Here is a 225,981-nt window from a genome sequence, read left to right on the forward strand (position 1 = left end):
TGCCGGAGCCGTCCGTTCCCCGGCAGCCGCAGCTTCCCGCCCGTACGAAGGACCTGCCGCTGCAGGGCGTCGACCCGTGCACGCTGCTCACCCCGGCCCAGCTGGACCAGCTGCACGAGAACGGCGCGCCGCGGCGGCTGGCCGAGGACGTGCAGCGGGACGGCCCGACCTGCGCGTTCGATGTCGACGCCACCACCCCGACGTACACCTACTACCTCGAAACGATTCCCTCGGCGGACGTGCGGGACTGGCTCACCGGCGCGCACCACCGGTCGGTGATGGTCCAGGAACCTGCCGACGTGCCCGGCTTCCCGGCGCTGGTGAACCACGCCGCGTCGGGCGAAGGCGTCCAGGACTGCGAGGTGCTGGTCGGCGTCGCGGACGGGCAGACGCTGCGCGCCGAGATGGCGCCCGACGACGGTTCCTTCCCCCAGCAGCAACTGTGTGCCATGGCCACCACCGTGGCGAAGATGGCGGTCGAAACCTTGGAGACGGTCAAGTGAGCATCTTCGACAGCAGCGACCACGACGTGCCGACGCTCGTCGAGAAGCTGCGTGACCAGCGCTTCGACGGGTACGACGCGGCCTCCCTCGCGGCCGAGGTGGAGAAGTTCCGCGCGGGCGGCGGCACCGCCGCGATGGGCGACGCGGTGGACGCGCTCAAGCAGATCGCGGCCGCCCTCTCGCACACCGACACCACGCTGCGCGAGCAGCTCGCGGCGCTCGGCGTGTCGTGGCAGAGCAAGGCGGGCGGGCAGGCCAGCGCCGTGCTGTCGGAGAAGGCCGGGTTCTCCGAGGACGCGAACGCGAAGGTGTCCCAGGCCGCGCAGCTGATCTTCGAGCAGGGCGAGGCGTTCAACCGGACGAAGAACAAGCTGCCCGACCCCGCGGTCCTGCGCCAGGGCGACGGCGGCTACACGATGGCCGACACGATGTTCAGCCTGTTCGGCTTCGAGACCGACCACGCGGCGAGCGTGAAGCAGGGCATCGAGGCCAAGGCCCAGGCCGTGGATGCGCTCAACGCGTACGCGCACGACAGCGGAAGCTACCTCGCCGCCTCGCAGCCGGTGGCGGACCCGCAGTCGATGGACCTGCTGTCCTCGCCCGGAGCCGCGGCGCGGTCCGTGGCGGGCCCGAACCTCGTGCCGCCCGTGCCGCCGGTGTCCTCGGTGCCGGACGTCGACCCGACGATCGCCGCCGGGGCGAAGGACGCGCCGGTGCACCGCGCGGCCGCCCCCGTCACCGCGGCCGTTCCGCCGCCGGCCCCGAACGCGCCGACCCCGCCGGTCGGCGTGCCCGCCGTGCACACCGGGTCCGCTGTTCCCCCGCCTTCGCACGCCACCACGCCCAGCTCGGCCAGGCCACCCGCCAGCGGGCCGGTCACCGAGCCGATTTCGGGGGTCGTCGGCGGGCACCAGCGCCCGGGGCAGCAGCAGCGGGAGACCGTCGCGCGCTCGCCCCAGGTGGCCTGCGCGGAGACCGGCCCGATTCCGGGCGGAACCCCGGGCACGACGTCCGGTGAGCAGCAGTTGCGCGGCGGGGACCGGTCGTCCCTCGCGCCAGGCAGGTCCGGCGGCGCCGAAGGTGCGCCGCGCGCGCCGTCCGGTGGGGAAGCCGCGCTGGGCAAGGGAAAGGCGTTCGGCTCCGTGCCGGGTAGCTCCTCGGGCCGCGTCGACGTCGGCCCCGGGCTCGCCAACGTACGCGCCGCGGGCGGGGTGGGCGCGCTCGCCGAGGGCGCCCCGGCGATCGGCGCGGCGGGCACGGCCGGAGCCACCAGCGGTGAGCGGGAGCGCGAGCGCCGCCCGGGCGGCAACACGGCGGCCAAGCGCGTGCGGCAGCTGCCGGTCGGTGACCTGCCCGAGGAAGAGGAGGCCCTGCGCGCCCGCAAGGCGGCGCCCGCACCGCCGAGCGCCGAGAAGACCCGCGCGATCCTCGAACCGGCCGCCACGCAGGACGGCGAGGAGGACGCGCAGCACGTGCGGCGCTACGGCGTCGACGATCGCGACCTGTTCACCGACCCGCGCGAGGTCTCCACCGACCTCATCGGCGACAAGCCGCTGCCGGAAGAGTGAGCGCCCGCGGCAGCCTGGTGCTGTCCACACTGGAGTTCGACGTGCTGTGGGAGGCCGAGCGCCTGCCGCCGCCGCACCCCGCGCTGCGGGTGCCCAGCCCCGGCCGCACGCACACCGAGCGGCGCGCGCTGGTCGCGAAGGCGTGGGAGTCGCTGGGGGCGCGCGGGCTGGCGCGCGGTGACAGGGCGTCCGCGGAGCTGGTGGACCGGCTCAACCTGCTCGCGCAGCCGAAGGTCTCCATCGACGTGTGGGTGTGGACGGCCCGGGAGATCAAGGGGCTCGCGGTGAGCACCGGCCGGCAGGCGCTGCTGGCCGTGGTGGAGCGCGACGAGGTGTGGTTGATCCCGGCGCGCGACACGTCGCTGCCGGAGTCCGCGGTGTCGGTCGCGGGTGAGCTGCCCGCCGGGGTCGGGCGCTCGGTGAGCGTGCCCCACCACGTACTGCGGGCCGCGGACGCCGACGCGAAGGGCGAGCCGAAAGCCCTGGTCACGGCACTGGCGGACAGGGGTGTCGAACTGTCGGAGGCGCAGGAGCTGGCCGGGATGATGGTCGGGCTCACCGCACGCGGGCAGTTCGGCGTGGAGCGGCTCGGCCGCGACGGCGCGATGCACCGCGCGGGCCGGGTGATCGGGTTCTCGGACACCGACGCCGGGCGCTACCTCGTCCAGCTCGGCGCGGGTGGCGACGGGCGCGACTGGGTGACGGTCACGCCCGCCGACAACCAGCTGCTCGCGACGCGGCTCTGGGAGCTGCTCGACGAGGTCTGACCGGTGCTAGAAAGTTCCGGGAACCGCCGTCGGCGGGCGCACGTCCGAGCGAGCGGACCGGAGTTTCGCGAAGGGGGATTGACGTGAAGCGGCACAGCGACCCGGACTCGATGGAGCACGTCGCGGGCAGGGTGGAGGCTCTGCACGACCACTTCAAGGAGTCGAAGGAGAAGATGGTCGGCGTCACGGGCCAGAACCCGTTCGGCGACATCCGGCACCCGGACGAGCGTCCCGGCGAGCCGCATCCCTCCGAGCACGCGGTGAACGCGCTGCACGGGTTCCGCGACCGCATGCACACCCAGTTCGACGCGGCGGCGACCCTGATGAACTCCACCGGCGGCGCGCTGCGGGAGGCCGCCCGCGCGTTGCGTGAGACCGACGCCGCGGCGGCGGACAGCGTCACGGTCAAGGACGGAAGTCTCGACTGATGGCGAAGGCAGAGTTCCCCCCGAACTGGAACGACGTCGAGACGAAGACGCAGCAGGTCGAGAACGTCCGCCCGGCCGCGATCCAGGGGGTGGCCGACCAGTTCAGGCAGGCGTCGAAGGACTCGGCGGACCACACGGTCGCGTTGCGCAACGCCACGGCGGTGCTCGGCGGCGGCACGTGGACCGGCCCGCAGGCCGACGCGTTCTTCGCCTACGTCAAGAAGATCGGCGACGCGGGCCAGCGGGTCAACGACCACCTCGACGAGGTCGCTACCGAGCTGGGCACGCTGCAGACGTTCCTGGACCGCACGCAGAAGGAGGTCCAGCAGCTGCGCGACGACGCGCACAGCCGGATCGAGGGTATGAACAAGCAGGCGCAGGCGGCCGCCGACGCGGCTCAGGCGCAGCTGGACGCGGTGGCCGCCCACAAGGAGGGCGCCACGCCGCCCGCGAAGTCGCCGGACCAGATCGTCGCGGAGAACACGCAGGCCACCACGGCCATCGCCACCGACACCACCAACCAGATCGGCGACAAGCTCAACGCGGCCAACCAGGAGATCCAGCGGGTGATGGGCCTGGTGCAGAAGGACGTCGAGGGCGGGTACTCGTCGGTCCCGCCGCTGGGCACGGCGCCGCAGTCGATGAAGAGCACGGGCGGGATCACCAGCGGTCACCACTCCGGCGGCGGTGGGGGCGGAGGCGGCGGTGGGGGCGGTGGCCTCGGCCCGAGCGGCGGGCCGCCGGTCGGCAACCCGCCGGGGAACGTGCAGCAGTGGATCGAGGAGGCCATCAAGGAGCTGCAGGCCGCGGGTGTCAACGTCACGGACGCGGACATCAAGAACATCTGGGCGATCATCCAGCACGAGTCGGGCGGCAACCCGCACGCGATCAACCTGTGGGACTCGAACGCCGCGGCCGGGCACCCGTCCAAGGGCCTGATGCAGTGCATCGACTCGACGTTCCAGGCGAACAAGCTGCCCGGCCACGACGACATCTACAACCCGGTGGACAACATCATCGCGGGCGTGCGGTACACGATCGGCCGCTACGGCAGCATCGCCAACACCCCGGGCCTGCAGGCAATGTCCCACGGCGGCGGTTACGTGGGTTACTAACCTGGGAGGATGACCTCCCCCTCCGCCTTTCCCCGTCCCTCCCGGCGCGCCGATGTGGCGCCGTTCCACGTGATGGAGGTGCTGTCCGCCGCGGAGGCGCGGCGGCGTACGCACGGGGACGTCATCTCTCTCGCCGCCGGGCAGCCCACCGCCGGGGCGCCGCGGCCGGTGCTCGAAGCCGCCCAGCGGGCGTTGCGGGAGCGGAACCTCGGCTACACCGTCCAGCTCGGCATCCCGGAGCTGCGCGAAGCCATCGCCGGGCACTACGACCGGCGCTACGGGCTCGCCGTGAGCCCCGAGGACGTCATCGTCACCACCGGCTCCTCGGGTGGCTTCATGCTGTCGTTCCTGGCCGCGTTCGATGCCGGTGACCGCGTCGCGATGGCGCGTCCCGGCTACCCCGCGTACCGGAATCTGTTGTCGGCGCTGGGTTGCGAGGTCGTCGAGTTCCAGACCGACGAGGCCACGCGCTTCCAGCCGACCGTCGAGCAGCTCGACGAGCTGGGCCCGATCTCCGGTCTCGTCGTGGCCAGCCCGACCAACCCCGCCGGCACGGTCCTCCCGCCGGGCGAGCTCGCCGCCATCGCGGGCTGGTGCTCGGCGCGCGGCGTGCAGCTGATCAGCGACGAGATCTACCACGGCATCTCCTACGAGGCCGAGCTCGGCTGCGCCTGGCAGAGCTCACCCGAGGCGATCGTGCTCGGCTCGTTCTCCAAGTACTTCGCGATGACCGGCTGGCGGCTGGGCTGGATGCTCGTGCCGCGCCGGCTGCACCGCGCGGTCGACGTGCTCACCGGCAACCTCAACATCTGCGCGCCCGCGATCGCGCAACACGCCGCCGTGGCCGCGTTCGAGCCCGAGTCGTACGCCGAGCTGGACGGGCACGTCGCGCACTACCGCGCCAACCGCGACCTGCTGCTCGACGGGCTGCGCGGCATCGGACTGGACCGCGTCGCCCCGGTCGACGGCGCCTTCTACGCCTACGTCGACGTCTCGAAGCACACCACCGAGAGCCTCGGCTGGTGCCAGCGGCTGCTCGCCGACACCGGGCTCGCCATCACGCCGGGCATCGACTTCGACCCGGTGCACGGCGGCGAGTACGTGCGGTTCTCCTTCGCCGGAGCGAGCGCCGACGTCTCCGAAGGCGTGCGGCGGCTCGGCGCGTGGCTCGAGTCAGGGGGAACCCCGGTCTTCCCCTGAACGTTCGGGAAACAACGAGCTTCGCGCCCGGCGACCTGGGAGCCTTGCTCGTAGCGGGCCGGACGGCTCGCGGGGTAACCGGAGGGATGCCATGTTCTGGAAGATCGTCGGGGCACTCATCGTCGCCTGGCTGGCGTTCATGGTGATCGGGTCGGTGGTCGGCTTCCTGCTCAAGGCCGTGCTGTGGGTGGCCATCATCGGCGGCGCAGTCTTCCTCGGCAGCGCCGCCTACGGCGCCATCAAGGGCCGGAAGGAACCCAAGCGCCTGCCTTGACCGCGGTTTCGACGCCCTGCCAGAGGTGCGCCCGCAGGCCCGCCGCGCGTGCACCATCCACATTGGACTGGCGGTCGTCGAAGAACACACACTCGCCCGCCTGCGCGCCGAGGCGGGCGAGCAGCCGTTCGAAGATCTCGCGGTCCGGCTTGGCGACTCCCTCGTCGCCGGAGAACACCCGCACCCGGAAGTGCCGCGCCCAGTCCTGCCGCTCGGCGAACCGCGCGAACGACGACGGCGCGTTCGACAGCAGGGCCAGCGCCGCACCGGACTCGGCGAGCGCGCCGATGAGTTCGAGCGACGCCGGGTCGACGCGTGACCAGCCCTCGATGTCGATGCGCGTCAGAGTGTCCGATGTGGACTCATCGACCGCGACGCCGAGCTCCTCGCCGATCGCGCCCCAGTACTCCAGATCCGGGCCGCCGCGGTCGTAGCGGTCGCGGAACGCCCAGTAGTGGGGCTCGAACTCGGCCACGTCGACACCCAGCGTGGCGGCCAGGCGCGGCAGCGCGTCGGTGCGCCCGCAGATCACCTCGCCGTAGTCGAAGACGATCCACTCGCTCAAGGGTGCCCCCCAGCCTTGATCCGGCGCAGCGCCTCTTCGACGTCGGCCATGGACAGATCGCGGTGCGTCACGAACCGTACCTTCCCACCGATCGACCAAGCCAGGATTCCCTGCGCCTTCAACGACTCCAGCGTCACCTCCACATCGGCGACGCGGGCCAGCACGATGTTGGTCTCGGGGGTGTTCACCTCCCAGCCGAGCTCGGCCAGTCCGACGCTGAGCCTGCGGGCCTTTTCGTGGTCTTCGGCCAGGTCACCGACCCGGTCGAGGGCCACCAGCGCGGCCGCGGCGAGCACCCCGCCCTGCCGCACGCCGCCGCCGAGCATCTGCCGCATCCGGCGCGCCCGTTCGACGAAATTCGCACTCCCCGCGACGACCGAGCCGACCGGCGCGCCGAGGCCCTTGCTGAAGCAGGCGGACACGGTGTCGACGCCGACCGTGAGCGCCGCGGGCGGCAGCCCGAGCGCGGTCGCGGCGTGCCAGATGCGGGCGCCGTCGAGGTGGACACGCAGCCCCGCCTGGCGGGCGGTGGACAGCAGCTGGGCGTGCTCGTGCGGCGGGATGACCGCGCCACCGGCGCCGTTGTGGGTGTTCTCCAGGCACAGCAGGGTGGTGCGCATCGCGAAGTACGGGCCGTTGCGCGGGCCGATGGCGGCGGCGAGGGCCTCGGGCGACGGACGGCCCGGCCCCGCGTCGTGCTCCACCGGATCGGGCATGCCGCCGGCGAGCCATGCGGCGGAGCCGAGCTCGTTGTGCAGCACGTGCGCGCCCTTGGGGGCGAGGAAGCGATCACCACGCTGAAGGTGGACGCTCAATGCGATGACGTTCGCCATCGTGCCGGTGGGAGTCCAGAGCGCGGCGGGCATGCCCAGCACGCTCGCGGCACGCTCTTCCAGCGCTTTCACGGTGGGATCGCCATCGAGGACGTTGTCCCCGACCTCGGCGGACGCCATCGCTCTCCGCATCGTCTCATCCGGCTGGGTGACGGTGTCGGAGCGGAAATCGAGCGACAGGGTGTCTGATGAGGTCACGGTTAGATCACATCACACGGCACGGATGATCTACAAATGTGGTGCAACCGTAGGGGGCAGTGCTTCCGTCCAGACCAGTGAGACGCCCGGGAGGCCGGTGGACGAGCACGAGGAGCAGGAGTTCGCGGAGTACTTCGCCGCTCGGCGGGACTCCGTGCGCCGCACCGCGTACCTGCTGTGCGGGGACTGGCATCGCGCGGACGATCTCGCCCAGACGGCGTTCGTCGCGCTGCACCGCAGGTGGCGCCGCATCCGCGACCGCGGCGCGCTCGACGCGTACGTGCGCCGGACGCTGGTGCGGGCCTCGATCGACGAGTCCCGCCAGCCCTGGCGCCGGGAGCAGCAGGTCGAGCGGCTGCCGGAGCCGGAACCGGTGGGCGAGCGGCTCGACGAGCAGGTGGCGTTGCGCGCGGACCTGCTGGCCGGGTTGCGCGAAGTGCCGCCGAAGCAGCGGGCGGTGCTGGTCCTGCGGTACTTCGAGGGGCTGGACGTCGCCGGGGTCGCGAAGGCGCTGGGCTGCAGCGAAGGGAACGTGAAGAGCCAGACAGCGCGCGGGTTGGCGCACCTGCGCGTGGCGCTCGGTGAGGAGGTGGAGACGCGTGGATGAGAAGGAGCTCGAAGTCCTGTTCCGGGACGCGCCGGGCGAGCCGCCGCCGCCTCGCTTCACCCTCGGTGACGTCACCGCTGCGTCCACCCGGGCGACCGCACGCCGCCGTTCGGTGCTGCTGCTGACCGCGGCCTGCCTGGTAGCGGTGCTCTGCGCTGCCGGAATCGCCGGTGTGTCCTACTTTCGATCGACAGGTCCCAGTCCGGCGCAACCCGTCGCCGCGCCGGAACGTCCTCCCCAGGCCTCTCCCGATCCGCCGTCCTTGCAGGGAAGCGATGCGGACGGGAAGGACGGCCCTCGGGCCGAAGGCACCTCCGGGTGCGAAAAGGTCGACCGGGAGCTCGCCACTGCCCTCGCTGGCGAGCTCCCGGCGACCGGTGCGACCGGTGCTGAACCAGGTCGCCTCTGTCCGACGGCCACCCGATCAGCGGGGTTCCACGTCACTGACGGTGAGCGCAGCGGTTTCGTCTCGGTGACCCTCTTCCCCGCCGGGGTGACGGCTTCGCTCCCGCTGCTCACGGACGGCACGGTCACGGCGGAGCAGCCGACGGCGAGCGGGGGTGTCGTGGTGGTGCTGAGCACACCGGACGAGGGCAGTGCGGTTCCCTTCGAGGCACGACTGCCCGCCATCGCCGCGGCGCTCTCTAAACTCGCGGGGTGACCGCCGCCAGCACGCCGAAGGGCGAGCGCAGGCGGGCCGCCCTCGTGGTGGCCGCCGCCGAACTGCTCGTCGAAGGCGGCTTCGACGCGATCCGGCACCGCGCCGTGGCCGAGCGCGCCGGGCTGCCGCTGGCTTCCACCACGTACTACTTCGACTCCCTCGAAGAGCTGGTGACCGCCGCCGTCGAGTACCGCGGGCGGCTGGAGCTGGACCAGGGCCGCGAGCAGCTGGCGAAGCTGTCCACCGAGCCCCGCGCGACGGACACCCTGGTCGAGATGGTGCTCGACCAGCTACTCGGCGAGGACACGGCGTACGAGGCGGTGCTGCTGCGCTACGAACGGCTCGTGACCACCGGCCGGCGCCCGTACCTGCGGCCGGTGATGCGCGCGATGCAGGTCGAGTTCCACGAGCTGCTCACCGAGATTTTCACCCGCTCGGGTGTCCCCATCGACGCCAAGCGCCTCGCCCAGCTGATCGCGCTCGTCGACGGAGCCGTGGTCAACGCCCTGATCGAGGTGGACCCGGACCCGCGCGCGGTGGCGCGCGCGATGCTGCGGGACGCGCTGAGCTGAGCCCTCTATAACCTGGGCACGTGGACAAGCCCCGCATCCCCAACGTGCTCGCCTCCCGTTACGCCTCGCCCGAGCTGGTCGCCCTGTGGTCGCCCGAGCGGAAGGTGACGCTGGAGCGGGAGCTGTGGATCGCGGTCCTCAAGGCCCAGCGCGAGCTGGGCGTCGAGGTGCCGGACGGCGTCGTCGAGGACTACGAGCGTGTCGTGGACCAGGTCGACCTCGCGTCGATCGCCGAGCGGGAGCGTGTCACCCGGCACGACGTGAAGGCGCGGATCGAGGAGTTCAACGCCCTCGCCGGGCACGAGCACGTGCACAAGGGCATGACCTCGCGCGACCTGACCGAGAACGTCGAGCAGCTGCAGGTCCGGCGGTCGCTGGAGCTGGTGCGCGGCCGGGTCGCCGCGGTGCTCGCCCGGCTGGCCGCGCTCGCCGTCGAGCACTCCGACCTGGTGCTGGCCGGCCGCTCCCACAACGTGGCCGCGCAGGCGACGACGCTGGGCAAGCGGTTCGCCACCGCCACCGACGAGCTGCTCGTCGCCTTCGAGCGGCTCGACGACCTGATCGGGCGGTATCCGCTGCGCGGGATCAAGGGCCCGGTCGGCACCGCGCAGGACATGCTCGACCTGCTTAGCCCGCCCGCCGGCGGTGGAGGCACAAACACAGCTCAGTCCACCTTGTACAACCTGGAACGCCGGATCGCCGACCACCTCGGCTTCTCCCGCACCTTCACCAGCGTCGGCCAGGTGTACCCGCGGTCGCTGGACTTCGACGTGCTCTCGGCGCTCGTGCAGCTGGCCGCCGCGCCGTCGAGCCTCGCCAAGACGATCCGGCTGATGGCCGGGCACGAGCTGGTCACCGAGGGTTTCAAGCCCGGGCAGGTCGGCTCGTCGGCGATGCCGCACAAGATGAACACGCGGTCGTGCGAGCGGGTCAACGGGCTGGCCGTGGTGCTGCGCGGCTACCTGTCGATGACCGGCGAGCTGGCCGGCGACCAGTGGAACGAGGGCGACGTGTCGGACTCGGTGGTGCGCCGGGTCGCGCTGCCCGACGCGTTCTTCGCGCTCGACGGCCTGCTGGAGACGTTCTTGACCGTGCTGGACGAGTTCGGCGCCTTCCCCGCCGTGGTGGCCCGCGAGCTAGACCGCTACCTGCCGTTCCTCGCCACCACGAAGGTGCTGATGGCCGCCGTGCGCGCGGGGGTCGGCCGCGAGACCGCGCACGAGGCGATCAAGGAGAACGCGGTCGCCGTCGCGCTCGCGATGCGCGAGGAGGGCCTGACCCGCAACGACCTGCTGGACCGCCTCGCCGCCGACGAGCGGCTGCCGCTGTCCCGCGAGGACCTCGACCGGCTGCTCGCGGACCGGCTGTCGTTCACCGGCGTCGCTCCCGCGCAGGTCACGGCGGTGGCGAAGCAGGTGGAGAGCATCCTGGCGCGGTTCCCCGAGGCCGCGAACTACGTGCCGGCGCCCATCTTGTAGCGAGGTCGGTGGCGGACCGTCACCTCACAGTAAGCGCAGCGCCACCTTCGGCTGGCGCAATGGGTACATGGACGCCCGCCTGCTGGTCTCCCTGTCCGGCATCGGCCCCCGGACGCTGCACCGCTGCGCCGAGCTCGCCACCGAGCTGGACCGGCGGAAGGTCCCGCTGTCCCTGCTCTTCGCCCCGCAGCTCGCCGGCACCGCCGCTGTCACGGAGTGGGTGCGCACGCGCGTCCGCGCCGGCGACGGCCTGCTGCTGCACGGCTTCGACCACCGCATCGCCCCCACGCACCGCGCGCACTTCGGCCGCCGGGCCGAGTTCGCCGCGCTGCCCGCGCACGAGGCCCGGCTGCGATTGATCGCGGCGCAGGCGGCGGTCGAACGCGCCGGGCTCGCTGTCGACGGGTTCGCGCCGCCGCGCTGGCTCGCCTCGCACGGCACGCTGGAAGCCGTGCGTGGTCAGGGTTTCCGGCTGTGCGCCGACCTCGGCGCCGTGCACGACCTGAGCACCGGCGCGGTGCATCGCTCGCGGGTGCACGACTTCGCGAACCAGCCGCACCGCACGGAGACGCTGCGCTGCTTCGCGCTCGTCCTCGCCTCCGCGCGGGCGGCGAAGCGCGGCGGCCTGGTCCGGCTCGGCGCCGACGCGGCCGACCTCACCCGGCCCGGTCTCCGGCAGGCGCTGCTCGACGCAGTCGACGTCGCGCTGGAAAACCGGGCCTTCGGCAGCACCTATCAGAGCTTGGCGGCCTCGCCGCGCGGGGCGACGCGCACCTCGGTGCCCTCGGGGGCGAGGTTGGTGAACAGGCCGTAGTGCATCGCCGGGTTCGCGAGCACCGCCTCGTGGATCGGCACGGCCACCCGCGGCGAGACGGCACGCAGGAAGTCGACCGCTTCGCCGGCCTTGAGCCACGGCGCGCCGGTGGGCAGGCCCAGCACGTCGACCTTCTGCTCCGGCACGTAGAACGAGTCGCCGGGGTGGTAGAAGGCGCCGTGCTCGAACAGGAAGCCGACGTTCGGGATCTGCGGCAGGTCCTGGTGGATGACGGCGTGCTCGCCGCCGACCGCGTTGACGGCGGTGCCCGCGATGTCGAACGAGTCGCCGGGGCGCGCGATCTCGAACTCGAGGCCCAGCTTGGCGACAGTCTCCTCGGTGCCGGGGTCGACGATCAGCTTCGCGCCGGGGTTCGCTTCGAGCAGACCGGGCAGCTTCTCCGAGTCGATGTGGTCGAAGTGCTGGTGGGTGACGAACACCGCGGACAGCTCGCGCTCGCCCTCGAAGCCCGTGGAGAACGAGCCCGGGTCGAGCAGGATCCGCGCACTGTCGGTCTCCAGCAGCACACAGGCGTGTCCATAATGGACGATTCGCATCTGTTCACTCCTCTGCATGAGTCGAGTTCAGCCTATTACCGGAACCGCGGCTTGTGCCATGCTGGGCGTACTCACCAGTAGGAGGGTGTGGAATGACTGCAGTGGCGCAGGAGACCTTCGACTCGCTCAGCCCGGCCACCGACGAGGTCGTGGGCACGTACCCGGTGCACAGCCCGGAGCAGGTGCGCGACGCGGTCGCGAGGGCGCGGGGCGCCGCGGCCTGGTGGGCTTCCCTCGGGTTCGGCGGCCGCGCCGACCGGCTGCGGAAGTGGGCCGGCATCGTCACTCGACGGATGGACGAGCTGTGTGCCGTCGTGCAGCAGGAGACCGGCAAGCCCCGCGGCGACGCCCAGCTCGAAGTGGTGCTGGCGATCGAGCACATCGCCTGGGCCGCCCGCCACGCGCCGAAGGTGCTGGGCCGCAAGCGCCGCTCCGCGGGGCTGCTGCTGAGCAACCACACCGCCTCGGTCGAGTACGTGCCGCTGGGCGTGATCGGCGTGATCGGGCCGTGGAACTACCCGGTCTACACGCCGCTCGGTTCGATCACGTACGCGCTGGCCGCGGGCAACGCGGTGGTGTTCAAGCCCAGCGAGTACACCCCGGGCGTGGGCAAGTGGCTCGCCGACACGTTCGCCGAGGTGGTGCCCGAGCAGCCGGTGTTCCAGCTGGTGACGGGCTTCGGCCGGACGGGCGCGGCGCTGGTGTCCGCGGGCGTGGACAAGATCGCGTTCACCGGGTCCACCGCCACCGGCAAGAAGATCATGGCCGCCGCCGCGGAGACGCTCACGCCGGTCGTGATCGAGGCGGGCGGCAAGGACGCCCTGCTCGTGGACAGCGACGCCGATGTCGACGCCGCCGCGGACGCCGCGGTGTGGGGCGCGTTCTCCAACTCAGGCCAGACCTGCATCGGCGTCGAACGCGTGTACGTGCACGAGGACGTCTACGACCGGTTCGTCGGGAAGGTCGTCGAGCTGACGCGCGACGTCGAGCCCGGCAAGCAGTACGGCCCGATCACGATGCCCGCGCAGCTGGACGTGATCCGGCGCCACATCGCCGACGCGCTCGCCCGCGGCGGTCGCGCGCTCACCGGTGGCGCGGACGCGGTGGGCGAGCGGTACGTGCGCCCGACCGTGCTGGTCGACGTGCCGGAGGACTCCGAGGCGGTCACCGAGGAGACGTTCGGCCCGACCGTGACGATTGCGAAGGTCCGGTCCATGGACGAAGCGGTCGAAAAGGCCAACGCCACCCGTTACGGCCTGGGCTCCACCGTGTTTTCCCGGCACAACGGCACGAAGATCGCGGCGAAGCTGAAGTCGGGCATGACGTCGATCAACGCGCCGTTCTCCTTCGCCGGAATCGGTTCGCTGCCGTTCGGCGGAGTCGGTGACTCGGGTTTCGGCCGCATTCACGGCCCGGAGGGACTGCGCGAGTTCGCGCGACCGAAAGCCGTTGCGCGCCAACGGTTCTCCGTGCCGATCCAGTTGACCACCTTCACCCGCGGCGAGAAGACGGACAGGCTCGTCGGAAAACTCGTGACGATACTGCATGGTCGTGGCGGTGCTGGGTAACCACCACTATGGCTACCTTGCGAAAGATAACCGGAACCGTAGTAGGAGCGGTGACGGCGATCGGTGCGCTCGGGTTTGCCGCACCGTCCGCTGACGCCGCCACAACCCCGTGCGAGCCGCAGGCGAAAGCCTGTGTGCAGCTGAGTACGGGACAGGCGTGGTTGCAGGACAACGGATCGGTCACCACCGGTCCGGTGCCGGTGGCGCCGGGCCTGCCCAGTTATCCGACACCCAAGGGGATATTCCACGTCCAGTACAAGGACATCGACCACTACAGCAGGCAGTACAACGGTCCGATGCCCTACTCTGTGTTCTTCACGAACACGGGCGTGGCTTTCCACCAGGGCAGCCTGCAGCGGAAGTCGCACGGCTGCGTGCACCTGTCACACCAGGACGCCGTGACCTTCTACAACACGCTGCATCCGGGCGATGAGGTGCAGGTCGTCGCGTAACGCGTGACGTTCGTAAGCGGCGGCGCCGCTTACTGCAGTTTCCTTGTGTTCGGTATTTCGGACGGCGGGGTATGGTGTGGGCATGCCCCGCCTCGTCCCGGCTGTGCTTCGGGCGGCCGATGTCCTCGAACTGTTCCTCGGTTCGCGGGCCACGTTGACGGCGGCGGAGATCGGCCGGCACCTCGGTCTGCCGCGTTCCACCACCCACGAACTGCTGTCCACGCTGGTCGAACGGCGTTACCTCGACCGGCACGAAACCACCTACCGGCTCGGGCCCGTCCTGCTCGAACTCGGTTCCCGCTACCGTCAGCGGCTGGAGTTCTCCGCCGAAGCCGACGCGGTGGCGCGTTCGGTCGCCGCCCGTTGCGGGGAGACCGTCCACGTGGGAATCCTCGACGGACTCGACGTGGTGTACGTGTCCAAAATAGACTCTACGCACCCGGTCCGGCTGATCTCCGCGGTCGGGCACCGCTTGCCCGCGCACTGCACCGCCGTCGGCAAGGTGCTGTTGGCCGGGCTGCCGCGCGAGGACCTGCTCGCCCGGTTGAAGGGCCGGAAGCTGGCCGCGCTCACCGAACACAGTGTGACGGCACGGCCGTCGCTACTCGCCCAGCTCGACGAAATCCGCGTCACGGAAGTGGCTCACGAACGCAGTGAGTCCAATCCGGACGCGGGCTGCGTCGCCGCCCCGGTGGTCGACGCGGACGGGGAGTGGGTCGCCGCGATGAGCATTTCCGTGCCCACGTCGCGGCATTCGCCCGAAGCCTGGACCGGCTGGGAGGACCTGGTGCGTGAAGGCGCGGCCGAGCTGTCCGCCCGGCTCGGCTACGCGACCGGTACGGCGAGGTCGGCGGCGGACAGCGTGGAGCCGACGGCTTCGGGGTCGTAGCGGTTCAGCAGTTCCAGCCCGATCTCGGCACGTCGCACGCGTTCCCGCACCAGCGCCACCGCCGTCGGGGTGAGGTGCGTGCCGCTGGGGTAGATGTTCGGCGCGTTGCGCAACCCGAACTTGAGGTAGACGGGCGCGGCGACGCGCACGATCTCCGCGATCTCGTGGTGCCGGACGAAGCCGCCGAGGTCGTCGGGCGCCTCGACGTAGATGTCCAGCGGGAGGTCGACGGCCGCCCGGACGGCCGCGAGCTGCGCGAGGCTCAGGTCGGTGGGCACGTTGTACGTCGTGGCGCCGGCCTGCTCGGCGAGCCGGATCGAGGCCGGGTTCGCGAGGCCCATCTGCACGCTCACCTTGAACTGCAGGTCCGCGGGCAGCACCCCGGCCTCCCGCATCCGCGCGGCGACGGTGAGCACGCCCAGGTCGGTGACCAGCACGCTGCGGAAACCCGCCTCCGTGGTGCGCCGGATGTCTTCGAGCACGTCCACGAGCTGCTCGGTGCCCCTGGCCTGGGCCGCGAAGGGGCCGCCCGCGCTCGCGACGGACGCGGCGCCGGTGTCCCAGGCCGCGACGGGCCGGGCGAACAGGCTCACCTCGATCGACCGGGCCCGCGCGAACTCCGCCATCGCCGCGAGCTCGCGTTGCGTCAGCAGCATCCCGCCGCTGCCCTGCGAGATCCGGTGCACGGTGACCCCGCGGGCGTCCGCCTCGTCGTACACCGCTTCGAGCGCTTCGGGACCTTCGACGCTCGGGATCTCCACGCGGTACTGGGCGCCGTCCGGGAAGCGTTTGGTGCTGGCCGGCAGCTCGCCCGGATCACCTCCCGGCAGTCCGAGTGAGCGCAGGAACTCCCGGGTGTTCTCTCGCACCGCTGCACCGCCGTTCGATATTTCGGACAAGGTTCGGTATCTCGAACGAGCCTAGGAAGGACGTGCGGGTGCGGTCAAGCTGTGATGTGCGCAGGGCGGGCGACACGGGGACTCTTCGGGCCGTTACCCTGGAGCAGTACCGCCTACCTGCGAAGACATGGGAGCCCCCACCGTGGCCCGAGTCGTGGTCGACGTCATGCCCAAACCCGAGATCCTGGACCCGCAAGGTCAGGCCGTGGCCGGTGCGCTGCCGCGGCTGGGCTTCACCGGCGTGTCCGAGGTGCGGCAGGGCAAGCACTTCGAGCTGGAGGTCGACGACTCGGTCGACGACGAGACGCTGGCGAAGATCGCCGAAGGTTTCCTGGCCAACCCGGTCATCGAGGAGTGGACCGTGCGGAGGATTTCGTGAAGATCGGGGTCATTACCTTTCCGGGCACGCTGGACGACGTCGACGCGGCGCGGGCGGCCCGCTACGCCGACGCCGAGGCGGTGTCACTGTGGCACGCGGACGAGGACCTGCACGGCGTCGACGCGGTGATCGTCCCCGGCGGTTTCTCCTACGGTGACTACCTGCGGTGCGGCGCCATCGCCCGCTTCGCGCCGGTGATGAACAGCGTCGTCGAGGCCGCGGGCAAGGGCATGCCGGTGCTGGGGATCTGCAATGGTTTCCAGATCCTGTGCGAGGCGGGCCTGCTGCCGGGTGCGCTGGTGCGGAACAAGAACCTGCACTTCGTCTGCCGCGACCAGTGGCTCAAGGTGGAGAACAACACCTCCGCCTGGACCACGAGGTACGACAAGGGCGCCGAAATCCTGATCCCCCTGAAGTCCGGCGAGGGCGGTTACGTCGCGGACCAGTCCACACTGGACGAGCTGGAGGGTGAGGGCCGCGTGGTGTTCCGCTACGTGGGCGAAAACCCGAACGGCTCCCGCAACGACATCGCGGGCATCACCAGCAAGAACGGCAGGGTCGTCGGCCTGATGCCCCACCCGGAACACGCCATCGACGCACTGACCGGCCCCAGCGACGACGGCCTGGGGATGTTCTACTCGGCAGTCGACGCCCTGGTCAGGGCCTGACAGCTCGCCGAGGCCGGACTGACCAAGTCCGACGTCATCACCCACAGTACGAATCCCGATCGAGCCGGCGGGTTGCGTCCGGCTGGCGAAATCTGTCCGTGCGGTCAGGCCCGGGCGGACGATAGTGCAACTTTGAGCCTCAGTGGCGGTTGGCCGCAACGTCGCACGGCGTGGGCCGTCCACTGATCAAAGATTCGGCACAGATCCGGGGGTTCGAAAATGGGGTCCACCACGATGAAATCGATGAAGCTGGCACTGGTGGGTGGCGCGCTCGCGGCGACCGCACTTCTTTCCGCTTGCAGTGGGAACAATTCGACTGGACAGGTTTCCCCTGCTCCAGCCACCAAGGTCACCGACGCGGCAGCGGTGCAAGCCTCGCCCCAGACCAAAGCCCACAGTGTGACCACCGGCAATTCCGGGAAAACGGGAACCGGCGACGTCAATTGCAGCGAAAACGGCGGGAAAGTCGGTGCTCCCGGTGGCCCGCAGGTGGATCTGATCGCGAAGTCCTCCAACGAAGGCACCCCCGGCTGCACCGAAGCGTTCAACGTGATCAGTGAGTACTACGCGCAAGCGCCCCAGGGCGAAGGACCCGGACGCCGCGTACTCGACATCCTCGGACACTGGGACTGCGCCAAAGCCGAGGAACCCGCAGGCAGCCAGGGCGTGGTGTACTGCAACAAGGACGGCGACACCGCCCTGCGCATCGAGACCGCCCCGAGCACGGTTCAAGCCTCGCCGCAGACCACCGGTGATTCCGCGGAAACGGGAACCGGCGACGTCAACTGCAGCGAAAACGGCGGGAAAGTCGGTGCTCCCGGTGGCCCGCAGGTGGATCTGATCGCGAAGTCCTCCAACGAAGGCACCCCCGGCTGCACCGAAGCGTTCAACGTCATCAGTGAGTACTACGCACAGGCACCGCAGGGCGAAGGACCCGGACGCCGCGTACTCGACATCCTCGGACACTGGGACTGCGCCAAAGCCGAGGAACCCGCAGGCAGCCAGGGCGTCGTGTACTGCAACAAGGACGGCGACACCGCCCTGCGCATCGAGACCGCGCCGAGCAATTGATCAAGCACTGACCGTGACTCAGGGTGGGCGGCCGGGGATTCTCCCGGCCGCCGCCCGGCGCCGCCTCGGGCTCGAACCCGGCACGACGACCGGCACCGGCCGCCCACCTGTAAAACATCACCCCACGGCAGCGGCGGCCACGAGACGCGCGTAAGCCCCACCCCGGGCCAGCAACTCCGCGTGCGGCCCCAACTCCGTAACCCTCCCGTCCTCCACCACCGCCACCCGATCCGCCGCCGCAGCCGTGTGCAACCGATGCGCGATGGCGATCACGGTCCGCCCCTCCAGCACCCCGCTCAACGACCGCTCCAACTGCCGCGCGGACGACGTGTCCAGCAGGGACGTCGCCTCGTCCAACACCACGGTGTGCGGATCGGCCAGCACCACCCGCGCCAACGCCAGCTGCTGCGCCACCGCCGCACTGACCGCGACCGCCCCGGCCCCGAGCCGCGTATCCAGCCGGTCGCACCACTCCTCCAATCCGACCGCACCCAACGCCCGCCGCAGATCCCCGTCGCTCCACTCACCGGCAGGCAGCGTCAGGTTCTCCCGCAGCGTCCCGGCGAACACGTGCTGCTCCTGCGTCAGCAGCAGCACCTCGCTCCGCAGCACGTCCTCCGGCAGCCGCGACACCTCCGCCCCGCCGATCGTCACGGAGCCGGACGACGGCGCCGCCACTCCAGCCAGCAGCCTCCCCAGCGTCGACTTGCCCGCGCCCGACGGGCCGACGATCGCGAGCCGCTCACCAGGCGGTATCCGCAGGTCGATGCCATGCAGCACCTCGCGGTCGGCCGAGTAGCCGTACCGCACGCCGCTCACGACGATCTCCCGTCCCCGCGGCCGGCCGTCGCGCCGGGCGTCGTCGCTGCCCCGCACGCCGAGGATCCGCCGCACGGCCGTGCCCGACACCTGCACGTCCTCGGCCCACCACAGCAGCTCCTCCATCGGCGCGCTCAGCGCCTGCACGTACACGACCATCGTCGTCAGCGTGCCCAGCCCGACGAGCCCGCGCGCGTACGCCCACGCGCCGATCAGCAGCATCACCGCGATCGGCAGCACCTGGGACAACGACATCCACGGCACCCACCGCACGGTCAGGCTCCGCAGTTCACGCTCCCGCTCGACCGCCACGCCCAGCGCTCGCCGTCCCAACGCGACCCGGCGCTCGACCAGCCCCAGCGCCTCCGCCGTGCGCGCGCCATCCGCCGTCTCGTGCAGGTGCGTCTGGACGTCGGCCCACGAGCCCAGCATCCGCTCGATCGTCGACGGCACCCGCGCCCAGTACCACCGGCACGAGAAGTACAGCAGCGGCACGACGACCAGCAGCCCGAGCGACAGCAGCGGGGACGTGACGACCATCGCGACCACGGTGCACACCACGGTCATCGCCGACACCGTGATCTCCGGAATGGCGTTGCGCACCGCGTGGTCGACCCGGTCGGCATCCGTGGTCGCGCGGCTGAGCAGGTCACCGGTGCCCGCCGCCTCGACGGTGCTCAGCGGCAGCCGCAGCGCCTCGCCCACGAACGACTCCCGAGTCTCGGCCAGCACCTGCTCGCCGAGCATCCCGGTCCGCACCCGCGCCACCCGCTTCAGCGCCGACTGCACGATCAGCAGCACCACGAACAACAGCGCGGGCACCTCGATCTCGGCGTGTCCCGCGGCGACGGAGTCCACCAGGTACCCCAGCACCTGCGGCCCCGCCAGCCCGGCCACCGCGGCCAGGCCGTACAGCCCGATCACCGCGGCGAAAGCCCTGCGGTGCGCGGACATCATCGCCCGCAGCCATGCCATGGCCGCCCGTCCGCTCGCGAGCGGAAGTCTCACCGGCACGAGATCACCTCATCCGCCACGAGTGTCCACAACGGACTTTCGCTGAACACCACCGTCGTCCTGCCCTGCCGCACCTTGGCGACCCGCTCGGTGATCCGGGCCTCGGTGTGGGTGTCCACGGCCGAGGTCGGCTCGTCGAGCAGGAGCACGTCGGCGTCCAGCGCGAGCGCCCGCGCGAGGTTGAGCCGCTGGCGCTGCCCGCCCGACACCTCGCGGCCCCGCTCGCCGATCAGCTCGTCGAGCCCGGCCGGGAACCCGGCCACGATGTCGTCCGCGTCGGCCGTGGTCAGCGCCGGCTCGGCGCGGTGCGCGGGCACGAGCTGCTCCCGCAGCGGGCCGGAGAACCACAGGTCCTGGTTGTGTGCGTAGACCACCCGCGACCGCAGTTCCGCCAGCGCCACGTGGTCGGCGGACACCCCCGAGACGAGGACCCGCTCGCCCGGCGAAGGTTCGGCGAACCGCGCGAGCCGCGCGGCCAGCGCCTCGGCCTGGCTGCCGGCGTCGATCACGGTGAGCTTGCCCGCCACCGCGGTGATCCCGGTCTCGCTGTCGTGCAGCTCCAGCGGGCCTTCCGGCAGGGGAACCGGGTCCGCCGGGTCGGTGAGGAACGGCCGCAGCCGCAGCACTCCGCAGATCTTGCGCGCGGACACCATCGCCGACGTGAACGCGCTGGTGAACTCCGTCGCCGTGCTCACCGGCACCACCAGGAACGCCGACGCCGCGTAGAACGTGACCAGCTCGCCGATCCCGATCGTGCCCGCGACGGCGAGCCGCGCGCCGAGCCACGTGATGGCCACGGTGACCAGGCCCGGCAGCAGCACCTCGGCCGCCACCAGCCACGACTCGCTGCGTGCGACCTCGACCCCGGCACGACGGACCCGCTGGCTCGCCGTCCCGAACCGCTGCCGGAACTGCCGCTCGCCGCCGATCCCACGCAGGATCCGCAGGCCGGAGACGATGTCCGCCGCGATCGCGTTGACCTCCGACAGTTCCTCGCGCTGCTCGCCCTTGCGCTTCTGCAGCGGGGCGACGAGCCGCCCCATGCTCAGCACCGCGAGCGGCACGCCGACCAGCGCGACGACACCGAGCAGCGGTGACGAGAACAGCAGCACGACGCCGACCGTGAGGAACGCCACGACCGAGCCGAACATGCGGCCCATGACCTCGAAGACGTTGCCGATCCGGCCGATGTCGCTCGACGAGATGGCCATGACGTCACCGGTCGCCGCCTGCGCCCGCAGCGAGGCGCCGAGCCGCGCGGTGTGGTCCGCGATCACCTGCTGGGCCGCCGACGCACCGTGCAACCACGCGCCGTGGATCGCGAAGATCAACGCGCTGCCCGCCACCGCCTGCGCCACGGCCAGCCCCGCGATCAGCCCGGCCTGACCCCAGATCGCCTCGCCGTGCGCGATGGCGTCGACCGTGTTCCCGATCACCAGCGGCAGCATCGCGCTGGGCAGCAGCCACACCGCGCCCAGCACGCAGGAGGCCACGGCCAGCGATGACCGGGCCCTGAGCAGGGCGGCGAGGAAGCGCAACGGCGTGAGCCGGGACGGGAGGCGCATGCTCCGAACGGTATGGAGACCCCGTGTCCGGGTCGACCGAATTTCCCGCCGGGTAGCCTGGACGCCGTGACGGAAGCCCTGGTCATCGACACCACCGCCCGCGCCGCAGCCACCCCGGAGACCCCGCAGCCCTATCGCGAGCTCGGCCTCGCCGAGGACGAGTACGCCCGCATCCGGGAGATCCTCGGCCGCAGGCCCACCGACGCCGAGCTGGCGATGTACTCGGTGATGTGGAGCGAGCACTGCTCGTACAAGTCCTCGAAGAAGCACCTGCGCTACTTCGGCGAGACCACCACGCCCGAGATGAAGGCCAAGATGCTCGCCGGGATCGGTGAGAACGCCGGCGTGGTCGACATCGGTGACGGGTGGGCCGTCACGTTCAAGGTGGAGAGCCACAACCATCCGTCCTATGTGGAGCCCTACCAGGGCGCGGCGACGGGGGTCGGCGGCATCGTCCGCGACATCCTCGCGATGGGCGCGCGGCCGCTCGCGGTCGCCGACGCGCTGCGCTTCGGCCCCGCCGACGCCCCGGACACCCGCCGCGTGCTGCCCGGCGTGGTCGCGGGCGTCGCGGGCTACGGCAACTGCCTCGGCCTGCCGAACATCGGCGGCGAGGTCGTCTTCGACTCCAGCTACGCGGGCAACCCGCTGGTGAACGCGATGTGCGTGGGCGCGATGCGCACCGAGGACCTGCACCTGGCGTTCGCGTCCGGCACCGGTAACAAGATCATCCTGTTCGGCGCGCGCACCGGCCTCGACGGCATCGGCGGCGTGTCGGTGCTGGCCAGCGACACGTTCTCCGGCGACGAGTCGGCCGGTGGCCGCAAGAAGCTGCCGAGCGTCCAGGTCGGCGACCCGTTCACCGAGAAGGTGCTCATCGAGTGCTGCCTGGAGCTGTTCGCGAAGAAGCTCGTGGTCGGCATCCAGGACCTCGGCGGCGCCGGGCTTTCGTGCGCCACCTCGGAGCTGGCCGCGGCCGGTGACGGCGGGATGCGCATCGAACTCGACCGCGTGCCGTTGCGCGCCACCGGCATGACGCCCGCGGAGGTGCTGTCCAGCGAGTCGCAGGAACGCATGTGCGCGGTCGTCGACCCGGCCAAGGTGGACGAGTTCCTCGCGGTCTGCCGCAAGTGGGACGTCATCGCCACCGAGATCGGCGAGGTGACCGACGGCGACCACCTGGTGATCACCTGGCACGGCGAGACCGTCGTGGACGTGCCGCCGCGCACGGTGGCGCACCAGGGCCCGGTGTACGACCGGCCCGTCGTGCGTCCGTCCACTCAGGACTCCATCCAGGCCGACACCACGGCGAACCTGGCCCGGCCGCGGACCGCCGACGAGCTGCGCGAGACCGTCCTGCGTGTCATCTCCTCGCCCAACCAGGCGGCCAAGGACTGGGTCACCGAGCAGTACGACCGCTACGTGCGCGGCAACACAGTGCTCGCGCAGCCCGCCGACTCGGGCCTCATCCGGATCGACGAGAAGACCGGCCGCGGTGTCGCCGTGTCGACGGACTGCAACGCGCGCTTCGTCTACCTCGACCCGTATCTCGGCACGCAGCTCGCGCTCGCCGAGTCCTACCGGAACGTGGCCACCAGCGGCGCCGTGCCGCTGGCCGTCACCAACTGCCTGAACTTCGGCGCGCCCACCGACCCGGGTGTGATGTGGCAGTTCGAGCAGGCGGTGCACGGGCTCGCCGACGGCTGCGCGCAGCTCGGCATCCCGGTCACCGGCGGGAACGTCAGCTTCTTCAACCAGACCGGCGAGACCGCGATCCTGCCGACGCCGGTGGTCGGCGTGCTCGGCGTGATCGACGACGTCAAGCGCCGCATCCCCACCGGAATCGGTGCCGAGGCGGGCGAAACCCTGCTGCTGCTCGGCGAGACGCACGACGAGCTGGACGGCTCCGCGTGGGCGCAGGTCGTGCACGACCACCTCGGCGGGCGGCCGCCGAAGGTGGACCTGGAGCGCGAGCGCCTGCTGGCCGAGATCCTCGTCGCCGGGTCGCGGGACGGCATGATCTCCGCGGCGCACGACGTGTCGGACGGCGGCCTCGCGCAGGCTCTCGTCGAGACCGTCCTCATCGGTCAGTGCGGCGCGCGGATCGTGCTGGACGAGGACGCCGACCCGTTCGTCCAGCTGTTCTCGGAGTCCTCGGGCCGGGTGCTGGTCGCGGTGCCGCGCACGGAGGAGCTGCGGTTCACCGAGATGTGCACCGCCCGCGGGCTGCCATGGCGCAAGACCGGTGTGGTGGACCCGGAGTCCGGCGCGCTGGAGATCCAGGGCGTGACCACGTTCCCGCTCGACGAGCTCCGAGCGGCCTGGGAGGGCACGCTGCCGAAGCTGTTCGGCTGATCAGGCCGCCAGGGAGCGTTGCATCAGCAGGGTGTCGAGCCACCGGCCGTGCTTGAACCCGACCCCGGTCAGGCACCCCGCCTCGGTGAAACCGCGGCGGCGGTGCAGTGCCGCGGACGGGTTGTCCGGCCCCGGCGCGGCGATCACCGCGATCACCTCGCGGATTCCGTTGGCGGCACAGCGTTCGAGCAGCTCGTCCAGCAGTAGGCCGCCGAGGCCCTTGCCCACGGCGGACGGTGCCAGGTAGATCGAGTTCTCGACGGTCCGCCGGTACGCGGGGCGGGACTTCCACGGCGAGCAGTAGGCGTAACCCAGCACCACGCCGTCGGCTTCGGCGACCAGGAACGGCAGGCCGGCGCCGGTCACCGCGGTGAACCGGCGCCGCCACTCCGGTAGGTCCGGCGGCTCCAGCTCGAACGTGACGACGCTCCCCGTCACGTAGTGCGCGTAGATCTCCGCGATGTCGGCGAGATGCCGCTCAGCGGCGCTTTTCACTATAGCGGAGGAATTCACTACTATAGGATAGATGAACCTCGCGGCGCTCGGAGCGCAGATCCAGGCCGCCCGGACGGAACGCGGGCTGACCCTGCAGGCGCTGGCCGACCGGTCCGACGTCAGCGTGAGCATGTTGTCGTCCGTCGAACGAGGGGCGAAGGCTCCTACGATCGTGGTGCTCGACCGGATCGCGAACGGGCTCGGGCTCCCACTGGCCGAGCTGCTGACGCCACCGAAGCGGATGATCGTCCGGCGCGCCGCCGACCAGGACACCGTGCACGAGCCCGGCGGCTGGCAACGCACGATCCTGACGCCCGTCGTGCCCGGGGTGAACTTCGAGTGGATCCGCTCCACCTTGCCGCCGGACTGCGAAGCCGGCACCTACCCGCCGTACGCGGCGGGCTCCCACGAGTTCATCGTGGTCCAGACCGGCACGCTGACGCTGACCGTCGACGGCGAGGTGGTGATCCTCGGCGAAGGCGACTCGCTGTACCTCGCCGCCGACGTGACGCTGACCTACGCCAACCACTCCGACATGCCCTGCACGTACTACGTGGCGGCGCTGATCATGCGGCCGAGGCGCCCTGGCCTCGGCCGCAGACCGGCCGGTCAGTAGATGGTGAAGTCGTCGACGCAGGCCCCGCCGTCGCTGGCGTTGTCGGTGGACAGGAACCCGTCGACCTTCTGGTCACCGACGGTTCCCTGCACCCCACCGAAGCCGATCCCGTTGATCCCCGCGACGTCCGCGGTCAGCTTCGCCTGCTGCGACGTCGCCTTGGTGACGTCCGACTGCACGTCCGAAACGTTGTCCGGGCACACGAGCGCCATCGCACCCGCGCTGTCGCCGGCGTTGACCTTGTCCAGGAAGTTCTGCGAGGTGACCTTGTAGGCGTCCGCGCTGGCGCTCGCCGACGTCCTGGGCGCGCTGCTGCTCCGGCGGGTCGGCGCCGTGGCCGACTTGCTCGTGGAGGACGAGCTGTTCGCCTTGAGCGACAGGTCGTGCCAGCACCACTTGCCGTTCTGCTTCTCCAGCCCGCCGGTCGCGGTGCCGTCGGTGCCGGACGCCGTGACCGCCACGACCACGGTGGCCTTGTCGCCGTTGGTCTGGACGCTCGTGAGCTTCGCGTTCGACACGTCGTCGACCTCGTCGATGGCCTCGTTCACATCGGACTCGGCGTTCGCGCAGACGAGCGCTTTCAGCGCGACCTTGTCGTGCTTGGCCAGGCCGTTCACAATGGACTGCGCCACCGGGTCCGGGCCGTCGCCGCCGCTGCCGCCGACGAAGAACCCGGGCTTCCAGAAGCCCGTGACGCCGAGCGCCGCGAGGATCACCACGAGGCCGATGGCCAGCCCGATCCACAGCCCCTTCTTGCCGCCGCCACCGGACGGCGGGGCGCCGTACATCCCGGGCGGGTACTGGCCCGGCGGGTACTGGCCACCGCCGGACGCGTCGTACGCGGGGTACGGCTGGGTGTAGCCCTGGCCGTAGGGCTGCTGGCCGTACTGCGGCTGGCCGGGCTGCTGCTGCGGGAACTCGCCGGACTGCGGATAGCCCGGCTGCTGCCCGTATCCGGGTTGCTGGCCGTACCCGGGCTGCTGTCCGTACCCGCCCGGTTGCTGGCCGTACGGATCCGGCTGCTGGCCGTAGTCCGGCTGGCCCGGCTGCGGTGGATAGGTCATCGGCGTCGCCTTTCGCAAGTCACTTCGCCCGCTCGGACGTGCCGGCCCCGGGCCTGGTTCCCGGAAAAAATACGTGAACGGGACCCCTGTCCGGTGCGGACAGGGGTCCCGTCACAGGAAACCGTTGCTCAGTCGGAATTCGTCGCGAGCGCCACCAGCCTGTCGTAGGCACCGTTGAAGGTGTCCTGGTCGACCGGGCTGGAGCTGTACTGCCAGAACGTGTAGTAGTCCCAGTTGTACGGCAGGGTGCCCACGCTCGATGCGTACCGGGCGACCCACAGCGGGTTGGTGGAGCTGAAGTCGCCGTTCACGCACTGACCCCACCAGCTGGTGCTGGAGTAGATGGTGGGGTACTTGTTCGTGCGCGCGTGGTAGGTGTCGCTGAAGTCCTTGATCCACGCTGTCATCGCGCTGGCGCTCAGGCCGTAGCACGTCGCGCCGTACGGGTTGTACTCCATGTCGAGCGCGCCCGGCAGGGTCCGGCCGTCGGCCGACCAGCCGCCGCCGTGGTCCACGAAGTAGTTGGCCTGCGCCGCGCCGCTGGAGGTGTCGGGGGTGGCGAAGTGGTACGCGCCGCGGATCATGCCGACGTTGTACGAGCCGTTGTACTGCTGGGCGAAGTACGGGTTGGTGTAGTTGACGTTCTCGGTCGCCTTGACGTAGGCGAACCGGATGCCGGAGTTCCAGTAGCTCGCCCAGTCGACGTTGCCCTGGTGCCCGCTGACATCGATGCCCGAAACGGTGGCCGTGGCCACCACGCCGTCGGCGTTCAGGCCCTGCGGCTGCCGCGCGGCGGCCTTGGTGTCCGGAGTGGACTGATCACCTTCGACCCGCCGGATCTGCGAGCCCATCTCGTGGTCGTGCTGCGCGACGTACTCGTCGATCGACCCCGTGCCGTCGGCGGCCTCGGCCGGGCTGAGCAGGCCCGACACCAGCGCGGCGGCCGAGGCGGCGCACACGGCCGCGGTGAGTCTCCGCCATCTTCTCCCGGAATTCGACATGGATGTGTCCCTTTCGATTGCCCTCGCGATGTGGACGGCCTGGTGCAGGGAGGCCGTCCGCGCGTGATTCTTTATGACGACATGCCGACTTGTCATCAACTTCCGGCAAATTCTCGGGACGTGTGAGGAATTTACGCACGTCAGGACCACGGGAAGCGACTTTCGTCGTCCTCCCATTGGTCTAGAACAGTCACGGAACGGGCGTCACTGCCCCAGCGCGAAGGCCCGCAGCGCGTCGGCGGCCCCGTCGAACAGGTTCTGGTCGCCGGGCAGCGTGCCGCTGTCCGCGAACTGCCAGATCGTCTGCTTGCCCCAGCCAGAAGGCAGCCCACCGGGGTTCTCGTTGTACCGCGCGATCCACAGCGGGTTCCCGCCGAAGCCCTTGTTGTTGCCCGTGCACCGGTTCCACCACGTGGTCGACGTGTAGATGGTGGGGAACCGGCCGGTGCGGGTCCGGTAGGTGTTCGAGAAGTCCGAGATCCACGCGCTCATCGCCGTCGGATCCTTGCCGTAGCAGGCGTCGCCGTACGGGTTGTACTCGACGTCGAGCGCACCGGGCAGCGTGCGGCCGTCGGCGGACCAGCCGCCGCCGTGGTCCAGGAAGTAGTTCGCCTGCGCGGCGCCGCCGGAGACGTCGGGCCGGGCGAAGTGGTAGGCCCCGCGGGTCATGCCGACCGCGTAGGACCCGTTGTACTGCTGGCCGAACTGCGGGTTCACGTACCCCGTGCCCTCGGTGGTCTTCACGTAGACGAATCGGCCGCCGGAGTTCCAGGCACCGGTCCAGTCCACCGCGCCCTGGTGCCCGCTGACGTCGTGCCCGATCGTGCCCACCAGGTTCTGGTACGCGGGTCTTCCGCCCACGCCCTCGACGCGCGCGATCTGCGAGCCGGCCGACGTGGTGTCGGCCTGGCTGTAGTCGGCAGCGGCGGCGCTGGGGGTGAACACAGTGGTCAGTGCGCCGGTCAGGCACAGGGCCGCGCCCCAGCGCAGCCGAGAATTCGCATGACGCATGGCAACTCCCCTTCCCTAGGGAAGCACCATGCCTCTATCGAGCACATCATGCGAATCGAACGTCACTCAGCGGAGTGACAACCGGCGTGGCCCAGTGGCGCGCGTTACCGCTTTTCCTCGCGGGCGAGGGCCTGCTCAAGGTGCTCCGCGGGCACGACCGCGGTGACCACGTCGTGCGGGTTGATCGCGATCGGGTGCCCGGCGAGCAGCGGGACCACGTCCCGGCCCAGCACCGCCCGCGCGTGCGGCCACTCGCGGGGAACCAGCGACTTCGACGTGTACGCGGGCACCATGACGCGGCCGTCGGTGTTGTGGAAACCGATGACCGTGCGCTGCAGCGGCGACATCGCGTACACGAACAACGTGGCGTCGAGGATCACCGGCGGCAGGTCCTCGGCCGGGCGGTGGTTGGTGCGGACCAGTTGCAGCAGCCGCTCCAGCTCGTTGCCGGGCTCGGGGAAGCCGAGCGCCTTGGGCGAGGGCCGGTACCGGTCGTTGGGGTGGAAGTCCTCGACGATGGCACCGCCCGCGTTCACCGGGTACGCCCCGACGACCGCCCACGAGGGCACCGGGCCGTTGGGGTCGAACGCCTCGTCGATCACATAGAGCCAGCTGTTGGGATTGGCCCTGGCGTTGGCGCGCATCTCCTCGGTGATCTTCGGCTTGCCGAGCCGGCCGGTGGTCTGGGGATCCGGTACGAGCTCGTCCGCTTCGTCCCGCTGCGCCATGTTCAACCCCACGTGTCAGGTGCCTTCGTACTGGCGTTCACTCTACTGTTCCCCCATGCCCACTTCGCGTTCGGTCGACCCCGCAGAGTTACGTGCCGCACTGGCTGCGATCTCCGGGTGGCTGAGCGGAGACGAGGAGAAACCGGCACGACAGGCACTGGCCGCCGCCGTGCGGCTCAGCCTACGCGCACTCGCGGCCGACGCGCCGGGACGAAGTGTCGAGGTCCGCGTGCCGCCGTTCGCCGCCGTGCAGTGCGTGGAAGGGCCCCGGCACACGCGCGGCACGCCACCCAACGTGATCGAGACCGATCCGCGGACGTGGCTCGAACTGGCCACCGGACGGCTCGGCTGGGCGCAGGCGGTGGAGGACGGCCGGGTGACCGCGTCGGGCACCCGGGCCGACCTCTCGCACTGGCTGCCCGTGGCGCGTTAGGGCTTGCGACCCACACCGCCGACGATGCACCGACGGACGGGGTTGAGCGGCTGCATGCGCGGGCCGTCCGGCCACCAGTCGTCGCACAGCACCAGACCGGGCTCGACCATCTCCAGCCCGGGGAACATCGCCTCGATCTCCGCGCGGGTGCGGAACCGGCCGCTGCCCATCGGGCTGTGCACGAACTTGTCCTCCATCTGCCGGGCGAGCTCGCTCAGCTCCTCGGTCTCGGGGTCGAAGAAGTGCGCGATGGACACGTACGAGCCCGACGGCAGCGCATCGACGTAGGTCCGCATCAGCTCGGCCGTGTCGTCGCCGAGGTAGTGGTGCAGCGTGCCGACCTGGAACAGCGCGATCGGCCGGGTGAAGTCCAGCTCCCGGTGCACCAGCTCGTTGCCCAGCACCTGCTGCGGGTCGAAGATGTCGGCCTCGACCAGGTGCGTCAGCTCGTTCTCCTCCAGCAGCGCACGGCCGTGCGCGAGCACCACGGGGTCGTTGTCGACGTAGACGACGCGGGCCTCGGGGCTGACGCGCTGCACCACCTGGTGCGTGTTTTCCGCGGTGGGCAGCCCGGAGCCGAGGTCGAGGAACTGCTCGATGCCCACCTGCATGGCGAGGAAGCGGCAGGACCGGATGAGGAAGTCCCGGTTGGCCCACGCGAGGTCGTTGACCTGGGGCGCGACGGTGCGTACCTGTGCCAGCACCTGCCGGTCGATCTCGTAGTTGTCCTTGCCGTTGAGCGCCGCGTCGTAGACCCGGGCGATGCTGGCCCTGCTGGGGTCGACGCCGACGGGGACGGAGCTGGGATAGGAGGCGGTGGCACCGGACATCGGAACACTCCCGGGCGATCATCGAGTCGGAGTGGTGAAGGACACGTTGCACGAAGGGTAATCGGCCGGGTCGCTCGGGTAAATGCACAGGTGCACTTGACCGCGGCCCACCGCGGTGTACTTTCGGATGCTGGGTGTCTTCTCCCCACCCCCCTCCCGAATCCAGGAAGGTCCTATGGCTCCGGTCGACACTTCCGGCGTCGAGCCGGGCACTGGCCCCACGGCGCGGCGGATGATCCTCGGGACCCAGCTGCGCCGGTTGCGGGAGGCCGCCGGGGTGACCCGGGCGCAGGCCGCGTGGGAGATCCGCGCCTCGGAGTCGAAGATCTCCCGCATGGAACTCGGGCGCGTCGGCTGCAAGGAACGCGACGTGGTCGACCTGCTGACCATGTACGGGGTGCACGACCCGGCCGAGCGCGAGTGGGCCGTGGAGATGGTCAAGCAGGCCAACCGGCCCGGCTGGTGGCGCAGCTTCAACGACACCCTCCCCACCTGGTTCGACAACTACATCGGCCTGGAAGAAGCCGCCACCCGCATCCGCACCTACGAGCTGATGTTCGTGCCCGGCCTGCTGCAGACCGAGTCCTACGCCCGCGCCGTGATCTCCCGCGGCAACCCGGACAACCCCGACCCCACCATCGAAGGCCGCGTCGCCATCCGCATGCGCCGCCAGAAACTGCTCACCGGCCCCAAGCCACCCCGGCTGTGGGCGGTGCTCGACGAGGCCGTGCTGCACCGGCCGGTCGGCGGCATGGCCGTGCTCAAAGAGCAGCTGGAACACCTGCTCGAGGTGATCAAGCTGCCCACCATCTCGCTGCAGATCGTGCCGTTCGACATGTCCGGCTACGCCGTGGAAAGCGCTTTCTCCCTGCTGCAGTTCGCCGAACCCGAACTGCCCAACATCGCCTACCTCGAACACCTCAACGGCGCCAGCTACCTGGAAAAGGCCGACGAACTCGAACTCTACGGCCGCGCTTTCGACCGCCTCACCGTCGACGCCGAAACACCCGATCGAAGCAGGCAAATGCTGATCAAACGCATCGCCGAGATCTAGCCCGCATTTCGATCACGGTGAGTCAGGTTCCGCGCGGTCCTTTTGCGGGCTCGTTCACCCAACCGGGTGGGCCCCGAATGGCGTAGCTCCCCGCCGAGTGAGCAGTTCACCGGTCCTTCTGCACGTGCATCGACTCGTGCATTTACGCGTGCAGCGCCACGCTGGTAATTTGCCAGGGAACGATGCAGATGCACGTGCATTTGCATTACCAGGACCAGACGATCGGGAGGGGTGCGGCCCATGACGAAGCGATACGAGAACGGCATGTCGGCGACCGAGATCTCCGGGGCCCGCTGGCGCAAGAGCAAGCGCAGCGGCGCGATGGGCAACTGCGTCGAGGTGGCCGAGCTCGGCTCCGGCGAGATCGCCGTCCGGAACTCGCGCTTCCCCGACGGCCCCGCACTCGTCTACACGCGCGCCGAGATCGCCGCGTTCGTCGCGGGCGCGAAGGACGGCGAGTTCGACGATGTGCTCAGCTGATTCAGGTTCCGTGGAAGCGCGGCTGCTGGACCTCATCGACCGCGGCTACCGCTTCCTCCACCCCTGCGACGGTGACGGCCACGTGGTCGCCGTCGTGGGGATCCGGGCCCACGGCTCGGTCATCGACGTGCTCCGCCTCGACGCCGAGGACGACGCCGTCGCCACCCGCGTGCCGGGCGACGAGCAGGACGTCCTCAGCCCGCGGAAGCTGCTCTGGCGCTGCCGCGGCACCGCGAACGAGGTGCTCGACGAGCTGCTCGCGCTGGCCGACGACTACGGCGCCGAGCGCGCCCGGCCCGCGGGCGGCTGCTGGGTGCCGGGCGAGCACGGCCGCGCCAAGTGGCTCGCCGCGACCCGCTGAGGGAGCCGAAGGTCACTTGCGGCGGCCCCCATGGGGGAGCGCCACCTACACTTGAGACGGCCTGCCCTCGTCTCCAGGGAGCACTTTCGTGGTTTCCTCCGACCACAGTCCGATCGACCAGCCCGAAAACGAACCCCGGGAAGAATGCGGCGTCTTCGGCGTCTGGGCTCCCGGTGAAGAAGTCGCGAAGATGGCCTACTACGGGCTGTACGCGCTGCAGCACCGTGGACAGGAAGCCGCGGGCATCTCGGTGTCGGACGGCAAGCAGATCGTGGTGTTCAAGGACCTGGGCCTGGTCAGCCAGGTCTTCGACGAGCAGGTGCTCTCCTCTCTGCAGGGGCACATCGCCGTCGGGCACTGCCGCTACTCCACCACCGGGTCCTCGACCTGGGAGAACGCGCAGCCGATGTTCCGCACGACGGCCACCGGCAGCGGGCTGTCGTTCGCGCACAACGGGAACCTCGTCAACACCGCGGAGCTGCGCGACCGCACCCGCGAGCTGGGCATCAAGCCGCACGCCGGACTGACCGGGTCGTCGAGCGACTCCGACCTGGTCTGTGGGCTGCTCGCCGAGACCGCCGCCGACAAGGGCATCGAGGGCGCGGCGCTGGAGCTGCTGCCCACCCTGCGCGGCGCGTTCTGCCTGGCGTTCTCCGACGAGGAGACCCTGTACGCCGCCCGCGACCCGCACGGCGTGCGCCCGCTGGTGCTCGGCAGGCTCGAACGCGGCTGGGTCGTCGCGAGTGAGACCGCGGCCCTCGACATCATCGGCGCGTCGTTCGTGCGCGAGGTGGAGCCCGGCGAGCTGATCGCGATCGACGCGGAGGGCCTGCGCTCCTCGCGGTTCGCCACGCCCGAGCCCAAGGGCTGCATCTTCGAGTACGTCTACCTGGCCCGCCCCGACACGTCGATCGCCGGCCGCAGCGTGCACGCCACGCGCGTGGACATCGGCAAGCGGCTGGCGCAGGAGAGCCCGGCCGAGGCCGACCTCGTGATCCCCGTGCCGGAGTCGGGCACGCCGGCCGCGATCGGGTACGCGCAGGCGTCGGGCATCCCGTACGGCCAGGGCCTGGTCAAGAACGCGTACGTCGGGCGCACCTTCATCCAGCCGTCGCAGACCATCCGGCAGCTGGGCATCCGGCTCAAGCTCAACCCGCTGCGCGACGTGATCCGCGGCAAGCGGCTGGTGGTGGTGGACGACTCGATCGTCCGCGGCAACACCCAGCGCGCGCTGGTCCGGATGCTGCGCGAGGCCGGCGCGCTGGAGGTCCACGTGCGGATCGCGTCCCCGCCCGTGCGGTGGCCCTGCTTCTACGGCATCGACTTCGCCTCGCGGGCGGAGCTGGTGGCCAACGGCGCGGACCTCGACGGGATCCGGCGGCTGATCGGCGCGGACTCGCTGGCCTACGTGTCGCTGGACGGGCTGGTCGCCGCGTCCGAGCAGCCGCGCTCGCGCCTGTGCACGGCGTGCTTCAGCGGCGAGTACCCGATTCCGCTGCCCGACGACGCGTTGATCGGGAAGCACCTGCTGGAGAGCCTCGACGCCACCGACGGTCCGGCTCGGCCGGTCAGTCCAGCCGGGTACGGTGCTGGGGATGCCGTCCGGCGTCCCTGAGCCCTGATCGAGTCTGGAGTCCGCTTGCCGTGAGCGAGTCCACGAACGCCACGTACGCCGCTGCCGGTGTCGACATCGAAGCCGGTGACGAAGCCGTCGAGCTGCTGAAGCCGCACGCGCAGCGGACCAGCAGGCCGGAGGTCCTCGGTGGGGTCGGCGGGTTCGCCGGGCTGTTCTCGCTGAAGCTCGACCGCTGGAAGGAGCCCGTGCTGGCGTCCTCCACGGACGGCGTGGGCACCAAGATCGCGGTGGCGCAGACGCTCGACAAGCACGACACGGTCGGCATCGACCTGGTGGCCATGGTGGTCGACGACCTCGTGGTCACCGGCGCCGAGCCGCTGTTCCTGCAGGACTACATCGCGGTCGGCAAGGTCGTGCCGAAGCGGATCGAGGCGCTGGTCAGCGGTATCGCCGAGGGCTGCGTGCGCGCCGGCTGCGCGTTGCTGGGCGGCGAGACCGCCGAGCACCCGGGGCTGATGGGCGAGCACGACTACGACCTGTCGGCCACCGGGGTCGGCGTGGTCGAGGCGTCGGACGTGCTGGGCCCGGAGCGGGTCCGGCCCGGTGACGTCGTGATCGCGATGGGCTCGTCCGGCCTGCACTCCAACGGCTACTCCTTGGCCCGGCGTGTGCTGCTGGAGATCGCGCGGATGCCGCTGGAGGGACACGTCGAGGAGTTCGGCCGCACGCTCGGCGAGGAGCTGCTCGAACCGACCCGGATCTACGCGAAGGACTGCCTGGCGCTCGCCGCGGAGGCGGAGGTGCGCACGTTCGCGCACATCACCGGCGGTGGCCTGGAGGCGAACCTGGCGCGCGTGATGCCGCATGGCCTCGTCGCCCGGCTGGCCCGCGACACGTGGACGCCGGCGCCGGTGTTCGCGCTCATCGCGCAGCGCGGCAAGGTCGAGCGCGCCGAGATGGAGAAGACGTTCAACATGGGCGTCGGCATGGTCGCGATCACCGACGCCGAGGACGTCGACCGCGCGCTCGCGGTGCTGACAGCGCGGCACGTGCCGGCGTGGGTGCTGGGCGAGGTCCGCGCGGCCGAGGACAACGACGGGCCACGGGCCGTGCTGTCCGGCGACCACCCGCGGTTCTGAGCGGTGCCGCTCGACGCCGACCTGGTGGTGACCCGGCGGTTCGTCATCCCGCCGGGTGAGCTGCGTGAACGCTTCTCCCGGTCCTCCGGGCCAGGCGGGCAGGGCGTCAACACCACGGATTCGCGCGTCGAGCTGTCCTTCGACGTGGCGCGTTCCCCATCGGTCCCGGACGACCTGCGCCCGCGGTTGCTGGCGCGCCTCGCGTCCCGGCTGATCGACGGCGTGCTCACGATCGCGGCGAGCGAGCAGCGGGCGCAGCTGGCGAACCGCGAGGCGGCGCGGGAGCGGCTGGTGTCGCTCCTGCGTGACGCGGCCACGCCGCCACCGCCGAAACGGCGCCCCACCAAGCCGAGCCGCGGCTCGAAGGAACGCAGGCTCGCGGCGAAGAAGCGCCGGGGCGACGTCAAACGCGGACGCCGAGGGCGCTTCGAGGACTGACGGTCAGCGGCGCAGCGCCGTCTCGCGGTCCATGTGCGACAGCTTCTCGGGGTTGCGCACGGCGTAAAGGCCCGTGACCTTCCCATCGTCGATGCGCACCGCGAGCACGGTGTCGATCTCGCCGTCCTGCCGGAAGACGAGCGCGGGACAGCCGTTGACCTGGGCAGGCCGCAGCGACCCCAGTTCGGCGAGGCGCGGCAGCCCGGCCACCAGCAGGCGCGCCACTCTGTCCGCCCCGACGACGGGCCTCGGAACGGCCTGCTTGATCCCGCCCCCGTCGCCGAGGAACACGACGTCGGGCGCGAGGACGTCGAGCAGTCCGCGCAGATCTCCCGTCTCGGTCGCCCGCTGAAACGCCTCGAGCGCGTTGCGTGCCTCGGCTGCCGAGACGGCTCCGCGCGGCCGCCGCGCCGCGACGTGTTCCCTCGCCCGGTGGGCGATCTGGCGGACGGCGGCCTGGCTCTTGTCGACGGCTTCGGCGATCTCGTCGTAGTCCAGCGCGAACACCTCACGCAGCACGAACACCGCCCGTTCGGTCGGCGTGAGCGTCTCCAGCACCAGCAGCATCGCCATCGAGACGTGGTCGGCCAGCTCGACGTCCTCGGCGACGTCGGGCGCGGTGAGCAGCGGCTCGGGCAACCAGGTGCCGACGTAGGACTCCTTGCGGCGGCCCAGCGTCCGCAACCGGCCCAGCGCCTGCCGGGTCGCGATCCGGACCAGGTACGCACGCTGGTCCCGGACCGTCTCCAGGTCGACGCCGGTCCACCGCAGCCACGTCTCCTGCAGGACGTCCTCCGCGTCGGCGGCGGACCCGAGCATCTCGTAGGCGACGGTGAACAGCAGGTTCCGGTGCGCGAGGAACGCCTCGGTGGCCGGGTTCGGGCGGTCGTCCATACCCACCAGATGCCGGTCGCCGCGGTCCTGTGACACGGCGGGAATGTGTCCCCGATCACTGTCACATCGCGCCGGTCGGCGGCATCTGGTGGTCGTCACGAAACGAAGACGAAGTGAGGACGGAAGCGATGGAACCCCGGTTCGACCTGTTCACCAACGAGCTCGCCGCCAAGTTCGCCAAGCGGTTCGCCAACACCGCGCTGGTGCTGCACCAGTCGACGCTGCCGCCTGCCACACAGGAGCTGGTCTCCCTGCGGGCCAGCCAGATCAACGGCTGCGGCTGGTGCGCCGACATGCACACCAAGGAGGCCACGGCGGCGGGCGAGACCGCGGTCCGGCTCGCCCTCGTCGCGACCTGGCGCGAGTCGACCGTGTTCACCGAGGCCGAGCGCGCCGCGCTCGCGCTGGCGGAGGAGGGCACCCGGCTGGCCGACGCGGCCCCCGGCGTGTCGGACGAGACTTGGGCGCAGGTGCGCAAGCACTACGACGACGACCAGGTCGCCGCACTGGTGTGCCTGGTCGCCCTGATCAACGCGGCCAACCGGATGGCCGTGATCGTGCACCAGCAGGGCGGTTCCTACGAGGTCGGCGCCTTCGCCGCCGCAGTCGGCTGACCGCCGCGCTCCGGGTCGCCGCGATCAGGCCCCGGCGACCTGGAGCACGCGGTCGAGGACCCGCTGGATGTGCAGGCCGCGGCGGATGTCACACGGGTGGGTAGTGGTGCCGGTGGCGATCATCGCCGCGAAGTCGTCCAGCAGGGCGGTGAAGCGCTCCACCCCGGGCACCGGACGGCGGGCCAGCGCTCGGTACCCGTGCTCGCCGTACACCGAGATGTCCGAAACCGCGGGCTCGACCGGGACCCGCATCGACATGGTGGCCGTGCTCGACGCGCCGCCCTCGTGCGCGAAGACGATCTGCCACAGGTCCTGCGGGGAGCGGTGCGCCGCGACGACGTCGGTGATCGGGCCGAGCGCGGCGTCCAGCAGGTCCACGACGTGCGGGCCGACGTCGGCCAGCGCACCGCCGTCGTGGCGCCAGGGGGAGACGCTGTACGGCCCGTCGAGCAGGGCACCCGAGAGCCAGCGCATGCCGCCGCCCGCCCAGCCGCCCACCGCGGCCAGGTCGTCGAGCCACTCGCGGGTCTCCACGGCGTACCGCAGCGTGAACATCACCAGGCTCGCGACCTCGGCGGTGAGCACTGCCTCGGCGAGCCGTTCCGCGGACTCGACGTCCGGCGCGATCGGCTTCTCCAGGATGACGTGCTTGCCGGCCTTCACGGCGTCGACGGCCAGCCCCGCCTGCACGGCGGGCGGCACGGCGAACGCGACCGCGTCCACCTGTCCGAGCAGCTCGTCGAAGGTCGCCGAGACCGACGCGCCGTGTGCCTCGGCCACTTCGGCGGCGGCTTCGGGACGGCGAGCCCAGACCGTGGCCAGCGAGGTGCCGGGGTGGTCGGCGAGGCCGGGCGCGTGCACCCGCCGCGCCCACGGACCGGCACCGACGAGGCCGACGCGCAGCTGCTCGTCCATGCTCAGGAGTACGTGTAGAAGCCGCGGCCGCTCTTCTTGCCGAGCAGCCCCGCGTCCACCATGCGCAGCAGCAGCGGCGGCGCCGCGTACAGCGGCTCCTTGAACTCCTCGTACATCGAGTCCGCGATGAACTTGACCGTGTCGAGGCCGATCATGTCGGACAGCCGCAGCGGACCCATCGGGTGCGCGGTGCCCTTCTCCATGCCGCGGTCGATGTCCTCGGCCGTGGCGAAGCCGGACTCGACCATCCGGATGGCCGACAGCAGGTACGGCACCAGCAGGGCGTTGACGATGAAGCCCGCGCGGTCCTGCGCGTGGATCACGGTCTTGCCGAGCATCCCGGTGGCGTGCTCCTCGGCTCGCCGGACCGTCTCCTCGCTGGTGAGCAGCGACGGCACCAGCTCGACGAGCGGCAGCACCGGCACCGGGTTGAAGAAGTGGATCCCGAGCACCTGCGCCGGCCGGGAGGTGGCCCCGGCGAGCTTCACGATCGGGATCGACGAGGTGTTGGAGGCGAGGATGGCGTCCGGCCGCTCGACCACCTTGTCCAGCGAGCGGAAGATCTCGACCTTGGCCGCCTCGTTCTCGATCACCGCCTCGACGACGAGGTCGCGGTCGGCGAAGGACTCCAGCTCGGTGGTGAACGTGAGCCTGCCCAGCGCCGCGTCGGCGTCGGACTCGGCCAGCTTGCCGTTGCGGACCGCGCGCTGGAGCGACTTCTCGATCCGCGCACGCCCGGCGTCCAGCGCCGCCTGACCGACCTCGGTGACCACCACGTCAGCGCCCGCGCGTGCGTGCACCTCCGCGATGCCCGACCCCATCAGTCCGGCACCCACCACGCCGACACGCTGGATGTCCGCCACGAAAACCTCCTCGTTCAGGTGGCTCCGCAGCGATGAGCCCGCAGAGCCCGGCTCAGCAAACCCAGGGCACCACGAGGAACGAGGGCGGGTTCCGGAAGCTCCCCGGAGCCCACCCTCGTGCCTCGTCGGACGTCAACGACGGTAGTCGTCGTATTCGTCCGCGTACGGGTCCTCGTACTTGTCGTCCTCGTCGTGGGAGTTCTGAGAGGATTTACCTGACAGCTCGCGCTGCAAAGCATCGAAGTCCGTGTCGTGAGTGCTGTATTTGAGCTCTCGCGCCACCTTCGTCTGCTTGGCCTTAGCCCGGCCGCGCCCCATGGCTCGACCCCCTCGCACAGGGACGGGGCGGCCGGGGGAAACGGCGGCCCCGTATCGTTCGACAACTATTTCCTTCGCACACCGTACCTTGTCAGAGGGGGAGAATGCGACGTGGCATCTCGTCGCGTGGCGAGTGTCTCTCCGCCTTCGCGTGGTCGATGCACCGACAGGACCGCCGACGTGCCACGATTCAACGGTGCTCCGACCGATCGTGGCTTACCTGCGGGTGTACGAACCCCTGTCCGCTTTCGGCGAACCCACCCCTGACCAGCTGAAAAAGGCCGTGGACGCGGCCACGCTCGACCGGTCGACCGTGGGCCAGCGCGAGCAGTGCATGTGGCTCAAATCACAGGTCGCCGTGCCGACCCGGCTGCTGCCCGCGGAGCTCGCGAACGGCAAGCCCGCTCCGAGCACCGGAACCGACGTCCTGGTCCTCGATCCGGCCGACGTGCCCGGCGAGGTCGGACCCGGGCCGCTCGTGTGCCCACTGGAGCTGCGGGCCCGCTCGGCGGCGGCGCTGGTGAGCTTCCTCGGTGACGCGTCCCCGGCACTCGCGGCGACGGTCCTCGAAGCGGGCGGCGTGACCGCGGAGACGGTGCGCTCCCGGACGACGGCCGCGTTGAGCGGGTTGCCGAAGGCCGCGGTGCACGTCCTGTCGACCACGTGGACGGTGCCGCTGCCGTGGTTCGCGCTCGTCGACCCGGCGGAGCGACGGCTGGTGCTGGGCAGCGGCCAAGACGACCCGGCGCGCGAGCTGTCGTGGCGAATTTCGATGTCCGACGCGCTGACCCGGGCGGCCGAGGCGCGGGAGCTGGTGGAGAGCACCCTCGGCGACTCGGGTCCCACGCGGATCCTGGAGGAGACCGAGCGCTGGCTGACGAACTTCGACCCGGGCTCGGCGGTCGAACTGGACTACGGCGGGCTGGTGCAGCTGATCGCCGACCCGATACTGGAGTCCGACACGTCGGCGGAAGAGGTGCACAGCATCCTGGAGGCGCTGCGCTCCGGGAACGTCGAGCAGCTGGCCGAGCTGTTCAACGAGCTGCGCGAGTACTGGTCCGAACTCGCCGCCAGGGAACACTTCAACTAGTCGTCGTCGCGGGCGCGTTCTGCTGCCAGCAGGTCGTCGACCGAGGCGGTGCGGTCCCGGTAGCGGCCGGCGATCTCCGAGTTGAACAGGTCCACCACCGCCTGCACCTGCCGCCGGCGGGTGGAGACCGACGACTCCTCGTCCGTGTACTCGCGCAGCGTCTCCGCCAGCTTCTCGTCCGACAGGGTGCCCACGTCCGTCAGGTCCGAGTTCCCGACCAGCGCCTCCGCCTGGCGGCGGTGCTCACCCGCCCGCGACGGCTCCAGCGCCTGGTGCCGCCCGGAACCGCGGGCCGGGCGCAACGCGTTGTCGGACAGGATGGTGGCCAGCTGCTCCACGATGCTGCTCTGCCCGCCGGTGCTGCGGCGCTGCTGCTCGGCCTTCACGATGTCGATGCGCGCGTGCAGGAGCCTGCGCAGGTACGACAGGTCCGTCTCCTCCTGCGCGGCGTCGTCCCGGCGCTCCCGCAGCTGCTCCAGCGAGAGCGCGCTGAGGTCACGCACGTAGGCGGGGTCCAGGACGCGGTCGATGCGGCGGCGTCCGCCCGGCCGGACTTCGATCACGCGCACATCCTGCTCCATTGAACGGCGTGACGCCAGGGCGGGTCAGCCCCGGAGTCGCGCCGCGGCCTCCCGGCCCTGACCGACGTGCTCGGCGGGCACCGAGTCGGGGTCGACGGCGGCCTGGACCACCCGGTCCTCCTCGCCCGCCAGCAGTTCCGCGTCCACCGGCACCGACCGCTTGAGCAGGGCGAGCGCGACCGGGCCCAGCTCGTGGTGCTGCGCGACGCTACCGACCCGGCCCACCACGCGGTCGCCGAGCCGCACCGCGTCACCCGTCTCGGGGTAGACCTCGGGCGAGCCGTCCAGGTGCAGCAGCACCATCCGCCGCGGCGGGCGGCCCACGTTGTAGACCTTCGCGACGGTCTCCTGACCGCGGTAGCAGCCCTTCGCCACGTGCGCGGCGCTGCCGATCCAGTTCACCTCGTGCGGGATGGTCCGCTCGTCGGTGTCGACGCCCAGCCGCGGGCGCAGCGACTCGACCCGCAGCGCGTCGAACGCCCAGCTGCCCGCGGGCCGCGCTCCGGCGTCGGTGATCCGGCGCCACCAGGCGGCCAGCTCCGCGCGCGGCACCGCGAGGTCGACGCTCGACCGGCCGGGCCACGGCATCCGCCGGGCGAACCCGCCGCCCACCGCGACCACCGCATACGGCGTCGCGGGCAGCGCTATGTCCAAAGTAGACAGAACGCGATCGGCGTCGGGGCCGAGCACCGTCAGCACCGCCAGCTCGCCGGTGACGTCGGAGATCTCGACCTGCGACCAGAACTTCATGGCCTCCAGGTACTCGCGCAGCGTCTGCGGGCCGCCCTTCGGCAGCGCGCTGGTGGCCTTCGCACCCGGGTCGGAGTCCAGGTAGACCGCGCCCTCGACGTGCGCGAGCACCATGTGCGTGTCGACGTGCCCCTGGCTGTCCAGCACGAGCGCCTCGGTGCCCGTGCCCTCCGCCAGCTCCGTGACGTGCTGCGAGATCACCAGGTGCAGCCAGGACAGCCGCTCCGGCCCCGTCACCTTCAGCACCTCGCGGTGCGAACGGTCGACGACCGCGACGCTCCTGGTGGCGGTGCGCTGCTCGGCGAACGGATCGCCCCAGTGCCAGGGCACTCCCTGTTCCGGGTGGCCATCGGGCGGGGCGACGGCACCGGGCGCCTCGAGAAGCGGCGACTGATAGGTCATGCCTCCGATGTTAGGTGAGTACGGTGACTCCATGCGCGTACTCGCTTTCCTCGACGGAACCCTCGCGAACCCCGAAGACCCGCACATCCGGGTGGACGACCTCAGCGTGCAGCGTGGCGACGGCATCTTCGAAACGGTGCTCGTCGTCGGCGGCGAGCCGCGTGAGCTGCGCCCCCACCTGGACCGGCTGGCCCGCTCGGCGTCGATGCTCGACCTGCCGGAACCCGACGACGAGGCGTGGCAGCGCACCGTCCGGCTCGTGCTGGACCAGTGGCCGAGCGAGACCGAGTGCGCCCTCAAGCTCGTCTACACCCGCGGCGTCGACGGCACGCCGGACCCGACGCCGACGGCCTTCGTGCTGGCCAGCCCGATCGGGGAGAAGATCATCCGGGCGCGCGCCGAGGGCGTGTCCGTCGTCACGCTGGACCGCGGCATCGACCCGGGACTGGCCGAGCGGGCGCCGTGGCTGCTGCTGGGCGCGAAGTCCCTGTCGTACGCGGTGAACATGGCCGCCGGGCGCGAGGCCGCCCGCCGCGGCGCCGAGGACGTGATCTTCCTGGCGACGGACGGTTCGGTGCTGGAAGGCCCGACGTCCAACGTGATCGTCGCGCGCGGCCGCACCTTGTACACGCCGCCGGCGACGATCGGGATCCTGCCCGGCACCACGCAGGCCGCGGTGTTCCGCGGCGCCGAGCGCGCCGGCTGGACCACCAAGATCGAACCGCTGTCGGTGGAGGACCTGCACGACAACGACGGCCTGTTCCTGGCCTCGTCGGTGCGGAAGCTGACCCGGGTGCACACCCTCGACGGCGAGCAGCTGCCGGATGCCGGTGCGGTGCACGCGGAGCTGGCGAAGGCGTACGAGGACGTCTACGCCTGAGGCCGGAAGCGAACGGTGGTGCCGGGGCGCGCCTGCGCGAGGGCGGGCAAGGACCTCGGCGCCACCACCCCGATCACCGGATAGCCGCCGGTGGTCGGGTGATCGGCGAGGAACACCACGGGCAGCCCGCTGGGCGGCACCTGGATCGCGCCGGTCACCAGGCCCTCGCTGGGCAGCTCGCCGTCCTTCGAACGGCGCAGCGGTGTGCCGTCGAGGCGCAGGCCGACCCGGTTCGACTCCGGCGTGACGGTCCACGCCACGGCGAGCTGCTGCGCTGGTTCGGCGAACCAGTCGTGCCGCGGCCCCAGCAGCACGGGTACGACCAGCTCGGCGGGCGGGCGGCGCGCGGCCAGCTCGTCCTCACCGGTCGGAATGCCCTGCGGCTCGCCGAGCGGCAGCACGTCACCGGCCTTCAGCGGTTGCGGGCCGATGCCGGACAGCACGTCGCGGGACCGGCTGCCCAACTCGGCGTCGGCGGCGATGCCGCCGGAAACCGCCAGGTAGCAGCGCAGCCCGGTTTGGGGTGCGGCGATCTCCAGCACCTGCTCGGGCCTCAGGTGGATCGGCAGGTGGGAGCCCGCGGGACGGCCGTCCACGGTCACCCGCACAGGCGGCCCGGTGACGGCGACCGTGCACGACGACCGGGCCCTCAGGACCAGCCCGCCGAGCAGCGACTCGATCCCCGCGCAGCCGTCGTCGTTGCCGACCAGCCGGTTGGCCAAGCGCAGGGCGGGCACGTCCAGCGCGCCCGACGGCGGCACGCCGAGGTGGGCGTAGCCGGGGCGGCCGAGGTCCTCGACCAGCGCGGCCGGTCCCGGTTCGACGACTTCGAGCGTCCTCATCGCACGCTCCGGAACCGCACCCGGTCGCCGGGCGCGAGCAGCGCGGGCCGTTCCGCGCGCGGGTCGAACAGGACGGTCTCGGTGTGGCCGAGCAGGCGCCAGCCGCCGGGCGACGAGCGCGGGTACACGCCGGTGAACTCCCCGGCCAGGCCCACGGAACCGGCGGGCACCCTCGTGCGTGGAGTGTCCAAACGCGACTGTCGCAAGGGCTCGGGCAGGCCGGTGAGGTAGGCGAAACCGGGCGCGAACCCGGTGAAGGCGACGGTGTACTCGGCGCCCGTGTGCAGCTGCACGACCTCCTCGACGGAGATCCCCGCGGTCTCGGCGACCAGGCGGAGGTCCTCGCCGTCGTAGGTCACCGGCAGCTCGACCTCACGCGGATCGGCGCCGGGCGGGTGCTCCAGGTCGGCGGCCTCGACGGCCTTGCGTGCCTGCTGCAGCGCGGACGTCCCCGGGCGGCCGACGACGAGCACCGTGCGCGCGCCGGGAACGACCTCGACGACGTCCGGCAGCCGGGCGGCCGTGACCGTCGCCCGTACCGCGCTCATCTCGCCCAGCGAATCGCATTCGACGAGCACCGCGTCCGGGCCGTAAGGCAGCCAGCGCACTAGCTTTTGTTCCCGAAGCGGCGGAGCCGCTTGCTGTGGGCCGTCAACCCGCACCGACGCGGGTTCTCAGACGTCCTCTCGCGAGGACAGCGCCGACGTGGTGAATTGGCATTCATGAGGAGGCGATCCCGGAGCGAGAGGGCGTCTGAGGTTCCGCCACCCGCACCGCCACGCAGGCCACTCCCATCACTCATTCAGCCCGCTACGCGACGGAGATATGCGGAGACGTGGGGCTGCATGGGCTGACCGGCCATGGCGCGCTCCTCGACGTAGCCGAGGTCGCCGTTGTTCACCAGGCCGTAGAGCCGCTGCGCGCCGGTGACCTCCTTCGCGCTGGCCGTACGGACCACCGCGTCGGTGCCCAGCTCCCAGGCCGTCTGGCTGCGCGGCTTGCCGTAGAAGATCTCCATGATGCCGCTGGAGTGGGTGAGCAGCAGCTCGATCGTGTCGTCCGCCTGCGGGCGCCACCAGCCGACCTCGCGGGCGGCCGGGCGGATCACCGCGCCCTCGTCGTCGACCAGCCACGAGCGCGACTCGTGGTAGAGGAACGGCCTGCCGTCGTGCGCGATCGTCAGCTGCTGGGCGAACTTGACCGGCTTCTCCATGGTGGAGTAGTTGATCTCACCCTCGCCGCGCCACACCCCGACCAGCGGCAGCAACGCCAGGCAGGCGTCGTTGAGGTCCGGGCCCTGCCGCAGGTTCGCGGTGTCGCCGGGGATGGGCAGGTCCTCGAACTGGGGGAGGTTGCGGTCACGCGTGCTCGCGGCCCGCTCCTCCGCGGCCTGGATGGCTTCATCGCCACTGCTCATCGGGCTCAGCGCTGGTCGGCGTACAGGCGGTAGATGACGTAGACCGTGAACCAGACGACGGCGATCGCCATGATCACCATCAGCGTCGTAAACAGGATCTCCACCCGGGCAGCTTAACTCTCCGGCACCGTCCGCGCGCCGCCGCCCGGGGTGGCACTCGACACGCGACGAGGCCGCCTCCCCGGCGGGGAGACGGCCTCGTGCGCAGCAGTGCTCAGGCGACCGAGATGGCCACCTGGTGCAGTCCGGGACCTTCCGCGGTCACCGACGCCTCACCGTTGCCCGAGCGGTGCAGGGCACGCACCGTCCAGGCACCGGGGGCGGCGTAGAACCGGAAGTCACCCTCCGGCGAAGCCTGCACCTCGCCGGCGAAGTCGCCGTCACCGTTGAGCAGGCGCACGTACGCGCCGCCGAGCGGACCGGCGCTGCCGGTCACCTTGCCCGCGACCACGACCTGGCCCTGCGTGTCGATGTCCTCGGGCGTCGCCGTCTGGGCCGGCGCGCCGCAGCCGTCGGCGCTCACTTGCCCGCACCCGTCTCGATCGGCACGCCGACCAGCGAGCCGTACTCGGTCCAGGAACCGTCGTAGTTCTTGACGTCCTCCAGGCCGAGCAGCTCGTGCAGCGCGAACCAGGTGTGGCTGGAACGCTCGCCGATGCGGCAGTAGGCGATGGTGGCCTTGCCGGTGTCCAGGCCCGCCTCGGAGTACAGCTCCCGCAGCTCCTCGGCCGACTTGAACGTGCCGTCCTCGTTGGCGGTCTTGGCCCACGGCACGTTCAGCGCCGACGGGATGTGGCCGCCGCGCTGCGCCGACTCCTGCGGCAGGTGCGCCGGGGCGAGCAGCTTGCCGGAGAACTCGTCGGGCGAGCGCACGTCGACCAGGTTCTTGGTGCCGATGGCGTCGACGACCTCGTCGCGGAAGGCGCGGATCGCGGTGTTCGGCTCCTTGGCGGAGTAGCTGGTGCGCTCGCGCTTGACCTCGTCGGTGGTCAGCTCGCGGCCGTCCAGCTCCCACTTCTTGCGGCCACCGTCGAGCAGCTTGACGTTCTCGTGGCCGTAGAGCTTGAAGTACCAGTAGGCGTACGCGGCGAACCAGTTGTTGTTGCCGCCGTAGAGGACCACCAGGTCGTCGTTCGAGATGCCCTTCTCGGACAGGAGGTTCTCGAAGCCGGCGCGGTCCACGAAGTCGCGGCGGACCGGGTCCTGCAGCTCGTTCTTCCAGTCGATCTTCACGGCGCCGCGGATGTGGCCGCCGTCGTAGGCCGTCGTGTCCTCGTCCACCTCGGCGAAGACCACGCCGGGGGTGTCCAGGTTCTCCTCGGCCCACTGCGTCGTGACCAGGACGTCTTCTCGGCTCATGTGAGCTGACTCTCTTTCTCTCTTCGTTGGGTGGACGGGTTTCAGGACGTCTGGCCGGCGGGGACGACCCGCCGGATCAGCAGGTACATCTCGCAGCCGAGACAGAAGTTGAAGGCCGCGTTCAGGAAGGCGGCGAACAGCGCGAACGCGGTGGCGACGAGGCCGAGCGTCGTCACGCCGGTGGCGTAGCCGATGGTGCCGACCAGCGCGAACACGAACCCGACGGCCTGCGCGAACCGCAGCGGCGCCGCGTCCTCGCGCTCGCTGGTCGGCCCGAGGCGGGGCGCGACGAGGTAGCGGTACAGCAGCGAGTACGGCGCCGGCTTCAGCCCGACGAACGCGCCGATGGCGAACACCACTGTCTGCAGCGCGAGCAGCGGCCACCAGCCAGTGACCAGCACGACCACGAGCACGATCGTGGTGAGCACTGCCGCGAACCGCGGACCACGCGGATCGACGGCGGGTCCTGCCGACATCTGACCTCCCGGGACGGCGCGAGCGCGCACGACTAAACGAACCTTGCGAAAAAACCGGGGGAAGGGGAGCTATGACCAGCTCGTCAGGACAGACACAGGCTGCTGCGCACGCGGCACAGGTCGACCGCGCGTCGTTGGGTCAGCAGAGTGGTCGTCACGCCATTCAGAGTACCCAGCGCTCCCTCTTCGTGGGAATGCCGCTCACTGGGTGGGACGAGTGCCGGATCCGGAAAGATGCTCGTCCAGGGCTTCCAGTACTGCGGAACCCTTCGGTACGCCGCTGATGCGCAGCAGTTCCTTCCCAGCAGGTGAGAAGGCGAGCGTGGTGGGCGTGCGCAGCACCCCGAGCGCCTGCGCGACCTCCGGCTGGTTCGTCACGTCGAGCTCGACGTGCCGCAGGCCGTCGGTGCGCGCGGCGAGCGGTTCGAGGACCGCCTTCGTGTGCCGGCAGGGCGCGCAGAACGTGGTGGAGATCTGCACCAGGGTGACCGCGGCGTCCGGGTCGAGGGCCTCGGCGACGGGAGCAGGCAGCTCACGCCGCTCCTGCTTCGCCTTCGCCGCACGGATCCTGCCGTTGCGTGCCTGCAGCACCGCACCCGCGATGCCGCCGAGCACGAGCACTCCCAGCACGACCCAGACGCCGACCATCAGCTCACCTTCCCGCCGTGGTGGCCCCGCTGAACGTCACGTTCTTCGCCTCGCCCTTGATCGTCACCGAACCGCTGTTGACCTGCACCGCGGTGGGGGTCACCTCGAACGGCAGGCTGCCGGTGTCGATCGTGGCCTTGAAGTTGGGCAGCAGGGCCTTCTGCACTGCCTGGGGAACGACGGTGGTCTCCTTGTCATTCCCGTACTGCAGCCGCTGCGGCACGATCTCGATCTGCGTGCCGTGCAGTTCGATCATGGCGAAGCAGAAGATCTCCAGCTCCTGCCCGGCGATCTGCACGGTGCCCGAGACGCGGACGCCCGCCTTCGACTTGTCCTGCTCCTCCTGCTCCCGCGTCTGCTCGTCGCTGCTGTCCTGGCCGGTCTGCACGTACTCGACGCTGGACGGCTCGATTCGCAGGTCCTGGATCTTGGTGAGCGGGTCGATCTTGGCGATGTCGCTGGCCTTGATGGTGACCTGGGCCTCCAGCTGGCCGATCTTGATCGCGTCGGTGTTGCCGTTCACCAGGTCCGACAGCGGTGCCGTCACGTTCTCCAGCTCGGCGTTGACCGCGACGTCCTTGAGGTCCTTGATCGGCACGCCCGAGGCGGACAGTGAGATGTGCCGGTAGTCGCCCGCGATCGCCTGGGTGGTGAACGGGAAGCCGTGGATCGTCACCGACGGGTCGTCGGTCAGGCCCAGCTGCTCGCGGGCCTTCTGCGAGACCGTGTGCTCGGCGAACGCGGCGAGGCCGAAGTCGGCCCCGACCAGCAGTGCGACCAGCACCAGCAGGCTGATGACGATGCGGCGGGCGCGCCTGCCCCGGCGGTTGGCCGTGGCCGGTGACGCTGTGCGGTCCTGGGTTCCGGGCCTGCTCACTCTTCGTATCCGATCTGTCGGAAAGCGGCTCTTCGCGCGACTGAACGATAGGGGTCCCCAGTGTGACGCTGGTGTGACGAGCACAGCAGGGGGGAGGTGTTTCGGCTGTTCACCGGCTACCCTCGAACAAACACCGGCCGAGAGCGCCCGAGCTACGATCTACCAGAAGGCGGTGCGGCGATGAGCCTGGACCTGCTCGTTCTCACTCCGGAGGCGGAAGCCACCTCAGTCCTGCCGGCCCTGGACCTGCTGCCCCACACCGTACGCGTGCGCGCACCGGAAGTCACCGCGCTCCTGGACGCCGGCCACCGCGACGTGATCCTGCTCGACGCCCGCACCGACCTGGCCTCCGCCAAGAGCCTCTGCCGCCTGCTCAAGGGCGCGGGCGAGGACGAGGCAGGCACCCCGATCATCGCCGTGGTCGGCGAGGGCGGACTGGTCGCGGTCAGCGCCGAGTGGCGCACCGACGACATCCTGCTCCCCACCGCGGGCCCGGCCGAGGTCGACGCGCGGCTGCGCCTGGCCACCACCCGCGACGGCGGCTCGGCCCAGGTCGACGCCGAGCTGCGCGTCGGCGAGCTGGTGATCGACGAGGCCACCTACACCGCGCGGCTGCGCCGCCGCACCCTCGAACTCACGTACAAGGAGTTCGAGCTGCTCAAGTACCTCGCCCAGCACGCGGGCCGCGTGTTCACCCGCGCCCAGCTGCTGCAGGAGGTCTGGGGCTACGACTTCTTCGGTGGCACCAGGACGGTGGACGTGCACGTCCGGCGGTTGCGCGCGAAGCTCGGCCCCGAGCACGAGCAGATGATCGGCACCGTGCGCAACGTCGGCTACAAGTTCGAGCGGCCCGCGAAGGGCCCGAAGCAGGGTGTGGCGTCGCTGTCGTTCGACAACGTCGAGCTGCCCAGCGAGGTCCCCGCGCAGTAGCGTCGGACCCGTGCTGAACACGGTGTGGGTCGACGAACCGGACGAAGCCGCCCTGCGTGGGATCCGCGGGCTGCTGCTCGCGGCACGCGAGGTGGACGGGCGCCCGGAGGTGACCGCCGACGGGCCGTTGCCCGGCGAGTTCTCGGGCGGCCTGCACCTGCTCGCCCGCGTGGACGGGAAGCCGGCCGGGTACGCCCACCTCGACACCACCGGTGACTCGTTCGGCCGTCAGGTGGCCGAGCTGATCGTGCACCCGGACTTCCGGCGCCAGGGCGTCGCCACCCGGCTGACCGAAGCGCTCGTCGACAAGGTGGGCGACGGCAAGCTGCGCGTGTGGGCCCACGGTGATCACCCGGCCGCCGCCCGGATCGCCGAGCGGGCGGGTTTCACGCGCGCGAGGGAGCTGCTGGTGCTCCACGTCGACGTCCGGGACTGGCCGGAGCCGACGCTGCCCGACGGCGTGACCCTGCGGACGTTCGTGCCCGGCCAGGACGAGCAGACCGTGATCGACGTCAACGCCCGCGCCTTCGACTGGCACCCGGAGCAGGGCGCGCTGACCGTCGAGGAGCTGCGCGCCACCGAGGCCGAGGGCTGGTTCGACGCGGCGGGCTTCTTCCTCGCCGAACGCGACGGCCGTGTCGTCGGCTTCCACTGGACGAAGGTGCACCCGGCCGACCCGGACCGCTTCGACGGCGAGCCCGTCGGGGAGGTCTACGTGGTGGGCGTCGACCCGCGTGCGCAGGGTGGCGGACTGGGCAAGGCACTCACCCTGGCGGGCCTGCGGCACCTGCGCGAACGGGGGTTGCGGCACGTGATCTTGTACGTCGAAGGGGACAACGCACCGGCACTCGCCGTGTACGAGCGACTCGGCTTCACCCGTTTCGCCGTGGACGTTCAATACGCACGGTAACCGCATCGCGGGGCGGGTTAACAGGGCGCCAACTGCCCGTCACGATGGGCAAACCCGCTGGTCACAGCTAGGACACGGCGCTCCTTCGGTGGTGTACGACACGCGGGAAACGCCACCTTGTTCACCCTGCGTTCACCTGTTCACGGCCACCCGGCCACCCTGTCTGCCTAGTGTCCGGTTTTGAAAAGCTCAGACAGCTGGAGGACACGACAGTGAAGATTCTGCGGCCGATGGGTGCCGTCGGCATGGTGGCGAGCGCTGCGCTCGTCCTTGCCGCCTGTGGCTCGGACCCGGCCTCGAACAACAGCGGCACCCCGACCTCCGGTGCGGCGGCCGCCGCCACCGGCACCGCGAACGTGGTGTGCGGCGGCAAGACCCCGCTCTCCGGAGAAGGCTCGACCGCTCAGAAGACGGCGGTGGACGTCTTCGCCCAGCAGTACGCCAAGGCGTGCCCGGGCCAGGTCGTCAACTACAACGCGACCGGCTCCGGCGCCGGCGTGAAGCAGTTCAACGCCAAGCAGGTCGACTTCGGTGGCTCGGACTCGCCGCTGAGCGGCGCGGACGTCGACGCCGCGAAGACCCGCTGTGCCGGCAACCCGGCCTGGAACCTGCCGATGGTCGTCGGCCCGGTCGCGATCGCCTACAAGCTGGACGGCGTCTCCTCGCTGACGCTGAACGGCGAGGTCGCCGCCAAGATCTTCAACGGCCAGATCAAGACCTGGAACGACCCGGCCATCGCCGCGCTGAACTCCGGCGTGCCCCTGCCCGCGAAGCCGATCCAGGTGTTCTCCCGCTCGGACGAGTCCGGCACCACGGACAACTTCCAGCACTACCTGTCCGCCGCCTCGAAGGGCGCGTGGACCCAGGGCACCGGCAAGGCCTTCAAGGGTGGCGTCGGCAACGGCGCGTCGGGCTCGAACGGTGTGGCCTCGGCCATCCGCGCGGCTGACGGCGCGATCGGTTACGTCGAGTCCTCCTACGTCAAGGACGGTCTCACCGCCGCCAAGATCGACAGCGGCTCCGGCGCCGTCGAGCTGACCCCGCAGAACGTCGGCAAGGCGCTCGACGCCGCGGTGTTCAAGACCCCGGGCAGCAACGACCTGGCGATGGACCTCGACAAGATCTACGCCGCCAACACCCCGGGTGCGTACCCGCTGCTGCTGACGACGTACGAGATCGTCTGCTCGAAGGGCTACGACGCCGACACCGCCAAGGCGGTCAAGGCGTTCCTGACCGTGTCGGCCACCACCGCCCAGCAGCCCATCGCGGACAAGGGCTTCGTGCCGCTGCCGCAGAGCCTGCAGGACAAGGTGCTGACCGCCATCAACGCGATCTCCTAGGTAGCGGTCACCCGAGGAAAATGAGCGAGTCCATCTCGACGCGGAAGCCCACCGGTCACCCCGGTGGGCTTCCGTCGTCGTTTCCCACCCCCCGGAGGCCACGATTTCGGCGCAACCAGTGACTCGAAGCCGGACCAAGGTCCGGCCGGGCGACCGCATCTTCAAGAACCTGACCACGGGTGCCGGCGTCTTCGTCGTGGCGCTCATCGGCCTGATCGGCATCTTCCTCGTCGTGCAGGCGATCCCGGCGCTGTCCGCGGACAACGTCAACTTCCTGACCTCACGGGTGTGGTCCACGGGCGACCCCACCAACCTGCAGTTCGGCATCTTCGACCTGCTGCTGGTCACGATCTACACGTCGATCGTGGCGCTGATCATCGCGATGCCCATCTCGCTGGGCATCGCCCTGTTCCTCACCCAGTACGCGCCGCGCCGGCTGGCCAGGCCGTTCGCGTACGTCATCGACCTGCTGGCCGCGGTCCCCTCGATCATCTTCGGCCTCTGGGGCATCCTCGTGTTCGCGCCGGTGGTCGCGCCGTTCGCCCAGTGGATCAACGACGTGGTCGGCTTCATCCCGATCTTCGGCACCGGCAACGTGTACCCGAACTTCTCGGGCACGATCTTCACCGCCGGCATCGTGCTCGCGGTGATGGTGCTGCCGATCATCACGTCGCTGTCCCGCGAGGTGTTCCAGCGCACGCCGGTCGCGCACATCGAGGGCGCGCTCGCACTGGGGGCCACGCGCTGGGAGGTCATCCGCACCACGGTGCTGCCGTTCGGCAAGGCGGGTTACATCGGCGCTTCGATGCTCGGCCTCGGCCGGGCGCTCGGCGAGACGATCGCCGTCACGGTGATCCTGTTCATCCCGCGCGGCGGTCACTTCGACTGGTCGATCTTCGATGGCGGCGCCACGTTCGCCTCGCAGATCGCCACCAACGCGAGCGAGTTCAACAACCCGACCTCGGCGGGTGCGTACATCGCGTCCGGCCTGGTGCTGTTCGTGCTGACCTTCGCGGTGAACTTCGCCGCGCGGGCCGTCATCGGTGACAAGAAGGGCGACTGAGTCATGACGAGCACGCTCTCGGAAACCGAGCGGCCGGCCCTGTCCCCGGCCTTCCAGTCGATCAGCGCGGCGCGGAAGTTCAAGAACGGCCTCGCCACGGTGCTGGTGTGGCTGTCGTTCCTCATCGCCGTCGTGCCGCTGGTGTGGGTGCTCTACACGGTGATCGCGAACGGCATCAAGCGCATCCCGTACACCAACTGGTGGAGCCAGGACTTCGGTTCGGTGCTGTCCGACGAGGTCGGCGGCGGGGTGCTGCACGCGATCGTCGGCACCCTGGAGCAGGGCCTGGTGTGCGCGGTCATCGCCGTGCCGCTCGGCCTGCTGGTGGCGGTGTACCTCGTCGAGTACGGCCGCGGGACCCGGCTCGCGAAGGTCACCACGTTCATGGTGGACATCCTGTCCGGGGTGCCCTCGATCGTCGCCGCGCTGTTCATCTACGCCCTGTGGATCACCACGTTCGGCCTGCCGCGCAGCGGTTTCGCCGTGTCGCTGGCCCTGGTGCTGCTGATGATCCCGGTGGTCGTGCGGTCGGCGGAGGAGATGCTGCGGATCGTGCCGGACGACCTGCGTGAGGCGTCCTACGCGCTGGGGGTGCCGAAGTGGAAGACGATCATGAAGGTCGTGCTCCCCACGGCGCTGTCCGGCATCATCTCCGGCATCATGATGGCCCTGGCCAGGGTCATGGGCGAGACCGCGCCCCTGCTGGTGCTGGTCGGCTACTCGGCCTACACCAACTGGGACCTGTTCAACCACGAACAGGCCGCCCTGCCGCTGCTGATGAACAACGAGCGGGCGACCAACACCATGGAGCCCGGCAGCGTCGGCTTCGACCGCATCTGGGGCGCGGCGCTGACGCTGGTCCTCATCATCGCCCTGATCAACCTCGTCGCCACGGTGGTCTCCCGCCTGGTCGCACCGAAGAAGAAGTGAGCTGATCCGCCATGGCAAAGCGAATCGACGTCAAGGATCTGGACATCTACTACGGCAAGTTCCACGCCGTGGACAGCGTCACGCTGTCGGTGCCGCCGCGCAACGTCACCGCGTTCATCGGCCCGTCCGGCTGCGGCAAGTCGACCGTGCTGCGGACGCTGAACCGGATGCACGAGGTGATCCCCGGCGCGCGCGTGGACGGTGACGTCCTGCTGGACGGGGAGAACATCTACGCGTCCAACGTGGACCCGGTGCAGGTGCGCCGGACCATCGGCATGGTGTTCCAGCGGCCCAACCCGTTCCCCACGATGTCCATCAAGGACAACGTGGTCGCGGGCCTGAAGCTCGCGGGCGGGGCGGGCAACCGGAAGCAGCTCGACGAGATCGCCGAGCGCGCGCTGCGGGGCGCGAACCTGTGGAACGAGGTCAAGGACCGGCTGAACAAGCCGGGCGGCGGCCTCTCCGGCGGTCAGCAGCAGCGGCTCTGCATCGCCCGCGCCATCGCGGTGCGGCCGGACGTGCTGCTGATGGACGAGCCGTGCTCGGCGCTCGACCCGATCTCGACGCTCGCGATCGAGGACCTCATCGGTGAGCTGAAGAAGGACTACACGATCGTCATCGTCACCCACAACATGCAGCAGGCGGCGCGGGTGTCGGACCAGACGGCGTTCTTCAACCTCGCCGGCGTCGGGCAGCCCGGGCGGCTGGTCGAGCTGAACGACACGGAGAAGATCTTCTCCAACCCGAACGAGAAGGCCACCGAGGACTACATCTCGGGCCGCTTCGGCTGATCCGGGCACGAAGAAGGCCCTGGAACCGTTGGGCACTCACGGTTCCAGGGCCTTCGTCATGTCGAGGGTCGGTGCGGCGGTCGCCTCTCGGCGAAAGGTCCGAACAGGGCTCCAGCGGAACCGGTATTCCCTGACGGCTGAAAAGGTGAGGCCCGGGGGACACGAACCGCACCGACCAGTTCGTACAACCAGGGGTGGCGCGGGGATATTCCGCGGCATCCCGGCCCGCGAGAACTGTCGTACCCCCGCGTTAGGGTCGTGACGTGGTTTCGGTGCATGTGGACGAGTACGGCGGTCGCCTGCCGCGGCCGCGGTCCTTCGCGCTCGCGGGGCGGGCGCTGGGGGCTGTGCCCCCGCCGCTGCAGATCCTGGTCGGGATCGTCAGCGTGCAGGTGGGCGCGTCGCTGGCGAAGCAGCTGTTCACCGTCGCGGGCGCGGCGGGCACGGTCACGCTGCGGCTGTTCTTCGCCGCGGTGGTGCTGCTGCTGGTGTGGCGCCCGGCGGTGCGGCTGGGGCGGCGCGCGTGGCCCGTCGTGCTCACGTACGGCGTCGTGCTCGGGGTGATGAACCTGAGCTTCTACCAGGCGCTGGCCCGCATTCCCCAGGGGATCGCGGTCACGGTGGAGTTCCTGGGGCCGCTCGCGGTCGCGCTGGCGGGGTCGCGCCGCCTGGTCGACGCGCTGTGGGCGCTGCTCGCCGCCGGCGGGGTGGTGCTGCTCGCCGAGACGCGCGGGGACCTGTCGCTGGCGGGGCTGCTGTTCGCGCTCGGCGCGGGTGTGTGCTGGGGGTTGTACATCCTGCTCAGCGCGGCGCTCGGCAGCCGCACCAGCGAGGGCAACGGGCTCGCGCTGGGCATGGCGGTGGCGGCGATGGTCGCCATGCCGGTCGGCATCGTGGAGAGCGGTCCGGCGCTGCTGTCGCCGTGGATCCTGGTGATCGGGCTCGCGGTGGCCCTGCTGTCGTCGGTGATCCCGTACTCGCTGGAGCTGGAGGCGCTACGGCGCATTCCGCCGCGCCTGTTCGGGGTGCTGATGAGCCTCGAACCCGCCGTGGGCGCGCTCGCCGGGCTCGTCGTGCTGCACGAGTCGCTGCACCCGTTGCAGTGGGTCGCGCTGTGCTGCGTCGTGGCCGCTTCGATCGGAGCCACACGCGCGAATAGGTAACCTTGGCACTGTGACTGTGCTCGACGACCTGGACCAACCTCCCGCGGTGCTGCGCGAGCTGGGCCGGGAGCTGATGGTCTACAAGTTCGCGGTCGACGAGCTGATGACGAAGCTGCGGATCCTGTCCGAGGAGTTCGACTTCGCCCACCAGCACGACCCGATCGAGCACCTCACGAGCCGCGTCAAGCAGCCCGAGGCGATCCTGCGCAAGCTGCGGCGCAAGGGTATCGAGCCGGGCATCGAGGCGATCCGCGAGCACATCGAGGACGTCGCGGGCATCCGGGTGGTGTGTCCGTTCGTGCCGGACGTGTACGAGGTGGCGCGCATGCTCGGGCGGCAGGACGACGTGGAGGTCGTCCGCACGAAGGACTACATCGCCGAGCCGAAGCCCAACGGCTACCGCAGCCTGCACCTGATCGTGCGCATCCCGGTGTTCCTGTCCGACCGGGTGGTGAAGGTCAAGGTGGAGATCCAGATGCGCACGATCGCGATGGACTTCTGGGCGGCGGTGGAGCACAAGCTGTTCTACAAGTACGACGGCGAGGCCCCTGAGGACTTCGCCGCCGAACTGCACGCCGCCGCGGCCACGGCCGCCGATCTCGACAGCCGCATGACCGCGCTACACCAGCGGCTCCGCCGCTAGATGTCCTCGTCCGAGCCGTAGCCGGGCATCTTGCCGGTGGCGACGAAGACCATGCGCTTCGCCACCGAGACGGCGTGGTCGGCGTAGCGCTCGTAGAAGCGGCCCAGGAGGGTGACGTCCACGGCGGCCGGGACACCGAACTCCCAGTCCTTCGCCATGATCACGCTGAACAGGTGGCGGTGGATGTCGTCGACCTTGTCGTCCTCGGCTTCGAGCGAGCGGGCCGCCTCGGCGTCCTTGGACTTGATGACCTCTTCGGTGCGCAGCGCCAGCTGCACGACCGCCTCGCCCATCTCCGCGAAGTACGGCTGCACCGGCTCGGGCAGCGCGTGCTCCGGGTGCCTGCGCCGGGCCGCCTTGGCCACGTGCAGGGCCAGGTCGCCCATGCGTTCCAGGCTTTCGGCGGCGTGGATCACGGCGAGCACCGTGCGGAGGTCGGTGGCGACCGGGGCCTGCAACGCGAGGAGGGCGTACGCCTCTTCCTCGCACTGGGCACGGAGGTCGTCGATCTTGGCGTCGTCCCCGATCACCTGTTCCGCCAGGGAGAGGTCCGCGTCCAGCAGGGACTTGGTGGCCTTCTCCATGGCGTGGGCGACCTGGACCGACATATTCGCCAGATTGCCGGCCAGCTGTTCGAGTTCGACGTGGTAAGCCTCGCGCATGGCCACACCTTACGGCCTGAGCAGGGCGAACACCGCATCCACGGATGAACCGGTGGTGAACCGGGGCTAACGATCTACTGGTCGGGCGAACCGGTTGCGCCGGTCGCGGCACCGGGGGCCGGTGAGGTCGACTGCGGGGTGGTGCCCGGTAACGCTGTGTTGTCGATGAGCGCCTGGAAGATCGCCTTGGCCTTGCTCTCCAGCAGAACCTCGTTGCCGCGGGAGTTCGACTCGCCGACCGTCGGCACGGTCATGAAGTTGACCTTCGACGGGTCGAGGCCCTTCATCGACTGTGCGAGCGTGAGCATCTGGTCGACGCCGATGTTGTCGCCGAAGGTGGCCTTGGCGAACGCTGTGACGAATCCCGTCAGCTGCGACGGGTTGGTGAGCACGCCGTGGGACATCACCTTCGCCATGAGCGCACCGATGAACTCCTGCTGCCGCTTGATCCGCCCGTAGTCGGACGTCGGGTCGCCGATGACGTGCCGGGCGCGGACGAAACTCAGCGCCTGGTCGCCGGAGATCGTCACGTCACCGGTCTGCGAGATCACCATGCCCAGCGTGGTGTCGTTGATCGGGCTGTCGACGTGCACGGTGACGCCACCGACCGCGTCGACCATGTCCTTGAAGCCGCTGAAGTCGATGCCGACGAAGTGGTTGATCTTCATGCCGGTCAGCTGCTGCACCCACTTGATGAGGCAGCGCGGGCCGCCGACGGCGTAGGCGGTGTTGAGCTTGACCTTGGTGGCGGCCGGGACGATCTCGCTGGTGTAGTCGTTGGCGGCGGAGTCGAAGCGCTCGCACGGGGGGCGGGTGATCTCCAGATCGCGCGGGAACGAGATGACGACGGCGCGCTTCCGGTCGGCGGGGATGTGGGCCAGCATCACGGTGTCGGAGCGGGCGCCGCCGACCTCGTCCGCGTCGCCGACGTTCTCTTCCGCGGTGGCGCCGGCGCGGGTGTCGGAGCCCGCGATGAGGAAGTTCTCGTCGCCCAGCTGGGCCGGCGCGTCCTGGATGTCGGAGGAGTTCTCGTCGAGCGCGGCGATCTCGGTGAACTTGCTGTTGAACCAGGTCTTGGTCCCCCAGGCGGCGCCGGTGGAAAGGAAGACGAGCACGGCGACGACGATCAGCGAGATCCGTCCGATTCGGACAGTGCGTTCGTTGTGCCGTTGTTTCTTTTCCTGCAGACGGGTCTGTGGGGAGGCTTCTTCGTCCTCGGGTTTTGCGGCGGCTTCCGCGGCTTTCGCCGGGGCGACCGCGCGCTGGAACCGGGTGCGGGTCTGTTCCAGCAGCTGCGCGGGCCGGGCCGTGAGCTTTTCGAGGCGCTGTTTGCGCTTGGCCTCTTCCTCGGCGAGCTCGTCGTGGGCAGCGGAGAACCGGGCGAGGGTGTGGTCGATCTTGCGGCGCACCTTGGTGCTGTCGTCGATCGGCTCCATCTCGTCGGTCATCGTGAGCCGGTCTTCGGCGGTCCGCGGCCGCCGCGGCTCGGCTTTGTCGCCTTCGGACTGCTCGCCCGGGACGGCAAGGTCCCCGAGCGGCCGACGAATCTTGGTGGGCTCGGCGTCGCCGGATCGCGGCGGCAGAGGCTGCGACGTCTCGGCAACCTCGAACGGCCCGGCAGGCTGCGCGCGACGGGTAGGACCGTCCACTGTGGACGGCGGGGTGCCAGGAGCAGGCCGAGGCTCGGCAGGACGCCCGGCGGGCGGCTCACCGGGAGCAGGGCGCCCGACGCGCGACTCACCGGCGGCGGGGACGGAACGGCCCCCGGGATTCTGCCCGGGCAACGGTCCTCCGGGGCGCCCGACCGGCGGCTCACCGGGAGCGGGCCGAGGTCCGAGTTCGCGAGCGGGCACGGCGTCCGCCGGTCGGCCGACCGCCCCACCGGGAACGGGACGAGGCCCCGTGCCACGACGAGGCAGCGGTTCCTCGGCGCCAGGACGCTCGGCAGCGGCGGGAGACGCCCCCGGATTCGCGGCGCCGGAACCGTTCAGGCCGGGCGCGGGCTGGCGAATCGCATCAGGACCTAGAAGGCGGGGTTCGGACGCGGCCGTGGGCCGCTCGGTTCTGGTGGGACCAAGCCGCTGAAAAGTTTCCGGCGACTGCGGAACCTCACGATCCGGCACTTCACGGCTCGGCATGGCATGACGAAATTCCGAGTTGCCCGGAATCTCACGCGCCGCGTGGCGGAACTCCGGCGGTTCCGGCATCTCACGGGGCCCGGCGCGGCGGGACTCCGGCGGCTGGGGGACCTCGGAACCCGGCACGGCGCGGCGCGACTCCGGCGATTGCGGAACCTCGCGAGTCGGCACCGCGTGACGGGACTCCGGAGTTGACGGAACATCCTGCCCCGTCAAGGCGCGGCGCGACTCCGGCGATTGCGGAACCTCGCGACCCGGCATCGCGTGGCGCGACTCGGGAACCTCGCGGCCCGGCATGGAGTTGGGGAACTCCGACGGCTGCGGGACTTCACGACCGTGCCCGGCACGGCGCGGTTCGAGCGGCTCGGGGACTTCGCGGCCCGGTACCGCATGGCGCGATTCGGGGGCCGCGCCACCCGGCGTCGGGCGACGGGATTCAGGTGACTGCGCGACCTCGCGACCCGGCAGGGCGCGACGGGGCCCCGGTGCCTCGCGATTCGACGCCGCGGGGCGGGACTCCGGCAACTCCGGCACCTCGCGACCCGGTACCGCGTGACGGGATTCGGGCGATTCAGGGACCGCGCCCCCCGGCGTCGCGTGGCGGGATTCGGGCGGCTGCGCGACCTGGCGGCTCGACGCCGCGGGGCGGGAGTCCGGCGGCTCGGGGCCTTGGCGTCCCGGCGGGTTGTGGGGGGATTCCGGCGGCTCCGGTGGTGTTTCGACCAGGCGAAGCCGCCGGGGAGGTTCGGGGGCCGAGTGGCGTGCCTCCGAAGGTTCTGGTTCCTGGGGGAAGCCGGTGCCGGGCTCGTCGGGGGCCGAGTGGCGGGAGCTGGGGGTGAAGAAAGCGCTTTCTCGACCGTTCGGTGCCGCGTGGCGGGACTCCGGTGCTTCCGGCGCGCGCGAGAAGCCGCTGGTGTGCCCGTTCCGGGTGGCACGGCGGGGATCGGACGGATCGCGTGTCAGGTCAACGCTTTCCGCATTGTTCGGGGCCGCGTGGCGGGATCCCGGTGCCTTCGCGAAACCGCTTCCCAGGCCATCGGGGGCGGAGTGGCGGGACTCCGGCAAGCCGGGCGCTCGGGAGAAGCCGCTTTCACGACCGTCCGCAGCGTCGCGGCGGAACTCGGGTGTCCGCGTGAAACCGCTCTCGCGGCCGTCCGGAGCCTCACGGCGAAAGTCGGAGGCCCGCGTGAAACCGCTTTCACGGCCGTTCGGCGCGTCGGGGGCCTGCGTGAAGCCGCTCTCACCAGCCGGAGCGTCGTGGCGTGAGTCGGGCAGTCGGGAGAAGCCGCTGGCGCTACCGATCCCAGCCGGAGAGCCGGGCGAGAAAGCGCTTTCTCGGTCCTCCGGCGCGGCGTGGCGTGACTCCGGCCCGGGGGCGGCGTGCCGCGAGTCCGAAGCGCCAGAAGCCTCAACGGCACCCGAAGTCTCAGGAAACTCCGGCGCCGCGTGGCGGGAGTCCAGTGGGGGCACCGGGCGGCGGGCCTGGCGGGTCACCGGAGGCGGGGTCTGCGGGCGCCGCTGGACCGGGGGGTCGGCGGGCGCGGCACGACGCCCGCCAGGCGGCAGGGCCGGGTGCGGATCCTTCGGCTTGCTCGTGGCGGCCTGGTCGGCGGCCGGGCGGGCTCCCGTGTGCTGCGCGAGCACGTCGGACACGCTGATTCCGCCGTGGGTGTCCAGCGAGCGTCGACGCCGGGCACGGGAGCCGGGGCCGGCGGCATGATCGTCTGGCACCCGGGCTCCTTCCAGTCTCTCCTGCAGGCGAAAAACGGCTTCAAACATTGATCGCCCGAACGGCGAGCATCGTTATCGTACGGATACTTGCCGTTCCTGACGACACCCCACCGCCAGTTTTTTCACCGAGCGTGCGAGGAACCGTGCCTGCTGCGACAAACCGGGTGAACCGATGGGAGCACACACGCTCCGAAAACTACGGACAGTATTCGACAACCCGCGTGCCCGCGTGGTCCCGGTACGCGACCCGGTTACGGCCCGCGTGTTTGGCGGCGTACAACAGGTCGTCCGCCTCCAGCACCTGCCTGCGGTTCGCGCTCATCTCACCCGACTGGTACGCCAGACCCACGCTGATCGTGACCGCGAGCCCCTCGCACAGCGCCGACCAGGGGTGCTCCGCTATTCGCGCCCTGGCGAGCTCCGCGATCCGCACGGCGGCATCCGGCTGTACCGCGGGCAGCACCAGCATGAACTCCTCGCCACCGTAACGCGCACAGAACGCGTGCGACGGGAGCCCTTCCCGCAGCAACTCGGCGACCCGCCGCAACACCTGGTCGCCCACGACGTGACCGAACGTGTCGTTCACGTTCTTGAACAGGTCGATGTCGACCAGCGCGACGGCCACCGGCTTGCGCGCGTCCGACAACAGGTCTTCCAGCCGCTGGTCCAGATAACGCCGGTTGTAGACGGCCGTGAGCGCGTCCCGCAGGCTCTCCTCCCGCGCCTCGGCGCGTTCGCGGCGCAGCCGGTCCACCTCGCGGCGCAACTGCTCCGGGATCGACGGTTCGGCGCGCGCCAGCGCCAGCGCCACCCTCAGGTGTTCGTACGCGCGACGCCAGTCGCCCTGCGACGCGAGCGTGCCCGCGATGGTCTCGTGCAGGCTTGCCTCGTCGGCCGTGACCTGCTTCGGCGTCACCGTCTCCACCTCCGTCACCCAAGTCTTGTCGTCTACTAAGAGGCGCGGCTTGAGCGATCGGTACGAGCAGATGTGAATATCGCTCAACCGGACGACGAGGGGATGGCGCTGTGTGGCCGTTACTGCGGCAGACGGGGCTTTTTCCGCGGTCCCAGGAGACCGAAGACGACTCTCCGCAGCTGAGAAACCCTTGACACGAAAGAGAACCGGCGTACGGCTTGTCGTTCGCGAGCCGCACGCCGGTTCTCGGGAAATCAGGCCACCGCGGTGATGCGGTCGGCCGGCGGCGGGGCGATGCCCGGGTGCGCGCCGAGGTACGCGACCAGCGCGTCGAGGTCCACCGGACCACCCGTCAGGTCGGTGCCCTTGGTGAACTCGGTGAAGCCGTCCCCGCCCGCGGCGAGGAAGTTGTTCACCGACACGCGGTAGGTCGCGTTCGGGTCGACGGGCGTGCCGCCGACGGTGATGTTCGAGACGCGCGAACCGATCGGCGCCGAGGCCGAGTACGCGTAGTGCAGCGTCGACGAGATCTGCAGTAGCCGCGTGCTGGTCGCGGTCCACTGCTGCTCCAGCACGTTCTTCAGGTTCGCGCCGGTCAGCGTGATGGTCTGCATGATGTTCGAGAACGGCTGCACGGTGAACGCCTCGCCGTAGGTGACCACCCCGTCGCCTTCGCCCGCAGGTGACGAGGCGTAGGTGAGGTCGGCGCGGATGCCACCCGGGTTGGTGATCGCGATCTGCGCGTTGTTGCTCGCGGTCGCTTCGAGCTGGGCGTCCGCGATGACGTCGCCGAGCGGGGACTCACCGGACGCGGCGCCGGCGGCCTTCAGGTCCGCCGTGATGGTGCCGACCTGCTTGTTCGCGATGGGCGCCGACTCGGTCACCGCCTTGTCGACCAGTTTCTGCACGGCCGGGTCCGGGGTGACGTCGCGGGTGACGACCTCGTTGTGCGCCTTGGTGGCCGAGCGCACGACGTCACGGGTGCGGGTGTCGATCTTGAGGTCGACGACCGACAGCAGTCGCCCGAACGAGGCGCCCTGGATCACCGTGCGCGGGTTGCCGGCGGGGTCGTCGATCACGCAGTTGTACTGCTGGTGGCTGTGCCCGGTGAAGATCGCATCGACGCTCGCCGACACGTTCTTCGCGATCTGGGTCGCCGCGCCGGGGGTGACGTTGCAGTCGTCGGGACCGCCGGTGGGCGCGTTGTCGCCCTGGTGCAGCAGCACGACCTGCGACCTGATGCCGAGCTTGTCGAGCCAGCCCGACGTCCGGTTGATCGCCTCGACCTCGTCGCCGAACTTCAGGCCCTCGATCGCGGTCGGGGTGACGACGGTCGGCAGGTCCTTCAGCGTGGCGCCGATGATGCCGATGGGCACGCCGCCGGAGATCTTGACGGTGAACGGCAGGAGCGCGGGCAGGCCGTTGTCGAAGTAGACGTTGCTGCCCAGGATCGGGAAGTTCGCACCCTTGTACGACTTCTCGAACTGGCAGCCGTCAGTCGGGTGGCAGCCGCCGAACTGCATGCGCTGCAGCTCCTGGTAGCCCTCGTCGAGTTCGTGGTTGCCGACGACGGACGCCTGCACGCCGATCTCGTCGAGGAAGTCCATGGTCGGCTCGTCGTGGAACAGCGCCGAGGTGAGCGGGGACGCGCCGACGTTGTCGCCAGCCGACAGCAGCAGCGAGTTGCGGACCTGCGCTTCGAGCTGCTTGACGTGCGTGGCGAGGTACGCGGCACCACCGGCGTTGACGGTCGTGCCGTCCGACAGCGTGACCCGGCCGGACGAGCCGGCGGGCGGCTCGAGGTTGCCGTGGAAGTCGTTGAAGGTGATCAGCCGGACGTCGGTGGTCGGGGCCGGCCGCTGCGCCGACGCCGGCGCGGCGGTGGCCACGACGGCGGCGAGCACGGTGGCCGTGACGGCTACGGTGCGTCGCAGCAAACGGGGTGAAAGAGCCATGTTTCCTCCGTAAGGGGCATAACTCGCTGGATCCTTCCTGCGGAGCGCGGCAGAAACCAGACCCGATAGGTGGAAGGTGCGTGAACGGGAGCGCCTCGGCCATCCGGCCGATGCGGGGCCGGGACTTCCGGCTGGTCGACCGATCCGCGGGGCCGGCGGGCGAACTTAGCGTCGAAGCATGACATCAGTGCAGGTCAACGCCCTGGGCACCGGACTACTCGTCTTCCTCGCGCTCTGGGCCGCGGTGCTCGTGCCACAGGTGATCACGCACCACGCCCGGTTCGGCCGGGTGATCGGGCGGCGCGTCGCGGCGACGGGCGCGCTGCTCTGCTACGCGTGCCTCGCGCTGGCGGTCGTGTTCCTGCCGCTGCCCGGGCCTCGCGCGCACCACCTGGCGCAGGACGTCCAACTGGTGCCGTTCCAGTGGATCGCGGACGTGCACCGCGACGCGGCGGGCAATGGCCTGGTCGATGCGCTGACGACGACGGCGTTCGAGCAAATGGCGTTGAACGTGGTGCTGTTCGTACCGCTGGGGATCTTCGCGCGGATGCTGTGGCGGCGCGGCTTCGCCGGGACCGTGCTGCTGGGGTTCGCGTGCTCGCTGCTCGTGGAGATCACGCAGCTGACCGCGAACTGGGGGACGGCGCCGTTCCAGTACCGGATCTTCGATGTGGACGACCTGATCACCAACACGACCGGTGCCGCGGTGGGCTGGGTCGGCGCGGCGCTCTACCTGCTGCTGCGGGCTTCAGCGGTCCGTGCGGAGGCGTTGGGGAGCGAGCGGGTCGACCTCGCCGAGACGCGCTAGCCGCGCGGCCCGTTGCAGAGCCTTCCGATGTGCGGCTCGCCGGTCCTCGAAGGCCACCACGGCCACGGCCGCAGCGAAGAACAGCACTACGAGGCCGAGGACGATCGCGATCTCCACGCGCGCCTCCCTTGGCGTCGTCCTTGTGTGGCAGATCACACAGAGTACGCCTCCGGTGTGCGTTTCGCCACCTTTCGTCCGAGGCGGGCGGCGAACCAGGCGTGGTCGGGCGAGCGGAAACCGTCGAAGACCAGGCCCGCGGCAGCCAACAGCGCCTCCAGGGCGGGCTGATCGAGACGGCGGGCGGTGAAGCGCTGCTCCCATGACGAGCCCCCCGCCTCGTACCGGACGGTCGCGGTCAGCAGGTCACCCCGCCGCGCCACGCCGGACAGCGAAACCCGCACCTCGCCGAGCATCCCGCCCGCGCCGTCGGTGACGGTGTCGAACCACGACGGCGGATGCTGCTCGATCACCGCCCGGCCGCCCGGCGCCAGGTGGCGCGCCACCGCGTCGAGCAGCGGACCGCAGTCCGGGCGGTTGACCAGGTGGCTCGCCAGCAGGACCGCTTCGAATCGCCGGTCGAGGCGCAGGTCCTCGATCCGCGCGAGGACGGTCTCGGTGCGGACGTGCGCGAGCATCTCGGGCGAGTCGTCCACCGCGACGACCGGATGGCCCTGCTCGGCCAGCCGGTGCGCGACGCGGCCCGTGCCGCAGCCCAGGTCCAGCACGGCCGCGCCCGGCGAGACGGCGGCGTGCACGATCTCAGCCTCACCGGCGGGCGGGAGCAGCCGGTACACGTCGACGGAGCAGCCGTCCGCGGTGGTCATGCCTCCAGCGTGTCAGCCGCGGGGCGGGAGCACGCAGAACTCGTTCCCCTCCGGGTCGGTCAGCACGATCCACGGGAACTCCGGCTCGTCCGCGACGACCTTCGCGCCGAGGCCCACCAGGCGGTCGACCTCCTCGGCCTGGCTGCCGTCCGTCGGGGCGAGGTCGAGGTGCAGGCGGTTCTTCACCACCTTCTCGTCGTCCACGGGCTGGAAGAGCAGCATCGGGCCGTCGCCCTCGAGCTGGACGTACTCGACGCCCTTCGCGTCGCGCCAGCGCTTCGTGTCCGGGTATCCCAAGGCCGCCCGCCAGAAGGCGGCCAGCGCTTCCGCGTCGTGACAGTCGACCGCGACGGCTAGTATCCGGCTGTTCATGACTTCCTTCCGCCCCACCAAGGAACAACTCGCCGCCGCGCACGGCACGACGATCCGAGACGTCATCGCCCCCGGCCTGCGAGTGCTGTTCTGCGGCATCAACCCGGGGCTGTACTCCGGCGCCACCGGATACCACTTCGCCCGGCCCGGTAACCGGTTCTGGCCCGCGCTGCACGCGAGCGGCTTCACGCCACGGCGCTTCGACCCGAGCGAGCAGGACGAACTCCTCGCCCACGGCCTCGGCATCACGAACCTCGTCGCCCGCGCAACCGCCCGCGCCGACGAGCTGACCGACGCCGAACTCCGCGAAGGCGGCGAGATCCTCGTCACCAAGCTCGACCGCTACCGGCCGCGCTGCCTCGCGGTGGTCGGCGTGACCGCGTACCGGACTGCATTCGGGCGACCGAAGGCGCAAGTCGGCGAACAATCTGGTTCGATTGGTGAAACTGCCGTTTGGGTACTGCCGAATCCAAGCGGTCTGAACGCCCATTGGACGCCCGCGACACTCGCACAGGAGTTCGCCCGATTACGCGAAAAGTTCTACTCAGAGTAGTCCTGCACTCGGCTGGGTGAACCCGCGTCACACTCGTGCGGCGGGCTACTCCCACAATGGACGAAGAGTCAGGCCGGCCGGTCCCAGCAGGGGGGATCGGAATGTGGCGCCCGGAGCGCTCGGAAGGACCGTCGAGGGGGCGGCCCGTCCGGGCGGGGCGCGCACCCCGGGTGCTGACCGTGCGAGACGGAGTTGTTCATGACGCGCAGTAACGAGCCCAGCCGGGCCACGCAGGGCTCACCCCCGGCCCGCAGCCTCGGGATCGCCGCCGTCGACCCGGTGCCGTTCTGCCGCGAGGGACTGTCCTCGATCGTCCAGCGGACCCCCGGCCTGCACTGGGCCGGTCACGCGGGCAACCCGCACGCCGCGCTGCAGCTGGCCGAACAGGTGCATCCCGACGTCATCCTGCTCGACTCCGGTCTCGACCCCCACGGGCACCTGACGAAACTCCTGGTCACCGGCGACCCGTCGCTGCTGGTGGTACTGCTCGTCCGCGATGCCCACCGGACGGCGGCGTTCCTGCAGACCGCCCAGCTCGCCGGCGCGCACGCCGCCCTGCCACGGACGTCCGAGGCGCGGCGGCTCGTCGAAGCCATCCGGCGGGTGCACCTGGACCGCCGCTACCTCGATCCCGCGCTCGCTCCGCTGACCGGGCAGCAGCGGCAGGGCCTGCGCCCCGGTGAGCCGGTGGTCGCCACCCGGCGGCCGCGGATGCCGTTGTCCCGGCGCGAGTTCCAGGTGCTGCAGCTCGTCGCGGAAGGGCTGGAGAACGCCGCGATCGCGAAGATCCTCTACCTTTCGGTGGAAACCGTGCGGACGCACGTGAAGAGCATCCTGCGCAAGCTCTCGGCCCGTGACCGCACGCACGCGGTGACGATCGCCTTCCGCGGCGGCATCCTGATCTGCCAGCCCGAGGACGTGCCCGAGGGGAAAACCCCTGGTCCGGCCGCGAATCCGCCGTCGGGGATGGCGGAGCACCAGGCGCGCTGACCCGTTGCCTCCCCGGTCACAACCGGGCGGATTTCCTTGCCGGAGTTACCCACAGGTAATATCCTGATGTTACCGGCCAGTAGGGGACCTCCATGCGCCCAGCCGGAGAAACCGACACCAACGGAGCGACGACATGGGCCATTACAAGAGCAACGTGCGTGACCTCGAGTTCAACCTGTTCGAGGTGCTCGGCGTCCAGAACCGCCTCGGCAAGGGCGTACTGGCGGACTCCGACGAGGAGACCGCCCGCGGCGCGCTGCACGAGCTGAACAACCTGGCCGTGGGCCCCCTGGCGGAGTCGTTCGCCGACGCGGACCGCAACCCGCCGGTGTACGACCCGAAGACCTTCTCGGCCAAGCTGCCCGAGTCCTTCAAGAAGAGCTACCAGCAGCTGTGGGACGGCGAGTGGTGGCGCCTCGGCCTCACCAACGACCTCGGCGGCCTCGGCCTCCCGCCCACCGTGCAGTGGGCCGCCTCCGAGCTGATCCTCGGCGCCAACCCGGCCCTGTTCATGTACCTCGCGGGCCCGAACTTCGCGATGATCCTCGACCGCAACGGCACCGAGGAACAGAAGCGCTGGGCGCGGATCATGATCGAGCGCGCGTGGGGCGCCACCATGGTGCTGACCGAGCCGGACGCCGGTTCGGACGTGGGCGCCGGCCGCACCAAGGCCGTGCTCCAGGAGGACGGCAGCTGGCACCTCGACGGCGTGAAGCGGTTCATCACCTCCGCCGACCAGGACATGACCGAGAACATCATGCACCTGGTGCTGGCCCGCCCCGAGGGTCCCGGCATCGAGGCGAAGCCCGGCACCAAGGGCCTGTCGCTGTTCCTCGTGCCGAAGTTCCACTTCGACACCAACACCGGCGAGCTCGGTGAGCGCAACGGCGCCTTCGTCACCAACGTCGAGCACAAGATGGGCCTGAAGGTCTCCACCACGTGCGAGCTGACCTTCGGCCAGCACGGCATCCCGGCCAAGGGCTGGCTGCTCGGCGAGGTGCACGACGGCATCGCGCAGATGTTCCAGGTCATCGAGTACGCCCGGATGATGGTGGGCACCAAGGCCATCGCGACGCTGTCGACCGGCTACCTCAACGCACTCGAGTACGCCAAGGAGCGCGTGCAGGGTGCGGACCTGACCCAGATGACGGACAAGACCGCCCCGCGGGTCACCATCACCCACCACCCGGACGTGCGGCGCTCGCTGATGCTGCAGAAGGCGTACGCCGAGGGCCTGCGTGCCGTGTACCTCTACACCGCGTCCTTCCAGGACCAGGTGTGGACGCAGGAGGGTGACGAGGCGTCGCTGAAGCTGGCCGAGCGCGTCAACGACCTGCTGCTGCCGATCGTCAAGGGCGTGGGTTCCGAGCGCGCGACCGAGCAGCTCGTGCAGTCGCTGCAGACCCTGGGTGGCTCCGGCTTCCTGCAGGACTACCCGATCGAGCAGTACATCCGCGACTCGAAGATCGACTCCCTGTACGAGGGCACCACGGCGATCCAGTCGCAGGACTTCTTCTTCCGGAAGATCGTCCGCGACAAGGGCCAGGCGCTGGCGTACATCGCGGGCGAGATCACGAAGTTCATCGACTCCGAGGCGGGCAACGGCAGGCTCAAGAACGAGCGGCAGCTGCTCAAGCAGGCCCTGGAGGACGTGCAGGGCATGCTCGGCTCGATGATCGGCTACCTGACCTCGGCGCAGGAGGACATCAAGAACCTCTACAAGGTCGGCCAGCACACCGTGCGGCTGCTCATCTCCGCCGGTGACCTGCTCGTCGGCTGGCAGCTGCTGCGCCAGGCGGAGGTCGCGCTGACCAAGCTGGACGGCGCCTCGGCCAAGGACCAGGCGTTCTACCAGGGCAAGATCGCGGTGGCGTCGTTCTTCGCGAAGACGGTGCTGCCGGAGCTGACCGCCCGCCGGGCGATCGTCGAGGCCGCCGACAACGACCTCATGGACGTGCCGGAAGCCGCGTTCTGACCGGTTCCCCCAGGAAGGGCCTCGTCCTCGCGACGGGGCCCTTCTTCGTGTCCGAACCGTGTCAGAACAGGGCACCGGAAGTGGTTTGCCGGAGTAACCGAGGCGGTATCCCCTGGGGGCCAGCGACATAAGGAGTTTCGATGACCATCGTTACCATCATCACGACGATCATCGTCGGTCTCATCATCGGTGTGCTCGGGCGCCTTGTCGCTCCCGGCAAGCAGGGCATCCCGATCTGGCTGACCATCGTCATCGGCATCATCGCCGCGTTCATCGGCACGGCGATCGCGCGTGGCCTCGGCTACGCGGACACGAAGGGCTTCGACTGGCTCGAACTCATCACCCAGGTGGTACTTGCTGCCATCGGTGTCTCCCTGGCGGCCAGCATGTACGGCCGCCGCAGGGTGAACAGGTAACGCGGGAAAACTGCCCTCCGGGTACCGGGTGGGGAAGGCGCGGCGGGGCGCCTTCCCCACCTTTTTTCGTGTCAGCTCCGGAAGACGGCGCAGGCCACGGCCACGTAGGACTTCTGCGGCGCCCGCCACGTCACCTCGGCCCACCGGTTGTCGGTCACCTGCTTGCCGTCCGTTCCCACGCAGGTGTACTGCCCGCCGGTCACGTACGGCCCACACGGCGTGTCCGCCGCCGTACCGGCGCAGGTGGTGTAGTTCGTGCAGTTCAGCGTGCCGAGCAGCGTCGAGCCGACGTCCGAGCCCGCCCGCACGTTGAGCTTGCACTCGTTCTGCGGTGAGGCGTGCACCAGCACCGGCTGGGTTTCCGCGGCGTCCGCCGCCGGCGGCAGGACCAGCATCGCGCCCGCGACACCCGCACACGTGAACAGCACCTTGGCGGGCGACCACTCAGTCAAGACAACAACCTCCCGAACGCAGAGTTACAACTCGCGACTGAGCGTATCGGCCGGCTAGCAGAACACGATCGGGCGAGGCTGGTAGGTCGTCGAGCGGGAGTCGCGACGGACCTCCGCTCCCGTGCCGAGGTCGTAGAGCACCCGCGTGTCCGTGACCGTGAAACCGAGCGAGCCGGAAGAGGGCAGGCAGCCGGGCGGGCCGGGCTGGACGGCGGGCGGCGTGAAGTCGGTGCGCTGGCCCGTGTCGCCTTCGACGCGGTACTGCCGCGTGCCCCAGATCCGCACGGTGACCGTCGAACCGGACGAGCTGGCTTCGATCGCGACCCCGCTCGCGAGGCTGTCGGTGAACTTCAGGTCCACCGGCGAACCGTCGTCCCGGATCGCCTGCGCGTCGCGGCCCGCCGGGTAGCGGTCGAGGTAGTACGGCTGCGGGGTGTGCCCGGCGTCGGTCAGCCCGGCGAGGTACGCGGCGTTGTACAGCGTGGTCGCGAACTGCGAGACGCCACCGCCGGTGACCGACGGACCGGTCCCGTCCTCGTTCGCCGGAGCGGACACGAAACCGGAAGCGAACGAGCCCGTCCGCGCCAGCAGGCTGAACGTCTCGCCGGGCTTGAGCACCGTGCCGTTGACCTTCGCCGCCATGATGCTGACGTTCGTCGCCCCCGGACCGTCGAGACCGCCCGTGGAGAACTGCGCGACGACCTCCTTGACACCGAGCGCGTTCGCGTCGTCGGTGCTCAGCGCGGGTTTGCTCGTGCGGTACTTCACCTGCAGGTCACGCCCGTCGCTCCTGGTCAGGACGGTCATCAGCGGGGCGAAGGTGGGTGACCAGTCGATCCGGCGGGCGTCCTCCGACGGCCGCACGACGGGTGCGCCACCGGCGAACACGATCTGCGCGTCCTTGCCCGCCGTCTCCGTGCCCGCCAGCTGCGGTTGCAGGTTCTGCCGCAGCTTGGTGGAGTCCAGGCGCACGTCGAGCCCGCCGTCGTCGCGGGGCGCGAACTGCATCGCGTCGGCGATCGTGACGGGCTGGAGCACGCCGTCCGCGCCGTCCCCGTGCACGATCACCGGGCTCGCGACCGCGGGCAGCACCACGGTGTCGAGCGCCGTGTGCACCCCGGCCGAAGTCGCCTTCACGGGCGCGAAGGTCATCGGCAGCCGCACGCCGGTCTTGTCCAGCCACCGGCTCTTCACGAGGTTCGCCGCGCCCTGGACGTCCGTGAGCGTCTGCCCCGTGCGCGGTTCGATCGCGAACGGCGTAACGCCGCTGCCGTCCGACGCCGCGTGGAAGCCGATCCCGCCTTCGGTCGCCGGATGGTCGAGCGTCGTGCTCGCGAGGTTCCGCACCGACTGGACCAGTGCATCGGGATCCACCGTGGTCACCACGTCGACCTGGCGCTTCGTGAAGAACGAGCGGATGCGGTCGATCGGGTCGAGCGGCTGGTGCCCGGCCTGCGCGAGGGTGGCCGACCAGTCCAGGCCGAGCCCCGAGCGGACGGGGTCGAGGTTCGCCACGACGTCACCCGCGGTCACGGGCACCGGCTCGGTCAGCCGCGGTTCGAGCTCGCGGCGCAGTTTCGCCTCGGCGTCCGCCCGGCTCAGCCCGCCGACGTCCACGCCCGCGACGACGACGCCGCGCGGCACTTCACCGGCGCTGAGCATCAGGTCGACCGTGTACAGCAGCACGCCGAGGATGAGCACGGCACCGGTGCCCATCAGCACCTTCGCGAGGAAGCGCTTTCCCGGCGGAGGGGGCAGGGGAGCGACCCGGTCACCTTCGAGGAGCTCGTCGAAGAGGGCGTCCTCCTCGGGCGGGTACTCCTGCGGCAGCCCGGGAATTCGGTCGGTGGCCTGGGAGTCGTGGTCCCAGGCCGGCCAGTAGTGCTCCTCCCGCACGCACCCTCCCGTGAGCTACAGGTACAGCCCCGTTCCGTGCTCCGTGCGCTCCGTAGCGACCGCGTGGATGTCGCGCTCCCGCATGACGAGGTACGCCTCGCCCTGCACCTCGACCTCCAGCTGGTCCTCCGGGTTGAACAGCACGCGGTCGGAGACCTTCACGTTGCGCACATTACTGCCTACACCGAGTACATCGCCCCACGCGAGCCTTCGCGCCACCTGGGCTGTCGCCGGGATCACGATGCCGCCGCTGCTGCGGCGCTCACCCTCCTCGGCGGACAACCGGACCAGTACCCGGTCGTGCAGCATCTGAATCTCGAGCTTCGGCACGGTGGTCGGTTCGGACACGCGGGTAATGCTACGCACCCGAAGTGGCGCCTACCGGCTGACGCCTGCCCTCCAGCTCGAAGTCCTCGGTGCGCGTCGCGCCCTCGCGGACGAGGATCCGGCGCACGGTCGAGTACCGGCCGGGAGCCGACACCACGAGGTCCACGAACTGCTGGGAAAGGCCCGCCACCGCATACGAACCGTCGTGGTCGGCGACCGTGCGGACGAGCTGCTGGCCACGCGTGTCGGTCACGGTGATCGCCGCACCGCCCACCGGCTCGCCGTCGGGCGTGCGGACGGTGCCGTTGACCACCGGAACCAGCTGGCCGAAGTGGTGGTGACGCGCCGGCACCGCGGTGGGCCGGGGCATTTCCAGCGTCGGGTCCTCGACCGGCGCTTCGACGACGGCCGCGTCGGCCTGCGCCCGGCGCTTCTGCCACAGGGCGTGCCCCGCGATGAGCGCGATGCCGACCAGCAACCACGCACACAGCACGAGGATCGGGCGCAGGATGCCGACGCCGTGGAAGTAGAAGACACCCCGCGCGGCCTCGATGAGGTTGCCCATCGGCATGATCGGATGCAACGCGCGGAAGAACCCGGGCACGAGCTGGATCGGGATGGCGCCGCCGCTGGACGGCATGCTCAGCAGCACGAACAGGCCCATGGCGACGCCGGGGAAGAACTGCTTCGCGAACGGCACGAGACCGAACGACGTCAGCGAGATGCCGAGGCTGAGCAGGAACGCCAGCGGCATCACCGCGGGCTCGTTCGGGATGACGTGCATCGCCAGCCCGGCGAGGTAACCGGCGACGCTGAGGAACGCGCCCCAGCCGACGAGGGTGAGGATCTTCGTGCGACGGCTCATGGTGACCGCGCGCAGCAACATCATGACCACGACGTAGCTCGGGATGTTCCACACCAGCACCAGGTAGAACATGCCGGTGCCCATCGGGTCGCCGCTCGCGGTGGGCGCGAGGTCGACGACGGCGAGGGTGCCGCCGCCCTGCGCCGCGATCGGCGTGAAGGTCTGGGTCAGGATCGATTCGAGCATGGAGCCGTCGGCCTTGGCGACGTACAGCGTCGGGTGAGCGGGGTCGGCGGAAAAGCCGGCCGTGGTGTCGCGGTCGAGGACGGACTGACGGGCCGCGTCGCCGTTCGGCACGGGCACGATGTCGAACCCGCCGGGGCTGGCCTTGTCCAGCGCGGTCTCCAGCTTCGCCGCCGTGGCGGGGTCGGCGACCGCGACCTTCACGTGGTGCGGCGTCGGCTGGTGGAACGCCAGCAGATAGCAGACCAGGAAGCCGCAGAAGAAGAACACGGGAAACCAGAGGGTTTCCGCCAGGGTTCGGGCCAGGGGTTGCTTCGTCTCGTTCGTCTTCGTCTCCACTTCATCCGCCATGTTGACCATCCTACTCTTTTTTGCAGGCAGTGCAAAAATGCAGTACTGTAAGAAGCGTGACAGCAACGGGGCTTCGTGAGCGGAAGAAGGAAGCGACGCGGGAGGCGCTGCGGCACGCCGCGGTCACCCTCTACCGCGAGCGCGGTCCGCACGCGGTGACGGTCGAGGACATCTGCGCGAAGGCCGGAGTCTCGCCCCGCACGTTCTTCAACTACTTCGAGACCAAGGACGAGGCCGTGCTGGCGCTCGACGTCAGCGCCGAGGCGTTGTACGAGCGGATCGTGGAGCGGCCCGCCGACGAGGACCCGTTGACAGCCCTGCGTGCCGTCTACGCGGCCCGCTTCGCGGAGCTGATGCAGAGCGAGACGTTCCGCGAGCGCACCCTGCTGCTGCGTGAACACCCCGAGCTGGCCAAGCGGCTGACGCACAGCAACAAGGCGTTCGAGGAGACGGTGGCACGCGGCATCGCGACACGCACCGGGCTGCCGAGCGAGGACATCTACGTGCGCACCACGGCGGCGGCCGCGTTCGCCGCCAACCGCAGCGCGCTGGTGTGCTGGCAGCCGGGCTCCGGTCCCGGCCTGGTGGCGCTCCTGCACCAGGCCATGGACGTCCTGGAGCGGGGCCTTACGCCGTCCCGGCCAGAATGAGCCGCAGCTGCGCCGAGCCGTCGGGCTCCAGGCGCACCGGCACGCCCCAGTCCTGACGCGTCACCCGGCACACCGGGTGCTCGGCGGCGGAGTCACAGCTCGCGGCCTGCGCGACGACCTGCAGCACGCCTTCGGTCACGCCGTCGGCCAGCCGGATCCTGCGGGTCAGGTCGGTGCCCGTGCCGCCGCCGTCGACCAGCAGCTCGGGCGGGGAAGCGCTGATCTCCAGCCGCGTCGACGGGCCGAACCGGTCGTCCAGCTTCTCGCCCGGTGGCGGGGTGAACACCACCGTCAGCTCGACCTCGCCCGCTTTGAGCACGCTCGGCGGCCGCCGGACGGCGTGCGCGTCGCCCGCGACCTCGGCCGCGTCGGCGGTCAGCGGCAACGGCGTGAGCCGGTGCGCGGCCGACTCGACCACGACCAGCGCCTCGTCGGTGACCAGCAGCCCGGAGGGTTCGGCCAGTCCGTCGGCGATCGTGGCGAGCGTGCCGATTTCCGGGTCGTAGCGGCGGATCGCGCCGTTGTAAGTATCGGCGACCGCGATCGTCCCGTCGGGCAGCGCGGCGACGCCGAGCGGGTGCTGCAGCAGCGCGTCGGCGGCTTCGCCGTCCTTGTGCCCGAAGGTGAACAGGTCGTACCCGACGGCCGTGTGCACCTCGCCGTCCTCGATCCAGCGCAGCGCCGAGCTTTCCGCGTCGGCGAGCCAGAGGCGGTCACCCTGCACGGCGAGGCCGGAGGTCTGCGCGAAGAACGCTTCGGCGAGCGCGCCGTCCCGCAGACCCTCGACGGTGGTCCCGGCGTAGCGGGAGATCGTGCCCTCGACCGGGTCGAACAGGCCGAGCGTGTGGTTGCCGGCCATCGCGACGACGACGCCACCGGCGACGTCCCACCATGCGACGTCCCACGGGCTGGTCAGGTCGATCTCCCGGCCCGGACCGTCGGTCGGGCCGTCGCGCCACTGCTTCCCGGTGCCGGCGACGGTGGAGACCTCGCCGTTGATCAGGTTGACGCCGCGCAGCAGGTGCCCGGCGGTGTCCGCGACGAGCAGGTGGTAGCCGGCGCGCTCGGCGACCTCGGCGGGCAGCAGTGTCAGGCCCGAGGGCTCGGAGAAGCTCGCGACGTCGAAGGCACCGTCGGCGGCACCACGCTCACCACTGCCGAAGCGGCGCACGACGGTCTCCCCGTCGGAGGCGAACTCGACGATCGAGTGGTGTGCCGTGTCGGCGACGAGGATGCGGCCTTCGGCGGTCGCGACGGCCTTGCTGGGGAAGGAAAGTTCGTGCTGCTGCTCCTCGGGAGCGACGTAGAGGCTGCCGCCGCGGCGGAGCGTGCCCTTGGCCTCGTGCTCGGCGACGAGCCCGGTGATGACGCGGCGCAGCGCCTCGGCGTGCCCCTCACCGGCGGCGACGTGCACGACGTAACCCTGCGGGTCGACGATGACGAGGGTCGGCCAAGCCTTGACGGCGTACTGCGACCAGGTCTTCATCTCGGGGTCGTTGAGCACGGGGTGGTGCACCTCGTACCGCCGCACGGCGCCCTCGATCGCGGCGGCCTCACCCTCGTGCAGGAACTTCGGCGAGTGCACGCCGATGGTGACGAGCACGTCGGCGAACTCCTCCTCCAGCGGGCGCAGCTCGTCGAGCACGTGGAGGCAGTTGATGCAGCCGGAGGTCCAGAAGTCGAGCAGCACGATCTTGCCGCGCAGCCCGGCCAGGGTGGGCCGCTCGCCGCCGGTGTTGAGCCAGACGTCCCCGGTCAGCTCGGGGGCGCGCACTCGGGCCTGGCGTTGCACAGAGGTCACGTCAGGGGCAACGAGCACTTCGCGGGAGGTTGTTCCCGGCGCCCGGCATGTGGAACTTCACACGCATAATCGCCCGATGCGGATCGCAGTCGTGGGATGCAGCGGAGCGGGCAAGTCGACACTCGCGCGGCGCCTCGGGGTCCTGCTCGACATTCCGGTGACCCACCTCGACCGCCTCTTCTGGCGGCCCGGCTGGGTGGCCGCGCGGGACGACGAGTTCCGCGCGGCACAGGAGACCGCGGTCTCGGCACCGGCGTGGGTGATCGACGGGAACTACCGCCGCTCGATGGACCTGCGCTTGCCCACGGCCGACCTCGTCGTGTTCCTCGACTTCCCCCGCTGGCGGTGTTTCACCCGGGTGGTGAGCCGGATCGTCCGCGAGCTGGGGCAGGACCGGCAGGCCGAAGGGTGCCCCGAGCGCTTGGACCTCGAATTCCTGCGGTGGGTCTGGCGCTGGCACCGAGACCACCGGCCGTTGACACTCGAAGCTATCCGGCGCCACGGGGCTCCCGCGCGGCAGATCCTCCTGTCCAGCCCGCGCGAGGTGGAGTGGTTCCTCACGAGCCTGCGGGATCAAACGGGCAGCCCCGAGCGTTGAGGGGGTATGGCTGTCCTCTTCCTGCTCTACGTCGTCGCCGAGGTGGCGGCCGTCTGGGCGGTGAGTTCTGTCGTCGGTGTGCTGGGCACCCTCGGGCTGCTCATCGCCGGCGCGCTGCTCGGCTCCTGGCTCGCCCGCCGCGAAGGTGCTCGTGCCGCCCGTGCGTTCATGAGCGCCGCCCGGGCGGGGCGGTCCCCGCAGGCCGAGGTCACCGACGGGATGCTCGTCGCGTTCGGCGGCGTGCTCATCCTCGTGCCCGGCTTCCTCAGCGACGTCGCCGGCCTGCTCCTGCTGCTGCCGCCGACCCGCGGGATCGTCCGGCGGGCGTGGCTGCGCCGCGTCGAGAAGCGCACCAGTCCCCGCGTGATCGTGGTGGACAGCGAGGTCGTGCCCGACGACCGCGCCCACCCGGTCATCGAGGGGCGTTAGGGATGTCGAAGTAACCCGGCAGGCGCACCGCCGGGGCGTACTCGCCCTTCACGCGCACCTTCCCGGTCACGAACATCGTGGCCACGGCGGCGTTGCCCGTCGCGATGCGGAAGAAGTCCTCCGCCGCGACCGTGATCGTGGTGTCCGGCTCGCGGCCAAGGTCCTCGCCCGAGACGCACCGCCCGTCCTCGATCACCGTCTGGAACCGGTCGTAGCCGCCGTCCCCGTCGCCGCCGGAAAACCGCCAGTTGACCACCACGGACGAGTACTTCGCCTTTTCGGGCAGGAAATGATCCGACATCCGGCGAAAGATCTCCTCCAGGAACACCTTCCGCAGCTCCGGGTGCTCGGCGACGGCCCGCAGCTGGTCCTTCGACGCCCGGCCCACCACGTCGACCAGGGTCTCGGTGTCCATCTCCCGCAACTGCACGCCCGCGCCGGCGGTGCCGAGCATGTGCAGCGTCTCCAGCAGCCGGATGAACTGCTCCGCGCTGAGCCTCGCGAAGTCGAGCCGGCGCGCCAGTGCGTCGATCACCGAAGACACGGAACGATCGTACCGGCGGAAGGCCGAGGGGGTAGCTTCTCACTGTGACCGAAGACGTGAAATCCTCGCCGCCCCGGTCCCGGCGCCTGCCCAGGGCCGTGCGGGAACGGCAGATCCTCGACGCCGCCGTGGAGGTCTTCTCCCGCCACGGCTACCACTCCGCGTCGATGGACGAGATCTCCGAGGTCGCGGGCGTCTCGAAACCGATGATCTACTCCTATCTGGGCGCCAAGGAGGACCTGTTCGCCAAGTGCATCCGCCGCGAAGCCGCCCGGATGCTCGAAGCCGTGCGCCAGGGGGTGCGCTCGGAGCTGCCGCCGGACATGCAGCTGTGGCACGGCCTGCGCGCGTTCTACCGCTTCGTCGCCGAGTACCGCGACTCCTGGACGGTCCTGCACCGTCAGGCGCTCACCGTCGGCGGGCAGTTCGCCGGCGAGGTGAACCTGTTGCGCAGCAGGGCGATCGACATGGTCTCCGCCCTCGTCGTCACCGCGGGCACGAAGAAGGGGCTCGGCCAGGTGGCCGAGTTCTCCGGGCCCGCGCTCGCCGTCTCCCTCGTCGGCGCCGCGGAGTCGCTCGCCGACTGGTGGCTCGACCACTCCGACGTGTCCGACGGTGTCCTCGCGTCGTGGCTGATGAACCTCGTGTGGATGGGGTTCAACGACCTCATCGAGGGCGACGTGTGGCAGCCGCGGTGATCGTGCCTTCCAGGTGGGGCTTGGGTTTCCGCGCGTTCCACAGCTCGAAGGCCCAGCCCTCATCCGTCTGCCACGACGTGAACGCGACCTTCGCGGGCAACAGCACGGGCAGCTTGAACCGCACGTCCACCGTGTAGGCGTCGGGGAGCCTGCCCTCGAACGCGGCGAGCGCGCGGGCCTTGGTCCACATGCCGTGCGCGATCGCCGAGGGGAAGCCGAACAGCCTCGCCGTCAGCGGGTGCAGGTGGATCGGGTTGCGGTCGCCGGAAACCTCGGCGTACCGGCGGCCGATGTCACCCGGCACCCGCCAGATCGCGTTCGGCGCCGGCGCGGTGAGCTGCCTGCTCTGCGAAGACCCGGAACCGCCACCGCGCCGCAGGTACGTCGACACCTCGCTCCACACCACACCGTCCGATGTGGACAGTTCGCTGAGCACGTCGAACTGGCGGCCCTTCTCGTGTGGCCGGAGGTTCTCCGCGCGCACCCGCACCGTGACCGGCTCGCCGAGGCGCACCGGACGGTGCTGGGTGATCCGGTTCGCCACGTGCACCATGCCCAGCAACGGGAACGGGAAGTCCGGCTGCGTCATCAGCGCCATCTGCAACGGGAACGCGAGCATGTGCGGATAGGTCGCGGGCAGCTCGTCGCCCAGCGGGAAGCCGCACACGTGGTTGTACTCGGCCACGTGCCGCGGGTCGATCTCGACGGCCGAACGCACGTATTCGGTGTCCGGCAACGACTTTCCCTCGGCGGAGGGGAGCAGCGCCTTCGCGTACAGCGGCGCGAGCCGGGGCGCGGAGTGCAGTTCCTTCGTCGCCATCACGCCCCCAGCAGTGCCTGGCCGCACACGCGGACCACGTTGCCGTTCACCGCGGCGGACGCCGGGTTCGCGAACCAGGCGATGGTTTCCGCGACGTCCACCGGCAGCCCGCCCTGGCCGAGGCTGGACAGCCGCCGCCCGGCCTCGCGGATGAACAGCGGGATCGCGGCCGTCATCTGCGTCTCGATGAACCCGGGCGCGACGGCGTTGATCGTGCCGCCGTACTCGGCGAGCTTCGGCGCGGAGTCGTTGACCATCCCGATCACGCCGGCCTTGCTGGTGGCGTAGTTGGTCTGCCCGACGTTGCCCGCGATCCCGGCCATCGACGAAACCCCGATGATGCGGCCGTTCTTGCGCAGCACCTTGTCCGCGAGCAGCTTGTCGTTCACGGCGAGCTGGGCGGCGAGGTTCACGGTGAGCACCGCGTCCCAGGCGCCTTCGGTGAGGTTGCCGAGCGTCTTGTCGCGGGTGATGCCCGCGTTGTGCACGACGATGTCGACGCCGTCGTGGCGCTCCTTGAGGTAGCTCGCGAGCTTCTCCGGCGCGTCGGCGGCGGTGATGTCGAGCTGCAGCGCCGAGCCGCCGATCCGGTTGGCCACGGCGGAGAGATCCGCACCCTGCGCGGGGATGTCCAGCGCGACCACGTGCGCGCCGTCGCGCGCGAACACCTCGGCGATGGAGGCACCGATCCCGCGCGAGGCACCGGTGACCAGCGCGACCTTGCCCGCCAACGGCTTTTCCCAGCTCTCCGGCCGGGGCACCTCCGGAATCCCTTCGGTGCCGACGCGGACGACCTGCCCGTCGACGAACGCGGACTTCGCCGACAACAGGAACCGCAGCGTCGACTCGGCGGCCTCCTCCGCGCCCGGCGCGACGTAGACCAGCTGCACGGTGGCGCCGCGCTTGAGCTCCTTGCCCACCGACCGGGTGAAGCCTTCGAGCGCCCGCTGGGCGATGCGCTCGCGACCCTCGACCAGCTCCGGCGGCGTGCCGAGCACGAGGACGCGGCCGGACGCGCCGACCTTGCGGATCACCGGGTGGAAGAACAGGTACAGCTCACGCAGCTGCTTCGGGTCGGTGATGCCCGTGGCGTCGAAGACGAGCGCGCCGTAGCGCTGGTCGTCCACCGGCTCGGTCAGCACGTCGATCCCCGCGTCGGCCAGCTGGATCTTGACGGTCTTCTCCAGTCGTCCGCCGGGCGCGGCGCCGAAAAGTGCGGGACCATCGAGGGGAGCCTGTCCCGGCTGGTAGCGGCGCAGCACGGCGGGACTGGGCAGGCCGAGCTTCGGCACCAGGAACTTCCCGACGGGGGACTTGGTGAACTGCTGATAGCGGTCGGCCATCAGGCCCTCCTTGCGTCGCACACAACCTACTCATGAGTAGGTTACACTGTTTCCAGCGTTCCACCATCCGCGCGGGAGGAAACCCATGGACGTCCGCAAGGTCGCGATTCTCGGCGGCAACCGTATCCCGTTCGCGCGCTCGAACGGCCCCTACGCCAGTGCGTCCAACCAGGACATGCTGACCGCGGCCATCGACGGGCTGGTCAGCCGGTTCTCGCTGCAGGGCGAGCGGCTGGGCGAGGTCGCCGCGGGCGCGGTGCTCAAGCACGCACGCGACTTCAACCTGGCGCGCGAGGCCGTGCTCGGCAGCAAGCTCTCGCCCGAGACCCCTGCCTCCGACGTGCAGATGGCCTGCGGCACGGGGTTGCAGGCGATCGTCAACGTCGCCAACAAGATCGCGCTCGGCCAGCTGGACTCGGCCATCGCCGGCGGTGTGGACACCACGTCGGACGCGCCGCTCGCGGTGAACGACGACCTGCGCCGCATCCTGGTCCGGGTCAACTCGGCCAAGTCGCTCGGCGAGCGGCTGCGCCTGCTCACGAAGATCCGGCCGGGCCAGATCGTGCCGGAGATCCCCCGCAACGCCGAGCCGCGCACCGGCCTGTCGATGGGCGAGCACGCGGCGCTGACGGCCAAGGAGTGGGAGATCTCCCGGGAGGCGCAGGACGAGCTGGCCGCGACGAGCCACCAGCGCCTGGCCGCGGCGTACGAGCGCGGGTTCTTCGACGACCTGATGACGCCGTTCCTGAAGCTGACCCGCGACCAGAACCTGCGCCCGGACTCGACGCCGGAGAAGCTGGCCAAGCTCAAGCCCGTGTTCGGCGGCCCGGACGGCACGATGACCGCGGCGAACTCGACCCCGCTCACCGACGGCGCCTCGACGGTGCTGCTGGCCAGCGAGGAGTGGGCGAAGGCGCACAAGCTGCCGGTGCTGGCGTACCTGACGTTCGCCGAGACCGCGGCGGTGGACTACGTGCACGGCCGCGAAGGGCTGCTGATGGCGCCGGCGTACGCCGTGCCGCGGATGCTCGCGAAGGCCGGGCTCACGCTGCAGGACTTCGACTTCTACGAGATCCACGAGGCGTTCGCGTCGCAGGTGCTCGCGACGCTGAAGGCCTGGGAGGGCAAGGGTTTCGCGAAGGAGAAGCTGGGGCTGGACGAGCCGCTCGGGTCGATCGACCGCGCGAAGCTGAACGTGAACGGCTCCTCCCTGGCGGCGGGCCACCCCTTCGCGGCCACCGGCGGGCGGATCGTCGCCACGCTGGCGAAGCTCCTGCACGAGAAGGGCTCCGGCCGCGGGCTCATCTCGATCTGCGCCGCCGGCGGCCAGGGCGTCACCGCAATCCTGGAGAAGTAGGCGTCAAAGGGCGGCGGTGCCGGTCGACGACAACCGGCACCGCCGCTTGAAAATGTCGTCACACCGGCAGGACGTCGCGGGCAGCGCCTGCCGTGTTGGCCACCTGCTTGCGGGCCGCGCCCGCCGTGCTGGACACCTGCTTCGAGGTCTTCGCGGCGGCGCGGCGGGCCCGCCAGCCCAGTGAGGGTTTGCCCTCCGTGTCCGCGGCGGCGATCAGCAGGCCGCCGACGAGGCCGACGTTCTTCAGGAAGTGGATGATCTGCTCCTGCTTGTCGGCGTCCTTGGCCTCCCAGAACGCGTGCCCCGCCGCCGTGGTCGGCACGAGGCTCCCGACCAGCGCGAGCGACGACAGGCGCGGGAACTTGCCGAACGCGAGCGCCGTGCCCGCGACGATCTTCACGCCCGCGTCGATCTTGACGAGCGTCACCGGGTCGGTGGGCACCTGGTCGGGCAGCTTGTCCTGCTGCTGCCCGACCGTCTTGTCGAGCAGCGGTTTCGCCACCTCGGCGTGCCCTTCCGCGTGACGCAGGGCGTTGATGCCGCCGTAGATGAAGATGGACGCCAGCATGGGACGGGCCAGTCGACGCAGAATCACGGTCGTCGCCTTCCTAGGTTGCCTTCTCGATGCGCCGGAAGTACCCACTAGCGTCCTCTTCAATGCTCTAGCGCTTTATCGCACACACGCTAGAGAACGCTAGAGAGCCCTAGCGACACGCCGATACCGGTATCTCGGCAAATATCAGGTCAGTCCTAGAAAGCCCGATAGCGTCGTAGGGATGGATCCCATCCGCAACCCCTTCGCGCCGGGGGCCGGGCAGCGGCCGCCCGAGCTGGCCGGCCGGGAACGCGAGCTGACCGCCTTCGAGGTGGTGCTGCAGCGCGTCGCGCGGGGGCGGCCCGAGCGGAGCCTGATCCTCACCGGCCTGCGGGGTGTCGGGAAGACCGTGTTGCTGGGCGAGCTGCGTTCCATGGCGGTCAAGCACGGCTGGGGCGCGGGCAAGATCGAGGCCCGGCCGGACGCCGAACTGCGGCGCCCGCTGTCGGCCGCGCTGCACCGCGCGATCCGCGACCTCGCGGTGCGCCACCGCGCGCCGGACCGCGTCGACCAGGTGCTGGCGGTACTCAAGGCGTTCGCGCTCAAGGCCAGCAAGCCCGACGCGAAGCTGCGTGACCGCTGGCAGCCGGGCATCGATGTGCCCGCCGCACAGGGCCGGGCGGACTCCGGCGACATCGAGATCGACCTGGTCGAGTTGTTCACCGACGTCGCCGAGCTGGCCGCGGACGTCGGCACCGGCGCGGTGATCCTGATCGACGAGATGCAGGACCTCAAGGCGGCCGACGTGTCGGCACTGTGCGCGGCGTGCCACGAGCTTTCGCAGTCCGGCGCGCCCCTCGTAGTGGTCGGCGCCGGGCTGCCGCACGTGCCCGCGGTGCTGTCGGCGTCGAAGTCGTATTCCGAGCGGCTGTTCCGCTACGCCCGCATCGACCGGCTCGACCGGGACGACGCCGACCGCGCGGTGATGGCTCCCATCGAACGCGAGGAAGCCGGGATCGAGCCAGAGGCGCTGGATGCCCTGTTCGACGCGTCCGGCGGCTACCCGTACTTCATTCAGGCGTACGCGAAGGCGGCGTGGGACGCCGCGCCCGCGGACCCGATCACGGTGAAGGACGTGCAGGTCGCCGCCCCCGAGGCCGAGCAGGAGCTGGCCGTCGGGTTCTTCGGCTCCCGCTACGAGCGCGCGACTCCCGCCGAGCGCGAGTACCTGCTGGCCATGGCGGAGCTGACGCAGGGCCGCGACGAGGGCGCGGGCACCTCGGACATCGCCGTCTACCTGGGCCGCAAGCCGTCTTCGCTGTCGCCGGCGCGGGACAGCCTGATGAAGAAGGGCCTGGTCTACTCCGCCGAGCGCGGGCTGATCGCCTTCACCGTGCCGCACTTCGGGCACTACCTGCTCAGCCGCAACGAGGATTGATCGCATCCTCTAAGGGTTTCTAGCGTTTCGCCTAGAGATCGACATCGTCCGCGATATGCGCCTTTCGCCGATGAATCATCGGCAAGTGCGCCACATCACCGGACGATCGTTGGCGAGCTTGTGAAAAAAGGTGCATACTAGAAGCACAACCACCGGACATCTGAGGGGATGCGAAAACCCATGAGCAACATCGCCGCCAAGCTTCGTGCCCGCCGCGCGCAGGCCCGGACCCGTCGCGCGGTGAACCGGGCGATCGAGACCGCGGCCAGCCCGACCGTGCGCCAGGAGCTCGTCGCCATCGCGCAGGCGCACCAGGTGCACATGCGCTGAAGTGATCCAGACCACATAATGGTCTCGGTGTAACGCCGAAGGGAAACCCGGCGATACCCCTTATGACCCCGTGATGCTGGCGGACCCCCGACCTGGCAGCATCACGGGGTTTTCCATTGCCCGGAACCCCGTTGACGGCCTCGCTACTCTTTGACCAAGTCAACGAAGTGGTTGAGGTGGGCAATGAACGATCAGCAGCTGCTGGACCGCGTCGCCCGGGTCCGCGCGTTCAACCGGCTCTACACCGGAGTCATCGGCGTCCTCGACGAGGGGCTCGTCGGCACCGAGTACTCCCTGAGCGAGGCCCGCGTGCTCTACGAGCTGGAGCAGCAGGGGGTCACCGAGGTGACGGAGCTGCGCCGGCGGCTCGCCCTCGACGCCGGGTACGCCAGCCGTCTGCTGGGGAAGCTCGAACAGCGGGGCCTGCTGGTCCGCGAACGCTCCGGCAGCGACGCCCGTCGCCAGGTCATTCGCCTCACCGACGCCGGCCGCGCCGCGCAGCACTCGCTCGAACAGCGGACCGTCGAGCAGATCGGCGAGCTGCTCGGCCGCTTCACCGACGAGGACCAGCACCGGCTGCTGAAGTCCATGCAGGCCATCGGCGAGGTCGTCGGCGAACGGAACAGCGACGCCACCATCGTGCTGCGCCCGCCCAGGCCCGGCGACTTCGGCTGGGTCGTGCAGCGCAACGGCGCCGTGTACGCGCAGGAGTACGGCTGGGACGCGACGTACGAGGCGCTCGTCGCGCGCATCGTCGCGGACTACGTCGAGCACCAGGTGCCCGCGAAGGAAGCGGCGTGGATCGCCGAGGTCGACGGCGAGCGCGCGGGCTGCGTGTTCTGCGTACGCGGTTCGGACGAGCACACGGCGAAGCTGCGGCTGCTGCTCGTCGAACCCGCCGCGCGCGGGCGCGGGCTCGGCAAGCGGCTCGTCGCCGAGTGCGTCGCGTTCGCCAAGGCCCACGGGTACCGCGCGATGGAGCTGTGGACCAACGACGTACTCACCGCCGCCCGGGTGATCTATGCGAAGGCCGGTTTCCGGCTGGTGGCAAGCGAACCGCACCACAGCTTCGGCGCGGACCTGGTGGGCGAGACCTGGCGGCTGGAGTGGTGACGTGCTGGTCGTCTCCTGCCCGATCTGCAAGCGCCGGACGCTGCTGGGCGTCGACGAGGTGGAGTTCGTCGACAACCTCGCGCCGGGCGTGATCTCGGTGTCGGCCACCTGCCCGCGCGGACATCCGGCGGTGATCCTGACCGGGGATGCGTTCACGCCGCACGAAGACCCGCGACGCTGGCAACCCCCGGCGTGGCGACGAGTCACGCGACACTGGTGGACACGCTTCTACCGCGCCTGGCGACCCATCCCGTAGAACTCCGGATTCGGGCGCAGCACCCCGACCCACCATCCTGACCGGCACAGCGCCCCATGACGCCGCACGAAGACCCGCGACGCTGGCAACCCCCCGCGTGGCGACGAGCCGCGCGACACTGGTGGACACGCTTCTACCGCGCCTGGCGACCCATCCCGTAGAACTCCGGATTCGGGCGCAGCGCGGTGAGGTGCGCGAGTCGGTTCGACATCGCGAACAGCGCCGTGATCGCGCCGACGTCCCAGATCTCGTCCTCGGTCAGGCCCGCTTCGCGTGCGGCCGCGAGGTGGTCCTCGCCGAACAGGTGCGAGTCGCGCGCCAGCGCGAGAGCGAGGTCGACGATCGCCCGCCCCCGCGCGTCCAGCTCCACCTGCCACGGGTTGGCCGCCACCCCGTCCGCCAGCTGCGGGTCCTTCGCCCTGATCCGCAGGATCGCCCCGTGCGCCACCACGCAGTACGTGCAGTGGTTCGCACCCGAGGTGGCGACGACGACCAGCTCCCGCTCCGCCTTGGACAGTCCTTCGGGCCGGTCCATCAGCGCGTCGTGGTAGTCGAGGAACGCGCGCAGCTCCGCCGGGCGGTGACCGAGCGCACGGAAGATGTTCGGCACGAACCCCGACTTCTCCGCGATCGCCCCGACGCGCTCGCGCAGGTCGTCCGGCAGGTCTTCCGGCTCTACAACGGGAAAGCGGCTCACCACGTCAGTGCACCCCGATCGCTCGAAGGTCCTTGTCGTGCTCGTCGGCGTGGTAGTCGGTGCCCTCGGTGTCGTCGGTGCCGTTGAAGATCTTCAACTGCCGCGCGATCACCGTGCCGATCACCGCCACCACGAGGTTCGCCACCAGCGCCACGAAACCCGGGTAGATCTGCGTCGCGATGCCCGAGAACGGGTGCCAGCCGAAGATCGACAGGTTGCCCAGCGGCATCGCCGAACCACCGAAGTGCGCCTTGCCGTTGCTGGGGTTCGGGATGTTGTAGAGCATGATCAGGCCCCAGCCCATGCCGACGACCCAGCCCGCGATGAGCCCCCACCGGTGCAGCCAGCGCGTGTACAGCGCGATGGCCACGGCGGGCAGCGTCTGCAGGATCAGTACACCGCCGATCAGTTGCAGGTCGATGGAGAACTGCGGGTCGATGAACAGGATGAACGCGACCGCGCCGAACTTCACCACCAGCGACGCGAGCTTCGCCTGGGTCGCCTCCTGCTTCGGCGTCGCGTCCCGCTTCAGGTACTCCTTGTAGATGTTGCGGGTCCACAGGTTCGCCGCCGCGATCGACATGATCGCCGCAGGCACCAGCGCGCCGATCCCGATCGCGGCGAACGCGATGCCCGCGAACCAGGACGGGAACTGCAGGTCGAACAGCACCGGGATGACGGTGTTCGAGTCCGCGTTGCCGGTGGCGGCGTTGGTGATCGGCTTGACGCCCGCCGCGATGGCCACGTAACCCAGCAGCGCCAGCAGGCCCAGCAGGAACGAGTACGCGGGCAACGCCATCATGTTCCGCTTGATCACACTGCGCCCGCGCGAGGCCAGCACGCCGGTGAGCGAGTGCGGGTAGAGGAACAACGCGAGCGCCGAGCCCAGCGCCAGGGTGATGTACTGCAGCTGGTTGGTGCCGGTCAGCAGGACCGACCCGGCGGGCTTGCCCGTCTTCGGGTTGGGCTGCGACAGCTTCGCCGCCGAGACGTCGATGATGTGCGACCAGCCGCCGAGCTTCGCGGGCAGGTAGAACACCGCCACCAGGATCACCACGTAGATCAGGCCGTCCTTGACGAACGCGATCAGCGCGGGCGCCCGCAGGCCGGACTGGTAGGTGTAGAGCGCGAGGATGATGAACGCGATCAGCAGCGGCAGGTGCCCGACGATGCCGGAGCCGTTGAGGCCCATCGTGCGCAACACCGCTTCGAGGCCCACCAGCTGCAGCGCGATGTACGGCATCGTCGCGACGATGCCGGTGATCGCGATCAGCAGCGCGAGCGTCGGCGAGCCGTACCGGCCGCGCACGAAGTCCGCCGGGGTCACGTAGCCGCGGGAGCGGGACACCGACCACATCCGCAGCGCGGGCAGGAAGACGATCGGGTACAGCACCACCGTGTACGGCAGGGCGTAGAAGCCCAGCGCTCCGGCACCGAAGACCAGCGCGGGCACGGCGACGAACGTGTACGCGGTGTAGAGGTCACCGCCGACGAGGAACCACGTGATCCAGCCGCCGAACTTGCGGCCACCGAGGCCCCACTCGTCGAGGTGGTCGAGCGACGCCGCCGCCTTCCAGCGCGCCGCCAGGAACCCGAGGACGGTCACGAGCAGGAACAGCACCACGAAGATGCTCAGTTCCGTCCACTGCAGTCCACTGCCCGGAGTCATCGCTGCTCCCCCTCGTCCAGCTCTTCCGCGGCGAGCCGGTCCGGCTTGCCCTTCACGACGGGCGCGCCCTTGGTCATCACGTACACCACGGCCACCGACGCGACCCCGATGATCACGAAGAGGAACTGGAACCAGTAGAAGAACGGCAAGCCCAGCAACCTCGGCTTGTCGAAGTTGAACCACGGGGTGACCAACATCAACAGGGGGATCAACAGGAACAGGTTCCAGGGGCTCACCTGTAGCCCTGTGACCTTCCCGGCCGCTTTGCCAGACATCGGACCTCGCTTGAGAGTTCGGACAGCCGTCAGCACCTTAAGTCCTGCGAGCAGCAAGGTCACGACCGCCCGAGGTATCGATTCGGGCAGGAAACGCCCGACTAAGGCAGGTTGCCCGGATCCTGCCCGCCCGATAGGAAGGTGCGACTGCTGAACCGAAGGGGCGAGCATGAAGTCAATGCGCTACGCGGTGGTGATCCCGGCACTGGCCGGCGCCCTGCTGGCGGGCAGCACGGTGGCCTCGGCCGCCACCGTCGCGCCGTTGAACTCGACCGGGATTCCCGGCAAGTACGCGAACCAGGTGCTCGGCTGGCACACCTGCTCCACCGACGAGCTGTCGGGGCAGGTGCCGCCCGCGGGTGCGGAGGGCATCGAGTGCGCCACCTACCAGACCCCGCGTGACTGGTACCACGCGAACGCGAACGTCGACCTGACCATCGCCGTCAGCCGCCTGAAGGCGACCGGGAACGCGACGGCGAGCGTGCTGGTCAACCCCGGCGGACCGGGGGCGCCGGGCCGCATCTTCCCGTCCCGGCTGCGCAACCAGCCGAAGCTGCGCGAGCACCAGGAGATCGTCGGCTTCGACGTCCGCGGCACCGGCAAGAGCACCAACATCACGTGCGGTGGTGCGATCGGCACCGGCAGCAACCTCGACCCGCGTGACCGCAGCCGCTCCAACCTCAACCTGATCCTCGACGCGACGAAGTACGCGGCGGACTCGTGCCAGGTGAAGTCGGGCGACCTCGGGCCGTACATCACCACCGACCAGACGGTGCACGACCTCGACCTGCTGCGCGTGCTGCTGGGCAGGCAGAAGGTCAACTGGGTCGGGTACTCGGCGGGCACGTGGCTGGGCGCGCACTACGCGCAGGAGTTCCCGAACCGCGCCGAGCACTTCGTGCTGGACTCGAACACCGAGTTCACCACCACGTGGCAGAAGTCGTTCGACTGGCAGCCGCTGGGCTTCGAGCGCCGCTGGCGGGAGGACTTCCTGCCGTGGCTGGCGAAGTACGACAGCGTCTACCACTTCGGCACCACCGGTGAGGCCGCGCGGCAGACCTACGAGCAGGTGCGCGCCGCGCTGGCGAAGCAGCCGGTGGACGTCGACGGCGCGCCGCTGTCGGCCAACGAGCTGGACTCGTTCATCGCGTCGGAGCTGTACAACAAGAAGTCGTTCCCGGCGCTGGCCGACTACCTCGTGAACGTCCGGACGCTGACCCAGGCCGCGCCCGCCGACCAGCAGGTGCGGGCCAAGCGCGAGGTCGAGGCTGAGCACGCCGACGAGACGGCGCTCGGCCCGCAGCCGCTGGTCGTGCCGAGCGACTACGACGACGCGTACGACGCCAGCTTCTGGACGATCCCGTGCAACGAGGGGCCGTGGTTCGGCACCACGCAGTCCGCCATCCACCAGTCGGACCAGCTGGGGCCGAAGTACCCGCTGCTGGGCTGGGGCTGGTTCATCCAGCCGTGCCTGTTCTGGAAGCACCAGCCGGTGCCGTTGCCCGTGCTCAACGGGCGGGGCGTGGCGCCGGTGCTGATGGTGCAGTCGACGCACGACCCGGCGACGCCGTACGAGGGGGCGCTGCGGGCGCACCAGGCGTTCCAGGGCTCGCGGATGATCACCGTGACCGGCGAGGGCGACCACGGCATCTACGCCGGCGGGAACGCGGCGGTGGACAAGGTTGTGGAGGACTACCTCGTCGACGGCATCGTGCCGAAGGACCAGACGCTGCCGGGCATGCCGCTGCCGGTGCCGCCGGGCGCGTGAACGGCGGATTTTCTCGATGAAGCCAGTGCTCCACAACCTGTGCACAGAGTTGTCCACAGGTTGTGGAGTATTTGGCGGATAGACTGTGGACATGGTGCGTGTGCCGCTGACCGAAGCCGAACGTGCCCGCGGTGAGCGGCTCGGCGCCGTCCTGCGGGAAGCGCGGGGCTCCCGCAGCATGGTTGAGGTGGCCGCGGAGGCCGGAATCTCGGTGGAAACGCTGCGCAAGATCGAGACGGGCCGCATCCCGACCCCGGCGTTCTTCACGGTGGTAGCGGTCGCCGACGCGGTCGGCCTGCCGCTGGAAGCCCTCCGCGGCGCGGTACCCGCTTAGCGCGCTGTCGTCCGCGCGGGTCACCGCAGCGTTGGCTGTCCGCGGTCACCGGCTTCCTCGGCGAGTCCTAGCTCAGGTACTCGATCACCGACGCGAAGGCGTCCATGCTCGGTTCCAGCACCGTCACGTACGAAAGTCCCAGCTTCTCCCGGTGCTCGCTGAGCTGCTGCGCGATCTGCGCCGGCGTGCCCACCAGCAGGGTGGGGATCTCGCCCAGCTCGTCGGGGCTCAGTTCGGGCGCGTAGGGCGCCGCCTGTTCCAGCACCGAGCGGCGGTCCTCCGTCAACACGACCCGCTGCACCAGGACGTTGAACTCCGCTTCCCGCTCACCCAGCGCGGCCCGCACGAACTCCACCCGTTCGCCGAACTTCGCCAGACCCGCCAGGGTGGTGAGCCTGCCGTCCCGGTGACTCGCCGTGCCGGTGAAGCCGACGATCGAGGCGCGGCGGGCCGCGAGGGTCAGCATCCGGTCACCCCAGCCGCCGACGAGCACCGGCAGACCATCCGTGTCGAGCTCGGCCAGGGTGCGCTCCAGGTGGTCGATCCGCTCGCCCGGGCTCGGCCACGGCAGTCCGGCGCGGTCGAACTCCTCCTTCGCGTACCCCGTGCCCACACCCAGTTCGAGCCGGTTGCCGATCAGCGCCCGCGCGGTCGAGACCTGGCGGGCCAGCAACGCCGGCGGGTAGAACCCCGCGTTCAGCACGTACGGGCACAGCCGCGGCCGCTCGGTGTACTCGGCGGCGAGCAGCAGCGAGGGGAAGGGATCCGGCATGTCCAGATGGTCGGGGACGCACAGGACGTCGTAGCCGAGGTCCTCGGCGGTGCGGCACTTGTCGATCCACTCGGCCCGCGAGGCCGAAACGGTCAGGTTCACTCCGAAGCGGAAGTCGCCCACACCCGCAGACCCTAGCGTGAAAACAGCCGGTTCTTCCCCCGGTCGGGGGAAAAACCGGCTGCTTTCCGCATACCTCAGCCGAGCCGCTGCTTGAGCAACTCCAGCTCATCCCGCAGGTTGGACGGGACCCTGTCGCCGATCTTCGCGAACCACTCCTCGATCAGCGGAATCTCCTCGCGCCACTCCTCGGGCTTCACGTCCAGCGCCGCCTGGATGTCCTCCAGCGGCTCCTTCAGCCCGTCGGTGTCGAGGTCCTCGGCGCGCGGCACGAAACCGATCGGCGTCTCGACCGCATTGGCCTTGCCCTCGATGCGCTCCACGACCCACTTCAGCACGCGCGAGTTCTCGCCGAAGCCCGGCCACAGGAACCGCTTGTCGTCGCCGCGGCGGAACCAGTTGACGTAGAAGATCTTCGGCAGCTTCATGCCGTCGGCCGCCTTGCCCAGCTCGATCCAGTGCTTGAAGTAGTCACCGGCGTGGTAGCCGAGGAACGGCAGCATCGCCATCGGGTCGCGGCGCACCTCGCCGACCTTGCCCGCCGCGGCCGCGGTCTTCTCCGACGACATCGTGGCGCCCATGAACACGCCGTGCTGCCAGTCGCGCGCCTCGTTCACCAGCGGCACCGTGGTGGCGCGACGACCGCCGAACAGGATCGCCGAGATCGGCACGCCCTTCGGGTCGTCCCACTCCGGCGCGAGGATCGGGCACTGTGACATCGGGGTGCAGTAGCGCGAGTTCGGGTGCGCCGCCTTCTCCTCCGACTCCGGCGTCCAGTCCTGCTTCTTCCACGACGTCAGGTGCTCGGGCTTGGAGTCCATGCCCTCCCACCACACGTCACCGTCGTCGGTCAGCGCCACGTTCGTGAAGACCGTGTTGCCCTGCTCGATGGTGCGCATGGCGTTCGGGTTGGTGTGCCAGTCGGTGCCCGGCGCGACGCCGAAGAAACCGAACTCCGGGTTCACCGCGTACAGCCTGCCGTCCTCGCCGAACCGCATCCACGCGATGTCGTCGCCGAGGGTTTCCGCGCGCCAGCCCGGGATCGTCGGCTGCAGCATCGCCAGGTTCGTCTTGCCGCACGCGCTGGGGAACGCCGCGGCGATGTAGTACGCCTTGTCCTCCGGCGAGATCAGCTTGAGGATCAGCATGTGCTCGGCCAGCCAGCCCTCGTCGCGGGCGATCACCGAGCCGATGCGCAGCGAGTAGCACTTCTTGCCCAGCAAGGAGTTTCCGCCGTAGCCCGAGCCGTAGCTCCAGATCTCGCGGGTCTCCGGGAAGTGCGAGATGTACTTGGTGTCGTTGCAGGGCCAGGGCACGTCCTGCTCGCCCGGCTCCAGCGGCTTGCCGACCGAGTGCAGCGCGGGCACGAACTCGCGCTCGGTGCCGTCCTCGGTGACGAACCGGTCCAGCGCGGACTTGCCCATGCGGGTCATCACGCGCATCGAAGCGACGACGTAGGCGAAGTCGGTGATCTCGATGCCGAGCTTCGGGTCGTCCGCGTCGAGCGGGCCCATGCAGAACGGGATGACGTACATCGTCCGACCGCGCATGCACCCGCGGTACAGCTCGGTCATCGTCGCCCGCATCTCGTCGGGGTGCGTCCAGTTGTTGGTCGGCCCGGCGTCCTCCTCGCGCTCGGAGCAGATGAACGTCCGCTCCTCGACGCGCGCGACGTCGCTCGGGTCCGACGCGGCCCAGAACGAGTTCGGCTTGGCCTCCAGTGGAACGAAGGTGCCGGCCGCCACGAGTTCGGAATTGATCCGCGCGGCCTCTTCCTCGGAGCCGTCACACCACACCACTCGGTCAGGAGTGGTGAGCTCGGCGACTTCCCGCACCCACGCGAGCACACGGCTGTGTGAGGTCGGCGCCTTGTCCAGTCCCGGGATGGCTACTGCAGTCATTCCTTCTCCTGACTTCGACGGGAGGAGCCCGCGACCGGACCCGACTGGATGTCCTGACGCGGGCTCCATCGCCGGCGACCGAATGGCTTCACACACCGGCTGGCGACCGGTGTGCTGGAAATTGGGATTCCTTGAGAGTAGCCAAGGCGTGGCCCCGTAACCGAGCCCTGAGCTGTCGGTTCTCTCACAAGAACGATCAGGGAATCGATTCAGATATCGCTGAACCGGCCTAGCCGAGAAATTTTTCCCGCGTCGCCGTGATCTACCCGATACCTGACTTCCAGGCGGCACACAGCAAAAGACCGGCTTTCCGTGTGGAAAGCCGGTCTTGCCCGGATCGGGAACCCGTCAGTTCTGCGAGATCCACTGCCCCGTGCCGGAGTCGATGCGCGCGACCCCTTCCACGGTGTCGCGTCCCGGGGCACCCCACAGCGCGTCGCTGTCCGCGCGGACCCCGCTGCCCGCGGTCTCGGTCCACTCGCCGTGGCCGGTGTGCTCGTAGGTGTGCGACTCGCCCTCGGGCGTGATGATCGTCTGCACGTCGGCGCTGCCGTCACCGTCGGTGTCGGTGAACAGGCGCGTGTTGCCGTCGGCGTCGGTGACGACCGCCGTGTCGGCCGTGCCGTCGTTGTCGCTGTCGACGGTGGCGTGGCCGAGGTCGACCGTGCCGTCCGCCAGGTCGGCGGTGAGGTCGCCCTGGTGACCCGCGTCGCTGCCGGCATCCGTGGTGCCCGGCTCGCCGGAGGCCACCCACTCGCCGGTCGCGGAGTCGAAGCGCGCCGCCTCGACGACGTTGCCCTCGGTGTCGGTGTGCAGGTACTCGTCGGCCTGCCCGTCGCCGTCGGAGTCGACGTACGCCGTCATCGTGCCGTCCTCGTTGTCCAGCCGGACGGCGTCGTCGTGCCCGTCGTGGTCGATGTCGAAGTTCTCCTCGGCGCTGTACGTCTGGCCCTCGACGGAGATTTCCAGCTCGCCGTCGTGCCCGGTGTCGGTCGCCTCAGCGCCACCAGTCTCGTCGATCCACACGGCCCGCTTCTCCCTGCTCTCCGAGGTAGTGATCTCAGACCTTCGACTCACCGTAGGCCGCTTCGGTTCCCCGGCACAACCGGCCGTCCCCGATCGGCATCAGGGCTGGTCGCGGACGGTCCGGATCCGGGAAAGCAACTGCTCGGCGCGTTCCCGGCCCTCGGCGGTCTCCCGCAGGCGCCGGTTCAACTCGGCGAGCCTGCGGGAGCGCTCCTGCGTGTCCATCTTGATCGCCTTGTCGACTTCCTTCAGCTCCGCCTCGATGGCTTCGATGCGGCGGCCGAGCGCGTCGTCGAGCGCGAGCGACAGCTGCTGCTCGGCCTCGATGAGCTGCTCGGCGATGAGCTGGTCCAGCGTCGAGCGGGCGTCGGCGATCGACTCCACGAGCCACTGCTTCATGTGCTGCTTGTCGGCCGCGTGCCGCCGGGTGCGCGCCATCCACCAGCCCGCGCCGAGCCCGATCACGATCGTCGCGGGCAGCACCACCGGGTTCAGCAGCGCGACGCCGGCCAGCGGCAACGCGGCGATCTTGCCCGCGCCGACGCCACCGGAGACACCCATGAACACGAGCAGCTTGTCCTCCGGCGTGGGCGGCCGCTTGTCCGGCGGGCGCAGCACGACGGGCGGGCCGCCGCCCCGCAGGAACTGGGCGCGAATGACGTCCAGCTCCTCGGCGGAGAACAGGTCGGCCAGCGCGATGTCGGTGACGCGGTTCAACCGGTACGCCAGCGTCGCCGAAACCCGCTGGGAGGCCATCCGCAGCGCCGCGTCGACCTGCTGCGGCAGCGCGTGCAGCTGCTCGCGCTTCGCGGCCTCGATCTGCTGGCGGAACCAGGACTGGGCGTCGCGCATCTGCCTGCTGGACTCGTGCCCGAGGTCCACGCGCGCCCGCTGGATCTCGCCGCGCAGCTTGAGCTGCCAGCCGCGGGTGGACGACCGGCGCTCGGTGGCGAGCTGGTCGCGACGGTCCCGCAGCGCCTCGGCCTCGGCCTCGCCGGAGGAAAGGGCACGCTGTTCGGCGGCGAGCCGGGCGTGCTGCTCGCCGAGCGCCGTGGCGAGCGCGCGCAACGTGTTGGCCTCGCCGAGCATCGCCGACCGGCCGAGCAGCTGCTCCTGCACCGCCGTCTGCAGCACGCTCACGCCGGACTGCTCGCGCAGCAGGGTCGCGGCCTGCTCGCTGGGCGCGCGGGCGGCCAGCTCGAAGATCCGCGCCGACACGGGGTGGAACACGCTTTCGGCGAACCTGGGCGCATGCTCGGCCAGCAGCGCGCGGTCGGCTTCGAGCACCTCTCGCCAGCCGCGGAATTGGTCCGTTTTGGACAGTGCGAACAGGACCGTCTCGACGCGGTCGCCGACGCGGCGCAGGAAGTCCAGCTCGCTCGCGGTGAAGGGCGCCGAGGCGTCGACGACGAACAGCAGCGCGGTGGCCCCGGCCGCCGCCTCCATCGCCAGCTCGCCGTGCGCCGAGTCGAGGCCACCGACCCCCGGCGTGTCCACTATGGACACCCGTTCGAGGATCGGCACGGGCCCGGTGACCTCGACGTAGCGGGGCGGGAGCTGGCCTTCGGGCAACTCGTGCGCGGCGGAGACCCAGCGGGGCAGCTCGGGCAGCGGGATCCCGACCGGGGCGAGCTGGCCCGGGTAGCACGCCTGCGCTGTCCACTCGTCGGAGTGGTCGAACACCAGGTACGTCGCCGTCGCCACATCCGCGTCGACCGGGGACAGCCCCGGCGTGGCGAGCAGCGCGTTGACCAGTGAACTCTTGCCCCGGTTGGTCTCGCCGACCACCACGATCGACGGCTTGCGCGGCCGGGCGCGGCGGATGTCGGCGACCCACTTCGCGGCCTGCGGGTCGTTCTCCCGCAGGAGCGCCAGCAGCGCGTCCCGGGCCTGCTTGACCTGCGCGGGCAGTGCGGTGACTGTCATCGCTTCGTGTAGACCGTGACGATCGGGGCGCGCAGCAGCTGGTCGTGGTCGGCGAACCCGACCACCTCCGTCTCCGCGACCACCCCGTCGAGCGCCGGGTCGTCGGTGGCCACCGCGCCGCCCGCTTCGTGCCGCGAGGGGTCGAACCGCTGCCCGTCCGGGCGCACGGCGGTGACGCCGATCCCGGCCAAGCCCTGCTCTATGCGCTCGACAACACCGCCGCTGCGCGCCCGGTCGAGCGCGTAGAGGCAGAGCTGAATGAGCGCCTGGCGGTCGGCCAGCGCCCGCTCCAACACGGAGTTCACGTCGTCGTTCGACGCACCCGGAGCGGCTTCGGTTCCGTCGGCCTCCTCGATGAACCTGCTCATGTGCTCGGCCGGGATCTGCCCGGTCGGATCCTCGGTGTCCGGGTCCGGCTCCCGGCGAAACCACGACGGCACCGCACTCACCCCCGGTTCTCGCGCAGCTGCTGCCAGATCAGGAAGTACGCGCGGTGCACCACGTGCGCCACCCGGCTCTGGGCCGGCGTCGCGCCGAACGACGCGAACGAGCGCCACCAGCCCGCGCGTTCCAGTGCGTGCGCGGCCAGCTCTGCGCGAGTGCCGCCGGGCAGCCCGAGCTGCGCGTCGACCACCGCGTTGCTCCCCACGCGCAGCACCTCCTCCGCCAGGTCCTCCGGCATGTCGACCGCTCCGCCGACGACCAGGGTCAGCGCCTCCAGCAGCCGCAACTGGTGGGCCTCCGGGCGGGCCAGCAGCACCTCGATCGCGTCGTGCACGCGCTGCCGTTCCGCCGGATCGCCCGACGCGTGCGCCAGCGCTGTCACCGACGCGAGCGCGGCGGCGGCCTTGATGCCGTCGGCGCGGGCCGCGAACACGACGCTCAGCCGGGCCCGAACCGACGCCAGGCCGGACGCGTCGAGCAGGATCCGGCGCAGCGCACCGGCCGGGATACCCGGGTCGGCGCGGATCGCGTCGATCGCGCAGCGGATGCCGTACAGGTCCAGCTTCTCCAGCAACCGCAGGCGCGTGCCCGTCGGCACCTCGCACTCCCAGCTGGTGAAGATGTCCGCCGCCATCAGCATGGTCTCCAGCGTCGCCTCGTCGACCGCCGCCAGCTTGCGCAGCGCCTCGGCGTCCGCGGAGGTGAACTGGCCGGACTCGGTGGTCTCGGCGAGCAGCCCGATCACCGGCAGCACGTCGGCGACCCTGGGCTTGAGCAGCGCGGCCTGCTTCTCGGCGAGGATCGTGGCCGCCTTCCACACGTCACCGCCCGCGCCCTGCACCGACTCGGGCGCGACGGTGTCGGCCTTGTTCAGCACCGCGATCGCGTTGACCGGACCCGCCTCGCGGCTCGCGGTGGCGGCGGTGAACGCGGCGAGCGCCTGGTGGTCGTCGGCCCGCACGCCCTGCGTCACCACGTACAACACGGCCTCGGCACCGGCGACGGCGTTGCGCGAGGTGTCGTCGAGGTCGTCGGAGCCTTCGTCCTGCTTCGCGGCGCCCAGCAGCTCCTCGGTGCGCGACACCGACGCGGCGTCGAGCGAACCGAGACCTGGCGTGTCGATGACCGTCATGCCCTGCAGCACCGCGCTGGTCAGGTAGGCCTCCAGGTGCGACACGGCGGAGATGTCCACGCCCAGGTCCGCCGGGATGCTCCCGTCCGCCGCGAACGGCAGCACCTGCTTTCGCCCGTTGGTGAACACCACCTCGATGCGGTCCACGGTGCCGTACTGGAAGCGGGTGACCAGGCGCGTGCACTCGCCGACGTCGGTGGGCGCGACCCGCCGCCCGATCAGCGCGTTGACCAGCGTGGACTTACCGGACTTGATGCGCCCGGCGACCGCGACCTGCAGCGGCGCGCCGAGCCTGCGGACCACCTCGGCGAAACCGGCGGCGGTGCGCGCGGAGACCTGGGGCTGCAACCGGCGGCACAGGGCGGCCACCGACATCGACAGGGGGCCCGCCAGGCGGCTCTGGTCAGTCACCTCGCGCCCCTTCCCTTCGCGGTCCGAATCCTGCCACGGATCGTCCCCGAGTCGCACCGAAGGTGCTACCGCCGGCTGACGCGGTCGCGGGCCCCGGCGGCCTACGGTGAACCCCGTGCGGCGACTGAGCATGTGGATGCGGGCGCACCCCATGGTGGGCGACAGCCTGCTCGCCGTGTTGCTGGCGCTGCTGGACCTGCTGGTCTTCGCGATCAACGCGGCGGCACCGTTCCCGAAGGTCCACCCGTGGTACGTCACGGTCCCGATGGACCTGGTGATGGTCCTGCCCCTGGTGTTCCGGCGGCGCGCCCCGGTTCTCACGGCGTACGCCGTGCTGGCGGTGAGCATTCCGCACAGCGTGCTGCAGCTCGGCGTCGGCAGCCTCTTCGCGAGCGCGATCGCCCTGTACACGCTGGTCGTCTACGTCGGCCGCAAGCAGGCAGCCTGGTACCTCGCGGCGCAACTGGTCTCGACGGGGGCGCAGACGGCGCTGATGTGGCGTACCCAGACCGTGTCGGCGCTCATCCTCTTCACCGTGACGTTCGCCTTCTGCTGGTTGCTCGGGGAGTTCGTCGGCGCGCGGCGGGCGTACCACACCGAGGTCGAGGCACGACTGCACCTGCTGGAGACCGAGCGCGACCAGGCGAGCCGCATCGCGGTCGCGGAGGAGCGCGGGCGCATCGCGCGCGAGCTGCACGACGTGGTGGCGCACGCGGTGAGCGTCATCGTCGTGCAGGCGGACGGGGCGTCGTACGCCGTGCGCAAGGATCCGGACCTGGCCGAACGCGCGGTGCACACCATCTCGGCCACCGGCCGGGAGGCGCTCGGCGAGCTGCGGCGGCTGCTGGACGTGCTGCGGAACGAGGACGGCATCGACGTGCCGCGCACCCCGCAGCCGGACGCGCAGTCGCTGGCCGACCTGGCCAACCGGGTGAGTGAAGCCGGCGTGCCGGTGCGGCTGCAGGTCGAAGGCAACCTCGCCGGGCTGCCCACCGGCGTGTCGCTCGGGATCTACCGCATCGTGCAGGAGTCGCTGACCAACACTCTCAAGCACGCCGGGCCCGGCGCACGGGCCCACGTGAGGATCGAACGAAGGGAAGACGTGATCGAGGTGACGGTCACCGACGACGGAGCGGGCCGGGCACGGGCACTGGTGCCCGCGGACGGCCCGTTGCCCGGCGGGAACGGCGTGATCGGCATGCGGGAGCGGGCGCACGTGTACGGCGGCTCGCTCGACGTGGGCCCGCTGCCCGGTGGCGGCTGGCGGGTGCGGGCGTCGCTGCCGGTCGGGTCGGCGCCGTGATCCGCGTGGTGGTGGTCGACGACCAGGAGCTGATGCGGGCCGGGTTCCGGATGGTGCTCGGCGCGCAGGACGGCATCGAGCTGTCCGGGGAGGCGGGCAACGGGGCGGAGGCGATCCGGCTCGCGGAGGAGCTGCGGCCGGACGTCGTGCTGATGGACGTGCGGATGCCCGTGCTCGACGGTGTCGAGGCGACCAAGCGCATCGTCGCCGCGGGCACGTCGCGCGTGCTGGTGATGACCACTTTCGACCTCGACGAGTACGTGTACGCGGCCTTGCGCGGCGGGGCGAGCGGGTTCCTGCTCAAGGACACGCCACCCGCCGACCTGGTGTCCGCCTTGTACGCGGTCGCCAGCGGGGACGCGGTCGTGTCGCCGTCGGTGACCCGGCGCCTATTGGACCGGTTCGTCAGCGCGGGCGCGCCGCGGGACGAAGCCGTGCTGGATCCGCTGACCGACCGTGAGCGCGAGGTCCTCGTGCTGATCGGCAGGGGACTGTCGAATGTGGAAATCGCCGGGACCCTGTTCCTCTCCGAGGCTACGGTGAAGACGCACGTCGGCCGCATCCTGGCGAAGCTCGGGCTGCGCGACCGCGTGCAGGCGGTGGTGCTGGCCTACGAGACCGGCTTGGTCCGTCCGGGTCAGGGCTGAAAGCTCAGGGGGCACTCAGGGTCATTCCCGAGTGCGCCACTCGCTCGGGCGGAGGAAGCTACTACCGCAGTCGGGTGCAAGTTCGACCCGCAGGATGACGCGCCAGCACCGCCCGATCGGAAAAGATGGGGCACCAGGGGCAAACGGGCCTGACACAGGGGAGCAGTCATGATCGAGGCACAGGGCCTCACCAAGCGATACGGCAGGACGCTGGCCGTCGACAACCTGTCGTTCAGTGTCGAACCAGGCCGCGTCACCGGTTTTCTCGGTCCGAACGGAGCCGGGAAATCCACGACGATGCGGATGATCCTCGGCCTGGACAATCCCACGGCGGGACAGGTCCGCGTCGGCGGAAAGCGCTATCAGGACCTGAAGAACCCGCTGCGCACGGTCGGCGCGCTGCTCGACGCGAAGTGGGTGCACCCGAACCGTTCGGCGCGGGCCCACCTGCGGTGGATGGCGAAGTCCAACCGGATTCCGGACCGCCGCGTCGACGAGGTGCTGGACATCGTCGGCCTGACCAGCGTCGCGGGCAAGCGCGCCGGCGGTTTCTCGCTCGGCATGTCGCAGCGGCTGGGGATCGCCGCGGCACTGCTCGGCGACCCGGAGGTGCTGCTGTTCGACGAGCCGGTGAACGGGCTCGACCCGGAGGGCATCCTCTGGATCCGCAAGTTCATGCACCGGCTGGCCGACGAGGGGCGGACGGTGTTCGTCTCCAGCCACCTGCTGTCGGAGATGGCGCTGACGGCCAGCAACCTCGTGGTGATCGGGCGGGGGAAGCTGATCACGCAGAGCAGCACCAAGGAGTTCGTCGCGCGGGCCGCCGAGAACACGGTGAAGGTGCGCAGCCCGCACCTGGACCGGCTGCGCCCGGCCGTCGAGCAGGCGGGCGGCAGGGTCACCGAGTCCGACGAGGGCATTCTCGTGTCCGAAATGGACAGCGACAAGATCGGCGAGCTGGCCGCGGAGAACGGCGTCGTGCTGCACGAGCTGAGCCCGCAGACGGGCTCGCTGGAGCAGGCGTTCATGCAGCTCACCGGTGACTCGGTGGAGTACCACACCGGCCTGGAGGCCGAAGCACAGCAGGTGCTCGGGTCGAGCGCCGAATAGGGGAGACGGAAACCATGACTCTGCTCGCAGTGGAACGCATCAAGCTGTTCACCACGCGCTCACCGTGGTGGTGCGCGCTGATCGCGCTCGTCGTCACCATCGGCTTCTCGGCGCTCGTCGTCGGCAACGCGAACGACAACACGTTCCCGGCCACCGTCTCGTCGACGCAGTTCGGCTACAGCTTCGGCATGGCCGTGATCATGGTGCTGGCGGCGCTGTCGGTCACCACCGAGTACCGCTTCGGCACCATCCGCACCACCTTCCAGGCGGTGCCCCACCGCGCGTCGGCGCTGCTGGCGAAGACCACGGTGGTCGCGGTGCTCGCGCTGGTCGTCGGCGAGCTGAGCGCGTTCGGCTCGTGGGCGCTGGCCAACGTGCTCAAGCCCCACGCGGACCTGGCGCTCAACAGCGGGGCCGACTGGATCAACGTCGCCGGGGTGGGCGTGCTCTACGCCGTCGCCGCCGTCATCGCGATCGCCGTCGGCATCCTGCTCCGGCACAGTGCGGGCGCCATCGCGCTGCTGCTCATCTACATGCTGGCGGTGGAGAACCTCATCCGGCTGATCCCGAGCATCGGGGACGACATCTACAAGTGGATGCCGTTCAACGTGGCCGAGAAGTTCCTGACCGGTTCGGGCGCCACGAACGCGGGCCGGGACGCGGCGGCGGGCGCCCCGCTGTCCACCTCGCCGCTGGACCAGGGGTGGGCGCTGCTCTACTTCGCCGGCATCGCGGCCGTCCTGCTCGCGATCGCCATCAGCGTCGCGAAGCGCCGCGACGCCTAGGACCTTCCACAGGGGAACCAGGGGAAGAAGAAAGGCCCGGGCCGCCGATCGGGGGGCGGCCCGGGCCTTCGTCCGTTCGGCGCGCGTCATCGATTAATTGCGGGTGACCGTTAGCCGATTCAGGTTAAGAGGTCGTTAATGATCTGTGTGCGGGCTCACAGGGAGCGGACATTGCTCAGTTGAGCAGGAATCATGGGTGTCACCACGTCAGGAAACCCCCTGGAGGTGCCCCTTGACGGTGGACGTCGGACGCGAAATCGGTATCCCCGTTCCCGCCCCGCGCAGCGTTGCGTATCCCCCGCTACTCGAACCACTCGACGGGCTGCAGTGGTCGCAGGCGATCGAGCTGCCCCGCGACGCCGCGATGGCGACCAGACCCGCGGAGATCCGCCGCGCCTGGATCCACCGCGCCCCGGAGGCCGAGGTCCTGAGCCTGTACCGCGCCGTGCGCGCGAGCGGGGAGACGATCCCGTGCCCGTGGTGGCTGCGTGCGCTGGCCGAAGGCAGGCTGGCGTCGCGCGCCGACGGGTTCCGGGTCGAGGACCGCATCGCGCAGCTGCTGTCGCGTCGCCCGGGCTGGGAGTACGTGCCGTGGGTCGCCGACGGCGAGTCCGGCTACTGGGAGTTCCTGCCGTCCGAACGCGGTCGCTCCGGCCACAGCATCCCGACGACGCTGCTGAACACGAGCAGGCACGACGGCTGGATCGACGTGCTGCCCGCGCACAACGGCACCACCCCGGCGCCCATCGCCGTCGCCGGACTGGCGGGGCTGCGCTCCCGCCTGGGGGAGTTCGAGGCGGTGCGCTGACCTCGACCGCGTGAAGTGTGGGCCGTCCACCGGCACCGCCGCGGGTTCTCAGGCGTCCTCTCGCGAGGACAGCGCCGACGTGGTGAATTGGCATTCATGAGGAGGCGATCCCGGAGCGAGAGGGCGGCTGAGGTTCCGCTACCTGCACCGCTACGCCAATCGGACTCTGGGTAGCTTGTGCTGGTGGAGAGCGAGCAACAACCGCGGCTGCGCAGCGTCGTCAGCTACGTGCAGCGTGGCGGGCGGATGACCGTCGGGCAGCAGCGGGCCTGGGAGCAGCACTGGCCGGAGCTCGGCCGCGAGGTGGCGCAGCTGCCCGAGGGCCCGATCGACTTCGCCGCGTGGTTCGGCCGGTCCGCTCCCGTGCTGCTGGAGATCGGCTCCGGGATGGGCGAGACCACCGCCCAGCTCGCCGCCGCGGAGCCGGAGGTCAACTACGTCGCCGTCGAGGTGTACGAGGCGGGCCTCGGCCAGCTGATGCTGCGGGCGGAGAAGCTCGCGCTGGAGAACCTGCGGCTGCTGCACGGGGACGCCGTCGTGCTGCTGACCGAGCACATCGCCCCCGAGTCGCTGTCCGGGGTGCGGATCTTCTTCCCCGACCCGTGGCCGAAGAAGCGGCACCACAAGCGCCGACTGGTCCAGCCGAAGTTCATCCACCTAGTGGCGTCGCGGCTCGCACCCGGCGGGATGCTGCACCTGGCCACCGACTGGGCGCACTACGCCGACCAGATGCTGGAGGTGTGCAGCGGTGAACCGTTGCTGCGCAACAGGTTTCCGGACTGGGCGCCGCGCCCGAGCTGGCGTCCGGTGACGAAGTTCGAGCAGCGCGCGAACGAAGAAGGCCGGATCAGCCGCGACCTGATCTTCGAGCGGCTGCCGGCCTGACCGGAGCCGCCGCCTTCCCCCGACGAAAGGCGGCGACCCCGACCAGCCCCCTTACTCGTCGGCCAGCGGCTCCGCCCGCACCCGCCGAAGAGCGGGCGTGCAGACCGACGCGGCGAGCACGGCCACCCCGAGGCCGAGCACCACCGGCGCCAGCAACCACGGCGTCAGCACCGCCGACGCCCTTTCGTGCCCCTCTTTGATCATGCTGAACAGCCCGAGGCCGACGAGCATTCCCATCGCGCCCGCACTGATCGTCGCGACGAGCGCGGGCAGTGCGGCTTCCGCGCGCAGCGCGCGGGAGAGCAACCGCACCGGAGTGCCCGCCGCCATCAGCGCCCCGAACGTGCGGCGGCGGTCCATCACCGAGCCCGCGGTGGCGATCGCGGCGCTGCACCCCGCCAGCACGGCGGCCGCCACCAGCCCGATGATCGTCACGCGGCGCAGGTCACCCAGCTCGGACTGCTGATCCGCCAGGTAGACGTCCCGGCTGTACACACTCCCGCCGCTCACGCTGAGCGCCGTCCGCACCACCTCGGGGTCGCTGCCGTCAGTCGTCGCGGCGACCGCGAAGAACTCGGGCACGACACCCGCGGGCAAGGCGGCCGGGTCGAGCACCGCCCGCACCGACGCGGCGGAGTCCTCCGGTGCGAGCGGGCGGCTCTGGACGCCGGGAGCCAGCGGCACGCCCGGCTCGCCGCTGAGCCCGCTGACGCGCCAGCCCGCCAGGTTGTCCACTCCGTACACCGCCGGCCCCGGCTGGCACCGCAGGTTCAGCCGCAGCAGCTGCGTCGCCTGGTCACACGGCATCACCATCGCGACGATGTCGCTGCCGTTCACCGACGACAGCCTCACCTCGCCGATCTCCGTGGCGCGCGCCCGCTGCCCGTACGCCGCGAGCCGCTCGTTGGCCTGTGCCGTCAGCGCCGCCGCCTGGTCCGGTGCGACATCCAGCGACAGCACCGAGTCCCGGTAGGTACCGCCGCCCCCGGCCATGCCCTCGAAGCTCGGCATCAGGGTGAGCGCCATCGAACCGATGAGCACGGCCAGCACCACGCCCGCCGACGCCCGGTACGCGCCTCGCGGGTCGTCCAGCAGTCGCCGTCCGGCCAGCAGCCCCGCCGGTTTCCGCCAGCGCTGCACGAAGATCCGGCCCACCGCGAAGGTGAGCCACGGCCCGACGACCACCGCCGAGCCGACCACCAGCAGCAGGCCGAGCAGCACCGGCAGCCCGCTCGACGAGTGCCCGGTGACCGCGAAGAAGAAGACCAAGCCCGCGACGGGCAGGGCGAGCAACCGCCACGCGCGCAGCGGTTTCGGCGTGTGCGCGGCGACCGCCCCGACCGGGTTGCTCACCACACGGCGCAACCCGGCGACCGCGGCGACCAGGACGAGCACCGGCATCGCCACCACCAGCAGCACCGTCACCCCGGCGGGCAGCTGGAAGTCGGACGCCTGCCAGGTGCCACCGCCCCACGGCACGAGAGTCGCCAGCCCGTGCAGCACCGGGCTCACCGCGAGCCCGAGCAGCGCACCGACCACCGCGGCGATCCCCGTCTCCGCCGCGACGATCCCGGTGACCTGCCCCGGCGTCGCGCCCGCCAGCCGCAGTGCGGCGAGCCGCCGTTCCCGCCGGGCCGCGGTCAGCCGCGACGAAGACGCGACCAGCACGAGGCTCGGCACGACCAGGACCACGACCCCGACCCCGGCCAGCAGCCCGAGCAGCGGGTCGACCTCGGCGTCGGTGGCCGGGCGGAAACCGTTCGTCTGGTAGGCACCGGTGGGCATCGTCTCGGGCGCGTGCCCGACCAGCGCGACGAGCTGGTCCGGATACTCCAGCGCGTCGTCGGTGAGGGTGCCGACCACAGTGCCGGGAAACCGGTCGGCCAGCTCGGCCGCGGGCAGCGCGTGCATCCGCTCGAACAACGCGGGCGACACCAGCACCTCGCCGGCACCGGGGAACCGCGGCACCCCGGCCGGCAACGCGATTGGACTGTCCGAAGTGGACGCGACGTCGACGCGGACGATCTGCTCGCCGTGGCTGATGTCGGTGGCCTGCGTGATCAGCATCGACGAGCCGCTCGAACGGTAGTCCGGCTCCTGCCAGATCGACCGCTCCGCCCTGGCCTGCGTCGCGAACGGCAGGCTGACCAGCAGCAGCACCAGCCCGGTCGCGACCGCGACGCCGACCGCCATGAGGATCGTCGAGGTCCGGGTGCGGCCGTCCACCCGCAGCACCCGGAACGCGAGCTGGACCGGGTTCACGCGACCGCCCCCACGGCCTGCGAGATCCGCCCGTCGCGGATGGTCACGGTGCGCGGCAGGGACGCGGCGAGCTCCCTGTCGTGGGTCACGATCAGCACCGACGCACCACCGTCGGCGGCCGCGACCAGCAGCGCGTCCATCGTCTCCTTGCCGGTGCGCGTGTCGAGCGCGCCCGTCGGCTCGTCGGCGAAGATCACCTTCGGCCGGTGCGTCAGCGCCCGCGCGATCGCGACCCGCTGCGCCTGCCCGCCGGACAGCTCACCCGGCCTGCTGCCGCCCCGGCCACCGAGGCCGAGCCGCTGCAGCCACTCGCGCGCCGTCCCCAGCGCCTGCTTGCGCCCGACGCCCCCCAGCAGCATCGGCAGCGCCACGTTCTCCTCGGCCGTCAGCTCCGCGACCAGCATGCCCTGCTGGAACACGAACCCGAACTCGCTGCGCCGCAGCTCGCTGCGCTTCTTCTCGGACAGCTGGTCGACGCGCTGCCCGGCGAGCTTGATCTCACCCTCGTCGGGCCGCAGGATCCCGGCCAGCACGTGCAGCAACGACGTCTTGCCCGACCCGGAGGGACCGACGATCGCGATCGCCTCCCCGGCCAGCACGTCGATGTCCACCCCCGCCAGTGCGAACTGCGTGCCGTACCGCTTCACCAGACCCCGTCCGGACAACACGGCCCGGTCGTTCCACTGTGGATTCATGCCGACCAGGCTGGCAGCCGGGCCGACGGGCCCGGATCGGCCGATCGGCCGATGTGGGGTGGCCGCCCGGCCAAGGTGCGGACGCCTCCGGATCCTCTACCGTTCCGGTGTGCCGTTTTCCGATCGTGTCTCTGCGGCCTGGCGCTGGCTGGGTCTCGAAGGCGTCGTGCTGCTCGCGGCACTGTTCGTCGACGTGCTGATCGTGCTGTCGGCCGCGTTCGACGACGCCGGCCCACGCGGGCGCGATCTGGTGCTGCTGCCCGGGATCTTCGCCATCTCGGCGTGTGCGCTGTGGTCCCGAGAGCACCCCGCACGCGGGTCGTTCGGCGGCGCCGCGGTGCTCGTCGGTTCGACGGTGCTGATCCGGATCACCCACGCCACGGCGTACTCGACGCTGCTCAACGACCTGTCGCTGACCGAGACGGTCGCTGGGGTGGAGCTGGTGTTCTTCGCGGTGCGGCGGCTGCGGCCGAACCTCGCGTTCGCCGCGGTGAGCAGCCTGGTGGTCGCGGCGTTGTTCGCCGCCGAGCTGCGCAGCGGCACGAACTTCCACTCCGACCGGATGGTCCTCACGCTGCTGCTCGGCGCGGTGCTGCTCGCCGCCTCGGTGACCGCCGGACTCCGGCTGCGCAAACAGGCCGCCACCACCAAGGAGCCCAACGCGCTCAACCGGCTGCTCCGCGACCAGTGGCCGCTGATCGGCGTGCTGTGCCTGCCGCTGTTCCTGGAGCTGTCGGAGGCGCTGGACTCCGGCCCGCGCGCCTACCTCCTCCTGCTGTGCTCGATCGCGAGCGCGGCGCTCGTCGTCTACGCCACGCAGCGGCCGATCCTCGCCGGAGTGCTGCTCTCGGGCGTGATCCTGCTGTCCGGCGTGCTCCACTGGCTCGCCCCGAGCTCGTACGACCTGCCCTTCCGGGCGTTGCCGCTGACCGAGATCGCCGCGGGCACCGTCTTCGTCGTGCTGCTGGTGCGCACGGTCCGGCCGCGACAGGCGTGGACCGTCATCGGGCTGCTGTCGGTCGCGGTCGGCCTCACCACCACGGCGAACGTCTACTCGCACAACAGCTTCTACCTCCTGAACAACCTGCGTGACCTCGCGCTGGCGGCACTGCTGGTGCTGGGCATCGCGGTCGCGGTCGGGCTGTACTTCCGCGCGCGGGACTCCGAACGCGCCAAGGTGGTCGAGGCCGCGGTCACCGAGGCGCAGACGTCCGAACGCATGGCGCTCGCGCGCGAGCTGCACGACGTCGTCGCCCACCACGTGACCGGAATCGTCGTGCAGGCGCAGGCGGCGAAGCTGATGGGCGACCGCAACCCGGCGCTGGCGATGGACGCGCTGGGCCGCATCGAGGAGGCGGGCGCCGAGGCGCTGGTGGCGATGCGGCGCCTGGTGCGCAGCATGCGCAGCGCCGCCGACGCCACCGAGCAGGCCACCACCGACCTGGAGGCGGACCTGCGCAAGCTGGTCGACACCGGTCACCACGGCGTGCCGACAGCGCTCACCATGCGCATCCCGCCGAACATCCCGCAGGAGGTCGCGCGGTCGGCGTTGCGGCTGGTGCAGGAGTCCCTCACCAACGTCGGCAGGCACGCGAAGGGCGCGACGCAGGCGCTGGTGGTGGTCGACGTGATCGACGGTGAACTGCACATCCGGGTGAGCGACAACGGGCAACTGGAGCACCAGCGGCCCGCCGAGGGATCGGGGGGCTACGGTCTCGTCGGAATGCGGGAACGGGTCGAGCTGCTGCACGGCCGCCTCTCGGCCGGTCCGGTCGCGGGAGGCTGGGTCGTGGAAACGTGGTTGCCGCTCGAAGGGGAGAACGAATGATCCGGGTGCTCATCGCCGACGACCAGAGCATGGTGCGCACCGGGTTCCGCATGATCCTGGAGAGCCAGGACGACATCGAGGTGGTCGCCGACGTGCCGGACGGCGTCGCGGCCGTCGGCAAGGCGCGTGAGCTGCGCCCCGACGTGTGCCTGCTCGACATCCGCATGCCCGGGCTCGACGGCTTGGAGGTCACGCGGCAGCTGGCCGGCCCGGACGTCGCCGACCCGTTCAAGGTCGTCGTGGTGACCACGTTCGACCTCGACGAGTACGTCCACACTGCGCTGCGCAACGGCGCGAGCGGCTTCCTGCTCAAGGACGCGGGCCCGGCGCTGCTGATCGAAGCCGTGCGGGCGGCCGCGCGCGGGGACGCGCTGGTGTCGCCGCAGATCACCGTGCGGCTGCTCAAGCACTTCAACGGCGGCGGGGCCCGGCGGGACGTCGAGCAGCCAAAGGAACCGCTGACCGCACGGGAGCTCGACGTGGTCCGGGCCACCGCGCGCGGGCTGACCAATACCGAGATCGGCGCCGAGCTGTTCCTGTCGCTGTCCACGGTGAAGACGCACCTGGCCGCCGTGCAGGGCAAGATCGGTGCCCGCAACCGCGTGGAGATCGCGGCGTGGGCGTGGCGCAGTGGTTTGATGGACTGATGCCGTCGAGATACACCGCTCCTGTTGTCCTGCCCTGTGATCCCGCCTGTTCCGTCGTGCACGACGGCGCGGTGGACGTCGACGACTCCGGCCGCATCACCTACTGTGGCCCGGTTTCCGCGGCGCCGGCCGCACCCGTTGCCGTCACCGCGTTGTCCGGGATCCTGTTGCCGGGCTTGGTGAACACGCACGCGCACAGCCCGATGACGTTGCTGCGCGGCATGGGCGGCGACCTGCCGCTGCTGCGGTGGCTCAACGAGATCATCTGGCCCGCCGAGGCGAAGCTGCGCGCCGAGGACGTCCGCGCGGGCATGGTGCTCGGCTCGCTGGAGATGCTCGGCCACGGCGTCACCACCAGCGCCGAGATGTACTTCCACCCCGAGGAGATGGCCGACGCGGTGCTCGCCACCGGTGCCCGCGCGGTACTCGGCGGCCCGATCATCGACCTGCCCGGCATCGACTGGCACGCGATGATCCGCGCGGCCGAACGCTGGATCGACGCCGACGGCCTGCGCTTCGGGCCGGGCGAGCGCATCGAGCTGTCGTTCGCCCCGCACTCGGCGTACATGCTGCCGCCGGAGGCGTTGCGGCTGACGGCGGAAGCCGCGGCGGCGCGCGGTGCGCTGGTGCAGATCCACGTCGCCGAGGCGGCGAACGAGGACGAGCAGCAGCGCGCGGAGCACGGTTCCGTGCCGCGGCTGCTGAAGGAGACCGGTTTGCTCGACGGCAGGCTGCTCGCGGCGCACGCGATCCACCTGTCCGATGAGGACGTCAAGCTGTTCGCCGAGCACGGCACGGGTGTCGCGCACTGCCCCGGCTCGAACGGGAAGCTGGCGTCGGGCATCGCGCGGCTGGCGGACCTGCGGGCGGCCACCGTGCCGGTCGGTCTCGGCACCGACGGCCCGGCCAGCAACGACGACCTGGACCTGTGGGAGGAGATCCAGCTCGCCGCCATGCTCGCTCGTCTGTCCACACAGGACTCGGCCGCGCTGGACGCGGCGAGCGCACTGCTGATGGCCACCCGCGGCGGCGCGGACGCGCTGGGGCGGGACGACATCGGCGCGCTGGAGCCGGGCCGGTGGGCCGACCTGGTGCACGTCGAGACCGACGGCTTCGCCTTCGCGACGGGCCTGGACGTGCCCGACCCGCAGCTGCTGTCGAACCTGGTGTGGGCCGCGGGCTCCCACCGGGTGCGGGACGTGTGGGTCGCCGGTGAGCAGGTGCTCGCCGACGGCGAGCCCACCCGCTACGACCGCGACAAGGCGTACGCCGAAGTGCGCGAATCGGCGGCCAGGATCCGGGGCTAGCGGCGCCGGGGGCGGACCACCACTTCGGTCGGATGGGCGTCCGGCGTGGCGGTCACCGCGCCGAGCACCGCGGCGGCCACCGACTCCGGGCGCAGGTACTGCTCCGGGTGGTACTCGAGCCCCTCGGCGGCGGTCACCGCCTCCTGCATCCCGGTGGCCGTCCGCCCGGGGAACACCGACGTGACGCGCACGCCGTTCGGCTCCTCCTCCAGCCGCAGCGTGTCGGCGAAGGCGCGGGCCGCGAACTTGCTCGCCGCGTACGCGCCCCAGCTCGCCTTGGCGTTCATCCCCGACCCGGAGTTGATCACCACCACGTGCCCGTGCGCCGCTCGCAGCGCGGGCAGCAGCAGGCGCGTCAGCTCCGCGACGGCGACCACGTTGACCTCGAAGTGCCGGCGCCACGACTCGGCGTCCGTCTCCTCGACCGTGCCCAGCTGCGCCACGCCGGCTGAGTGGACCAGCACGTCCAGCCGCTCGATGCCGGCCACGGCCTCGCGCAGCGCGGCGAAGTCGGTCAGCTCCACCGGCCAGGCCGTCGCCCCCGGCAGGTCCGCGGCCTGCTTCTCGAGCGCCTCGGCGTCCCGGCCGCCGAGCAGGAGACGATAGTGCGGCTGGAGGGCGCGGGCGGTCGCGGCGCCGATGCCTCGGGAGGCGCCGGTGACCAGTGCGAGGGGAGATTCCGACATACCCCCACGGTAATCGGTCCTTGACGGACGGACCGGGGTGCCATGAAATGCCATGCATGTCGACGAAGACCACCGGCGCGGGCGACCGCGTACTCACCAAGGTCGCCGTTCGGGTCATGCCCTTCCTGGCGCTGCTGTACTTCGTGAACTACCTCGACCGCGTGAACATCGGGTTCGCGGGCCCGAACGGGCTGAACAAGGAGCTGGGGCTCACCTCCACCGCGTTCGGGTTCGCCTCCGGCATCTTCTTCCTCGGTTACCTGATCCTGGAGGTGCCGAGCAACCTCGCGCTGCACCGGTTCGGCGCCCGCCGCTGGCTCGCCCGGATCATGATCACGTGGGGGATCGTCGCGACGGTGCTGGCCTTCGTGCCGAACCCGACGACGCTGGTGATCCTGCGGTTCCTGCTCGGCGTGGCCGAGGCCGGGTTCTTCCCAGGCATCATCCTGTATCTGACGTACTGGTTCCCGGCGGCGCAGCGGGCGCGGGCGGTCGCGCTGTTCATGACCGCGATCCCGGTGTCCTCGGCGCTCGGTTCCACGATCTCCAGCCTGCTCATCGCCCACGGACACGGGATCTTCGGGCTGTCCGGCTGGCGGTTCATGTTCCTCGTCGAGGGGATTCCCGCGATCCTGCTCGCGTTCGTCACCTGGTTCTACCTCACCGACCGGCCCGAACAGGCGAAGTGGCTGACCGTGGAGGAGCGGCAGTGGCTCACCACGGAGCTGGACCGCGAGCGTCAGGCGAAGGAGACCGAGTTCCACTGGCCGCTGAAGAAGGCGCTCACCCACCCGCGGATCCTGACGCTCGCTTTCGTCTACTTCGCGATCGCCTACGGCCTGTACGCGCTGGGGTTCTTCCTGCCCACGATCATCGCCGGGTTCGGTGCGCAGTTCGGTACCAAACTGTCGATCGTCCAGTCCGGACTGGTCAACGCGATCCCGTACGTCGTCGGCGCGGTGGTGATGGTGTTCTGGGCGCGGCACGGCGACCGTACCCGCGAACGGAAGTGGCACGTCGCGCTGCCGATGTTCATCGGTGGCGCCGCGATCCCGATCGCGCTGTACCTGGGCAACCCGTACGCGGCGATGGTCGCGGTGACCGTGTGCGCGGTCGGCGTGTGCTGCGCGCTGCCGACGTTCTGGGCGCTGCCGTCGACGTTCCTCAGCGGTGCGGCGGCCGCGGGAGGCATCGCATTGATCAACTCGCTCGGCAACATCAGCGGGTTCGTCGCGCCGTACCTCACCGGCTGGCTGCGCGACCTGACCGGCACCCAGCGCACGGGCCTGTGGGTCGTCGGCGCCTGCATGGTCGCCGGGGCCCTGGTGGCCGTCGCGCTGGGTGCCAGGCCGTCAGTCGCGCCAGACCGAGGCGATGGCGGGACGCGCGAGTGAGGTCCCGCCGTCCGGCCAGTGCGAGGTCGGCGCGGTCGGCGTGCCGTTCTCACCGGGGTGCTGCACGGCCACCACGACGAAGTCGCTGGTGACCACCGGGCCGCACGTCTCGGCGCCGATCGGCACGGTGAGGAACTGCTTGACGTGGCCGCGCTCGGCGCCGGCGACGGGCACCGAGAACAGGCCGTCGTTGGAGCCGAGCGCGTTGCCGTCGGTGGAGATCCACAGGTTGCCGTACGGGTCGAACGCCACGTTGTCCGGGCAGGAGATCGGGCTGACCTGGTCCTTCGGGAAACCGCCGAAGTAGGTGTCCGCCGTCTTCGGGTCACCGCAGACCAGCAGCAGGCGCCACGCGAACTTCGTGGCCGCCGCGTCGCCGCGGGCCTCCTCCCACTCCAGCACGTGCCCGTTCTTGTTGCCGTTGCGCGGGTTCACCTCGTCCACGCCGGCCTTGCCCGCCGCACCGCGGTCGGTGTTGTTCGTCAGCGCGGCGTAGATGCGGCCGTTGACCGGGTTCGGCTCGATGTCCTCGGGCCGGTCCATCTTCGTCGCGCCCGCCTTGTCCGCGGCCAGCCGCGTGAAGACGTAGACCTCCTCGGCGGTGAAACCGTCCACAAAGGACTTGTTTCCGCTCACGAGCGGGATCCACTCGCCGGTGCCGTCGAACTCGCCGTCCTCGGGCAGCTTGCCACTGCCGTCGAACTCGCTCGCCGGGCTGTCCCCGGTGAACTTCGCGACGTACAGCGTGCCCTCGTCGAGCAGCGCCATGTTGTGGCGGCGGGCCAGCGCGCTGTTGCCGGGCTTGTACCTGCCCTTCGAGACGAACTTGTAGATGTAGTCGAAGCGCTCGTCGTCCCCGGAGTAGACGGCGACGCGGCCGTCCTTGGTGATCTTGACGTTGGCGGCCTCGTGCTTGAAGCGGCCCAGCGCGGTGTGCTTGACCGGCGTCGAGTGCGGGTCGTTGGGGTCGATCTCGACGACCCAGCCGAACCGGTTGGGCTCGTTGGGCTCCTGCGAGACGTCCCAGCGCTTGTCGAAGCGCTCCCACTTGCGGGTGCTGGTGCCGGTGCCGACGCCGTAGCGCTTGAGCCGTGCCTGCGTGACCGGGTCGGTCACCTTGTCGGAGTTGGCGAAGTACTGGTGGAAGTTCTCCTCGCCGGACAGCACGGTGCCCCACGGGGTCACGCCACCCGAGCAGTTGTTCTGTGTGCCGCGCACGCGGCGGCCCGTCCGGTCGGCGGAGGTCTTCAGGTACTTCGAGCCCGCCGCGGGACCGCGGACCTCGAACTCGGTGTCCAGCGTGATGCGGCGCCCGTATCGGCTCGGCACCACCTTCAGCCCGCCGTGGCGGTCCTTCTCCACCTGCACCACGGAGAGCCCGTGCGCCGCCCACGCGACCTCGACCTGCTCGCGGGTCGGGTTCGCCTCGTCGTACTGGCCGGCGGGGAACATCTGGACCTCGGTCGTGTACTCGTGGTTCACGACCATCAGCCAGCGGTCGTGCCCGTTCGGGATGAGACCGACGAAGTCGTTGTTGTAGCCGAACTGCTTGGCCTGCGCGGCCGCGGTCTGCTTCGCCGGGTCGAACTTCGGCGCACCGGTCACCACCGGGTCCCCCCAGCGGATCACGACGTTCTGCCGGTAGCCGGGCGGCACGGTGAGCGCGTCGGCCCGGTTCGGCGCGACGGGCGTGAAGTCCGTGCCCGGCACGGGACGACCCGGCCGGGTGAGCGCGACGGGGGAAGCGGCGGCCGGTGCGGTGGTCCCGGACAGCGCGGCGAACCCGCCCGCGGCGGCCGCCATCACGGCACCGGCCTTGAAGACCCCGCGGCGGGAGAGGACGTTCTTGGCGACGTCGCCGAAGTACTCGTTGTCGGAGGTGTTCGGCGCCTCGTGGGCACAGGCGTTGCCGCAGCGGTACTCGCAGGTCACCGACGATCTGCCGGAGTGCGCGAACAGGGGCAGAGACAGCACAGGGCCTCCATCACTCAGTCAGGGGAACGCCCGTGACGGTAAGCGACGAAGGCCTAGTGCACTCAAACTGAAGGTAAACGAAGTCTAAAGCTCCTCGCCGATCAGTGCTGCTTCCTGTGGGACTTCGCGAGGATCCCTTGACTTCTCCTTGACGAACAGCAGCCCGCCCGCGATCACGCAGAGCACCGCCGCGACGAGGAACGGGGCGTGCTGCGAACCGAGCCAGTCGGCGACGTGCCCGACGAGGGTCGCGGCCACCGCGCCACCGAGCCAGCGGCAGAAGTTGTAGCCCGCGCTGGCCACCGGCCGCGGCGCGTCGCTGATCGACATCGCGGTGCCCGTGAACAGCGTGTTCAGCAGGCCCGAGATGAGCCCGGACACGATCACGCCGACCACGACGACCGGCTTGCTCGGCACCGCGAGCACCAGCATCAGCACCGCGTACCCGAGCACCGACACCGCGGTCGCGTGCCGCTCGCCGAGCCGGTGGGCCAGTTTCGGCGCCAGCACCACGCCCGCGACCGCGACGCACAGGCCCCACCCGCAGAAGATGAGGCCGACCGCGACCGCGCCCCAGCCGAGCACGAACGGGGTCCACGCCAGCACGGTGAAGAACGCGGCGGTGTAGAGCGCCGAGCCGATCGACGTGCGCAGCAGGCCCTTGTGGGCCAGCGCCCGCAGCGGGTCGGACAGCCGGATCTTCGGCCGCTTCTCGTGCGCGTCGCGGTTCAGGAAGATCGAGCACAGCACCAGCGCCGCGGCCATCAGCACCGCGGTGCCGACGAACGGGCCGCGCCACGAGATGCTGCCCAACAGCGCGCCGAGCAACGGCCCGACCGCGAGCCCGACCCCGAGCGCGGCTTCGTACAGCAGGATCGCGCCGGCCTGCCCGCCCGTGGCGGCACCGACGATCACCGACAGCGCGGTCGCGATGAAGAACGCGTTGCCGAGACCCCACACCGCGCGCAGCGCGACGAGCTGGGTGATCGAGCCCGCGGCCGCACAGAACGCCGTCGCGAGAACGATCAGGACCAGTCCGGAGAGCACCGTGCGCTTGGGCCCGAACCGCGCGCTCGCGGCGCCGGTGACCAGCATGGCCAGCACCTGGACGCCGAGGTACGACGAGAACAGCAGCGTGACCTGCGACGCCGTGGCGTGCAGGCCGTCGGCGATGGACAGCAGGATGGGGTCGACCAGCCCGATGCCCATGAACGCGATCACCGCCGCGAACGCGGTGATCCAGACCTGTTTGGGCTGGCCCTTCACCGCGTCGAGCAAGCTCCCATGAGCCTTACCGCTCATCCAGCAACTCCTCCTTCTTGGCTGGATCGATCAGCCTCCGCAGGGCCGGCAGCGCGGTGTCGATGGCCGCGCGCTCGGCCGGGTCCAGAGCGGCGAGGCGCTCCCGTAGGAACTCCTCGCGGGCGACGACGACCTCTTCGAGGTAGCGCCTGCCCGCGTCGGTCGCCTCGACGAGCACGGCGCGCCGGTCCTCGGGATCACCGGTCCTGGTGACCAGCCCGAGCCGTTCGAGGCGGCGCACCAGGTCGGTCATCGACGGCTGGCGTACGCCTTCGAGCTCGGCGAGCACGCTCATCCGGCGCGGCCCGCCGGTGACCAGCTCGGTCAGCACCGAACCCTGGGTGAGGGTCAGCTGGTGCTGGGGAGTGAGACGGCGAACCATGTAGTACAGGCGAAAGACGAGGGGGCGCAGTTCGTGCGCGAGCTCGTGCACTCCGGACTTCACTTAGCTAGTCTAAGCAATATTAGTTAGGGTGTCGAAGTAATTCGACTCACAGGAAGGCCGCTTTTCGGACAGCGCTACCCTTCCCGCCGTGCCGACACCCTCGTTCCCCCCGGACACCCTCGACCCCGAGGGCACGCCGCTCTGGATCGCCGAACTGGCGAACGACGACCCCAACCACGCCCTGCACGTCGTGCGCGGCCTCGAACCGGCCGAAGTGCTGGACGCACTGGGCGTCAAACCCCACCTGGTCCGCCCATGCGAGTTACCGGCCGAGAAGCCGGACGAGTGGACCTCGCTGCCCGGCGCCGCCCTCGGCGTCAAACCGGGCACCGCCGCAGCACTGGTCGCCGGCCGCGTGGGCGAGTGGACCTTCGTCTACGACGACTCGGGGCACACCGTGTCCGACGAGGAGACGGTCGCGCTGTCCGTCGGCGGCCGGGCGGCGGCCACGAGCGTGTTCACCATCAACGCGGACACCAGCCTCGTCTACGCCGTCGACGGGGAGGAGGTCGCGAACATCAACGGGGACAACCTCGACCTGGCGGAGGACCTGCCCGGCCTGCCACCCGAGCTCCGCACGGCGTTCGAGGTCGCGGGCACAGTCGAACTGGACTACCTCGAACCGGGGGAGCCCGACTACGACATCCTGATGCGCGCGATATGCGCGCTGGCCGGGCTGACGTTCACCCCCGACGAGCTGCGGCGGCTCCCGCTACTGGGCGCGATCCTCGGTTGACGCCGGTACCGTGCCGGTCATGGATGCGGTGGTGTTCGACCTCGACGGCGTGCTCGTCGACTCCGAGCGGACGTGGGACGAGGTGCGGCGGTCGGTCGTCGCGGAGCACGGCGGGCAGTGGACCGGCGAAGCGACCCGCGCGATGCAGGGGATGAGCACCCCGGAGTGGGCGCGCTACCTGGTGCACGACCTCGGCGCGAAGCTCACCCCCGAGCGGATCGCCGAGGTCGTGGTCGAGGAGATGGCCCGCCGTTACGCCGACGGGCCGCCGGTCCTGCCGGGCGCGGAGGACACCGTCCGCGCGGTGGGCGAGCGGTATCCCGTGGCGATCGCCAGTTCGTCGCCACCGGTGCTGATCAGGGCTTTCCTGGAGGCCACCGGACTGACCGGGCTCGTCCGCGTCGCCGTGTCGAGCGAGCAGGTCGCTGCGGGCAAACCCGCGCCGGACGTCTACCTCCGTGCCGCCGAGCTGCTGGCCGTGCGACCGGAGACGTGCGCGGCGGTCGAGGACACCACCAACGGGCTGCGTTCGGCGCTCGCCGCGGGCATGGCCGTCTACGCCGTGCCGAACCCGCACTTCCCGCCCGACCCCGCAGTGCTCGCCGAGGTCGCGTTCGTGCTCGGCGATATCTCGGAACTACCGGCCAAGCTCTAAAAGCCGCGGTCGATCGCCCGCAACCGCCCGACGGGCTGCGGCTCCTCGCCTGACAACGTTGTCGCGGGCGGTGACAACCCGTAGGTGCCGTACAACCACCGCCGCACTCGCTCGACCGGGTACTGCGGGCCGTAGACCACGGCCTTGTAGATGACCCCTTCGAGCACACTGCGCAGCATGACCTCTTCGAGCGCCGGATCCGCCGCGCCCCGCCGCTCGAACAACCCGCGCAGGTTGTCCTCCAGCTCCCGGAGCCGCTCCTCCTTGCGGGCCTCGACCTCGGCGAAGATCCGGTGCGTCGACGGCTGCACCACCAGTCCCAGGATCACGCCCTGCACCGGGAGGTTCCCGACCAGCCCGCGGAGCACGCCGTCGATGATCGCGGCCAGCCGCTCGTCCGGCGTCCCCGGTACGTCGATGATCGCGGCGACCCCGTCCAGGTAGGCGTCGACCAGCTCACCGACCAGCAGGTGCTTGTTCGGGAAGTAGTAGGACGCGAGGCCGCGGGACACCCCGGCCCGCCGCGTGATCTCCGTGATCGTCGCGCCGTGGTAGCCCTTCTCGGCGAACACCTGCAGAGCCGCGGCCAGGATCTTCTGCCGCGACTCCGCCCGCATCTCCTCGTTCAGGCTCGCCGACCGGGGCACCGCACTCCTTCACTGACGGAAAAAACCGGCGCTCGCCGGCAGACCCCCTCTTCACTGCCTGCCGGAGAGCACCGGAGCCCGGACCCGTTTGACTGTACGTACATCCAGTGGACCAGGCCGCCGCCCTCCCCCGGCCGGGTGAGGACCGGGGGAGGGAGCGGGTCAGCGCTCGAGGTCGCCGCGGATGAACGCCTCGACGGAGTCGCGCGCCTGCGAGTCGTTGTACTGCTCCGGCGGCGACTTCATGAAGTAGGAGGAAGCGGACAGCAGCGGGCCACCGATGCCGCGGTCCAGCGCGATCTTCGCGGCACGGACGGCGTCGATGATGATGCCCGCCGAGTTCGGCGAGTCCCACACCTCGAGCTTGTACTCCAGGTTCAGCGGCACGTCGCCGAACGCGCGACCCTCCAGCCGGACGTAGGCCCACTTGCGGTCGTCGAGCCACTGCACGTAGTCCGACGGGCCGACGTGCACGTTGGCCTTGCCCATGTCGCGGTCGACCTGCGAGGTGACGGCCTGGGTCTTGGAGACCTTCTTGGACTCCAGCCGCTCCAGTTCCTTCATGTTCTTGAAGTCCATGTTGCCGCCCACGTTCAGCTGCATGGTGCGGTCGAGCTGGACGCCGCGGTCCTCGAACAGCTTCGCCAGCACGCGGTGCGTGATGGTGGCGCCGACCTGGGACTTGATGTCGTCACCGACGATCGGCAGGCCCGCGTCGGTGAACTTCTGCGCCCACTCCGGGTTGGAGGCGATGAACACCGGGATCGCGTTCACGAACGCCAGGCCCGCGTCGATCGCGCACTGCGCGTAGAACTTCTGGGCGGCCTCGGAACCCACCGGCAGGTACGACACGAGCACCTCGGCGCCCGACTCGCGCAGCGCGGCGACCACGTCGACCGGCTGCTCGTCGGACTCCTGGATGGTCTCCTGGTAGAACCGGCCCAGCCCGTCCATGGTGTGCCCGCGCTGCACCGGCACGCCCATCGGCGGCACGTCCGCGATCTTGATGGTGTTGTTCTCGCTGGCCAGGATCGCCTCGGACAGGTCACGCCCGACCTTCTTGGCGTCCACGTCGAACGCCGCGACGAACTCCACGTCCCGCACGTGGTAGGGGCCGAACCGCACGTGCATCAGGCCGGGGACCCGGGCGCTCTCGTCGGCGTCCCGGTAGTAGTGCACCCCCTGCACCAGTGATGCCGCGCAGTTGCCGACGCCAACGATGGCCACCTTCACGCGGCCGCTGTTGTCGCCCATGCCGGTTTCTCCTTCGGTCGTTTCTTGACAGGTCAGTGCTGCTCGTCCGCAGAAATGAGGGTGCGCGGCGGTCATTTCTGCATGCCGCGCTGTTCGGCCTGCTCGTGCGCGATCAGCTCGTTGAGCCAGCGGACTTCGCGCTCACTGCTCTCCAGGCCGAGCCGGTGCAGCTCGCGCGTGTAGCGGTCGATCTTCTCCTCGGCTCTGGCCATGGCGGCCCGTAGACCTTCCCGGCGCTCCTCCACGCGCCGGCGCCGGCCCTCCAGGATGCGCATCCGCACGTCCGCCGGGGTCCGGGAGAAGAACGCGAGGTGCACCCCGAAGCCTTCGTCGTCCCAGGTCTGGGGGCCGGCGTCGCCGAGCAGCTGGGCGAAGTGCTCCTTGCCTTCGGCAGTGAGCTTGTACACCCTCCTCGCGCGCCGGACCCTGCTCCTGGACTGTGGCTTCGCGTGCTCACCGACCTCATCGGCCTCCTCGACGATGAAGCCCGCCCGCTGCAGCCTCCGCAGAGTCGGATACAGCGAGCCGTAAGAGAACGTGCGGAACATGCCGAGCGTCTCGTGCAGTCGTTTGCGCAGCACGTACCCGTGCATCGGCGCCTCGTGCAGCAGCCCGAGTATGGCGAACTCCAGCACGGTGCACCCCCTTCCGGGCGACAAACGACGGCATAACGTCAACCTAACGCCGGATTATATCGGGCCGATACATCGAAGTGGCGTAACTAACGATCCGGATCACCCGGGGTTCACCCGAAACGAGTGGTGAAGTTCACCGAGGAGTTATCGAACCGTCGGCGTGTTCCTCCACCCCGACGAGACCTTTCGGCAGAACAGCTCATGGCGACCGTACGCCGGGCACGTACTCTGTCCTCGTGCAGAAGCAGCGACACGTCGTGGACTACGGCTTGCAACGCCGCGCGTTGCTGACCGATTTCCGCGCCGGTCGCCTCGGTAGGAAGGACGTCTGCGACGCGGACCCGTACCTGCTCAGGGCGGCGAAGTTCCACGGAGAGCCGGCGCAGGCGGAGTGCCCGGTCTGCCTCTCCGCAAACCTGATGGAGGTCTCGTGGGTCTACGGCGACGAGCTCAAGCACGTCGCCGGGTCGGCGAGGACCCCGGACGAGCTCTCCCGCATGGAGGGCCTGTTCGGTGAGTTCACCGTCCACGTCGTCGAGGTCTGCCGGGCGTGCCGATGGAACCACCTGGTGCTGTCGTACGTCCTGGGCACGGGAACACCACACGGCCCGACGAAGAGGACCGCCGGGCAGTGACCGGAGGACAACCGTGACCGCACCAGCGGCGTACCCCGAACCGCCGTTCTGGGAGGCTCATCAGTGAACGACCAGTACAACCGCTCCTGGCCAGGTCAGGAGCCTGAGGAACCGCGCCCTGGGCAGCGCCCGGGTGGCGCTCCGCGACGTCCGGGCGGCGAACCACCGCGCCCGCCGCAGGGCGGCCCGCAGTGGCCCGGTGATGGGCAGCAGCCGCAGTGGCCCGGCGGGGGCGACCCCGACGGCGGGCCGACGCAGCGGCGCGTCCCGGCCGCCGGTGGCCGTCCGGTGCCGCCCCGCCGGCCAGGACCGCCGCCTCCTGGTCCGCAGAACCGCGGGGACCACCGCCCGCCGCCTCCGTCCGGCCCGCCGAACCGCGAGCCCGGGCTGCTCACGCACAGCCCGCTCGGCGGTCCCGGCCCCGTCGACGACTACCCGGACGACGACTACGACGACGAGCAGCAGGACAGGTTCGCCGAGTTCGGTCCCGAGGACGAGCCGGGCGAGGACGAAGGCGACAAGAAGGGCAAGGCCGCGCTGACGCCGCGCCAGCGGAAGAAACGCCGGTGGAAGATCGTCCGGCGCACGCTGTACGCCCTGTTCGGCCTGTTCGTGATCGTGCCCGCCGTCGCGTTCACGATCTCGTACTTCCTCGTCGACGTGCCCACGCCCGAGGAGGTGCTGGCGCAGCAGAGCCAGGTGGTCACGTACTACTACGCGGACAACTCGGTGATGGGCAAGGAGGTCCCCGACACCGGGAACCGCGAGATCCTCAAGCCCGGACAGATCCCCGACACGGTCAAGCACGCGGTGTACGCGGCCGAGGACGCGACGTTCGAGACCAACAACGGCTTCGACGTCCTCGGTATCGCGCGGGCGGTCTACAACAACCTCACCGGCGGCCAGGGTGGTGGTTCGACCATCTCCCAGCAGTACATCAAGAAGGCCACGGAGAACGAGGCGCCGACGCTGTCCCGCAAGGCCACGGAGCTGGTCAAGTCGTTCAAGATGAACCAGACCCAGCCCAAGGAAGACATCATCACGGCGTACCTGAACATCGTCTACTTCGGACGCAACGCCTACGGCATCCAGGCGGCTTCGCACGCGTACTTCAACAAGGACGCCTCGCAGCTGACCCCGTCCGAGGCGGCGTTGCTGGCCGGGCTCATCCAGGGCCCGAGCAAGTCGGAGAACACCGAGTACGTCCAGTGGCGCTGGAACTACGTCATGGACAACATGGTCAAGTACAACTGGCTGCCCGCGGCCGAACGCCAGGCGGCGCAGTTCCCGACGCCGCTGCCGAAGGACCAGACCAAGCCGCAGGCGATCAAGGGGCCGGAGTCCTTCATCCAGAACCAGGTTGAGGACGAACTGGACGCCGCGGGCTACTCGAAGGAAAAGCTCCAGTCGGGCGGCTACAACATCTACACCACGATCGACCCATCGGCGCAGAAGCTGATGGAGCAAACCGTCGACGAGGTGATGAAGGGGCAACCTCAAGAGTTGCGTGACGCAATGGTCGCGGTCTCGCCGAAAGACGGCAGCGTCGTGGCTTACTACGGGGGCCCGAACACACCGGGCGTGAACGAGCGTGACTGGGCAGACACGGCCCGCAACCCCGGATCTTCCTTCAAGCCGTTCGACCTCGTCGCGTTGCTGCAGACAGGGAAAGGCCTCGGGACGACCTACGACGGGACCTCACCACAGCAATTCGGCGAGAACGCCGACGGCACACCCCGAATCGTCACCAACGCGGGCGCTTCCAACAGTTGTTCAAGCGAATGCACCGTGGCCGAAGCCATGAAGATCTCCGCCAACACAGTGTTCTACGGCATGGTGTATAACGACGGCACGCCGCAGCACAAGGGACTCGGCTACGGTCCGGTCGTGAAGGCAGCCGAAGCGGCCGGCATCTCGACGGTGAAGAACGTTCAGGACGTCAATATCTCCATCGGTGGTGGCACGACCCAAGCCACTCCGCTGGAAATGGCGAGCGCCTATGCGACCTTCGCCGGTGACGGCGTACGTCACGACGAGCACTTCGTCCAGAAGATCACGACCCCGGGCGGGGACGTCGTCTACCAGGCACCGACCGAGAACACGCCGGCATTCGCCTCCTCCGCCGACAAGTCCAAGCAGATCAGCGGCAACGTCACCATGGCGTTGAAGCCGGTCATCGGGTTCACCAAGCTCGAATGCCCGACGGGCCACGAATGCGCGGGCAAGACCGGCACCCAGCAGTACAAGGACACCGGCATGAACAGCGACGTGTGGATGGTCGGTTACACGCCATCGATCGCCGTCTCGTCCTGGGTGGGCACGGCGACACCAGGACCGATCAAGGACAAGAACAACAAGCCGATCTCCAGTAGCGGTCTACCGGCGCAGCTGTGGCAGAAGTTCATGGACGACTACCTCAAGGACAAGCCGGCGGAGAAGTTCTCGACAGTGGATCCGATCGGCAAAACTGCGACGGCGACAGACACGCCGTCCACGAAGCCGACGCCCACCTCGTCGGCGCGGCCGACGACGTCGTCGCCGACGACGACATCCACTCCACCCCCGGTGACCAGCACTACGGAGTCCCCGACCTCCAGTGTGTCGAGGCCGAGCGGCCTGCCCACGGGCATCTCGTGGCCGAACCGGAACAACTTCGGGACGGGTGACTCGACGACGAACCCGGATGGCTGATGGATCGGGGTGTCGTCACGGAAGGCCTCTGTGACGACACCCCGATCTCGTCCTGCGTCAGAACCAGTCCTGGTAGATGTCGTTGATGTTGCACCCGACCATGCGCAGTTCACCCCAGGAACTTTCCTGCATGCAGTTCATAGGTGTCGGAGATGTCTCCAGTCCTCGACTGACAGCGCCGCGACCGGATCGACCAATCCGAAGCCGTACTGTGGGTCCCGGCCAGGGAGCCCCAAGTCGACAGCAGACTGAACAAGCCTGGCCGCCACTTCGTCCGCCGAAAGATTCGGAGATGGGGCGGGACCAGCGCCACCACGCCTGACACGATTGCCGCGGCCTGCCTGGTTCCGGATGTCGGGGCTGACTCTCCCCATCGGGAAGTCGTGATCTCAACGCCGGGGGCGGCCAAAGTCACTTCCGGTCCCTCGACACTGATCTCCGGTCTGAATCGCCCCGCGCGATCCACCGCCGAGACCGACCATGCGCGGTCGATGTCGAGCTGTCCGATCCAGTACGCGTCTCCGGCATCAGCGATCAAACCGCACAAACACCCAGCCAGCTCTCGCGACACCGGACATTTCGGACAGGACCGGTTCGGGGGCATGCCAGGGCTGCTCCTTTCGTGCAATGAGGCCGCTCTCACTGTGGCGCGACCCCACTGCCCGTAACATCGCGCGCGTGTCCAGCCCGACCGAACCCGTGCCTGCGTCGCTGAATCCCGAGGAGCGGATAGCGCCCAGCCGCACCGAGCCGCTCGTCGCCGCGGCCAGCAGACCGCTCGGCGGGCCGCTGGGGGAGCACGCGGCGGTGGGGCGGCACTGGTTCTGGTCGCCGCAGCGCGTCGGGCTCGCGATGGCGACGCTGGCGCTGCTGCTGTGCTGGTTCGGCAAGGCCAGCTGCATCCAGCAGTACACCGACGACAACGGGCAGAACCAGCTCGACTGGCGAGCCGGCCGCCCGTACGTCGCGATGTGCTACTCCGACATCGTGCCGCTCTACAGCGCCGAGCGGCTCGACCAGGCGGGCACGTTCCCGTACCGCACGAGCTGGACCGACAACGCGGGCACGCCGAACGCCACCACCCGGTACATGGAGTACCCGGTGCTCACCGGGCTGTTCCAGTGGGTCAACGCGAAGCTCACCGCGGGCTGGCTCGCCGTGCACGACGTGGGCTGGCTCCCCGGCGCGCTACCGGTCGCGGTGTACTTCGACATCACCGCCTTCTGGCTCGCGGTGGGGTGGCTCGTCACGGTGTGGGCGGTGGGCCGCACGGCGGGACGCAGACCGTGGGACGCGACGCTCGCCGCGCTCTCCCCGCTGGTGTTGGTGCACGCCTTCACCAACTTCGACACGGTCGCCACCGGGTTCGCCGCCGCCGGACTGCTCGCGTGGGCCCGCCGCAAACCGGTGCTCGCCGGCGTGCTGCTCGGCCTCGGCGCCGCGGCCAAGCTGTACCCGTTGTTGCTGCTCGGGCCGCTGCTGGTGCTGTGCATCCGCGCGGGCCGCGTGCGGCAGTGGGCGCAGACGGCGGGCGCGACGGTGGCCGTGTGGCTCGCGATCAACCTGCCGGTGGCGCTGACGCTCAACGCGGGCTGGCGGGAGTTCTTCCGGCTCAACGGCCAGCGCGGGATGGACCCTGACTCCCTCTACAACGTCATCTCGTACTTCACCGGCTGGACCGGGTTCGACGGGCTGCTGCAGCCGGGGCAGACGCCGACGTGGCTCAACATCGTGAGCGGCGGGCTGTTCCTGCTCTGCTGCGCCGGGGTCGCCTACGTCGGGCTGACCGCGCCGGTGCGTCCGCGGCTCGCGCAGCTGTGCTTCCTCGTCGTCGCCGCGTTCCTGCTGACCAGCAAGGTGTGGAGCCCGCAGTACTCGCTGTGGCTGGTGCCGCTGGCGGTGCTGGCGATCCCGCGCTGGCGGCTGCTGCTGAGCTGGATGCTCATCGACGCGCTGGTCTGGGTGCCGCGGATGTTCTACTACCTCGGCGTGGACCACAAGGGCCTGCCGGAGGACTGGTTCCTCGGTTTCGTCGTGGTCCGGGACGTCGCCGTGGCCGGGCTGTGCCTGCTGGTGCTGCGCGAGATCTACCGCCCGGCGCTGGACAAGGTCCGCCTGGTGGGCGACGACGACCCGGCGGGCGGCGTGCTCGACAGGGCGCCGGACGTGGTGGGGCTGGGCTCCCGGGTCGCGGTCAGCTGAGCGCTTCGCGCAGGTAGGCGATGTCGTCGGCCTGGCCGTCGGACGGGGTTTCGACCACCACCGGCGCCCGGGCCTCCTTCGCCACCGCCGCCAGTTGCTCCGGGTCGATCGTGCCGCCGCCGTGCACGACGTTCGCGTGCCGGTCGCGGGTCGAGCCGAACTCGTCGCGCGAGTTGTTCAGGTGCACCAGGTCGATCCGGCCGGTGATCGACCTGATCTTCGCCACCAGTCCGTCCAGTTCCCAGCCCGCGGCGAACGCGTGGCAGGTGTCGAGGCAGAACCCGGCGCCGTGCTCGCCGACCACGTCCCACAGCCGCGCCAGCATGTCGAGGTGGCGGGCCATCGCCCCGTCCCCGCCCGCGGTGTTCTCGATCAGGATCGGCACACCGAACCCGCCGTCCTCCGCCTGCCGCTCGAACAGCTTTCCCCAGTTGAGCAGGCCCTGCTGCGGGTCCTCGTCCTTGCGGACGTGCCCGCCGTGCACGATGAGCCCCTTCGCGCCGATCTCGGCCGCCGCCGCGGCGTGCTGCGCGACCGCCTTGCGTGACGGGATGCGGATGCGGTTGTTCAGCGAGGCCACGTTCACCACGTAGGGCGAGTGGATGAAAACGGAGACCCCGGCCGCCTCGATGTCAGCCGCGCTGGGCGCGGGCACCGGCTTCTTCCAGCCCTGCGGGTCGGCCAGGAAGAACTGCACGACCTCGGCGTTCCGCTCGCGTGCGGCGGACAGCGGGTCGTCATCGCGGACGTGGGCACCGATCTGCATGGCGCCACGCTACCGCGCTCCCGCCCGCGTCCCCGTTACTGCAGATGCAGTAGCGTGACTGCATTGCGTACGCGAGCCGACACGCCGTGGAAACAGGGGGAAAGATGCACAAGATCGTGAAGCGGAGCCTCGCGCTGGGCTTCTTCCTCGCCGTTTCCGGGGGTTTCGCCCTGCCCGCCGCGGCCGATCCGACGCTGTCCGGCGACTGCGCCGCGACGCTCGGCGAGCCCGGGCAGCCGCTGGCGCTCGACGCGGGCCCGCTCACCGTCGGCACCGGCCCAACCATCCCGGAACCGCTCGTCACGGTGGACGTCGCCGATTCCGCGAAGGCGTTGCACGTCAGCGAAGTTCCCGGCAGCGGCGCGGTCCGGGTGTTGTGCGCGGACGCGCAGGGCGCGGTGAACACGCTGCTCAGCGACGACGACACGACGGCAACCCCGGCGCCTTCCACCCCGCCCGTGACCGTTCCGCAGCCGGTTCCGGCTCCCGCGCCCACTCCTTCGGCTGAGACTCCGGTGGAGCCCGGCCTGAGCAGCGTGGAGTTCACGTCGTTCCCGGTCGAGGCCCTGTCACCGCTGACGGTGGGCGACCTGCCCGACCTCTCCGACCTCTCCGACCTGCTCCCGCCGCTCGCCGTCGTCGCGCCGGACGCCCCGGGCCTGCCGCAGGACGTTCCGCCGACGGGCACCAGCCCCAGCATCGTCACCCAGAACTCCGGCAGCGCACAGGCACTGCCCGCCAGTTCGGTTGCGCCCGCGAAGGGCCCGCTGCTGCTCGCCGCGGTCGCGCTCGCGCTGGCCGGAGCGGGGCTCGCGCACACCTGGCTGCGTCGCCGGTTGGGCTGACGAAATCCGGCCATCCTGCACGCGTCACTCCGCTGGGTTACGTTCGTTATCTCAGTGAGTGATGCCGCCACTGGAGGCTTCGAATGCAGGGTCGAACGCGAAAGGTCGCGGCGGTCGGAGCGACCGCCTTCGTACTGGCCGGCTCCGCGGTGCTGGCCACGCCCGGCACCGCGAGTGCGGCGGAGACCGTCACCGCCAAGTGCGGGGACACGGTCACGGTGCACCCCGGGGACAAGATCCAGAGCCCGCTCGGCCTCCAGACCGTCACCGACGGGCTGACGTCGATCGTCGGCGGCCTGCTGTCGGGGCTGTGCAAGATCACGGTGAACGTCGTGGACACCGTGGTCGCGCCGGTGCCCGTCGTCGGCGCGCCGGCCGCCGGAGCGCTCGACAACACGGTGGCCGGAGTGACGAACGGTGTCACGTCCGGCGTGCAGGGCGCGGCGGGAGCCCTGCCCGGCGGGAACAAGCAGGGCCAGCCGGCGCCGCAGAACCCGCCGGCCAACGGAGGCGCCCCGCAGTCCGGCCCGTCGGGCGGCAACACCGGCGCGCCCAGCGGCAACCTGGGCAACCTCATCCCCGGTTCGAGCAGCCCGGTGCTGTCCGGCGGCGACGCGGCGATGTTCGACCTCCTGCCGTTCGGTTCCTCGGGATACGCGCCGATGCGCGACTACAGCGACATCCCCTACGCGCTCGCCGGGCTGTTCGCGCCTTCGCCGGGCGTGCGGTACGGCGGGCAGATCCCCGGTTACGCCCCGGAGGTCGGCGCGCTGGGCGACGGTTCGGGCCAGCAGGGCCGCGCGGTGCAGAACGCGGGCGAGGCGCAGGCACTGCCGGGTGACGGGCACAGCAGCCTGCCCGGTGACGTCGGTCTCCCGATGCTGATCGCGGTGCTGGCCCTGTCGGGCGTCAGCGCCGCGCTGGTACGTACCTGGGTTCTGCGCGGGACTGCTACTAGCTAGTATCTTCGGGGTCTGCTCCTCGTTGTCCCCTCACGGACGACGACCGCGATCTTGGAGGACAGCACCCGTGCGCATGCCAACGCGGACCGACCTGACCAGGACGACGCGACGGGTACTCACGGCCGGCGCGCTCGCGGCCGTCTTCGGTGGCCTCGCGTTCCAGGGCACGGCGTCGGCCAGCACCGTCCTCGCGCAGGGCTGCACCGGCAGCGTCGTGGGCAACATCGGCGACCAGGTGGCCGTGCAGGGCAAGGACCTCGCCGACCTGGTCAAGACCGGGGCGAAGGAGCAGGAGATCTTCCTGCACCTCAACGGCGTCGACCCGGACGGGCTCGCCGACACGATCACCAAGGCGGGTGCGCTGCCCGTCGGTTCGGTGCCCAACGCGGCCAACGGCACCATCACGGGGCAGAACGTCGCGGCCGTCGTGAGCCAGGCGCTGCAGAACAACAGCGGGCTCGGCGTCACCCCGGACCAGAAGCAGAAGACGCTCACCTCGATCACCAACAAGGTGGCGGGCAACTGCGGCATGACGACGTACGCGGGCAACTACTCCACCGCCACAGCCCTGCCCTCGGCGGGCACCGGCGGAACGACGGGTGCGCCGGGCACCACCGCGCCGGGCACGACGCTGCCGGGCACCGGCACCGCGACCGCCCCGATGCGCGACTACGGCAACATCCCGGCGGCCGTGCCGGGTGTCGGCATCGCCGTCTCACCCGGAACGCGCTACCCGTCCTCCGCGCCGGTCGCCGGCCTGCCGACGCCGGAACTGCTCGGCGGCAGCGCCAGCGGCGGGCAGAATGACGTGCGCAACACGGGGAACGCCGACGCGCTGGCCTCCGACACGTCGTCGAACACCGTGCAACTGCCCATGCTCCTCGCGGTCGTCGCGCTGGCCGGCGTGAGCGCCGCGCTGGTCCGGACCTGGGTGCTGCGAAAAGTGTCGTAGCGGCCCGTTAGGCTGGTACCCGACAAACCCTCCTGCCACGGACAGTCCGTGGCCGCGAGCCCACAGGAGGTGAGTGGTTGTGTCACGCCATTACGAGGTAATGGTCATCCTCGATCCCACGCTCGACGAGCGCACGGTCGCCCCGACGCTGGACACGTTCCTCAACGTGATCCGCCAGTCCGGCGGCAGTGTCGAGAAGGTCGACGTGTGGGGCCGGCGGCGCCTGTCCTACGAGATCAAGAAGCACGCCGAGGGCATCTACGCCCTGCTCGACGTGAACTCCGAGCCCGACGCGGTCAAGGAGCTCGACCGGCAGCTGTCGCTGCAGGAGAACATCCTCCGCACCAAGGTCGTGCGCAAGGTCGCTCCGCGCAAGGCCGCCAAGGTCGCGGCGAAGGCCTGAGGCGACCATGGCCGGAGACACCGTCATCACCGTGGTCGGCAACCTCACCGCCGACCCGGAACTGCGCTTCACCCCGTCCGGTGCGGCGGTCGCGAACTTCACCGTCGCGTCCACCCCGCGCACCTTCGACCGCGCCAGCGGTGAGTGGAAGGACGGCGAGGCGCTGTTCCTGCGCTGCAACATCTGGCGCCAGGCCGCGGAGAACGTGGCCGAGAGCCTGACCCGCGGCGCGCGCGTCGTGGTGCAGGGTCGGCTCAAGCAGCGGTCGTTCGAGACCAAAGAAGGCGAGAAGCGCACGGTCGTCGAGCTCGAGGTCGAGGAGATCGGCCCGTCGCTGCGCTACGCCACCGCCAAGGTCAACAAGGTCAGCCGGGGTACCGGCGGCGGCGGTGGTGGCGGCGGTTACGGCGGCGGCGCGCCCGCCGACGACCCGTGGGGTTCGGCCCCGCCTGCCGGGGGCGGCGGCGGTTTCGCGGACGAGCCCCCCTTCTAACCAACCACTCTTTTCGGAATTACCAGGAGCAGCACCGTGGCCAAGCCACCCATTCGCAAGCCCAAGAAGAAGGTCTGTGTGTTCTGCAAGGCGGAGCAGAAGGGCCGTCCGGAACTCATCGACTACAAGGACACCAACCTGCTGCGGAAGTACATCTCCGACCGCGGCAAGATCCGTGCCCGCCGGGTGACCGGCAACTGCAGCCAGCACCAGCGTGACATCGCCATCGCGGTCAAGAACTCCCGTGAGATGGCGCTGCTGCCCTACACCTCGACCGCGCGCTAAGGGAGGCACGTCAATGGCGAAGATCATTCTGACCACCGACGTGGCCAACCTCGGCGGCCCCGGCGACATCGTCGAGGTCAAGGACGGGTACGCGCGCAACTACCTGCTCCCGCGGGGCTACGCCATCGTGGCCACCAAGGGTGCGGAGAAGAACGTGCAGACCATCCGGCGCACGCAGGAGTCGCGCCGGATCCGCGACCTCGACCACGCCAAGGAGGTCAAGAACCAGCTGGAGCAGCTGGGGACGGTCCCGCTGAAGGCGAAGGCGGCCGAGGGCTCGAAGAAGCTGTTCGGCTCGGTCACCACGGGCGACATCGCCGCGGCGATCAAGGCCGCCGGTGGCCCGCTGCTGGACAAGCGCATCCTCGAGACCGACGGCCACATCAAGACCGTCGGCAAGCACCAGGTGAGCGCCCGCCTGCACCCGCAGGTCCAGGCGTCGGTGCGGGTCGAGATCACGGCCGGGGAGTAACTCCCGCTGGTTTGCCAGGCCCCGAAAAGCCCTCTTCCGGTTGCGGAAGGGGGCTTTTCCCTTTCGACCACGGGAACCGGACCGGCTGCGCTAGCATCCAACACACTGATCTCGCGCGGTGGGGACGCGAGACGGAGAGAAGGGGACGGCCGATGACTCAACCGACGTCGGCGAACACGCCGGTGGACACACTGACCTCCGTCCCCCCACCGGCCCCCATCCAGGTGGGCAGCAACGGCACCCCCGGCGGGTATCGCTTCGACCCGGACCAGGTGCAGTCGGTGATCCAGAAGTGGCAAACGCTGCTGGACGGCGTTGAGAGCGACATCTACCAGGCCGAGTTCATCGCGAACGTACGAGCGCCCGGCGCCGAGCCCGCCAGTAAGACCTTCATCGCGCAAGGCGCAGGGCCGTCTGGCTCTACCCTGCTCGAACAGCACAAACGCATGCGGACCTACATCCAGAACTACATAGCCGCACTCCAGCAGGCAAGCGGGAAGATCGCGCAGTCCGACGACGACGCACGGCAGGCCGCCGCGAAACAAGGACAGGGAATCGTATGAGCAAGACCCGGGCCTTCCAGCTCGGTGCGGCCGTGCTCGCGGCCGCCGCTGTGCTGTCCGCCTGCTCCGGAGGTGGTGGTGGAGGCAGTGTGATCCCCACCCTCAACCCGACCTCTGGCTCGGCCGCCACGAGCAGCTCCGCAGCGCAGCTCGCGCCTTCGGTGCCCAACCCGCTGCCGACAGACGCGCTGGTGGCGGATCCGTGCAGTGCGCTTTCCGCCAGCCAGGTCACTCAGATCGGCCTGACCGGCTCCGGTGACGTCACTCAGAACGACGCGGGTTCGAGTTGTACATGGAAGTCGGCCACCTCGTCGCTGAACTCGGTCTTCGTCGCGCCCCTGAAGGCCAACAAGAACGGGCTCGGCGACATCTACGCGAACAAGGCGAAGGACCAGTATTTCGAGCCGACGACCATCAGCGGCTATCCCGCTGTCTACGCCGGTATCTCGGACACGCGCTCCGATGGTGACTGCTCGCTGTGGGTCGGGGTGACCGATGAACTCGCGGTCAACGTGCAGACCCAGATCGGCAGTGGCCCCAACAAGTCCAATCCCTGTCCGGTCACCGAGCGGGTCGCCACCGCGATGATCCAGCACCTGCAGAGCTCCTAGGAGGGGATGAGCAGCATGGGTAACGGCGCGTTGATCGGGCAGACCGTCGGCAACGTGGTCATGCCCGGGGCGGGCGGGATCCTCGGCACGATGGCCGGTGGGCTCTACGACCTCTTCTCCGGGCCGGAGGCTCAGCATCAGCAGTCGAACGTCGGCGGGCAGACCATCGACGCGCGGCAGATCTGGGAGCAGATCCACCCCGGCAGCTCCGACTCGCTGCACGAGGGCGCCGGTGCGGCGGGCACTCTGCAGTCGGTGCACGACCAGCGCTCCCAGCTCATCGACGAGATCAACAAGGCGATGGACGCCGCCTGGCAGGGGGATGCCTCGCAGCAGGTGCAGGCCGGTGCGCACCCGCTCGGCATCTGGCTGCGCGACTCCGCCAGCAACCTCACCAAGAGCCAGGGCTACCTGACCTCCCAGGCCGACGCCTTCGACACCGTCCACGCGAAGGTCGAGGAGATCGCCGCCGATCCGCCGCACTCCGGGTTCCTCGACGACATCAACCCGTGGAGCGACAAAGACGACGAGATCCGCAAGTACAACGAGCAGGGTCAGACGAACGTCAACGCCTTCAACGCCTACTACCAGGCCAGCGCCCAGAACGCGGCTGGCATGCCGCAGTTCAGTGCCTGGCAGGGCAACAACTTCTCCGACGGCACCGGAACCGGCAACACGGGCAACACCCCCGGCACCGGTCACACCGGCAACGTCCCCGGCACGGGCAACGTCCCCGGCGGCTTCCAGCCGTCCAACGTCGGCAGCATCACCGGTGGCAACGTCGGCAGCATCCCCGGCAGCTCGAACACGAACCTCCCCGTGGGATCCAACTCGCAGACCGGTACCGGCAACACCGGCATCGGAACGACCACCGGCTACCAGCCCAACGTACCCGGCTACAAGTCGCCCACCTGGGACGACAGCACCACCGCCGCGGGCTATGCGCCCAGCACCTCCGGTACCGACTTCACCAGCGGTTTCGGCCCGACCGGCTCCGGCTACAGCCCCGGCAGCGCTTCCGGCGGCTTCGGCGCGGGCGGCAGCGGCAGCGGGGGCGGAATCGGCTCGATCGGCGCCGCGGGCTTCGGCCCCGCCGGGTCGGGTTCGCTAGGCGCGGGTTCGAGCACGGGTGCCGGGGCCGGCGGCAGTGCCGGTGGCGCCGCGGCCGGTCGTGGCCTGGCCGGTGCCGGGGCGGCGGGTGCCTCCGGGCGGGCCGGTTCCTCCGGCATGGGCGGCATGGGTGCGCACGGCGGTCGCGGCAAGGGCTCCGACGACGAGGAGCACCAGACCAAGTACCTGGTCAGCGAGGACCCCAACGAGCTGTTCGGCACCGACGAGCTGACCGCGCCACCCGTGATCGGCGAGTGAAGTGCTGAACGCTCCCATCAAGCTCGCCACCCCGATCCTGCTGAACCTGATCCGCCGCCGCGGGGGCGAGCCGCACCCGACGCTGTCCGGCAAGGCCGTCTGGTACGACGAGAGCGCCCAGCGCGCCGTCGACCAGGAGGTCAACTCGCTGCTCACGAAGCACGGGCTGATGGGCCCGCGCGGGATGGACCGCGGCCTGCTCGACGCCATCGAGTCGATCTCGCGCCCGCAGGTCGAGTACTACGGCTGGTTCGACGGCCAGTTCCCCGGTACGCCCGGCAACTTCACGGTGTTCGCGGGCAGCGGCAGCGGAGGCGCGTTCGTGCTGGTCCGCCTGCTCGGCGAGGAGACCGTGATCCTCGCGCCCGAACGGCCGGAGGAACTGTTGCCCGGGTTCGTCAACCAGATCCCGCCCGCGCGGCCCGCCACGGGACAGCCGCTCGTCACCACGAAGTCCGAGTTCGAGGCGGGCCGCGACGCCCTGCCCGAGGGCGAGTACACCGTCATGCGCTCGGGCCGCGACGCGCCCCCGGCGCCCGCGAAGGAGATGAGGCGGATCATGGAGCTGCCGCGCACCGGCGCGGGCAGCCTCTACGTCGCTGCGCGCACCCGCAGTGGTGCCCGGCGGCGGTGTGAACGTCCGCTGAACTTCGTGGATACGGCCGAAGGCCGCTGGTTGATGGAGGAACGACCGGGACGTGGCGAGTCGCTCGTCGTGTTCACCCCGGCGTCTCCGCAGGTCCTGGGCGAGTGGTTACGGAACGCACAGAGCGTTCCGGGCTGAACCCACCCGGTACCACCCACATGGCCCAGAAGACTGAAAGCACACCGTCCGTAGCATTCATCCACAGGCGAGTACTCACCGGGGTGCACAACTCGCGGTACGACACGCCGATTGCGCGTACGGGCGCGACACGCCGACGAGTTTTCCGCAAAGTTCTCCACAGCTTGCCCACAGGGTCTGACCTGCGGATATGCCCCTTCAGGCAGAAATGTTCCCCAGGTTGTCCACAGACTCGGCGGCAGTTGTGATTCGTTGGGGCCACCCTTCCACAAGTTGTCCACAGGGTGTCCCCACTCGATCAACAGGCGAGTTTGCCTTGCTCCTTCCGAGGGATCTAGCGTGCCCGGGAAGCAGTAGCGCGCAGTGCGCGACACGCCCGCCAGGGGAGGTGGGCGGCGAGCCGATGAGACGGCATAATCGAACTGGTGTTCGCTTGACGAGGAGGTGTCCGCGCGGTGGCGCTGACGGACGACCGCGGTCCCGCCTACGCATCCGACCCCGGGCCGGAGGACCCGGGGCCGCGACGCGGTGAGTTCGACCGGCAGCCGCCACAGGACGTGGCGGCGGAGCAGTCGGTGCTCGGCGGCATGCTGCTGTCCAAGGACGCGATCGCCGACGTGGTGGAGGCGCTCGGTCCCAGCGACTTCTACCTGCCGAAGCACCAGGCGGTCTACGACTGCATCCTGGACCTGTACGGCCGCGGCGAGCCCGCCGACCCGATCACCGTCTCCGCCGAGCTGGAACGCCGCGGCGAGCTGGCCCGCGTCGGCGGGGCGCCGTACCTGCACACGCTGATCGCGACGGTGCCCACCGCCGCGAACGCCGGGTACTACGCGGAGATCGTCGCCGAGAAGGCCATCCTGCGGCGGCTCGTCGAGGCCGGTACGCGGATCGTGCAGTACGGCTACGGCGCCGCGAACGAGGGCGCCGAGATCAACGAGGTCGTCGACCGCGCGCAGGCCGCGATCTACGAGGTCACCGAGCGGCGCACCAGCGAGGACTACATCGCGCTGGAGGAGCTGCTCCAGCCGACCATGGACGAGATCGACGCGATCGCGTCCCGCGGCGGCACGGCGCAGGGTGTGCCCACCGGGTTCGCCGACCTCGACGAGGTGACCAACGGCCTGCACGCCGGACAGATGATCATCGTGGCGGCCCGGCCCGGTGTCGGTAAGTCGACACTGGGTCTCGACTTCGCCCGGTCATGTTCCATCAAGCACGGCATGACCAGCGTCATCTTCTCGCTGGAAATGAGCCGCATCGAGATCGTCATGCGCATGCTCTCGGCCGAGGCCCGCATCCGCCTCGCCGACATGCGCAGTGGCCGCATGTCCGACGACGACTGGACGCGGCTCGCCCGGCGGATGAGCGAGATCAGCGAGGCCCCGCTGTTCATCGACGACTCGCCGAACATGACGATGATGGAGATCCGGGCGAAGGCGCGCCGGATCAAGCAGCGCAACGACCTCAAGCTCGTGGTCGTCGACTACATGCAGCTGATGACGTCGGGCAAGCGCGTCGAGTCGCGGCAGCAGGAGGTCTCGGAGTTCTCGCGGCAGCTGAAGCTGCTGGCCAAGGAGCTCGAAGTACCGGTGGTCGCGATCAGCCAGCTGAACCGTGGCCCCGAGCAGCGGACCGACAAGCGGCCGATGCTGTCGGACCTGCGTGAGTCGGGATCGCTGGAGCAGGACGCCGACATGGTCATCCTGATCAACCGCCCGGACGCGTGGGAGCGCGACGACCCGCGCGCGGGGGAGGCGGACCTGATCCTGGCGAAGCACCGCGCCGGCCCGACGAGCACGATCGTGGTCGCGCACCAGCTGCACTACAGCCGTTTCGCGGATCTGGCCCAGACCTGACGGGTCACCGCAGGATGCCGCAGCGGTGGAGGCTCTCCTCGACGCGCAGACGTTCCGCCTCGTGTTCCAGGCCTTCGGGCACCGTGTCGAGCCACTGGGGTTCGCCGACCGCGCGGCAGGCCTGGGCCAGCAGGGCGTCGTACGCCTGTTCCGTCGCGCGGCGGCGCAGCGCCGGTGCGCGGGGTGGGATCCGTTCCAGCGCTAAGCGGACCCGGCGCAGGTCGGCGGCTATGCGTTCGATCGGTGGGCCTTCCGGCACCGGGCGGCGGCTGCGGTAGTGGTCGACCAGTGCGTCCGCGAGGCGGGGCAGTTTCGAGGCCAGCCAGAAGCCCACCAGCGGTCCGGCGCAGACCGCCACGTACGCCACCACGTTCCCGACTGGAACGGCCATGACCGAGGATAAGCGCCTCCACGCACCCCATCGCCACTCTTGACCGGTTCCGCCGGAATAACTCCGTGCCCCGCGGCGTCCCTGTCATTGAATCTTCAACAGATGGGAGCCCGCGATGAGTGCGACCCCCGTGCTCTACCTGAGCCACGGCGCCCCGCCGCTCGCCGACGACGCCACGTGGACCCGGCAGCTCGCGCACTGGTCCGCCGGGCTGCCGAGGCCCCGCGCGATCCTGGTCGTCTCGGCGCACTGGGAGGAGGCGCCGCTCACCCTCGGCGCCACGACGACGGTGCCACTGGTCTACGACTTCTGGGGCTTCCCCCAGCGCTACTACCAGGTGACCTACCCCGCACCGGGCGCGCCGGAACTGGCCGCCAAGGTCCGCAAGCTGCTGCACGGTCCCGGCAGGCCCGTGCACGACGCGCCGGACCGCGGCCTCGACCACGGCGCCTACGTGCCGCTGGTGGAGATGTACCCGGAGGCCGACATCCCCGTGCTCCAGGTCTCGATGCCGTCGCTCGACCCCCGCGAGCTGTTCGAGCTCGGCCGCCGGTTGAAGCCTCTGCGCGACGAGGGCGTGCTGATCATCGGCAGCGGCTTCTTCACCCACAACCTCGCCGCGATGCGGCAGGTCGACGGCACCGACGGGCAACCGCCGCGCTGGTCAGCCGAGTTCGACCAGTGGGGTGACGAGGTGCTCCGCACCGGGGACGTCGACGCCCTGCTGGACTTCCAGCACAAGGCGCCCGCGGCGGCGCTCGCGCACCCGCGCATCGAGCACTTCGCGCCGCTGTTCGTTTCCCTCGGTGCCGGGAGCGAGGACGCGAAGCCCGAGACCGTCATCGACGGCTACTGGTACGGGCTCGCGAAGCGCTCGGTGCAGCTCGGCTGAACGACGGGCCCGGGAGCGCCGTTGCTCCCGGGCCCGTCCGTCAGTCAGCTCAGAGCTTCATGTGCTTGCCGTTGCCCAGCCCCAGCACGCCGGACTTGTTCAGCAGCGTGGCCGGGCTGGCGTCGATGTTCGGCAGTGACGGCGCCTGGATCTGCGGCATCACGTCGCCGAGGCGACCCGGCAGCGCGTGCCCGCCGACCACGCCGTCCGCACCCGGCAGCACCGGCAGCTTCGGCAGGACCTCGGTGATCGCCTGCGCACCCGGCACCGCGCCCACCGACGGGAGCTTGCCCGCCTGCGGCATACCCGGCATGCGCGTGACGATGTCGGTCAGGTCGGCGCGGTCGGCCCGCGCGGCCTCGGTCCGCTTGAGCGGCAGGCTCTTCAGGTTCGGCAGCGTGGGCAGGTGGGCCGCCTCCAGCTCCGAGGTGCTGATCGGCATGCTCAGCTGCGCCGCGCGGTCGGCCACGTCGAGCTCGGTGACGTTGCGGGTCTGCGAGTCCACGACGGCGACCACACCGGCCGGGATGTCGAAGACCTGCACGGCGCCGCCCACCGGGACCTGCCGGTCCAGCCCGGACAGCGCGTGCTCCGAACCGGCCGTGTGGGTCTCGCCGTCGACGGTGCCCACGGTGGTGTTGTCCGCGACCGCGTGCGCGACACCGCTCAGCGAAGCGGCCACGCCGAACACCTGGGCCACTGCGGGCACCGGGACGTCGAAGATGTCGCCGGACAGCGCACCGTCCACACCGGACGTCGCCACGTCGCCGCCCGAGGTGACCTCGCTGTTGTTGAGCCCCGCGCCCCGCGCGACGCCGGCCAGGCTGGCCGCGTCGCCGAAGACCTGGGCGATCGGCAACGCCTGTGCGCTGACCACGTTGCCCGCGATCGAGCCGCCGTTGCCGTTGGTCGCCGAGTCGCCGCCCGCCGTGGACGCGATGTCGTTGACGGCGTCGCCGTGGGCCACGCCGCCCCAGTCCGCGGCGAGGCCGAACACCGAGGCAGCCGCACCCGCGGGTGCCTGCACGATGTTGCCCGCCAGCGTGCCGCCCTCACCGGTCGCGGTGGCGTCGCCGCCCGCCGTCGAGTCGGTCAGGTCGTCACTCGCGCCGAAGCCGTTACCCACCAGGGCAGCGGCGACGCCGTGCACCTGAGCGGGCAGCGAAACCGGGACCTGGGCGAGGTTTCCGGCGGCGGTGCCTTCCTTGCCGTCGGCGTTGGTGTCGCCACCCGCGGTCGAGGTGGTGTCGGTGGTCGCCGCACCCCGGCCCTGCCCGACCAGGGACGCACCGGCTCCGAAGACCTGCGCCGGCAGCGAGATCGGCGCCGCCACCAGGTTCGCGCTGCCGGTCCCGTGGTCGTCCTGGGTGTTGCCGCCACCGCCCGCGGTGACGTCCTTGCACTCCTCGGCCGCACCGGTGCCCTGGCCGACCACGGCGGCTCCCGCGCCGAAGAGCTCGGCGGGCAGTGCCACCGGGACCTGAGCGACGTTGCCGGAGCCGGTCGAGTCGTTGCCCTGGCTGCCGTTGTAGCCACCCGCGGTGACCGTCTTGGTCTCGCTCGCGGTGCCGGACGCGTTACCGATCACCGCGCCGCCAAGGCCGAAGACCTCGGCGGTGCCGGCGGGCTGCGGGTGGACGCTGTTGCCGCCCAGGAACGAGCCGTTGCCGTTGGTGTAGGTGCCGCCGCCTGCCGTGGCGTCGATGTCGTTCTCGCAGCCGCCCGCGTTGGCGGTGCCGATCACGGCGCCGGCGGCGCAGAACACCTCGGCGGGCAGCGCGACGGGGGCGTCGACGATGTTGCCCGAGGCGGCGCCGTCACGACCCGCGGTGGACGTGAAGCCACCGGCCTGCGCTTCCGTGCCGATGATGTTCGCGGCGCGGCCCACGCCGGAGCCCGCGAGCGAGTTGCCGACCACGGCCGCGGCGTTGCCGACGACCGTCGCGGGCACGGCGCCCTGCGGCTGGACGACGTTGCCCGCGAGGAACGCGTTGTCGCCGTGGGTCTGGATGTAGCTGGGCGCGTCGTGCAGACCCGGCGTGGTGTCCCCGGCGATCGCGGAGGAGACCGCGCTGCCGTGCGCGTCGGCGTCACCGCCGCCCGAGACGGCGTTGTTTGAAGCCTTGACCGGCAGGGCGATCGGCAGCGCCGCGACGTTGCCGGTGCCCGCACCGTGCGACCCCTCGGTGATGACGTAGCCGCCCGAGTCGGCCTCGCTGACGCCGTTGAAGTCGGTCTCGGCGTGGCCGAGCAACCCACCCAGCGCGTTGCCCGACACCTGCACCGGCGTCGCGCCCTGCGGGCTGACGACGTTGCCCGCCGCCGCGCCGTTGGTGCCGTCGGTCTCGACGTCGCCGGTGGTGGCCGCGGACTGCGCGGCGCTGCCGGAGGTCCGGCCGCTGCCGACGAGGCCGAGCGCGTTGCCGGAGATCTGCACGGGCAGGGCCCAGTCGAGGTTCACGGCGTTGCCGGCAAGGCCACCGTGCGCACCGGTGGTGTCGATGTCGGTGTCACGGGTGTAGGTCTGGTCGGAGTGGGTGTGGGTCTCGGCGTTGCCCAGCACACCGATCGCGTTGCCGGTGATCTGGATCGGCACCACGACGTTGCCGACGACCTTGTTGCCCTCGAACACGTCACCGTTCGGCTCGACCGACGGCGGGGTTGCCTGGTCGGTCCGCTTGGCGGTCGCGCTGCTCAGCGACTGCCCTGCCTGGCTCGCGGCACCCGTGACCTTCGAGGTCACCCCGTTCACCTTGCTCAACCCGGGGGCGGTGGGCTTGAGCGCTCCGGTGGTGGCGGCCCGGGCGAGGGCGTGGTTCACCCGGTCCGTGGCCGGCGCGGTGCTGAACTCCTTGTGGATGTCAGGCAGGTCCACCTGCTTGCCCAGCGTTCCGAGCGCGTTGCCGGAGATGTCGACCGGGATGCTCGCGTTCAGGTCCAGGGGACCGGCCGGGGTGTCCGGGTTGACGTTCTCGTCGGCCGACGCGATGCCGGTACCCAGCATCAGCAGGCCACCCGTGACCAGCGCGGTCTGGATTCCACGCTTTGCCCAGGTCTGCATTAGGGGTTTCTCCTTTTCCTTGGGTTCCCTTGCGGGGCTTGTGAGGGCGGGTGGAACTCACCCGGGGTCGCGGAACGACGTCCGCGAGGGGACAAGCGGGAATGCAGGGAACACGCGACCGGGCACGAGAAAGCCACGGCGAACAGGGCGCGTTCCGCTACCCCGCTCGCGAATCAGTCAGGTGTGACGCCGGGCTGCTCGCCCGGCTGGACCGGCGTGTGCCGGATACCGAAGCGCACGGCACGCACGGCGTGGGCGTCGGCGAAGGGCTGCACACCGGCGGGAACGCCGAGCAGCTGACCGTCCACATGACCACCGGCGGCGGAACCACCGGGGGCGAACGGAACACCGGAGGGGGCCAGCGGGCCGCGCTCCGGGGAATAGGGGAACCGGTCGTGCCGGTCCGCGTGCGAGCCGCCGTCGGCCAGGCCGTAGTCGTCGGCGTGCTGCGCGATGCTGTGCGCACCGGGCAGCACGAGCGCGACCGGGCCGAACGGCTCGGCGGGCAGCACGGGCGGGGCGGCGACCGCCGGAGCGGCCGGGGCGGCGGCGGGCTCGCGCTCGCCGGCTCCGGGTATCCCGGGCAGCGGCAGCTTGATCAGCTCACCGCCCGAGGGGCGGAGCAAGTGCAGGAAGTCCTGCGGCGGCGTCAGCGCCTGGCCGATCACGCGCGGCGCGTCCTGCGGCTGGCGGGTGAGCTGCACGGCCGTGTCGACGACCTCGTGCACCGGGGCCACGACGGCGTCCTGGGCGAACCGCTGCACGGCGTCGGTGACCTCGGCCGCGGTCTGCCGCCCGTGGGCGATGCCGTCACCGGTTTGCAGGTGCGCGGCGAACTCGGCGGGACCCGCCAGCACGTCGGCTGCGTCGGGGACCGCGGGAGCGTGCTCGTCCTGCTGGACGGCGGCCTGCTGGCCGGACTCCGGCATGGCGGTGTCGGCGGAGGCGCTGGCAGTGGAGACGGCCCAGGCAGCGGCCGTGCCGGCGACCGCGCCGCCGAGCACGAGCAGAGCGCGCGCGAACCAGCGGCCGGCACGTGCCGTGCCCCGCTGTGCGGACGCGTCCTGCTGCTTCACCGTTCTCCTGCGTTCCGGAATTTCGCCGACGCCGAAAAGAGTTCACATTGGTTTTCGACGGGCTTGCATCGACGACATAACCAAAACTCCGGTCCGCCGCGCATCTCGGAGACGCCTTGATCGCTAGATCGTGTGAAGATCGCTGAGTGCCATCGGCCACCACCCAGCGTCACGGGCCGCGCGATCCACCCGATCGATTGAGCAGCTGCGGAAGGTGTCGGCACCCCCGCCCGAATCGCCCGGCTCGCTAGGGTGAGGCCGTGACAGACCGCCGCAGATCGCCCCTGCCCGGGGAGGATCCCGCCAGCACCGCCGCCGTGCCGAGGGGACTGCGGATCGCCGCGGCCTTCGCGTGGCGCTTCCTGCTCGTGATCGCCGCGCTCTACGTGGTCGTCTGGCTGGTCGGGCGGCTGTCCGTCGTGGTCGTCCCGGTCTCCATCGCGCTGCTGCTGTCCGCCCTGATGGCGCCGGCGGTGTCGCACCTCGTCACCATCCGCGTGCCGCGCGGGCTCGCCACCGCGCTCGTGCTCGTCGCCGGGCTCGCGATCCTCGGCGGCCTGCTTACGTTCGTGATCATCCAGTTCACCGACGGCCTGCCCCAGCTGCAGACGCAGCTCAACAGCAGCCTTTCGCAGGTGCGCGACTGGCTGGTGAACGACCTGCACCTGCGCCAGGAGCAGATCCAGCAGTTCATCGACAACGCCATCAGCTACCTGCAGCACAACCAGGCCGCCATCACCACCAACGCGCTCACCACCGCGAGCACGGTGGGCGAGATCCTCACCGGTTTCCTGCTCACGCTGTTCGTGACGATCTTCTTCCTCGCCGGGGGCGACCGGATCTGGTCCTTCCTCATGCTGGGCGCGCCGCGGCCGGTGCGGAACCGGCTCGACGTCGCCGGGCGCCGCGGGTTCGCCTCGCTGGTCGCGTACGTGCGGGCGACCGCGGCGGTCGCGGTGGTGGACGCCGTCGGCATCGGCATCGGGCTGTGGATCGTGCGGGTGCCGCTGGTGGTTCCGCTGGCCACGCTGGTGTTCCTGGGCGCGTTCGTGCCGATCCTCGGCGCCGTGGTGGCGGGTGCGGTCGCGGTGCTGGTCGCGCTCGTGACCAACGGCTTCGTCACCGCGCTGATCGTGCTGGGCATCGTGATCCTGGTGATGCAGCTGGAAAGCCACATCCTGCAGCCGCTGCTGCTGGGCCGCGCGGTCAAGCTGCACCCGCTGGCCGTGGTCCTCGCGATCGCCACGGGGCTGGTCGTGGCCGGGATCGCGGGCGCGCTGCTGGCGGTGCCGCTGCTCGCCGTGCTCAACTCCGGTATCCGCTCGCTGCTGCACGAGACCGACCCGCATCCGGAGGAGGTGGACGTGCTGCACGACCAGGAGGCAGCCGCGCCCAACGACGATCCCGAAGAGGTCGTGGAAGGGCAGCGATGAGCCGCCGCTTCGGCCCGACAGCCGTCGAACCCGCGACGCCACTGTGGTGGAGCGGGATCGCGCTGCGGTTGCTGACCTGGCTGTTCGCCCTCGGCGCGGTGATCGCGAACGACCGGACCTACCAGCGGCCGGGGCTGGCGTGGGTCGTGCTGGGCTGCATGGCGGTGTGGACGGTGCTGACAAGCCTCGTCTACGCGCGCGAGGCGTTGCGCTGGCGGTGGCGCTGGTTCGTGGTGCTCGACCTCGTCGTCGTGTGCGGGCTGATGCTGACGTCGCCGCTGATCCTTGACCCGGCCCAGCTGTCCGGAGTGGACCCGCTGATCACGACGGTCTGGGTCGCCTGCGTGCCGGTGGTCGTCGGCACGCGCTTCGGCAGCTACGGCGGGGTGGCGGCAGGCGTGGTCGTCGGTGCGGCGACGGCGGTGGCGCGCCAGGCGTTCACCCTCGACGTCGCGCGGGACGGCGTGCTGCTCGTGGCCACCGGGCTGCTGATCGGCATGAGTGCGACGACGGCCCGCAAGTCCGCGGCGGCGCTCGCCGAGGCTTGGCGCAAGGAGGCGGCGACCGCCGAGCGCGAGCGGCTCGCCCGCTCCATCCACGACAACACGCTGCAGGTGCTCGCGCGCGTCCGCCGTCGCGGCATGGAGGTCGGCGGCGAGGCCGCGGAGCTCGCGGAACTGGCCGGGGAGCAGGAGATCGCGCTGCGGGCACTGGTCACCACCGAGCCCACCGCGACCGGCGCCGGGGAGACCGACCTGCGGGGTGCGCTGCAGCTGCTCGCGTCCTCGAAGGTGCAGGTGGCCGCGCCAGCCGGAGACGTGCTGCTGCCCGCGCGCGTCACGGCCGAACTCGTCGCCGTGGTCCGGGAAGCGCTTTCCAACGTCGAAAAGCACGCACCAGGCGCGAACACCTGGGTGCTGCTGGAGGACCTCGCTTCGGAGGTCGTGATCACCGTGCGCGACAACGGGCCGGGCATCTCCGAGGGCAGGCTCGCCGCAGCGGAGGCTGAGGGGCAGCTCGGGGTGGCCCGGTCCATGAAGGGCCGGGTACTTGAACTGGGTGGGACCATCTCACTGGAGACCGGCCCGGATCGCGGAACCGAATGGGAGATTCGGATGCCGAAGGGGGACACGAAGCGATGATCTCGGTGATGGTCGTCGACGACCACCCGATGTGGCGCGACGGCGTGGCCAGGGACCTGACGGAGCACGGCTTCGAGGTGCGCGCGACCGCGCCGGACGCCGACGCGGCGGTGCGCATCGCCGGTGCCGTGCGGCCCGACGTCGTGCTGATGGACATCAACCTCGGCGAGAGCTCCGGGGTCGACGCCACCCGCGAGATCACGATGGCGCTGCCCGACACGCGCGTGCTCGTACTGTCCGCGAGCGGCGAGCACAGCGATGTGCTGGAGGCCGTGAAGGCCGGCGCGTCGGGGTACCTGGTGAAGTCGGCGTCCGCGCAGGAGCTGGTGGAGGCGGTGCACCGCACGGCTCAGGGTGACCCCGTGTTCACCCCGGGACTGGCGGGGCTCGTGCTGGGCGAGTACCGGCGGATGGCCGACTCGCCCGTGGGCGGCCCGCCGCCACCGCGGCTGACCGAGCGGGAGACCGACGTCCTGCGCCTGGTCGCGAAGGGGCTGACGTCGCGGCAGATCGCGGAACGCCTCGTGCTCTCGCACCGGACGGTGGAGAACCACGTCCAGTCGACGCTGCGGAAGCTCCAGCTGCACAACCGCGTCGAGCTGGCCCGGTACGCGATCGAGCACGGGCTCGACCAGGAGTGATTCGGGGTTTTTCCCGGATCCCACCCCCGCTTTCCCGTCCTACGCTGCCCGCATGGGCGAAGAGACCGAGACCGCGACGCTCGACCCCCGCAACCTGCGGGTGTCCGACGAGGAGCGCGAGCACGTCGTCACGATCCTGCAGAAGGCCATCGGCCGGGGGCTGCTGGACCTCGACGAGTTCACGCAGCGCACTGACATCGCGCTGGCCGCCCGCACGCGCGGCGAGCTGAACGGCGTGCTGGTCGACATCCCCGGCATGGTCAACCGCGACCTCGGCGCCCCGCCACCCTCGGCGTCCTCCGATCGGCGCCTGGTGCTGACGGCGAAGTACTCCTCGCTCGTGCGCAACGGTCAGTGGCTGGTGCCGTCCGAGGTCGTCGTGAACAACAAGTTCGGCTCGACGAAGCTGGACTTCAGCGAGGCCCAGGTGTCGAGCCCGACCGTGCGGATCGAGCTCGACTGCAAGTGGGGCTCGGTCGAGGTGATCATTCCGGAGCACGCCTCGGTGGACCTCAACGAGATCACCGAGCTCAAGTACGGCTCGCTGGAGGACAAGACCGCCTCGGACGGCCGCGCGGGCACGCCCCGGTTCGTGTTCACCGGGCGCGTGCACGGCGGCTCACTGGTGATCAAGCACCCGCGTCGCGGGCTGTTCTCCTAGCCTCGGCGGAGTCAGCCGTCGCCAGCACGGCTTCGGCGAGGGCTTCGCACTGCGCGAGGGTGACTTCCGCGAGGCTCGCGCCCACCGCGCGGACCGCGGGCGCGTTCATCGACAGGCTCGTCACGCCCAGTCCGGTCAGGACGCGCGCCAACAGCGGATCCGCCGCGGCCTCTCCGCAGATGCCCGCCGGTTTGCCCGTGGCACGGGCCGCGTCGCCGATCAACTTGATCAGGCGCAGCAGCGCGGGCTGCCACGGGTCGTTCAGCTTCGCGACCGCGCCCAGCTGCCTGTCCGCGGCGAACGTGTACTGCGCCAGGTCGTTCGTGCCCACGGACACGAAGTCGACCGCGTCCAGGACCTCCCGCGCGGACAGCGCCGCGGCCGGGATCTCGATCATCACCCCCGCGCGCTCGATACCCGCGGCACGCACGCGCTCGGCGAACCACGCGGCCTCGGCCGCGGTGGCGACCATGGGCGCCATCACCGACACCTCGGCGCCGGAGTCCTGCGCCGCTCCCGCGATCGCCTCCAGCTGGCGGTCCAGCACCTCCGGCCGGTCGAACGCGACCCGCAGGCCGCGGACGCCCAGCGCCGGGTTGGGCTCGGCCTCCGGGGACAGGAACGCGAGCGGCTTGTCGGCTCCCGCGTCCAAGGTCCGCACGATGACGGGCTTTCCGGCGAACGGTGCGAGCACGGCGGCGTAGGCGGCGCGCTGCTCGGCGACGGAAGGTTCGTCGGCCGCGTCGAGGTAACAGAACTCGGTGCGGAACAGGCCCACGCCTTCGGCACCCGCGTCGGCGGCGGCCCGCGCGTCGGCCGGAGAACCGACGTTGCCGAGCACCTTGACCCGGTGACCGTCCGAAGTGGTCCCCGTGCCGTCCCACTCCGCGGGTCCACTCGCGACAGCCGTGAGCACGCCTTCGCTCGCGTCGGCGGCCTCGACCTCCCCGGTGTCGCCGTCGACGAGCAGCGCGTCGGCGTCCAGCGCGAGCAGGCCGCGAACCGCGACGACGGCCGGAATGCCCAGCGCACGGGCCAGGATCGCGGTGTGGCTCGTGGGCCCGCCTTCCTCGGTGACGAGGGCGAGCACCTTCGCCGGGTCGAGACCGGCGGTGTCGGCGGGCGCCAGGTCGCGGGCGACGAGCACGCTGGGCGTGGTCAGCTCGGGCACGCCGGGCGGTTCGACGCCGAGCAGCTCGGCCACCACGCGGTCGCGCACGTCCTCGATGTCGCGCACGCGCTCGGCCATGTACCCGCCGGCGGCGGCGAGCGTCTTGGCGAAACCGTTGGCCGACTCGTACACCGCTCGCGCGGCGGGCAACCCTTCGGCGACCACGAGGCGTTCGGCCTCGCTGAGCAGCGCGGGGTCGCCGGCCATCGCGGCAGTGGTCAGCAGGATGGTGGCGGCTTCCCCGGAGGCGCTCGCGGAAAGCGCTTCCAGACGCTCGGCCACCACCCGCGTGGCAGGGCCGATGCGCGCGGCCTCGGCCTGCGGATCGGTCGGCTGGGGCGTGCTGGCGGGTTCGCCGAGTGGTTCGGCGACCCGCACGACGGGACCGCGCGCACGGCCCGGGCTCACGGCGACTCCGGTCAACATGGTCTAGACCATACCCTTTCCCCGACCTCGGAGGACAGCCCTCAGCGGCCCTCGAGTTCGGCGGCGGACGGATAGGACGGCTGCGCACCGCGGCGGGTCACGGAGATCGCCGCGACGCGAACGGCCTTGCGAGCAGCGGTTTCCAGCGTGACGCCCGTCGCGAGCGCGGCGGCCAGCGCGCCGGTGAACGCGTCTCCGGCACCCGTGGTGTCGACGGGTTCGACCCGCGGCGCGGCGATCTCGGTGGCTCCGTCCTCGGTGAGCACGAGCGCACCGCGCGCGCCGAGGGTGACGACCGCGGAACGCGGCCCGAGGTCGAGCAGTTTCCCCGGCGCCACACCGGAACCCAGCAGTGCCGCGGCTTCGTGCTCGTTGACGAGCAGCACGTCGAGCGCGGCCAGCGTCCGGGGGGCGAGCTCGGCGACGGGCGAGAGGTTCAGCAGGACGAGCGCTCCCGCGTCGGCGGCCGCGGCGACGGCCCGTTCGACGGTGGGCAGCGGGATCTCCATCGAGGCCACCACGACCTTGACGCGGGCGAACGCACCGTCGAGCGCGTCCGGTTCGAGCGCGCTGTTCGCGCCGGGGGAGACGAGGATCGAGTTCTCGCCGTCCGGGGTCACGGTGATGTAGGCGATCCCGGTCGGTCTGTCCACGGTGCGCAGGAGCTCGGTGCGCACTCCGGCGCCGTGCAGGGACTCCGTGAGCAGGCGGCCGTACGCGTCGTCGCCGATCGCGCCGAGCAACGCGACGTCCGCGCCCAGCTTCGCCGCCGCGACCGCGGTGTTCGCGCCCTTCCCACCCGGCAGGACGGTCGTGTCGCCGCCCAGCACGGTCTCCCCGGCGCCGGGACGCCGTTCGGCCGCCACCACGAGATCGGCGTTCGCCGAACCCACCACGAGGACGTCTGTCATGCGGTCCAGTCTCCCCTATTGGCAAATGTGAAGAACTTTGTAACTTCTCCGGGAGAAGATGCGACACTAGGGTGAGTGTCCGGTCTGCTTCACCCGAATGGGTGAGATGGCCGCTGGGCCGTCCCAACGGGGCCGTTCCGGACTCTCCAGAGCTGTCCGTTCCCGGCCCCGCCGGAAACGGGCATCGGGTCGCCGGTACCGATCGCGTAGCCCCCCGAGCGATCGGTACCGGCGGCGCCCGGTGGCCGACTCACCCCCGGAAACCGCATTTCCCTGTCCCGGACCGGGACGAGCCGGACCTAGAATGCGGGAATGGACAAGCCGACGCGCCGGGGCCGCGTGCGCGTGGCGACCGACCAGGACATCCGACGAACTGCCCGCTCACTGCTCGTCCAGCGCGGACCGGAAGCGGTGACCCTGCGCGCGATCGCGCGCGAGCTGGGCATCACCGCACCCGCCCTCTACCGCTACTACGGCTCCCGCGACGACCTCGTGGAACACCTGCGGCTCGACGTCATCGCCGACCTCGCCGCCGAGCTGAGCGAGGAGATCGGCGGGCTCTCCGACGACGGCGCCAAGCAGCTGTTCGCGATCTGCCGCGGTTTTCGCCGCTGGGCGCTGACGCACACGAAGGAGTTCACGCTCGTGTTCGCGTCGCCGACCGGTGACGTGGGCTCGGCCGCGGGCAGTGTCGCGACGATGCACCGCGCCAGCGAGCCGTTCGGCCGGATCTTCCTGGTCGCCGCAGGCCGGATTCTCGCCGGCCACCAGCTGACGATCCCGCCCGCGGACGCCGTACCCCCCGAGCTGCGCGACGACCTCACCGCGTTCCAGGCCGACCTGCTCTCCGTGCTGCGCAAGTCCGGCGCCGAGTTCCCGCCGGACAAGCTCGACCTCGGCACCACCTACGTGATGATCCAGTTCTGGGCCCGCCTCTACGGGCACATCACGCTGGAGGTGTTCGGGAACTACCCGATCCCGTTGTCCAAACCGGACGCCGTGTTCGACGCACTCCTGGCCGACCTCGCACGCGAGATCGGCCTGGAGTAAGGCGTCTAGAGCACCACGTTCACGAGCCGGCCGGGCACCACGATCACCTTGCGCGGCTCGCCGCCGTTCAGCAGCGCCTGGATCTTCTCCTCCGCCAGCGCCGCCGCCTGCACCGCGTCCTTGCCGGCGTCCGCCGCGACGGTGACCCGCGCGCGCACCTTGCCGTTGACCTGGATCGGGTACTCGACCGTGTCGTCCACCAGGTACTGCTCGTCGGCCACCGGGAACGGCCCGTGCACCAGCGAGTCGACGTGGCCCAGCCGGTGCCACAGCTCCTCCGCGACGTGCGGGCACAGCGGCGCCAGCATCAGCACCAGCGGCTCCACCAGCTCGCGCGGCGTGCCCTCGGTCGAGCCGTACACCTTGGTCAGGTGGTTGTTCAGCTCGATCAGCTTCGCGCCAGCCGTGTTGAACCGCATCTCCGCGTAGTCCTCGCGGACCCCGGCGATGGTGCGGTGCAGCTGCTTGCGGTCCTCGGCCGACGGCTCCGCGGAGGACACCCGCAGCTCGCCCGTCTGCTCGTCGACCACCAGCCGCCACAGCCGCTGCAGGAACCGCTGCGCGCCCACGACGTCCTTGGTCGCCCACGGCCGGGAGTCCGCCAGCGGACCCATGGCCATCTCGTAGAACCGGAAGGTGTCGGCCCCGTAGTCCGCCGCCATCTGGTCGGGCGTGACCACGTTCTTCAGGCTCTTGCCCATCTTCCCGTATTCCTGCTTGACCTCTTCGCCGTGGAAGAAGAACTTGCCGTCCTTCTCCTCGACCTCCTCGGCAGGAACGTAGAAACCACGGGAGTCCGTGTACGCGAACGCCTGGATGTAACCCTGGTTGAACAGCCTGCGGTACGGCTCCTCGGACGACACGTGCCCCAGGTCGAACAGCACCTTCTGCCAGAACCGCGAGTACAGCAGGTGCAGCACCGCGTGCTCGACGCCGCCGACGTACAGGTCCACACCGCCGGTGTCGTTGACGCCGTGCTCCGCCGGGCGCGGACCCAGCCAGTACTGCTCGTTCTCCGGGTCGACGAAGCGCTCCGCGTTCTCCGGGTCCACGTACCGCAGCTGGTACCAGCACGAACCGGCCCAGTTGGGCATCGTGTTGGTGTCGCGGCGGTAGGTCTTCGGCCCGTCGCCCAGGTCCAGCGTCACCTCGACCCAGTCGGTGGCGCGGGACAGCGGCGGCGACGGCTCGGCGTTCGCGTCGTCCGGCTCGAAGGTGCGCGGCGAGTAGTCGTCCACTTCGGGCAGCTCGACCGGCAGCATGTGCTCGGGAATCGCGTGCGCGACGCCGTCCTCGTCGTAGACGATCGGGAACGGCTCACCCCAGTACCGCTGGCGCGAGAACAGCCAGTCGCGCAGCTTGTACTGCACCGTGCCCTCGCCGTGGCCGTGCTCCTCCAGCCACTCGATGATCGCCTTCTTGGCCTCGGCGACGTCCATGCCGTCCAGGAAGCCCGAGTTGATCGCGGGCCCCTCGCCGGTGAACGCCTCGCCGTCGAAGCCCTCCGACGGCTGCACCGTCCGGACGATCTCCAGCGAGAACTTCGTGGCGAAGTCCCAGTCGCGCTGGTCCTGCGCGGGCACCGCCATGATCGCGCCGGTGCCGTAGCCCATCAGCACGTAGTCGGCGACGAAGACCGGGATCTCCTTGCCGTTGACCGGGTTCACCGCGTACGAGCCGGTGAAGACGCCAGTCTTCTCCTTGTTCTCCTGACGGTCCAGTTCGGACTTGCGCGACGCGGCCAGCCGGTACGCCTGCACGGCCTCCGCCGGGGTCGCCCCGCCACCGGTCCACGTCTCGTCCACATCGGACGGCCACGCGGCCGCGGTCAGCTCGTCGACCAGCGGGTGCTCCGGCGCCAGCACCAGGTACGTGGCACCGAACAGGGTGTCCGGGCGGGTGGTGAAGACCTCGATCGAGTGCTCACCGGCGGCGAACCGGACACGGGCGCCGTGCGAGCGCCCGATCCAGTTGCGCTGCATGGCCTTGACCTTCTCCGGCCAGTCCAGCCGGTCCAGGTCGTCCACCAGCCGGTCGGCGTAGGCGGTGATCCGCATCATCCACTGGCGCAGGTTCCGGCGGAACACGGGGAAGTTGCCGCGCTCGCTGCGCCCGTCGGGAGTGACCTCCTCGTTGGACAGCACCGTGCCCAGCCCGGGGCACCAGTTGACCGGCGCCTCGGAGATGTAGGCCAGCCGGTAGTCGGCCAGGATTTCCAGCTGCTCCTTGCGGGTCAGCTCACACCAGCCCCGCCCGTCCGGCGTGGGGCGCTTGTCCTGTGCGAACTCCGCCTCCAGTTCAGCAATAGGCCGAGCTCGGGCGGCCGATTCGTCGTACCAGGAGTTGTAGATCTGCACGAAGATCCACTGCGTCCACTTGTAGTACCCAGGGTCGATCGTCGAGATCCGGCGCCGCTCGTCGTGGCCCAGCCCCAGCCTGCGGATCTGGCGCAGGTAGGTCTCGATGTTCTCCTCGGTGGTCTTGCGCGGGTGCTGCCCCGTCTGCACCGCGTACTGCTCCGCGGGCAGGCCGAACGCGTCGAAGCCCATGGTGTGCAGGACGTTGCGCCCGATCATCCGGTGGTAGCGCGCGTAGACGTCCGTGCCGATGAAGCCCAGCGGGTGCCCGACGTGCAGACCGGCGCCCGACGGGTACGGGAACATGTCCTGGACGAAGAGCTTGTCCGAGGGGATGTCGGCGGCGGCGAGCGGACCGACGGGGTTCGGCGCGTGGTACGTGCCGTGGTCGGCCCAGTAGTTCTGCCAGCGCAGCTCGATGCGCCCGGCCAGCTCCGCGTTGTAGCGGTGGCCGGGGATCTCCTCGGTTGCCTCACTCACACCCGCAATGGTATGCCGCCGGGTGAAACGCTTTGGACCCGTATCCTTACGCCTGTGTTCGTACTCGCGCTGATTCCTGTCGTGCTCGGTCTCGTCGTCGGCTGGGGCGGGGTCCTCGGCTGGCGGGAGAAACTCGTGGACCGCGGCGCCGGGGTGCGCACGGAGGCCACGTTGCGCTCGGCGCAGGCCTTCCGCACGGCGAACAAGGTCGCCGGGCTGCCCACGATCGTGGCCGGGCTGGTCGGGATCCTCGCCGGGGTCGCGGGGCTGTTCATGCCCACCACGGCGGGCGTCGTCATCGCCGTCCTCGTCGGGTTGGTCGGGATGTTCGCGCTCGTCACCGCGGGCGGGCTGCTTGGGCACCGCGCGGCGCTGGCCGTGCCGGAGCCGATCGCGCCCGGTGGCGGCGGTTGCTCGGGTTGCGCTTGCGGCGGTTGCTCGCTGCAGAAGGCTTAGTTTCTTTGAAGGTCACCTGGATGGGTGGCCAGTAGCGCCGTCGGGACGCCCTGGCGGCGCAGCACCTGGCCCCACAGGTCGCGGTCCGGCGTCGCCAGCACGTCGCTGGGCAGCGCGGGCACGATGAGCCAGTCGCCGCGGTCGATCTCGCCGGCCAGCTGACCGGAGTCCCAGCCCGCGTACCCCGCGAACACCCGCAGCCCACGCACCTTCGGCACCAGCAGGTCCGGGTCCGCGTCCAGGTCCACCAGCGCCACCGGGCCGCGCACGCCGATCAGCCCCGGCACGTTCGCCGCCGTCTCCCCGGCCCGCAGCGCGGCCAGGCACAACGCCGTCTTCTTCTCCACCGGACCGCCGACGAACACCGACTGCGGTTCGACCACGTGCCTGCCCCAGCTGGGCAGCACGTCGTCGACCGGCACGTCGCTCGGCCGGTTCAGCACGACCCCGAGCGTGCCCTCGTCCCGGTGGTCGATGATGAAGACGATCGTCCGGCGGAAGTTGGGATCGAACATGGTGGGGGCGGCGACCAGGAGCGAGCCCGGTTCAACCTCGGCGTCCGGTGGCACGCAGCCATGATCCCACTCACGTCACGGACGATTCGAGCGGAGCGGGAACAACACGCCGCCGGGGTCCGTTGGACGTACTGGCCGGCGCACTCCGTGTCCCCCGGGCCCACTTGAGAAGAGCCTTTGTGGAATACCGTTCGGCTGGAGCCACACTGCGCCACGCCGCCGAGAGGCGACCAAGTGCGCCGGCCCCTTTCGCTCACTCTGAGATCTTGTGCCGACACCGTATGCTGTCGAGCTGTGACAGCGAGCGCGGAACCAGCAGCGAAGAAGATCGGGCCGCGCGCGTTCCTCGCGATGCCCGGCTTCCGCAGGCTGCTGTTCTCCCGCTTCGCCGCCCAGTGGTCCGACGGGGTCTTCCGCGCCGGGCTCGCGGGCGCGGTCCTGTTCAACCCCGAGCGCGGCGCCGACCCGCTGACCATCGCCGGTGGCTTCGCGGTCCTGCTGCTGCCGTACTCGGTGATCGGCCCCTTCGCGGGCGCGCTGCTGGACCGGTGGGACAGGCGGCGCGTGCTCGTGCTGGCCAACCTGCTGCGTGGGCTGGCCATCGTGCTCGCCTCCGCCGCCGTCGGGTTCGGGCTCGCCGGCACCGAGCTGTTCGTGCTCGCGTTGCTGGTCGAAGGCATCTCGCGGTTCGTCGGCTCGGGGATGTCGGCTTCGCTCCCGCACGTCGTGCCCCGGCACACGCTGGTCACGGCGAACGCGGTGGCCACCACGCTCGGCTCGATCGTCTCGGTGATCGGGGGCGGCTGCGCGATCGCTCTGCGCGCGCTGTTCGGCACCGGGAACTCCGGCTCCGCCTGGGCGACGTCCTTCGCCGTGCTCGGCACGATCGTCGCCGCCGTCGTCGCGGCCCGGTTCGCCCGCGGCAGCCTGGGGCCGGACGCGGTGGACGAGCCGGACGACGCCTTCGTCGCGGTGGCGCGCGGGCTCGCGGACGGCGGCCGCGCCGCGCTCGCGGCCCCGACGGTGACCGCCGGGTTCGTCGCGCTGTTCGCGCACCGCGCGTCCTACGGCATTTCACTGCTGCTCACCGTGCTGCTGCTGCGCTACTCGTTCACCGACCTCGGACTGCTCAAGGCCGGGTTGCCCGGGCTGGGCCAGCTCGCGGTCGGCGCGGCCGCGGGCATCCTGCTCGCCGGGTTCTGCACGCCGCGGCTGGTCAGCCGCTTCGGCAGGCACCGCGTCGTGCTCGCCTCGCTGCTGCTGGCCGCGGTCAGCCAGGCCGGGCTGGGGCTGCCGATGCTGCTGCCCACCACGCTGCTCGCCGCGTTCCTCATCACCGCCGCCGGGCAGGTGCTCAAGCTGTGCGTCGACTCCGCCGTCCAGCGCGATGTCGGGGACGAGGCCCGCGGGCGCGTCTTCGCGCTCTACGACACGTTGTTCAACATCACGCAGGTGGTCGCCGTCTCGATCGCCGCGGCCGTCGTCCCGCTCGACGGGCGCTCGCCGGCGTTGCTGCTCGTCGCCACCGCCGTGTACCTGCTCGGCGGGGTCGGCTATCTCCTGGCCATCCGACGCAATTCGTGAGTCCGGCAGCGCTTTCTCGCTTAAAGTGAGCGCGATGGACGCAACGGCCGGACGCCCGCTCGCCGTGACCTTCCGGCACGCGCGGGTCGTCGACGCGCACCGTCCGGGCGAGGCGCCGGCAGTGGACCGGCCGCCCGTGCCCGAGGACGAGATCCCGCTGGTGCTGCGGTACCTCGAACGCCAGCCCGCCGTCCTCGTCGGCAGCGGCTTCGGGCCCGACGTCTTCAGCGGTGAGGCCGACGTGCCGGAGAGCTACCACACCGACGGCACGTGGGTCTGGCACGCGTCGGTGCCGCACTACCTGCGCAAGCACGGCACCCCGCCGGAACCGGAGTTCCTCGCGCACATCCGCGCGCAGGGCTTCCAGCCGCCATATGTCGACAAGTTGATTCGCCGGACGGCGGCCGCCGACCTCCTCGGGCGTCCCCGGCCTCGCGCGGACGCCCGTGACCTGGGCCCGACCAGCGGAGACGTCGCCGCGGCCCTGGAAACCCAGACCGACCCGAAGCTGGAGGACCCGGCGCTGCTCGTCGTCCTCGCGCAGCGGCTCGGCGAGGAGGGCGTCTGGCCGGAGGCGTACCGCATCGCGGCCCGCGCCGACCACGCGTGGTGCCTCAACGCGACCGAACGGGGCTGGGAGGTCGCCTGGTACGAGAACTCCGTGCCGGTGGAGGCTTCCTACTTCGACCAGGCGCAGGACGCGGCGCAGTTCCTGCTCGGCACGCTGCTGTTGCACCCCGCCCGCCGGACAGCGGGCCAGGAGACGCCGCTGGAGACCTCCGCCGAGCTCGCCGACTGGCCCATCCAGCCGACCGAGGGTGAGCCGCCGCTGACCCTGCTGCGCAACAAGCGGATCGTCCGGCTGGGGGCCGGCACGGTCGTGCTGCGCTTCGGCGGTGAGAGCGGCAACCTCGTACACCACGACGAAGCCCGCTTCCCGACCACGTCGCTGCCGATCGAGCGCGAGCGCCAGGAGCGCAAGTACCGGCTGTGCCGACCGCTGTCGGTCATCCTCGGTATCGCGGTGCCGTGGGCGAACCTGCCCGGCGGGGCGGTGAGCTACGTCCTGCCGAAGGCGATCCGCGACCACGTCGCCGACGGCAGTCTCGAGCGATTTGTCGGTTAAGTTCTCAGGGTCCACGGGCACAGGGGGAGAAGTGCGGTATCGAGCAGAACTGGCAGACCGGCCGGACGGCCTGTACGGCGTGTGGCGGGGCCAGGCGTACCGGGCCGAGCGGTCCACGGCGGACGCCGCCGTGCTGCTGGTCTCCGCGCCGGACGAGGACGCGCCCGAGGACTTCGACACCGAGTGGGACTCGCGCCCGGCCAAGGTGATCCCCGAGGACCAGGCCGAGGGCACGTTCACCCTGCAGACCCACTGCCTGTTCGACGACGAGATCTTCCGAGTGGAGCCCGGCACGGAGCTCACGCTGCGCTGGAACGGCCAGGACGAGGCGCGTGCCCGCCAGCTGGGGCTCACGGACCTGACGGCGACGGCGACGCCGGCCGAGATCACCGCGCTGTGGCAGGAGCGGCACGACTTCCCGGGCGCGGCGCGGCCGGCGCCCGAACCGGGCGACCCGGAGCCGCTGGTGCGCGCGATCGCCCGGACCGTGCGGGCGATCCTGCCCGAGGGCTGGGAGCGGGTGGCCGCGCAGTTCCGGCAGGTCGGGGAGTACGCGGAGATCGAGGTCCGGTCGGTCGGCGGTGGCGAGTCGGTGTCGCTGCCCGCCCCGCCGCGGCTGGGGCAGCTGTTCACGCAGCTGCGCACGGCGATGTACCGGCCGGAGACGGGCACGTGGTTCCAGGGCACGCTGACACTGGAGGCGCCGTCGTCGTTCTCCTTCGACTACAACACCACCGACGAGCCGAACTGGCGGCAGTCGCCCCGCGGGCGGCTCACGGCCCGCTCGTACGAGGCGGAGCTGGAGCGGTTTCCGCGTGACCGCAAGCAGGTGCCGGAGTGGCTGGCCGGAAAGGCCGGGTTGCCGCTGGACCTGCCGTTCCGCCACGCCCGGCTGCCGGAGCAGCCGCAGCCGTTGACGCAGGAGGAGGCGCGGGCGGTACTGGACTACCTGTACCGCGCGCCGGTCGTGGTCAGCAGGTCCGGGCGCCTGCCGGACGCGGTGAACCCGGGTGCTCCCGCGGACGTGCCGGACGCCTTTCACACGGATGGCGTCTGGATCTGGGCCGCGGCGGTGCCCCACTACCTGCGGAAGTACGGGATCCCGCCCGAGCCGGAGCTGCTGGACCGCATCCGCGCGGCGGCGTACCGCGTGCCGTACCTGTCGTCGCAGGTGCGCGCGGCGGCGGAGGCGGAGGTGCTCGGGCGGCCGAAGCCGTCGGTACCCGAGCCGGTGGAGCCGGACGCGGTGACGCTGGTGGACCGCGGCGGGGAGCCGCCGTTGGGGCTGCGGGCGTCGGAGGTGCTGGCGGTACTGGAGCGGCGGCTGGCGGAGTACGGGATCCCGGCGTCGGCGTTCCGGATCGGCGAGCGCGTCGAAGGCGTGTGGTGCCTGGTCCGGACGAAGGAAAGCTGGGAGGTGAGCGGCCCCGGCGCCGGTGAGCCGGCGGCGTTCGCGCACGTGGAGGAGGCGGCGCGATTCCTGCTGGGGTCGCTGTTGCTGTACCCGGCGCGGACGGAGGAGCCGGGACAGCTGGACTGGCCGATCGTGCCGCTGCGCGGCGAGCCGCCGCTGAACTTCTTCCGCGCGAAGCGGATGATCGTGCTGCCCGCGGGCACGACGGTCCTGCGGTTCGGCAACGAGGCGGGCAACCTGGTCCACGACCCGGCGACGCGGTTCCCGGAGGCGTCGCTCGCGCCGGAGCGGGAGCAGGTGCAGCAGCGGTACCGGCTGGTCAGGCCGCTGCCCGCGCTGACAGGGGTGACACTGCCGTGGGGCCCGATGCCGGGAGGGGCCGTCGGCTACCTGCTGCCGAGGCCCCTCGCGCAGCACCTGGAGCAAGGGGTTCTGGAGCGGATCTAGCTTTCGACGCCCTTGATCAGAGCGGTGATCTGGGACATCCCGACGGCCACCATGGAGAAGCCCTCCTTCATCTCCTTCTCGATCCTGTCCATCCTCTGTTCGACCCGGTCGAGGCGCTGACCCTGCTCCACATGGTCATCACGAATTGCGTTCAGCAGATTGGTGTGCCCGCGGAGAATGCTGACGCAGTCACCAGCCTCCAGCGAGGCACCGCGAGCGAGAGCTTCAGCCATGGCTGCATGGTGGCGTGCATCCCGGGCGATCGCAATCGCTTCCGGCACCTCGTCCTCGAGCTTGGCCACGCGGGCTTCCAGTTGTTCGGTCATGGCAGCACCATAGGAGCCCCGAAAACCGCCCCTGACCTGCGGACGCGGCCTGTCGCGGTGACGCCACGAACGGCCGCGGGCTACCGCGGCATCCAGAGGGTCACCCGGGTGCCGCTGCCCGGGCTGGACTCCACCCGCGCGCGGCCGCCGGCCTCCGCGAGGCGTGCCGTGATCGACTCGCTGATGCCGAAGCCCGCGGGGCGGTGGGACTCGTCGAAGCCGGTGCCGTGGTCGCGGATCACCACGGCGACCCCGCCGTCCTCCTCGGCGACCCGGACCACGACCTGGTCGGTGCCGCCGTGTTTGAGGGTGTTGCGCATCGCCTCGCGGGCGGCGTCCCGGATCGCCACCTGGCGCACCTCGTCGAGGGTTTCCTCGTCCAGTTCGGCCATCACCAGCTGCGCCCGCAGTCCCTCGCGCGCCATCTCCGCCGCCAGCGCGGTCAGCTTCTCGCCGAGCGGGCGGGCGGCTTCCTCGTCCGACTCCCGCTGCGAGGTCTCCAGCATCTGCCGCACTTCGAGCGCCTGCGCCCGCGCGATTCGGCGCAGCTCGGTCAGCTGCTGGTCCGCGTCACCCGCACCGGGCAGCGCCATGCTTTCCAGCGTCTGGAGCACCGTGTCGTGCAACGTCCGGTGCTGCCGCGCGCGCTCCGCGAGCCGCCCGTGCCGGATGCCGTACGCCAGCGCCAGCCGCGTCCCGAGGCCCAGCAGCACCAGCGCACCCGTCGCGGTGAGCAGGACGCCGAGCATCGTGCCGAGCGCGGTGAACCCTTGTTTCACGTTGAACACACCGCTGTTGAACAGCCACGCCAGCATCGCCAGCGGAATGCTCAGCACCAGCAGCCCGGCTCCGTAACCGATACCGAGCGCCAACGTGAGCAGTGCGATCCCGCCCAGCAACTCCTTGCCCGGCACCTGCATCGCGGCCGCGAACGACGACGGCGGGACCACGGCCGCCACCACGAGGTACGCGGCGACGGTGAACACCACGTCCAGCAGTAGGAGGCGCGCCGCGTTGCCGTTGCGGAACGGCGCCGAGCGCAGCAGCCAGCGCAGGCCGAACACGTTGAGCCCCACGCACAGCACCGCGACCACCGGCACGACCGGCGAACTGCCGCCGTCGGCGTAGAACGCGGCCAGCGCGCCGAGCACCGCGATGATCCGGTACAGCAGCGGCACCATCGCCACGTACCGTGTCGCGCGCAGCAGCAGGTTGTCCTGCACCGTCACGTCCACGGGCCCGGCCATGCGGCGCATCCGGCGCAGGGCGGCGATGGGGGACGGGTCGGCAATCCGGTCGTCCAGCTCGCTGGTGGCGGTGGCCATCGCCGGCGCACCCCGGCGCAGGAGCGTCACGAGGAACCCGGCCCGCGGAGTTCGGGTGTTCACACCCATGGAGTCCCCTCGCGCGGCGCGGAAGTTACGGAATCCCGTTCTCCTCGGCCCAGCGCCGCAGTTCCACGATCGCTTCGTCACGGGACAGGGGACCGCGGTCGAGCCGGAGCTCCTTGAGGTACCGCCACGCCTTCCCGACGAGCGGACCGGGCGGCAGGCCCAGCAGTTCCATGATCTGGTTGCCGTCGAGGTCCGGTCGAACCCTGGCGAGGTCCTCTTCGGCCTGGAGGCGGTTGATGCGCTCCTCCAGATCGTCGTACGTCCGCTGCAGCGCGGCGGCCTTGCGCTTGTTGCGCGTGGTGGAGTCGGCGCGCACCAGCTTGTGCAGCCGCTCCAGCAGCGGGCCCGCGTCGGTGACGTAGCGCCGCACGGCCGAGTCGGTCCACTCGCCCTTGCCGTAGCCGTGGAACCGCAGGTGCAGGAACACCAGCTGGCTCACGTCGTCGACGATCTGCTTCGAGTACTTCAACGCCCGCAAACGCTTGCGGACCATCTTCGCACCGACGACCTCGTGGTGGTGGAAGCTCACGCCACCGCCCGGCTCGAACCGCCGCGTGGCGGGCTTGCCGATGTCGTGCAGCAGCGCGGCCAGCCGCAACACGAGGTCCGGCCCGTCCTGCTCCAGCGCGATCGCCTGCTCCAGCACGGTGAGCGAGTGCTGGTAGACGTCCTTGTGCTGGTGGTGCTCGTCGATCGCCAGCCGCATCCCCGGCACCTCGGGCAGCACGTGCGTGGCCAGCCCGGTGTCGACCATCAGCTCCAGCCCGCGCCGCGGGTGCTCGCCGAGCAGCAGCTTCGAGATCTCCGTCTGCACCCGCTCGGCGGTGATGCGCTGGATCTCGCCCGACATCTCGGTCATCGCCTCGACCACGCGCTCGGCCGGGGTGAAGCCCAGCTGCGAGGTGAACCGGGCGGCGCGGAGCATGCGCAGCGGGTCGTCGGCGAAGGACTCCTGCGGCGTGGCCGGCGTGTCGAGGACGCGCCTCGCCAGGGCCTCCATGCCGTCGTGCGGGTCGACGAACTGCTTTGTCGTCAAATCGATTGCCATGGCGTTGACCGTGAAGTCCCGCCGCACCAGGTCACCCTCGATCGTGTCGCCGAAGGTGACCTCGGGGTTGCGGCTGACGCGGTCGTAGGCGTCGGCGCGGAACGTGGTGATCTCCAGCGTCGAGCCGCGCTTGGCGACGCCGACGGTGCCGAACTCGATCCCGGTGTCCCACACGCCGTCCGCCCAGCCGCGGACGATCTCCAGTATTCGATCCGGGCGCGCGTCCGTGGTGAAGTCCAGGTCGTGCGAGAGCCGGCCGAGCAGCGCGTCACGCACGCTGCCGCCGACGAGGTACAACCGGTGGCCGGCCCGGGCGAAGAGCCCGGCCAGCTCGTCGGCGAGCGGTGAGATCCGCATCAGCTCGATCACCGCATTCCGCTGGGCAGCGAGTTCGTTCACTGGGACACAACCACCTGCAAGGTCCACTGTTGCCGACGAGACACGAGTAGCCAGCGTACCCATCGACCGAAAGTGAGGGCGCAACTACGCTTTCGCAACCACTCAGCACCGGCAACCACTAGCATCGCAGCATGTCTGGATCGACCGGTCGCTCCGGCGGAGGGAAGCCGCGGCGCAGGTCGCGCCGCCGCCGCGGCCGGAAGATGACCACGGTCGACGAGACGTCCGCCGGCGGCCTCGTCGTCGACGCCGAGCGCGAGCAGGCGGTCCTGATCGGGAGGCTCGACCGGCACGGCAAGCTGCTGTGGTCGCTGCCGAAGGGGCACATCGAGGACGGCGAGACGATCGAGCAGACAGCGCTGCGTGAAGTCAAGGAGGAGACCGGGATTTCCGCGCGCGTGCTCTCCCCGCTGGGGACGATCGACTACTGGTTCGTGGCCGAGCGACGGCGGGTGCACAAGACCGTGCATCATTTCCTGCTGGAAGCCGTCGGCGGCGAGCTCTCCGACGAGGACGTCGAGGTCACCGAGGTGGCCTGGGTGCCCATCGCGGATCTGGAGCGCAGGCTCGCCTACACCGACGAACGCGCCCTGGTGCGCAAGGCCCGAGAGCTGTTCGCGGACGAAGAGCCGGCGACCGAAGGAGTCGGAGAGTGAAGCGGTTCGCCGCCGTGGTGTCGGTAGCGTTCCTGGTCGTCCTGCTGGCGCCGCTGCGCGTCGGCGCCCAGCCGGTCACGGACACGCCGAGCCGGCTGCGTCTGGACGTCACGCAGATGAACCCCCGGGTGCTGACGTCCACGTCCAGCACCCTGAACATCACCGGCACGGTCACCAACACCGGCGACCGCCGCATCAGCGACCTGCAGGTGCGCCTGGAGCTCGGCGAGCGGCTGGGCACGGAACGGCAGGTGCGCACGGCGATGTCCGGCACGCCGGCCACGCCGGTGACCAACACGAAGTTCCTCGACCTCGACCCGGCGACGCTGGAGCCGGGGCAGACCGGGCAGCTGACGATCACCGTGCGCCTGGACGGCTCGGCCGGCGGTCTGCGCGTGCCGAGCGCCGGGACGTACCCCCTGCTGGTGAACGTCAACGGCACCCCGGACTACGGCGGCGCGGCCCGCCTCGCGTCGCTGAGCCTCCTGCTGCCCGTGCTCGGCGCGCCGGGCAAGGCGCCGGCGAGCCCGCCGGACGACCCGGCGAAGGTCACGGTCGTATGGCCGGTCGCGGACACCCGTCCGCGGGTGGTCGCCGCGCCGTTCAACGGCAGGGTCGTGCTGGGTGACGACGTGCTGGCAGGCGACCTGCGACCGGGCGGGCGGCTGGACGCGCTGGTCTCGTCGGCGCTGGCGGTCCGCGACGACGCCCAGGTGAGCCGCTCGCTGTGCTACGCCGTCGACCCGGATCTGCTGGACACGGTGGACGCGATGAGCCGCGGCTACGACGTCCGGACGCCGCAGGGCAACGTCCCGGGCAGCGGCACCGACGCGGCGAAGACGTGGCTGGCGTCGCTGAAGCAGCTGGTCGCGAACCAGTGCGTGATCCAGATGCCGTACGCCGACGCCGACCTGTCCGCGCTGGCGGGCGTCCGTGGCGGCGACCTCATGACCTACGCGCTCAACACCGCGCAGCACGTGCAGCAGGTGATCGGCGCCCAGCCGCTGCCCGGCGTGCTGTGGACGGGCGGCTCGCTCGACTCCGCCGCGCTGACGGCGTTGCAGAACGCCGGGATCAAGACCCTCGTGGCCGATCCGGCGGACCTGTCGAGCGACGGCGAGAGCGCCGTCACCGTCAAGGGCACGTCGCTGCGGGCGCAGCCGGCCGACTCACTCGTGGCCACCGGATTGGCGGGTGCGACGAGCCGTTCGGCCACGGCCGCGACCCCGCCCGACGACCCGGCGGTCGGCGCCCAGAACGGGCTGGCCGCGCTCGCGTACCGCGGCCTCACCGGTGGCGGCGGGTCCGTGCTGGTCACGCCGCCGCGCCGGTGGTCGCTGCCCCAGACCGAGCTGACCCAGCTGCTCCAGGGCGTCGGCGAGCTGGTCGGCCGCCGGATGCTGACCGCGACCCCGCTGACGCAGCTGCTCACCCAGGCCGCGTCGGGCACGGCGACGATGAGCTACACCGCCGAGGACGTCGCCGCCGCCACGCCCGCGTCGGTCACCGACACGATGAGCTCCGTCGAGTCGACGATGGCCGATCTGCGCAGCGCGATGTCGGTCGACCCGGTGGCGCAGGTGGACCCCGACCAGCTGCTGATGCCGCTGCGTTACGCGCTCGTGCGCAACACCTCGACGGCCTGGCAGCCCGGCACGGACGCGGCGGAGGTGTCCGCGGGCGACTCCCGCACCCAGCTCCAGTCGCTGCTCGGTCAGGTCACCGTCGACACCCCTGGCGTGCCGATCTCGCTGGCCTCCGGCTCGGCGCCGCTGCCGGTCTTCCTGCACAACTTCCTGCCCGTCCAGGTCGACGTGCGGGTCGCGCTGAACAACAACACCGGCTTGCGCACGGGTGACATCGGCGACGTGCTGCTGCCCGCCGGCCTCGGCAGCAACAACAAGATCACCATCCCCGCCGAGGCGCTGCGGGCCGGCCGATTCAGCGTCACTGTCGCGCTGAGCACGCCGGGCGGCACCCAGCTGGGCAGTCCGGCGCGCTTCGAGCTGCGGTCGAACCAGTACGGCGTGGTGACGCTGGTGCTGACGATCGCCGGCGGCGTCGCGCTCGTGCTGCTGTCGGGGCGGCAGATCTATCGCCGAGTCAGGGCCCGTCGCGCGAAGTGACTACCCTGGAGTGACCGTAACGACCGCCGAGGATTGGGCACGCGTTGGACAGAGAGCCGGGGTGGCCACCCGAGCGTCCCGCCGAACGTGTCGCGCGGCGCCCGCCGCCTGACCGGACCCCGCCGCCGGAGCAGCCGACGCGGCGCGTGAAGCCGGTCCCGCCCAACGGGCGGCGCAGGCAGGTCCCGCCGCGGTCCCAGCAGGCCCCGGTCCCGCCGCCGCCCGTGCGGCAGCCGCCGCCGCGCCAGCCGCCGCCCCCGCGCCGCCAGCCGGTACGGCCGTGGCGCCAGGAGCGCGAGCAGTCCCCGGACAGCATGCCGTTCGGGGCGCCGCCGCTGCCCCCGAACGATCCCGACGCCACGATGCTCATCCCGCGCATCGTCGGGGCGCCCACCAGTTCGCGGTGGCCGATAGCCGACCCGGACTCGATGCGGCCGTACGACTCGCTGGCCACCCGGATGATCCCGCGGCTGTCGAGCTCCTCGGCCAGCTCGTTCGGCGAGGGGCCCGGTCTCGACGCGACCGGTTACCTGCCGAAGGTCGAGCCACCGGCCAAGACGGCGGAGCCGTCGCTGGTCAAGTCCTCCAGCCGCATCGCGATCGCCTCGCTGATCAGCCGCATCACCGGCTTCTTCTGGAAGATCATGCTGGTGTGGGCGGTCGGCACGAGCGTCGTGAACGACTCGTTCAACATCGCCAACACCCTGCCGAACATCGTGTTCGAGCTGCTGCTCGGCGGGGTGCTGAGCAGTGTCGTGGTGCCGCTGCTGGTCCGGTCGCAGGACGATCCCGACGGCGGCGAGGCGTACACGCAGCGCATGCTCACCGTCGCGTTCGTACTGCTGCTAGCCGGCTCGGTGGTCGCGGTGATCGCGGCACCGGCGCTCACGTCGTTGTACCTCGACGGCGGTTCTGGGCAGGCCAACCCGGCGCTGACCACGGCTTTCGCCCGGCTGCTGCTGCCGGAGATCCTCTTCTACGGGTTGTTCGCGCTGCTGTCGGCGGTGCTGAACGCGAAGCAGATCTTCGGACCGGCGGCGTGGGCGCCGGTGGTGAACAACCTCGTCGTCATCATCACGCTGGCGCTGTTCATGGTGCTGCCCGGCGAGATCAGCACCGACCCGGTGCGCATGGGTGACACCAAGCTGCTCGTGCTCGGCCTCGGCGTCACCATGGGCATCGTCGTGCAGGCGCTCATGCTGGTGCCGCCGCTGCTGCGCACCGGCTTCCGGTTCAAGTGGCGCTGGGGCATCGATCGGCGCATGCGCGAGTTCGGCGGGCTCGCGCTGTGGATCCTCGGATACGTCGCGGTCAGCCAGATCGGTTACACGATCAACACCCGGGTCCTGACCAGCGGTGACCCGGGTGGCGTCACGATCTACTCCAACGCCTGGCTGCTCTTCCAGCTGCCCTACGGCGTGATCGGCGTGTCGCTGCTGACGGCGATCATGCCGCGGCTGAGCCGCAACGCCGCCGACGGCGACACCCGCAAGGTGGTCGCCGACCTGTCCTACGCCTCGCGCATCTCGACCGTGATGCTGGTGCCGATCGCCGCGGTGATGAGCGTGATCGGCTCGTCGGTCGGCATCGCGCTGTTCAGCGGTGGCGCGAACTCGACCGCTGCCGCCGAGCGCCTCGGCGAGGCGCTGGCCATCTCGGCGTTCGGGCTCCTGCCGTACGCGCTAGTCATGCTGCAGCTGCGGGTGTTCTACGCGATGAAGGACGCGCGCACCCCGACGCTGATCATGATCGTGATGACCGTGGTCAAGGTCCCCCTGCTGTACCTGTGCCAGGCGCTGCTGTCCGACCAGAACATCGTGCTCGGCACCATGATGGTCAACTCGCTGACGTTCGTGATCGGCGCGATCATGGGCCAGGTCTGGCTGTGGGTCAGCCTCGGCAACCTGCGCAGCAAGCGCGTGCTGGGCGTCATCCTGTTCACCCTCGTCGCCAGCGCGCTCGGCGTCGTGGCGGCCGTGCTCCTCGGTTCGATCGTGCCGGACTTCGGCCCTCGGATCACCGCGTGGATCAAGCTGATCCTGCAGGGGATCGTGGGGCTCGGCGTCTCGTTCGGCGTCCTGGCCGCACTCCGGGTGGAGGAGCTCGCGCCCGCGACCAAGCGGTTCACCCGTTTGGTGAAGCGCAGGTAACGATCGACACACGGATAACCCCGTATGACCCGTCGTACTCGCGTACTCTCGACTCCCAGAGGCGCGAAAGAGAGAGCTCGGGGTGAACGAGAAGCGGAGCGAACAGCTCGGTGTCCGCGCGCGGGGCGGGTCCCTCGCGCCGGGCAGTGTCGTCGGTGACGGCCGGTACCGGCTCCTCGCGCAGTTCGGGATCGACGAACGGGCGGGCGCCCACCTCTGGCGCGCCCGTGACGGGCAGCTCCGCCGCGACGTCGCGCTGACCCTGCTGGTGGGCGACCCGGCGGACGCGGAGTCCGCCCGGATGGCGCGCCGCACCCTGGAGCGCGCGGCCCACGCCGCGAAGTTCACGCACGACGGCGTCGCCCGCGTGCTCGACGTGCTGAGCCTCGGCAGCGGCATCACCTCCAGCGAGGGGCTGCTCGGGGTCGTCGTCACCGAGTGGACCAAAGGCACGGACCTCATCGACCTGGTCGCCGAGCACCCCGTCGCCCCGCTCACGGCGGCGCGGATGGTGCAGAAGCTGGCCGAGGCGGTCGAGCGCGCCCACCACGCGGGGCTCGTGCTCGGCCTCGACCACCCCCAGCGGCTGCGGCTCACCACCGACGGCACGCTGCGGCTCGCCTTCCCCGGCCCGCTGCCCGACGCGACCCTGCGTGACGACGTCAAGGCCATCGGCGCGGTGCTGTACCTGCTGCTCACCGGCCGCTGGGCGCTGCCGGGCGGACCCGCGGCCATCCCGGCGGCGCCGCACGCGCCCAACGGCAGACTCGTGCCGCCGAAGTCGCTCGTGGCGTCGGTGCCCGCGGAGCTGTCGTCGCTCGCCGTGCGCACCATCGAGGACGGCGGGCACGGCGGGATCCGCACCAGCGCGGCGATCCTGCGCGCGCTGGAGCTGGCCGCCGAGGCGGAGGAGCGCACGCAGCTGATCAACGCCGCCGGCGTCAAGCCGGACGACGACGGCACCATCTGGACCACGAAGAAGCCGGTCAAGGACAAGGCGCGGCGGCGCAAGCTCGCGCTGGGCGTCACCGTGCTGGTCGTCGCGGCGGTCGCGATCCTCGCGTGGCTCGGCATGCTCGCCATCAGCTTCTTCCAGGACAGCCCCAGCGACGGCCCGCCGATCAACGTCGCGCAGCCCACCACCACGGCGCCCGCCCCGAGCAGCTCGCAGGCCCCGCCGCCCAGCAGCAGCGCACCGGCGCAGCCGCAGCTCGGTGCGCCGGTCGCCCCGGCGAGCACAGCGGTCTACAACCCGGACGGCGACGGCGACAACACCAGCCGCGCGAAGAACCTCGTCGACGGCGACCCGGGCACCATCTGGCGCACCGACCAGTACCGCCAGCAGTTCCCGGCGATCAAGCAGGGCGTCGGGATCATCGCGTCCTTCGACAACCCGATCAACCTGGCGAAGGTGACCATCGCGGGCGGCAGCGACGGCACGGTGGTCGAGCTGCGGTCGGCCGACTCGAAGACCCCGGACCTCGACTCCACGCACGTGCTCGGCACGGCCACCCTGAACGGCCAGTCCACCGACATCACGCTGCCGCAGCCGCAGCAGGGCCAGTACTTCATCGTGTGGATCACCCAGCTGTCGGGCAGCGCCGGGAAGTACCAGTCGCAGATGGGCGAATTGACGTTCATACCCGCCCAGTAGTGTGTCGCGGGTGACCGCAGCCGTACCGACGGACGCCGAGCTCATCGCGGCCCACGCCGCGGGGGACGCAGGCGCGTTCAGCGAACTGGTGCGGCGGCACAGGGACCGGATGTGGGCCGTCGCGCTGCGCACGCTGCGCGACCCCGAAGAGGCGGCCGACGCACTGCAGGACGCCTTCATCTCCGCGTTCCGGGCCGCCGGCAACTTCCGTGCCGAGTCCCAGGTGACCACGTGGCTGCACCGCATCGTGGTCAACGCCTGCCTCGACCGCATGCGTCGCAGGCAGGCGCGCCCGACGGTGCCGCTGCCCGAGACGGGGCTCAACGAGCCGGCGACGCCACGCGACTCGATGGCCGACCGGGAGACCAGGCTCGTCATCTCCGCGGCGCTCGACCAGCTGCCCGAGGACCAGCGGACGCCGATCGTGCTGGTGGACGTGGAGGGATACTCGGTGAGCGAGACCGCGAAGATGCTGGGCATCGCGGAAGGCACGGTGAAGAGCCGGTGTGCCCGGGGTCGCGCGAAACTCGCCAAGGTTCTCGGTCATCTGCGGAACCCGGATGCGATTGCGAACGTCCCAACTTCCGAAAGCAAACGCCGACGGGAGGCTCGATGACGGACGAGAGTCGGGGGATCGCCGACCGGCCGTGGTCTGTCGATCTGCTCGCCGACCTGCACGCGGGCGTGCTCGACGACGCCACGGCGGCCGAGCTGTGGCCGCGCGTCCAGGCCGACCCCGAGGCCCAGGCGGTCATCGAGGCACTCGAAGCGACCACGGCGGACCTGGCGACGTTGGCCACCGCGCCCGCGCCGCCGATGCCCGCGGCGGTGGCCGCCCGGATCGACGCCGCGCTGGCGCAGGAGGCCGGGCACGTCGCGCCGGTCGTGGACCTCGCGGCCGCCCGCCGCAGGCGCAACCGCCGGATCGGCTGGATCAGCGGAGTGGTCGCCGTCGCGGCCGCCGCCGTCGCGGCCATCGCCATCACCGTGCCGGGTACCAGCGGCCAGTCGGGCACTCCGGTGGCCGAGCCACCGTCCAGCAGCGCTCCGGCAGGTGGTTCGCTCGCCGTGCGCAGCGATCAGCCGCAGGCCGCGGTCGCGCAGCTGAGCGCGGGCGTGAAGGACTACGGCCCACTCGGTGACGCGCAGCGGCTGAACGCCTGCCTGCAGGAGGCCGGGTTCGCGGCCACGGCGGCGCCGATCGGCGTCCGGCCGGGCACGCTCGACGGGCGGCCCGCCGTGCTGGTGCTGCTCACCACGGGCAGGCTCGCCGAGTTCCGGCTCGTCGCGCTGTCTCCGGACTGCGGCCCGAAACCGCTGCTCGACCAGGTCGTCGGCAAGTAGCGCGACGGGGGTCACCGCCGGGAACACCTGACCCTACGATCGTGTTGAGCCTGGTACGCAGGTCACGACGAGCGGAGGTCACGGGTGGCAGCGGAGAACGTTCGGAACCTGATCATCGTGGGATCCGGACCGGCTGGGTACACGGCCGCGGTGTACGCCGCGCGCGCCCAGCTCGAGCCCCTGGTGTTCGAGGGTTCGCAGTTCGGTGGCGCGTTGATGACCACCACCGAGGTGGAGAACTACCCGGGTTTCAAGGACGGCATCCAGGGTCCCGACCTCATGGACGAGATGCGCAAGCAGGCCGAGCGCTTCGGCGCCGAGCTGCGCGCGGAGGACGTCGAAGAGGTCGAGCTGACCGGGGACGTCAAGTACGTGACCGCGAACGGCGTCCGGTACGCGGCCAAGGCCGTGGTGCTGGCGATGGGCGCCGCCGCGCGGTACCTGAACGTGCCGGGCGAGCAGGAGCTGCTCGGCCGCGGTGTGTCCGCCTGTGCGACCTGTGACGGGTTCTTCTTCCGCGAGCACGACATCGCCGTCATCGGCGGTGGCGACTCCGCGATGGAGGAGGCCACGTTCCTGACCAAGTTCGCGCGGTCGGTCACGATCATCCACCGCCGCGAGGAGTTCCGCGCCTCGAAGATCATGCTGGAGCGCGCCAGGGCGAACGAGAAGATCCGCTGGGCGCTGAACAAGCAGGTCACCGAGGTGGTCGGCGACGGCAAGGTCGAGGGCGTGAAGCTGCGGGACACCATCACCGGCGAGGAGTCGACGCTGGACGTCACGGGCTTCTTCGTCGCGATCGGGCACGACCCGCGCAGCGCGCTGGTGCGCGGCCAGGTGGACCTGGACGACGACGGGTACGTCGTCACCAAGGGCCGCACGTCGTACACGAACCTCGACGGTGTGTTCGCTGCGGGTGACCTCGTCGACCGCACCTACCGCCAGGCGATCACCGCCGCCGGCTCGGGCTGCAGCGCGGCCATCGACGCCGAGCGGTGGCTCGCCGAGCACGCCGGGACCGAAGAGGCCGAGACCGCTCCCGAGCTGGTCGGCGGCGGCTACGGCCCGGCCAACTGACCACCTGACCCCGCATCCCACAGGTAAGGAGAGAGTCCCATGTCCAACACCGTGAAGGTGACCGACAAGTCGTTCGCCGACGACGTCCTGACCAGCGAGACCCCCGTTCTGGTCGACTTCTGGGCCACCTGGTGCGGCCCGTGCAAGATGGTCGCGCCCGTGCTGGAGGAGATCGCGGGCGAGCACAAGGACAAGATCAAGGTCGCGAAGCTCGACATCGACGAGAACCCGGGCACCGCGCGTGACTACCAGGTCATGTCCATCCCGACGCTGATCCTGTTCCAGGGCGGCAAGCCGGTGAAGCAGATCGTCGGCGCCAAGCCGAAGGCTGCCCTGCTTTCGGATCTTTCCGACGTTCTCGCCTGAGCGAGGCAACCTGGACCCGGGGGCGTGCGTCTTCCGAAGACGGCCCCCGGGTTCTGTGCTGTCCATCCCGCGCAAGGGTGACGCACCGACCGGCCCTGCGTGATCACGGAGAGTCCACAGGGCAGAATAAGGATCCGGGTCAGCTGCCCCGAACTGTTTGCGCCGCACCGGAATCCCCCGCCGGTGCCCAAGGAAGAGCGAGGAGTGCATGCGGGTACTCCGCCGCGGTGACGCCGGTGAAGACGTCGCTGAGATCCGGTCGATGCTGGTGTCGTTGGGCCTTCTCGCCACCCCGGGCGAGGCAGCCGATCCCGCGCTCTTCGACCAGGAGGTCGAGCGAGCCGTTCGCGGTTTCCAGCAGCGCCGGGGCCTGATCACCGACGGGATCGTCGGCCCGGCCACCTACCAGGTGCTGCGGGGCGCGACCTACCACCTGGGCAGTCGCCCGCTCGCGTACCTCATTTCCTCGCCGGTCCACGGTGACGACGTGTTCGCGCTGCAGGACAGGCTCACCGAGCTGGGTTACGACGCCGGCCGCCCGGACGGGTTGTTCGGCGGGCGCACCGAGCACGCCCTGCGGAACTTCCAGCGCGACTACGGGCTGACGGTCGACGGCATCTGCGGCCCGGCGACGGTGCGCGCGCTGCGTCAGCTGTCCCCGCGCGCGCGTGGCGGCCGCCCGGTGTTCCTGCGGGAGCAGGAGCAGGTGCGGCAGGCGGGCCCGCGGCTGCGCGGCAAGCGCATCGTGATCGACCCCGGGCACGGCGGCCCCGACTCGGGCGTGGTCGTCCAGGGCGTGCGCGAGTCGGACGTCGCGTGGGACCTGGCGCGCCGGCTCGAAGGCCGCATGAAGGCGACGGGCATGGAGGCGCTCATCTCGCGTGGCCCGGACTCCGGCGCGACCGAGGCCGAGCGGGCGGCGTTCGCCAACGAGGCGGGTGCTGACCTGTTTCTGTCGCTGCACTGCGACTACAACCAGTCGCCGCACGCCCAGGGCGTCGCGACCTTCCACTTCGGCAACGGCTACGGCACCACGTCCACGGTGGGCGAGCTGCTGGCGGGGTTCATCCAGCGTGAGCTGGCGGCCCGGACGGGGCTGCTGGACTGCCGGACGCACGCGAAGACGTGGGAGATCCTGCGGCTGACGCGCTGCCCGGCGGTGCGCATCGAGATCGGCTACCTGAGCAACCCGAACGACCGGGCACGCATGTCGGACCCGGCTTTCCGGGACATCGTCGCCGAGGGCATCCTCGTGGCGGTCAAGCGCCTGTACCTGCTGGGCGAGGGCGACCAGCCCACGGGCACGTTCACCTTCGCCGACGTGCTGGCGCACGAACTGGCCAAGGCGGAGTAGCTCGCTCAAGGCGCGGACAGCGTGTGCACAACTGTGCCTAGTTGTCCACAGATCTGTGGACAACTAGGCACGCAGAGTGCTCGGCTCCGCCGTCTTGATGCTCACCTGGTCGAGCAGGCGCTCCAGAGCAGCTTCGACGTCTTCCTTCCAGGAGATCGCCGAGCGCAGCTCCAGGCGCAGCCGGGGCCACTTGGGGTGCGGCCGCACGGTCTTGAAGCCCACCGCGGACAGGAAGTCCGCCGGGACGACGCACGTGTGCCCCATCGCCTCGTTCGCCGGCTCCTCGGGGTTCGCGTCGCCGAAGGCTTCGATCGCCCGCACCCCGCGGCGCGTGAGGTCCTTCGCGACCGCCTGGACGAGCGTGCGACCGAGACCGCCGCCGCGGAACTCCGGTAGTACGTGAAAGCCCGTCAGCAGCACCGCGTCGGCGCTCGGCGGGGAGGTGGGGAAGGCGTTGGCGCGCGGCACGGCGTTCGGCGGCGCGTACAGCACGAAACCGACCGGCAGGTTGTCGCTGTAGATCAGGCGGCCACAGGAACCCCACTCCAGCAGCACGCTGGAGACCCAGGCTTCCTTCTCGACCTCCGTGGACCCGAACTCCTCCGCCTGCGCCCTCAGGTGCGGCGCCAGCTCCCAGTACACGCACCGGCGGCAGTGCTTGGGTAGCTGCTCCAGGTTGTCCAGCGTGACGCCCACGACGCGACGCGACACCCGACCTCCCAGAACGTTCGGACCGATCGACGGGCATGAAGTACCGTCGCAACATTTTTCGGTCGCTTCTGAGGATAGGTCCATGTGACGCGTGCCGAAAGGCCGCGAAGGTCACAAGGTCGGGTGGTTACACTCGACGGACTGCCCGCCGACACGCTTGCGAAGTGCTATGACTGCCTCGACGCCCGACCGCTCCGGCCGCCACAAACTCGATCCGCACCTCGACCGGTACGCCGCGCGCACCGCGGGGATGACCGCGTCGGAGATCCGAGCGTTGTTCGCCGTGGCGAGCAGGCCCGAGGTCGTCTCGCTGGCCGGCGGCATGCCGAACCTCGCCGCGCTGCCGCTCGACACCCTTTCGGCGCAGGTGGGCGACCTGATCGCCGAAGACGGCCTCGTGGCGCTCCAGTACGGCTCCGCGCAGGGCATCCCGGTACTCCGGGAGCAGATCTGCGAGATCATGGCCCTGGAGGGCATCTCGGCCCATCCGGACGACGTCGTGGTGACGGTCGGCTCCCAGATGGGCCTGGACATGGTCACCCGCCTGTTCTGCGACCCCGGTGACGTGGTGCTCGCCGAGGGCCCGTCGTACGTCGGCGCGCTCGGCTCGTTCGCCGCCTACCAGGCGCAGGTCCTGCACGTCGCGATGGACGACCAGGGCCTGGTCCCGGAGGCGCTGCGAGAGGCCCTCGCGCAGGCCGAGAAGGCCGGCAGGCGCGTCAAGTTCCTCTACACGATCCCGAACTTCCACAACCCCGCAGGCGTGACGCTGGCCGTCGAGCGGCGCGCCGAGATCCTCGCGATCTGCCGGGCGCACGGCGTGCTCGTGGTCGAGGACAACCCGTACGGCCTCCTCGGCTTCGACGGGCAGACGTACCCCGCGCTGCGCTCGCTGGACCCCGAGAACGTCGTCTACCTCGGGTCGTTCTCCAAGACGTTCGCCTCCGGGCTGCGCGTCGGCTGGGTGCTGGCGCCGCACGCGGTGCGCGAGAAGCTCGTGCTGGCCGCCGAGTCGGCGACGCTGTGCCCGCCCTCGCTGAACCAGATGATCGTCGCGCGGTACCTGGCCACCCACGACTGGAAGGGCCAGATCAAGACCTTCCGCGAGAACTACCGGGAGCGGCGGGACGCGATCCTGTCCGCGCTCGAACAGCACATGCCCGCGGGCTGCAGCTGGACGCGTCCCGACGGCGGTTTCTACGTCTGGGTCACCGTGCCGGAGGGCGTGGACACCAAGGCGATGCTGCCGCGCGCGGTGACGGCACGGGTCGCGTACGCGTCGGGAACGGGTTTCTACGCTGACGGTTTCGGCAGCAGGCAGATGCGGTTGTCGTACTGCTACCCGACGCCCGAGCGGATCCGTGAGGGCGTCCGCCGCCTCGCCGGAGTGCTCGAGTCCGAAATGGACCTGGTGCGCACGTTCGGTAACGTCAGCATGAAGCCGATTTCCGGGCCGGAGAACCCGTCCCCGGACACGGCCTGATCTGCTGTCCACAACAGACGACCAGGGGAGTACGGCGTGGTGAGCGCATCCGTCGCGGTGCTGGCAGGCGGGCTCTCGCACGAGCGAGACATTTCCCTTCGCTCCGGCAGGCGGCTGTCCGCCGCGTTGCGGGCGCAGGGGCTGACCGTCGACGAGTGGGACACCGACGCCGGTCTGCTCGACCGGCTCCGCAAGGACAGGCCGGACGCGGCGGTGATCGCGCTGCACGGCGGCGAGGGCGAGAACGGCGCGGTCCAGACCATCCTGGAGATGCTGAAGGTGCCGTACGTCGGCACCAGCTCGCAGGGCTGCCGCCGGGCGTGGGACAAGCCCACCGCCAAGGTGCTGCTCGCCGAGGCCGGGTTCGCCACGCCGGACTGGGTGGTGCTGCCCAGCAGCACGTTCCGCGAGCTCGGCGCGCAGCCGGTGCTGGACGCGATCGTCGACCGCCTCGGGCTGCCGTTGATCCTCAAGCCGGACCAGGGTGGTTCGGCACTGGGCACGCAGGTCGTGCGGGACGCGTCGGAGCTCCCGGCCGCGATGGTCGGTTGCTTCGCGTACGGGGACACCGTGCTGGCGGAGCGGTTCATCGACGGGACCGAGGTGACGGTCGGCGTCGTGGAGCGCGACGGCGTGCCGTGGGCGCTGCCGGCGGTCGAGATCGTGCCCGAGAGCGGGGTGTACGACTACACCGCCCGCTACACCGCCGGCCTCACCGACTTCTTCACGCCCGCCCGGCTGCCGGACGACGTGGCGAAGGCGGTCGGCGAACAGGCCGTCGCCGCGCACCGGATCCTGGGCATGCGGGACATCTCGCGGACTGACGCGATCGTGGCGGCCGACGGGACGGTCCAGTTCCTCGAAGTGACTCCGTCGCCTGGACTGACCGAGACGTCGACGGTGCCGATGGCGATGGAGTCCGCCGGGACCAACCTCGGCGAGGTGTTCGCCGATCTGGTGCAGCGCGCGATCGCCCGTACCGCCTGACAGATGCTGAAGGCCCCCTCCGGATGCTCGGAGGGGGCCTTCAGCTATTCATCACCGTGACGAAATGACCTGGTGTCATTCCTCATTGGAATTAAGTGTCCGATTTGTCGCTTCCGGCGCCATCAGCGCCACGATCCGCTCCAGATCGTCGACGGAACCGAACTCGACGACGATCCGGCCCTTGCGGCGGCCGAGGTCGACCTTCACACGGGTGTCGAAGGTGTCCGAGAGGCGAGTCGCGAGATCCTGCAACCCGGGCGCCTGCATCGGCTTGCGCGGTTGTGCCTTCGGCTTCGCCGGCGCCTCGCTCTTCTTGAGCGTCACCGCCTCTTCGGTCGCGCGGACCGACAAGCCCTCCGCGACGATCCGGGTCGCGAGCTCCTCCTGAGCCTCCGGGTCCTCCAGCGACAGCAGGGCCCGCGCGTGACCGGCCGACAGCACCCCGGCGGCGACCCGGCGCTGGACGGGGAGGGGGAGCTTCAGCAGCCGGATGGTGTTGGTGATGACCGGACGGCTGCGCCCGATGCGCGTCGCGAGCTCCTCGTGCGTCACCTCGAACTCGTCGAGCAGCTGCTGGTACGCGGCCGCCTCTTCGAGCGGGTTCAGCTGGACGCGGTGGATGTTCTCCAGCAGTGCGTCCCGCAGCATCGCCTCGTCGGCGGTCTGCCGGACGATCGCGGGGATCTTTTCGAGCTCAGCCAGCTGCGAGGCACGCAGGCGGCGCTCACCCATGACGAGCTCGTACTGCTCGTCCGGCAGCTCCCGCACGACGATGGGCTGCATGAGCCCGAACTCGCGGATGGAGTGTTCGAGCTCGGCGAGCGCCTCCTGGTCGAACACCTGCCGGGGCTGCTTCGGGTTGGGCCGGATCGCGTTGATCGGCACCTCGCGGTACACCGCCCCGGCGACCTCGCCCCCGGCCTGCGGGACCGCGTTGTCGACGGACCAGTCCTTCTCGCCGTTGCGCGAGGACGTCTCGGGCCGGGCTTCCGCTGCCGGCTGCTCACCCGCCGCCGGTCCGGTGGGGATCAGCGCCGCGAGGCCGCGGCCGAGCCCTCCTCTGCGCTCCGTCATAGTGTTCCGCTCCTCGATCCGTTGGTGCTGCCGCGCTCGGCGATCTCCTTCGCGGCGTCGACGTAGCTCATCGCGCCGCGCGAACCCGGGTCGTACGCGAGCACGGTCTGGCCGTAGCTCGGCGCCTCCGACACCTTCACGTTGCGGGGGATGACGGTCTTGAGTACGACGTCGCCGAAGTGACCGCGGACCTCGGCGGTCACTTGGTCGGCCAGCTTGGTGCGGCCGTCGTACATCGTGAGCAGGATCGTGGAGACGGCGAGGCTGGGGTTCAGGTGCTTCTGCACGAGGTCGATGTTGCTCAGCAGCTGGCCGAGACCTTCCAGCGCGTAGTACTCGCACTGGATGGGGATGAGCACCTCGCGGGCGGCGACCATCGCGTTGACCGTGAGAAGACCGAGCGACGGCGGGCAGTCGATGAAGACGTAGTCGACGCCGATCTCGTCGATCGCCTCCGCCGACAGTGCCTCCTTGAGCCGCGACTCCCGGTTCTCCATCTCGACGAGCTCGATCTCGGCACCGGCCAGGTCGATGGTCGCGGGGACGCACAGGAGGTTGGGGGACTGCTCGCTGACGGCCACGGCGTCCGCCAGGGACACCTCGCCGAGGAGCACCTCGTAGACCGACGGGGTGCCGGAGCGATGGTCCACGTTGAGCGCGGTGCTGGCGTTGCCCTGGGGGTCGAGGTCGATCACGAGGGTTTTCAACCCGTGCACGGCGAGCGCGGCAGCCAGGTTGACCGCACTGGTGGTCTTGCCGACGCCACCCTTCTGGTTGGCGACGGTGAGAACGCGTCGGTGGTCGGGGCGGGGCAGCATGTTGGGTTCAGGATGCAGAACGCGCGCCGCGCGCTCGGCTTCTTCGGCGATCGGGGTCCAGTCTGACGAAGGCGGGGTCACCGGCCGAGCCACCTCTCTGGTATCGACACTCCACCGCGCACACCGCACGGTTTCACGTGGAACATGGCCATCTTTTCATCCCGTCCGCTTCGACCGAACACCGACAGCGTTTCGCCGTCGTTTCCCCTGAGCCGATGCCTGCGGACGCTCTCGCTCGACAATCACAACGGTTGTGGGGACCTCCAACAGGCCGACCCCACATTCGGAGACCTCCGGCTGGCCGCCCCCGAGCCGGGCCACGGCCGCCGCGTCGCGGGCGATTTCGTCCCGCGCACTGGCCCCCTTCAATGCGAGCATCATGCCACCTTCACGGAGAAGAGGCAGGCACCATCCCGCCAATCGAGCGAGGGGAGCGACCGCTCGGGCGGTCACCACGTCCACGGTACCGATCTCCGCGCGGACGGCCCGTTCCTCCGCTCGGCCGCGGGTCACCCGGACGTCCAGTTCGAGTTCCTCGATCACCTCGGTCAGCCACTCGACGCGTCGCGCCATCGGCTCCACGAGGGTGAGCTCCAGATCCGGCCGAGCGATCGCCAACGGGATGCCCGGCAGACCGGCGCCGGAACCGACGTCGACCACGGTCGCCCCCTTGGGGATCCGCTCGCCGACAACCGCGGAGTTGAGGAGGTGCCGATCCCACAGCCGGTCCACTTCCCGGGGACCGATCAGGCCACGCTCCACCCCATGCTCTTCCAGTAGTGCCGCGAACCGCTCTGCCGCCGCCAGCCCCGCCCCGAACACCTCGGCGGCCGGGCCTCGCACGTCTCCCACTCGTCACTCCGTTTCACGTGAAACTCGCTCCTACCGATTGTCCCCGACTCCAACATCAAGAGTGGGAGGCGGACCGGTTTCACGTGAAACAGGGCAGCGGAAGTCGTGCGTAGGGATATGTCCCGCAAAAAAGGAGCGGCCCGCCGGTTTCCCGGCGGGCCGCTCCCTTGATCCCTGGTTCGTCAGTCCTCGTCGTCCGGCAGGACGACCACCCGGCGCTTCGGCTCCTCGCCCTCGCTCTCGCTCCGCGCGCCCTCAACCGCGGCGACCGCGTCGTGCACGACCTTGCGCTCGAACGGGCTCATCGGCTGCAGCCGCACCTTCTCGCCCGTCGACACGACCGTCTCGGCGGTCGTGCGGCCGAGCTCCCGCAGCTCCTCCCGGCGCGCCGCACGCCAGCCCGCGATGTCCAGCATCAGCCGGCTGCGGGTGCCGGTCTCCTGCTGCACCGCGAGCCGCGTCAGCTCCTGCAGCGCTTCGAGGACCTGGCCGCGGTTGCCGACGAGCTTCTCGAGATCGTCACCACCGTCGATGCTGACCACGGCGCGGCCCGCTTCGACGTCCAGGTCGATGTCCCCGTCGTAGTCGAGCAGGTCCAGCAGGCGCTCCAGGTAGTCCCCGGCGATGTCACCCTCCTGGACGAGCAGATCGGCGCCGGTGGGCGCGTTCTCCTCATCACCGGACTTGTCCTGCTCGGTTCCGACCGCCTCGACCGTCTCCGACATCATTCGTCTCCTTCCCCGGGGCAGCCGTCAGCGACGCTTCTGCCCCGAGCCTTTCTGTCCAGAGTTCTTGCCACCCGATGCCGGCTTCTTCCGCTGCTGCGCCGTCCCGTTCTGCGGGCGCTGCGGCTGGTCGGCGAACCGGTGGGGGGAGCCTGCCTTGGAACTGCGCTTGCCGCCGCCATTCGACGCGGGGGTCGCGCCGCCGGTCTCCGGCTTGTCCTCGTCCGCGGCCTTGGCCTGCTGCGCCGGCTTCTGACCGGGCTTCGGCTTGGCACCCGGCTTCGGCGCGAGCGCGTCGCGCTTCTCCTTCGCCTCGGCCTTCTTCGCGGCCTCTTCCTTGTCGATGCGGGTGTACACGAGCCGCTGCTGCATCAGGGTCCAGCTGTTGTTCGACAGCCAGTAGACGAGCAGCCCGATCGGGAAGAAGGCACCGAACACGAGCACGCCCAGCGGGAAGACGTACATCGTCAGCTTCTGCATCATCGCGGCCTGCGGGTTGGCCTCGGTCGCGGCGGCGGCCTGGCGCGCCGTCGAGTGGCGCGCGGTCAGGTGGGTCAACACGCTCGCGAGGATCATCAGCGGGATCGCGACCGGGGCCACGTTCCAGTTCCAGCCGCCGCCGGTACCGCCCAGCACCGACGCGTGGTGGATCGCGTCACCGATGTTGACGCCGAACAGCTTCGCGTTGACGTACGACTCGACGCCGGCGTGGTCGAAGAAGTAGTTGTTCGCCTTCTGGTCGAGCGGCTTGTTCGTGAACGACCGCAGCACCCAGTTCAGACCGATGAAGACCGGAATCTGGAGGAGCATCGGCAGGCAGCTGCCCAGCGGGTTGACGCCGTGCTCGCGCTGGAGCTTCTGCATCTCCGCCGCTTGGCGCTGCTTGTCGTTCGCGTACTTCTTCTGGATCTTCTTCAGTTCCGGCGCGAACTCCTGCATCTTCTTCATCGACCGGACCTGGTTCACGAACGGCTTGAACATGATGCCGCGGACCGTGAACGTCAGGAACATGATCGCGAGGATCCAGGCGATCGCGTTGTTGTCGCCGAGAACGAACCCGAAGACTTTGTGCCAACACCAGAGGATGAAGGACACGGGGTAGTAGATGAAGTTGAGCACTGAGCTACTCCTCGGTTGACAAACCAGGTCTGGTGTGGCGCCAGGAGAAGGTCTCGGGCACCGGGTCGCGGCCGGGTGGCGTCCACGGTCCGCAGCGCAGCAACCGGCGCGCCGCGAGGTACGAACCCCGGGCGGCGCCGAACCGGGTCAGCGCCTCAACCGCGTACGTGCTGCAGCTCGGGTAGAAGCGGCAGCTCGGCGGGAGGAAGGGAGAGATCCACCGGCGGTAGAAACGCAGGGGGAGCAGCAGGAACCAGGCGACCGGACCCGGGCGCGGAGCCTCCTGGGTCTCGTCGCCGATCGCGGTCGGGTGTTCGTTCACACCGCAGGCCCATCTTTGTCGTCCTGGCCGGAACCGGCCGTGCGGCGGTCCGGGAGCAGGCCCAGCCGCCGCAGTGCCGTGTCGAGGTCCGCGCCGAGTTCCGCGCTGGACGCCGTGGCCGCCGGCGGCAACGCCCTAATCACCAACGCGCTACCGGGCGGCACGGTTCCGAGGCGGGCGGCGACGAGGTGCCGCAACCGCCGGGACACCCGGTGCCGCACGACGGAGTTCCCGACGGCCTTGCTCACCACAAAACCCGCCCGCGTACTGGACGCGGACGGGCTGGGTGCCACTCGGGCGTGCACCACCAGGCGCCGCCGCCCGGCGCGGGACCCCCGCTTCATGACCTCACGGAAGTCCTCACTACGCCGCAGACGTGCGGCAGCGGGCAGCATGGGATGCGCCTGCGGGTGGCGCTATCAGGCCGACAGCTTCTCGCGGCCCTTGCGACGGCGGGCCGAAAGGATCGCCCGGCCCGCGCGGGTACGCATGCGCAGCCGGAACCCGTGCGTGCGGGCGCGTCGGCGGTTGTTCGGCTGGAAGGTGCGCTTACCCTTGCTCACGACTCTGCTTCTCCTGCTCTCGACATACCGGTGGTACGCAACCACCGTCAGGTCTGGTGTGTCTCCCGGCGGGCGCGAACGTGGACACGCTGAGGTGCCCGCGGCAAGCGGGGACTTTACGAGGGTACGCACCCGCTCAGGTGACCTGTGCACCACCCCCTAGTCTGCACGCGGGAGGATCGGGTGGCGACGCGGCGTAGGACGTGGGATCGTTCTGGACCTGGCGTCTTGTCTGGCGGCGCGAGGCTTGTTAGCGTGTCTCCTCTTGAGTCACCCGTTCGTGGGGCTCGGCGTCGCCGCCAGAAGGTGTGGAGGCTCTGGCTGGCGTAGGTTGCACCCGCAGGTGGAGTCGCTACGGGTCGCCGTACATTAGTGCACAGTTGTGGACAACTCTGTGGATGAACGCTGCCCGCGGGGGGCTGGTGAGGTCGATTCGTCTGGGGTGACGAGGGGAGGGGAGCTGAGTCGGTGTCCGAGCACCAGATGAACCTGGGTGTCGTCTGGGAGCAGGTGGTCCGTGAGCTGTCCGACGGAACTCTCTCCCCCCAGCAGCGCGCGTGGATGCGCGTCACCCGTCCGATCGGTCTACTCGACGGCACCGCGCTGCTCGCCGCTCCCAGTGACTTCGCGAAGGAAGCCATCGAGCGCGCGTTGCGCGAGCCGATCACGCACGCGCTGTCCCGCCGGCTCGGGCGGCCGGTGTCGCTCGCCGTGAAGGTGGACACCGCCGAGGTACCGCCCCCGCCTCCCCAGCCGCAGTACTCCCCGTCACCCGCGCGGGTGGAGAACGTGGTGACCGAGCCACCGACCCGTCCGGTGATGCCGCCCCTCGACGACGGCATGCTGCCGCCCATGCGGCGCGCCCGCGTCCAGGCGGAACCTGCCAAGCCGATCCTGGCGCCGGTCGACGACGACGGGGACGAGGAAGTGGACGAAGAGGGCGACGCGCTCGCCGCCGCGCACGAAATCTGGCCGATGTTCTCCGGTCAGCCGGTCGCCGGCCAGCCGTACACCGCGCCCGCCCAGCCACAGACCTCGAAGACGCGCCTGAACGAGAAGTACACATTCGACACCTTCGTCATCGGCGCCTCGAACCGCTTCGCGCACGCGGCCGCCTTCGCGGTCGCGGAAGCGCCTTCCCGCGCGTACAACCCCCTCTTCATCTGGGGCGAGTCCGGGCTGGGGAAGACGCACCTGCTGCACGCGGTCGGGCACTACGCGCAACGGCTGTTCCCCGGGATGCGCGTGCGCTACGTGTCGACCGAGGAGTTCACGAACGACTTCATCAACTCCCTGCGCGACGACCGCAAGGTGGCGTTCCAGCGCCGCTACCGCGACATCGACATCCTGCTGGTCGACGACATCCAGTTCCTGGAGGGCAAGGAAGGAACCCAGGAGGAGTTCTTCCACACCTTCAACACCCTGCACAACGCGAACAAGCAGATCGTGGTGTCCTCGGACCGGCCGCCGAAGCGGCTGGAAACCCTGGAGGACCGGCTGCGCACGCGGTTCGAGTGGGGCCTGATCACCGACATCCAGCCGCCGGAGCTGGAGACCCGCATCGCGATCCTGCGCAAGAAGGCCGCGCAGGATCGGCTCGCGGTGCCGGGTGACGTGCTGGAGTTCATCGCCTCGCGCGTCGAGGCGAACATCCGGGAGCTCGAAGGCGCGCTCATCCGCGTCACGGCTTTCGCGTCGCTGAACCAGCAGCCGGTGGACGTCGGGCTGGCGGAGATCGTGTTGCGGGACCTGATCCCGGACTCGCAGGCGCCGGAGATCAGCGCGCCGACGATCATGGCCACCACGGCCGAGTTCTTCGACGTGACGATCGACGACCTGTGCGGGCCCGGCAAGACGAAGGCGCTCGCCACGGCCCGGCAGATCGCGATGTACCTGTGCCGCGAGCTGACGGACATGTCGCTGCCGAAGATCGGCCAGACCTTCGGCGGCCGCGACCACACGACGGTCATGCACGCGGACAAGAAGATCCGCAAGGAAATGGCCGAGCGGCGCCGGATCTACGACCAGGTGCAGGAACTGACCTTCCGCATCAAGCAGCGCGCCCGCCAGTAGTTCCGCGCGCGGTTCCCCTTAACCAAGAGCACGGCGGACTGTTCAAGTAGGACAGTCGCGTCGTGGTCAGCTGCGCCCCGCAGCCGTCGCGGCGAGGTAACTCGGCTCGCGCGTTTCCCTTCTGTGCCAATCGATCCTGCGCCCGGTGCGTCGTTTCTTCCTTGCTGGCCACGGAATCCAGCCTGCCGCGGTTGCCCGCGGTGGTGCACTGCACGCCGGATTCCGCCGCGCCGCAACGAGTTTCTCCGCGAGGGGCCGGGGTATCCCAGAGCCGCGAACGACCGCGGTAGCCCGCTGCGCCTTGTGATCCCCATAACGGGACCGCATCGAAAATAGATCTCCGTCGCACGCGCGGGTGAAGTCTGGACCACCGCGGTACCGCGCGGTGGATGGGTACAACTCCACCCACAACTGGGGAAGATCGTGTGGACAACTGTGGATGGCTGTGGACGGCTTAGGGGCGGCCGGAAGTTGTCCACGGAGGGCCGAAGTTGTCCACGGGTGGTACTCCACAGCTGTCCACAGCCCGCCGCGCCGATGGACCTGCGGCAACACGGGCTGTCCACACAATCCACACCCCCTATTACTGTCACTGCCTTTGTTTCTCTCAAGAAAATCTTCTAAAGCAAAAACAGGCGGCTGTGGATCTGGGGACAAGCGGTGAACGACTGGCAACTTGTCGACAAGTCGATGGCCTGCCCCGAATGACGCCGGGCGGGCTCACGTTCTAACGTGGGTATCCACACCCAGGCCCGCACACCGTTGGCGACACCGGCGCCGGGCTCCACCACACTGCGAGATCCCTGGCCAACGCGCTGCGCACCGCGCGTCCGGGGCCGTTTGTCGATCTTCTCGAGCCTCCAGGGGGTGGCTCGGCTGTCGAAAGGATGGGCGCATGAAGATCCGCGTCGAGCGAGACGGGCTGGCGGACGCCGTCGCGTGGGTGGCACGCAGCCTGCCGTCCAGGCCACCGGTACCGGTGCTGGGCGGTGTCCTGCTCGACGCCGGGTCCGACGGCTCCTCCGACGCGCTCACCGTCTCGGGCTTCGACTACGAGGTGTCCGCGACGGTCGGCGTACCCGCGACGATCGCCGACGGCGGCCGCCTGCTGGTGTCGGGGCGACTGCTCGCCGACATCACCAAGGCGCTGCCCGCGCAGCCGGTCGAGATCTTCGTCGACGGCTCCCGCGCGTCCATCACCTGCGGCAACGCGCGCTTCTCCCTGCCGACGATGCCCGTCGAGGACTACCCCGCGCTGCCCGCCCAGCCGGCGCTCGCCGGTGAGGTCGCGGGCGACGCGTTCGGTCAGGCCGTCACCCAGGTCGCCGTCGCGGCGGGCAAGGACGACACGCTGCCGATGCTCACCGGCATGCGCCTGGAGATCTCGGGCAGCACGCTCACCCTCGTCGCCACCGACCGCTTCCGGCTCGCGATGCGCGAATTCACGTGGGAGCCCGCCGAAGGGCTCGCGGACGCCGCGGTGCTCGTGCCCGCGCGGACGCTCGCCGAAGCGGCGAAGTCGCTGGGCGCGAGCGGCGCGAAGGTCTCCCTCAGCCTCGCCAGTGGCGAAGGTCTGCTCGGCCTCGCCGGCTCCGGCCGCTACACCACCACCCGGCTCCTCGACGCGGAGTTCCCGCCGTACCGGCAGCTGCTGCCCGCCCAGCACACCTCCCGCGCGGTCATCGACGTCGCCCCGCTGTCCGAGGCGATCAAGCGCGTGTCCCTCGTCGCCGAGCGGGGTACCCAGGTGCGGCTGGAGTTCGCGGACGGTTCACTGCGGTTGTCCGCGGGTGGTGACGACGAGGGCAGTGCCGAGGAAGAGCTGCCGGTGGACTACGAAGGCGAACCGGTGACGATCGCGTTCAACCCTGGCTACCTCGTCGACGGCCTCGGGGCTCTGCACGCCGACCGCGCGGAGCTGACGTTCACCACCCCCAACCGTCCGGCTTTGATCAAGCCGGCAGACGAGCAGGGCCAGGTCGTTCCTGGTTACCTCTACTTGTTGATGCCGGTCCGCCTACCCGGTTGATCGGAACAGAAGGACACAAAGGGGATTTTCGATGGTTCAGCTGGGACTCGTCGGCCTCGGCAAGATGGGCTTCAACATGCGCGAGCGGCTGCGCGCCGCCGGGCACGAGGTGGTCGGTTACGACCGCAACCAGGAGGTGAGCGACTCCACGTCGCTCGCGGACATGGTGTCGAAGCTCGCCGCTCCGCGGACCGTGTGGATCATGGTCCCGGCCGGTGGCCCGACGCGCGACACCGTGGACGAGCTCGGTGAGCTGCTGTCCGAAGGTGACCTGGTGATCGACGGCGGCAACTCGAAGTTCACCGACGACAAGCGCAACGCCGAGGTGCTGGCGGCGAAGAAGATCAGCTACCTCGACTGCGGTGTCTCCGGTGGCGTGTGGGGCAAGGAGAACGGCTACGGCCTGATGGTCGGCGGTGCGGCGGAGGACGTCGAGCGCGCGCTGCCGATCTTCGACGCGCTGCGCCCGGACGGTCCCCGCGAGGAGGGCTTCTCGCACGCGGGCTCGGTCGGCGCCGGTCACTACGCGAAGATGATCCACAACGGCATCGAGTACGGCGTGATGCAGGCGTACGCCGAGGGCTTCGAGCTGATGGAAGCCGCGAAGGTCATCGACGACGTGCCGGCCGTGATCAAGGGCTGGCAGCGGGGCACCGTCGTCCGGTCGTGGCTGCTCGACCTGCTGGTCCGCGCGCTGGACGAGGACCCGGACCTCGACGACCTCGAAGGTTACGTCGAGGACTCCGGCGAGGGCCGCTGGACGCTGGAGGAGGCGATCAACAACGCGGTGCCGGCGCCGGTGATCTCGGCCGCGCTGTTCGCCCGGTTCTCCTCCCGCCAGAAGGACTCCGCCGCCATGCGGGCCGTCGCCGCGCTGCGCAACCAGTTCGGTGGGCACGCCGTCAAGAAGGTCGGTCAGTAGGCGCACCTTGTACCTCCGTCACCTCCAGGTCACCGACTTCCGGTCGTGGGAGCACGCTGACCTGCCGTTGACGCCGGGGCCGACCGTGCTGGTCGGCCCCAACGGCCGGGGCAAGACCAACCTGCTCGAAGCGATCGGCTACCTGGCGACGCTCGGTTCGCACCGGGTCGCCACCGACGCGCCGCTCGTCCGGCACGGTTGTGAACGAGCCCTGGTGCGGGCGGCCGTGGTCAACGACGACCGCGAGCTGACCGTCGAGCTGGAGATCACGCCCGGCAAGGCGAACCGCGCGCGGGTCAACCGCGGTGCGGTCGGCAAGCCGCGTGACATCCTCGGGATCCTGCGCACGGTGCTGTTCTCCCCGGAGGACCTCGCGCTCGTGCGCGGCGATCCCGGCGAACGCCGCCGCTTCCTCGACGAGCTGCTGGTGCTGCGCGCGCCGCGGTGGGCGGGGGTGCGGTCGGACTACGAACGGGTGCTGCGGCAGCGCAACGCGTTGCTCAAGACGGCCGGTAAGAGAAAAGGAGCGCGCGAGGACCCGTACGCGCTCTCGACGCTCGAAGTCTGGGACAACCACCTCGCGACGGTCGGCGCGCAGTTGCTCGCCGCGCGCCTGGACCTCGTTGCCGACATCGCGCCCCACACCGCTGCCGCGTACGCGGGAGTGGCGCCGGACTCGCGGCCGGCGAGGATCTCCTACCGGTCGAGCCTGGGTGAAGCGTTGCCCGAGGGGTACGGGCGGCCGGACGGGGAGCGCGCGGATCCGGAGAAACTGAGCACCGTCCTGGTGGAGGCGCTGGCCGAGGCGCGGCCCTCTGAGCTCGAACGCGGGGTGAGCCTGGTCGGTCCGCACCGCGACGAACTGGAGCTGATCCTCGGCGAGGCGCCGGCGAAGGGCTACGCGAGCCACGGAGAATCCTGGTCGTTCGCGCTCGCCCTGCGGCTCGGGTCCTACGAGCTGCTGCGCGCGGAGAACGGGGAGCCGGTGCTGATGCTCGACGACGTGTTCGCGGAGCTGGACAAGCGCCGCCGGGCGCGGCTGGCGGAGGTCGCGGCCGCCGCCGAACAGGTGTTGATCACCGCTGCGGTGGACGAGGACGTACCCGGGGAGTTGACGGGAACCCGCTTCACGGTCTCGAACGGGGAGGTCACCCTTGCCTGAGCACCCGCTGCCCGAGGACGGCCGGACACCCGGGGTGACCGGCGCCACACAATTTACCCACCGATCTGGGGATAAGTCTGTGGATAGTGTGGATAACACCGTGAGCGGGTCATCGCCGCGGGTGAGCAAGCGGCCGAACGAGTTCGATCAAGGCACCCGGGCGGGGCACGGTGGGGTGGCCGACAGCGTATCGGCCACGCAGAGTGATCCCGCAACTGGGCCGAACGGGCAGGGGCCCGGCCGGGACCTGGCGCGGCAGGCTCTGGCTGCCGCGAAGGCCAAGGCCGAGGCCAGGGGTGTCGAGCCTGGCGTGCGCAAGCGGGCCAAGGCGAGCGAACTCAATCAGAACCCGCGCCGCCGCCGCTGGTCCGGCCCCGGCGCCGACCCCCGCGACCCCCAGCCGCTCGGCCGCCTGATGCAGCGCCTGGCCGGTGAGCGCGGGTGGAACGAGCGGCTGACCGACGGCCAGGTCTTCGGCCAGTGGGCCCGGCTCGTCGGCGAGGAGGTCGCCGAGCACGCCCAGCCGGTCTCGCTCAAGGACGGCGAGCTGACCGTCCGCGCCAGCTCGACGGCCTGGGCCACCCAGCTCCGGTTGCTGCAGGGGCAGCTGCTCACCAAGATCGCCGCGGCGCTGGGCCACGGGGTGGTCAAGCGGATGCGCATCCACGGGCCCACCGCGCCCAGTTGGCGCAAGGGGCCCCGGCACGTCTCGGGACGTGGCCCGCGCGACACGTACGGCTGAGGCGGCGTACGCGCCGTGATGCCTCGGTATGACGCAGAGCCATCCCGGCACTCGTCCGGGTTCGAGTTAGTGGCTCTGTGAGGAAATCAGGGGTGTCCTTGCCGCATGTGAGCGGACGTGGCCAAGTAGAATGGACACAGGGAGCGGGGTCCCTTGGGCGAGATCGAGGAGAAAGCAGGCCTGTGGCAGCCAAGAACGATTACAACGCGTCCTCCATCACCGTGCTCGAGGGGCTCGAGGCCGTCCGGAAGCGTCCCGGCATGTACATCGGCTCGACCGGTGAGCGCGGTCTGCACCATCTTATCCAAGAGGTCGTCGACAACTCGGTCGACGAGGCGATGGCGGGGTACGCGACCAAGGTCGACGTGACCCTGCTGGCCGACGGCGGCGTCCGCGTCGCCGACGACGGCCGCGGCATCCCGGTGGACATGCACCCCAAGGAGCACCGGCCGACCATCGAGGTCGTGCACACCGTGCTGCACGCGGGCGGCAAGTTCGACAGCGACTCGTACGCGGTGTCCGGTGGTCTGCACGGCGTCGGCATCTCGGTGGTGAACGCGCTCTCCACGGCGCTCGACGTCGAGGTCCGCCGCGACGGCAGGCTGTGGAAGCAGCACTACGACCACGCGAAGCCCGGGGAACTCATCGACGCCGGGCCCGCCGACTCCACCGGCACCACCACCACGTTCTGGGCCGACCCGGAGATCTTCGAGACCACGACGTACAACGCCGAGACGGTCGCCCGCCGGCTGCAGGAGATGGCCTTCCTCAACAAGGGCCTGTCCATCACCCTGCGGGACGAGCGCGTCAGCGAAGAGGAGACCGAGGAGGACGCCGAGGGGCACAAGGCGCGCGTGAAGGAGCGCACCTACCACTACCCCGGCGGTCTCGAGGACTTCGTCAAGCACATCAACGGCAGCAAGGACCCCATCCACCCCAGCGTCATCTCCTTCGACGCGAAGGGTGACGGCCTCGAGGTCGAGGTCGCGATGCAGTGGAACAACTCCTACACCCCGTCGGTGCACACGTTCGCCAACACGATCAACACCCACGAGGGCGGTACGCACGAAGAAGGCTTCCGCGCCGCGCTGACCCGCGTGGTCAACGCGTACGCGCGCGACAAGAAGCTGCTCAAGGAGAAGGACGAGAACCTCTCCGGTGAGGACGTGCGCGAGGGTCTGGCCGCGATCGTGTCGATCAAGCTGTCCGAGCCGCAGTTCGAGGGCCAGACCAAGACCAAGCTGGGCAACAGCGAGGCGAAGTCGTTCGTGCAGAGCAAGACCAACGAGTGGCTCGCCGACTGGTTCGAGCGCAACCCGGCCGAGGCCAAGACGATCATCAACAAGTCGGTGGCCAGCGCGCAGGCCCGCATGGCGGCCCGGCGGGCCCGTGACCTGGTGCGCCGCAAGGGTGCGATGGACATCGGCGGCCTGCCGGGCAAGCTCAAGGACTGCCAGTCGACGAACCCGGAGGAGTGCGAGCTCTACATCGTCGAGGGCGACTCCGCCGGTGGCTCCGCCAAGGAGGGCCGCGAGTCGCGGTTCCAGGCGATCCTGCCGATCCGCGGCAAGATCATCAACGTGGAGAAGGCCCGCATCGACCGGGTGCTCAAGAACAACGAGGTCCAGTCGCTCATCACCGCGCTGGGCACCGGCATCCACGACGACTTCGACATCTCGAAGCTGCGGTACCACAAGATCGTGCTGATGGCCGACGCCGACGTGGACGGCCAGCACATCCGCACCCTGCTGCTGACGCTGTTGTTCCGCTTCATGCCGCAGCTCATCGAGCACGGTCACGTGTACCTCGCGCAGCCGCCGCTGTACAAGATCAAGTGGCCGCGGGCGGAGCCGGAGTACGCCTACTCGGACAAGGAGCGCGACGGGCTGATCGCCGCGGGTGCCGAGGCGGGCCGGAAGCTGCCGAAGGACGACGCGATCCAGCGCTACAAGGGTCTCGGCGAGATGAACGCCGAGGAGCTGTGGGAGACCACGATGGACCCGGCGCACCGCCTGCTGCTGCAGGTGACCCTCGACGACGCGGCCGCGGCGGACGAGCTGTTCAGCGTCCTGATGGGCGAGGACGTCGAAGCACGCCGTTCGTTCATCACCCGCAACGCCAAGGACGTCCGTTTCCTCGACGTGTAGTCGCCACCGTCCAGCCTGAGCTTTTCACGAGAAGGACCTCATGACGGAAACCTTGCCGCCGGAGCACGACCGCACCGAACCGGTCGACATCCAGCAGGAGATGCAGCGCTCCTACATCGACTACGCGATGAGCGTGATCGTGTCGCGGGCGCTGCCGGACGTGCGCGACGGTCTCAAACCCGTGCACCGCCGGGTGTTGTACTCGATGTACGACTCGGGCTTCCGGCCCGAACGCGGGTACAACAAGTGCTCGCGCGTCGTCGGCGACGTCATGGGCAACTACCACCCGCACGGTGACTCGGCGATCTACGACGCGCTCGTGCGGCTCGCCCAGCCGTGGGCGCTGCGGTACCCGCTGATCGACGGGCAGGGCAACTTCGGCTCGCCGGGCAACGACCCCGCGGCGGCCATGCGGTACACCGAGTCCCGGCTCGCGCCGCTGGCGATGGAGATGCTCCGGGAGATCGACCACGACACGGTCGACTTCTCCGACAACTACGACGGCCGCACGCAGGAGCCGGACGTCCTGCCTGCCCGCATCCCGAACCTGCTGGTCAACGGCACCTCGGGCATCGCGGTCGGCATGGCGACCAACATCCCGCCGCACAACCTGCGGGAGGTGGCGGACGGCGTCATCTGGAGCCTGGACAACCCGGACGCCACCGAGGACGAGCTGCTCGCCGCGCTGATGCTGCGCATCAAGGGCCCGGACTTCCCGACGAAGGGTCTGATCCTCGGCACGGCCGGGATCGAGGAGGCGTACCGCACCGGCCGCGGCTCGGTGAAGATGCGCGCGGTCGTCGAGGTCGAGGAGGACCTCAAGGGCCGCCCGACACTCGTCGTCACCGAGCTGCCGTACCAGGTCAACCCGGACAACCTGGTGGAGAACATCGCCTCGCTCGTGCGCGACGGCAAGCTCACCGGCATCGCCGACATCGCCGACGAGTCGAACAGCCGCCGCGGCATGCGGATCGTGATCACGCTGAAGCGGGACGCGGTCGCGAAGGTCGTGCTGAACAACCTCTACAAGCACACCCAGCTGCAGTACAACTTCGGCGTCAACATGCTGGCACTGGTCGACGGCGTGCCGCGGACGCTGCGGCTCGACCAGGTGGTGCGGCACTACGTCAAGCACCAGATCGAGGTCATCGTCCGGCGCACGAGGTTCCTGCTGCGCAAGGCCGAGGAGCGGGCCCACATCCTGCGTGGTCTGGTCAAGGCGCTGGACATGCTCGACGAGGTCATCGCGCTGATCCGGCGGTCGCCGACCGTCGACGAGGCGCGCACCGGCCTGATCGAGCTGCTGGAGATCGACGAGATCCAGGCCACCGCGATCCTCGACATGCAGCTGCGCCGCCTGGCCGCGCTGGAGCGTCAGAAGATCATCGACGAGCTGGCCAAGATCGAGCTGGAGATCGCCGACTACAAGGACATCCTCGACAAGCCGGAGCGGCAGCGGCAGATCGTCAAGGACGAGCTGACCGAGATCGTCGACAAGTACGGCGACGACCGGCGCACCCAGATCATCCCGTTCGACGGCGACGTGTCGGTCGAAGACCTGATCGCGGTGGAGGACGTGGTGGTCACCATCACGCGCACCGGGTACGCGAAGCGCACCAAGACCGACCTGTACCGATCGCAGAAGCGCGGCGGCAAGGGCGTGCAGGGCGCGGCGCTCAAGCAGGACGACATCGTGCAGCACTTCTTCGTGTGCTCCACGCACGACTGGATCCTGTTCTTCACCAACAAGGGCCGCGTCTACCGCGCGAAGGCGTACGAGCTGCCGGAAGCCAACCGGGCGGCGCGCGGCCAGCACGTCGCGAACCTGCTGGCGTTCCAGCCGGACGAGGAGATCGCGCAGGTCATCGAGATCCCGAACTACGAGGTGGCGCCGTACCTGGTGCTCGCCACGAAGAAGGGACTGGTCAAGAAGACCAAGCTGACCGACTTCGACTCGAACCGCTCCGGTGGCCTCATCGGCGTCAACCTGCGCGAAGGCGACGAACTGGTCGGCGCGGTGCTCGCCGGCCCGGAGGACGACCTGCTGCTGGTGTCGGCCGAGGGGCAGTCGATCCGCTTCCACGCCACCGACGAAGCGTTGCGCCCGATGGGGCGCGCGACGTCCGGTGTGCTGGGCATGCGCTTCAACGAAGGTGACGAGCTGCTCGCGCTGAACGTCGTGAAGCCCGACAAGTTCCTGCTGGTCGCCACCGACGGCGGTTACGCCAAGCGGACGCCGATCGAGGACTATCCGGTGCAGGGCCGCGGGGGCAAGGGTGTGCTGACCATCCAGCACGACCGCAAGCGTGGCAGGCTGGTGGGGGCGCTGATCGTCGACGCGGACGACGAGCTGTACGCCATCACCTCCAGCGGTGGGGTGATCCGGACCGCGGCGGGGCAGGTGCGCAAGGCGGGCAGGCAGACCAAGGGGGTCCGCCTGATCAACCTCGGCGAGGGCACCACTCTGCTCGCGGTGGCACGCAACGCCGACGAGCCCTCGGACGTCGGTAATGGTGAAGGCAACGGAGACGAGACCGGAGCGCAGGCCCCGCAGCCTGACGCCGGGTAAGGATTATCAGTGACTTCGCCCGAGAACTCGGAACCGCCCACGGTCGCCGCCGACAAGGCGTCGCCGCCCTGGCAGCGCGTGAGCAAGGAGAGCGGCGGCAACGGCACCGCCGAGAGCCCCACGCAGTGGCTGCCCAAGGGCGGTCAGGCCGGGGAGAACGCGCCGCAGCCGGAGCAGGCCGCCGCCGCGCGGCCGGTCGTCACCGGCAGCGCGGCGCCGGGGCTGTTCGGCAACCCGGCCCAGCAGTCCGACGACCCGCTGGCGGCGTTGCGCGGGCAGGAGACGGTGAGCGTGCCGGGCACCCCGGCCAAGGGCAGGGGCACGCCCAGTGCGTTACGCCGCCCGGGCCGCGGTCCCCGGCGGGCGAGCCTGCAGGTGAAGCGCTTCGACCCGTGGTCGGTGCTGAAGCTGTCCCTGGTGCTGGGCGTGGCGATGTTCTTCGTGTGGCTCGTCGCGGTCGGCGTGCTGTACACGGTCCTCGACGGCATGGGCGTGTGGGACAAGCTGAACGGCACCTACTCGTCCCTGGTGTCCGGCGAAGGCGGCGACGCCCCGTCCGACCCGCTCATCAGCGCCGGCCGGGTGTTCGGCATCGCGGCCATCCTGGGCGCGATCAACATCGTCCTGCTCTCGGCGCTGGCCACGGTGAGCGCCTTCATCTACAACGTGTCGGCAGACCTGGCCGGCGGGCTGGAAGTGACCCTGTCGGAAAGGGAGTAGAGGGCATCCTGTAGTCTTTCCCTCGTTCCCGGGGCCCATAGCTCAGGCGGTTAGAGCGCTTCGCTGATAACGAAGAGGTCGGAGGTTCAAGTCCTCCTGGGCCCACCCCACGTCAGGCCCCGTCTCCCGTTGCAGGGAGGCGGGGCCTGAGCGTCGTTCTGGGCGACAGCGGGGCCGCGATTCGCGACCCAAGGGGGGACTTGGGTGCGCCGATCAGCTCTGAGCACAGTCCTTGTGGCCGCCGCACTGGGCGCGGGGGCCTGTGCCGGTGCGCAACCGCGTGCAGCCAGCCCTCGACCAACGAGGTCGGCGGCATTTCGCTGGACATAACGGTCCGTCCCACCAAAGGACTCAAGGACGGTGTCACTCTCGACGACGTCGCCGGTCAAACGTCGGAGGTGCATACCACTGGCGGGCATGAAGCCAAGTTTTCGAAGATCACCGATGGAGATAAGGGTTGCGTCCTCGGAGCGCTGGAAATCGGTGTCGGTTCGGGGCGGGTGGAACTCTATGCCAGGACCTCGCCGGCTGCCGATGCCTGTTCTGTGGTGCGTAGGCTGGCCGACGTCGTTGAGCCGAAGTTGCCCGCATCCTGACCAGGTGAACGGTCGGCACCTCCACGCGTACGTCAGGTACCGAAGATTCGACCCATCGCCTTGGCCTTTCTCGTTGCCGAGCGATGATCGAAATTCACCGGAAGACTGGGGCAGAACATGACTTCCACCAGGCATGACGGGGACACCTGGGACCTGGCGTCCAGCGTCGGCGCGACCGCCACCATGGCTGCGGCCGCTCGGGCGATCGCGACCCGCGAGGACCGTTCGCTCATCGACGATCCGTTCGCCGAGCCGCTCGTCCGCGCGGTCGGCATCGACCTTCTCACCAAGCTGGCGGCCGGTGAAGTGCCTCCCGGTGAACTGGTCGAGCGCGTGGCCATCGACGTGGCGAAGGTCCGCGCCAAGTTCTACGACGACTTCTTCCTCGAGGCGACGAAAGCGGGCATCACACAGGCCGTGCTCCTGGCCTCCGGGCTGGATTCCCGCGCGTACCGGCTGCCCTGGCCTGCCGGGACCGTCGTGTACGAGGTCGACCAGCCCCAGGTCATCGAGTTCAAGACCCGCACCCTGGCCGAGCTGGGCGCGGAGCCCACGGCCGACCGGAGGGCGGTGGCGGTCGACCTGCGTGACGACTGGCCCGCCGCGTTGCGCACCGCCGGGTTCGATTCCGCCCGGCCGACCGCGTGGAGCGCCGAAGGTCTCCTCGGCTACCTGCCGCCCGAGGCGCAGGACCGCTTGCTCGACACCATCACCGAACTCAGCGCGCCGGGCAGCCGGGTGGCCACCGAAAGCAGGCCCAACCCTCAACCGGGTGACGAGGACAAGACGAAGGAAAGCCTGCACCGAATCTCGGAACGCTGGCGTGCGCACAACTTCGACACCGACATGGTCCGGCTGCGGTACTTCGGCGAGCGCAACGAAGCTGCTCCCTACCTGACCGGCCTCGGCTGGGTGCTGCACGGACTCACCATTCGAGAGCTGTTGTCCGCCCACGACCTTCCGCTCCCGGAGGACGACGGCCTGCGCATGGGCGGTGTGCGCTACGTCAGCGGCGTGCTGCCCGGCTGACACGTTCCGGTGATTGTCGCCTCACCGGCTGTGGGCTGCCTAACGAGCACCTGATTCCTCGACCCGCGCGTGGCTAGTGTCCTTTCCAGACACCCACGAGCAACGGGAGAGGTGAACATGTTCGGTCGCCGCAGGGACGGCCGGCACGGGGAACCGGTCACCTTCGACGCCGGAGCCGGGCTCGTCAGCGCGCGCGTCCGCGACGAGAACGGCCGCCCGCTGGCGGGCGCCGAGATGGCGTTGCGACACAAGCGGACCCAGCGCGTCTCCCGCGCGATCGCCGACGACTTCGGCCTGGTCGTGAGCAGCGCGGCGGCCGGCGTGTACGGCGTGACCATCGAGGCGGGCGGTTACCGCCAGCGTGACTACAACGTCGAGGTCGTGAGCGGCGACCACACCGCGCTCGGCGAGGTCGAGTTGCTGCCGGACGTGAGCCTGCGGCTGCCGGATCCGGGGGAGTGGGTGCTCGACCCCGACCACACGTCGATCCGGTTCGTCGCACGGCACATCGGACTTTCCCGGGTGCACGGGCGGTTCACCAGCTTCCGCGGCAGCATCCACGTGGCGCAGCGCGTCGAGGAGTCCTCGGTGGAGGTCGTCATCGACGCGGCGAGCATCGACACCGCCGCGCCGAAGCGGGACGAGCACCTGCGGTCGGCGGACTTCCTCGACGTCGAGAACTACCCGAAGCTGCACTTCTTCAGCAACCGCGTCACCCGTGCCGCCGGCGACCGCTGGTACCTCGACGGCACGCTGAACCTGCGTGGCGCGAGCCGCGGCGTGCGACTCGACGCGGGGTACCTCGGGTTGCGCCAGTGGAACGGGGACCGCCTGGGCGCCCGCGCCACGGCGGAGCTGCACCGCGAGGACTTCACCATCAACTGGCAGCAGACGCTCGCCAAGGGACTCGTGGTGGTGGGCTCCACTGTGGACATCCAGCTGGACGTCCAGGCGGTCCGCGCCTGAGTCAGGCCACGTCGGCCACTACGCAGGCGATGTTGTCCGCGCCGCCGCGGGCGTTCGCCCGGTCGACGAGCCGGTGCACGGTTTCGCCCGGATCTTCGACCTCCTGCAGTACTTCGCGCAGGGCAGCGGTGTCGAGCGCGGTGTGCAGGCCGTCGGAACAGAGCAGGTAGCGGTCGCCGGGCTCGGCGTCGCGCAGTGCGAGGTCGGGCTCGGCCGCGCCGTTGCCGTGAATCGCCTTCACGAGCAGGCTGCGTTGCGGGTGCGAGGCGGCTTCCTCTGGGGTCAGTCGGCCCTCGTCGATCATCGACTGGACGAGCGTGTGGTCCTGCGTGATCTGGAACAGCCGGCCGTTCCGCAGCAGGTAGACGCGGGAGTCGCCGATGTGCACGAGCGCGAGCTGCGAACCTGAACGGACGAGCGCGGTGAGCGTGGTGCCGACGTTCTCGTCGAGCCCGCGCACCGCGGTCCCGGCGCGCTCGACCGCGTCGGACAGCGCGTTGAGCAGGTCGCCCGCGGGAACCTTCGCGTCGAGCGGCTTGAGCGCGTCGATCGCGGCGGAACTGGCGGCCGCACTGCCGAACCCGTCGGCGACGGCGAGCAGGTTCGGTCCGGCGTAGGCCACGTCCTGGTTGTCCTCGCGGACGAGACCGCGGTCGGTGCGGACGGCGTAGCGGATGGTCAGCATGGGTTCTTCCTTCCTCGACAGGTGGGCCATGAGGAAGGAAGCCAGCTGCTCACGAGCGCGCACGTCCGCCTCGACCTCGCGCCAGTAGGCCCCGATCTCGTCGGCCGCGGCCTGCCCGTCGAGCTCGCAGACGAGCCGGATCCGCGCGAGCGGCATACCGAGCCGGCGCAGCCAGGCGACCAGCCGGGCCCGTTCGAGCTGGTCCGGGGCGTAGAAGCGGTAACCGGACAGGGGGTCGACGGACACCGGGCGCAGCAGTCCGAGCTCGTCGTACAGCCGCAACGCCTTCGGCGACAGGCGGGAAGCCCGCGCGAAGGCCCCGATGGTCAGCAGTTCCATGCTCACCTTCCTCATGTCGTCGACGGTGCGGCCTGCCCCGAGGTCAAGGTCAAGGCTGCCGTGGTTCCACGTGGAACGGCCAGGACCGGTGGGCCATCCCTCGGACGCGGGATGCCCGGAGTCCGGTAGCATTCTGGGGTCAGCGGAAACGTGGAAGAGGGGCTTCAGGTGAAGAAGCTGTTGGCGCTCGCGGTCATCGCGGGTGGTGTGCTGTTCGTCATCAAGCGCAACAAGGACGCCAAGGCCGAAGCCGAGCTGTGGCGCGAGGCCACGGCCCCCACGGACAAGCCGCTGGGCGCCGTCTCCACCAACGGCACCACCCCGGCGCGCGCCGCGGGAGCCGGCCACAACAACTGAACTCCACGCGGGCCCGCCCGCGTCCGGGGCTGTAGCTCAATTGGTAGAGCGCTGCTTTTGCAAGGCAGAGGTCAGGGGTTCGATTCCCCTCAGCTCCACATCTCCCGATGACTTTTCCTCCCGTCCGGAGTCAACAGCGTCATGAGCACAGTTCTCTCCGCTGACGGCACCTCTCTCGACTACGACCGCTACGGCGAGGGGCCCACCGTGGTCTTCGTCGGCGGGGCAACGCAGTACAGGGCCCTCGATGAGGGCACCACGGAAATCGCCCGCCGGGTCGGGATGGCCGGGTTCTCCGCCGTCGTCTACGACCGACGCGGCCGAGGGCGTTCCGGGGACACCGCGCCCTGGGCGCTGGAGCGTGAAGTCGAGGACCTCGCCGCGATCATCCGCGAGATCGGCGCGCCCGCCGCTGTCTACACCAGCTCGTCCGGTGCGACCATCGGGCTGGAAGCCGCCAGGACGGGCATCGTCAGCAGGCTCGCCCTCTACGAACCCCCCTTCTTCGCCGGGGCGGACAACAGCGCGCACGTCGATGCGCTGCGGGTGTTCGTCAACGACGGCAAGTACGACGAGGCCATGCGCTACAACCTCACGCACGTCATGAACCTGCCGAACGAGGCCGTGGAGGGGATGACTCATTCGCCGGCGTGGCCGCTCATGACGGCCGTCGCCCCGACGCTGGTCTACGACTTCACCGCCGTGCACGACGTGAACGTCGATCGGGACTGGCGGGCGCGGTGGGCCGAGGTCACCGTGCCCACCATCGTCTACTCCGGCGACCAGACGTTTCCCGGGATGCCCGAAGCCGCGGACGCCGTCGCCGCCGCGCTGCCCCACGCGGAACGCCGGGTGCTGACCGGCCAGGGCCATGGACCCACCCCCGACGCGATCGTGCCCGTGCTCCTCGACTTCCTCCGGTGACCGACAGACCGCCGGTTACGCTGGGACGATGACGTGGACTGCCCCCGAGGTGGCGATCTTCTCCGGCTCCACCGCGGCGGATGAGCGCACCATGCTCGCCGGGTACCTGGCTTGGCATCGCAGCGTGTTGCTGCACAAGTGTGCCGGGCTCGGTGGGGAAGAGTTGGCCCGCCGGACGGTGCCGCCGTCGAGTTTGTCCCTGCTCGGGCTCGTGCGGCACATGGCCAAGGTCGAGCGCATCTGGTTCCGCGAGCGGTTCGCCCGCGAGGACGTCGAGCGGCTGCACCCCGGCACGGACGTGGACTTCGACGAGGTCGACCCCGCCAACGCGGCCGCCGAGTACGAGCTGCTCGTGCAGGAGCAACAGCACGCGGACAAGATCCTCGACGGCGCCTCCCTCGACGACACGTTCGTCCACCACGACCAGGTCTTCTCGGTGCGCTTCCTGTACCTGCACCTGATCCAGGAGTACGCGCGGCACAACGGGCACGCCGACCTGCTGCGCGAGCGCACCGACGGGGTTGTCGGCGCTTGAGCAAGCGGCGCAACGCATCCACTCCCGTCCCGGGCGAGTACCCGGTGCGGTTCGGCACCGCGGAACTGCTCGCCGACGCCGACCGGCCCGGCGGCTGGCTTGTCAGTGTCGAGGGGGTCGCGCAGTCCTATGTGGACCTCGACGACCCGTTGCACCTCGAGTTCGACTACGTGCGGCGGATGGGCGACGTCGTCGACTGCCTACCCTCCGGCCCGCTCGAAGCACTGCACCTCGGCGGCGCCGGCTGCACCCTGCCGCGCTACATCGCTGCCACCAGGCCCGGCTCGCGGCAACTCGTCTTCGACGCCGACGGGCCGCTCATCGAACTCGTCCGCGAGCACCTCGACCTGCGCAGCGTGCCCCAGCTGCGCGTGCGCATCTCCGACGGGCGCGCCGGAGTCGCCACGCGGCACGACGACTCCGCGGATCTCGTTGTGGCGGACGTGTTCCAGCAGTTCAGCATGCCCAGCGAAGTCGCCACGCTGGAGTTCGCCACCGAGGTCGCGCGCGTGCTCCGCTCCTCGGGCACCTACCTGATGAACATCGCCGACGGGCCCGGCCTCTTGTTCACCCGCCGGGTCGCCGCGACGATCGCCGAGGTCTTCCCGCACGCGTTGATGCTCGCGGAGCCGGGCGTGCTGCGGGGCCGCCGGTACGGGAACATCGTGCTCGCGGCGTCCAAAACGGACTTACCCGTGACCGCGGTGGCCGGGCTCGTCGCGTCGGCCGCGTTTCCCGCGAGGTGCGTCGCGGGGGAGGACCTGAAGTCCTTCTGCGGCAAGGCGAAACCGCTGACGGACGAAAACCGGATGGCTGCTCCGATCCCGCCCAAGGGCTCGTTCAGCTGACCAGCTCCGCGAACCGCTCGGTCGACACGTTGCCGCCCGAGATGATCACACCCACCCGCCTGCCCGCCGCGCGGACCTTGCCCGTGAGCAACGCCGCGACGACCACCGCGCCGCTCGGTTCGACCACGATCTTCATGCGGTCGAACAGGAACCGCATGGCTTCGACGATCTCCTCGTCGGTGACCGTCGCGACCTCGGACACCAGCCTCCGGTTGATCTCGAACGTCTGCTCGCCCGGCTCGGACACCGCGAGCCCGTCCGCGACCGTGTGCGGCACGTCGATCCGCACCCGCTCCCCGGCGGCGAAGGACCGGCGATGGTCGTCGCCCTCTTCGGGTTCCACGCCGACGATTTCGATACCGGGCTGCAGCGCCGTCGCGGCCGTCGCGCTGCCGGCCATCAGCCCGCCACCGCCCATCGGCACCACCAGGACGTCCACCGCGCCCGCTTCTTCCAGCAACTCCAGCGCTGCTGTGCCCTGCCCCGCCATGATTTCCGGGTGCTCGTACGGCGGGATGATCGTCAGCCCGGCTTCGGCCGCGAGCTGCCCGGCGAGCGCGGCCCTGTCTTCGCGATACCGGTCGAACCGGCGCACCTCCGCGCCGTAACCGAGTACGGCGTCCACTTTGGACTGAGGTGCGTCCTCCGGCATCAGTATCGTCGCCTTGGTGCCGAGCAGCGCCGCGCTCAGCGCGACGGCCTGCGCGTGGTTCCCCGACGAGTACGCGCACACCCCGCGGTGCAACTGCTCGGGCGTCAGCTGCGACAGCGCGTTGTACGCGCCGCGGAACTTGAACGCGCCGATCCGCTGGAAGTTCTCGCACTTGAGCAGCACCTGGCCACCGACCCGCTCGTCGAGCGTGCGTGACGTCAGGACCGGAGTGCGGTGGGCGACGCCGGCGATCCGGGTGGCGGCGGCGCGGATGTCGTCGAGGTTCACTCAGACAGTATGTCAAATTCCTGGACTGATGGTCCATGGATTTAGTGTCGGACCATGCGCCGACTCGTGCTCGCCTTCGCACTGCTGGCCACAGCCTGCTCGCAGCAGCCCGCGGCCCCGGCTCCGTCCAGCGCGCCCGCGCCGCCGGCTACCACGGTCGCGCAACCGCCGCCCGATCCGCAGCCGACCGGACCCGGCCCGTGCCCGTACCTCGAAGCGTCCTTCGTCGCCGACGCGAACGGTCAGCACGTCTCCAAGGTCCAAACCTCTTCGGACCAACCGCATCCTGCGTGCTTCTTCTACGCCCTCAACGGGAAGCTTCAGTTGACCGTCCGCGTGTACACCGGCGACGCGGCTGTCGCTGCCGCGCTCGTCGACAAGGCAGCGCCCGTGAGCAGCAGTAATCCCGCGACGGACCCGCCCGGTTGGCAGGGCGGCTACCAGACCACGGACAGCGGCGCGGTGTACGCGGTGGCGAAGGCGGGCACCGCCGTCGTGGTCACCACCAACCAGAAGCAGACGGTCAAGGCGAGAACCGTTGCGAAGCAAACAATTTCTTCACTCGGGCTTTAAGGCCCAGTGGCTGAAGTGGCTCGTCGATCTTGTACTACGCTGACCCCCACCTGCGGCCGGGGAGGACCAGCACCCGGTCGGCGTGCAAAGGGCCGCAGCGAACTCCGTATACCTCGAAGTGAAGAAGGACAGACACCAGTGGCTGACACCCTCAAGGAAATCCTGCTCGACTCCAGCAGGCGTCCCGCCGTCGTGGCCGACCTGGAGACCCTGGTCGACCAGGAGGTCTCGGACAAGGGCGGCGTTTCCGGTGCCGTCATCAAGACCGGTTTCGCCGCGGTCAAGAAGATCAAGCCGGGCATCATCGGTTCCGCGGTCGACAGCCTGCTGGACGACTTCTCCGCCAAGCTCGAGCCGTTCTACGCGGACTTCAAGGCCCAGGGTGGCGGCGACTTCGGCGCCTACCTGTCCGGCCACGGCGACCAGGCGGCCGACGCGCTGCTCGAGGTCACCGACGCGCGCGCGGAGCGCAGCAGCCGCGACAGCATCAAGAAGGTCTACTCGAAGCTGCGTCCGAACGGCAAGAAGAACGTCGAGGAAGCGCTTCCCCGCCTCGGCCAGCTGATCGACAAGCACGCGGCCACCGCCTGATCCGCGTTCTCCGCAAACACCGAGGCCGCCTCCGGAACGTACCCGGAGGCGGCCTCGGTGTTTTCCGCTAGCTCTTCTTCTGAGCCGGGGACGGCGTCGTGGCCTGACCGTTGGTGGCCGGCTTCGGGTCCGCCGGGGTCGGCGTCGCCTTCGGCGGCTCGGTGGCCACCGGCGGCTCCTCCTTGGGCCGCAGCGCGTACGCGGCGGCAGCGGCGATCAGGCCGATCCCCAGCAGCCACGGCCAGCGACGGCGCTTGCGCTCGCCCTTGGCCGCCGACTTCGCCTCGGCCAGCGCTGCCTGGAACTCCTTCTTGGCGGCTTTGAAGTCCTTCTTGCCCTTGCGCTTGGACTCACCGGCGGCCTTCGCGGCCTTGATCGCGGCCGCGCGGGCCTTGCGTCCCGGTGCCCGCATCTCGGCGAGCCGGGCGGCTGCCTCCTTGCGCGCCTCGGCGCTCGCCTTCGCCAGTTCCTTGCGGGTCTGGCCGGACTTCTTGGCGAGCTCCTTGCGGGTCTGCGCGCTCGTCTTCGCGAGCTCCTTGCGCGCCTTGCGGCCACGCTTGAGCGCTTCCTTGCGCACCTCTTCGGTGTTCTCGGCGAGCAGTTGCTCGGCCGCCTGAGCGGCCCGTGCCGTCGCCTCAGCGCCGACCTTGCCCGCCTCCACCGCGCGGTCACGCAGGCCCAGCAAGCCGGTCCGAACCTGCTCACCGACCGAGTCTGCGGCTCGGGTCATGGCCTTCACCTCGTCAATCGTTGCGTCTACCGTTGATTTCCTGACATCTATCCTGCCCGTTTCCGCCGGATCCCGCTGCGGATGGCACGATGAGGCGCGTGACTGAGAGCAATGAATCCCTCGTCGGAGCGAAGGTCAAGGCCGTGCTGCGCACCAACCACGGTGACATCCGGCTGAACCTCTTTCCTGATCACGCGCCCAAGACCGTGGCGAACTTCGTGGGCCTCGCCGAAGGCTCGAAAGACTACACCCAGCCCAACGCCAAGGGCGAGAAGTCGGGTCCGTTCTACGACGGCTCGATCTTCCACCGCGTCATCTCCGGTTTCATGATCCAGGGCGGCGACCCCACGGGTACGGGCCGCGGCGGCCCGGGCTACCGCTTCGGTGACGAGTTCCACCCGGAGCTGCAGTTCAACCGTCCCTACCTGCTCGCGATGGCGAACGCCGGGCCCGGCACCAACGGCTCGCAGTTCTTCATCACGGTGGCGCCCACCACGCACCTGAACTTCAAGCACACGATCTTCGGCGAGGTGGCGGACCAGGAGTCCCAGAACGTCGTCGACACGATCGCGAACACCGCGACCGGTGCGGCGGACCGCCCGCTCAACGACGTGGTGATCGAGAAGATCGACATCGAGCGCTGAGTTCGCGGGTACCTTGGGAGGCACTGTGACCCAGCCTCCTCAGACCCAACCCGCGGCCCTGCCGGGCTGCTGGTGGCACCCCAGCCGCCAGACCGGCCTGAGCTGTGTCCGCTGCGGCCGGCCCGCGTGCCCGGACTGCCTCCGCGAGGCGTCCGTCGGTGCCCAGTGCATCGACTGCGTGCAGGCCGGCCGCAGGCAGGGCCAAGTGCAACGGCGGCAGTACCCGAGCGCGCGGACCGTCGCGGGCGCCCGGGTGTCCCAGCGCGTCGTCGTCACGCCGGCGCTCATCGCGCTGAACGTGCTCGTCTACGCCTTCACGGCGGTGCAGGCCCACGACCCGATGAACAACCAGCTGTCGGACCTGTTCAAAGCGTGGGTCCTGTGGCCGCCCGGCATCGCGGGCGGCGAGTGGTGGCGGCTGGTCACCGGCGGGTTCCTGCACTACGGGCCCGTCCACCTCGCGGTGAACATGATCTCGCTGTGGATCATCGGCAGGCAGCTGGAGGTCGTACTCGGCAAGGGCCGCTACCTCGCGCTGTACGTGCTGTCGCTGGTCGGCGGCAGTGTGCTGGTGTACCTGCTCAGTGGGCTGGACCAGCCCACGGCGGGCGCCTCAGGGGCGATCTACGGGTTGCTCGGCGGCATTCTCGTCGTGGTGCTGCGGCTGCGGCTCAACCCCGCGGGCGCCATCGGCACGATCGTCCTGAACCTGATCATCACCGTGTCCCTGCCGAACATCTCCCTGTTCGGGCACCTCGGCGGCCTGGTCACGGGCGCGCTGGCCACGGCCGCGCTGGTGTACGCCCCGGCGAAGAACCGGGTCGCGTGGCAGTCCGCCGCCTTCGCGGTGGTCGCGGTGGCGTTGGTGGGCTTGTTCTTCCTCCGGGACGCGCAGCTGGCGAGCATCGCGTGTTCCGGGTCGGGCGCGACCCTCGAATGCTCAGGTGCGTAACGCGGTCAGCGCGTCGAGCACGTCGCGGGGGTCGGCGCCCAGCTCCAGCCAGCCGAAGACGAACAGCTGCTCCCCGGCGGAGATCTCCAGCGTGGTGCTGTCGCGGCCCAACCGGCGCGTGCTGCGCAGCTCCGCGCTGGCCTCCTGCCAGCCGAACTCCCGCACCCCGCCCGCGGTCCTGATGCGCACCCCGGCGGCATCGGCGGCGAGCCGCGGGCGGACGAGCAGGCCATGGGCCGACAACGCGGCGAGCACCACCGCCGCGACCGCGAACAACACGTCACCCATGCGGTCGTCGTAGAGGAAGGCGCCGACGAGCGCGACGAGGGCCCCGGCGAGCCCGACCGTGACGAGCGCGGGCCGAGGAGCCCAGGCAGCCGGGTTATCCACAGGAGTTATCCACAATGGGGATGGGTCACAGGGGTGTAATTACCCTGCGGTACTAACGCCACCGCATGGTCATCAACAGGCCCGAGATCATCAGCGCGAAGCCGATCGCGAAGTTCCAGTTGCCGAGGTCGGCCATGAAGCCGATCTTGTCGCCGGCGATGTAGTTCACCACCAGCCAGGCGAGCCCGACGATCATAAGCCCGAACATGACGATCTTGTACACCGGGTGCGACGGCCCGGCGGCGCGGACCTTGACCGGCGTGCGCCGATCGGCAGGCGGCGTGTACGCCGTCTTCTTGCGGACCTTGGACTTGGGCATCGGGGACCTCGCGTACTCGACAGAACTCGCCACAGGCGCGCGGTTCGGCGCGCAACCACCTCTACCACCACACGTTAACGTAAGCGGGCACCGGAGAGGAGCGTGCGTGGCGATACTGGAAGCACCGCCGCCGGAGAAGTCGCGCGGCCGCGGCGGACGGGCCGTGCGGACGGTCGGAGAACTGCTGATCACGGCGGGTCTGGTCGTGCTGCTGTTCGTGGTCTACGAGCTGTACGTGACCGATCTGTTCTCGGCGGAGAAGCAGGCCAGCGCCACCGCCGGGCTGGACCAGGACTGGGCACAGGGCCGCGAGCTGCACTCCGACCTGATCGACGGCAAGGCGTTCGCGAAGCTCTACATCCCCAGCTTCGGCGCGGACTACCACTTCACGATCCAGGAGGGCACGGACGCCGCGGCCCTCGAAGTCGGTCCCGGGCACTACAAGGGCACCGCGCTGCCGGGCGAGCCCGGCAACTTCGCGGTCGCCGGGCACCGCGTCGGCAAGGGCTCCCCGTTCAACGACCTGGACCTGCTCAGCTCGTGCGACGCGATCGTTGTCGAGACCCAGTCCGACTTCTTCGTCTACCGGGTGCTGCCGCACTCCGACGAGCTCGCGAACTGGGCGACGGGCAAGGGCAAGCAGCCGCAGTGCGCGAAGGTGAGCACGCTGCGCACCGACGCGCCGGGCGGCGGCCCGTACGGGCAGACCGTCGGCCGCGAGGTGGTCAGCCCCGACCAGGGCGACGTGGTGGCCCCGGTGCCGCACCAGCCCGCCGACGCGCTGCCGGCGGCGCAGCAGGTCGCGCTGCTCACGCTCACCACGTGCCACCCGCAGTTCTCGGACAAGCAGCGGCTGATCGTGCACGCGGTGCTGACCAACCAGTTCCCGAAGACCCCCGGCGCGACCTACGCGCAACTGCTCCAGGCGATCGGAGGGGCGTAGGTGTACGCGTGGATCTGGCGGCACCTGCCAGGACCAGTCGGCGCGAAGCTGCTGCTCGCGGTCGTCCTGGTCCTGGCGGTGGTGGCGCTGCTGCTGTTCGTCGTGTTCCCCTGGCTGGAACCGCTGCTGCCGTTCAACCGGGTGTCGGTCACTGGCGGCTGACGCGCACCATTTCGTCGCGCTCGACCACCTTGACCCGCTCGCGGCCGTGCGGCTCGCCGAGTGAGCGCTCGTGCGCGTCGAGCTTGCCCCAGCCTTCCCAGGTGGTGAACGGAACGGACCGCTCGGCCAGGAAGTTCAGGATCGCGTCGGGGTCGTCCTGCTTCGGGGCGGGCAGCGAGTCCGCGTCCGCCAGCAGGTTGGCGATCGTCTCGGCCGCGTCGCCCTTGGTGTGCCCGATCAGGCCCACCGGGCCGCGCTTGATCCAGCCCGTGACGTACACGCCCGGCACCTGGTTCTCGTCGATGTCGAGCACCCGGCCGCCCTTGTTGGGCACGGTGCCGGTGCCGTGGTCGAACGGCACCTCCGCCAGCGGCGAGGACAGGTAGCCGACCGCGCGGTACACCGCCTGCACGTCCCAGTCGTGGAACTCACCGGTGCCGCGGACGTTGCCGTCACCGGTCAGCTCGGTGCGTTCGGTGCGCAGCCCGGTCACCCGGTCCTCGCCGAGGATCTCCGTCGGCGAGTGGAAGAAGTGCAGGTGCAGCCGCTTCGGCCGGTCGCCCTGGTCGCGGATCGCCCACTCCTGCAGGGTTTTCACGACCATGTCTACCTGCTTGGACCCGCGGATCGCGGCCATCGAGCCCTCGTCGAACTCGATGTCCTCCGGGTACACGATGACCTCGACGTTCGGCGAGTGGTCCAGCTCCCGCAGCTCCAGCGGGGTGAACTTGGCCTGCGCCGGGCCGCGGCGGCCGAACACGTGCACGTCGGTGACCGGACTGGCCTTCAGCCCCTCGTACACGTTCGGCGGGATGTCCGTGGTGAGCAGCTCGTCGGCGGTCTTGGCGAGGATGCGGGCCACGTCGAGGGCGACGTTGCCGACGCCGAGCACCGCGACGCTGGTGGCCTCCAGCGGCCAGGTGCGCGGCACGTCGGGGTGCCCGTCGTACCAGGAGACGAAGTCGGCGGCGCCGTAGCTGCCCGGCAGGTCGACGCCGGGGATCTCCAGCGCGCGGTCGCTCATCGCGCCGGTGGCGAAGATGACGGCGTCGTAGAACTCACGCAGGTCGTCGAGCTTGATGTCGGTGCCGTAGTCGATGTTGCCGAGCAGGCGGATCCCGGGCCGGTCGAGCACCCTGTGCAGGGCGGTCACGATGCCCTTGATGCGCGGGTGGTCGGGCGCCACGCCGTAGCGGATCAGGCCGAACGGCGCCGGCATGCGTTCGAAGAGATCGACGCTGACCTCGGCTTCGGACTTGTCGAGGATGTCGGCGGCGTAGATGCCGGCAGGACCGGCGCCCACGATCGCTACACGAAGAGATCGGCTCACCGTTCCCACGGTAAGGTGAGGTGACCCTAACTATCACTGTGATGTCGCGTACGTCAGTAGGGTGGGCTCCATGCGCGTTCTCGTGGTCGACAACTACGACAGCTTCGTCTACAACCTCGTCCAGTACCTGGCGCAGCTCGGCGCCGACTGCACGGTGTGGCGCAACGACGTCGTCGACCTGGACCGCGTCGGCGAGTTCGACGGCGTGCTGGTTTCACCCGGTCCGGGCACGCCGGAGCGAGCCGGGCAGAGCATCGACGTCGTGCGCCACTGTGCCGACACCGAAACCCCGGTGCTCGGGGTGTGCCTCGGGCACCAGGCCATCGGCGTCGCGTGGGGCGCGACCGTCGACCGCGCGCCCGAGCTGCTGCACGGCAAGACCAGCGAGGTGCGGCACGAGGGCACCGGGGTGCTGGCCGGGCTGCCCGACCCGTTCACCGCGACCCGCTACCACTCGCTGACCGTGCTGCCGGACACGATCCCGGCCGAGTTCGAGGTCACCGCCCGCACCGAGTCGGGCGTCGTGATGGGCATGCGCCACCGCGAGCTGCCGGTCGAGGGCGTGCAGTTCCACCCCGAGTCGGTGCTGACCCAGCGCGGGCACCGGATGCTGGCGAACTGGATGGCGTCCGCCGGGCACCCGGTGCCGGAGACGACGGTGGACGGGCTGGTCCGCGAGGTCGAGGCGTTGCAGAAGGCCGCGGTTGCGTGACAGCGCTGATCCGGCTCGGTGGAGTCGGTAAGCGCTACGGCAGTGGCCGCGTGGTGCTGTCCGGGGTGGACCTGGAGGTGCCCGCGGGAGGTGTGCTCGGCGTCGTCGGCACGAACGGGTCCGGGAAGTCGACCCTGTTGCGGATCCTCGCGCGGGTCTCCGAACCCACGTCGGGCACGGTCACCGGCAGCCCGCTGACCGGTTATGTGCCGGACCGGTTTCCGGCGTCGACGCGGATGAGCGCGCTCGCGTACCTGCGGCACCTCGGCCGGATCTCCGGCGTGCCGGACGCGAGTGAGCGCGCGGAGGCGCTGCTCGAACGGCTCGCGCTCGAAGGCGGTCCCCATACGGCTATCAGACGCCTGTCGAAGGGCAACGCGCAGAAGGTGGCGCTGGCGCAGGCACTGCTCGCCGATCCGGAGCTGCTCGTGCTCGACGAACCGTGGTCCGGCCTCGATCCCGACGCGCACCACGTGCTCGGCGAGCTGATCGAGGAGGCGAGGGACCGCGGGGCGGGTGTGGTGTTCACGGCGCACGACGAGAAGGTCGCGCGGGCGACCGCGACACAGGTCTTCCGCCTGCGCGACGGGCGGTTGAGCGGGGGCGGGGAGTCGACGGTGCGGATCGTGCTGCGGGGCCCCGGCGAGGCGCCTTGGCCGGACGTCGTGACCCGCGACGGGGAGCGCGTGGAGCTGGCGGTGCCCGCGGACAGGGCGGACAAGGTGCTGCTGGAGGCGTTGCAGCGGGGCTGGTCGGTGCGGGAGGTCCGGCGGTGATCCGATACCAGCTCGCGCTGCTCGGGCACTCGCAGCGCTGGCTACCGCCGTCGCTGCTGTTCGCGGTGCTGATGGGAATCCTGTACGCCGATCCGGGGTCGCAGATCCTGCCGCAGTTCGCGGTGAGCGCCGGGGCGCTGACCGTGGTCGCCTGCTGGCTCACCGTCGCACTCGTCGACGCGGAGGACCCGGTGCAGCGGCTGATCACCCGGGTGCACGCGAGGCGGCTGTCGACGGTGCTCGGCGGCATCGTGGGCGCGGTGTTCGCCTGCTGCGTGCTGCTGACGGTGCTGCCGCTGGCCTGGTCGACGGTCACGTTCCACGGCAACTCACCGGGCGCGCTCGGCGTCGGCGCGCTGGCCCATTTCGCCGGGGCGGCCACGGGCATCGCGATCGGCCTGCCGTGCTCGCGGCTGCTGGTCCCGCGCATCGGCTACACGGTGCTGATCGCCCCGGTGGCCCTGGTGGTGGTGCTGCTGGTCCGGCAGCTCCCGCTGCTCAACCCGATGCTGCGCGCACTGACCTCGGACACCGCGTCGGCGGCCCCGCTCGCCCTGGCCCTCGCAACGTCCGCCGCACTACTCCTCCTGAGCGCAACGGCCGTCGGCGCGGTGACCCGCAGACGCAGCTGAGATCTCGGCGAGGATCTGCTCGATACGGGGCAGGACTTCGGGAAGGTCCACGGTCAGCACCTGCCACAGCGCGTTCAGATCCATCTCGAAGTAGCCATGCGTGATGCGATGGCGCATCCCGATGATCGCTCGCCATGGCACGTCGGAATTGGCTTGCTGCACCGTGGGCGCTACGTGGTTGGCGGCTTCGCCGATGATTTCGACCAATCGCGTGAGAGCGAGCTGCGCCTTGAGATCTGCGTCGAATTCGTGACGGCTCGACGGGCGGATCTGTGCAGCGGTGTTGGCAGCTTCGAGAATGTCACGGAGCCGCTCCGGGGTCGCTCGCTTCACAGGGGAACCGCTTCGGCGAGTACTCGGTCCCGAATGCGAGACTTCAGTCCGTTGGGAGTGGCGACCTGGGTGAAGACGTTCAGCAACTCCTCCACGTCCAGTGCGAAACCGGACAGACCCCACAGACTGGTTTGAGGGCCGGGGTCCACCAGGAGGTCCAGGTCACTGTCGTCGTCGGCCTCGTCACGGGCGACGGAGCCGAACACACGGACGTTCAGCACCCCGTACTTCTCGGCGATGCGGTGGATCTCCTCGCGGTGGGCGCGCACCTCCGCGAGCGTCACCCGCCGGTGCGGAGCGTCGACGACTGTCCCGGTCATATGTTCAGTATCGCAGCCCCGGCCATGCCCCCGCCACGGCGAACGCGGTCTGCCGCGGACAGCAGTGAGGCCAGGTCCCGCTCCGGGGACCTGGCCTCAACGACCTGCAGTGTCGATCACGGGAAGCCGGGCAGGCCCGTCTTCGAGGTCGGGGCGCTCGGGCTCGTGCTGTTGTTGCCTCCGCCGCCGTTGCCGTTCGTTTCGCCGATGAACAGCGTGATCGACTGGTTCTTCGCGATCTGCACGCCCGCGCTCGGCGACGTGCGCGTCACCAGGCCCTCCTGGTCCGAGTCGTTCACGCGGTCCGCCTGGTAGTTCAGCTGACCGTCCCAGCCCGCCTGCTGCAGCTTCGCCTGCGCCTGGTCCTGCGTGAGACCCGTCAGGTCCGGCATGGTGATCTGCGCCTGCGAACCGTCCGACACGAACAGCGTCACCGTGCTGCCCTCGGGCTGCAGGCCCGCGTTCGGCTTCTGGTTCAGCACCTTGCCCTCGGGCTCGGCCGACGCCTGCGACTGCTTCGACACCTTGAACCCGGCCGCCGTGAGCGCCGACTGCGCATCCTCGAACTGCTTACCCGTCTCGTCGGGGACCTGGACCATGTTCTTGGTCTTGCCGACGGTCACCGTCACCGTCGTGCCCTCGTCCACCGTCGAGTTCGCCGCGATGCTCTGCCTCACGACCTTGCCGTACTGGTTCGGGTCACTGACGTCGACCTGCGGCGCGTTCGGGTCGAGATACAACCCCACCGCCTGCAGCGCGGCCGCCGCCTCGTCCTCGCTCTTGCCGGTCAGGTTCGGCACCTGCACCTTCTTCGGTGCCGCACCGACGCTGACCTTGATCTCCGTCGTCGTGGTCACCGTCTGACCCGCCGCCGGGTCCGTCGACAGCACCTTGCCCACGTCGTCCGGGCCGCACGCCGGCTGCTGGTTCTGCAGCATCTTGCACGACACCTGCACCGGCGTGATCTTGGTGAAGCCCTTCGCCCGCAGCATGTCCTCCGCGGCCGCCTGCTGCTGCCCGCGTACGTCCGGCACCGCCGCCGTCGCGGCCTTCGTGTCGAACGCGCCCGACAGCCACACGAAGAACATGACCAGCGCCAGCCCGAGCACGGTGAAGAGCACCGCTGTCCACGTGCGCCGTCGCCGGCGCCGCGCCGGGTCGTCCTCGGCGTAACCCTCGCCGTACTCCTCGTACTCCGCCGCGTGCCCGGGCGGGCCACCGCCGTTGAGCACCTGCGTGCGCTCGTCCGCGGTCATCACCATCGGCGCCGACGGGCGCTGCCCGGACAGCACGCGCACCATGTCCGACCGCATCTCCGCCGCCGACTGGTACCGGTTCGCCGGGCCCTTCGCCAGCGCCTTCAGCACGATCGCGTCCAGCTCGGCCGACACCGCCGGGTTCACCGTCGACGGGGCCTTCGGGTCCTCCCGCACGTGCTGGTAGGCCACCGCGACCGGCGAGTCCCCGGTGAACGGCGGCTCGCCGGTGACCAGCTCGTACAACACGCAGCCGGCCGCGTACACATCGGAACGCGCGTCGACGCCCTCGCCCCGCGCCTGCTCCGGCGAGAGGTACTGGGCGGTGCCGATCACCGCGGCGGTCTGCGTCATCGCGGCCTGGCCGTCGTGCATGGCCCGCGCGATACCGAAGTCCATCACCTTGACCGCGCCGTGGTCGGTGATCATCACGTTCGCCGGCTTCACGTCCCGGTGCACGATGCCGTGCCGGTGCGAGAAGTCGAGCGCGGCGCAGACGTCGGCCATGACCTCCATGGCCCGCTTCTGCGACATCGGACCCTCGGTCTTGACGATGTCGCGCAGCGTCCGGCCCTTGACGTACTCCATCACGATGTAGGGCAGCGGGCCGAACTCGGTCTGCGTCTCGCCCGTGTCGTAGACGGCGACGATCGCCGGGTGGTTCAGCGCAGCGGCGTTCTGCGCCTCCCGGCGGAACCGCTCCTGGAACTGCGGGTCCCTGGCCAGGTCAGCACGGAGGATCTTCACCGCGACCTCGCGCCCGAGGCGGATGTCGGTGCCGTGGTGCACCTCGGACATGCCGCCGTAGCCGAGCGTGTCGCCCAGTTCGTAGCGGTTGGAGAGCAGTCGGGGTGCACTCATCGGAAAAAGCCTGTCCATTCCGTCCAAGGTGTACTCATCATGCCCCGTAGGTCGTCGGTTCGGTGGGAGGCGTCGGCTTGTGGCCCGGCACCAGATCGCTCGTGCCCACCCGCCCGGGTGCCCCCGGCTGTTCGTGCGAGCCCAGCAACCGGGGCAGGACCAGCACCGCGGCCACGACCAGCCCTACGACCACCACTGCGAGCACGACCCACAACGCCGTGAGGTTGCGCCTTCGCGGGGGGACCGGCATCGGCAGGACACCGCTCGGGTGTCCCATCGGCGGCGGCGTCACCGGCTGCAGCACCGGGTGCGACACCGGCCCCACCGGAACCATTGGGTTGGGCGGTGCATAAGTCTGCACCAGTCCCGACGGCGCGGGCAGCGGGCGCCCCGCCCGGACCGCGGCGACGGCGGCCGCGAACTCGCCGCCCGTCCGGTAGCGCTGCCGCGGGTCCTTCACCAGCGTCGCCTCGACCACGGCCCGCGCGCCCGGTGGCACGTCCGGCGGCAGTGGCGGAGGCAGGTCGCGGATGTGCATCATCGCGACGGTCACCGAGTGGTCCGACAGGAACGGCCGGTGCCCGCTGAGGCACTCGTACCCGCACACGGCGAGCGAGTAGACGTCGCTGGCGGGCTCCGCGTCCTGGCCGAGCGCCTGCTCCGGGGCGATGTAGTGGGCGGTGCCCATGACCATCCCGGACCGGGTCACCGGCGCCGCGTGCGCCGCCTTCGCGATGCCGAAGTCGGTGATCTTGACCTTGTTGGCGGGCGTGACGAGGATGTTGCCGGGCTTGATGTCGCGGTGCACCAGCCCGCGCTCGTGCGCGGCCTGCAGCGCGTTGCCCGCCTGTTCGAGGATGTCGAGCACGCGGTCGGCGGCGAGCCTGCCCTCACGCGCGAGGATGCCGGCCAGCGGCTCGCCCTCGACGAGCTCCATGACCAGGTACGCGATCGACTGGTCGTCCGCGGCGGATTCACCGTAGTCGTGCACGGCCGCGATGCCAGGGTGGTTCAGCGAGGCCGTGGTGCGGGCCTCGGTGCGGAACCGGTGCAGGAACTCGGCGTCCCCGGACAGCTCGGACTTGAGCACCTTGACGGCGACGGTGCGGTCCAGACGGGTGTCGCTGGCCTGCCAGACCTCGCCCATCCCCCCGACGGCGATCCGGCTGACCAAACGGTAGCGCTCCGCTACCAGCTGACCCGTGGACAGCATCCGCTACCCACCTCCGAGCTGGGCGTTGATCGCGGCCCGGCCGATCTCCGCGGCGACGGTGCCACCGGTGGCCTCCAGGCCCCGGTTGCCACCCGACTCCACGATGACCGCGACCGCGATCTGCGGGTCGTCGGCGGGCGCGAACGCGGTGTACCAGGCGTGCGGCGGGGTGTTCTTCGGGTCGTTGCCGTGCTCGGCGGTACCCGTCTTGGAGGCGATCCTGATGTTCGCCTTCTTGCCGGCGCCCTTGGTGTTGTCCTCCGACGCCTCCATCATCTGCTTGAGCAGCTCGGCGTTGGCCGAGGACAGCGCGGCGGTGCCGGTCAGCTCCTCCGGCGTGAAGCCTTCGAGGTCGGACAGGTCGGGCGCGAGCAGCTTCTTCACCAGCTGCGGCTTCATCGCCATGCCGCCGTTGGCGACGGTGGCGGCGAGCAGGCAGTCCTGCAGCGGGGTCAGCCGGACGTCACGCTGGCCGATGCCGCTCTGGTACAGCGCGGCGGTGGAGTCGAGCGCGCCGAGGCTGGACGCGGCGACCTTCGTCGGGATCGTCAGGTCGGGGTCGCCGATGCCGAAGTTGGCCGCCGTCTGGCGGAGCTTGTCCGCGCCGAGGTCCCCGGCGAACGTCGCGAACGGGACGTTGCACGAGTGCGCGAGGGCGTCCTTGAACGTGTTGCCGACGCACGGCGCGCCGCCGTAGTTCTCCAGCGTGGTGTTGGTGCCGGGCAGCTTGACGTTCGGCGCGTTGCTCACCGGCGTGTCCGGGGTGGCGCCGTTCTCCAGTTCCGCCGCGGCGACGACCAGCTTGAACGTCGAACCCGGCGGGTAGGTCTCCGCGATCGCCCTGTTCACCATCGGGTCCCTGTCGTCCTCGGTGAACTGCTTCCACGCCTGCTGCTGCGCGTTGCCGTCGTGCGAGGCCAGCGCGTTCGGGTCGTACGACGGGGTGGAGACCATGGCGAGGATCTCGCCGGTCTTCGGGTTCATCGCGACGACCGCGCCGGTGTAGCCCTTGGCCGTCATGGCGTCGTAGGCCGCCTTCTGGACCGCCGGGTTGATGGTCAGCTGCACGTTGCCGCCACGCGGGTCGCGGCCGGTGACCATGTCCGACAGGCGGCGCACGAACAGCCGCGGGTCCGAGCCGGTGAGGATGTCGTCCTCGCTGCGCTCCAGGCCCGCCGAGCCGTAGCGCACCGAGTAGTAGCCGGTCACGGGCGCGTACAGCGGGCCGTCGACGTAGTGCCGCTGGAACTTCAGCTTGTCGTCCGTCGACACGACGTCCGCGATGACCTGCCCGTTGTACTGCGACACGAAGCTGCCGCGCTGGCGCGCGTACTCGTCGAGCAGCACGCGCTGGTTGCGCGAGTCGGTGCGGTAGTCGTCGGCCTTCACCACCTGGATGTAGGTGATGTTGATCAGCAGCAGCACCACCATGACCAGCATGGCGATGCCGACGCGGCGCATGGGCTTGTTCACCGGGCACCCCCTGCTTCGGGCCCCGCGGCGGGCGGCCGGTTCACCAGCACCGTGCCGGCCTCCGCGATCGGCGTCTGCTGCTGCGGCGCCTTCGGCCGCGGCTTCGCGGCGGGCCGCCGCGCGGCGTCGGAGATGCGCAGCAGCAGCGCCACCAGCATGTAGTTCGCCAGCAGCGACGAACCACCGTAGGACAGGAACGGCGTGGTGATACCGGTCATCGGGATCAGCTTGGTGACCCCGCCGACGATCACGAACACCTGCATCACGATCGAGAACGACAGGCCGCAGCCGAGCAGTTTGCCGAACGTGTCGCGGACCGCCAGCGCGCTGCGCATCCCGCGCGTGGCGAGGATCAGGTACACCATCAGGATCGCGGCGAGCCCGACGAAACCGAGCTCCTCGCCGAGCCCGGCGGTGATGAAGTCGGTGTTGGCCTCCGGCACGATGTCCGGCCGCCCGGCGCCGAGGCCGGTGCCGCCGACGCCACCGGTGCCGAGGCCGAACAGGCCCTGCGCGATCTGGTAGCCGCCGCCCGGGTCCGAGTAGGTGGCCAGCGGGTCGATCCAGTTCGCCACGCGCTGCTCGACGTGCGTGAACAGCTTGTACGCGATCACACAGCCGACCACGAAGAAGCCGAGCCCGGTGACCACCCAGATCGCGCGCTCGGTGGCGATGTAGATCAGCACCAGCACGATCGCGAAGAACAGCAGCGACGTGCCCAGGTCCTTCTCGAACACCAGGACCAGCAGGCAGGCGGCGGCGGCGATGAGCAGCGGGCCCAGGTCGCGGGCGCGCGGCAGCTCGACGCCGAAGACCTTCTTGCCCGCGATCATGAACAGGTCGCGCTTCGCCACCAGGAACGTGGCGAAGAAGATCATCAGCAGGATCTTCGCGAACTCACCCGGCTGGATGGAGAAGCCCGGCAGCTTGATCCAGACCTTCGCGCCGTTCACCTCGGACAGCGAGCTGGGCAGGATCGCCGGAAGCGCCAGCGCGGCGATGCCGATCAGGCCGCACGTGTAGCCGTAGCGGGTCAGCGTCCGGTGGTCCTTGACCCAGATCAGCACCGCGAGGAACAGCACCAGCGAAAGCGCCGTGAACAGCACCTGCTTGGGCGCGGCCGAGCTGTAGTCGTCACCGCTCTGCGTCGCCCGTTCCGTCAGCGCCAGGTCGATCCGGTAGATCATGACCAGGCCGATGCCGTTGAGCAGCGCGACGCTGGGCAGGATCAGCGGGTCCGCGTACGGCGCCCAGCGGCGCACCGCGAGGTGCGCGACGCCGAACAGGCCCAGGTAGGCCAGCCCGTACCAGACGATGGAGAAGGACAGCTCCTGCTCCTGGTTGGCCTGGACCAGTACGAACGCGCAGGTGACGATCAACGCGGCGAAGCCGAGCATGGCCAGCTCGGTACCCCGCCGTGTCGGCAGCTCCCGCTGCGGATTGCTCTGGTGGATCGCGGCGGCGGCGTCGGGCGGCGCTGGCTGGCTCATCAGCCACCGCCAGCCGGCGTGCTGGTCTGGCAGTCCTGCTGCCCGGTCGTGGAGGGGGTCGGCGACGCGGACGTGGACGTGCCCTGCGGAGCCGGGGTCTGCGTGCTGCAGTCGCGCAGCGTCTTGTAGCGCAGGAAGTTGTTGATGTAGTCGCGCGCGGCCTGCAGGGTGTCCTTCTTGACGCCGTTGCGCACCGCGTTCTGCGCGTCCTGCTGCAGCTGCGGCACGGTCAGCACGTCGCACAGCGAGCTGCCCGGCGGGCACGAGCCCTCCGCCTCCTGGTGCAGCTGGATGCCCAGGATGCTGCCCGGCACGCCGCGGAACACGGCGACCTCACCGTTGGCACCCTCGCCCACGTAGTACTGGCTGAGCACGAAGTAACGCGTGGCGATGCCGCCCGCGGCCAGCAGGACCAGCACGAGCAGGATGCCGACGAACCAGCGCCAGCGCTTGCGGCGCTTGGCTTTCGGGTCCGGCGGCGGCTCGGTCAGCTGCGGCGGCGGAGGCGGCGGCGCGGTGAGCGCGCGGGCGCGGGCCGCGGGGGAGTCGCCCTGGTGGTACTCGTCGCTGCCGTCGCCGGCGGCGCCGCCCACGATGGGCGCGTCCTCGCCGAAGTCGACGTCCACGACGTCGGCGACGATCACCGTCACGTTGTCGGTGCCGCCGCCCTTGAGCGCGAGCTCGATCATCCGGTCGGCGCAGTCCTGCGGGTCCGGGATCTGGATCGCCTCGGCGAGCGTCTCGTCGCTGACCATGCCCGACAGCCCGTCGGAGCACAGCAGGTAGCGGTCGCCGGCGCGCGCCTCCCGCACCGTCAGGCTCGGCTCGACCTCGTGCCCGGTGAGCGCTTTCAGCAACAGCGAGCGCTGCGGGTGGGTAGCGGCCTGGTCGGCGGTGATGCGGCCCTGTTCGAGCAGCTCGTTGACGAAGCTGTCGTCACGGGTGATCTGGGCGAACTGCCCGTTGCGGAACAGGTAGGCCCGCGAGTCCCCGACGTGCACCATGCCCATGCGCGAGCCGGAGAACAGCATCGCGGTGAGGGTGGTGCCCATCCCGTCCAGATCGGGGTCGTTGGCCACCAGCTCGGAGATCGCCGCGTTCCCACCGGAAACGGCCTCTCTCAGCTGGGACAGCAGATCGTCGCCCGGCTCGTCGTCGTCGAGGGGGGCGAGGGAGGCGATGACCACTTTGCTGGCGACCTCACCCGCGGCATGGCCACCCATGCCGTCGGCGAGTGCGAGCAGGCGCGGTCCCGCGTACACGGAGTCCTGGTTGCTCGAACGCACCAGGCCACGGTCGCTGCGGGCCGCGTAGCGAAGAACGAGTGTCATGGGCGAAGCTCGATCACCGTCTTGCCGATCCGGATGGGGACACCGAGTGGAACTCGGAGGGGTGCAGTGACCTTAGCCCGGTCGAGGTAAGTCCCGTTTGTGGATCCCAGATCTTCCACGTACCAGTCGTTACCGCGCAGCGAGATGCGCGCGTGCCGGGTCGACGCGTAGTCGTCGTCCAGCACGAGCGTCGAGTCGTCGGCCCGCCCGATCGTGATCGGTCTGCCGTCGAGTGCGATCCGGGTCCCGGCCAGCACACCGTGGGTCACGATGAGCTGGCGGGGGGACTTGCCCGACGCCTTGGGGCGTTGCTTGTCCTTGCCCCGCCGCAGGCCGGGAATCGCCACCTTCAGCCCGGAGGCCGCGTACAGATCGGACCGCACCACGCGCAGTGCGGCCAGCACGAACAGCCAGAGCAGGATCAGAAAGCCCACCCTGGTGAGTTGAACGACCAGCTCTGGCACCTGTTGTGTCAGCTCCCGCCTCTGTGCTCCCGCCCGCGACACCGGTGCGCCACGGGGTCCCGCCGGAGGTAATTCTGCGGGACAGGGGATACCAGCTTCCCAGCGGCTCGGCCAACCGAAGCAGACAGGTACCGTCCCGGTGCTCAGCCCTGGGTGCGGAAGACCAGAGACGAGTGCCCGACCCGGATCACGTCGCCGTCGGCCAGCTGCCACGTCTGCACCGGGGTGCCGTTGACCGTGGTGCCGTTGGTGGAGCCGATGTCGGCGAGCGTCGCGCTCTGGCCGTCCCAGGTGATCTCCAGGTGCCTGCGGGAGACGCCGGTGTCCGGCAGCCGGAAGTCCGCGTCCTGCCCGCGGCCGACGACGTTGCCGCCCTGCTTCAGCGAGTAGGTGCGGTTGGAGCCGTCGTCGAGCTGGAGGGTGGCCTGCAGCTGGCGGTTGGCGCCCGGCACCGCCGGCGGGGCGTAGCCCTGCTGCGCGTACGGGTCCGGCGCGGCCTGGGGGGCCTGCCCGTAGCCCTGGTCGTAGCCGGGCTGGCCGCCGTACCCGGGCTGGTCGTATCCGCCGCCCTGCGGCTGCCCGTAGCCCTGGTCGTACCCGGGCTGGCCGCCGTAGCCGGGCTGCCCGTAGCCCTGGTCGTAACCGCCCTGGGGCTGGCCGCCGTAGCCACCCTGGCCGTACCCGCCCTGCGGCTGCTGCTGGCCGTAGCCCTGGTCGTACCCGGGCTGCCCGGCGTAACCGCCCTGTTCGTACCCGGGCTGTCCCTGCTGCTGGCCGTAGCCCTGGTCGTAGCCCTGCTGGCCGCCGTAACCGCCCTGGTCGTACCCGGGCTGTCCCTGCTGTCCGTAGCCGTACTGGCCGCCGTGCTGGCCGTACGGGTCACCCTGGTCGTATTGGCCGTAGCCGGGGGGCTGGCTCATTGCTGGGTCTCCTGCGTTGCTGGGTCGAGCTGGCCGTCCTGGACCCGGGCCGCCACGCGCGCTGACGTCCGGGTCGACGGATGAACGGATCTTGAATTGTCCAGTGTGCAGCGCCTCGTTGCGCTCGAGCGAGACTACGACGTCACCATAGGTCTCCCAGCCGTGCTCGGCGAGATGCTGTCCGACAGCCTCCGCCAGCACTCCGGTGACGCGTCCTTCGTCGCCCGCCATGCGGTCGTGGTCCGCCGTGCCCAACGAGACCACGTAGTGGTTCGGGGCCAGCAGCCTACCGCCGGCGAGCTCACGGACGTTGTCCTCGCTCTCCCGCTCCAGGGCCTGCGCCACTTCCTGGGTGACGACATTGCCGCCGAACATGCGCGCGAAGGTGTTGCCCACCAGGCTTTCCAGGCGTCGATCAAACCGTTCAACGCGGCCCACCGGGACTCGCAGCCTCCTTCACCCATGTGCTTTCGCACCGATCCTATCGGCATCCGGGCCTCCCGACACGGCCCCCGCTGAAACCCCTCGAACCGGCCTGCTAGAGTTCTCTCGCTGCCGCAGTTGAAGGCACTCGGGGCGAGTGGCGGAATGGCAGACGCGCACGGTTCAGGTCCGTGTGTCCGAAAGGACGTGAGGGTTCAACTCCCTCCTCGCCCACCCTGTTCAGGCCCGATCCGCTGGCGCGGATCGGGCCTTTCCCGTTGTCCTCATCACACCCGGGGGGGCGACCCCCCGGACCCCCACGGTGCGTGCTCCTTTCGGTTGTGTGCGTTGGGCCGTTTGGTGTTGACCAGCCACGATGCCTGCTTCTTGCGTAGTTCCGGTTTGTCTGGACCAGTGGTTGAGGCTTTCTTGGTGCGGGTGGGGGCGGTGGGGGGCGGTACGGTTCGGGTGTGGAGAACCTGTTCGATGGGGCCGCTGAAACTGTCGTCATGGGGCGCGACATCGGGCAGGTCCACTTCCACGGTGCGCGGCGGGTGGCGGCGTTGTGCCAGGTCCCGGCCGTGCCGGAGCACTACACCGACAACGAGCGGCCGCTCGGGGAGCTGGACGCCTGGTTCGCCGACCGCGTCGGGCCCAAGGTCGCGATCGTGCGCGGGGCACCCGGATCGGGGCGGACCACGCTGGTCAACCACTGGGTGCAGCAGCACCGGCAGGACTACCCCGACGGCCGGTTCTTCGTCCGGCTCGCCGGTGGGCCCGACGGCGCCGACCGTGAGCGTTCCGCCCTGCGCGAACTGCTGCTCGCCACCAGCCACCCCGCCGCGGAGATCCCCGAAAGCCTCGACGGGCGCGCGAACTGGTGGCGGTCCTGGAGCGCGGACAAACGGATCGCGCTGGTCATCGACGACGCGCTGACCGCGTCCCAGGTGCACAGCCTGCTACCCGGCGCCGGTGCGTCCGCCGTCCTGGTCACCGAGGCCGGGCGGATCACCGGACTGCTGGCGTCCTCCACCGCCACGCTCGTCGACGTCGACCCGATGGCCGATTCCGCTGCCCGCGAACTGCTCGGCAGGCTGGTGGGCGCCGACCGGATCGCCGCCGAACCCGAGGCCGTCGACCGGTTGCTCGCCCGCTGCGAGGGCTCGACGATCGCGCTGTGCGTCGTCGCGACGCTGCTCAGGGAGTACTCGAACCGCACGGTCACCTGGCTGGCGGACAAACTCAGCCGGGACGAGCGCGTCCTGCGTGAGCTGTCCCGCGACGACGGCCTCTCCGTGACGGTGGTGTTCGACGCCGCGTACGAGCGGCTCGGCGAGGCCGCGCAGGCGTGCTACCGGGCCCTCGGCGTGCGGGGCCGTCGCGGCCGAGACCGTCGCGGCGGTGCTGGAGGAGCCGGTCGACGACGTGTCGGAAGCGCTGCAGGAACTCGTGCGCACCCGGCTCGCGACGGAACCCGAGGAGGACCGCTACCTCCTCTCGGGCCTGGTCCGGCGACACGCGCGCACGAAGGTGCCGAACGCCGACGAGGTGCTGGACCGGTTCCTCGACCACTACCTCGCCCGCACCGTCGCGGCGGCCGTGCTCCTCATGCCCGATCGAACCTGGCACCGGACCCTTCTGCCCCCGGTTGTCGGCACCGGCGACCCGTCTTCCGCGCAGGAGTGGCTGGACGCCGAGAGCGGCAACGTGCGGGCGGCCGTGGAGGCGGCGTACCGCTTCGGCAGGCTCGGGCACGTCTGCCTGTTCGCCGTCGGCCTGTGGCCGTACCACCAGCGAGGTGGGCACGCACAGGACATGGCCGCGGTCAACGAGCTGGGCGTCCGTGCGGCCGGGCACCGCGGCGACGACCTGTGTCACGCCGTCCTGGCCTGCCAGCTGGGTTTCGCGCACCTGCAACGCGGCGACGCCGACCGTGCCATCGAGGTCCTGAGGGACGCGCGGGAAGTCGCGGCGAGGACCGGTAACTCGGAAATCGAGGCCACGGCCATCGAGTCGCTCGGGCTGGCGCACCTGGCTCGCGGGGACGCCGCGGCCGGCGACCTGCTGCGCCGGAACCTCGAACTGGCGCTGGAGCTGGGCGACGAGCGTCGTCTCGCGCTGGCGCGGTTCCACCTCGCCAAGGCCGTGCCGCCCCGGGAAGCCCTGTCCTTGCTGGCCGAGGCCACGGCGGGACTGCGGAAGGAACCGGAGAACCTCGCGAAGATCGACCTGTGGCGGGCCCGCAAGCTGCGGGAGACCGGTGAGCATGCCGAAGCGGAACGAGCGCTCGCGCGAGTGCTGGAGACCGGTCAGTACCGGGAACGGGGCGAGGCCCTGGTCGAACGGGCGGAGCTGGCCGTGTCGCGCGGGGAAACCGACCATGCCCGTGCGGACCTGAATGAGGCGCTGGAGCTGTTCCGGCGGCGCGGACTCACGTCTCTCGCCGGCTCGACGGAAGCCCGGCTGACCGAACTCGGCTGACCACCGTCGCGACCGCGCTGTACCGCCTCCCGCCCGCTACCACCTGCAGCCGTCCCGGCGGCCGGTGCAGCAGCAGGGCGGCGAAAGCCGCGACGGGCCCGCTGACGTCGTCGAGCTCGATGAACATCCCGTCGGCCGTGCCCAGCAGCCAGCTCGTCCCGCCGGTCCGCGCGGCCGCGAGCCGGCAGCCGGGCAGCGCCCCCAGCGTCCGTTCGACCCACTGCGCCGGGTCGGGCGGACCGTCATGCACGAGCACGTCGGCCAGGTCCAGCAGGCGCACGCTCGCTTCCCGCGTGTCGACGACGAGGTGCGCGTCCGGCGGCAGCAGGTCCGGCTCGCGCAGGGCGTCCGCGGGAAAGCGGTCCACGGTCGCCTCGCCGTCGTGGAGGCGCACCCGCACGAGCTGCGCGTGGGCGTGCGGGACGGTCACCTCCGGCACCGGCAGGGCGCGAGTCTCCGCAGCCCACCGCGGTGGTGGCAGGTCCAGCCACCGGTAGATCGTTTCGCGGAGCACGGCGGCGGACTTCCCCGGCAGGGACGTCGTCAGCTCGGTGATCGCGGCGAGCCCGTGCGGTTCGGGACCGGACAGCGCGTGCTCCAGCTGTGGTCCCGGCGGTGCGTGCCGGTCGAGCCGTGGGGTCACTTCGAGGAGCCTGCCGACCGGGGACCGCGGATCCACCGCGTCCGCCGGGGCGGCCGCGAGCAGCAACGGCGTGCCGAGCGCGGCGGAGTAGAAGCTGACCGACCCGTGGTCGCCGATCGTCACGTCGGCGGCCACCAGTGCGGGACCCCACAGCTGCTCGGTCGGCAGCACGAGCACTCCGGCCCGGACACAGTCTTCGAGCCACCGGTCCACCTGCCACCGCGAGTGGCGCCCCGCGATGTTCGGGTGCAGCGCGACCGCCAACCGGTAGGAGTCCAGGTCCAGCTGGGCGGCGAGGCGGGCGATCAGGCCGGGGTCCGAGCCGTACAGCGACGCCGCCCCCCACGTGGACGAGACGAGCACGAGCCGCTGGTGGGGCCGGACGCCGAGCGCCTGCCGGTAGCTCTCGCGCAGCGGCCTGCTCGCGAGCATCCGGTCGAAGCACGGATCTCCGGCGACCAGCGCGGCGCCGACCGCCTCGGGGCACGCCTCCGCGAGCCGGGTGAGCTGCTCGGCGTGGGACAGCACGATGACCGACGGCACGGGACGGCCGCGGTGGAGCAACCACGGGCTGGACAGGCCGAAGACGCCGGAGATCCCGTTCGATTCGAGGTATTTGTTGTAGCCCATGCCGTGCGGCACGACCATCAGCGGCGCGCTGATCTCGTGCAGGTCCCCGCCGTAGCTCGCGGCGATCGCGAAGTCCGGGCGGTGCCGCAGGGCCTGGCGCCACGGCAGGAGCCGCGTGATGCCCGCGCGGGCGAGGAACTCGTCGGTCCCGGCCGTGAAGGCGCTGGACCCCGGGCAGGTGAACACCGTCTCCACCCGCGGGTCCTCGGCGAACAGCGGGAGGATGTCGAACAGCCGGGTCGCGGCGGTGGTGTTGTGCACCACGGCCAGCACTGTGCGCTCGGGGCGAACCGTGCTCCAGCTGTCGACCGACACGACGGTTGATCCTAGAGCGGTTGCCACTCCGAGTTGGCGCCGCAGAGGACGATGGCCGGGAGGTCGCCGGGGAGCCGGTTCGCCAGCCAGGCGGCGAAGGCCGTGGCGGCCGCTGGTTCCACGGCCAGGCGGAACTCGTGCCACAGCAGGTCCCGTGCGGCGAGGATCTCGTCGTCCGGGACCCGGAGGGCGTGCAGCGGGTGGCTGGTGAGGATGTCGAAGGGGGTTCGGCCGACCCGGGTCGCGCCCAGGGCCGAGGAGGCGATCGAGGTGGTCTCCGCGGCGACCGGTTCGCCCGCTTCCAGTGCCCGGTTCAGGCTGTCGCAGTGTTCCGGTTCCACGGCGACGGTGAGGCGGCCGGCGCTGCCCAGCGCCAGGCCCGCCGCCAAGCCGCCACCGCCGACCGCGACGGCGATCGTGTCCACCTCCGGCACGTCCTCGACGATCTCCGCGGCGACCGTGCCCTGCCCGGCGATCACCACCGGGTCGTCGTACGCCTCGACGTAGCGGGCGTCGGTCACCTCGTGCGCCGCGGCTGCCGCCTCCGCGTACGTGTTCCCGACGCGGACCAGGCGTGCGCCCGTCTCCTCGATGCGGACGGCCTTGCTCGCGGGGATCGACTCCGGCGCGTACACCGTGGCTCGCAGGCCGAGGATCGACGCCGCCGTCGCCACGCCGATGCCGTGGTTGCCGCCCGACGCGGTCACGACCTGCTCCGGCCGCGGCCCGCTGAGCAGGGCGTTCAACGCGCCCCGGAGCTTGAACGAGCCCGTCCGCTGCAGGTGCTCCAGCTTCAGCACCAGCGGTCGCCCGTCGAACTCCGTGCGCAGGACCGGAGTCCGGCGGACGTACGGGCGGATGCGCTCCGCGGCGGCGGCGACTTCGGACGAGAGGGTGGCTGTCATGGCTCCACTCTGCTCGCCGCCGGTCGTTAGCCGATAGCGCGATTCGCTAAGCAGACTTCAGCGATACTTACGACGTGCTGCACGCCGAACGCCTGCGGATCCTGGTGGAGGTGGCCCACGCCGGTTCGATCGCGACCGCCGCGCGCCGCATGGGTTTCACGCCCTCCGCGCTGTCCCAGCAGCTCGCGCGGCTGGAGCGGGAAGTGGGCTGCACGCTGCTGGAACGGCGGCCCACCGGTGCTTCGCTCACGGAGGCGGGACGACTGCTCGTGACGCACGGCGAGGTCGTCGCAGGCGAACTGCGCGCGGCCGAACGGGCCGTGGCGACCCTGCGGCGGCAGCCGGTGGCGGACCTCGGCATCGGAACCTTCGCGACGGCGGGCCAGGTCCTGCTGCCGCCCGCGATGCGTGCCTTCCGCGAGGCGCACCCGGACACCCGCCTGCGGCTGATCGACCTCGAACCGCCGGGCGGCTACGGCCTCGTCGTCTCGGGAGAACTGGACCTGCTGATCACCCACCGCTATCCCGGGGTGACCCTGCCACCCGCGCGCGGGCTGGCCCGGCGGCCGCTGCTGGCCGACCGGCTGCGCCTCGTGCTGCCGGCCGACCACCGGCTCGCGGCCGCGCCGCGGCTGGAGTTCGAGGACTTCGCGGACGACGACTGGGTGTCCGGAGACCAGGCCGCGCCGAGCCGGATCTGCTTCGAGAGCCTGGCCGACGAGACGGGCGTGCACCCGCGCGTGGCGTACGAGACGCGGGACTACGCGGCGATCCTCGCGCTGGTCCGCGCCGGGCTCGGGGTGTCGTTCGTGCCGCAGAGCCTGCTCGGCGCCGCCGCGCGGGACGGGATCGTGGTGCGGGACCTCACCGGGCGACGGCCCGTGCGCGAGATCCTGACCGTGCACCGCGAGCGGCCGTCCGAGCAGGTCATGACGATGGTGGAGCTGCTGCGCCGCTAGCCGACCTCGACCAGGTCGACGACGAAGACCAGCGTCTCGTTGGGCTTGATCACGCCGCCGGCGCCGCGCTCGCCGTACGCCAGCTGCGGCGGGATGACGAGCTGGCGCCTGCCGCCGACCTTCATGCCCTGCACGCCCTGGTCCCAGCCGGGGATGACGTGGCCCTGCCCCAGCGGGAAGCGCAGCGGCTCGCCGCGGCCCCACGACGAGTCGAACTCCTCGCCGGTGGAGTGCGAAACACCGACGTAGTGCACGGACACGACCTTGCCCGCGGTGGCCTCGTCGCCCCCGCCGACGGTGAGGTCCGTGACCTCCAGGTCTGCGGGCGGCGGGCCGTCCGGGCGGTCCACTTCGGGCTTTTCCAGTGCCATGTCGACTCCCTCGTTCTCGGCTCGGTGCACCGTATCGACCCGGTGGCGGCCCCGCATCCTAGGCTCGCGGGTATGGACTGGTCACTGCGCACGCGCGCGATCGCCGCCGGTCGGCCCACCGAGCCGGGCGAGCCGCTGAACACGCCGATCGTTCCGACGAGCACGTACGTCGCGGGTGGCGGCTTCACCTACGCGCGGGAGAGCGGCACGCCCACCTGGGAAGCGCTGGAGGAGGCCGTCGGCGCGCTCGAAGGCGGCCGGGCCACCGCGTTCGCGTCCGGGATCGGGGCCATCGCCGCGGCGTTCGACCTGTTCCCGATCGGCGCGCGGGTCGCGGTGCCGACGTTCAGCTACTCCGGCACGCGCGGGTTGCTGGAGCACGCCGTCAAGCAGGGCCGGTTCACCGTGCGGCAGCTGGACCCCGAGGACGTCGCGGCGTGGGAGGCGGCAGCCGACGAGGTGGACGTGCTGTGGGTCGAGTCGCCGACCAACCCGATGCTGCACCTGATCGACTTCGCCCAGCTCACCGGCCGCCACGCGAAGGTCGTCGTCGACAACACGTTCGCCACCCCGCTCGCGCAGCGGCCACTGGAGCAGGGCGCCGACGTCGTGGTGCACAGCGCGACGAAGCTCATCGGCGGGCACAGCGACCTCCTGCTCGGCCTCACGGTCGCGCGGGACGAGACGCTGGCGCAGGAGCTGCGCGACAACCGGACCCGCACCGGCGCGACGCCCGGCGCCCTCGAAGCGTGGCTCGCGCTGCGCGGGCTGCGCACGATGCCGGTCCGGCTCGCCGAGCAGTCGAAGACCGCCGCGCTGCTCGCCGAGCGGCTGTCGCGGCACGAAGCCGTCACCCGCGTCCGGTATCCCGGGCAGGGCATGATGATCGCCTTCGAGCTGGCCGACGCGGCCGCGGCGGACCGGTTCTGCGCGGCGCTGGAACTGATCGTGCACGCCACGAGCCTCGGCGGGGTGGAGAGCCTGGTCGAGCGGCGGGGGATGTACGCGCTGGAGGCGCACGTGCCGCAGGGGCTGATCCGGTTCAGCGTCGGGCTGGAGGATCCCGAGGACCTGTGGCGCGACCTCTCGCGCGCGCTCGGATGAAAGCCCGGTTGCTGGCGCTGGCCCTGCTGCTGGGGATTTCCGGCTGCTCGGCGGGCTCGACCGCGTCGGTGAGCGGCGGGCCGGACACGTTGTCCGTCGGGTTCTCCGCCGAGCCGCAGAACTTCGACTTCACCCGCACCGACGGGACGGCGATCCCGCAGGCGTTGCTCTACAACGTCTACGAGGGCCTGGTGAAGCTCGACGGGAACGGGAGCATCGTCCCGCTGCTGGCGAGCTCGTGGACGGTCAGCCCGGACCGCCGGACGTACGACTTCCAGCTGCGGCCCGGCGTGCGGTTCAGCGACGGCGCGTCGTTCACCGCGTCGGACGTCAAGTTCTCCCTCGACCGCGTGAAGACCGACTGGACGATCTCGATCAAGTCCAAAATGGACGTCGTCGACCACGTGGACGTCGTGGACCCGCTGCACGCCCGCGTCGTGCTGAAGCAGCCGAGCAACAACTGGCTGTTCGACCTGACCGGTCGCGTCGGCGCCATGTTCAGCCCCACGGGCATCGCGGACCTGGCGAACAAGCCGGTCGGCACCGGCCCGTACGTCGTCGCCGAGCGGCGGCGTGGGGACTCCATCGTGCTGCGCGAGAACCCGGACTACTGGGGTGCGAAGCCGGCCTACAAGACCGTGGTGCTCAAGTACATCAAGGATCCGACCGCGCTCAACAACGCGTTGCTGAGCAACGGGATCGACGTCATCTCCACGATCACCGCGCCGGACTCCATCCCGCAGTTCGAGTCCGACACCCGGTTCACCGTCCTGCAGGGCACCACGAACAGCGAGGTGGTGCTGTCGTTCAACGGCGCCCGCGCCCCGCTGAACGACGTCCGCGTGCGCCGCGCGCTCACGCTCGCGATCGACCGGAAGGCCTTGCTCGACACGGTGTGGGCCGGGCGCGGGACGCCGATCGGCAGCATGGTG

At 70.4% G+C, this 225,981-nt stretch carries 226 protein-coding genes, 3 tRNA genes and 1 pseudogene (2 of these 230 cut by a window edge); 132 read left to right on the plus strand and 98 right to left on the minus strand.

The genetic code is table 11. From position 1 onward, the window contains the following. The 7 genes from FHX82_RS00300 to FHX82_RS00330 all read left to right on the plus strand — a co-directional run. Window positions 1-503 carry the 3' portion of a DUF3558 domain-containing protein gene (locus FHX82_RS00300; protein WP_145937277.1) on the plus strand. 79 nt of this gene lie to the left of the window's left edge, so only the last 503 of its 582 coding nucleotides appear in the window; the start codon falls outside the window, past its left edge; its stop codon occupies window positions 501-503. After that, window positions 500-2,071, plus strand: coding sequence for a hypothetical protein (locus FHX82_RS00305; protein ID WP_145937278.1), 1,572 nt, complete (start codon window positions 500-502; stop codon window positions 2,069-2,071). Before FHX82_RS00300 ends, FHX82_RS00305 begins: the two co-directional genes overlap by 4 nt. After that, window positions 2,068-2,838, plus strand: coding sequence for an ESX secretion-associated protein EspG (locus FHX82_RS00310; RefSeq protein ID WP_229880746.1), 771 nt, complete (start codon window positions 2,068-2,070; stop codon window positions 2,836-2,838). The genes FHX82_RS00305 and FHX82_RS00310 overlap by 4 nt, the downstream gene beginning before the upstream one ends. An 83-nt stretch (window positions 2,839-2,921) precedes the next feature. Next, window positions 2,922-3,266 (plus strand): hypothetical protein, encoded by a 345-nt coding sequence (locus FHX82_RS00315; RefSeq protein ID WP_229880748.1) that lies wholly within the window; start codon window positions 2,922-2,924, stop codon window positions 3,264-3,266. Continuing rightward, complete coding sequence (locus FHX82_RS00320; protein ID WP_183176412.1) at window positions 3,266-4,381, plus strand: transglycosylase SLT domain-containing protein; 1,116 nt, start codon at window positions 3,266-3,268, stop codon at window positions 4,379-4,381. The genes FHX82_RS00315 and FHX82_RS00320 overlap by 1 nt, the downstream gene beginning before the upstream one ends. 9 nt (window positions 4,382-4,390) lie before the next feature. Beyond that, a complete protein-coding gene (locus FHX82_RS00325; RefSeq protein ID WP_145932512.1) occupies window positions 4,391-5,581 on the plus strand; it encodes a pyridoxal phosphate-dependent aminotransferase in 1,191 nt (396 codons plus the stop codon). A gap of 91 nt (window positions 5,582-5,672) precedes the next feature. Continuing rightward, the gene (locus tag FHX82_RS00330) at window positions 5,673-5,855 is read left to right on the plus strand and encodes a DUF2207 domain-containing protein (protein ID WP_145932511.1); all 183 of its coding nucleotides are present in this window, start codon (window positions 5,673-5,675) and stop codon (window positions 5,853-5,855) included. Here the strand turns inward: FHX82_RS00330 and FHX82_RS00335 are convergent. Together FHX82_RS00335 and FHX82_RS00340 are read right to left on the minus strand one after the other, a co-directional pair. After that, window positions 5,821-6,420 (minus strand): HAD family hydrolase, encoded by a 600-nt coding sequence (locus FHX82_RS00335; RefSeq protein WP_145932510.1) that lies wholly within the window; start codon window positions 6,418-6,420, stop codon window positions 5,821-5,823. The two genes, FHX82_RS00330 and FHX82_RS00335, sit on opposite strands and share 35 nt — an antisense overlap. Next, window positions 6,417-7,373 carry a threonine aldolase family protein gene (locus tag FHX82_RS00340; protein WP_229880835.1) on the minus strand — a complete coding sequence of 319 codons (957 nt, stop codon included), beginning with the start codon at window positions 7,371-7,373 and terminating at the stop codon, window positions 6,417-6,419. Before FHX82_RS00340 ends, FHX82_RS00335 begins: the two co-directional genes overlap by 4 nt. 175 nt (window positions 7,374-7,548) lie before the next feature. Between FHX82_RS00340 and FHX82_RS00345 the strand changes: the two genes are divergently transcribed. From FHX82_RS00345 to FHX82_RS00365, 5 genes are all read left to right on the plus strand, one after another. After that, complete coding sequence (locus tag FHX82_RS00345; protein ID WP_145932508.1) at window positions 7,549-8,058, plus strand: SigE family RNA polymerase sigma factor; 510 nt, start codon at window positions 7,549-7,551, stop codon at window positions 8,056-8,058. A gap of 472 nt (window positions 8,059-8,530) precedes the next feature. Then, window positions 8,531-8,719 (plus strand): hypothetical protein, encoded by a 189-nt coding sequence (locus tag FHX82_RS36715; protein ID WP_229880749.1) that lies wholly within the window; start codon window positions 8,531-8,533, stop codon window positions 8,717-8,719. After that, window positions 8,716-9,291, plus strand: coding sequence for a TetR/AcrR family transcriptional regulator (locus tag FHX82_RS00355; RefSeq protein ID WP_145932506.1), 576 nt, complete (start codon window positions 8,716-8,718; stop codon window positions 9,289-9,291). Before FHX82_RS36715 ends, FHX82_RS00355 begins: the two co-directional genes overlap by 4 nt. 20 nt (window positions 9,292-9,311) lie before the next feature. Further along, on the plus strand, window positions 9,312-10,769 hold the full coding sequence (gene purB, locus FHX82_RS00360; protein ID WP_145932505.1) for an adenylosuccinate lyase: 1,458 nt from the start codon (window positions 9,312-9,314) through the stop codon (window positions 10,767-10,769). A 67-nt stretch (window positions 10,770-10,836) separates the two neighbouring features. Beyond that, complete coding sequence (locus FHX82_RS00365; protein WP_183176413.1) at window positions 10,837-11,583, plus strand: DUF2334 domain-containing protein; 747 nt, start codon at window positions 10,837-10,839, stop codon at window positions 11,581-11,583. Here the strand turns inward: FHX82_RS00365 and FHX82_RS00370 are convergent. After that, window positions 11,505-12,140 carry an MBL fold metallo-hydrolase gene (locus tag FHX82_RS00370; RefSeq protein ID WP_145932504.1) on the minus strand — a complete coding sequence of 212 codons (636 nt, stop codon included), beginning with the start codon at window positions 12,138-12,140 and terminating at the stop codon, window positions 11,505-11,507. The genes FHX82_RS00365 and FHX82_RS00370 overlap by 79 nt on opposite strands. 92 nt (window positions 12,141-12,232) lie before the next feature. On the opposite strand from FHX82_RS00370, the gene FHX82_RS00375 reads away from it, so the two are divergent. The 3 genes from FHX82_RS00375 (at window position 12,233) to FHX82_RS00385 (ending at window position 15,049) form a co-directional block, all read left to right on the plus strand. Continuing rightward, a complete protein-coding gene (locus tag FHX82_RS00375) occupies window positions 12,233-13,708 on the plus strand; it encodes an aldehyde dehydrogenase family protein (RefSeq protein ID WP_145932503.1) in 1,476 nt (491 codons plus the stop codon). 8 nt (window positions 13,709-13,716) lie between these two features. Then, window positions 13,717-14,160 carry a L,D-transpeptidase gene (locus tag FHX82_RS00380; protein ID WP_145932502.1) on the plus strand — a complete coding sequence of 148 codons (444 nt, stop codon included), beginning with the start codon at window positions 13,717-13,719 and terminating at the stop codon, window positions 14,158-14,160. Between the two features lie 82 nt (window positions 14,161-14,242). Then, window positions 14,243-15,049 carry an IclR family transcriptional regulator gene (locus FHX82_RS00385; RefSeq protein WP_145932501.1) on the plus strand — a complete coding sequence of 269 codons (807 nt, stop codon included), beginning with the start codon at window positions 14,243-14,245 and terminating at the stop codon, window positions 15,047-15,049. Here the strand turns inward: FHX82_RS00385 and FHX82_RS00390 are convergent. Continuing rightward, window positions 14,986-15,918 carry a U32 family peptidase gene (locus FHX82_RS00390; RefSeq protein WP_145932500.1) on the minus strand — a complete coding sequence of 311 codons (933 nt, stop codon included), beginning with the start codon at window positions 15,916-15,918 and terminating at the stop codon, window positions 14,986-14,988. The two genes, FHX82_RS00385 and FHX82_RS00390, sit on opposite strands and share 64 nt — an antisense overlap. Window positions 15,919-16,090: 172 nt before the next feature. Between FHX82_RS00390 and purS the strand changes: the two genes are divergently transcribed. The 3 genes from purS (at window position 16,091) to FHX82_RS00405 (ending at window position 18,066) form a co-directional block, all read left to right on the plus strand. Then, window positions 16,091-16,327, plus strand: a complete 237-nt coding sequence (gene purS / locus FHX82_RS00395; RefSeq protein ID WP_144642874.1) for a phosphoribosylformylglycinamidine synthase subunit PurS — start codon at window positions 16,091-16,093, stop codon at window positions 16,325-16,327. Then, window positions 16,324-16,995, plus strand: coding sequence for a phosphoribosylformylglycinamidine synthase subunit PurQ (gene purQ / locus FHX82_RS00400; RefSeq protein ID WP_145932499.1), 672 nt, complete (start codon window positions 16,324-16,326; stop codon window positions 16,993-16,995). The genes purS and purQ overlap by 4 nt, the downstream gene beginning before the upstream one ends. A 243-nt stretch (window positions 16,996-17,238) precedes the next feature. After that, the gene (locus tag FHX82_RS00405; RefSeq protein ID WP_145932498.1) at window positions 17,239-18,066 is read left to right on the plus strand and encodes a hypothetical protein; all 828 of its coding nucleotides are present in this window, start codon (window positions 17,239-17,241) and stop codon (window positions 18,064-18,066) included. A gap of 117 nt (window positions 18,067-18,183) precedes the next feature. Here FHX82_RS00405 and FHX82_RS00410 read toward each other — a convergent pair whose 3' ends face one another. Both FHX82_RS00410 and FHX82_RS00415 read right to left on the minus strand, forming a co-directional pair. Further along, window positions 18,184-19,860 (minus strand): ABC transporter ATP-binding protein, encoded by a 1,677-nt coding sequence (locus FHX82_RS00410; protein WP_145932535.1) that lies wholly within the window; start codon window positions 19,858-19,860, stop codon window positions 18,184-18,186. 29 nt (window positions 19,861-19,889) lie between these two features. Continuing rightward, window positions 19,890-21,464: an ABC transporter transmembrane domain-containing protein gene (locus FHX82_RS00415; protein ID WP_145932497.1), complete on the minus strand. Its 1,575-nt coding sequence runs from the start codon at window positions 21,462-21,464 to the stop codon at window positions 19,890-19,892. Between the two features lie 66 nt (window positions 21,465-21,530). Between FHX82_RS00415 and purL the strand changes: the two genes are divergently transcribed. Beyond that, window positions 21,531-23,819 (plus strand): phosphoribosylformylglycinamidine synthase subunit PurL, encoded by a 2,289-nt coding sequence (gene purL / locus FHX82_RS00420; protein WP_229880750.1) that lies wholly within the window; start codon window positions 21,531-21,533, stop codon window positions 23,817-23,819. Here the strand turns inward: purL and FHX82_RS00425 are convergent, their stop codons facing one another. After that, entirely contained in the window at window positions 23,820-24,314 is a 495-nt protein-coding gene (locus FHX82_RS00425) for a GNAT family N-acetyltransferase (protein ID WP_229880751.1), read from the minus strand. Between the two features lie 31 nt (window positions 24,315-24,345). On the opposite strand from FHX82_RS00425, the gene FHX82_RS00430 reads away from it, so the two are divergent. Next, a complete protein-coding gene (locus FHX82_RS00430) occupies window positions 24,346-24,930 on the plus strand; it encodes a helix-turn-helix domain-containing protein (RefSeq protein ID WP_145932494.1) in 585 nt (194 codons plus the stop codon). Here FHX82_RS00430 and FHX82_RS00435 read toward each other — a convergent pair. From FHX82_RS00435 to FHX82_RS00450, 4 genes are all read right to left on the minus strand, one after another. Beyond that, window positions 24,924-25,994 (minus strand): hypothetical protein, encoded by a 1,071-nt coding sequence (locus FHX82_RS00435; RefSeq protein ID WP_183176414.1) that lies wholly within the window; start codon window positions 25,992-25,994, stop codon window positions 24,924-24,926. The genes FHX82_RS00430 and FHX82_RS00435 overlap by 7 nt on opposite strands. A gap of 128 nt (window positions 25,995-26,122) precedes the next feature. Then, window positions 26,123-26,995 (minus strand): lysozyme, encoded by an 873-nt coding sequence (locus tag FHX82_RS00440; protein WP_145932493.1) that lies wholly within the window; start codon window positions 26,993-26,995, stop codon window positions 26,123-26,125. A gap of 204 nt (window positions 26,996-27,199) precedes the next feature. Continuing rightward, window positions 27,200-28,006 carry a lysozyme gene (locus FHX82_RS00445; protein WP_145932492.1) on the minus strand — a complete coding sequence of 269 codons (807 nt, stop codon included), beginning with the start codon at window positions 28,004-28,006 and terminating at the stop codon, window positions 27,200-27,202. Window positions 28,007-28,110: 104 nt separating this feature from the next. Next, window positions 28,111-28,734, minus strand: coding sequence for a type VII secretion system-associated protein (locus FHX82_RS00450; protein WP_145932491.1), 624 nt, complete (start codon window positions 28,732-28,734; stop codon window positions 28,111-28,113). Window positions 28,735-28,789: 55 nt separating this feature from the next. On the opposite strand from FHX82_RS00450, the gene FHX82_RS00455 reads away from it, so the two are divergent. Next, a complete protein-coding gene (locus FHX82_RS00455; protein WP_183176415.1) occupies window positions 28,790-29,167 on the plus strand; it encodes a sterol carrier family protein in 378 nt (125 codons plus the stop codon). Here FHX82_RS00455 and FHX82_RS00460 read toward each other — a convergent pair. After that, window positions 29,164-29,997: an SAM-dependent methyltransferase gene (locus FHX82_RS00460; RefSeq protein ID WP_145932490.1), complete on the minus strand. Its 834-nt coding sequence runs from the start codon at window positions 29,995-29,997 to the stop codon at window positions 29,164-29,166. The genes FHX82_RS00455 and FHX82_RS00460 overlap by 4 nt on opposite strands. 175 nt (window positions 29,998-30,172) lie before the next feature. On the opposite strand from FHX82_RS00460, the gene FHX82_RS00465 reads away from it, so the two are divergent. From FHX82_RS00465 to arfB, 6 genes are all read left to right on the plus strand, one after another. Further along, the gene (locus FHX82_RS00465) at window positions 30,173-31,051 is read left to right on the plus strand and encodes a Sco1979 family transcriptional regulator (RefSeq protein WP_145932489.1); all 879 of its coding nucleotides are present in this window, start codon (window positions 30,173-30,175) and stop codon (window positions 31,049-31,051) included. A gap of 240 nt (window positions 31,052-31,291) precedes the next feature. Beyond that, window positions 31,292-31,531, plus strand: a complete 240-nt coding sequence (locus FHX82_RS00470) for a DUF397 domain-containing protein (protein WP_145932488.1) — start codon at window positions 31,292-31,294, stop codon at window positions 31,529-31,531. 10 nt (window positions 31,532-31,541) lie between these two features. Then, the gene (locus FHX82_RS00475) at window positions 31,542-31,892 is read left to right on the plus strand and encodes a hypothetical protein (protein ID WP_308431583.1); all 351 of its coding nucleotides are present in this window, start codon (window positions 31,542-31,544) and stop codon (window positions 31,890-31,892) included. Between the two features lie 88 nt (window positions 31,893-31,980). Next, window positions 31,981-33,507: an amidophosphoribosyltransferase gene (gene purF, locus FHX82_RS00480; RefSeq protein WP_145932486.1), complete on the plus strand. Its 1,527-nt coding sequence runs from the start codon at window positions 31,981-31,983 to the stop codon at window positions 33,505-33,507. A 29-nt stretch (window positions 33,508-33,536) separates the two neighbouring features. Next, window positions 33,537-34,607 (plus strand): phosphoribosylformylglycinamidine cyclo-ligase, encoded by a 1,071-nt coding sequence (gene purM, locus FHX82_RS00485; RefSeq protein WP_145932485.1) that lies wholly within the window; start codon window positions 33,537-33,539, stop codon window positions 34,605-34,607. Window positions 34,608-34,628: 21 nt separating this feature from the next. Beyond that, window positions 34,629-35,045, plus strand: coding sequence for an alternative ribosome rescue aminoacyl-tRNA hydrolase ArfB (arfB, locus tag FHX82_RS00490; RefSeq protein ID WP_145932533.1), 417 nt, complete (start codon window positions 34,629-34,631; stop codon window positions 35,043-35,045). 3 nt (window positions 35,046-35,048) lie between these two features. On the opposite strand, the gene FHX82_RS00495 is transcribed toward arfB, so the two are convergent. Further along, window positions 35,049-35,939 carry an RNA polymerase sigma-70 factor gene (locus FHX82_RS00495; RefSeq protein ID WP_145932532.1) on the minus strand — a complete coding sequence of 297 codons (891 nt, stop codon included), beginning with the start codon at window positions 35,937-35,939 and terminating at the stop codon, window positions 35,049-35,051. 128 nt (window positions 35,940-36,067) lie between these two features. Between FHX82_RS00495 and FHX82_RS00500 the strand changes: the two genes are divergently transcribed. Continuing rightward, window positions 36,068-36,553 (plus strand): carboxymuconolactone decarboxylase family protein, encoded by a 486-nt coding sequence (locus tag FHX82_RS00500; RefSeq protein ID WP_145932484.1) that lies wholly within the window; start codon window positions 36,068-36,070, stop codon window positions 36,551-36,553. Window positions 36,554-36,577: 24 nt separating this feature from the next. Here the strand turns inward: FHX82_RS00500 and FHX82_RS00505 are convergent, their stop codons facing one another. From FHX82_RS00505 to FHX82_RS00515, 3 genes are all read right to left on the minus strand, one after another. After that, window positions 36,578-37,468, minus strand: coding sequence for a Gfo/Idh/MocA family protein (locus FHX82_RS00505; protein ID WP_145932483.1), 891 nt, complete (start codon window positions 37,466-37,468; stop codon window positions 36,578-36,580). A 2-nt stretch (window positions 37,469-37,470) separates the two neighbouring features. Beyond that, window positions 37,471-38,331 (minus strand): 3-hydroxybutyryl-CoA dehydrogenase, encoded by an 861-nt coding sequence (locus FHX82_RS00510; RefSeq protein ID WP_145932482.1) that lies wholly within the window; start codon window positions 38,329-38,331, stop codon window positions 37,471-37,473. A gap of 132 nt (window positions 38,332-38,463) precedes the next feature. Further along, the gene (locus FHX82_RS00515) at window positions 38,464-38,649 is read right to left on the minus strand and encodes a DUF3073 domain-containing protein (RefSeq protein WP_091506319.1); all 186 of its coding nucleotides are present in this window, start codon (window positions 38,647-38,649) and stop codon (window positions 38,464-38,466) included. A 196-nt stretch (window positions 38,650-38,845) separates the two neighbouring features. Between FHX82_RS00515 and FHX82_RS00520 the strand changes: the two genes are divergently transcribed. Beyond that, complete coding sequence (locus FHX82_RS00520; protein WP_145932481.1) at window positions 38,846-39,739, plus strand: DUF8083 family protein; 894 nt, start codon at window positions 38,846-38,848, stop codon at window positions 39,737-39,739. Here the strand turns inward: FHX82_RS00520 and FHX82_RS00525 are convergent. Together FHX82_RS00525 and ygfZ are read right to left on the minus strand one after the other, a co-directional pair. Beyond that, window positions 39,736-40,302, minus strand: a complete 567-nt coding sequence (locus FHX82_RS00525) for an RsiG family protein (protein WP_145932531.1) — start codon at window positions 40,300-40,302, stop codon at window positions 39,736-39,738. The genes FHX82_RS00520 and FHX82_RS00525 overlap by 4 nt on opposite strands. Window positions 40,303-40,344: 42 nt before the next feature. Further along, on the minus strand, window positions 40,345-41,472 hold the full coding sequence (gene ygfZ, locus FHX82_RS00530; protein WP_145932480.1) for a CAF17-like 4Fe-4S cluster assembly/insertion protein YgfZ: 1,128 nt from the start codon (window positions 41,470-41,472) through the stop codon (window positions 40,345-40,347). Window positions 41,473-41,503: 31 nt separating this feature from the next. Here ygfZ and FHX82_RS00535 point away from each other — a divergent pair, with 31 nt between their 5' ends. Next, entirely contained in the window at window positions 41,504-42,352 is an 849-nt protein-coding gene (locus FHX82_RS00535; protein ID WP_145932479.1) for an aminodeoxychorismate lyase, read from the plus strand. Here FHX82_RS00535 and FHX82_RS00540 read toward each other — a convergent pair. From FHX82_RS00540 to FHX82_RS00575, 8 genes are all read right to left on the minus strand, one after another. Then, window positions 42,343-43,194 carry a 5-oxoprolinase subunit C family protein gene (locus FHX82_RS00540; RefSeq protein ID WP_145932478.1) on the minus strand — a complete coding sequence of 284 codons (852 nt, stop codon included), beginning with the start codon at window positions 43,192-43,194 and terminating at the stop codon, window positions 42,343-42,345. The genes FHX82_RS00535 and FHX82_RS00540 overlap by 10 nt on opposite strands. Continuing rightward, the gene (pxpB, locus tag FHX82_RS00545; RefSeq protein ID WP_145932477.1) at window positions 43,191-43,802 is read right to left on the minus strand and encodes a 5-oxoprolinase subunit PxpB; all 612 of its coding nucleotides are present in this window, start codon (window positions 43,800-43,802) and stop codon (window positions 43,191-43,193) included. Before pxpB ends, FHX82_RS00540 begins: the two co-directional genes overlap by 4 nt. 194 nt (window positions 43,803-43,996) lie before the next feature. Continuing rightward, window positions 43,997-44,611, minus strand: coding sequence for a heme-binding beta-barrel domain-containing protein (locus FHX82_RS00550; RefSeq protein WP_145932476.1), 615 nt, complete (start codon window positions 44,609-44,611; stop codon window positions 43,997-43,999). A 214-nt stretch (window positions 44,612-44,825) separates the two neighbouring features. Next, window positions 44,826-45,134, minus strand: coding sequence for a DUF1416 domain-containing protein (locus FHX82_RS00555; RefSeq protein ID WP_145932475.1), 309 nt, complete (start codon window positions 45,132-45,134; stop codon window positions 44,826-44,828). Then, window positions 45,131-45,970 (minus strand): sulfurtransferase, encoded by an 840-nt coding sequence (locus FHX82_RS00560; RefSeq protein ID WP_145932474.1) that lies wholly within the window; start codon window positions 45,968-45,970, stop codon window positions 45,131-45,133. Before FHX82_RS00560 ends, FHX82_RS00555 begins: the two co-directional genes overlap by 4 nt. A gap of 41 nt (window positions 45,971-46,011) precedes the next feature. Further along, window positions 46,012-46,446, minus strand: coding sequence for a DUF4395 domain-containing protein (locus tag FHX82_RS00565; RefSeq protein ID WP_145932473.1), 435 nt, complete (start codon window positions 46,444-46,446; stop codon window positions 46,012-46,014). 201 nt (window positions 46,447-46,647) lie between these two features. Then, window positions 46,648-47,094, minus strand: a complete 447-nt coding sequence (locus tag FHX82_RS00570) for a TlpA family protein disulfide reductase (RefSeq protein ID WP_145932472.1) — start codon at window positions 47,092-47,094, stop codon at window positions 46,648-46,650. 4 nt (window positions 47,095-47,098) lie between these two features. Then, window positions 47,099-47,971, minus strand: coding sequence for an LmeA family phospholipid-binding protein (locus FHX82_RS00575; RefSeq protein WP_183176416.1), 873 nt, complete (start codon window positions 47,969-47,971; stop codon window positions 47,099-47,101). A gap of 180 nt (window positions 47,972-48,151) precedes the next feature. On the opposite strand from FHX82_RS00575, the gene FHX82_RS00580 reads away from it, so the two are divergent. From FHX82_RS00580 to FHX82_RS00615, 8 genes are all read left to right on the plus strand, one after another. Further along, the gene (locus FHX82_RS00580) at window positions 48,152-48,901 is read left to right on the plus strand and encodes a winged helix-turn-helix transcriptional regulator (RefSeq protein WP_145932471.1); all 750 of its coding nucleotides are present in this window, start codon (window positions 48,152-48,154) and stop codon (window positions 48,899-48,901) included. A gap of 10 nt (window positions 48,902-48,911) precedes the next feature. Next, the gene (gene mshD / locus FHX82_RS00585; protein WP_145932470.1) at window positions 48,912-49,811 is read left to right on the plus strand and encodes a mycothiol synthase; all 900 of its coding nucleotides are present in this window, start codon (window positions 48,912-48,914) and stop codon (window positions 49,809-49,811) included. A 212-nt stretch (window positions 49,812-50,023) separates the two neighbouring features. Continuing rightward, entirely contained in the window at window positions 50,024-51,151 is a 1,128-nt protein-coding gene (gene pstS / locus FHX82_RS00590; RefSeq protein WP_145932469.1) for a phosphate ABC transporter substrate-binding protein PstS, read from the plus strand. 118 nt (window positions 51,152-51,269) lie between these two features. Next, entirely contained in the window at window positions 51,270-52,214 is a 945-nt protein-coding gene (gene pstC / locus FHX82_RS00595; protein ID WP_145932468.1) for a phosphate ABC transporter permease subunit PstC, read from the plus strand. Window positions 52,215-52,217: 3 nt separating this feature from the next. Beyond that, window positions 52,218-53,144 (plus strand): phosphate ABC transporter permease PstA, encoded by a 927-nt coding sequence (pstA, locus tag FHX82_RS00600; RefSeq protein ID WP_145932467.1) that lies wholly within the window; start codon window positions 52,218-52,220, stop codon window positions 53,142-53,144. Window positions 53,145-53,155: 11 nt separating this feature from the next. Further along, entirely contained in the window at window positions 53,156-53,935 is a 780-nt protein-coding gene (gene pstB / locus FHX82_RS00605) for a phosphate ABC transporter ATP-binding protein PstB (RefSeq protein WP_145932466.1), read from the plus strand. 263 nt (window positions 53,936-54,198) lie between these two features. Further along, a complete protein-coding gene (locus FHX82_RS00610; RefSeq protein ID WP_373308625.1) occupies window positions 54,199-55,098 on the plus strand; it encodes an EamA family transporter in 900 nt (299 codons plus the stop codon). A 10-nt stretch (window positions 55,099-55,108) separates the two neighbouring features. Beyond that, window positions 55,109-55,741 (plus strand): GTP pyrophosphokinase, encoded by a 633-nt coding sequence (locus FHX82_RS00615; RefSeq protein WP_145932465.1) that lies wholly within the window; start codon window positions 55,109-55,111, stop codon window positions 55,739-55,741. Here the strand turns inward: FHX82_RS00615 and phoU are convergent. The 4 genes from phoU to FHX82_RS00635 form a co-directional block, all read right to left on the minus strand. Next, window positions 55,738-56,403: a phosphate signaling complex protein PhoU gene (phoU, locus tag FHX82_RS00620; RefSeq protein WP_145932464.1), complete on the minus strand. Its 666-nt coding sequence runs from the start codon at window positions 56,401-56,403 to the stop codon at window positions 55,738-55,740. The two genes, FHX82_RS00615 and phoU, sit on opposite strands and share 4 nt — an antisense overlap. A gap of 74 nt (window positions 56,404-56,477) precedes the next feature. Continuing rightward, a complete protein-coding gene (locus FHX82_RS00625) occupies window positions 56,478-57,851 on the minus strand; it encodes an LCP family protein (protein ID WP_145932463.1) in 1,374 nt (457 codons plus the stop codon). Window positions 57,852-60,468: 2,617 nt separating this feature from the next. Beyond that, on the minus strand, window positions 60,469-61,206 hold the full coding sequence (locus tag FHX82_RS00630) for a GGDEF domain-containing protein (RefSeq protein ID WP_145932462.1): 738 nt from the start codon (window positions 61,204-61,206) through the stop codon (window positions 60,469-60,471). A 236-nt stretch (window positions 61,207-61,442) separates the two neighbouring features. Continuing rightward, window positions 61,443-63,143 (minus strand): bifunctional metallophosphatase/5'-nucleotidase, encoded by a 1,701-nt coding sequence (locus tag FHX82_RS00635; protein ID WP_145932461.1) that lies wholly within the window; start codon window positions 63,141-63,143, stop codon window positions 61,443-61,445. 178 nt (window positions 63,144-63,321) lie between these two features. Here FHX82_RS00635 and FHX82_RS00640 point away from each other — a divergent pair, with 178 nt between their 5' ends. Further along, window positions 63,322-63,951 carry a VanZ family protein gene (locus tag FHX82_RS00640; protein ID WP_145932460.1) on the plus strand — a complete coding sequence of 210 codons (630 nt, stop codon included), beginning with the start codon at window positions 63,322-63,324 and terminating at the stop codon, window positions 63,949-63,951. A gap of 152 nt (window positions 63,952-64,103) precedes the next feature. On the opposite strand, the gene FHX82_RS00645 is transcribed toward FHX82_RS00640, so the two are convergent. Both FHX82_RS00645 and FHX82_RS00650 read right to left on the minus strand, forming a co-directional pair. Beyond that, window positions 64,104-64,775, minus strand: coding sequence for a class I SAM-dependent methyltransferase (locus FHX82_RS00645; RefSeq protein ID WP_145932459.1), 672 nt, complete (start codon window positions 64,773-64,775; stop codon window positions 64,104-64,106). A 12-nt stretch (window positions 64,776-64,787) separates the two neighbouring features. After that, window positions 64,788-65,147 carry a VOC family protein gene (locus FHX82_RS00650; protein WP_145932458.1) on the minus strand — a complete coding sequence of 120 codons (360 nt, stop codon included), beginning with the start codon at window positions 65,145-65,147 and terminating at the stop codon, window positions 64,788-64,790. Here FHX82_RS00650 and mug point away from each other — a divergent pair. From mug to FHX82_RS00670, 4 genes are all read left to right on the plus strand, one after another. After that, window positions 65,146-65,700, plus strand: a complete 555-nt coding sequence (gene mug, locus FHX82_RS00655; protein WP_145932457.1) for a G/U mismatch-specific DNA glycosylase — start codon at window positions 65,146-65,148, stop codon at window positions 65,698-65,700. The two genes, FHX82_RS00650 and mug, sit on opposite strands and share 2 nt — an antisense overlap. Before the next feature lie 198 nt (window positions 65,701-65,898). Beyond that, window positions 65,899-66,690, plus strand: coding sequence for a LuxR C-terminal-related transcriptional regulator (locus FHX82_RS00660; protein WP_145932456.1), 792 nt, complete (start codon window positions 65,899-65,901; stop codon window positions 66,688-66,690). A gap of 133 nt (window positions 66,691-66,823) precedes the next feature. Further along, window positions 66,824-68,665, plus strand: coding sequence for an acyl-CoA dehydrogenase (locus FHX82_RS00665; protein ID WP_145932455.1), 1,842 nt, complete (start codon window positions 66,824-66,826; stop codon window positions 68,663-68,665). A 140-nt stretch (window positions 68,666-68,805) separates the two neighbouring features. Further along, complete coding sequence (locus FHX82_RS00670; RefSeq protein WP_145932454.1) at window positions 68,806-69,081, plus strand: GlsB/YeaQ/YmgE family stress response membrane protein; 276 nt, start codon at window positions 68,806-68,808, stop codon at window positions 69,079-69,081. A gap of 71 nt (window positions 69,082-69,152) precedes the next feature. On the opposite strand, the gene FHX82_RS00675 is transcribed toward FHX82_RS00670, so the two are convergent. Genes FHX82_RS00675 through FHX82_RS00690 form a run of 4 tightly spaced genes read right to left on the minus strand, consistent with a single transcriptional unit; the run spans window position 69,153 to window position 73,155 of the window. Further along, entirely contained in the window at window positions 69,153-69,533 is a 381-nt protein-coding gene (locus tag FHX82_RS00675; protein ID WP_229880753.1) for a hypothetical protein, read from the minus strand. A gap of 54 nt (window positions 69,534-69,587) precedes the next feature. Further along, the gene (locus FHX82_RS37580; RefSeq protein WP_229880755.1) at window positions 69,588-71,429 is read right to left on the minus strand and encodes a VanW family protein; all 1,842 of its coding nucleotides are present in this window, start codon (window positions 71,427-71,429) and stop codon (window positions 69,588-69,590) included. 15 nt (window positions 71,430-71,444) lie between these two features. Beyond that, entirely contained in the window at window positions 71,445-71,738 is a 294-nt protein-coding gene (locus FHX82_RS00685) for a GroES family chaperonin (protein ID WP_145932526.1), read from the minus strand. A 49-nt stretch (window positions 71,739-71,787) separates the two neighbouring features. Then, the gene (locus FHX82_RS00690; RefSeq protein ID WP_145932453.1) at window positions 71,788-73,155 is read right to left on the minus strand and encodes a carboxypeptidase regulatory-like domain-containing protein; all 1,368 of its coding nucleotides are present in this window, start codon (window positions 73,153-73,155) and stop codon (window positions 71,788-71,790) included. Between the two features lie 56 nt (window positions 73,156-73,211). Here FHX82_RS00690 and FHX82_RS00695 point away from each other — a divergent pair, with 56 nt between their 5' ends. After that, the gene (locus FHX82_RS00695) at window positions 73,212-73,805 is read left to right on the plus strand and encodes a TetR/AcrR family transcriptional regulator (RefSeq protein WP_145932452.1); all 594 of its coding nucleotides are present in this window, start codon (window positions 73,212-73,214) and stop codon (window positions 73,803-73,805) included. On the opposite strand, the gene FHX82_RS00700 is transcribed toward FHX82_RS00695, so the two are convergent. Beyond that, entirely contained in the window at window positions 73,783-75,579 is a 1,797-nt protein-coding gene (locus tag FHX82_RS00700; protein ID WP_145932525.1) for an NHL domain-containing thioredoxin family protein, read from the minus strand. The genes FHX82_RS00695 and FHX82_RS00700 overlap by 23 nt on opposite strands. A gap of 103 nt (window positions 75,580-75,682) precedes the next feature. Between FHX82_RS00700 and FHX82_RS00705 the strand changes: the two genes are divergently transcribed. Both FHX82_RS00705 and FHX82_RS00710 read left to right on the plus strand, forming a co-directional pair. Continuing rightward, window positions 75,683-76,204: a P-loop NTPase family protein gene (locus tag FHX82_RS00705; RefSeq protein ID WP_145932451.1), complete on the plus strand. Its 522-nt coding sequence runs from the start codon at window positions 75,683-75,685 to the stop codon at window positions 76,202-76,204. A gap of 6 nt (window positions 76,205-76,210) precedes the next feature. Next, window positions 76,211-76,633, plus strand: coding sequence for an FxsA family protein (locus FHX82_RS00710; RefSeq protein WP_145932450.1), 423 nt, complete (start codon window positions 76,211-76,213; stop codon window positions 76,631-76,633). On the opposite strand, the gene FHX82_RS00715 is transcribed toward FHX82_RS00710, so the two are convergent. Next, window positions 76,617-77,168: an SCP2 sterol-binding domain-containing protein gene (locus FHX82_RS00715; protein WP_229880837.1), complete on the minus strand. Its 552-nt coding sequence runs from the start codon at window positions 77,166-77,168 to the stop codon at window positions 76,617-76,619. The two genes, FHX82_RS00710 and FHX82_RS00715, sit on opposite strands and share 17 nt — an antisense overlap. Before the next feature lie 53 nt (window positions 77,169-77,221). Here FHX82_RS00715 and FHX82_RS00720 point away from each other — a divergent pair, with 53 nt between their 5' ends. Further along, complete coding sequence (locus tag FHX82_RS00720; protein WP_145932449.1) at window positions 77,222-77,875, plus strand: TetR/AcrR family transcriptional regulator; 654 nt, start codon at window positions 77,222-77,224, stop codon at window positions 77,873-77,875. Here FHX82_RS00720 and FHX82_RS00725 read toward each other — a convergent pair. Together FHX82_RS00725 and FHX82_RS00730 are read right to left on the minus strand one after the other, a co-directional pair. After that, window positions 77,844-78,695: a MaoC family dehydratase gene (locus FHX82_RS00725; RefSeq protein ID WP_145932448.1), complete on the minus strand. Its 852-nt coding sequence runs from the start codon at window positions 78,693-78,695 to the stop codon at window positions 77,844-77,846. The two genes, FHX82_RS00720 and FHX82_RS00725, sit on opposite strands and share 32 nt — an antisense overlap. Next, window positions 78,695-80,038 carry a 3-oxoacyl-ACP reductase gene (locus tag FHX82_RS00730; RefSeq protein WP_145932447.1) on the minus strand — a complete coding sequence of 448 codons (1,344 nt, stop codon included), beginning with the start codon at window positions 80,036-80,038 and terminating at the stop codon, window positions 78,695-78,697. The genes FHX82_RS00725 and FHX82_RS00730 overlap by 1 nt, the downstream gene beginning before the upstream one ends. An 85-nt stretch (window positions 80,039-80,123) precedes the next feature. Here FHX82_RS00730 and FHX82_RS00735 point away from each other — a divergent pair, with 85 nt between their 5' ends. Next, window positions 80,124-81,395, plus strand: a complete 1,272-nt coding sequence (locus tag FHX82_RS00735) for an acetyl-CoA C-acetyltransferase (protein ID WP_145932446.1) — start codon at window positions 80,124-80,126, stop codon at window positions 81,393-81,395. A gap of 58 nt (window positions 81,396-81,453) precedes the next feature. Here FHX82_RS00735 and FHX82_RS00740 read toward each other — a convergent pair whose 3' ends face one another. Continuing rightward, complete coding sequence (locus tag FHX82_RS00740) at window positions 81,454-81,963, minus strand: DoxX family protein (RefSeq protein ID WP_145932523.1); 510 nt, start codon at window positions 81,961-81,963, stop codon at window positions 81,454-81,456. 208 nt (window positions 81,964-82,171) lie between these two features. Between FHX82_RS00740 and FHX82_RS00745 the strand changes: the two genes are divergently transcribed. From FHX82_RS00745 to FHX82_RS00760, 4 genes are all read left to right on the plus strand, one after another. Further along, complete coding sequence (locus FHX82_RS00745) at window positions 82,172-83,368, plus strand: ATP-binding protein (protein WP_145932445.1); 1,197 nt, start codon at window positions 82,172-82,174, stop codon at window positions 83,366-83,368. A gap of 180 nt (window positions 83,369-83,548) precedes the next feature. After that, window positions 83,549-83,698, plus strand: coding sequence for a hypothetical protein (locus FHX82_RS00750; protein ID WP_183176417.1), 150 nt, complete (start codon window positions 83,549-83,551; stop codon window positions 83,696-83,698). Between the two features lie 183 nt (window positions 83,699-83,881). Next, window positions 83,882-84,811 carry a bifunctional helix-turn-helix transcriptional regulator/GNAT family N-acetyltransferase gene (locus tag FHX82_RS00755; protein WP_145932444.1) on the plus strand — a complete coding sequence of 310 codons (930 nt, stop codon included), beginning with the start codon at window positions 83,882-83,884 and terminating at the stop codon, window positions 84,809-84,811. Between the two features lies 1 nt (window position 84,812). Then, on the plus strand, window positions 84,813-85,067 hold the full coding sequence (locus FHX82_RS00760; RefSeq protein ID WP_145932443.1) for a hypothetical protein: 255 nt from the start codon (window positions 84,813-84,815) through the stop codon (window positions 85,065-85,067). A 133-nt stretch (window positions 85,068-85,200) separates the two neighbouring features. On the opposite strand, the gene FHX82_RS00765 is transcribed toward FHX82_RS00760, so the two are convergent. From FHX82_RS00765 to FHX82_RS00775, 3 genes are read right to left on the minus strand one after another with little or no spacing between them, the layout of a single operon-like run. Further along, on the minus strand, window positions 85,201-85,764 hold the full coding sequence (locus FHX82_RS00765) for a peroxidase-related enzyme (protein WP_373308626.1): 564 nt from the start codon (window positions 85,762-85,764) through the stop codon (window positions 85,201-85,203). Window positions 85,765-85,768: 4 nt separating this feature from the next. Beyond that, window positions 85,769-87,433 (minus strand): monocarboxylate uptake permease MctP, encoded by a 1,665-nt coding sequence (gene mctP / locus FHX82_RS00770; protein ID WP_145932441.1) that lies wholly within the window; start codon window positions 87,431-87,433, stop codon window positions 85,769-85,771. After that, window positions 87,430-87,708, minus strand: coding sequence for a DUF3311 domain-containing protein (locus tag FHX82_RS00775; protein ID WP_145932440.1), 279 nt, complete (start codon window positions 87,706-87,708; stop codon window positions 87,430-87,432). Before FHX82_RS00775 ends, mctP begins: the two co-directional genes overlap by 4 nt. A gap of 169 nt (window positions 87,709-87,877) precedes the next feature. Between FHX82_RS00775 and FHX82_RS00780 the strand changes: the two genes are divergently transcribed. Both FHX82_RS00780 and FHX82_RS00785 read left to right on the plus strand, forming a co-directional pair. Next, window positions 87,878-89,476 (plus strand): alpha/beta hydrolase, encoded by a 1,599-nt coding sequence (locus tag FHX82_RS00780; protein ID WP_145932439.1) that lies wholly within the window; start codon window positions 87,878-87,880, stop codon window positions 89,474-89,476. Between the two features lie 91 nt (window positions 89,477-89,567). Further along, window positions 89,568-89,810 carry a helix-turn-helix domain-containing protein gene (locus FHX82_RS00785; RefSeq protein ID WP_091506467.1) on the plus strand — a complete coding sequence of 81 codons (243 nt, stop codon included), beginning with the start codon at window positions 89,568-89,570 and terminating at the stop codon, window positions 89,808-89,810. A gap of 67 nt (window positions 89,811-89,877) precedes the next feature. On the opposite strand, the gene FHX82_RS00790 is transcribed toward FHX82_RS00785, so the two are convergent. The 6 genes from FHX82_RS00790 to FHX82_RS00815 form a co-directional block, all read right to left on the minus strand. Then, window positions 89,878-90,705, minus strand: coding sequence for a TIGR03621 family F420-dependent LLM class oxidoreductase (locus tag FHX82_RS00790; protein ID WP_145932438.1), 828 nt, complete (start codon window positions 90,703-90,705; stop codon window positions 89,878-89,880). Window positions 90,706-90,779: 74 nt separating this feature from the next. Beyond that, window positions 90,780-92,603: a phosphoenolpyruvate carboxykinase (GTP) gene (locus FHX82_RS00795; RefSeq protein WP_145932437.1), complete on the minus strand. Its 1,824-nt coding sequence runs from the start codon at window positions 92,601-92,603 to the stop codon at window positions 90,780-90,782. Window positions 92,604-92,951: 348 nt separating this feature from the next. Continuing rightward, window positions 92,952-93,629, minus strand: a complete 678-nt coding sequence (locus tag FHX82_RS00800; protein ID WP_145932436.1) for a DUF6802 family protein — start codon at window positions 93,627-93,629, stop codon at window positions 92,952-92,954. 99 nt (window positions 93,630-93,728) lie between these two features. Then, window positions 93,729-95,555: a dynamin family protein gene (locus tag FHX82_RS00805; RefSeq protein WP_145932435.1), complete on the minus strand. Its 1,827-nt coding sequence runs from the start codon at window positions 95,553-95,555 to the stop codon at window positions 93,729-93,731. Continuing rightward, window positions 95,552-96,004, minus strand: a complete 453-nt coding sequence (gene grpE, locus FHX82_RS00810; RefSeq protein WP_222425919.1) for a nucleotide exchange factor GrpE — start codon at window positions 96,002-96,004, stop codon at window positions 95,552-95,554. Before grpE ends, FHX82_RS00805 begins: the two co-directional genes overlap by 4 nt. Then, the gene (locus FHX82_RS00815) at window positions 96,001-97,506 is read right to left on the minus strand and encodes a dynamin family protein (protein ID WP_145932521.1); all 1,506 of its coding nucleotides are present in this window, start codon (window positions 97,504-97,506) and stop codon (window positions 96,001-96,003) included. The genes grpE and FHX82_RS00815 overlap by 4 nt, the downstream gene beginning before the upstream one ends. Before the next feature lie 187 nt (window positions 97,507-97,693). Here FHX82_RS00815 and FHX82_RS00820 point away from each other — a divergent pair, with 187 nt between their 5' ends. The 6 genes from FHX82_RS00820 (at window position 97,694) to trmB (ending at window position 103,080) form a co-directional block, all read left to right on the plus strand. Further along, window positions 97,694-98,845: a sensor histidine kinase gene (locus FHX82_RS00820; RefSeq protein WP_145932520.1), complete on the plus strand. Its 1,152-nt coding sequence runs from the start codon at window positions 97,694-97,696 to the stop codon at window positions 98,843-98,845. Next, on the plus strand, window positions 98,842-99,492 hold the full coding sequence (locus FHX82_RS00825) for a response regulator (RefSeq protein WP_145932434.1): 651 nt from the start codon (window positions 98,842-98,844) through the stop codon (window positions 99,490-99,492). Before FHX82_RS00820 ends, FHX82_RS00825 begins: the two co-directional genes overlap by 4 nt. A gap of 168 nt (window positions 99,493-99,660) precedes the next feature. After that, the gene (locus FHX82_RS00830; protein WP_145932433.1) at window positions 99,661-100,602 is read left to right on the plus strand and encodes an ABC transporter ATP-binding protein; all 942 of its coding nucleotides are present in this window, start codon (window positions 99,661-99,663) and stop codon (window positions 100,600-100,602) included. Between the two features lie 14 nt (window positions 100,603-100,616). Further along, window positions 100,617-101,387 (plus strand): ABC transporter permease, encoded by a 771-nt coding sequence (locus tag FHX82_RS00835; protein WP_145932432.1) that lies wholly within the window; start codon window positions 100,617-100,619, stop codon window positions 101,385-101,387. 232 nt (window positions 101,388-101,619) lie between these two features. Then, a complete protein-coding gene (locus FHX82_RS00840; RefSeq protein ID WP_145932431.1) occupies window positions 101,620-102,195 on the plus strand; it encodes a hypothetical protein in 576 nt (191 codons plus the stop codon). A 183-nt stretch (window positions 102,196-102,378) separates the two neighbouring features. Next, window positions 102,379-103,080, plus strand: a complete 702-nt coding sequence (gene trmB, locus FHX82_RS00845; protein ID WP_145932430.1) for a tRNA (guanosine(46)-N7)-methyltransferase TrmB — start codon at window positions 102,379-102,381, stop codon at window positions 103,078-103,080. Window positions 103,081-103,131: 51 nt separating this feature from the next. Here trmB and FHX82_RS00850 read toward each other — a convergent pair whose 3' ends face one another. Continuing rightward, entirely contained in the window at window positions 103,132-105,342 is a 2,211-nt protein-coding gene (locus FHX82_RS00850) for an FtsX-like permease family protein (RefSeq protein WP_145932429.1), read from the minus strand. After that, window positions 105,339-106,037 carry an ABC transporter ATP-binding protein gene (locus tag FHX82_RS00855; protein ID WP_145932428.1) on the minus strand — a complete coding sequence of 233 codons (699 nt, stop codon included), beginning with the start codon at window positions 106,035-106,037 and terminating at the stop codon, window positions 105,339-105,341. Before FHX82_RS00855 ends, FHX82_RS00850 begins: the two co-directional genes overlap by 4 nt. A 109-nt stretch (window positions 106,038-106,146) precedes the next feature. Between FHX82_RS00855 and FHX82_RS00860 the strand changes: the two genes are divergently transcribed. Genes FHX82_RS00860 through FHX82_RS00870 form a run of 3 tightly spaced genes read left to right on the plus strand, consistent with a single transcriptional unit; the run spans window position 106,147 to window position 109,819 of the window. Beyond that, entirely contained in the window at window positions 106,147-107,865 is a 1,719-nt protein-coding gene (locus tag FHX82_RS00860; RefSeq protein WP_145932427.1) for a sensor histidine kinase, read from the plus strand. Beyond that, a complete protein-coding gene (locus FHX82_RS00865) occupies window positions 107,862-108,512 on the plus strand; it encodes a response regulator (protein ID WP_145932426.1) in 651 nt (216 codons plus the stop codon). Before FHX82_RS00860 ends, FHX82_RS00865 begins: the two co-directional genes overlap by 4 nt. Beyond that, the gene (locus FHX82_RS00870; protein ID WP_145932425.1) at window positions 108,512-109,819 is read left to right on the plus strand and encodes an amidohydrolase family protein; all 1,308 of its coding nucleotides are present in this window, start codon (window positions 108,512-108,514) and stop codon (window positions 109,817-109,819) included. The genes FHX82_RS00865 and FHX82_RS00870 overlap by 1 nt, the downstream gene beginning before the upstream one ends. Here FHX82_RS00870 and FHX82_RS00875 read toward each other — a convergent pair. Continuing rightward, entirely contained in the window at window positions 109,816-110,505 is a 690-nt protein-coding gene (locus FHX82_RS00875; RefSeq protein WP_145932424.1) for an SDR family oxidoreductase, read from the minus strand. The genes FHX82_RS00870 and FHX82_RS00875 overlap by 4 nt on opposite strands. A gap of 56 nt (window positions 110,506-110,561) precedes the next feature. Between FHX82_RS00875 and FHX82_RS00880 the strand changes: the two genes are divergently transcribed. Then, window positions 110,562-111,899 carry an MFS transporter gene (locus tag FHX82_RS00880; RefSeq protein WP_145932423.1) on the plus strand — a complete coding sequence of 446 codons (1,338 nt, stop codon included), beginning with the start codon at window positions 110,562-110,564 and terminating at the stop codon, window positions 111,897-111,899. On the opposite strand, the gene FHX82_RS00885 is transcribed toward FHX82_RS00880, so the two are convergent. The 3 genes from FHX82_RS00885 to FHX82_RS00895 all read right to left on the minus strand — a co-directional run bounded on the left by FHX82_RS00885 (window position 111,858) and on the right by FHX82_RS00895 (window position 115,557). Next, complete coding sequence (locus FHX82_RS00885; RefSeq protein ID WP_145932422.1) at window positions 111,858-113,873, minus strand: PhoX family protein; 2,016 nt, start codon at window positions 113,871-113,873, stop codon at window positions 111,858-111,860. The two genes, FHX82_RS00880 and FHX82_RS00885, sit on opposite strands and share 42 nt — an antisense overlap. Before the next feature lie 84 nt (window positions 113,874-113,957). After that, the gene (locus FHX82_RS00890) at window positions 113,958-115,175 is read right to left on the minus strand and encodes an MFS transporter (RefSeq protein WP_145932421.1); all 1,218 of its coding nucleotides are present in this window, start codon (window positions 115,173-115,175) and stop codon (window positions 113,958-113,960) included. After that, window positions 115,165-115,557 (minus strand): MarR family winged helix-turn-helix transcriptional regulator, encoded by a 393-nt coding sequence (locus tag FHX82_RS00895; protein ID WP_260171910.1) that lies wholly within the window; start codon window positions 115,555-115,557, stop codon window positions 115,165-115,167. The genes FHX82_RS00890 and FHX82_RS00895 overlap by 11 nt, the downstream gene beginning before the upstream one ends. A 151-nt stretch (window positions 115,558-115,708) precedes the next feature. Here FHX82_RS00895 and FHX82_RS00900 point away from each other — a divergent pair, with 151 nt between their 5' ends. Together FHX82_RS00900 and FHX82_RS00905 are read left to right on the plus strand one after the other, a co-directional pair. Further along, the gene (locus FHX82_RS00900) at window positions 115,709-116,356 is read left to right on the plus strand and encodes a DUF6461 domain-containing protein (protein WP_145932419.1); all 648 of its coding nucleotides are present in this window, start codon (window positions 115,709-115,711) and stop codon (window positions 116,354-116,356) included. Between the two features lie 19 nt (window positions 116,357-116,375). Then, window positions 116,376-117,011 (plus strand): HAD family hydrolase, encoded by a 636-nt coding sequence (locus tag FHX82_RS00905; RefSeq protein ID WP_145932418.1) that lies wholly within the window; start codon window positions 116,376-116,378, stop codon window positions 117,009-117,011. Here FHX82_RS00905 and FHX82_RS00910 read toward each other — a convergent pair. From FHX82_RS00910 to FHX82_RS00920, 3 genes are all read right to left on the minus strand, one after another. Then, window positions 117,008-117,658 carry a TetR/AcrR family transcriptional regulator gene (locus tag FHX82_RS00910; protein ID WP_145932417.1) on the minus strand — a complete coding sequence of 217 codons (651 nt, stop codon included), beginning with the start codon at window positions 117,656-117,658 and terminating at the stop codon, window positions 117,008-117,010. The genes FHX82_RS00905 and FHX82_RS00910 overlap by 4 nt on opposite strands. Window positions 117,659-117,820: 162 nt before the next feature. Continuing rightward, complete coding sequence (locus tag FHX82_RS00915) at window positions 117,821-118,912, minus strand: inositol-3-phosphate synthase (protein ID WP_145932416.1); 1,092 nt, start codon at window positions 118,910-118,912, stop codon at window positions 117,821-117,823. A 71-nt stretch (window positions 118,913-118,983) separates the two neighbouring features. Then, entirely contained in the window at window positions 118,984-119,547 is a 564-nt protein-coding gene (locus FHX82_RS00920) for a PadR family transcriptional regulator (RefSeq protein ID WP_145932415.1), read from the minus strand. 236 nt (window positions 119,548-119,783) lie between these two features. Between FHX82_RS00920 and FHX82_RS00925 the strand changes: the two genes are divergently transcribed. The 3 genes from FHX82_RS00925 (at window position 119,784) to FHX82_RS00935 (ending at window position 125,075) form a co-directional block, all read left to right on the plus strand. Then, window positions 119,784-120,182: a DUF5318 family protein gene (locus FHX82_RS00925; RefSeq protein WP_145932414.1), complete on the plus strand. Its 399-nt coding sequence runs from the start codon at window positions 119,784-119,786 to the stop codon at window positions 120,180-120,182. A 288-nt stretch (window positions 120,183-120,470) separates the two neighbouring features. Further along, on the plus strand, window positions 120,471-122,873 hold the full coding sequence (locus FHX82_RS00930; protein WP_145932413.1) for a transglycosylase domain-containing protein: 2,403 nt from the start codon (window positions 120,471-120,473) through the stop codon (window positions 122,871-122,873). 678 nt (window positions 122,874-123,551) lie between these two features. After that, window positions 123,552-125,075, plus strand: coding sequence for a glycosyltransferase family 87 protein (locus FHX82_RS00935; RefSeq protein WP_229880763.1), 1,524 nt, complete (start codon window positions 123,552-123,554; stop codon window positions 125,073-125,075). On the opposite strand, the gene FHX82_RS00940 is transcribed toward FHX82_RS00935, so the two are convergent. Beyond that, complete coding sequence (locus FHX82_RS00940; RefSeq protein ID WP_145932411.1) at window positions 125,068-125,841, minus strand: deoxyribonuclease IV; 774 nt, start codon at window positions 125,839-125,841, stop codon at window positions 125,068-125,070. The genes FHX82_RS00935 and FHX82_RS00940 overlap by 8 nt on opposite strands. Before the next feature lie 104 nt (window positions 125,842-125,945). Between FHX82_RS00940 and FHX82_RS00945 the strand changes: the two genes are divergently transcribed. The 12 genes from FHX82_RS00945 to dnaB all read left to right on the plus strand — a co-directional run bounded on the left by FHX82_RS00945 (window position 125,946) and on the right by dnaB (window position 135,438). Continuing rightward, window positions 125,946-126,686 carry a hypothetical protein gene (locus tag FHX82_RS00945; protein WP_145932410.1) on the plus strand — a complete coding sequence of 247 codons (741 nt, stop codon included), beginning with the start codon at window positions 125,946-125,948 and terminating at the stop codon, window positions 126,684-126,686. Window positions 126,687-126,769: 83 nt separating this feature from the next. After that, the gene (locus tag FHX82_RS00950; protein ID WP_145932409.1) at window positions 126,770-127,648 is read left to right on the plus strand and encodes a hypothetical protein; all 879 of its coding nucleotides are present in this window, start codon (window positions 126,770-126,772) and stop codon (window positions 127,646-127,648) included. Between the two features lie 73 nt (window positions 127,649-127,721). Further along, entirely contained in the window at window positions 127,722-128,600 is an 879-nt protein-coding gene (locus FHX82_RS00955; RefSeq protein WP_145932519.1) for a hypothetical protein, read from the plus strand. A gap of 79 nt (window positions 128,601-128,679) precedes the next feature. Next, window positions 128,680-129,003 (plus strand): 30S ribosomal protein S6, encoded by a 324-nt coding sequence (gene rpsF, locus FHX82_RS00960; RefSeq protein WP_145932408.1) that lies wholly within the window; start codon window positions 128,680-128,682, stop codon window positions 129,001-129,003. A 7-nt stretch (window positions 129,004-129,010) separates the two neighbouring features. Then, entirely contained in the window at window positions 129,011-129,496 is a 486-nt protein-coding gene (locus FHX82_RS00965; RefSeq protein ID WP_145932407.1) for a single-stranded DNA-binding protein, read from the plus strand. A 36-nt stretch (window positions 129,497-129,532) separates the two neighbouring features. Further along, window positions 129,533-129,781 carry a 30S ribosomal protein S18 gene (rpsR, locus tag FHX82_RS00970; protein ID WP_027941586.1) on the plus strand — a complete coding sequence of 83 codons (249 nt, stop codon included), beginning with the start codon at window positions 129,533-129,535 and terminating at the stop codon, window positions 129,779-129,781. 13 nt (window positions 129,782-129,794) lie between these two features. Then, entirely contained in the window at window positions 129,795-130,253 is a 459-nt protein-coding gene (gene rplI / locus FHX82_RS00975) for a 50S ribosomal protein L9 (RefSeq protein WP_145932406.1), read from the plus strand. A 152-nt stretch (window positions 130,254-130,405) separates the two neighbouring features. Continuing rightward, complete coding sequence (locus tag FHX82_RS00980) at window positions 130,406-130,816, plus strand: hypothetical protein (protein WP_145932405.1); 411 nt, start codon at window positions 130,406-130,408, stop codon at window positions 130,814-130,816. Further along, entirely contained in the window at window positions 130,813-131,427 is a 615-nt protein-coding gene (locus FHX82_RS00985) for a DUF3558 domain-containing protein (RefSeq protein WP_145932404.1), read from the plus strand. Before FHX82_RS00980 ends, FHX82_RS00985 begins: the two co-directional genes overlap by 4 nt. Window positions 131,428-131,433: 6 nt before the next feature. After that, window positions 131,434-132,795 (plus strand): hypothetical protein, encoded by a 1,362-nt coding sequence (locus tag FHX82_RS37585; RefSeq protein WP_145932403.1) that lies wholly within the window; start codon window positions 131,434-131,436, stop codon window positions 132,793-132,795. Between the two features lies 1 nt (window position 132,796). Then, a complete protein-coding gene (locus FHX82_RS00995) occupies window positions 132,797-133,579 on the plus strand; it encodes an ESX secretion-associated protein EspG (protein ID WP_145932402.1) in 783 nt (260 codons plus the stop codon). A 455-nt stretch (window positions 133,580-134,034) separates the two neighbouring features. Beyond that, window positions 134,035-135,438, plus strand: coding sequence for a replicative DNA helicase (gene dnaB, locus FHX82_RS01000; protein WP_145932401.1), 1,404 nt, complete (start codon window positions 134,035-134,037; stop codon window positions 135,436-135,438). Between the two features lie 4 nt (window positions 135,439-135,442). On the opposite strand, the gene FHX82_RS01005 is transcribed toward dnaB, so the two are convergent. Beyond that, entirely contained in the window at window positions 135,443-135,829 is a 387-nt protein-coding gene (locus FHX82_RS01005) for a hypothetical protein (protein WP_145932400.1), read from the minus strand. A 115-nt stretch (window positions 135,830-135,944) separates the two neighbouring features. Between FHX82_RS01005 and FHX82_RS01010 the strand changes: the two genes are divergently transcribed. Beyond that, entirely contained in the window at window positions 135,945-136,721 is a 777-nt protein-coding gene (locus FHX82_RS01010) for a dioxygenase family protein (RefSeq protein WP_145932399.1), read from the plus strand. Between the two features lie 49 nt (window positions 136,722-136,770). Here the strand turns inward: FHX82_RS01010 and FHX82_RS01015 are convergent, their stop codons facing one another. Both FHX82_RS01015 and FHX82_RS01020 read right to left on the minus strand, forming a co-directional pair. Next, complete coding sequence (locus tag FHX82_RS01015) at window positions 136,771-139,782, minus strand: beta strand repeat-containing protein (RefSeq protein ID WP_145932398.1); 3,012 nt, start codon at window positions 139,780-139,782, stop codon at window positions 136,771-136,773. Between the two features lie 173 nt (window positions 139,783-139,955). Then, window positions 139,956-140,858, minus strand: coding sequence for a hypothetical protein (locus tag FHX82_RS01020; RefSeq protein WP_145932397.1), 903 nt, complete (start codon window positions 140,856-140,858; stop codon window positions 139,956-139,958). 260 nt (window positions 140,859-141,118) lie between these two features. Here FHX82_RS01020 and FHX82_RS01025 point away from each other — a divergent pair, with 260 nt between their 5' ends. From FHX82_RS01025 to FHX82_RS01040, 4 genes are read left to right on the plus strand one after another with little or no spacing between them, the layout of a single operon-like run. Further along, window positions 141,119-142,291: an AI-2E family transporter gene (locus FHX82_RS01025; RefSeq protein ID WP_145932396.1), complete on the plus strand. Its 1,173-nt coding sequence runs from the start codon at window positions 141,119-141,121 to the stop codon at window positions 142,289-142,291. Beyond that, window positions 142,288-143,433, plus strand: coding sequence for a MacS family sensor histidine kinase (macS, locus tag FHX82_RS01030; RefSeq protein ID WP_145932395.1), 1,146 nt, complete (start codon window positions 142,288-142,290; stop codon window positions 143,431-143,433). The genes FHX82_RS01025 and macS overlap by 4 nt, the downstream gene beginning before the upstream one ends. Then, a complete protein-coding gene (locus FHX82_RS01035) occupies window positions 143,430-144,074 on the plus strand; it encodes a response regulator (RefSeq protein WP_145932394.1) in 645 nt (214 codons plus the stop codon). The genes macS and FHX82_RS01035 overlap by 4 nt, the downstream gene beginning before the upstream one ends. 52 nt (window positions 144,075-144,126) lie before the next feature. Continuing rightward, entirely contained in the window at window positions 144,127-144,735 is a 609-nt protein-coding gene (locus FHX82_RS01040) for a DUF1707 SHOCT-like domain-containing protein (RefSeq protein ID WP_145932393.1), read from the plus strand. On the opposite strand, the gene ptsP is transcribed toward FHX82_RS01040, so the two are convergent. Continuing rightward, window positions 144,704-146,332: a phosphoenolpyruvate--protein phosphotransferase gene (ptsP, locus tag FHX82_RS01045; RefSeq protein WP_145932392.1), complete on the minus strand. Its 1,629-nt coding sequence runs from the start codon at window positions 146,330-146,332 to the stop codon at window positions 144,704-144,706. The genes FHX82_RS01040 and ptsP overlap by 32 nt on opposite strands. 41 nt (window positions 146,333-146,373) lie before the next feature. Beyond that, window positions 146,374-147,243, minus strand: coding sequence for a ribokinase (locus FHX82_RS01050; RefSeq protein ID WP_145932391.1), 870 nt, complete (start codon window positions 147,241-147,243; stop codon window positions 146,374-146,376). A gap of 312 nt (window positions 147,244-147,555) precedes the next feature. Between FHX82_RS01050 and FHX82_RS01055 the strand changes: the two genes are divergently transcribed. Continuing rightward, on the plus strand, window positions 147,556-148,293 hold the full coding sequence (locus FHX82_RS01055) for a TetR/AcrR family transcriptional regulator (RefSeq protein WP_145932390.1): 738 nt from the start codon (window positions 147,556-147,558) through the stop codon (window positions 148,291-148,293). Between the two features lie 5 nt (window positions 148,294-148,298). Here FHX82_RS01055 and leuS read toward each other — a convergent pair whose 3' ends face one another. Further along, window positions 148,299-151,130, minus strand: coding sequence for a leucine--tRNA ligase (leuS, locus tag FHX82_RS01060; protein WP_145932389.1), 2,832 nt, complete (start codon window positions 151,128-151,130; stop codon window positions 148,299-148,301). Between the two features lie 54 nt (window positions 151,131-151,184). Between leuS and FHX82_RS01065 the strand changes: the two genes are divergently transcribed. Beyond that, window positions 151,185-151,586, plus strand: coding sequence for an SdpI family protein (locus FHX82_RS01065; RefSeq protein WP_145932388.1), 402 nt, complete (start codon window positions 151,185-151,187; stop codon window positions 151,584-151,586). Here FHX82_RS01065 and FHX82_RS01070 read toward each other — a convergent pair. After that, entirely contained in the window at window positions 151,583-152,155 is a 573-nt protein-coding gene (locus FHX82_RS01070) for a YqgE/AlgH family protein (RefSeq protein ID WP_145932387.1), read from the minus strand. The two genes, FHX82_RS01065 and FHX82_RS01070, sit on opposite strands and share 4 nt — an antisense overlap. A gap of 297 nt (window positions 152,156-152,452) precedes the next feature. Here FHX82_RS01070 and FHX82_RS01075 point away from each other — a divergent pair, with 297 nt between their 5' ends. The 3 genes from FHX82_RS01075 to FHX82_RS01085 are packed head-to-tail and all read left to right on the plus strand — an operon-like array spanning window position 152,453 to window position 156,672. Continuing rightward, window positions 152,453-153,685, plus strand: a complete 1,233-nt coding sequence (locus tag FHX82_RS01075; protein ID WP_145932518.1) for an MFS transporter — start codon at window positions 152,453-152,455, stop codon at window positions 153,683-153,685. A 34-nt stretch (window positions 153,686-153,719) separates the two neighbouring features. After that, window positions 153,720-154,811, plus strand: a complete 1,092-nt coding sequence (locus FHX82_RS01080) for a TNT domain-containing protein (RefSeq protein WP_145932386.1) — start codon at window positions 153,720-153,722, stop codon at window positions 154,809-154,811. Window positions 154,812-154,842: 31 nt separating this feature from the next. Next, a complete protein-coding gene (locus FHX82_RS01085; RefSeq protein WP_145932385.1) occupies window positions 154,843-156,672 on the plus strand; it encodes a TNT domain-containing protein in 1,830 nt (609 codons plus the stop codon). Here the strand turns inward: FHX82_RS01085 and FHX82_RS01090 are convergent. The 3 genes from FHX82_RS01090 to FHX82_RS01100 all read right to left on the minus strand — a co-directional run bounded on the left by FHX82_RS01090 (window position 156,669) and on the right by FHX82_RS01100 (window position 159,839). Further along, window positions 156,669-156,998 carry an SNARE domain-containing protein gene (locus tag FHX82_RS01090; protein ID WP_145932384.1) on the minus strand — a complete coding sequence of 110 codons (330 nt, stop codon included), beginning with the start codon at window positions 156,996-156,998 and terminating at the stop codon, window positions 156,669-156,671. The two genes, FHX82_RS01085 and FHX82_RS01090, sit on opposite strands and share 4 nt — an antisense overlap. Before the next feature lie 80 nt (window positions 156,999-157,078). Continuing rightward, window positions 157,079-158,392 (minus strand): sensor histidine kinase, encoded by a 1,314-nt coding sequence (locus FHX82_RS01095; RefSeq protein WP_145932383.1) that lies wholly within the window; start codon window positions 158,390-158,392, stop codon window positions 157,079-157,081. A 25-nt stretch (window positions 158,393-158,417) separates the two neighbouring features. Further along, window positions 158,418-159,839, minus strand: coding sequence for a CCA tRNA nucleotidyltransferase (locus tag FHX82_RS01100; protein WP_261377061.1), 1,422 nt, complete (start codon window positions 159,837-159,839; stop codon window positions 158,418-158,420). Window positions 159,840-159,970: 131 nt separating this feature from the next. Here FHX82_RS01100 and FHX82_RS01105 point away from each other — a divergent pair, with 131 nt between their 5' ends. The 9 genes from FHX82_RS01105 (at window position 159,971) to FHX82_RS01145 (ending at window position 170,566) form a co-directional block, all read left to right on the plus strand. Further along, entirely contained in the window at window positions 159,971-160,495 is a 525-nt protein-coding gene (locus FHX82_RS01105) for an NUDIX hydrolase (protein WP_145932381.1), read from the plus strand. Continuing rightward, a complete protein-coding gene (locus FHX82_RS01110; RefSeq protein WP_145932380.1) occupies window positions 160,492-162,621 on the plus strand; it encodes a DUF6049 family protein in 2,130 nt (709 codons plus the stop codon). Before FHX82_RS01105 ends, FHX82_RS01110 begins: the two co-directional genes overlap by 4 nt. Window positions 162,622-162,935: 314 nt before the next feature. Beyond that, window positions 162,936-164,771, plus strand: a complete 1,836-nt coding sequence (gene murJ, locus FHX82_RS01115; RefSeq protein ID WP_145932517.1) for a murein biosynthesis integral membrane protein MurJ — start codon at window positions 162,936-162,938, stop codon at window positions 164,769-164,771. 82 nt (window positions 164,772-164,853) lie between these two features. Next, window positions 164,854-166,425 carry a protein kinase family protein gene (locus tag FHX82_RS01120; RefSeq protein ID WP_145932379.1) on the plus strand — a complete coding sequence of 524 codons (1,572 nt, stop codon included), beginning with the start codon at window positions 164,854-164,856 and terminating at the stop codon, window positions 166,423-166,425. A 10-nt stretch (window positions 166,426-166,435) separates the two neighbouring features. Then, window positions 166,436-167,041: an RNA polymerase sigma factor SigM gene (gene sigM, locus FHX82_RS01125; RefSeq protein WP_145932378.1), complete on the plus strand. Its 606-nt coding sequence runs from the start codon at window positions 166,436-166,438 to the stop codon at window positions 167,039-167,041. Then, window positions 167,038-167,769 carry an RsmA family anti-sigma factor gene (locus FHX82_RS01130; protein WP_145932377.1) on the plus strand — a complete coding sequence of 244 codons (732 nt, stop codon included), beginning with the start codon at window positions 167,038-167,040 and terminating at the stop codon, window positions 167,767-167,769. Before sigM ends, FHX82_RS01130 begins: the two co-directional genes overlap by 4 nt. A gap of 84 nt (window positions 167,770-167,853) precedes the next feature. After that, entirely contained in the window at window positions 167,854-168,846 is a 993-nt protein-coding gene (trxB, locus tag FHX82_RS01135; protein WP_145932376.1) for a thioredoxin-disulfide reductase, read from the plus strand. A 39-nt stretch (window positions 168,847-168,885) separates the two neighbouring features. Continuing rightward, entirely contained in the window at window positions 168,886-169,212 is a 327-nt protein-coding gene (gene trxA, locus FHX82_RS01140; RefSeq protein ID WP_145932375.1) for a thioredoxin, read from the plus strand. A gap of 208 nt (window positions 169,213-169,420) precedes the next feature. Next, on the plus strand, window positions 169,421-170,566 hold the full coding sequence (locus tag FHX82_RS01145) for an N-acetylmuramoyl-L-alanine amidase (RefSeq protein ID WP_145932374.1): 1,146 nt from the start codon (window positions 169,421-169,423) through the stop codon (window positions 170,564-170,566). Between the two features lie 63 nt (window positions 170,567-170,629). Here FHX82_RS01145 and FHX82_RS01150 read toward each other — a convergent pair whose 3' ends face one another. Further along, window positions 170,630-171,277: a GNAT family N-acetyltransferase gene (locus tag FHX82_RS01150; protein WP_145932373.1), complete on the minus strand. Its 648-nt coding sequence runs from the start codon at window positions 171,275-171,277 to the stop codon at window positions 170,630-170,632. A 169-nt stretch (window positions 171,278-171,446) separates the two neighbouring features. Between FHX82_RS01150 and FHX82_RS01155 the strand changes: the two genes are divergently transcribed. Continuing rightward, window positions 171,447-172,760 carry an aminotransferase-like domain-containing protein gene (locus tag FHX82_RS01155; RefSeq protein ID WP_145932372.1) on the plus strand — a complete coding sequence of 438 codons (1,314 nt, stop codon included), beginning with the start codon at window positions 171,447-171,449 and terminating at the stop codon, window positions 172,758-172,760. Between the two features lie 36 nt (window positions 172,761-172,796). After that, window positions 172,797-173,747: a D-alanine--D-alanine ligase family protein gene (locus FHX82_RS01160; RefSeq protein WP_145932371.1), complete on the plus strand. Its 951-nt coding sequence runs from the start codon at window positions 172,797-172,799 to the stop codon at window positions 173,745-173,747. A 75-nt stretch (window positions 173,748-173,822) separates the two neighbouring features. On the opposite strand, the gene FHX82_RS01165 is transcribed toward FHX82_RS01160, so the two are convergent. The 8 genes from FHX82_RS01165 to rpmH form a co-directional block, all read right to left on the minus strand. After that, entirely contained in the window at window positions 173,823-174,821 is a 999-nt protein-coding gene (locus FHX82_RS01165) for a ParB/RepB/Spo0J family partition protein (RefSeq protein WP_145932370.1), read from the minus strand. After that, on the minus strand, window positions 174,818-175,720 hold the full coding sequence (locus tag FHX82_RS01170) for a ParA family protein (RefSeq protein WP_229880768.1): 903 nt from the start codon (window positions 175,718-175,720) through the stop codon (window positions 174,818-174,820). Before FHX82_RS01170 ends, FHX82_RS01165 begins: the two co-directional genes overlap by 4 nt. A 75-nt stretch (window positions 175,721-175,795) precedes the next feature. After that, window positions 175,796-176,491, minus strand: a complete 696-nt coding sequence (gene rsmG / locus FHX82_RS01175; RefSeq protein ID WP_145932368.1) for a 16S rRNA (guanine(527)-N(7))-methyltransferase RsmG — start codon at window positions 176,489-176,491, stop codon at window positions 175,796-175,798. 182 nt (window positions 176,492-176,673) lie between these two features. Beyond that, entirely contained in the window at window positions 176,674-177,216 is a 543-nt protein-coding gene (locus FHX82_RS01180) for a Jag family protein (RefSeq protein ID WP_183176563.1), read from the minus strand. Between the two features lie 27 nt (window positions 177,217-177,243). Further along, window positions 177,244-178,335: a membrane protein insertase YidC gene (gene yidC / locus FHX82_RS01185; protein ID WP_145932366.1), complete on the minus strand. Its 1,092-nt coding sequence runs from the start codon at window positions 178,333-178,335 to the stop codon at window positions 177,244-177,246. Window positions 178,336-178,339: 4 nt separating this feature from the next. Further along, a complete protein-coding gene (gene yidD / locus FHX82_RS01190; protein WP_145932365.1) occupies window positions 178,340-178,657 on the minus strand; it encodes a membrane protein insertion efficiency factor YidD in 318 nt (105 codons plus the stop codon). Continuing rightward, window positions 178,654-179,052: a ribonuclease P protein component gene (gene rnpA, locus FHX82_RS01195; protein ID WP_145932364.1), complete on the minus strand. Its 399-nt coding sequence runs from the start codon at window positions 179,050-179,052 to the stop codon at window positions 178,654-178,656. Before rnpA ends, yidD begins: the two co-directional genes overlap by 4 nt. 24 nt (window positions 179,053-179,076) lie before the next feature. Continuing rightward, window positions 179,077-179,220: a 50S ribosomal protein L34 gene (rpmH, locus tag FHX82_RS01200; protein WP_017985946.1), complete on the minus strand. Its 144-nt coding sequence runs from the start codon at window positions 179,218-179,220 to the stop codon at window positions 179,077-179,079. A gap of 468 nt (window positions 179,221-179,688) precedes the next feature. Here rpmH and dnaA point away from each other — a divergent pair, with 468 nt between their 5' ends. The 11 genes and pseudogenes from dnaA to FHX82_RS01255 all read left to right on the plus strand — a co-directional run bounded on the left by dnaA (window position 179,689) and on the right by FHX82_RS01255 (window position 194,175). Continuing rightward, complete coding sequence (gene dnaA, locus FHX82_RS01205; protein ID WP_145932363.1) at window positions 179,689-181,293, plus strand: chromosomal replication initiator protein DnaA; 1,605 nt, start codon at window positions 179,689-179,691, stop codon at window positions 181,291-181,293. An 895-nt stretch (window positions 181,294-182,188) separates the two neighbouring features. Beyond that, entirely contained in the window at window positions 182,189-183,322 is a 1,134-nt protein-coding gene (dnaN, locus tag FHX82_RS01210; protein WP_145932362.1) for a DNA polymerase III subunit beta, read from the plus strand. A 16-nt stretch (window positions 183,323-183,338) separates the two neighbouring features. Then, window positions 183,339-184,244 (plus strand): annotated as a pseudogene (gene gnd, locus FHX82_RS01215) (phosphogluconate dehydrogenase (NAD(+)-dependent, decarboxylating)); the annotation flags it as partial. A 7-nt stretch (window positions 184,245-184,251) separates the two neighbouring features. Beyond that, window positions 184,252-185,406, plus strand: a complete 1,155-nt coding sequence (gene recF, locus FHX82_RS01220) for a DNA replication/repair protein RecF (protein ID WP_145932360.1) — start codon at window positions 184,252-184,254, stop codon at window positions 185,404-185,406. A 175-nt stretch (window positions 185,407-185,581) separates the two neighbouring features. Beyond that, a complete protein-coding gene (locus tag FHX82_RS01225; protein WP_145932359.1) occupies window positions 185,582-186,148 on the plus strand; it encodes a DciA family protein in 567 nt (188 codons plus the stop codon). A gap of 182 nt (window positions 186,149-186,330) precedes the next feature. Next, complete coding sequence (gene gyrB / locus FHX82_RS01230) at window positions 186,331-188,295, plus strand: DNA topoisomerase (ATP-hydrolyzing) subunit B (protein ID WP_145932358.1); 1,965 nt, start codon at window positions 186,331-186,333, stop codon at window positions 188,293-188,295. 40 nt (window positions 188,296-188,335) lie between these two features. Next, window positions 188,336-190,864 carry a DNA gyrase subunit A gene (gene gyrA / locus FHX82_RS01235; protein ID WP_145932357.1) on the plus strand — a complete coding sequence of 843 codons (2,529 nt, stop codon included), beginning with the start codon at window positions 188,336-188,338 and terminating at the stop codon, window positions 190,862-190,864. Window positions 190,865-190,873: 9 nt separating this feature from the next. Beyond that, on the plus strand, window positions 190,874-191,584 hold the full coding sequence (locus tag FHX82_RS36495; protein ID WP_145932356.1) for a DUF3566 domain-containing protein: 711 nt from the start codon (window positions 190,874-190,876) through the stop codon (window positions 191,582-191,584). A gap of 31 nt (window positions 191,585-191,615) precedes the next feature. Next, window positions 191,616-191,689: transfer RNA gene (locus FHX82_RS01245), tRNA-Ile, on the plus strand. A gap of 608 nt (window positions 191,690-192,297) precedes the next feature. Beyond that, window positions 192,298-193,209 (plus strand): class I SAM-dependent methyltransferase, encoded by a 912-nt coding sequence (locus tag FHX82_RS01250; RefSeq protein ID WP_145932355.1) that lies wholly within the window; start codon window positions 192,298-192,300, stop codon window positions 193,207-193,209. A gap of 117 nt (window positions 193,210-193,326) precedes the next feature. Next, window positions 193,327-194,175, plus strand: a complete 849-nt coding sequence (locus FHX82_RS01255) for a YceI family protein (protein WP_145932354.1) — start codon at window positions 193,327-193,329, stop codon at window positions 194,173-194,175. Window position 194,176: 1 nt separating this feature from the next. On the opposite strand, the gene FHX82_RS01260 is transcribed toward FHX82_RS01255, so the two are convergent. Beyond that, window positions 194,177-195,214, minus strand: a complete 1,038-nt coding sequence (locus FHX82_RS01260; protein WP_308431584.1) for a MerR family transcriptional regulator — start codon at window positions 195,212-195,214, stop codon at window positions 194,177-194,179. A gap of 153 nt (window positions 195,215-195,367) precedes the next feature. Between FHX82_RS01260 and FHX82_RS01265 the strand changes: the two genes are divergently transcribed. From FHX82_RS01265 to FHX82_RS01285, 5 genes are all read left to right on the plus strand, one after another. After that, window positions 195,368-195,556 carry a DLW-39 family protein gene (locus FHX82_RS01265; RefSeq protein ID WP_145932353.1) on the plus strand — a complete coding sequence of 63 codons (189 nt, stop codon included), beginning with the start codon at window positions 195,368-195,370 and terminating at the stop codon, window positions 195,554-195,556. Window positions 195,557-195,581: 25 nt separating this feature from the next. After that, window positions 195,582-195,654, plus strand: a tRNA-Ala gene (locus FHX82_RS01270). Between the two features lie 43 nt (window positions 195,655-195,697). After that, window positions 195,698-196,480 carry an alpha/beta fold hydrolase gene (locus FHX82_RS01275; protein WP_145932352.1) on the plus strand — a complete coding sequence of 261 codons (783 nt, stop codon included), beginning with the start codon at window positions 195,698-195,700 and terminating at the stop codon, window positions 196,478-196,480. Between the two features lie 28 nt (window positions 196,481-196,508). Then, complete coding sequence (locus FHX82_RS01280) at window positions 196,509-197,015, plus strand: DinB family protein (protein ID WP_145932351.1); 507 nt, start codon at window positions 196,509-196,511, stop codon at window positions 197,013-197,015. Continuing rightward, window positions 197,012-197,863, plus strand: a complete 852-nt coding sequence (locus FHX82_RS01285; RefSeq protein WP_145932350.1) for a spermidine synthase — start codon at window positions 197,012-197,014, stop codon at window positions 197,861-197,863. The genes FHX82_RS01280 and FHX82_RS01285 overlap by 4 nt, the downstream gene beginning before the upstream one ends. Here the strand turns inward: FHX82_RS01285 and FHX82_RS01290 are convergent. After that, window positions 197,856-198,803, minus strand: coding sequence for a threo-3-hydroxy-L-aspartate ammonia-lyase (locus FHX82_RS01290; RefSeq protein WP_145932349.1), 948 nt, complete (start codon window positions 198,801-198,803; stop codon window positions 197,856-197,858). The two genes, FHX82_RS01285 and FHX82_RS01290, sit on opposite strands and share 8 nt — an antisense overlap. A 54-nt stretch (window positions 198,804-198,857) precedes the next feature. Here FHX82_RS01290 and FHX82_RS01295 point away from each other — a divergent pair, with 54 nt between their 5' ends. Both FHX82_RS01295 and FHX82_RS01300 read left to right on the plus strand, forming a co-directional pair. Next, window positions 198,858-199,376 (plus strand): DUF2020 domain-containing protein, encoded by a 519-nt coding sequence (locus FHX82_RS01295; protein ID WP_145932348.1) that lies wholly within the window; start codon window positions 198,858-198,860, stop codon window positions 199,374-199,376. A gap of 138 nt (window positions 199,377-199,514) precedes the next feature. Next, window positions 199,515-199,967: a DUF6918 family protein gene (locus FHX82_RS01300; protein WP_145932347.1), complete on the plus strand. Its 453-nt coding sequence runs from the start codon at window positions 199,515-199,517 to the stop codon at window positions 199,965-199,967. A 67-nt stretch (window positions 199,968-200,034) separates the two neighbouring features. Here the strand turns inward: FHX82_RS01300 and FHX82_RS01305 are convergent, their stop codons facing one another. Next, entirely contained in the window at window positions 200,035-200,697 is a 663-nt protein-coding gene (locus FHX82_RS01305) for a hypothetical protein (protein ID WP_145932346.1), read from the minus strand. Window positions 200,698-200,786: 89 nt separating this feature from the next. Here FHX82_RS01305 and FHX82_RS01310 point away from each other — a divergent pair, with 89 nt between their 5' ends. After that, window positions 200,787-201,341, plus strand: a complete 555-nt coding sequence (locus FHX82_RS01310; protein ID WP_145932345.1) for a peptidylprolyl isomerase — start codon at window positions 200,787-200,789, stop codon at window positions 201,339-201,341. Window positions 201,342-201,366: 25 nt separating this feature from the next. Continuing rightward, window positions 201,367-202,293 carry a rhomboid family intramembrane serine protease gene (locus FHX82_RS01315; RefSeq protein WP_145932344.1) on the plus strand — a complete coding sequence of 309 codons (927 nt, stop codon included), beginning with the start codon at window positions 201,367-201,369 and terminating at the stop codon, window positions 202,291-202,293. On the opposite strand, the gene FHX82_RS01320 is transcribed toward FHX82_RS01315, so the two are convergent. Next, the gene (locus tag FHX82_RS01320; protein WP_229880772.1) at window positions 202,282-202,683 is read right to left on the minus strand and encodes a PH domain-containing protein; all 402 of its coding nucleotides are present in this window, start codon (window positions 202,681-202,683) and stop codon (window positions 202,282-202,284) included. The genes FHX82_RS01315 and FHX82_RS01320 overlap by 12 nt on opposite strands. Before the next feature lie 52 nt (window positions 202,684-202,735). Then, window positions 202,736-203,002 (minus strand): cell division protein CrgA, encoded by a 267-nt coding sequence (crgA, locus tag FHX82_RS01325; RefSeq protein ID WP_145932343.1) that lies wholly within the window; start codon window positions 203,000-203,002, stop codon window positions 202,736-202,738. A 106-nt stretch (window positions 203,003-203,108) separates the two neighbouring features. Between crgA and FHX82_RS01330 the strand changes: the two genes are divergently transcribed. Both FHX82_RS01330 and FHX82_RS01335 read left to right on the plus strand, forming a co-directional pair. Next, the gene (locus FHX82_RS01330; RefSeq protein ID WP_145932342.1) at window positions 203,109-203,945 is read left to right on the plus strand and encodes a class E sortase; all 837 of its coding nucleotides are present in this window, start codon (window positions 203,109-203,111) and stop codon (window positions 203,943-203,945) included. Continuing rightward, window positions 203,946-204,107 carry a hypothetical protein gene (locus FHX82_RS01335; protein ID WP_145932341.1) on the plus strand — a complete coding sequence of 54 codons (162 nt, stop codon included), beginning with the start codon at window positions 203,946-203,948 and terminating at the stop codon, window positions 204,105-204,107. On the opposite strand, the gene FHX82_RS01340 is transcribed toward FHX82_RS01335, so the two are convergent. Further along, window positions 204,094-205,410 carry an FAD-dependent oxidoreductase gene (locus FHX82_RS01340; RefSeq protein WP_145932514.1) on the minus strand — a complete coding sequence of 439 codons (1,317 nt, stop codon included), beginning with the start codon at window positions 205,408-205,410 and terminating at the stop codon, window positions 204,094-204,096. The genes FHX82_RS01335 and FHX82_RS01340 overlap by 14 nt on opposite strands. A gap of 97 nt (window positions 205,411-205,507) precedes the next feature. Between FHX82_RS01340 and FHX82_RS01345 the strand changes: the two genes are divergently transcribed. The 3 genes from FHX82_RS01345 to FHX82_RS01355 are packed head-to-tail and all read left to right on the plus strand — an operon-like array spanning window position 205,508 to window position 207,557. Continuing rightward, window positions 205,508-206,149 carry an aminodeoxychorismate/anthranilate synthase component II gene (locus FHX82_RS01345; protein WP_145932340.1) on the plus strand — a complete coding sequence of 214 codons (642 nt, stop codon included), beginning with the start codon at window positions 205,508-205,510 and terminating at the stop codon, window positions 206,147-206,149. Next, window positions 206,146-206,925 carry an ABC transporter ATP-binding protein gene (locus tag FHX82_RS01350; protein ID WP_229880775.1) on the plus strand — a complete coding sequence of 260 codons (780 nt, stop codon included), beginning with the start codon at window positions 206,146-206,148 and terminating at the stop codon, window positions 206,923-206,925. The genes FHX82_RS01345 and FHX82_RS01350 overlap by 4 nt, the downstream gene beginning before the upstream one ends. Then, a complete protein-coding gene (locus FHX82_RS01355) occupies window positions 206,922-207,557 on the plus strand; it encodes a hypothetical protein (protein WP_145932339.1) in 636 nt (211 codons plus the stop codon). The genes FHX82_RS01350 and FHX82_RS01355 overlap by 4 nt, the downstream gene beginning before the upstream one ends. On the opposite strand, the gene FHX82_RS01360 is transcribed toward FHX82_RS01355, so the two are convergent. The 9 genes from FHX82_RS01360 to FHX82_RS01400 all read right to left on the minus strand — a co-directional run bounded on the left by FHX82_RS01360 (window position 207,504) and on the right by FHX82_RS01400 (window position 217,656). Next, a complete protein-coding gene (locus tag FHX82_RS01360; protein ID WP_145932338.1) occupies window positions 207,504-207,890 on the minus strand; it encodes a HepT-like ribonuclease domain-containing protein in 387 nt (128 codons plus the stop codon). The genes FHX82_RS01355 and FHX82_RS01360 overlap by 54 nt on opposite strands. After that, on the minus strand, window positions 207,887-208,210 hold the full coding sequence (locus FHX82_RS01365; protein WP_145932337.1) for a nucleotidyltransferase family protein: 324 nt from the start codon (window positions 208,208-208,210) through the stop codon (window positions 207,887-207,889). Before FHX82_RS01365 ends, FHX82_RS01360 begins: the two co-directional genes overlap by 4 nt. A 116-nt stretch (window positions 208,211-208,326) precedes the next feature. Further along, a complete protein-coding gene (gene pknB / locus FHX82_RS01370; RefSeq protein ID WP_145932336.1) occupies window positions 208,327-210,327 on the minus strand; it encodes a Stk1 family PASTA domain-containing Ser/Thr kinase in 2,001 nt (666 codons plus the stop codon). 37 nt (window positions 210,328-210,364) lie between these two features. After that, complete coding sequence (locus FHX82_RS01375) at window positions 210,365-211,540, minus strand: serine/threonine-protein kinase (protein ID WP_145932335.1); 1,176 nt, start codon at window positions 211,538-211,540, stop codon at window positions 210,365-210,367. Window positions 211,541-211,543: 3 nt separating this feature from the next. After that, entirely contained in the window at window positions 211,544-213,013 is a 1,470-nt protein-coding gene (locus FHX82_RS01380; protein ID WP_145932334.1) for a peptidoglycan D,D-transpeptidase FtsI family protein, read from the minus strand. Next, on the minus strand, window positions 213,010-214,503 hold the full coding sequence (locus FHX82_RS01385; RefSeq protein ID WP_145932333.1) for an FtsW/RodA/SpoVE family cell cycle protein: 1,494 nt from the start codon (window positions 214,501-214,503) through the stop codon (window positions 213,010-213,012). Before FHX82_RS01385 ends, FHX82_RS01380 begins: the two co-directional genes overlap by 4 nt. Then, entirely contained in the window at window positions 214,503-215,834 is a 1,332-nt protein-coding gene (locus tag FHX82_RS01390) for a PP2C family protein-serine/threonine phosphatase (RefSeq protein WP_145932332.1), read from the minus strand. The genes FHX82_RS01385 and FHX82_RS01390 overlap by 1 nt, the downstream gene beginning before the upstream one ends. Further along, the gene (locus FHX82_RS01395) at window positions 215,831-216,298 is read right to left on the minus strand and encodes an FHA domain-containing protein FhaB/FipA (protein ID WP_145932331.1); all 468 of its coding nucleotides are present in this window, start codon (window positions 216,296-216,298) and stop codon (window positions 215,831-215,833) included. Before FHX82_RS01395 ends, FHX82_RS01390 begins: the two co-directional genes overlap by 4 nt. A 143-nt stretch (window positions 216,299-216,441) precedes the next feature. Continuing rightward, complete coding sequence (locus tag FHX82_RS01400) at window positions 216,442-217,656, minus strand: FHA domain-containing protein (protein ID WP_144691096.1); 1,215 nt, start codon at window positions 217,654-217,656, stop codon at window positions 216,442-216,444. A 136-nt stretch (window positions 217,657-217,792) separates the two neighbouring features. On the opposite strand from FHX82_RS01400, the gene FHX82_RS01405 reads away from it, so the two are divergent. After that, window positions 217,793-217,875: transfer RNA gene (locus FHX82_RS01405), tRNA-Leu, on the plus strand. Between the two features lie 502 nt (window positions 217,876-218,377). On the opposite strand, the gene FHX82_RS01410 is transcribed toward FHX82_RS01405, so the two are convergent. Beyond that, complete coding sequence (locus FHX82_RS01410) at window positions 218,378-218,866, minus strand: hypothetical protein (RefSeq protein ID WP_145939091.1); 489 nt, start codon at window positions 218,864-218,866, stop codon at window positions 218,378-218,380. A 176-nt stretch (window positions 218,867-219,042) separates the two neighbouring features. Here FHX82_RS01410 and FHX82_RS01415 point away from each other — a divergent pair, with 176 nt between their 5' ends. Further along, window positions 219,043-220,122 carry a hypothetical protein gene (locus FHX82_RS01415; protein WP_183176421.1) on the plus strand — a complete coding sequence of 360 codons (1,080 nt, stop codon included), beginning with the start codon at window positions 219,043-219,045 and terminating at the stop codon, window positions 220,120-220,122. Here the strand turns inward: FHX82_RS01415 and FHX82_RS01420 are convergent. Continuing rightward, window positions 220,073-221,710 (minus strand): hypothetical protein, encoded by a 1,638-nt coding sequence (locus tag FHX82_RS01420; RefSeq protein ID WP_145939090.1) that lies wholly within the window; start codon window positions 221,708-221,710, stop codon window positions 220,073-220,075. The two genes, FHX82_RS01415 and FHX82_RS01420, sit on opposite strands and share 50 nt — an antisense overlap. 11 nt (window positions 221,711-221,721) lie before the next feature. Next, the gene (locus FHX82_RS01425) at window positions 221,722-222,615 is read right to left on the minus strand and encodes a serine/threonine dehydratase (RefSeq protein ID WP_145939089.1); all 894 of its coding nucleotides are present in this window, start codon (window positions 222,613-222,615) and stop codon (window positions 221,722-221,724) included. 74 nt (window positions 222,616-222,689) lie between these two features. Here FHX82_RS01425 and FHX82_RS01430 point away from each other — a divergent pair, with 74 nt between their 5' ends. Beyond that, window positions 222,690-223,574 (plus strand): LysR family transcriptional regulator, encoded by an 885-nt coding sequence (locus FHX82_RS01430; RefSeq protein ID WP_145939088.1) that lies wholly within the window; start codon window positions 222,690-222,692, stop codon window positions 223,572-223,574. On the opposite strand, the gene FHX82_RS01435 is transcribed toward FHX82_RS01430, so the two are convergent. Then, entirely contained in the window at window positions 223,571-223,945 is a 375-nt protein-coding gene (locus FHX82_RS01435) for an FKBP-type peptidyl-prolyl cis-trans isomerase (RefSeq protein ID WP_145939087.1), read from the minus strand. The two genes, FHX82_RS01430 and FHX82_RS01435, sit on opposite strands and share 4 nt — an antisense overlap. A gap of 72 nt (window positions 223,946-224,017) precedes the next feature. On the opposite strand from FHX82_RS01435, the gene FHX82_RS01440 reads away from it, so the two are divergent. Next, window positions 224,018-225,049 (plus strand): trans-sulfuration enzyme family protein, encoded by a 1,032-nt coding sequence (locus FHX82_RS01440; protein WP_145939086.1) that lies wholly within the window; start codon window positions 224,018-224,020, stop codon window positions 225,047-225,049. Continuing rightward, on the plus strand, window positions 225,046-225,981 hold the 5' portion of the coding sequence (locus FHX82_RS01445) for an ABC transporter substrate-binding protein (RefSeq protein WP_183176422.1). 549 nt of this gene lie beyond the right edge of the window; the window shows 936 of its 1,485 coding nt (coding positions 1-936); the start codon lies at window positions 225,046-225,048; the stop codon falls past the right edge of the window. The genes FHX82_RS01440 and FHX82_RS01445 overlap by 4 nt, the downstream gene beginning before the upstream one ends.

It is taken from the genome of Amycolatopsis bartoniae (assembly GCF_014191255.1).
In the GTDB taxonomy this organism is placed as follows: domain Bacteria; phylum Actinomycetota; class Actinomycetes; order Mycobacteriales; family Pseudonocardiaceae; genus Amycolatopsis_E; species Amycolatopsis_E bartoniae.

Excerpts from the sequence above, each read along its gene's own strand:
- FHX82_RS00950 (WP_145932409.1), top strand. The coding sequence starts at position 126,770 with ATGCAGGGTCGAACGCGAAAGGTCGCGGCGGTCGGAGCGACCGCCTTC.
- FHX82_RS00645 (WP_145932459.1), bottom strand. The coding sequence starts at position 64,775 with ATGACCACCGCGGACGGCTGCTCCGTCGACGTGTACCGGCTGCTCCCG.
- FHX82_RS01180 (WP_183176563.1), bottom strand. The coding sequence starts at position 177,216 with ATGTCGGAGACGGTCGAGGCGGTCGGAACCGAGCAGGACAAGTCCGGT.
- FHX82_RS00940 (WP_145932411.1), bottom strand. The coding sequence starts at position 125,841 with ATGCAGATCGGTGCCCACGTCCGCGATGACGACCCGCTGTCCGCCGCA.
- FHX82_RS01075 (WP_145932518.1), top strand. The coding sequence starts at position 152,453 with ATGCCCGGCTTCCGCAGGCTGCTGTTCTCCCGCTTCGCCGCCCAGTGG.
- FHX82_RS00650 (WP_145932458.1), bottom strand. The coding sequence starts at position 65,147 with ATGAACAGCCGGATACTAGCCGTCGCGGTCGACTGTCACGACGCGGAA.
- FHX82_RS01130 (WP_145932377.1), top strand. The coding sequence starts at position 167,038 with ATGACGGACGAGAGTCGGGGGATCGCCGACCGGCCGTGGTCTGTCGAT.
- FHX82_RS00740 (WP_145932523.1), bottom strand. The coding sequence starts at position 81,963 with ATGCTGGCGTCCATCTTCATCTACGGCGGCATCAACGCCCTGCGTCAC.
- FHX82_RS00455 (WP_183176415.1), top strand. The coding sequence starts at position 28,790 with ATGCCCACTTCGCGTTCGGTCGACCCCGCAGAGTTACGTGCCGCACTG.
- rnpA (WP_145932364.1), bottom strand. The coding sequence starts at position 179,052 with ATGCTGCCCGCTGCCGCACGTCTGCGGCGTAGTGAGGACTTCCGTGAG.
- FHX82_RS00880 (WP_145932423.1), top strand. The coding sequence starts at position 110,562 with ATGTCGACGAAGACCACCGGCGCGGGCGACCGCGTACTCACCAAGGTC.
- FHX82_RS00775 (WP_145932440.1), bottom strand. The coding sequence starts at position 87,708 with ATGTCTGGCAAAGCGGCCGGGAAGGTCACAGGGCTACAGGTGAGCCCC.
- macS (WP_145932395.1), top strand. The coding sequence starts at position 142,288 with ATGAGCCGCCGCTTCGGCCCGACAGCCGTCGAACCCGCGACGCCACTG.
- pstB (WP_145932466.1), top strand. The coding sequence starts at position 53,156 with ATGGCAAAGCGAATCGACGTCAAGGATCTGGACATCTACTACGGCAAG.
- FHX82_RS00660 (WP_145932456.1), top strand. The coding sequence starts at position 65,899 with ATGACGCGCAGTAACGAGCCCAGCCGGGCCACGCAGGGCTCACCCCCG.
- FHX82_RS00445 (WP_145932492.1), bottom strand. The coding sequence starts at position 28,006 with ATGCGTCATGCGAATTCTCGGCTGCGCTGGGGCGCGGCCCTGTGCCTG.
- FHX82_RS01425 (WP_145939089.1), bottom strand. The coding sequence starts at position 222,615 with ATGACAGCCACCCTCTCGTCCGAAGTCGCCGCCGCCGCGGAGCGCATC.
- FHX82_RS00325 (WP_145932512.1), top strand. The coding sequence starts at position 4,391 with ATGACCTCCCCCTCCGCCTTTCCCCGTCCCTCCCGGCGCGCCGATGTG.
- gyrA (WP_145932357.1), top strand. The coding sequence starts at position 188,336 with ATGACGGAAACCTTGCCGCCGGAGCACGACCGCACCGAACCGGTCGAC.
- FHX82_RS00895 (WP_260171910.1), bottom strand. The coding sequence starts at position 115,557 with ATGGTTCGCCGTCTCACTCCCCAGCACCAGCTGACCCTCACCCAGGGT.
- FHX82_RS01080 (WP_145932386.1), top strand. The coding sequence starts at position 153,720 with ATGGACGCAACGGCCGGACGCCCGCTCGCCGTGACCTTCCGGCACGCG.
- FHX82_RS00865 (WP_145932426.1), top strand. The coding sequence starts at position 107,862 with ATGATCCGGGTGCTCATCGCCGACGACCAGAGCATGGTGCGCACCGGG.
- FHX82_RS00980 (WP_145932405.1), top strand. The coding sequence starts at position 130,406 with ATGACTCAACCGACGTCGGCGAACACGCCGGTGGACACACTGACCTCC.
- FHX82_RS01385 (WP_145932333.1), bottom strand. The coding sequence starts at position 214,503 with ATGAGCCAGCCAGCGCCGCCCGACGCCGCCGCCGCGATCCACCAGAGC.
- FHX82_RS01440 (WP_145939086.1), top strand. The coding sequence starts at position 224,018 with ATGGACTGGTCACTGCGCACGCGCGCGATCGCCGCCGGTCGGCCCACC.
- mctP (WP_145932441.1), bottom strand. The coding sequence starts at position 87,433 with ATGACTCCGGGCAGTGGACTGCAGTGGACGGAACTGAGCATCTTCGTG.
- FHX82_RS00415 (WP_145932497.1), bottom strand. The coding sequence starts at position 21,464 with ATGCGCCTCCCGTCCCGGCTCACGCCGTTGCGCTTCCTCGCCGCCCTG.
- FHX82_RS00550 (WP_145932476.1), bottom strand. The coding sequence starts at position 44,611 with ATGAGCAGTGGCGATGAAGCCATCCAGGCCGCGGAGGAGCGGGCCGCG.
- FHX82_RS00370 (WP_145932504.1), bottom strand. The coding sequence starts at position 12,140 with ATGCGAATCGTCCATTATGGACACGCCTGTGTGCTGCTGGAGACCGAC.
- FHX82_RS00730 (WP_145932447.1), bottom strand. The coding sequence starts at position 80,038 with ATGGCCGACCGCTATCAGCAGTTCACCAAGTCCCCCGTCGGGAAGTTC.
- FHX82_RS01105 (WP_145932381.1), top strand. The coding sequence starts at position 159,971 with ATGTCTGGATCGACCGGTCGCTCCGGCGGAGGGAAGCCGCGGCGCAGG.
- FHX82_RS00955 (WP_145932519.1), top strand. The coding sequence starts at position 127,722 with ATGCCAACGCGGACCGACCTGACCAGGACGACGCGACGGGTACTCACG.
- FHX82_RS00905 (WP_145932418.1), top strand. The coding sequence starts at position 116,376 with ATGGATGCGGTGGTGTTCGACCTCGACGGCGTGCTCGTCGACTCCGAG.
- FHX82_RS00685 (WP_145932526.1), bottom strand. The coding sequence starts at position 71,738 with ATGCTGCACGACCGGGTACTGGTCCGGTTGTCCGCCGAGGAGGGTGAG.
- FHX82_RS00665 (WP_145932455.1), top strand. The coding sequence starts at position 66,824 with ATGGGCCATTACAAGAGCAACGTGCGTGACCTCGAGTTCAACCTGTTC.
- FHX82_RS00855 (WP_145932428.1), bottom strand. The coding sequence starts at position 106,037 with ATGAATCCACAGTGGAACGACCGGGCCGTGTTGTCCGGACGGGGTCTG.
- phoU (WP_145932464.1), bottom strand. The coding sequence starts at position 56,403 with ATGCGCGAGGCTTACCACGTCGAACTCGAACAGCTGGCCGGCAATCTG.
- FHX82_RS00705 (WP_145932451.1), top strand. The coding sequence starts at position 75,683 with ATGCGGATCGCAGTCGTGGGATGCAGCGGAGCGGGCAAGTCGACACTC.
- FHX82_RS00470 (WP_145932488.1), top strand. The coding sequence starts at position 31,292 with ATGACGAAGCGATACGAGAACGGCATGTCGGCGACCGAGATCTCCGGG.
- FHX82_RS00380 (WP_145932502.1), top strand. The coding sequence starts at position 13,717 with ATGGCTACCTTGCGAAAGATAACCGGAACCGTAGTAGGAGCGGTGACG.
- FHX82_RS01280 (WP_145932351.1), top strand. The coding sequence starts at position 196,509 with ATGACGTGGACTGCCCCCGAGGTGGCGATCTTCTCCGGCTCCACCGCG.
- FHX82_RS00500 (WP_145932484.1), top strand. The coding sequence starts at position 36,068 with ATGGAACCCCGGTTCGACCTGTTCACCAACGAGCTCGCCGCCAAGTTC.
- mug (WP_145932457.1), top strand. The coding sequence starts at position 65,146 with ATGACTTCCTTCCGCCCCACCAAGGAACAACTCGCCGCCGCGCACGGC.
- FHX82_RS00915 (WP_145932416.1), bottom strand. The coding sequence starts at position 118,912 with ATGGGCGACAACAGCGGCCGCGTGAAGGTGGCCATCGTTGGCGTCGGC.
- FHX82_RS01155 (WP_145932372.1), top strand. The coding sequence starts at position 171,447 with ATGACTGCCTCGACGCCCGACCGCTCCGGCCGCCACAAACTCGATCCG.
- FHX82_RS01260 (WP_308431584.1), bottom strand. The coding sequence starts at position 195,214 with ATGAGGAAGGTGAGCATGGAACTGCTGACCATCGGGGCCTTCGCGCGG.
- FHX82_RS00505 (WP_145932483.1), bottom strand. The coding sequence starts at position 37,468 with ATGGACGAGCAGCTGCGCGTCGGCCTCGTCGGTGCCGGTCCGTGGGCG.
- FHX82_RS00460 (WP_145932490.1), bottom strand. The coding sequence starts at position 29,997 with ATGTCCGGTGCCACCGCCTCCTATCCCAGCTCCGTCCCCGTCGGCGTC.
- FHX82_RS01005 (WP_145932400.1), bottom strand. The coding sequence starts at position 135,829 with ATGGCCGTTCCAGTCGGGAACGTGGTGGCGTACGTGGCGGTCTGCGCC.
- FHX82_RS00515 (WP_091506319.1), bottom strand. The coding sequence starts at position 38,649 with ATGGGGCGCGGCCGGGCTAAGGCCAAGCAGACGAAGGTGGCGCGAGAG.
- FHX82_RS00465 (WP_145932489.1), top strand. The coding sequence starts at position 30,173 with ATGGCTCCGGTCGACACTTCCGGCGTCGAGCCGGGCACTGGCCCCACG.
- FHX82_RS00495 (WP_145932532.1), bottom strand. The coding sequence starts at position 35,939 with ATGGACGACCGCCCGAACCCGGCCACCGAGGCGTTCCTCGCGCACCGG.
- FHX82_RS00450 (WP_145932491.1), bottom strand. The coding sequence starts at position 28,734 with ATGGCGCAGCGGGACGAAGCGGACGAGCTCGTACCGGATCCCCAGACC.
- FHX82_RS00430 (WP_145932494.1), top strand. The coding sequence starts at position 24,346 with ATGAACCTCGCGGCGCTCGGAGCGCAGATCCAGGCCGCCCGGACGGAA.
- FHX82_RS00870 (WP_145932425.1), top strand. The coding sequence starts at position 108,512 with ATGCCGTCGAGATACACCGCTCCTGTTGTCCTGCCCTGTGATCCCGCC.
- FHX82_RS01295 (WP_145932348.1), top strand. The coding sequence starts at position 198,858 with ATGCGCCGACTCGTGCTCGCCTTCGCACTGCTGGCCACAGCCTGCTCG.
- FHX82_RS01375 (WP_145932335.1), bottom strand. The coding sequence starts at position 211,540 with ATGCTGTCCACGGGTCAGCTGGTAGCGGAGCGCTACCGTTTGGTCAGC.
- FHX82_RS00750 (WP_183176417.1), top strand. The coding sequence starts at position 83,549 with ATGAGCAACATCGCCGCCAAGCTTCGTGCCCGCCGCGCGCAGGCCCGG.
- FHX82_RS00375 (WP_145932503.1), top strand. The coding sequence starts at position 12,233 with ATGACTGCAGTGGCGCAGGAGACCTTCGACTCGCTCAGCCCGGCCACC.
- FHX82_RS01095 (WP_145932383.1), bottom strand. The coding sequence starts at position 158,392 with ATGGGTGTGAACACCCGAACTCCGCGGGCCGGGTTCCTCGTGACGCTC.
- FHX82_RS00560 (WP_145932474.1), bottom strand. The coding sequence starts at position 45,970 with ATGAGCCGAGAAGACGTCCTGGTCACGACGCAGTGGGCCGAGGAGAAC.
- FHX82_RS00435 (WP_183176414.1), bottom strand. The coding sequence starts at position 25,994 with ATGACCTATCCACCGCAGCCGGGCCAGCCGGACTACGGCCAGCAGCCG.
- FHX82_RS01035 (WP_145932394.1), top strand. The coding sequence starts at position 143,430 with ATGATCTCGGTGATGGTCGTCGACGACCACCCGATGTGGCGCGACGGC.
- FHX82_RS00875 (WP_145932424.1), bottom strand. The coding sequence starts at position 110,505 with ATGTCGGAATCTCCCCTCGCACTGGTCACCGGCGCCTCCCGAGGCATC.
- rplI (WP_145932406.1), top strand. The coding sequence starts at position 129,795 with ATGGCGAAGATCATTCTGACCACCGACGTGGCCAACCTCGGCGGCCCC.
- FHX82_RS01435 (WP_145939087.1), bottom strand. The coding sequence starts at position 223,945 with ATGGCACTGGAAAAGCCCGAAGTGGACCGCCCGGACGGCCCGCCGCCC.
- FHX82_RS00440 (WP_145932493.1), bottom strand. The coding sequence starts at position 26,995 with ATGTCGAATTCCGGGAGAAGATGGCGGAGACTCACCGCGGCCGTGTGC.
- ptsP (WP_145932392.1), bottom strand. The coding sequence starts at position 146,332 with ATGTTGACCGGAGTCGCCGTGAGCCCGGGCCGTGCGCGCGGTCCCGTC.
- trxA (WP_145932375.1), top strand. The coding sequence starts at position 168,886 with ATGTCCAACACCGTGAAGGTGACCGACAAGTCGTTCGCCGACGACGTC.
- FHX82_RS01010 (WP_145932399.1), top strand. The coding sequence starts at position 135,945 with ATGAGTGCGACCCCCGTGCTCTACCTGAGCCACGGCGCCCCGCCGCTC.
- FHX82_RS00735 (WP_145932446.1), top strand. The coding sequence starts at position 80,124 with ATGGACGTCCGCAAGGTCGCGATTCTCGGCGGCAACCGTATCCCGTTC.
- FHX82_RS01145 (WP_145932374.1), top strand. The coding sequence starts at position 169,421 with ATGCGGGTACTCCGCCGCGGTGACGCCGGTGAAGACGTCGCTGAGATC.
- FHX82_RS00330 (WP_145932511.1), top strand. The coding sequence starts at position 5,673 with ATGTTCTGGAAGATCGTCGGGGCACTCATCGTCGCCTGGCTGGCGTTC.
- FHX82_RS00815 (WP_145932521.1), bottom strand. The coding sequence starts at position 97,506 with ATGTCGGTGGCCGCCCTGTGCCGCCGGTTGCAGCCCCAGGTCTCCGCG.
- FHX82_RS01305 (WP_145932346.1), bottom strand. The coding sequence starts at position 200,697 with ATGACCCGAGCCGCAGACTCGGTCGGTGAGCAGGTTCGGACCGGCTTG.
- FHX82_RS01310 (WP_145932345.1), top strand. The coding sequence starts at position 200,787 with ATGAGGCGCGTGACTGAGAGCAATGAATCCCTCGTCGGAGCGAAGGTC.
- FHX82_RS01345 (WP_145932340.1), top strand. The coding sequence starts at position 205,508 with ATGCGCGTTCTCGTGGTCGACAACTACGACAGCTTCGTCTACAACCTC.
- pstA (WP_145932467.1), top strand. The coding sequence starts at position 52,218 with ATGACGAGCACGCTCTCGGAAACCGAGCGGCCGGCCCTGTCCCCGGCC.
- FHX82_RS00795 (WP_145932437.1), bottom strand. The coding sequence starts at position 92,603 with ATGACTGCAGTAGCCATCCCGGGACTGGACAAGGCGCCGACCTCACAC.
- FHX82_RS00755 (WP_145932444.1), top strand. The coding sequence starts at position 83,882 with ATGAACGATCAGCAGCTGCTGGACCGCGTCGCCCGGGTCCGCGCGTTC.
- FHX82_RS00340 (WP_229880835.1), bottom strand. The coding sequence starts at position 7,373 with ATGGCGTCCGCCGAGGTCGGGGACAACGTCCTCGATGGCGATCCCACC.
- ygfZ (WP_145932480.1), bottom strand. The coding sequence starts at position 41,472 with ATGACCTATCAGTCGCCGCTTCTCGAGGCGCCCGGTGCCGTCGCCCCG.
- FHX82_RS00830 (WP_145932433.1), top strand. The coding sequence starts at position 99,661 with ATGATCGAGGCACAGGGCCTCACCAAGCGATACGGCAGGACGCTGGCC.
- FHX82_RS01275 (WP_145932352.1), top strand. The coding sequence starts at position 195,698 with ATGAGCACAGTTCTCTCCGCTGACGGCACCTCTCTCGACTACGACCGC.
- FHX82_RS00785 (WP_091506467.1), top strand. The coding sequence starts at position 89,568 with ATGGTGCGTGTGCCGCTGACCGAAGCCGAACGTGCCCGCGGTGAGCGG.
- FHX82_RS00540 (WP_145932478.1), bottom strand. The coding sequence starts at position 43,194 with ATGAGGACGCTCGAAGTCGTCGAACCGGGACCGGCCGCGCTGGTCGAG.
- FHX82_RS00570 (WP_145932472.1), bottom strand. The coding sequence starts at position 47,094 with ATGGTCGGCGTCTGGGTCGTGCTGGGAGTGCTCGTGCTCGGCGGCATC.
- FHX82_RS01050 (WP_145932391.1), bottom strand. The coding sequence starts at position 147,243 with ATGACAGACGTCCTCGTGGTGGGTTCGGCGAACGCCGATCTCGTGGTG.
- crgA (WP_145932343.1), bottom strand. The coding sequence starts at position 203,002 with ATGCCCAAGTCCAAGGTCCGCAAGAAGACGGCGTACACGCCGCCTGCC.
- FHX82_RS00890 (WP_145932421.1), bottom strand. The coding sequence starts at position 115,175 with ATGAGCGGTAAGGCTCATGGGAGCTTGCTCGACGCGGTGAAGGGCCAG.
- FHX82_RS00745 (WP_145932445.1), top strand. The coding sequence starts at position 82,172 with ATGGATCCCATCCGCAACCCCTTCGCGCCGGGGGCCGGGCAGCGGCCG.
- FHX82_RS00410 (WP_145932535.1), bottom strand. The coding sequence starts at position 19,860 with ATGGCATGGCTGCGGGCGATGATGTCCGCGCACCGCAGGGCTTTCGCC.
- FHX82_RS01255 (WP_145932354.1), top strand. The coding sequence starts at position 193,327 with ATGTTCGGTCGCCGCAGGGACGGCCGGCACGGGGAACCGGTCACCTTC.
- FHX82_RS00580 (WP_145932471.1), top strand. The coding sequence starts at position 48,152 with ATGAGCCTGGACCTGCTCGTTCTCACTCCGGAGGCGGAAGCCACCTCA.
- FHX82_RS00820 (WP_145932520.1), top strand. The coding sequence starts at position 97,694 with ATGGTGGGCGACAGCCTGCTCGCCGTGTTGCTGGCGCTGCTGGACCTG.
- FHX82_RS01040 (WP_145932393.1), top strand. The coding sequence starts at position 144,127 with ATGGGCGAAGAGACCGAGACCGCGACGCTCGACCCCCGCAACCTGCGG.
- FHX82_RS00535 (WP_145932479.1), top strand. The coding sequence starts at position 41,504 with ATGCGCGTACTCGCTTTCCTCGACGGAACCCTCGCGAACCCCGAAGAC.
- FHX82_RS00835 (WP_145932432.1), top strand. The coding sequence starts at position 100,617 with ATGACTCTGCTCGCAGTGGAACGCATCAAGCTGTTCACCACGCGCTCA.
- dnaN (WP_145932362.1), top strand. The coding sequence starts at position 182,189 with ATGAAGATCCGCGTCGAGCGAGACGGGCTGGCGGACGCCGTCGCGTGG.
- FHX82_RS00670 (WP_145932454.1), top strand. The coding sequence starts at position 68,806 with ATGACCATCGTTACCATCATCACGACGATCATCGTCGGTCTCATCATC.
- FHX82_RS00710 (WP_145932450.1), top strand. The coding sequence starts at position 76,211 with ATGGCTGTCCTCTTCCTGCTCTACGTCGTCGCCGAGGTGGCGGCCGTC.
- FHX82_RS00405 (WP_145932498.1), top strand. The coding sequence starts at position 17,239 with ATGAAGCTGGCACTGGTGGGTGGCGCGCTCGCGGCGACCGCACTTCTT.
- FHX82_RS01390 (WP_145932332.1), bottom strand. The coding sequence starts at position 215,834 with ATGACACTCGTTCTTCGCTACGCGGCCCGCAGCGACCGTGGCCTGGTG.
- pknB (WP_145932336.1), bottom strand. The coding sequence starts at position 210,327 with ATGAGTGCACCCCGACTGCTCTCCAACCGCTACGAACTGGGCGACACG.
- FHX82_RS00805 (WP_145932435.1), bottom strand. The coding sequence starts at position 95,555 with ATGACAGTCACCGCACTGCCCGCGCAGGTCAAGCAGGCCCGGGACGCG.
- FHX82_RS00945 (WP_145932410.1), top strand. The coding sequence starts at position 125,946 with ATGCACAAGATCGTGAAGCGGAGCCTCGCGCTGGGCTTCTTCCTCGCC.
- FHX82_RS37585 (WP_145932403.1), top strand. The coding sequence starts at position 131,434 with ATGAGCAGCATGGGTAACGGCGCGTTGATCGGGCAGACCGTCGGCAAC.
- FHX82_RS00780 (WP_145932439.1), top strand. The coding sequence starts at position 87,878 with ATGAAGTCAATGCGCTACGCGGTGGTGATCCCGGCACTGGCCGGCGCC.
- FHX82_RS00690 (WP_145932453.1), bottom strand. The coding sequence starts at position 73,155 with ATGGCGGATGAAGTGGAGACGAAGACGAACGAGACGAAGCAACCCCTG.
- FHX82_RS01090 (WP_145932384.1), bottom strand. The coding sequence starts at position 156,998 with ATGACCGAACAACTGGAAGCCCGCGTGGCCAAGCTCGAGGACGAGGTG.
- FHX82_RS00640 (WP_145932460.1), top strand. The coding sequence starts at position 63,322 with ATGACATCAGTGCAGGTCAACGCCCTGGGCACCGGACTACTCGTCTTC.
- murJ (WP_145932517.1), top strand. The coding sequence starts at position 162,936 with ATGCCGTTCGGGGCGCCGCCGCTGCCCCCGAACGATCCCGACGCCACG.
- FHX82_RS01165 (WP_145932370.1), bottom strand. The coding sequence starts at position 174,821 with ATGACGGAGCGCAGAGGAGGGCTCGGCCGCGGCCTCGCGGCGCTGATC.
- FHX82_RS00320 (WP_183176412.1), top strand. The coding sequence starts at position 3,266 with ATGGCGAAGGCAGAGTTCCCCCCGAACTGGAACGACGTCGAGACGAAG.
- FHX82_RS00365 (WP_183176413.1), top strand. The coding sequence starts at position 10,837 with ATGGACGCCCGCCTGCTGGTCTCCCTGTCCGGCATCGGCCCCCGGACG.
- FHX82_RS00985 (WP_145932404.1), top strand. The coding sequence starts at position 130,813 with ATGAGCAAGACCCGGGCCTTCCAGCTCGGTGCGGCCGTGCTCGCGGCC.
- FHX82_RS00565 (WP_145932473.1), bottom strand. The coding sequence starts at position 46,446 with ATGTCGGCAGGACCCGCCGTCGATCCGCGTGGTCCGCGGTTCGCGGCA.
- FHX82_RS00385 (WP_145932501.1), top strand. The coding sequence starts at position 14,243 with ATGCCCCGCCTCGTCCCGGCTGTGCTTCGGGCGGCCGATGTCCTCGAA.
- FHX82_RS00965 (WP_145932407.1), top strand. The coding sequence starts at position 129,011 with ATGGCCGGAGACACCGTCATCACCGTGGTCGGCAACCTCACCGCCGAC.
- FHX82_RS01055 (WP_145932390.1), top strand. The coding sequence starts at position 147,556 with ATGGACAAGCCGACGCGCCGGGGCCGCGTGCGCGTGGCGACCGACCAG.
- FHX82_RS00625 (WP_145932463.1), bottom strand. The coding sequence starts at position 57,851 with ATGACCGACGAGATGGAGCCGATCGACGACAGCACCAAGGTGCGCCGC.
- FHX82_RS01015 (WP_145932398.1), bottom strand. The coding sequence starts at position 139,782 with ATGCAGACCTGGGCAAAGCGTGGAATCCAGACCGCGCTGGTCACGGGT.
- FHX82_RS01365 (WP_145932337.1), bottom strand. The coding sequence starts at position 208,210 with ATGACCGGGACAGTCGTCGACGCTCCGCACCGGCGGGTGACGCTCGCG.
- FHX82_RS01250 (WP_145932355.1), top strand. The coding sequence starts at position 192,298 with ATGACTTCCACCAGGCATGACGGGGACACCTGGGACCTGGCGTCCAGC.
- FHX82_RS00725 (WP_145932448.1), bottom strand. The coding sequence starts at position 78,695 with ATGGCGACGAAGGAACTGCACTCCGCGCCCCGGCTCGCGCCGCTGTAC.
- FHX82_RS00635 (WP_145932461.1), bottom strand. The coding sequence starts at position 63,143 with ATGGCTCTTTCACCCCGTTTGCTGCGACGCACCGTAGCCGTCACGGCC.